The organism is Serratia sp. D1N4 (assembly GCF_054552755.1).
Genome location: NZ_CM137274.1, coordinates 1326186 through 1556871, shown reverse-complemented (window position 1 = coordinate 1556871; position 230686 = coordinate 1326186). Strand labels below are relative to the sequence as shown.

Annotated in this window: 210 protein-coding genes, 1 other RNA gene, 2 pseudogenes and 1 riboswitch (1 of these 214 running past the window's edge); of the genes and pseudogenes, 87 read left to right on the top strand and 126 right to left on the bottom strand. The window is 53.6% G+C overall.

Annotated features, from left to right (window positions below):
* The 8 genes from ACX1CU_RS06720 to ACX1CU_RS06685 form a co-directional block, all read right to left on the bottom strand.
* A protein-coding gene (locus tag ACX1CU_RS06720; RefSeq protein WP_459401815.1) for an IS110 family RNA-guided transposase crosses the window boundary here: on the bottom strand, positions 1–63 show its start. It extends 873 nt beyond the left edge of the window; only the first 63 of its 936 coding nucleotides appear in the window; it begins with the start codon at positions 61–63; its stop codon lies beyond the left edge, outside the window.
* A 269-nt stretch (positions 64–332) separates the two neighbouring features.
* On the bottom strand, positions 333–2612 hold the full coding sequence (gene maeB, locus ACX1CU_RS06715; RefSeq protein ID WP_459401814.1) for an NADP-dependent oxaloacetate-decarboxylating malate dehydrogenase: 2280 nt from the start codon (positions 2610–2612) through the stop codon (positions 333–335).
* Between the two features lie 266 nt (positions 2613–2878).
* A complete protein-coding gene (locus ACX1CU_RS06710; protein ID WP_459401813.1) occupies positions 2879–3841 on the bottom strand; it encodes a sugar-binding transcriptional regulator in 963 nt (320 codons plus the stop codon).
* Positions 3842–3946: 105 nt separating this feature from the next.
* Positions 3947–4603 (bottom strand): dihydroxyacetone kinase subunit DhaL, encoded by a 657-nt coding sequence (dhaL, locus tag ACX1CU_RS06705; RefSeq protein ID WP_459401812.1) that lies wholly within the window; start codon positions 4601–4603, stop codon positions 3947–3949.
* Between the two features lie 3 nt (positions 4604–4606).
* On the bottom strand, positions 4607–5608 hold the full coding sequence (locus ACX1CU_RS06700) for a dihydroxyacetone kinase subunit DhaK (RefSeq protein WP_459401811.1): 1002 nt from the start codon (positions 5606–5608) through the stop codon (positions 4607–4609).
* Positions 5609–5626: 18 nt separating this feature from the next.
* On the bottom strand, positions 5627–6385 hold the full coding sequence (locus tag ACX1CU_RS06695; protein ID WP_459401810.1) for an SDR family oxidoreductase: 759 nt from the start codon (positions 6383–6385) through the stop codon (positions 5627–5629).
* A 22-nt stretch (positions 6386–6407) separates the two neighbouring features.
* On the bottom strand, positions 6408–7676 hold the full coding sequence (locus ACX1CU_RS06690; RefSeq protein ID WP_459401809.1) for an MFS transporter: 1269 nt from the start codon (positions 7674–7676) through the stop codon (positions 6408–6410).
* 62 nt (positions 7677–7738) lie between these two features.
* Positions 7739–8851 carry an MDR/zinc-dependent alcohol dehydrogenase-like family protein gene (locus ACX1CU_RS06685; RefSeq protein ID WP_459401808.1) on the bottom strand — a complete coding sequence of 371 codons (1113 nt, stop codon included), beginning with the start codon at positions 8849–8851 and terminating at the stop codon, positions 7739–7741.
* A gap of 316 nt (positions 8852–9167) precedes the next feature.
* On the opposite strand from ACX1CU_RS06685, the gene rpiB reads away from it, so the two are divergent.
* On the top strand, positions 9168–9626 hold the full coding sequence (gene rpiB / locus ACX1CU_RS06680; RefSeq protein WP_459401807.1) for a ribose 5-phosphate isomerase B: 459 nt from the start codon (positions 9168–9170) through the stop codon (positions 9624–9626).
* A 130-nt stretch (positions 9627–9756) separates the two neighbouring features.
* Entirely contained in the window at positions 9757–10707 is a 951-nt protein-coding gene (tal, locus tag ACX1CU_RS06675; RefSeq protein WP_459401806.1) for a transaldolase, read from the top strand.
* 16 nt (positions 10708–10723) lie between these two features.
* Here the strand turns inward: tal and ACX1CU_RS06670 are convergent, their stop codons facing one another.
* The 9 genes from ACX1CU_RS06670 to napF form a co-directional block, all read right to left on the bottom strand.
* On the bottom strand, positions 10724–12427 hold the full coding sequence (locus ACX1CU_RS06670; RefSeq protein WP_459401805.1) for an SWIM zinc finger family protein: 1704 nt from the start codon (positions 12425–12427) through the stop codon (positions 10724–10726).
* A gap of 76 nt (positions 12428–12503) precedes the next feature.
* Positions 12504–13079 carry a GDP-mannose pyrophosphatase NudK gene (gene nudK, locus ACX1CU_RS06665; RefSeq protein WP_459401804.1) on the bottom strand — a complete coding sequence of 192 codons (576 nt, stop codon included), beginning with the start codon at positions 13077–13079 and terminating at the stop codon, positions 12504–12506.
* 124 nt (positions 13080–13203) lie between these two features.
* Positions 13204–13821: a cytochrome c-type protein NapC gene (napC, locus tag ACX1CU_RS06660; protein ID WP_459401803.1), complete on the bottom strand. Its 618-nt coding sequence runs from the start codon at positions 13819–13821 to the stop codon at positions 13204–13206.
* A gap of 11 nt (positions 13822–13832) precedes the next feature.
* A complete protein-coding gene (napB, locus tag ACX1CU_RS06655) occupies positions 13833–14282 on the bottom strand; it encodes a nitrate reductase cytochrome c-type subunit (protein ID WP_459401802.1) in 450 nt (149 codons plus the stop codon).
* The gene (napH, locus tag ACX1CU_RS06650) at positions 14279–15187 is read right to left on the bottom strand and encodes a quinol dehydrogenase ferredoxin subunit NapH (RefSeq protein ID WP_459402740.1); all 909 of its coding nucleotides are present in this window, start codon (positions 15185–15187) and stop codon (positions 14279–14281) included. The genes napB and napH overlap by 4 nt, the downstream gene beginning before the upstream one ends.
* Positions 15187–15939: a ferredoxin-type protein NapG gene (gene napG, locus ACX1CU_RS06645; RefSeq protein ID WP_459401801.1), complete on the bottom strand. Its 753-nt coding sequence runs from the start codon at positions 15937–15939 to the stop codon at positions 15187–15189. The genes napH and napG overlap by 1 nt, the downstream gene beginning before the upstream one ends.
* A gap of 10 nt (positions 15940–15949) precedes the next feature.
* Entirely contained in the window at positions 15950–18436 is a 2487-nt protein-coding gene (gene napA / locus ACX1CU_RS06640; RefSeq protein ID WP_459401800.1) for a nitrate reductase catalytic subunit NapA, read from the bottom strand.
* On the bottom strand, positions 18433–18699 hold the full coding sequence (gene napD, locus ACX1CU_RS06635; protein WP_459402739.1) for a chaperone NapD: 267 nt from the start codon (positions 18697–18699) through the stop codon (positions 18433–18435). Before napD ends, napA begins: the two co-directional genes overlap by 4 nt.
* Entirely contained in the window at positions 18689–19183 is a 495-nt protein-coding gene (napF, locus tag ACX1CU_RS06630) for a ferredoxin-type protein NapF (RefSeq protein ID WP_459401799.1), read from the bottom strand. The genes napD and napF overlap by 11 nt, the downstream gene beginning before the upstream one ends.
* Before the next feature lie 544 nt (positions 19184–19727).
* Between napF and narQ the strand changes: the two genes are divergently transcribed.
* A complete protein-coding gene (gene narQ, locus ACX1CU_RS06625) occupies positions 19728–21410 on the top strand; it encodes a nitrate/nitrite two-component system sensor histidine kinase NarQ (RefSeq protein WP_459401798.1) in 1683 nt (560 codons plus the stop codon).
* Between the two features lie 137 nt (positions 21411–21547).
* A complete protein-coding gene (gene narP, locus ACX1CU_RS06620; protein WP_459401797.1) occupies positions 21548–22180 on the top strand; it encodes a nitrate/nitrite response regulator protein NarP in 633 nt (210 codons plus the stop codon).
* Positions 22181–22206: 26 nt separating this feature from the next.
* On the opposite strand, the gene ACX1CU_RS06615 is transcribed toward narP, so the two are convergent.
* Complete coding sequence (locus ACX1CU_RS06615) at positions 22207–22485, bottom strand: winged helix-turn-helix domain-containing protein (protein WP_459401796.1); 279 nt, start codon at positions 22483–22485, stop codon at positions 22207–22209.
* Positions 22486–22687: 202 nt separating this feature from the next.
* Between ACX1CU_RS06615 and acrD the strand changes: the two genes are divergently transcribed.
* Positions 22688–25825: a multidrug efflux RND transporter permease AcrD gene (gene acrD / locus ACX1CU_RS06610; RefSeq protein WP_459401795.1), complete on the top strand. Its 3138-nt coding sequence runs from the start codon at positions 22688–22690 to the stop codon at positions 25823–25825.
* Positions 25826–25945: 120 nt separating this feature from the next.
* On the opposite strand, the gene ypfM is transcribed toward acrD, so the two are convergent.
* Positions 25946–26005 (bottom strand): protein YpfM, encoded by a 60-nt coding sequence (gene ypfM / locus ACX1CU_RS06605; RefSeq protein WP_100396732.1) that lies wholly within the window; start codon positions 26003–26005, stop codon positions 25946–25948.
* A 219-nt stretch (positions 26006–26224) separates the two neighbouring features.
* Here ypfM and ACX1CU_RS06600 point away from each other — a divergent pair, with 219 nt between their 5' ends.
* The 7 genes from ACX1CU_RS06600 (at position 26225) to ACX1CU_RS06570 (ending at position 29988) form a co-directional block, all read left to right on the top strand.
* Positions 26225–26704: a tetratricopeptide repeat protein gene (locus ACX1CU_RS06600; protein WP_459401794.1), complete on the top strand. Its 480-nt coding sequence runs from the start codon at positions 26225–26227 to the stop codon at positions 26702–26704.
* A 9-nt stretch (positions 26705–26713) separates the two neighbouring features.
* Positions 26714–27151, top strand: a complete 438-nt coding sequence (locus ACX1CU_RS06595; RefSeq protein WP_459401793.1) for a GNAT family N-acetyltransferase — start codon at positions 26714–26716, stop codon at positions 27149–27151.
* Between the two features lie 12 nt (positions 27152–27163).
* Complete coding sequence (locus ACX1CU_RS06590; protein WP_459401792.1) at positions 27164–27475, top strand: isochorismate lyase; 312 nt, start codon at positions 27164–27166, stop codon at positions 27473–27475.
* 167 nt (positions 27476–27642) lie between these two features.
* The gene (locus tag ACX1CU_RS06585) at positions 27643–28008 is read left to right on the top strand and encodes an ArsC family reductase (protein WP_459401791.1); all 366 of its coding nucleotides are present in this window, start codon (positions 27643–27645) and stop codon (positions 28006–28008) included.
* The gene (gene dapE, locus ACX1CU_RS06580) at positions 28005–29132 is read left to right on the top strand and encodes a succinyl-diaminopimelate desuccinylase (protein WP_459401790.1); all 1128 of its coding nucleotides are present in this window, start codon (positions 28005–28007) and stop codon (positions 29130–29132) included. Before ACX1CU_RS06585 ends, dapE begins: the two co-directional genes overlap by 4 nt.
* Positions 29129–29800: a M15 family metallopeptidase gene (locus ACX1CU_RS06575; protein WP_459401789.1), complete on the top strand. Its 672-nt coding sequence runs from the start codon at positions 29129–29131 to the stop codon at positions 29798–29800. The genes dapE and ACX1CU_RS06575 overlap by 4 nt, the downstream gene beginning before the upstream one ends.
* A 2-nt stretch (positions 29801–29802) precedes the next feature.
* A complete protein-coding gene (locus ACX1CU_RS06570) occupies positions 29803–29988 on the top strand; it encodes a YpfN family protein (RefSeq protein ID WP_459401788.1) in 186 nt (61 codons plus the stop codon).
* Between the two features lie 103 nt (positions 29989–30091).
* Here the strand turns inward: ACX1CU_RS06570 and tnpA are convergent, their stop codons facing one another.
* From tnpA to dapA, 7 genes are all read right to left on the bottom strand, one after another.
* Entirely contained in the window at positions 30092–30550 is a 459-nt protein-coding gene (gene tnpA, locus ACX1CU_RS06565; RefSeq protein ID WP_042659502.1) for an IS200/IS605-like element IS1541B family transposase, read from the bottom strand.
* Between the two features lie 179 nt (positions 30551–30729).
* Positions 30730–31419, bottom strand: coding sequence for an esterase (gene ypfH, locus ACX1CU_RS06560; RefSeq protein ID WP_459401787.1), 690 nt, complete (start codon positions 31417–31419; stop codon positions 30730–30732).
* Between the two features lie 98 nt (positions 31420–31517).
* Positions 31518–33530: a tRNA(Met) cytidine acetyltransferase TmcA gene (locus ACX1CU_RS06555; RefSeq protein ID WP_459401786.1), complete on the bottom strand. Its 2013-nt coding sequence runs from the start codon at positions 33528–33530 to the stop codon at positions 31518–31520.
* A gap of 27 nt (positions 33531–33557) precedes the next feature.
* Entirely contained in the window at positions 33558–34421 is an 864-nt protein-coding gene (ypfJ, locus tag ACX1CU_RS06550) for a KPN_02809 family neutral zinc metallopeptidase (RefSeq protein ID WP_459401785.1), read from the bottom strand.
* Positions 34422–34568: 147 nt separating this feature from the next.
* The gene (gene purC, locus ACX1CU_RS06545) at positions 34569–35282 is read right to left on the bottom strand and encodes a phosphoribosylaminoimidazolesuccinocarboxamide synthase (RefSeq protein WP_459401784.1); all 714 of its coding nucleotides are present in this window, start codon (positions 35280–35282) and stop codon (positions 34569–34571) included.
* Positions 35283–35474: 192 nt separating this feature from the next.
* Positions 35475–36527, bottom strand: coding sequence for an outer membrane protein assembly factor BamC (gene bamC, locus ACX1CU_RS06540; protein WP_459401783.1), 1053 nt, complete (start codon positions 36525–36527; stop codon positions 35475–35477).
* A 140-nt stretch (positions 36528–36667) separates the two neighbouring features.
* On the bottom strand, positions 36668–37549 hold the full coding sequence (gene dapA / locus ACX1CU_RS06535; protein WP_459401782.1) for a 4-hydroxy-tetrahydrodipicolinate synthase: 882 nt from the start codon (positions 37547–37549) through the stop codon (positions 36668–36670).
* A 127-nt stretch (positions 37550–37676) separates the two neighbouring features.
* Here dapA and ACX1CU_RS06530 point away from each other — a divergent pair, with 127 nt between their 5' ends.
* Together ACX1CU_RS06530 and bcp are read left to right on the top strand one after the other, a co-directional pair.
* The gene (locus ACX1CU_RS06530) at positions 37677–38264 is read left to right on the top strand and encodes a glycine cleavage system transcriptional repressor (RefSeq protein ID WP_459402738.1); all 588 of its coding nucleotides are present in this window, start codon (positions 37677–37679) and stop codon (positions 38262–38264) included.
* 2 nt (positions 38265–38266) lie between these two features.
* Positions 38267–38731 (top strand): thioredoxin-dependent thiol peroxidase, encoded by a 465-nt coding sequence (gene bcp, locus ACX1CU_RS06525; protein WP_459401781.1) that lies wholly within the window; start codon positions 38267–38269, stop codon positions 38729–38731.
* Between the two features lie 51 nt (positions 38732–38782).
* On the opposite strand, the gene ACX1CU_RS06520 is transcribed toward bcp, so the two are convergent.
* Positions 38783–39859, bottom strand: coding sequence for an AI-2E family transporter (locus tag ACX1CU_RS06520; RefSeq protein ID WP_459401780.1), 1077 nt, complete (start codon positions 39857–39859; stop codon positions 38783–38785).
* A 314-nt stretch (positions 39860–40173) separates the two neighbouring features.
* Here ACX1CU_RS06520 and bepA point away from each other — a divergent pair, with 314 nt between their 5' ends.
* The gene (gene bepA, locus ACX1CU_RS06515) at positions 40174–41643 is read left to right on the top strand and encodes a beta-barrel assembly-enhancing protease (RefSeq protein ID WP_459401779.1); all 1470 of its coding nucleotides are present in this window, start codon (positions 40174–40176) and stop codon (positions 41641–41643) included.
* 21 nt (positions 41644–41664) lie between these two features.
* Entirely contained in the window at positions 41665–42018 is a 354-nt protein-coding gene (gene arsC, locus ACX1CU_RS06510; protein WP_459401778.1) for an arsenate reductase (glutaredoxin), read from the top strand.
* Between the two features lie 13 nt (positions 42019–42031).
* Here arsC and hda read toward each other — a convergent pair whose 3' ends face one another.
* A complete protein-coding gene (gene hda, locus ACX1CU_RS06505) occupies positions 42032–42733 on the bottom strand; it encodes a DnaA inactivator Hda (protein WP_459402737.1) in 702 nt (233 codons plus the stop codon).
* Between the two features lie 195 nt (positions 42734–42928).
* Here hda and ACX1CU_RS06500 point away from each other — a divergent pair, with 195 nt between their 5' ends.
* The gene (locus ACX1CU_RS06500) at positions 42929–43144 is read left to right on the top strand and encodes a hypothetical protein (protein WP_459401777.1); all 216 of its coding nucleotides are present in this window, start codon (positions 42929–42931) and stop codon (positions 43142–43144) included.
* A 55-nt stretch (positions 43145–43199) separates the two neighbouring features.
* Here ACX1CU_RS06500 and uraA read toward each other — a convergent pair whose 3' ends face one another.
* Positions 43200–44489, bottom strand: a complete 1290-nt coding sequence (gene uraA, locus ACX1CU_RS06495; RefSeq protein WP_459401776.1) for a uracil permease — start codon at positions 44487–44489, stop codon at positions 43200–43202.
* 203 nt (positions 44490–44692) lie between these two features.
* Complete coding sequence (gene upp, locus ACX1CU_RS06490; protein WP_459402736.1) at positions 44693–45319, bottom strand: uracil phosphoribosyltransferase; 627 nt, start codon at positions 45317–45319, stop codon at positions 44693–44695.
* 342 nt (positions 45320–45661) lie between these two features.
* On the opposite strand from upp, the gene purM reads away from it, so the two are divergent.
* From purM to speG, 3 genes are all read left to right on the top strand, one after another.
* On the top strand, positions 45662–46699 hold the full coding sequence (gene purM / locus ACX1CU_RS06485) for a phosphoribosylformylglycinamidine cyclo-ligase (RefSeq protein ID WP_459401775.1): 1038 nt from the start codon (positions 45662–45664) through the stop codon (positions 46697–46699).
* Positions 46699–47337, top strand: a complete 639-nt coding sequence (purN, locus tag ACX1CU_RS06480) for a phosphoribosylglycinamide formyltransferase (RefSeq protein WP_459402735.1) — start codon at positions 46699–46701, stop codon at positions 47335–47337. The genes purM and purN overlap by 1 nt, the downstream gene beginning before the upstream one ends.
* Before the next feature lie 114 nt (positions 47338–47451).
* Complete coding sequence (speG, locus tag ACX1CU_RS06475) at positions 47452–47997, top strand: spermidine N1-acetyltransferase (protein ID WP_459401774.1); 546 nt, start codon at positions 47452–47454, stop codon at positions 47995–47997.
* A gap of 40 nt (positions 47998–48037) precedes the next feature.
* Here speG and ACX1CU_RS06470 read toward each other — a convergent pair whose 3' ends face one another.
* The gene (locus ACX1CU_RS06470) at positions 48038–48544 is read right to left on the bottom strand and encodes a DUF1993 domain-containing protein (protein ID WP_459401773.1); all 507 of its coding nucleotides are present in this window, start codon (positions 48542–48544) and stop codon (positions 48038–48040) included.
* A gap of 487 nt (positions 48545–49031) precedes the next feature.
* Between ACX1CU_RS06470 and ACX1CU_RS06465 the strand changes: the two genes are divergently transcribed.
* On the top strand, positions 49032–49592 hold the full coding sequence (locus ACX1CU_RS06465) for a bactofilin family protein (protein ID WP_459401772.1): 561 nt from the start codon (positions 49032–49034) through the stop codon (positions 49590–49592).
* Between the two features lie 8 nt (positions 49593–49600).
* Here ACX1CU_RS06465 and pstB read toward each other — a convergent pair whose 3' ends face one another.
* Genes pstB through ACX1CU_RS06450 form a run of 3 tightly spaced genes read right to left on the bottom strand, consistent with a single transcriptional unit; the run spans position 49601 to position 54283 of the window.
* Complete coding sequence (pstB, locus tag ACX1CU_RS06460) at positions 49601–50413, bottom strand: phosphate ABC transporter ATP-binding protein PstB (RefSeq protein ID WP_459401771.1); 813 nt, start codon at positions 50411–50413, stop codon at positions 49601–49603.
* Between the two features lie 46 nt (positions 50414–50459).
* The gene (gene pstA / locus ACX1CU_RS06455; protein ID WP_459401770.1) at positions 50460–52112 is read right to left on the bottom strand and encodes a phosphate ABC transporter permease PstA; all 1653 of its coding nucleotides are present in this window, start codon (positions 52110–52112) and stop codon (positions 50460–50462) included.
* Positions 52109–54283, bottom strand: coding sequence for an ABC transporter permease subunit (locus tag ACX1CU_RS06450; protein ID WP_459401769.1), 2175 nt, complete (start codon positions 54281–54283; stop codon positions 52109–52111). The genes pstA and ACX1CU_RS06450 overlap by 4 nt, the downstream gene beginning before the upstream one ends.
* A gap of 257 nt (positions 54284–54540) precedes the next feature.
* On the opposite strand from ACX1CU_RS06450, the gene ppk1 reads away from it, so the two are divergent.
* The 4 genes from ppk1 to ACX1CU_RS06430 all read left to right on the top strand — a co-directional run bounded on the left by ppk1 (position 54541) and on the right by ACX1CU_RS06430 (position 59420).
* The gene (gene ppk1 / locus ACX1CU_RS06445; RefSeq protein ID WP_459401768.1) at positions 54541–56604 is read left to right on the top strand and encodes a polyphosphate kinase 1; all 2064 of its coding nucleotides are present in this window, start codon (positions 54541–54543) and stop codon (positions 56602–56604) included.
* A 10-nt stretch (positions 56605–56614) separates the two neighbouring features.
* Positions 56615–58165 (top strand): exopolyphosphatase, encoded by a 1551-nt coding sequence (ppx, locus tag ACX1CU_RS06440; protein ID WP_459401767.1) that lies wholly within the window; start codon positions 56615–56617, stop codon positions 58163–58165.
* 79 nt (positions 58166–58244) lie between these two features.
* On the top strand, positions 58245–58577 hold the full coding sequence (locus ACX1CU_RS06435; protein WP_459401766.1) for a DUF6506 family protein: 333 nt from the start codon (positions 58245–58247) through the stop codon (positions 58575–58577).
* A 126-nt stretch (positions 58578–58703) separates the two neighbouring features.
* Entirely contained in the window at positions 58704–59420 is a 717-nt protein-coding gene (locus ACX1CU_RS06430) for an AraC family transcriptional regulator (RefSeq protein ID WP_459401765.1), read from the top strand.
* Between the two features lie 45 nt (positions 59421–59465).
* On the opposite strand, the gene ACX1CU_RS06425 is transcribed toward ACX1CU_RS06430, so the two are convergent.
* Entirely contained in the window at positions 59466–61700 is a 2235-nt protein-coding gene (locus ACX1CU_RS06425; protein WP_459401764.1) for a sensor domain-containing phosphodiesterase, read from the bottom strand.
* Between the two features lie 557 nt (positions 61701–62257).
* Here ACX1CU_RS06425 and ACX1CU_RS06420 point away from each other — a divergent pair.
* From ACX1CU_RS06420 to ACX1CU_RS06410, 3 genes are all read left to right on the top strand, one after another.
* On the top strand, positions 62258–62425 hold the full coding sequence (locus tag ACX1CU_RS06420) for a YfgG family protein (RefSeq protein ID WP_459401763.1): 168 nt from the start codon (positions 62258–62260) through the stop codon (positions 62423–62425).
* Between the two features lie 205 nt (positions 62426–62630).
* Positions 62631–64064, top strand: coding sequence for a magnesium transporter (mgtE, locus tag ACX1CU_RS06415; protein WP_459401762.1), 1434 nt, complete (start codon positions 62631–62633; stop codon positions 64062–64064).
* A 182-nt stretch (positions 64065–64246) separates the two neighbouring features.
* A complete protein-coding gene (locus tag ACX1CU_RS06410) occupies positions 64247–67576 on the top strand; it encodes a diguanylate cyclase (protein ID WP_459401761.1) in 3330 nt (1109 codons plus the stop codon).
* On the opposite strand, the gene alkA is transcribed toward ACX1CU_RS06410, so the two are convergent.
* Positions 67553–69052, bottom strand: a complete 1500-nt coding sequence (gene alkA, locus ACX1CU_RS06405; RefSeq protein WP_459401760.1) for a DNA-3-methyladenine glycosylase 2 — start codon at positions 69050–69052, stop codon at positions 67553–67555. The genes ACX1CU_RS06410 and alkA overlap by 24 nt on opposite strands.
* Before the next feature lie 177 nt (positions 69053–69229).
* On the opposite strand from alkA, the gene yegD reads away from it, so the two are divergent.
* Both yegD and ACX1CU_RS06395 read left to right on the top strand, forming a co-directional pair.
* On the top strand, positions 69230–70582 hold the full coding sequence (gene yegD / locus ACX1CU_RS06400; RefSeq protein ID WP_459401759.1) for a molecular chaperone: 1353 nt from the start codon (positions 69230–69232) through the stop codon (positions 70580–70582).
* Between the two features lie 21 nt (positions 70583–70603).
* Entirely contained in the window at positions 70604–71152 is a 549-nt protein-coding gene (locus ACX1CU_RS06395) for a GNAT family N-acetyltransferase (protein WP_459401758.1), read from the top strand.
* A 471-nt stretch (positions 71153–71623) separates the two neighbouring features.
* On the opposite strand, the gene ACX1CU_RS06390 is transcribed toward ACX1CU_RS06395, so the two are convergent.
* Positions 71624–72643, bottom strand: coding sequence for an IS110 family RNA-guided transposase (locus tag ACX1CU_RS06390; protein WP_459401757.1), 1020 nt, complete (start codon positions 72641–72643; stop codon positions 71624–71626).
* A gap of 539 nt (positions 72644–73182) precedes the next feature.
* A complete protein-coding gene (locus ACX1CU_RS06385; RefSeq protein ID WP_459402734.1) occupies positions 73183–74133 on the bottom strand; it encodes an aldo/keto reductase in 951 nt (316 codons plus the stop codon).
* A gap of 198 nt (positions 74134–74331) precedes the next feature.
* On the opposite strand from ACX1CU_RS06385, the gene ACX1CU_RS06380 reads away from it, so the two are divergent.
* From ACX1CU_RS06380 to gutQ, 16 genes are all read left to right on the top strand, one after another.
* On the top strand, positions 74332–75594 hold the full coding sequence (locus ACX1CU_RS06380) for an MdtA/MuxA family multidrug efflux RND transporter periplasmic adaptor subunit (RefSeq protein ID WP_459401756.1): 1263 nt from the start codon (positions 74332–74334) through the stop codon (positions 75592–75594).
* Positions 75594–78713: an MdtB/MuxB family multidrug efflux RND transporter permease subunit gene (locus tag ACX1CU_RS06375; RefSeq protein ID WP_459401755.1), complete on the top strand. Its 3120-nt coding sequence runs from the start codon at positions 75594–75596 to the stop codon at positions 78711–78713. The genes ACX1CU_RS06380 and ACX1CU_RS06375 overlap by 1 nt, the downstream gene beginning before the upstream one ends.
* Positions 78710–81790, top strand: coding sequence for a multidrug efflux RND transporter permease subunit MdtC (gene mdtC / locus ACX1CU_RS06370; protein ID WP_459401754.1), 3081 nt, complete (start codon positions 78710–78712; stop codon positions 81788–81790). The genes ACX1CU_RS06375 and mdtC overlap by 4 nt, the downstream gene beginning before the upstream one ends.
* A 233-nt stretch (positions 81791–82023) precedes the next feature.
* Positions 82024–83454, top strand: a complete 1431-nt coding sequence (gene mdtD / locus ACX1CU_RS06365) for a multidrug transporter subunit MdtD (RefSeq protein WP_459401753.1) — start codon at positions 82024–82026, stop codon at positions 83452–83454.
* A complete protein-coding gene (baeS, locus tag ACX1CU_RS06360; protein WP_459401752.1) occupies positions 83451–84833 on the top strand; it encodes an envelope stress sensor histidine kinase BaeS in 1383 nt (460 codons plus the stop codon). Before mdtD ends, baeS begins: the two co-directional genes overlap by 4 nt.
* Complete coding sequence (gene baeR, locus ACX1CU_RS06355) at positions 84833–85552, top strand: envelope stress response regulator BaeR (protein WP_459401751.1); 720 nt, start codon at positions 84833–84835, stop codon at positions 85550–85552. Before baeS ends, baeR begins: the two co-directional genes overlap by 1 nt.
* Before the next feature lie 118 nt (positions 85553–85670).
* Positions 85671–86009: a YegP family protein gene (locus tag ACX1CU_RS06350; RefSeq protein ID WP_459401750.1), complete on the top strand. Its 339-nt coding sequence runs from the start codon at positions 85671–85673 to the stop codon at positions 86007–86009.
* 225 nt (positions 86010–86234) lie between these two features.
* Entirely contained in the window at positions 86235–87587 is a 1353-nt protein-coding gene (gene trhP, locus ACX1CU_RS06345; RefSeq protein ID WP_459401749.1) for a prephenate-dependent tRNA uridine(34) hydroxylase TrhP, read from the top strand.
* A 562-nt stretch (positions 87588–88149) separates the two neighbouring features.
* Positions 88150–89049 carry a lipid kinase YegS gene (yegS, locus tag ACX1CU_RS06340; RefSeq protein WP_459401748.1) on the top strand — a complete coding sequence of 300 codons (900 nt, stop codon included), beginning with the start codon at positions 88150–88152 and terminating at the stop codon, positions 89047–89049.
* A gap of 294 nt (positions 89050–89343) precedes the next feature.
* A complete protein-coding gene (srlA, locus tag ACX1CU_RS06335; RefSeq protein ID WP_459401747.1) occupies positions 89344–89892 on the top strand; it encodes a PTS glucitol/sorbitol transporter subunit IIC in 549 nt (182 codons plus the stop codon).
* A gap of 15 nt (positions 89893–89907) precedes the next feature.
* A complete protein-coding gene (gene srlE, locus ACX1CU_RS06330) occupies positions 89908–90897 on the top strand; it encodes a PTS glucitol/sorbitol transporter subunit IIB (protein ID WP_459401746.1) in 990 nt (329 codons plus the stop codon).
* A gap of 18 nt (positions 90898–90915) precedes the next feature.
* On the top strand, positions 90916–91278 hold the full coding sequence (gene srlB, locus ACX1CU_RS06325) for a PTS glucitol/sorbitol transporter subunit IIA (protein ID WP_459401745.1): 363 nt from the start codon (positions 90916–90918) through the stop codon (positions 91276–91278).
* A gap of 10 nt (positions 91279–91288) precedes the next feature.
* Positions 91289–92068, top strand: a complete 780-nt coding sequence (gene srlD / locus ACX1CU_RS06320; protein WP_459401744.1) for a sorbitol-6-phosphate dehydrogenase — start codon at positions 91289–91291, stop codon at positions 92066–92068.
* 194 nt (positions 92069–92262) lie between these two features.
* Positions 92263–92619 (top strand): transcriptional regulator GutM, encoded by a 357-nt coding sequence (gene gutM / locus ACX1CU_RS06315; protein WP_459401743.1) that lies wholly within the window; start codon positions 92263–92265, stop codon positions 92617–92619.
* An 82-nt stretch (positions 92620–92701) separates the two neighbouring features.
* Positions 92702–93475: a glucitol operon DNA-binding transcriptional repressor SrlR gene (srlR, locus tag ACX1CU_RS06310; protein WP_459401742.1), complete on the top strand. Its 774-nt coding sequence runs from the start codon at positions 92702–92704 to the stop codon at positions 93473–93475.
* Complete coding sequence (gene gutQ, locus ACX1CU_RS06305) at positions 93468–94439, top strand: arabinose-5-phosphate isomerase GutQ (RefSeq protein ID WP_459401741.1); 972 nt, start codon at positions 93468–93470, stop codon at positions 94437–94439. The genes srlR and gutQ overlap by 8 nt, the downstream gene beginning before the upstream one ends.
* Before the next feature lie 35 nt (positions 94440–94474).
* Here gutQ and thiD read toward each other — a convergent pair whose 3' ends face one another.
* Both thiD and thiM read right to left on the bottom strand, forming a co-directional pair.
* A complete protein-coding gene (gene thiD / locus ACX1CU_RS06300) occupies positions 94475–95275 on the bottom strand; it encodes a bifunctional hydroxymethylpyrimidine kinase/phosphomethylpyrimidine kinase (RefSeq protein ID WP_459401740.1) in 801 nt (266 codons plus the stop codon).
* Positions 95272–96066, bottom strand: coding sequence for a hydroxyethylthiazole kinase (gene thiM, locus ACX1CU_RS06295; RefSeq protein WP_459401739.1), 795 nt, complete (start codon positions 96064–96066; stop codon positions 95272–95274). The genes thiD and thiM overlap by 4 nt, the downstream gene beginning before the upstream one ends.
* Before the next feature lie 35 nt (positions 96067–96101).
* Positions 96102–96196, bottom strand: a riboswitch (TPP riboswitch).
* 443 nt (positions 96197–96639) lie between these two features.
* On the opposite strand from thiM, the gene yiaA reads away from it, so the two are divergent.
* Positions 96640–97089: an inner membrane protein YiaA gene (gene yiaA, locus ACX1CU_RS06290; RefSeq protein ID WP_459401738.1), complete on the top strand. Its 450-nt coding sequence runs from the start codon at positions 96640–96642 to the stop codon at positions 97087–97089.
* A 71-nt stretch (positions 97090–97160) separates the two neighbouring features.
* On the opposite strand, the gene ACX1CU_RS06285 is transcribed toward yiaA, so the two are convergent.
* Complete coding sequence (locus ACX1CU_RS06285) at positions 97161–97538, bottom strand: HTH domain-containing protein (protein WP_459401737.1); 378 nt, start codon at positions 97536–97538, stop codon at positions 97161–97163.
* A 110-nt stretch (positions 97539–97648) separates the two neighbouring features.
* On the opposite strand from ACX1CU_RS06285, the gene ACX1CU_RS06280 reads away from it, so the two are divergent.
* Genes ACX1CU_RS06280 through ACX1CU_RS06270 form a run of 3 tightly spaced genes read left to right on the top strand, consistent with a single transcriptional unit; the run spans position 97649 to position 99327 of the window.
* Positions 97649–98362: a LolA family protein gene (locus ACX1CU_RS06280; RefSeq protein ID WP_459401736.1), complete on the top strand. Its 714-nt coding sequence runs from the start codon at positions 97649–97651 to the stop codon at positions 98360–98362.
* Positions 98363–98378: 16 nt separating this feature from the next.
* Positions 98379–98849 (top strand): SRPBCC family protein, encoded by a 471-nt coding sequence (locus tag ACX1CU_RS06275; protein WP_459401735.1) that lies wholly within the window; start codon positions 98379–98381, stop codon positions 98847–98849.
* Positions 98850–98901: 52 nt separating this feature from the next.
* Positions 98902–99327 carry a GNAT family N-acetyltransferase gene (locus ACX1CU_RS06270; protein WP_459401734.1) on the top strand — a complete coding sequence of 142 codons (426 nt, stop codon included), beginning with the start codon at positions 98902–98904 and terminating at the stop codon, positions 99325–99327.
* On the opposite strand, the gene ACX1CU_RS06265 is transcribed toward ACX1CU_RS06270, so the two are convergent.
* From ACX1CU_RS06265 to ACX1CU_RS06255, 3 genes are read right to left on the bottom strand one after another with little or no spacing between them, the layout of a single operon-like run.
* Positions 99316–99606 carry a heavy-metal-associated domain-containing protein gene (locus ACX1CU_RS06265; protein ID WP_459401733.1) on the bottom strand — a complete coding sequence of 97 codons (291 nt, stop codon included), beginning with the start codon at positions 99604–99606 and terminating at the stop codon, positions 99316–99318. The two genes, ACX1CU_RS06270 and ACX1CU_RS06265, sit on opposite strands and share 12 nt — an antisense overlap.
* Positions 99603–99965: a mercuric transporter MerT family protein gene (locus ACX1CU_RS06260; RefSeq protein ID WP_459401732.1), complete on the bottom strand. Its 363-nt coding sequence runs from the start codon at positions 99963–99965 to the stop codon at positions 99603–99605. Before ACX1CU_RS06260 ends, ACX1CU_RS06265 begins: the two co-directional genes overlap by 4 nt.
* A complete protein-coding gene (locus ACX1CU_RS06255) occupies positions 99937–101082 on the bottom strand; it encodes a transglutaminase-like domain-containing protein (RefSeq protein WP_459401731.1) in 1146 nt (381 codons plus the stop codon). Before ACX1CU_RS06255 ends, ACX1CU_RS06260 begins: the two co-directional genes overlap by 29 nt.
* 381 nt (positions 101083–101463) lie before the next feature.
* On the opposite strand from ACX1CU_RS06255, the gene ACX1CU_RS06250 reads away from it, so the two are divergent.
* Both ACX1CU_RS06250 and ACX1CU_RS06245 read left to right on the top strand, forming a co-directional pair.
* Positions 101464–101781 carry a helix-turn-helix domain-containing protein gene (locus ACX1CU_RS06250; protein WP_459401730.1) on the top strand — a complete coding sequence of 106 codons (318 nt, stop codon included), beginning with the start codon at positions 101464–101466 and terminating at the stop codon, positions 101779–101781.
* The gene (locus ACX1CU_RS06245) at positions 101774–103033 is read left to right on the top strand and encodes a type II toxin-antitoxin system HipA family toxin (RefSeq protein WP_459401729.1); all 1260 of its coding nucleotides are present in this window, start codon (positions 101774–101776) and stop codon (positions 103031–103033) included. Before ACX1CU_RS06250 ends, ACX1CU_RS06245 begins: the two co-directional genes overlap by 8 nt.
* A 238-nt stretch (positions 103034–103271) precedes the next feature.
* On the opposite strand, the gene ACX1CU_RS06240 is transcribed toward ACX1CU_RS06245, so the two are convergent.
* From ACX1CU_RS06240 to ACX1CU_RS06230, 3 genes are all read right to left on the bottom strand, one after another.
* The gene (locus tag ACX1CU_RS06240) at positions 103272–103562 is read right to left on the bottom strand and encodes an addiction module antidote protein (RefSeq protein ID WP_223498199.1); all 291 of its coding nucleotides are present in this window, start codon (positions 103560–103562) and stop codon (positions 103272–103274) included.
* 3 nt (positions 103563–103565) lie between these two features.
* Positions 103566–103862, bottom strand: coding sequence for a type II toxin-antitoxin system RelE/ParE family toxin (locus tag ACX1CU_RS06235; protein WP_459401728.1), 297 nt, complete (start codon positions 103860–103862; stop codon positions 103566–103568).
* 145 nt (positions 103863–104007) lie between these two features.
* Positions 104008–104871, bottom strand: a complete 864-nt coding sequence (locus ACX1CU_RS06230) for a phage integrase N-terminal domain-containing protein (RefSeq protein WP_459401727.1) — start codon at positions 104869–104871, stop codon at positions 104008–104010.
* A gap of 1032 nt (positions 104872–105903) precedes the next feature.
* Here ACX1CU_RS06230 and ACX1CU_RS06225 point away from each other — a divergent pair.
* Together ACX1CU_RS06225 and ACX1CU_RS06220 are read left to right on the top strand one after the other, a co-directional pair.
* Complete coding sequence (locus ACX1CU_RS06225; RefSeq protein WP_459401726.1) at positions 105904–106200, top strand: HigA family addiction module antitoxin; 297 nt, start codon at positions 105904–105906, stop codon at positions 106198–106200.
* Positions 106201–106218: 18 nt separating this feature from the next.
* Positions 106219–112518, top strand: coding sequence for a hypothetical protein (locus tag ACX1CU_RS06220; protein WP_459401725.1), 6300 nt, complete (start codon positions 106219–106221; stop codon positions 112516–112518).
* Positions 112519–112631: 113 nt separating this feature from the next.
* On the opposite strand, the gene ACX1CU_RS06215 is transcribed toward ACX1CU_RS06220, so the two are convergent.
* From ACX1CU_RS06215 to guaB, 3 genes are all read right to left on the bottom strand, one after another.
* Positions 112632–113840 (bottom strand): tyrosine-type recombinase/integrase, encoded by a 1209-nt coding sequence (locus tag ACX1CU_RS06215; protein ID WP_459401724.1) that lies wholly within the window; start codon positions 113838–113840, stop codon positions 112632–112634.
* 215 nt (positions 113841–114055) lie between these two features.
* The gene (guaA, locus tag ACX1CU_RS06210; RefSeq protein ID WP_459401723.1) at positions 114056–115633 is read right to left on the bottom strand and encodes a glutamine-hydrolyzing GMP synthase; all 1578 of its coding nucleotides are present in this window, start codon (positions 115631–115633) and stop codon (positions 114056–114058) included.
* A gap of 100 nt (positions 115634–115733) precedes the next feature.
* Positions 115734–117197 carry an IMP dehydrogenase gene (gene guaB / locus ACX1CU_RS06205; protein ID WP_459401722.1) on the bottom strand — a complete coding sequence of 488 codons (1464 nt, stop codon included), beginning with the start codon at positions 117195–117197 and terminating at the stop codon, positions 115734–115736.
* 169 nt (positions 117198–117366) lie between these two features.
* On the opposite strand from guaB, the gene xseA reads away from it, so the two are divergent.
* Entirely contained in the window at positions 117367–118743 is a 1377-nt protein-coding gene (gene xseA / locus ACX1CU_RS06200) for an exodeoxyribonuclease VII large subunit (RefSeq protein ID WP_459401721.1), read from the top strand.
* A 49-nt stretch (positions 118744–118792) separates the two neighbouring features.
* Here xseA and ACX1CU_RS06195 read toward each other — a convergent pair whose 3' ends face one another.
* Together ACX1CU_RS06195 and ACX1CU_RS06190 are read right to left on the bottom strand one after the other, a co-directional pair.
* Positions 118793–121159: a glycoside hydrolase family 31 protein gene (locus ACX1CU_RS06195; RefSeq protein WP_459401720.1), complete on the bottom strand. Its 2367-nt coding sequence runs from the start codon at positions 121157–121159 to the stop codon at positions 118793–118795.
* 11 nt (positions 121160–121170) lie between these two features.
* Positions 121171–122478 carry an MFS transporter gene (locus ACX1CU_RS06190; RefSeq protein WP_459401719.1) on the bottom strand — a complete coding sequence of 436 codons (1308 nt, stop codon included), beginning with the start codon at positions 122476–122478 and terminating at the stop codon, positions 121171–121173.
* 350 nt (positions 122479–122828) lie between these two features.
* Here ACX1CU_RS06190 and ACX1CU_RS06185 point away from each other — a divergent pair, with 350 nt between their 5' ends.
* Positions 122829–123911 (top strand): LacI family DNA-binding transcriptional regulator, encoded by a 1083-nt coding sequence (locus tag ACX1CU_RS06185; RefSeq protein ID WP_459401718.1) that lies wholly within the window; start codon positions 122829–122831, stop codon positions 123909–123911.
* A gap of 11 nt (positions 123912–123922) precedes the next feature.
* Here ACX1CU_RS06185 and ACX1CU_RS06180 read toward each other — a convergent pair whose 3' ends face one another.
* From ACX1CU_RS06180 to trmJ, 22 genes are all read right to left on the bottom strand, one after another.
* Positions 123923–124144: a zinc ribbon domain-containing protein gene (locus ACX1CU_RS06180; protein WP_459401717.1), complete on the bottom strand. Its 222-nt coding sequence runs from the start codon at positions 124142–124144 to the stop codon at positions 123923–123925.
* A gap of 12 nt (positions 124145–124156) precedes the next feature.
* Positions 124157–125113 carry an AEC family transporter gene (locus ACX1CU_RS06175; protein WP_459401716.1) on the bottom strand — a complete coding sequence of 319 codons (957 nt, stop codon included), beginning with the start codon at positions 125111–125113 and terminating at the stop codon, positions 124157–124159.
* A gap of 199 nt (positions 125114–125312) precedes the next feature.
* Positions 125313–126803 (bottom strand): ribosome biogenesis GTPase Der, encoded by a 1491-nt coding sequence (gene der / locus ACX1CU_RS06170; RefSeq protein ID WP_459401715.1) that lies wholly within the window; start codon positions 126801–126803, stop codon positions 125313–125315.
* A 200-nt stretch (positions 126804–127003) separates the two neighbouring features.
* Positions 127004–128185: an outer membrane protein assembly factor BamB gene (gene bamB, locus ACX1CU_RS06165; protein WP_459401714.1), complete on the bottom strand. Its 1182-nt coding sequence runs from the start codon at positions 128183–128185 to the stop codon at positions 127004–127006.
* Between the two features lie 11 nt (positions 128186–128196).
* On the bottom strand, positions 128197–128817 hold the full coding sequence (locus tag ACX1CU_RS06160; protein WP_459401713.1) for a YfgM family protein: 621 nt from the start codon (positions 128815–128817) through the stop codon (positions 128197–128199).
* A gap of 13 nt (positions 128818–128830) precedes the next feature.
* The gene (hisS, locus tag ACX1CU_RS06155) at positions 128831–130105 is read right to left on the bottom strand and encodes a histidine--tRNA ligase (RefSeq protein ID WP_459401712.1); all 1275 of its coding nucleotides are present in this window, start codon (positions 130103–130105) and stop codon (positions 128831–128833) included.
* A gap of 140 nt (positions 130106–130245) precedes the next feature.
* Positions 130246–131367 carry a flavodoxin-dependent (E)-4-hydroxy-3-methylbut-2-enyl-diphosphate synthase gene (ispG, locus tag ACX1CU_RS06150; RefSeq protein ID WP_459401711.1) on the bottom strand — a complete coding sequence of 374 codons (1122 nt, stop codon included), beginning with the start codon at positions 131365–131367 and terminating at the stop codon, positions 130246–130248.
* A gap of 47 nt (positions 131368–131414) precedes the next feature.
* The gene (gene rodZ, locus ACX1CU_RS06145; protein ID WP_459401710.1) at positions 131415–132404 is read right to left on the bottom strand and encodes a cytoskeleton protein RodZ; all 990 of its coding nucleotides are present in this window, start codon (positions 132402–132404) and stop codon (positions 131415–131417) included.
* On the bottom strand, positions 132394–133137 hold the full coding sequence (gene pilW, locus ACX1CU_RS06140) for a type IV pilus biogenesis/stability protein PilW (protein WP_459401709.1): 744 nt from the start codon (positions 133135–133137) through the stop codon (positions 132394–132396). The genes rodZ and pilW overlap by 11 nt, the downstream gene beginning before the upstream one ends.
* A 97-nt stretch (positions 133138–133234) precedes the next feature.
* Positions 133235–134416, bottom strand: coding sequence for a bifunctional tRNA (adenosine(37)-C2)-methyltransferase TrmG/ribosomal RNA large subunit methyltransferase RlmN (locus ACX1CU_RS06135; RefSeq protein ID WP_459401708.1), 1182 nt, complete (start codon positions 134414–134416; stop codon positions 133235–133237).
* Between the two features lie 229 nt (positions 134417–134645).
* Positions 134646–135071: a nucleoside-diphosphate kinase gene (ndk, locus tag ACX1CU_RS06130; RefSeq protein WP_004952077.1), complete on the bottom strand. Its 426-nt coding sequence runs from the start codon at positions 135069–135071 to the stop codon at positions 134646–134648.
* 192 nt (positions 135072–135263) lie between these two features.
* Positions 135264–136100: an enhanced serine sensitivity protein SseB gene (gene sseB / locus ACX1CU_RS06125; protein ID WP_459401707.1), complete on the bottom strand. Its 837-nt coding sequence runs from the start codon at positions 136098–136100 to the stop codon at positions 135264–135266.
* Between the two features lie 71 nt (positions 136101–136171).
* Positions 136172–137467: an aminopeptidase PepB gene (gene pepB / locus ACX1CU_RS06120; protein WP_459401706.1), complete on the bottom strand. Its 1296-nt coding sequence runs from the start codon at positions 137465–137467 to the stop codon at positions 136172–136174.
* An 85-nt stretch (positions 137468–137552) separates the two neighbouring features.
* The gene (iscX, locus tag ACX1CU_RS06115; RefSeq protein ID WP_459401705.1) at positions 137553–137753 is read right to left on the bottom strand and encodes a Fe-S cluster assembly protein IscX; all 201 of its coding nucleotides are present in this window, start codon (positions 137751–137753) and stop codon (positions 137553–137555) included.
* A 250-nt stretch (positions 137754–138003) separates the two neighbouring features.
* Positions 138004–138339 carry an ISC system 2Fe-2S type ferredoxin gene (gene fdx, locus ACX1CU_RS06110; RefSeq protein ID WP_459401704.1) on the bottom strand — a complete coding sequence of 112 codons (336 nt, stop codon included), beginning with the start codon at positions 138337–138339 and terminating at the stop codon, positions 138004–138006.
* 2 nt (positions 138340–138341) lie between these two features.
* On the bottom strand, positions 138342–140192 hold the full coding sequence (gene hscA, locus ACX1CU_RS06105; RefSeq protein ID WP_459401703.1) for a Fe-S protein assembly chaperone HscA: 1851 nt from the start codon (positions 140190–140192) through the stop codon (positions 138342–138344).
* 26 nt (positions 140193–140218) lie between these two features.
* The gene (gene hscB, locus ACX1CU_RS06100; RefSeq protein ID WP_459401702.1) at positions 140219–140740 is read right to left on the bottom strand and encodes a co-chaperone HscB; all 522 of its coding nucleotides are present in this window, start codon (positions 140738–140740) and stop codon (positions 140219–140221) included.
* A 68-nt stretch (positions 140741–140808) separates the two neighbouring features.
* Positions 140809–141132, bottom strand: a complete 324-nt coding sequence (iscA, locus tag ACX1CU_RS06095) for an iron-sulfur cluster assembly protein IscA (protein WP_024913153.1) — start codon at positions 141130–141132, stop codon at positions 140809–140811.
* An 88-nt stretch (positions 141133–141220) separates the two neighbouring features.
* Positions 141221–141607, bottom strand: coding sequence for a Fe-S cluster assembly scaffold IscU (iscU, locus tag ACX1CU_RS06090; protein WP_004952090.1), 387 nt, complete (start codon positions 141605–141607; stop codon positions 141221–141223).
* 24 nt (positions 141608–141631) lie between these two features.
* Positions 141632–142846: an IscS subfamily cysteine desulfurase gene (locus tag ACX1CU_RS06085; protein ID WP_459401701.1), complete on the bottom strand. Its 1215-nt coding sequence runs from the start codon at positions 142844–142846 to the stop codon at positions 141632–141634.
* A 55-nt stretch (positions 142847–142901) separates the two neighbouring features.
* Positions 142902–143396: a Fe-S cluster assembly transcriptional regulator IscR gene (iscR, locus tag ACX1CU_RS06080; protein WP_459401700.1), complete on the bottom strand. Its 495-nt coding sequence runs from the start codon at positions 143394–143396 to the stop codon at positions 142902–142904.
* 195 nt (positions 143397–143591) lie between these two features.
* On the bottom strand, positions 143592–144326 hold the full coding sequence (gene trmJ, locus ACX1CU_RS06075; protein WP_459401699.1) for a tRNA (cytosine(32)/uridine(32)-2'-O)-methyltransferase TrmJ: 735 nt from the start codon (positions 144324–144326) through the stop codon (positions 143592–143594).
* A 242-nt stretch (positions 144327–144568) separates the two neighbouring features.
* Between trmJ and suhB the strand changes: the two genes are divergently transcribed.
* Positions 144569–145372, top strand: a complete 804-nt coding sequence (gene suhB / locus ACX1CU_RS06070) for an inositol-1-monophosphatase (protein WP_459402733.1) — start codon at positions 144569–144571, stop codon at positions 145370–145372.
* 66 nt (positions 145373–145438) lie between these two features.
* On the opposite strand, the gene ACX1CU_RS06065 is transcribed toward suhB, so the two are convergent.
* Together ACX1CU_RS06065 and ACX1CU_RS06060 are read right to left on the bottom strand one after the other, a co-directional pair.
* Entirely contained in the window at positions 145439–146461 is a 1023-nt protein-coding gene (locus ACX1CU_RS06065; RefSeq protein WP_459401698.1) for a nickel/cobalt transporter, read from the bottom strand.
* On the bottom strand, positions 146452–147087 hold the full coding sequence (locus ACX1CU_RS06060; protein ID WP_459401697.1) for a DUF1007 family protein: 636 nt from the start codon (positions 147085–147087) through the stop codon (positions 146452–146454). Before ACX1CU_RS06060 ends, ACX1CU_RS06065 begins: the two co-directional genes overlap by 10 nt.
* 178 nt (positions 147088–147265) lie before the next feature.
* On the opposite strand from ACX1CU_RS06060, the gene csiE reads away from it, so the two are divergent.
* Positions 147266–148519, top strand: a complete 1254-nt coding sequence (gene csiE, locus ACX1CU_RS06055) for a stationary phase inducible protein CsiE (protein WP_459401696.1) — start codon at positions 147266–147268, stop codon at positions 148517–148519.
* Here csiE and ACX1CU_RS06050 read toward each other — a convergent pair.
* Both ACX1CU_RS06050 and glyA read right to left on the bottom strand, forming a co-directional pair.
* Positions 148516–149661, bottom strand: coding sequence for a 3-phenylpropionate MFS transporter (locus tag ACX1CU_RS06050; RefSeq protein ID WP_459401695.1), 1146 nt, complete (start codon positions 149659–149661; stop codon positions 148516–148518). The two genes, csiE and ACX1CU_RS06050, sit on opposite strands and share 4 nt — an antisense overlap.
* A gap of 160 nt (positions 149662–149821) precedes the next feature.
* Entirely contained in the window at positions 149822–151075 is a 1254-nt protein-coding gene (glyA, locus tag ACX1CU_RS06045) for a serine hydroxymethyltransferase (protein WP_459401694.1), read from the bottom strand.
* A 305-nt stretch (positions 151076–151380) separates the two neighbouring features.
* Between glyA and hmpA the strand changes: the two genes are divergently transcribed.
* Complete coding sequence (gene hmpA / locus ACX1CU_RS06040; protein ID WP_459401693.1) at positions 151381–152571, top strand: NO-inducible flavohemoprotein; 1191 nt, start codon at positions 151381–151383, stop codon at positions 152569–152571.
* 40 nt (positions 152572–152611) lie between these two features.
* Here hmpA and ACX1CU_RS06035 read toward each other — a convergent pair whose 3' ends face one another.
* From ACX1CU_RS06035 to purL, 15 genes are all read right to left on the bottom strand, one after another.
* Positions 152612–153796 carry a c-type cytochrome gene (locus tag ACX1CU_RS06035; RefSeq protein ID WP_459401692.1) on the bottom strand — a complete coding sequence of 395 codons (1185 nt, stop codon included), beginning with the start codon at positions 153794–153796 and terminating at the stop codon, positions 152612–152614.
* On the bottom strand, positions 153793–155700 hold the full coding sequence (locus ACX1CU_RS06030) for an NAD(P)-binding protein (protein ID WP_459401691.1): 1908 nt from the start codon (positions 155698–155700) through the stop codon (positions 153793–153795). The genes ACX1CU_RS06035 and ACX1CU_RS06030 overlap by 4 nt, the downstream gene beginning before the upstream one ends.
* A 65-nt stretch (positions 155701–155765) precedes the next feature.
* On the bottom strand, positions 155766–157190 hold the full coding sequence (gene patD, locus ACX1CU_RS06025; RefSeq protein WP_459401690.1) for an aminobutyraldehyde dehydrogenase: 1425 nt from the start codon (positions 157188–157190) through the stop codon (positions 155766–155768).
* Positions 157191–157228: 38 nt separating this feature from the next.
* Positions 157229–158035, bottom strand: coding sequence for an ABC transporter permease (locus tag ACX1CU_RS06020; protein WP_459401689.1), 807 nt, complete (start codon positions 158033–158035; stop codon positions 157229–157231).
* Positions 158025–158963 (bottom strand): ABC transporter permease, encoded by a 939-nt coding sequence (locus ACX1CU_RS06015; RefSeq protein ID WP_459402732.1) that lies wholly within the window; start codon positions 158961–158963, stop codon positions 158025–158027. The genes ACX1CU_RS06020 and ACX1CU_RS06015 overlap by 11 nt, the downstream gene beginning before the upstream one ends.
* A gap of 7 nt (positions 158964–158970) precedes the next feature.
* Entirely contained in the window at positions 158971–159999 is a 1029-nt protein-coding gene (locus ACX1CU_RS06010) for an ABC transporter ATP-binding protein (RefSeq protein ID WP_459401688.1), read from the bottom strand.
* 90 nt (positions 160000–160089) lie between these two features.
* Complete coding sequence (gene ydcS, locus ACX1CU_RS06005; RefSeq protein ID WP_459401687.1) at positions 160090–161235, bottom strand: putative ABC transporter substrate-binding protein YdcS; 1146 nt, start codon at positions 161233–161235, stop codon at positions 160090–160092.
* Between the two features lie 56 nt (positions 161236–161291).
* Complete coding sequence (locus ACX1CU_RS06000; RefSeq protein WP_459401686.1) at positions 161292–162755, bottom strand: gamma-aminobutyraldehyde dehydrogenase; 1464 nt, start codon at positions 162753–162755, stop codon at positions 161292–161294.
* 124 nt (positions 162756–162879) lie between these two features.
* The gene (locus tag ACX1CU_RS05995) at positions 162880–163794 is read right to left on the bottom strand and encodes a LysR substrate-binding domain-containing protein (RefSeq protein ID WP_459401685.1); all 915 of its coding nucleotides are present in this window, start codon (positions 163792–163794) and stop codon (positions 162880–162882) included.
* Between the two features lie 209 nt (positions 163795–164003).
* Positions 164004–164342: a nitrogen regulatory protein P-II gene (gene glnB / locus ACX1CU_RS05990; RefSeq protein ID WP_004847623.1), complete on the bottom strand. Its 339-nt coding sequence runs from the start codon at positions 164340–164342 to the stop codon at positions 164004–164006.
* Positions 164343–164355: 13 nt separating this feature from the next.
* Complete coding sequence (locus ACX1CU_RS05985) at positions 164356–165978, bottom strand: NAD+ synthase (protein ID WP_459401684.1); 1623 nt, start codon at positions 165976–165978, stop codon at positions 164356–164358.
* Between the two features lie 241 nt (positions 165979–166219).
* Positions 166220–167557 (bottom strand): two-component system response regulator GlrR, encoded by a 1338-nt coding sequence (gene glrR / locus ACX1CU_RS05980; protein WP_459401683.1) that lies wholly within the window; start codon positions 167555–167557, stop codon positions 166220–166222.
* 5 nt (positions 167558–167562) lie between these two features.
* Positions 167563–168456 carry a two-component system QseEF-associated lipoprotein QseG gene (gene qseG / locus ACX1CU_RS05975; RefSeq protein WP_459401682.1) on the bottom strand — a complete coding sequence of 298 codons (894 nt, stop codon included), beginning with the start codon at positions 168454–168456 and terminating at the stop codon, positions 167563–167565.
* A 3-nt stretch (positions 168457–168459) separates the two neighbouring features.
* Positions 168460–169896: a sensor histidine kinase gene (locus ACX1CU_RS05970; protein ID WP_459401681.1), complete on the bottom strand. Its 1437-nt coding sequence runs from the start codon at positions 169894–169896 to the stop codon at positions 168460–168462.
* Positions 169897–170793: 897 nt separating this feature from the next.
* Complete coding sequence (gene purL / locus ACX1CU_RS05965) at positions 170794–174687, bottom strand: phosphoribosylformylglycinamidine synthase (RefSeq protein WP_459402731.1); 3894 nt, start codon at positions 174685–174687, stop codon at positions 170794–170796.
* 276 nt (positions 174688–174963) lie between these two features.
* On the opposite strand from purL, the gene mltF reads away from it, so the two are divergent.
* A complete protein-coding gene (mltF, locus tag ACX1CU_RS05960; protein ID WP_459401680.1) occupies positions 174964–176424 on the top strand; it encodes a membrane-bound lytic murein transglycosylase MltF in 1461 nt (486 codons plus the stop codon).
* On the opposite strand, the gene tadA is transcribed toward mltF, so the two are convergent.
* The gene (gene tadA, locus ACX1CU_RS05955) at positions 176425–176931 is read right to left on the bottom strand and encodes a tRNA adenosine(34) deaminase TadA (RefSeq protein WP_459401679.1); all 507 of its coding nucleotides are present in this window, start codon (positions 176929–176931) and stop codon (positions 176425–176427) included. It lies immediately after the preceding gene.
* 240 nt (positions 176932–177171) lie between these two features.
* On the opposite strand from tadA, the gene ACX1CU_RS05950 reads away from it, so the two are divergent.
* Genes ACX1CU_RS05950 through ACX1CU_RS05935 form a run of 4 tightly spaced genes read left to right on the top strand, consistent with a single transcriptional unit; the run spans position 177172 to position 181892 of the window.
* Positions 177172–178503 (top strand): vWA domain-containing protein, encoded by a 1332-nt coding sequence (locus ACX1CU_RS05950; protein WP_459402730.1) that lies wholly within the window; start codon positions 177172–177174, stop codon positions 178501–178503.
* A gap of 55 nt (positions 178504–178558) precedes the next feature.
* Positions 178559–180103, top strand: coding sequence for a sensor histidine kinase (locus tag ACX1CU_RS05945; protein WP_459401678.1), 1545 nt, complete (start codon positions 178559–178561; stop codon positions 180101–180103).
* Entirely contained in the window at positions 180100–180789 is a 690-nt protein-coding gene (locus ACX1CU_RS05940) for a response regulator transcription factor (protein WP_459401677.1), read from the top strand. The genes ACX1CU_RS05945 and ACX1CU_RS05940 overlap by 4 nt, the downstream gene beginning before the upstream one ends.
* Before the next feature lie 50 nt (positions 180790–180839).
* Positions 180840–181892, top strand: a complete 1053-nt coding sequence (locus ACX1CU_RS05935) for a DUF2157 domain-containing protein (RefSeq protein ID WP_459401676.1) — start codon at positions 180840–180842, stop codon at positions 181890–181892.
* 46 nt (positions 181893–181938) lie between these two features.
* Here ACX1CU_RS05935 and yfhb read toward each other — a convergent pair whose 3' ends face one another.
* Together yfhb and murQ are read right to left on the bottom strand one after the other, a co-directional pair.
* A complete protein-coding gene (yfhb, locus tag ACX1CU_RS05930) occupies positions 181939–182595 on the bottom strand; it encodes a phosphatidylglycerophosphatase C (protein ID WP_459401675.1) in 657 nt (218 codons plus the stop codon).
* Between the two features lie 32 nt (positions 182596–182627).
* The gene (gene murQ / locus ACX1CU_RS05925) at positions 182628–183521 is read right to left on the bottom strand and encodes an N-acetylmuramic acid 6-phosphate etherase (RefSeq protein WP_459401674.1); all 894 of its coding nucleotides are present in this window, start codon (positions 183519–183521) and stop codon (positions 182628–182630) included.
* A 212-nt stretch (positions 183522–183733) separates the two neighbouring features.
* Between murQ and ACX1CU_RS05920 the strand changes: the two genes are divergently transcribed.
* Entirely contained in the window at positions 183734–184585 is an 852-nt protein-coding gene (locus ACX1CU_RS05920; RefSeq protein WP_459401673.1) for a MurR/RpiR family transcriptional regulator, read from the top strand.
* Positions 184586–184628: 43 nt separating this feature from the next.
* On the opposite strand, the gene ACX1CU_RS05915 is transcribed toward ACX1CU_RS05920, so the two are convergent.
* Positions 184629–186110, bottom strand: a complete 1482-nt coding sequence (locus ACX1CU_RS05915) for a GMC oxidoreductase (RefSeq protein WP_459401672.1) — start codon at positions 186108–186110, stop codon at positions 184629–184631.
* Positions 186111–186711: 601 nt separating this feature from the next.
* Here ACX1CU_RS05915 and ACX1CU_RS05910 point away from each other — a divergent pair.
* On the top strand, positions 186712–186972 hold the full coding sequence (locus ACX1CU_RS05910; RefSeq protein ID WP_459401671.1) for a YfhL family 4Fe-4S dicluster ferredoxin: 261 nt from the start codon (positions 186712–186714) through the stop codon (positions 186970–186972).
* 63 nt (positions 186973–187035) lie between these two features.
* On the opposite strand, the gene acpS is transcribed toward ACX1CU_RS05910, so the two are convergent.
* The 11 genes from acpS to rpoE form a co-directional block, all read right to left on the bottom strand.
* The gene (acpS, locus tag ACX1CU_RS05905) at positions 187036–187416 is read right to left on the bottom strand and encodes a holo-ACP synthase (protein WP_459401670.1); all 381 of its coding nucleotides are present in this window, start codon (positions 187414–187416) and stop codon (positions 187036–187038) included.
* The gene (gene pdxJ / locus ACX1CU_RS05900) at positions 187416–188147 is read right to left on the bottom strand and encodes a pyridoxine 5'-phosphate synthase (protein WP_459401669.1); all 732 of its coding nucleotides are present in this window, start codon (positions 188145–188147) and stop codon (positions 187416–187418) included. The genes acpS and pdxJ overlap by 1 nt, the downstream gene beginning before the upstream one ends.
* Before the next feature lie 74 nt (positions 188148–188221).
* Positions 188222–188953 (bottom strand): DNA repair protein RecO, encoded by a 732-nt coding sequence (gene recO / locus ACX1CU_RS05895; RefSeq protein ID WP_459401668.1) that lies wholly within the window; start codon positions 188951–188953, stop codon positions 188222–188224.
* A gap of 8 nt (positions 188954–188961) precedes the next feature.
* Positions 188962–189870: a GTPase Era gene (gene era / locus ACX1CU_RS05890; RefSeq protein ID WP_459401667.1), complete on the bottom strand. Its 909-nt coding sequence runs from the start codon at positions 189868–189870 to the stop codon at positions 188962–188964.
* Positions 189867–190547: a ribonuclease III gene (gene rnc, locus ACX1CU_RS05885; RefSeq protein ID WP_037395344.1), complete on the bottom strand. Its 681-nt coding sequence runs from the start codon at positions 190545–190547 to the stop codon at positions 189867–189869. Before rnc ends, era begins: the two co-directional genes overlap by 4 nt.
* Positions 190548–190787: 240 nt before the next feature.
* Positions 190788–191765 (bottom strand): signal peptidase I, encoded by a 978-nt coding sequence (lepB, locus tag ACX1CU_RS05880; RefSeq protein ID WP_459401666.1) that lies wholly within the window; start codon positions 191763–191765, stop codon positions 190788–190790.
* 31 nt (positions 191766–191796) lie between these two features.
* Complete coding sequence (lepA, locus tag ACX1CU_RS05875) at positions 191797–193596, bottom strand: translation elongation factor 4 (protein WP_459401665.1); 1800 nt, start codon at positions 193594–193596, stop codon at positions 191797–191799.
* Positions 193597–193981: 385 nt separating this feature from the next.
* Entirely contained in the window at positions 193982–194458 is a 477-nt protein-coding gene (rseC, locus tag ACX1CU_RS05870) for a SoxR-reducing system protein RseC (protein WP_459401664.1), read from the bottom strand.
* A complete protein-coding gene (gene rseB, locus ACX1CU_RS05865; protein ID WP_459401663.1) occupies positions 194455–195402 on the bottom strand; it encodes a sigma-E factor regulatory protein RseB in 948 nt (315 codons plus the stop codon). Before rseB ends, rseC begins: the two co-directional genes overlap by 4 nt.
* The gene (gene rseA / locus ACX1CU_RS05860) at positions 195402–196055 is read right to left on the bottom strand and encodes an anti-sigma-E factor RseA (protein WP_459401662.1); all 654 of its coding nucleotides are present in this window, start codon (positions 196053–196055) and stop codon (positions 195402–195404) included. The genes rseB and rseA overlap by 1 nt, the downstream gene beginning before the upstream one ends.
* Positions 196056–196085: 30 nt before the next feature.
* Positions 196086–196661 carry an RNA polymerase sigma factor RpoE gene (gene rpoE / locus ACX1CU_RS05855; RefSeq protein WP_424839962.1) on the bottom strand — a complete coding sequence of 192 codons (576 nt, stop codon included), beginning with the start codon at positions 196659–196661 and terminating at the stop codon, positions 196086–196088.
* 214 nt (positions 196662–196875) lie between these two features.
* Here rpoE and nadB point away from each other — a divergent pair, with 214 nt between their 5' ends.
* Positions 196876–198477 carry an L-aspartate oxidase gene (nadB, locus tag ACX1CU_RS05850; RefSeq protein ID WP_459401661.1) on the top strand — a complete coding sequence of 534 codons (1602 nt, stop codon included), beginning with the start codon at positions 196876–196878 and terminating at the stop codon, positions 198475–198477.
* Between the two features lie 33 nt (positions 198478–198510).
* On the opposite strand, the gene trmN is transcribed toward nadB, so the two are convergent.
* Positions 198511–199290, bottom strand: coding sequence for a tRNA(1)(Val) (adenine(37)-N(6))-methyltransferase TrmN (gene trmN / locus ACX1CU_RS05845; protein WP_459401660.1), 780 nt, complete (start codon positions 199288–199290; stop codon positions 198511–198513).
* 98 nt (positions 199291–199388) lie between these two features.
* Between trmN and srmB the strand changes: the two genes are divergently transcribed.
* Positions 199389–200699: an ATP-dependent RNA helicase SrmB gene (gene srmB, locus ACX1CU_RS05840; protein ID WP_459401659.1), complete on the top strand. Its 1311-nt coding sequence runs from the start codon at positions 199389–199391 to the stop codon at positions 200697–200699.
* Between the two features lie 122 nt (positions 200700–200821).
* On the opposite strand, the gene grcA is transcribed toward srmB, so the two are convergent.
* Entirely contained in the window at positions 200822–201205 is a 384-nt protein-coding gene (gene grcA / locus ACX1CU_RS05835) for an autonomous glycyl radical cofactor GrcA (RefSeq protein WP_459401658.1), read from the bottom strand.
* Between the two features lie 357 nt (positions 201206–201562).
* Between grcA and ung the strand changes: the two genes are divergently transcribed.
* Positions 201563–202246: a uracil-DNA glycosylase gene (ung, locus tag ACX1CU_RS05830; RefSeq protein ID WP_459401657.1), complete on the top strand. Its 684-nt coding sequence runs from the start codon at positions 201563–201565 to the stop codon at positions 202244–202246.
* Between the two features lie 54 nt (positions 202247–202300).
* On the opposite strand, the gene ACX1CU_RS05825 is transcribed toward ung, so the two are convergent.
* Positions 202301–202528, bottom strand: coding sequence for a DUF1127 domain-containing protein (locus ACX1CU_RS05825; protein ID WP_459401656.1), 228 nt, complete (start codon positions 202526–202528; stop codon positions 202301–202303).
* A 244-nt stretch (positions 202529–202772) separates the two neighbouring features.
* Positions 202773–203357: a nucleotide exchange factor GrpE gene (gene grpE, locus ACX1CU_RS05820; protein WP_459401655.1), complete on the bottom strand. Its 585-nt coding sequence runs from the start codon at positions 203355–203357 to the stop codon at positions 202773–202775.
* A gap of 123 nt (positions 203358–203480) precedes the next feature.
* Between grpE and nadK the strand changes: the two genes are divergently transcribed.
* The 3 genes from nadK (at position 203481) to bamE (ending at position 206552) form a co-directional block, all read left to right on the top strand.
* Positions 203481–204359 carry an NAD(+) kinase gene (nadK, locus tag ACX1CU_RS05815; RefSeq protein ID WP_459401654.1) on the top strand — a complete coding sequence of 293 codons (879 nt, stop codon included), beginning with the start codon at positions 203481–203483 and terminating at the stop codon, positions 204357–204359.
* Positions 204360–204445: 86 nt separating this feature from the next.
* Positions 204446–206107, top strand: a complete 1662-nt coding sequence (recN, locus tag ACX1CU_RS05810; RefSeq protein ID WP_459401653.1) for a DNA repair protein RecN — start codon at positions 204446–204448, stop codon at positions 206105–206107.
* Between the two features lie 103 nt (positions 206108–206210).
* Positions 206211–206552, top strand: a complete 342-nt coding sequence (gene bamE, locus ACX1CU_RS05805) for an outer membrane protein assembly factor BamE (RefSeq protein WP_459401652.1) — start codon at positions 206211–206213, stop codon at positions 206550–206552.
* A gap of 113 nt (positions 206553–206665) precedes the next feature.
* On the opposite strand, the gene ACX1CU_RS05800 is transcribed toward bamE, so the two are convergent.
* Both ACX1CU_RS05800 and ACX1CU_RS05795 read right to left on the bottom strand, forming a co-directional pair.
* Positions 206666–206950, bottom strand: coding sequence for an RnfH family protein (locus tag ACX1CU_RS05800; RefSeq protein ID WP_459401651.1), 285 nt, complete (start codon positions 206948–206950; stop codon positions 206666–206668).
* Positions 206943–207377, bottom strand: a complete 435-nt coding sequence (locus ACX1CU_RS05795; protein WP_459401650.1) for a type II toxin-antitoxin system RatA family toxin — start codon at positions 207375–207377, stop codon at positions 206943–206945. Before ACX1CU_RS05795 ends, ACX1CU_RS05800 begins: the two co-directional genes overlap by 8 nt.
* 160 nt (positions 207378–207537) lie before the next feature.
* On the opposite strand from ACX1CU_RS05795, the gene smpB reads away from it, so the two are divergent.
* The 5 genes and pseudogenes from smpB (at position 207538) to ACX1CU_RS05770 (ending at position 213084) form a co-directional block, all read left to right on the top strand.
* Entirely contained in the window at positions 207538–208020 is a 483-nt protein-coding gene (gene smpB, locus ACX1CU_RS05790) for an SsrA-binding protein SmpB (protein WP_459401649.1), read from the top strand.
* A 49-nt stretch (positions 208021–208069) separates the two neighbouring features.
* Positions 208070–208433, top strand: a transfer-messenger RNA (tmRNA) gene (ssrA, locus tag ACX1CU_RS05785).
* A gap of 234 nt (positions 208434–208667) precedes the next feature.
* A pseudogene (locus ACX1CU_RS05780) lies at positions 208668–209720 on the top strand (integrase domain-containing protein); the annotation flags it as partial.
* Between the two features lie 303 nt (positions 209721–210023).
* Positions 210024–210938: a HamA C-terminal domain-containing protein gene (locus ACX1CU_RS05775; RefSeq protein WP_459401648.1), complete on the top strand. Its 915-nt coding sequence runs from the start codon at positions 210024–210026 to the stop codon at positions 210936–210938.
* A 1-nt stretch (position 210939) separates the two neighbouring features.
* Positions 210940–213084: a DEAD/DEAH box helicase gene (locus tag ACX1CU_RS05770; protein WP_459401647.1), complete on the top strand. Its 2145-nt coding sequence runs from the start codon at positions 210940–210942 to the stop codon at positions 213082–213084.
* Positions 213085–213385: 301 nt separating this feature from the next.
* Here ACX1CU_RS05770 and ACX1CU_RS05765 read toward each other — a convergent pair.
* Positions 213386–213619 (bottom strand): annotated as a pseudogene (locus ACX1CU_RS05765) (ogr/Delta-like zinc finger family protein); the annotation flags it as partial.
* 348 nt (positions 213620–213967) lie between these two features.
* Here ACX1CU_RS05765 and ACX1CU_RS05760 point away from each other — a divergent pair.
* Positions 213968–214234, top strand: coding sequence for a type II toxin-antitoxin system TacA family antitoxin (locus ACX1CU_RS05760; protein ID WP_459401646.1), 267 nt, complete (start codon positions 213968–213970; stop codon positions 214232–214234).
* 3 nt (positions 214235–214237) lie between these two features.
* Entirely contained in the window at positions 214238–214753 is a 516-nt protein-coding gene (locus tag ACX1CU_RS05755) for a GNAT family N-acetyltransferase (RefSeq protein WP_459401645.1), read from the top strand.
* Positions 214754–214998: 245 nt separating this feature from the next.
* Here ACX1CU_RS05755 and ACX1CU_RS05750 read toward each other — a convergent pair whose 3' ends face one another.
* Positions 214999–215349 carry a DUF6404 family protein gene (locus ACX1CU_RS05750; RefSeq protein WP_459401644.1) on the bottom strand — a complete coding sequence of 117 codons (351 nt, stop codon included), beginning with the start codon at positions 215347–215349 and terminating at the stop codon, positions 214999–215001.
* A gap of 86 nt (positions 215350–215435) precedes the next feature.
* On the opposite strand from ACX1CU_RS05750, the gene ACX1CU_RS05745 reads away from it, so the two are divergent.
* Together ACX1CU_RS05745 and ACX1CU_RS05740 are read left to right on the top strand one after the other, a co-directional pair.
* On the top strand, positions 215436–215873 hold the full coding sequence (locus ACX1CU_RS05745; protein ID WP_459401643.1) for a DUF3617 domain-containing protein: 438 nt from the start codon (positions 215436–215438) through the stop codon (positions 215871–215873).
* Between the two features lie 246 nt (positions 215874–216119).
* Positions 216120–217046 carry a DMT family transporter gene (locus tag ACX1CU_RS05740; RefSeq protein WP_459401642.1) on the top strand — a complete coding sequence of 309 codons (927 nt, stop codon included), beginning with the start codon at positions 216120–216122 and terminating at the stop codon, positions 217044–217046.
* 184 nt (positions 217047–217230) lie between these two features.
* Here ACX1CU_RS05740 and ACX1CU_RS05735 read toward each other — a convergent pair whose 3' ends face one another.
* The 3 genes from ACX1CU_RS05735 to ACX1CU_RS05725 all read right to left on the bottom strand — a co-directional run bounded on the left by ACX1CU_RS05735 (position 217231) and on the right by ACX1CU_RS05725 (position 220165).
* A complete protein-coding gene (locus ACX1CU_RS05735; protein WP_459401641.1) occupies positions 217231–217710 on the bottom strand; it encodes a 2TM domain-containing protein in 480 nt (159 codons plus the stop codon).
* Positions 217711–218005: 295 nt separating this feature from the next.
* Positions 218006–219337, bottom strand: a complete 1332-nt coding sequence (gene uhpC / locus ACX1CU_RS05730) for an MFS transporter family glucose-6-phosphate receptor UhpC (RefSeq protein ID WP_459402729.1) — start codon at positions 219335–219337, stop codon at positions 218006–218008.
* 12 nt (positions 219338–219349) lie between these two features.
* A complete protein-coding gene (locus tag ACX1CU_RS05725) occupies positions 219350–220165 on the bottom strand; it encodes an inositol monophosphatase family protein (protein ID WP_459401640.1) in 816 nt (271 codons plus the stop codon).
* Between the two features lie 299 nt (positions 220166–220464).
* Between ACX1CU_RS05725 and ACX1CU_RS05720 the strand changes: the two genes are divergently transcribed.
* The 3 genes from ACX1CU_RS05720 to ACX1CU_RS05710 all read left to right on the top strand — a co-directional run bounded on the left by ACX1CU_RS05720 (position 220465) and on the right by ACX1CU_RS05710 (position 221860).
* A complete protein-coding gene (locus tag ACX1CU_RS05720; RefSeq protein ID WP_459401639.1) occupies positions 220465–220773 on the top strand; it encodes an ArsR/SmtB family transcription factor in 309 nt (102 codons plus the stop codon).
* A gap of 7 nt (positions 220774–220780) precedes the next feature.
* Complete coding sequence (locus tag ACX1CU_RS05715) at positions 220781–221311, top strand: rhodanese family protein (protein WP_459401638.1); 531 nt, start codon at positions 220781–220783, stop codon at positions 221309–221311.
* A gap of 135 nt (positions 221312–221446) precedes the next feature.
* On the top strand, positions 221447–221860 hold the full coding sequence (locus tag ACX1CU_RS05710; RefSeq protein WP_459401637.1) for a DoxX family protein: 414 nt from the start codon (positions 221447–221449) through the stop codon (positions 221858–221860).
* Positions 221861–221904: 44 nt separating this feature from the next.
* On the opposite strand, the gene ACX1CU_RS05705 is transcribed toward ACX1CU_RS05710, so the two are convergent.
* Genes ACX1CU_RS05705 through ACX1CU_RS05685 form a run of 5 tightly spaced genes read right to left on the bottom strand, consistent with a single transcriptional unit; the run spans position 221905 to position 226936 of the window.
* Positions 221905–223098 (bottom strand): 3-hydroxybenzoate 6-monooxygenase, encoded by a 1194-nt coding sequence (locus ACX1CU_RS05705; protein ID WP_459401636.1) that lies wholly within the window; start codon positions 223096–223098, stop codon positions 221905–221907.
* 39 nt (positions 223099–223137) lie between these two features.
* Positions 223138–223782 carry a maleylacetoacetate isomerase gene (gene maiA, locus ACX1CU_RS05700; protein ID WP_459401635.1) on the bottom strand — a complete coding sequence of 215 codons (645 nt, stop codon included), beginning with the start codon at positions 223780–223782 and terminating at the stop codon, positions 223138–223140.
* A gap of 13 nt (positions 223783–223795) precedes the next feature.
* On the bottom strand, positions 223796–224497 hold the full coding sequence (locus ACX1CU_RS05695) for a fumarylacetoacetate hydrolase family protein (protein WP_459401634.1): 702 nt from the start codon (positions 224495–224497) through the stop codon (positions 223796–223798).
* 35 nt (positions 224498–224532) lie between these two features.
* On the bottom strand, positions 224533–225570 hold the full coding sequence (gene gtdA, locus ACX1CU_RS05690; RefSeq protein WP_459401633.1) for a gentisate 1,2-dioxygenase: 1038 nt from the start codon (positions 225568–225570) through the stop codon (positions 224533–224535).
* A gap of 16 nt (positions 225571–225586) precedes the next feature.
* On the bottom strand, positions 225587–226936 hold the full coding sequence (locus tag ACX1CU_RS05685) for an MFS transporter (RefSeq protein WP_459401632.1): 1350 nt from the start codon (positions 226934–226936) through the stop codon (positions 225587–225589).
* Positions 226937–227073: 137 nt separating this feature from the next.
* Here ACX1CU_RS05685 and ACX1CU_RS05680 point away from each other — a divergent pair, with 137 nt between their 5' ends.
* A complete protein-coding gene (locus tag ACX1CU_RS05680; RefSeq protein ID WP_459401631.1) occupies positions 227074–227997 on the top strand; it encodes a LysR family transcriptional regulator in 924 nt (307 codons plus the stop codon).
* On the opposite strand, the gene smrA is transcribed toward ACX1CU_RS05680, so the two are convergent.
* Entirely contained in the window at positions 227994–228566 is a 573-nt protein-coding gene (gene smrA / locus ACX1CU_RS05675; protein ID WP_459401630.1) for a DNA endonuclease SmrA, read from the bottom strand. The genes ACX1CU_RS05680 and smrA overlap by 4 nt on opposite strands.
* A 189-nt stretch (positions 228567–228755) precedes the next feature.
* Between smrA and ACX1CU_RS05670 the strand changes: the two genes are divergently transcribed.
* Together ACX1CU_RS05670 and ACX1CU_RS05665 are read left to right on the top strand one after the other, a co-directional pair.
* Positions 228756–229097, top strand: coding sequence for an MbeD/MobD family mobilization/exclusion protein (locus ACX1CU_RS05670; RefSeq protein ID WP_459401629.1), 342 nt, complete (start codon positions 228756–228758; stop codon positions 229095–229097).
* A 65-nt stretch (positions 229098–229162) separates the two neighbouring features.
* Positions 229163–229609, top strand: a complete 447-nt coding sequence (locus tag ACX1CU_RS05665) for a DUF1198 family protein (RefSeq protein WP_459401628.1) — start codon at positions 229163–229165, stop codon at positions 229607–229609.
* Positions 229610–229622: 13 nt separating this feature from the next.
* On the opposite strand, the gene ACX1CU_RS05660 is transcribed toward ACX1CU_RS05665, so the two are convergent.
* A complete protein-coding gene (locus ACX1CU_RS05660) occupies positions 229623–230630 on the bottom strand; it encodes a helix-turn-helix domain-containing protein (protein ID WP_459401627.1) in 1008 nt (335 codons plus the stop codon).
* Positions 230631–230686 lie beyond the last annotated feature (56 nt).

The window sequence follows — 230686 nt, the reverse complement described above, 5'->3', positions numbered from 1 at the left end:
GTCGATGTATACGTCAAAAGTGTCTTTGGCAATGTCGATACCGACGGTTGCATGTTCAGTCATTTCAAGTCTCCCGGCCTTGTAAGATACGGGCTGGCTGATGCCGCCCTGGCAGCTGTTCGGGTTAACAGGAAAACTGACGCCACGCCATAAGCTCTCCCACGGGCTTGTTGTCCCAGAGGGGGATCGGGCTGTAGCGTCAGGTACAACTCGGTTAAAGTCTATCCGCCTTTGGGCGGCTAACTAACTTAAGTGCCTTTAAACATACAAGGGGGCGTACATTTAGCCTCTATTGCCCAGCATTACCCTGCTGTTACGGTAACATCTCATCCTTATAACGGTTCGGTCTGCGCTTCTACCACCGCCAGCGCCACCATGTTCACGATGCGGCGTACTGAAGCGATCGGTGTCAGGATATGCACGGGTTTGGACACCCCCATCAGCACCGGCCCTACGGTCACCCCTTCAGAAGAGGAAACGCGCAGCAGGTTATAGCTGATACGCGCCGCTTCCATATTCGGCATAATCAGCACGTTGGCTGCGCCTTTCAGCGGGCTATCCGGCATCAGATCGTGGCGAATGCTTTCCACCAACGCCGCGTCGCCGTGCATTTCACCGTCAATCTCCAGTTCCGGTGCCATCTGATTCACCAGCTCCAACGTTTTACGCATCTTTTGCGCCGTTGGGCTATTGGAAGAACCAAAGCTGGAATGGGACAGCAGCGCCACCTTGGGCTCGATACCGAAGCGGCGCACAGTTTGTGCGGCCATCACGGCGATTTCTGCCAGCTGTTCCGGCGTCGGATCGTCGTTAACGTAGGTATCGGCAATAAAGGTGTTACCGCTCGGCAGCAGCAAAGCGTTCATTGCCCCGGCGACGTGTACCCCTTCGCGGAAACCGAACACTTTCTCCACCACCTGATAATGCTCATGGTAGCTGCCGATGGTGCCACAAATCATGGCATCGGCTTCACCCCGGTGCAGCATAATGGCGGCAATCAACGTTGGATTACCGATCACCGCACGGCGTGCCTGCTCCTGCGAAACGCCACGGCGCTTCATGATCTGGTAGTACTCACCCCAGTATTCCTTGAAGCGCGGATCGGATTCGTTGTTCACCACTTCGAAATCTTTGCCCGGCGTCAGCTGCAAACCCAGTTTCTTCAGGCGTTTTTCAATCACGCTCGGGCGGCCAACCAGAATCGGATAGGCCAGCCCCTGTGATACCAGTTCCTGCGTGGCGTGCAGTACGCGCTCCTCTTCCCCTTCCGCCAGCACCACGCGTTTCATCTCTTTCTTCGCCTGGGAGAAGATCGGCTTCATAAACAGGTTGGTTTTGTAGACGAACTCACTCAATTTCTCGACGTAGGCATCAAAATCTTCAATCGGACGCGTCGCCACGCCGGAATCCATCGCCGCCTTGGCTACCGCCGGGGCGATTTTCACAATCAGGCGCGGATCGAAAGGTTTTGGAATGATGTATTCCGGGCCAAAAGAGAGCTCCTGGCCGCCATAGGCCGAAGCCACCACATCGCTCTGCTCAGCCAGCGCCAGATCGGCGATCGCATGCACACAGGCCAGCTTCATCTCTTCGTTAATGGTCGTCGCGCCCACGTCCAGCGCACCACGGAAGATGAACGGGAAGCACAGCACGTTGTTAACCTGGTTCGGGTAGTCGGAACGCCCGGTACAGATAATCGCATCTGGACGCACCGCTTTAGCCAACGGCGGCAGGATTTCCGGTTCCGGGTTAGCCAGCGCCATGATCAGCGGATCTCTGGCCATGGTTTTCACCATTTCCGGTGTCAATACGCCTGGGCCGGAGCAGCCGAGGAACATATCGGCATTGGGTATGGCATCCCCTAGCGTGCGCTGGCCGTTGTCTTCGATCGCGTAGGCCGCTTTGGTCTCCTCCATATGGGCATCGCGACCTTTGTAGATCACCCCTTTGGAGTCACAAACGGTAATGTTCTGCTTGCGCAGCCCCAGTGCTACCAGCAGGTTCAGACAGGCGATCGACGCCGCGCCCGCGCCGGAAACCACCAGCCGCACGTCAGAGATATTCTTTTTCACCACCCGCAGGCCGTTCAGCGCTGCGGCGGTGGTGATGATCGCGGTGCCGTGCTGATCGTCGTGGAATACCGGAATTTTCATGCGTTCGCGCAGTTTTTTCTCAATGTAGAAACATTCCGGCGCTTTGATATCTTCCAGGTTAATCCCGCCGAAGGTCGGCTCCAGCGAGGCAATAATGTCGATCAGTTTGTCAGGATCATGCTCATCAACTTCGATATCGAACACGTCAATACCGGAAAACTTCTTAAACAGCACGCCTTTGCCTTCCATCACCGGTTTACCGGCCAACGCACCGATATTCCCCAAGCCCAGCACCGCCGTGCCGTTAGAGATCACCGCCACCAGGTTCCCGCGCGCGGTATATTTGTAAGAGGCGAGCGGATCGGCCGCAATTTCCAAGCAAGGCGCAGCCACGCCTGGCGAATAAGCCAAGGCCAGATCACGCTGCGTTGCCAGCGGTTTGGTAGGTGATACCTGGATTTTCCCTGGAACAGGAAACTGATGGAAATCAAGAGCACTCTGTTTGAGCTGTTCGTCCATTATGGGTTCCTTTACTTGCTACTTTTTATGTTGAGGTAAGACGTTAAGGCTGAACCAGTATAGTGAGAGAATCGTCACAAACTTTGAACCGTGCCATAACCTTGATTGAAACTAACAAATAAAAGTTAAAAAGGCATTTCATTGGATGAAAAATCAGCAAAGCTAGCCTATTCCCTAAACCGGATTCGCTATCTCACTGAACGCTAGCCATAAAAAACCCCGCGCTATCAGCAACGGGGCTTAAGATTAGCAACCAGAAAGTGCGGTTACTGCGACATATTAAGAATGGTGCGGATATTCAGGGCGCTGGTGGCGATAATATCGATCGCCCCGGTACGCAGCGCGCCTAAGATCGCCAACGCCTTGGTGTTTTCCGACGCAATGGCAATCACGCAAGGGATACGGCGCAGTTCATCGATACTCAGGCCGATAACGCGATCGTTCATTACCGTATCCACATGCTGCCCCTGCGCATTAAAAAAGTCGTAACCGGCGATATCGCCGATCACCCCTTGATTCAGGCTGGCGTCAATAATCTCATGCGGCGTAAACCAGCCCAGCTTCACCATATAGCTGTTCTCGTTCATATCGCCAATGCCCACCAGCGCCACGTCCGCCTTGCGTGCCCGATCGAGGGTTTCCTTGATGGTGCCATTCTGCATAAAGGCTTCTTTTAGCGCACGGTTCTCGACATAGGCCGGAGCGTACAGCGTTTCGCTGCTGCCGCCGAATTTCTTCGCCAAGCGGCGGCTGATATGGTCGGCGTTAATCGCATCACCGGGGCGATGCGTGCCGCCAATGCCACAGATAAACTTGCAATTTTTCTGTGCCACGCTGCCGATGTGATCGGCAATCGCCGCCACATTGCGCCCCTGCCCGACCGTCAACACCATGTCGTCTTTCAGCGACATCGCTAAATAGCCAGAAACCAAAGCCGCCACCTGACGCCGCTGCTCCTCTTCATCCTGGTGATCGAGTGCAATCAGCGCACGGCTGATGGGGAAACGCTCCAGCATCTGCTGTTCCAGGCGGGTGCTGAACACGGGATGGTAGCGCACGGTGATCTCAACAATGCCCTCTTCTTTGGCACGCTTGAGCAAGCGCCCCACCTTGATGCGTGAGATACCGAATTTTTTTGCAATCTCTTCCTGAGTAATTTCGTCCTGATAATAGGCAACGGCAATTTCAGTCAGCAGTTCGTTATCCTGGGTCACTGTGTGTTTTTCCATCCGTTATACGTTTCCCCACGGCAAGTGTGAGCGGTTATCCCCTTGGTCGAACTGCAGTATATACCCAATGGATTTCCAGATGCAGCAAGCCAAGGGGACAGCCATTCACGCACTCACGGTATTTAAGCCTTGCGTGACCTGATCGGCCAATTGACACAACAGCAGGCAGCAGGAAACCGCACCGGCATCCAGTGCGCCGCGCGAACGCTCACCCAACCGGCTGGCGCGGCCAATCTTCGCCACCAGATCGCGCGTAGAATCACGCCCGGTAATCGCCGCCTGCTTCATCTGTGCCAGGGCATCGCTGAAGCTCCCCCCTTGCTGAACCGCCTGCTCGAAACGGGAGATCGCCGGAAGCAAGGTATCCATCAGGCACTTGTCGCCAACGCCTGCGCTGCTGATGTCTTGCAGTTCACGCAGGCCATTTTGCAGCATCGCCAGAAATACCCGCCTATCCAGCACCGGTTGATCACGCACGCCGTCGGCCATGCCCATAAACAGGCTGCCATACAGCGGCCCCATTGAACCGCCAATCCCTTCCATCAGCGCGTCAGAAACCGCATCAAACGCCTGTGCCAAACTCAGTTGCTGGCCCTTGATGGCCTCACCACACATGGCAAAGCCTTTCGCCATATTAATGCCGTGATCGCCGTCGCCAATCGCGCCATCAATTTCACTGAGATACTCGCGATTGCTGACGATCACCCGCACCAGGGCGGCCACAATATCGTTGCCGTGCTGCGTCGAAATATGTTCTTCCATGGTTTACTCCACCTGAGTTAAGCCTAATGAATGGGCGGGCATGTCGATTAAGGTTTTCAATTCATCGTCGAGCTTCATTAACGTCAGCGTTACCCCCATCATTTCCAGCGAAGTAAAGTAGTTGCCCACATAGCAGCGATGCACCTTCACACCTTGCGCGGTCAGGCGCTTTTCGATCTCGGCATAATAGATGTACAGTTCCATCACCGGCGTCGCCCCCAGCCCGGAGATCAGCACCACCGCCTCCTGCCCTTTGGCCAGCGGCATATCGTTAAGCACGAAGTCGAGCATCGTCCCGGCCATCGCCGCCGCAGGCTGGATCGGCGAAACTTCAATCCCCGGCTCGCCATGGTGACCGATGCCGATCTCCATCTTGCCATCTTCGATATGGAAATTCGGCTTACCCACCGCCGGGATGGTGCAGGAACTGAGGCCAACGCCGATCGAGCGGCAATTGCCGATGGCCTTTTGTGCGGCCCCGATGACACCGTCCAGATCGTAGCCTTGCGCCGCAGCGGCTGCGCCGACCTTCCACATCAGGATTTCACCGGCCACGCCACGGCGCTTTTCAATCTCGCTGGCGGGTGCCGAGGCCACATCGTCGTTCGCTACCACGGTTTTTACCGCGATACCGGCCGCAGTTGCCTTTTTCATCGCCATTTTGACGTTCATATTATCGCCAGCGTAGTTGCCATACAGGCAGGCAACGCCCGCACCGCTGTCTGCTGCCTTGAATGCGTCAAGAAATGCTCCGGCGGTTGGGGAAGAGAAGATTTCCCCAATCGCTACCGCATCCAGCATGTTTTTGCCGATATAGCCCAGAAACGCCGGTTCATGCCCTGAACCACCGCCGGTGACAATCCCGACTTTGCCTTTAATCGGTGCCGCCGGGTATTTCAGCACCCGCGCATTATCAGTGGCGGAAAAATAGTTCGGATGAGCCTGCAGATAGCCTTGGATGGCGTCTTCCACCACGCGATCGGGATCGTTAATAATTCTGTTCATCGTTGCCTCTCTTGCGGATTATTGAATGGTATAACCGCCGTCAACCAACAGGTTGGCACCGGTGATCATGCTGGCCGCGTCGCTGGCCAAAAACAGCGCGCTGGCGGCAATGTCCTGTGGTTCGGCAAAGCGCCGCAGCGGGATTTTCTGTTTCATCTGCTCGGCCACTTCGCCCGACCAGGCTTTACGCCCCAATTCGGTTAACACCACGGTAGGAGAGATGGCGTTGACCCGCACGTTGTGCGGCCCCCATTCCAGGGCCAATACCTGGGTTAAGCCGATCACACCGGCCTTGCTGGCGCAGTAAGCCAGGTGATTGGGTAACGCCACCACACCGGCTTGCGAAGCCAGGTTGATAATGCTGCCGCTCCCCTGACGGAGAAAATAGTGGCCCACCACCTGGCTGGCGAGAAACACGCCTTTGAGGTTGACCGCCATGGTGCGATCCCAGGCTTCTTCCGGCAGTTCTTCTGCCGGGTGCAGCGCGACGATCCCGGCGCTGTTGACCAACACGTCCAGGCGGCCAAAATGGGCTTTCGCCTGGGCAGCGGCCTGCGTTAGCGCAGCTTTGTCGGTCACGTCCGTTACGATACCCAGTGCTGATTCCGCATTCAGTTGCTGAGCAATCTCAACCACCTGCGGCGTGCGATCCAGCAATACCACCCTGGCACCGCTTTGCAGATAACGTTCGGCGATGGCAAAGCCGATGCCTGCCGCGCCCCCGGTGATCAACGCCACTTTTCCTTGCAGGGAAAACTCATTGCTTTCAGTCGACATTATTTTCTCCTTATCCCACGAGTCAGGATATGTTTGCCAAACGGGGGTTACCCTCTTCGGTGGTTGCAGCGCGCTCTTTCGGTAAGGTGACAAACTTCATCAGCACACCGGCGAACAGATACAGGCCGGTGAAAATCCAGATCACTCCGCTACTACCCAAGCTGCCGATAAACAAACCAACCACCGCCGGGCCAACGAAGGTACTCAGCCCTGCGCCAAGATTGAGGATCGACATAGCAGCGCCTTTATTCTCTGGCGCCAGCGTCGGCATAATCGCCGAAAGCGGTACGAATGCCGCCAAACAGGCACCGAACAGGCCAGCAGCACAGACGGTCAGCAGATAGCTTGGCCCCAGGAAATAGGGTACGTAATAGAACAGCAGCGTGGTGATCGCACAGCCGATGCAGCCAAACCACATGACGACGTTGCGCCAGCCCAGGCCGTCGCTGATTACGCCAAAGATCAGATTGAAGATGATATTGACCGTCCACAGCGCCGCGTACATCTGCAGCCAGTCGGTGCGGCTAAAGCCGATATCCATCATGTACATCGGCATAAACACCACAAAGCCATACGCCGCCGAGGTGTTGATGGTACGCACAATGCCGCCCAGGCCGATTTTCGGGTTCTCAAACGCGATGGTGATGCCTTTCAGCACATAGCTGAGGGAGGCTTTTTCTCGGTTGCCCACTTCGGCATGGCCGGGCGTACGGTTGAGCATCAATGCGATCATTGCACCCAATACCACAAAAATTAACGCACTCCACAGGGTGTGGATCTCGCCCAGGTAAGGCAGCATGATGCTGGAGTAGAGCACGCCCAATACGCTTAGACCACCGCTGTAGACAAACCAGAAGATCCCCACCGCCGATCCCAACCTTTCCGGCGGTGCCTCATAAGCCACCCACACCAGAAAACCATAGGCAAACAGCGGATAACCCAGCCCACGCAGGGCATAGGTCGGCACCATGATCGCCAGGTTATTGCTCGGTAACCCCCACACCAGAAAGCACACCGAACCCAGCAGGAACAGCAGCAGCCCGGCCATCATCACCCGACGGGCGGTGAAAATCTCTGCCAGCACGCCAGAAAACCAGGCGGCAATCGCCGCAGCAAAACCGTAGACGCTGAACACCAGCGCCGATTCCTGAATGGTTAGCCCTTTGCCGATCAGATAGGGCGAAAGCCAGCCTTGTTCCAACCCTTCCCCCATCATAAATACCAGCACACCGGCATAACCGAGCATTAATTTCGGCGAAAGACCAATGCGATGAATCAGTCCATTCCACATAGCACACCTCAGCACATTTAATATCAAGGTGCAGGTTCACCCGCACCAGAACGATGCAGGCATTACAGGTTCGGGTTAAGCACCACTTTGATCGAGCCGACGCCGCGTTTCATCATCTCGAAACCTTCGGCAAACTGCTCAAGCGGCAGCGTTTGCGTGACCACGCCTTCGGTAGGCAGATCGCCATTGCGGATGCCTTCGATCACCAGCGGGTAGCAATACGGGCCCAGGTGTGAACCCAGCACATCCAGCTCTTTGCGATCGCTGATAATGCTCCAGTCGACGGTCACCGGATCTTTAAATACCGAGAACTCAACAAAGGTGCCCAGTTTGCGGATCAACATCAGCCCTTGTTCAACGGACTTTTGCGCGCCGGTGGCTTCAATGTAGATATCGCAGCCGTAGCCTTCGGTCATGCCTTTGACGATGGCCATCACGTCGTCACGCAGCGGGTTCAGCACCACGTCGGCACCAAACTTTTTCGCCAATGCCAAGCGTTCGTCCGACAGATCGAGCACCACCAGCTTGGCCGGGCCGGATTTTTTGATCGCCCCGATCATACCCAGACCGAGCGTCCCGGCACCGGCCAGCACCACCACATCACCCAGTTTGATATTGGCGCGCTGCACCGCGTGGAACGAGCAGGCATAAGGTTCGATCAGGATGGCATCTTCGATCGGCATATCCGCAGGCACGTGATAGTTGATGGCTTCTTTGGTGAACTTCATGTATTCCGCCATGCCACCGTTGACGTTTTTCTGGAAGCCATACAGATCGTGTTTTTCACACATCCAATACTGACCTCGGTTACAGAAACGGCATTCCCAGCACGGGACGATCTGTTCGGAGATCACCCGGTCGCCCAGGTTAAATCCTTCAACCCCTTCGCCATAGCCCACCACATGGCCGATAAATTCGTGACCGGGGATCATCGGTGCTTTGATATAAGCCGGTTGTTTGTCATCGCCCCAGAAACTGGCGGCCCCTTCAAACGCTTTAACGTCACCGGCACAGATCCCACAGGCTTCGACCTTGATCAGGATCTCTTTCGGGCTAATTTTCGGTACTGCCACTTCCTCCAGGCGGTAATCATGCGGGGCATAAGCCACCACCGCTTTCATGGTTTCAGGAATTCCTTCGGCCATTTTTGCCGGTGTTACGCAGTTCTGACACATAGTTCTCTCCTCTGGTAGGGTTCGTCATTATGATCATTGATACACTAAAAGAACATATGAACACTACTCACTATGCACCAAATTGCCCACCACCAACTTTTCAAACTGTGATATCGCTCAAAAAGACCTCAAAAAATGACTAAAAGTCCAATTTATACCTATTTTTTGGTATTCAAGTCACTTTTCATGCCTATAAAGCCAGAGCACCACAAAAACAAAAGAACATTAGTTGAACATTTGATGATCTATAGTTATGGTAACCCCATGACGCGCTACCGAGGTCGTCAACCCTATTGCTATCAACCTGGAGATCTTTATGTTGCCTATTGCTATCGGCGCCGATGATGCCGCCATTGAACTGAAGAATGTGATCGTTGCCTGTCTGCAACAGCGCAATATCCCCGTTACCGACTACGCGCCAGAAAACAATGGGCGATCGACCAGCTACCCGGATATTGCCTTTGAGGTCGCACAGGCGATCAAGGATGGCAAACATCAACGAGGGATCCTGCTGTGCGGCACCGGCATTGGTATGAGCATCGTGGCCAACAAAGTACCGGGGATCCGTGCCGCACAGTGTCATGACACCTATTCCGCCCAGCGGGCCCGCAAGAGTAACGATGCGCAGATCATCACTCTGGGTGCACGCGTTATCGGCCCAGAATTGGCGAAGTCGATCGTCGAAGCCTGGCTGGCCTCGGAGTTTGAAGGGGGAGGATCGGCACCCAAAGTGGCAAAGATTGGCTATTACGAGCAGGTTATCGGCCAGCGCTGATCCCGGCTGATTGTTATGGTCCATCATAACAATCAGTAAAAGCGCATGTCATTCGTCGGCGTTATCAGGCACTGTGGTTGCTTATATGAAAATTATTCTCATTTACTCACATTGAGCAAGGAGCTTATCGATGAACCAGTTAGACGCACTCAAGCAGTTAACCGTCGTAGTCGCCGACAGTGGCGACATCGAATCAATCCGCCAGTTCGAGCCCCAGGATGCCACCACTAACCCTTCGCTGATCCTGAAAGCCGCTGCGCTGCCGCAATATAGGCCACTGATCGTCGAGGCGCTCAACTACGCCCGCCAGCAGGGTGGCAGTAAAGAAACCCAGTTGATCAATGCCAGTGATAAACTGGCAGTCAATATTGGCGTAGAAATCCTGAAAAGCGTGCCGGGCCGTATCTCTACCGAGGTGGATGCGCGCTTGTCGTTCGATCGCGGCATGTGCGTGGCCAAGGCACGCAAGCTGATTGGGATGTATCAGGCGCAAGGGATCGCTAAATCGCGCATTCTGATCAAGCTGGCCGCCACCTGGGAAGGGATCAAAGCGGCTGAAGAGCTGGAAAGAGAGGGGATCAACACCAACCTGACGCTGCTGTTTTCCTTTGCTCAGGCCCGTGCCTGTGCCGAGGCGGGCGTGTTCCTGATCTCCCCGTTTGTTGGCCGTATCTATGACTGGTATCAGGCCAAACAGCCAATGACGGACTACGATGCAGAGCAGGATCCTGGCGTGAAATCGGTCCGCGCGATTTATGAATACTACAAGCAGCATCGCTACCAGACGGTGATCATGGGGGCTAGCTTCCGTAAGGTTGAACAGATTCTGGCGCTGGCGGGCTGCGATCGTTTAACCATTGCCCCAAATCTGCTGGAACAGCTGAAGCAGAGCGATCGGCCGATTGAACGCCAGCTGACGCCATCGGTCGAAGCCTTCCACCAACCCGCTCCGCTGGCCGAAGCCGAGTTCCGCTGGTTGCATAATCAGGATGCGATGGCGGTAGAGAAACTGGCCGAAGGCATCCGGCTGTTCGCCGTTGACCAGCAGAAACTGGAAGATATGTTGGTGGCTGAACTGTAATTCCAGCCCGGCGGCACTACAGGCAATCGGCAAAGTGCGTATTCAGTAGGGCAAGCATATTGCGTTTACGCCGAAACTCCGTGGCTAATTGAGCCACGGAGTGGTTGAAATCGCTCAATGGATGCTGGTTCGCCTTGAGCTGCGCCTGTAGTTGCAATAATAGCTGTGCGGCCTGTTCATAGGACGGTGCATTACCCTGTTCGATAAGCTTTTTTACTACCCGCTGATAGATTGCCAGCGCCTCCGCTGGCTGCTTGGCAACGGATAAATCAGCCAGTTGCAGTACTTGTTCTCGCGAGCCGCCCCCGCTCCTGATACAGGCTCTCGCTTTTTCAAGCTCATGGTTTGCCAGATAAAAATCGACCAGATCCCTCTGCTGGCTTGGAGCATTGATCAGCACCTGTTCCACCTTGGTTAACAGTTGGGGTTCCAACTGCCCAAGCTGCTCGTGAACAGTGAGCAGATATTGATATTCATGATAGCTAGGATGTTGTTCAAAACCGCACCAGGCAACCTGCCATGCTTGCTGATGTTCACCAAGAGCCATCTTTACCCGCACCTCCTGATGGGCACAGGCCCTTTCTTCATGCGGACGTTCTGCTACTTTTTTCGCTCTCAGTAACCAATCTTCTGCATCAAGCTCTTCCTGATGCCCAAGGCAGACTTTGCTAAGCTCCAGGAAATCGTCACAACGGTAAGCCAGCATCGACAGCAAACGCACCTCTTCGCGCCAGTTTCCGCTTTGTTGGGCAGCCTCCAATAGGGGTCTCGCATAGCTTTTCATTTGCCATGCCAGCTCAAACGGTTGATCGGTTCTCAGGAGCTCGGTTGCCATCGTTTCAACGGCATCATTACATAATTTCAGCAGGCAATTTTTCACCTCACCGATGCAAGGAAAATGCTGAAGAACCTCTGGGAATACGTCATATTCCGTCTGATTCAGGTGTTCAAACAGCCATTGCGCCTTCTTTGCAGCAGACCAGTCGAGTTTTTCAAAAATTGCAGACATTTTTTCAAAAAGTTGGCCTTCAATAGTAAAGCGATAACCGCCAGAATCATCAATACGCCCTAACACGTTATTCAGGCGTTTCAACACATGCTCGGTCAGTAACCACTGTTCTGCGACGGGTAACTTTTCCATCGCCGTCCAGATACTCCCCAACTGCGCTTCTGCGGCGGAGAAATAGCCAGACACTTCATGCCAGTTCCAAAGCGCACGCGCGGGCATGGCCTTGGTCACCATTTTTTTCAGCTGTGCCAGTGAGGGCGGTTCAAATGCCAGCGTGGCCTCAAATAACCACGCCTTGGCCAAGCTTTCATTGCCCCTCAGCGCTTGCAGCAATAGCGAAATCAGTTCATCGGGCTGTTTTTGCTTAAAGTAACGGCGCAGCAGCTGTTCGTCGGGATCTTCTTCTGGCACCTTACCCGGCTGCGTCAGTTGTAATGCGACGGCAACGGCATGTTTGCAAATATCCATATAATCGGCCGCTGGGCAGGTACAATCGCATCGTAATTCGGGTTTGAAGGAGAACTGAACCTGATAAATGTAACTGCCTCTCACATCAGCGGTGATCTTATTTGCCCGAATCTGCAGGCTACTGACGCATTTTTTATCCATCAGTTGTGTACCTTTCTTCAAGGTCTCTTGGTTGACGGATGCCAGCAGTTCAGCCACATCATTCAAAGGTAAATCAGCGGTATTATGATCATTCAATTTCATCAGGTGTTCCTGCGCCCGTATTTATGTGGTTACATCCCGTCCCACTTAAGGATATTTGCCAAACTCGAATGAGAAATTACTCCATCAGCCGATGGATTTGCAGATACTGCAACAACATAATGGTTTTGCCATCCTTGATGCGGCCATCGGCGATCATCGCCACCGCTTCGCTGAACGGCAGCTCCACCACTTCGATATCTTCATCTTCGATGCCACCGCCAGCGTGATGGCGTGCGTTATCCTGATATTCGGCAATAAAGAAATGGACGATCTCGGTCACGCCCCCTGGCGACATATAGGCTTCAAAGATTTTCTGTACTTTATCCACCTGAAAACCGGTCTCTTCCACCGCTTCGCGGCGGGCGCACTGCTCGGGGGAATCGGCATCCAGCAACCCGGCGCAGGCTTCCAGCAGCATACCGCTGGCATTACCGTTGACGTAGGTCGGCATACGGAATTGATTGGTCAGCACCACGGTGCCTTTGGCGCGGTTATACAGCAGAATGGTGGCGCCGTTACCACGATCGTACACTTCACGCACTTGCTCAACGGAACCGCCATTTTTACGTTTTAAATCAAAGGTATACTTATTTAACACATACCAGTTATTCGACAACAGCTCTTTCCTGATATTTTCAATCTTCGATGACATAAACCTGGCTTCCGTTAGCTGATCAACTCAATCATGGGCCAATAGCAAAACGCAGCCACGGCGGATTTGCAACAAAAAACCCCGCAGGCTTTGCAGCACTGCGGGGTTTTTTAACGCCAATCGCTTAAAAACCGCTCGGCACTTCGCGCATATCTGGCAACTTATGCGCGATCCCTTTATGGCAATCAATACAGGTTTTGCCTTCGACGATCGCTTTGTCATGCATCTTCGCCGCCACGGTTTTCTGTGCGCTGAAGTCCATATACTCAAAGTTATGGCAGTTACGGCATTCCTGTGAGTTATTGGCCTTCATCCGCGCCCATTCGTTCGTGGCCATCGCCAACCGGTGTGTTTCAAACTTCTGCGGCGTGTCGATCACGCCAAACACCTTGCCATACAGCTCTTTGCTGGCCTTCAGCTTGCGCAGCATTTTCGGTGCCCACTCGTGCGGCACGTGGCAATCCGGACAGGTGGCGCGAACGCCGCTGCGGTTGTTGTAATGCACGCTATCCATATATTCTTCGTAGACGTTTTCACGCATTTCATGGCAACCGATGCAGAACTGCTCGGTGTTAGCCGCTTCCATACCCGTGTTGAAACCGCCCCAGAAAATAATCCCTGACACAAATCCCAGCAACAGCAGCGTGCCCAACGCCAAGCGGCTCGGCCTGCGCCACCAGCGCCATAAACGGCGAATCAGCCCGGCCTTTTTCTCAGATGTTTCATTATTACGTTCGGCCATAACTCCCCCGCTTATTGCCCAAAGCCCGGCATGGGCTTGAAATCGTTACCGATGATCGGTGCAGCATCGGTTTGTGGTACGTGACATTGCAGACAGAAATAGCGGCGTGGTGCCACTTCACCCAGCACTTTGCCGTCACTGTCCATAAAGTGCGTTGGGCTGACACGCGGTGCGCCGGTCGTGCGATAGCTCTCTACACCGTGGCACTGCAAACAGCGGTTGGTGTTCTTGGTCACCTGATAACCATCAATGCTGTGCGAGATCATCGGCGGCTGGTTAACATAGTTCAGCGCCATTCTTTCCTGCTGTTTCGGCATTTTGATCTGCCCTTCGACAGTGGCGGAAACCTCTGGCGATTGCTGAAGGTCCACATCGCTGGCGGCAAACGCGAAGCTGGCAACCACCAGCGACAGCAGCGCACCACACAGGGAAAGCGGCTTGTTCAGGACATTGCTTTTCATTTTTTGGCTCCCGAATAATGAAATTTGGTCTTAATTTCGAAGACATTTTCTGCACAGACGTCGATACAACGTCCGCAGGCAATACAGGCATCACTGGCCACCTGTGGCGCGCCTTTTTGCAGCAATAACGGTTCACGTAAAATTTGCGGTTCCGGGCAAACATGGATGCAATCCATACAGCGGGTGCAGTTTTCGCGCTTCTCAGCGCTGATCTGCACCACGCCCTGGCTGCCAATGACGCCGTATAAGGCGCCCACCGGGCAAAGATGACCACACCAACCATGCTCAACCACCAGCAGGTCGAACAGGAACAGCGCCACAATCAGCCAGATCCCGGCACCAAAAGCGGCAACCAAGCCTTTCAGCCAGCTCAGCGCCCCCTCTCCGATACCATGAATCAAACCACGGCCCATCAGGGCAACCGGGTTGAGCCATTCCCACAGCAGCGTGCCACTGACGGCGCTACCTACCAGCACGGCGATCAAAATGCCGTAGCGCAAGCTGCGCGGTAGGCTGGCCGACTGCCGCAGGCCCAACTTGCGCCGCAGCCAGGCAGCCAGATCGGTGACCGGATTCAACGGACAAACCCAGCCACAGAACACCCGATTGCCGATCAGGCCGTAGATCAGCACTACTGCGGTGCCCACCCACACCAGCCAGGCTGGCCAGTGCCCGGCCAGCAGGCTTTCCAGCATCATCAACGGATCGGTGAGCGGGATCGTCTCCAGCAGCAGGCTGGCGCTGTAGTTACCGCGCAGGATCCAGACGCCCCACAGCGGCCCAGATAAAAACATCAGCAAGATCAGCAACTGGCTGCTGCGCCGCAGGATCAGAAAGCGGTTGCTGCGCCACCAGCCGTGACGCAGGCGCGCATCACGCCCGGCTTGTGCGACAGGATTAGCCATCATTCACCTCCCTTTGCACCACGTGCCGGTAACGTCAGCCCTTCCGGCACCAGCGAATGCCCTGCTCGCTGTTTTTCCTGCCAGCCCCAGCGGTAATGCTCACCCAACTGGCCGCGAGCCAGTTCCATTGGCAATACCTTGATGGCCGCCTGTTCCAGCACGCAGGCCTGTTCGCACTTGCCGCAGCCGGTGCAAGCATCGCTGTGTACCCTAGGCAGGAACATCGCGTGCTTGCCGGTACGTGGGTTGTGCTGTAGATCCAGCGTAATCGCCTTGTCGATCTGCGGGCAGACGCGGTAACAGACGTCACAGCGCAGCCCCTGCCAGTTCAGGCAATTTTCATGATCCAGCAGCACCGCCAACCCCATCCGCGCCTGATCGATATCGGTCAGCAAAGGATCCAGCGCACCGCTTGGGCAGGCCACCACGCACGGAATGTCTTCACACATCTCGCAAGGGATATCCCGCGCCACAAAGTACGGTGTCCCCGCCGCCCTGGGTGAGAGCAGCGTAGCCAATTTCAGCGTCTGATACGGGCACGCCTGCACGCACTGGCCACAGCGGATGCAGGCGCTGTCAAACGCCTCATTCGCCAGCGCGCCCGGTGGCCGCAAGGCCAGGCCGTCACGCGCTTGCGACTGCTTCTGCTGCAACCCGAGCAGTACGGCGATCCCTGCCAACCCGGCGGCGCTGCGGGCGGCATCACGCAGGAAGCGCCGCCGCGCCGGGGTTTTATCTCGTTGCTGGCTCATGGCGTTGGCCTTATACCTTCTCCAGTTTTACCGCACACTTCTTGTAATCGGTCTCTTTTGACAGCGGATCGGTCGCATCCAGCGTCAGGTTATTGACCAACTGCGCCGCATCAAAGAACGGCATGTACACCAGACCTTTCGGCGGGCGGTTACGGCCACGGGTTTCCACGGTGCTCACCACTTCGCCACGGCGTGACAGCACTTTCACTCTGTCACCCCGGCGCAGGTTGCGTTCTTTGGCGTCCAGCGGATGGATAAACAACACCGCTTCCGGGAAGGCACGGTGCAGTTCTGGTACGCGGCGCGTCATGGAGCCGGTATGCCAGTGCTCCAGCACGCGGCCGGTAGACAGCCACAGGTCATATTCCTGATCCGGGCTTTCGGCCGCCGGTTCGAACGGCAGCGCGAAGATCACCGCTTTGCCGTCTGGCTTGCCGTAGAAACGCACGCTCTCACCTGCTTTCACATAAGGATCGGTGCCTTCGCGGTAACGCCACAGGGTTTCTTTGCCATCGACCACCGGCCAACGCAGGCCGCGCGCTTGGTGGTACATGTCGAACGCCGCCAGATCGTGACCATGGCCGCGCCCAAAACCGGCATACTCTTCAAACAGCCCTTTCTGGAGGTAATAGCCAAAGTCACGCGCTTCGTCGTTCAACTGTGCCGCCGGGATCTCTTCCAGCTTGTATTTGTTGACTTCGCCGTTGGCAAACAGCACGTCATACAGGGTTTTGCCACGGTATTCCGGCTTCTGATTCAGCAGTTCTGCGGGCCACACTTCTTCCACTTTGAAGCGCTTGGCGAATTCCACCAGCTGCCACAGATCGGATTTGGCTTCGCCCGGCGCTTTCACCTGCTGGCGCCAGAACTGGGTGCGGCGCTCGGCGTTACCGTAAGCCCCTTCTTTCTCGACCCACATGGCGGTTGGCAGAATTAAGTCCGCCGCCAGCGCACTCACCGTCGGGTAGGGATCGGAGACCACGATAAAGTTGCGCGGATCGCGCCAGCCCGGCATACGTTCTTCATTGATGTTTGGCCCGGCCTGCATGTTGTTGTTACACATCACCCAGTAGGCATTCAGCTTGCCGTCTTTCAGCGCCCGGTCTTGAGCGACCGCATGCAGCCCGACTTTTTCTGGAATAGTGCCAGCCGGTAGCTGCCAGATTTTTTCGGCGATCTGACGGTGTTTTTCGTTGGTGACCACCATGTCTGCCGGCAGGCGGTGGGAGAAGGTCCCCACTTCACGCGCGGTGCCGCAGGCGGAAGGCTGGCCGGTAAGTGAGAACGGCCCGCAGCCCGGTTTGGAGATCTTGCCGGTCAGCAGGTGCAGGTTGTAACACAGGTTATTGGCCCACACGCCGCGCGTATGCTGGTTAAAGCCCATGGTCCAGTAAGACACCACTTTCACATTGGGATCGGCATACAGCTTCGCCAGCGCTTCCAGTTGATCTTTCGGCACGCCGCTCATTTCGGCGGCTTTTTCCAGCGTATATTCCGCCACAAAGGCTTTGTAATCGTCGAAGCTCATCGGTTCCGAAGCGTCGCTACCCGGATTCTTGGCGGCTTTTTCCAGCGGATGCGTCGGACGCAGGCCGTAACCGATATCGGTCGCGCCCTTGCGAATATTGACGTGCTGCTTGAGGAATTCCTGATCGACCGCGTTGTTCTGAATAATGTAATTGGCGATGTAATTCATGATCGCCAGATCGGTCTGCGGGGTGAACACCATGGCGTTATCCGCCAGCTCAAAGCTGCGGTGCTCGAACGTAGACAGAACGGAGACATTGACCTTGTCATTGCCCAAGCGGCGGTTGGTGATGCGCGACCAGAGGATCGGGTGCATTTCCGCCATGTTGGAACCCCAAAGTACGAACGCGTCGGCCTGCTCGATATCGTCGTAGCAGCCCATCGGTTCATCCATGCCGAAGGTGCGCATAAAACCCACCACCGCTGAAGCCATGCAGTGGCGCGCGTTCGGATCGAGGTTATTCGAGCGCAAACCGGCCTTGAACAGCTTGGCAGCGGCGTAACCTTCCCAGATCGTCCACTGGCCGGAACCGAACATGCCCACCGCATCAGGGCCCTTCTCTTTCAGAGCCCCTTTGAACTTCTCGGCCATGATATCGAAAGCCTGTTCCCAACTGATGGGTGTGAATTCACCTTCTTTATCATACTGGCCGTTTTTCATCCGCAGCAGCGGCTGCGTCAGGCGGTCTTTGCCGTACATGATTTTCGGTAGGAAGTAGCCTTTGATACAGTTCAGGCCACGGTTGACCGGCGCATCCGGATCGCCCTGCGAGGCGACAATGCGGCCATTCTGTGTGCCCACCAGCACGCCGCAGCCGGTGCCGCAGAAGCGGCAAGGCGCTTTGTCCCATTTTATTTCATCGGCACCACCGACCACGGCCTGAGCGACCGTTGGGATCGTCAGCCCGGCAGCCGCCGCAGCGGCCGCTGCGGCGTTAGCTTTCATGAAGTCTCGACGACTGAGTTTCATGGCGTTACCTCATCTTGCTCATCCTGCTGGTGATAAACCAGCGACACCGCCAGCACGCCATCCAAATCACGCACCGACTCAATTTTTTCCAGCAACGCCTGAGAGCGCGCTGCCTGCATCACCACCACCAACTTGCCCTGCTGTTGATCTTGTACCGGAATTTCCGTCTCCGGGATCGCCAGCAGCGCTGGGATCAACCCTGGAAACTTTTCCGGCCGGGCCTGAACCATCAACCCGCTCACATGCCATTCGTTATTCATTATTTTCACTCCGGGTTATCGCGATCGCCGCCGCCGGGCAACCGGCAACACAAGCACCACAACCGCTACAGGCCGCCGCATCGAGCTGCGGTTTAGCGATCCCGCCCAACTGCGGTCGGAAACGGATTGCCTGGGTTTCACAGTTATCCTGGCAACTGCGGCACTCAATGCCCTGCAACGCCAGACAGCGAGCGGTAAAGGTGGCCACCTGCTGCCAAGGCGGGTATTGCGGCGGATAAAACAGCGGTGCTTCACAAGCTTTTGCACACTGGCGGCAAAAGGTGCACTCCGCACGTTGGAAATCAACTTCAGGAAAACCACCGCTGCCGACGATCAACACGCCGGTTTCACAGGCGTTGATGCACGCCTGGCACCGTGTGCAGCCAGCAAGAAAGAGAGGAGCTTCGCGCGACCATGGGGGACGGATCGCATCAGAATGATGACGCCATTGTCCGCTGAGCAGTTTGCGTCGCGACAATTCGGCCATGCGGTTTATCCTTAGTGTTAGAAATACGCACTGCGTATAAAAGTGAACCGGTATTTTTGTTGTTTTTTATCTCAACCCCCTGCCGAGGCAGTAATACCCGTCAGTTAAGCAAAAAACTGCATAATCATGCAGCAGACGCTAAAGGTGTAGCCCCCCTGTGGGAGAGGGCCGGGGTGAGGGGCTTGTAGTACAGTGTTCGTCCCCTAACCCTAACCCTCTCCCCAAAGGAGGGGACTGGTTAGCCTTAACTGACAATCATTACTGCTGGGGCAGGGACAAAATAGGCTGAACGCCTGGGGGAAATAATCACTCTTTATGGGTAAATCACTAGGTTGATTGCGCCAGATCAATCTCTGGCAACGCTTAGAGGGGTTTCTTGCGAGGATTTTTACGCGACCGTTATCTATTTAGTTATATAGCGTTCGCCCATCGATCCGCACCGACAGTTTGACGAAAATCGCAGTGATTTGGCGCCGTAAAGGTTATCATTCTGCTTACGAATGAAATTCGATGGCTTGGCCCGCTCATGGATAAGGACGCTTAATTGCTCGTAAAACGCTCAGTGATAGGAAGCATGGCCAAGGCGCTGATCGGTATCGTGATACTTTCAGTGCTGTCTACCGGGCTGGCGCTGACCACCGTGGCCGATAGCCTGCGCGATGCGGAAGCCGTAAATATTGCCGGTTCCCTACGCATGCAGAGCTACCGTTTGGCGTACGAACTGACCAACGGTTCCGGTGAGGTGAACGAGCACCTGTTGCAATATCAGCAATCGCTGCTGGCTCCTGCCCTGCTCAAGCTCGATCGTTTTTACGTGCCAAGAGACGTGCGGGAAAAATACCTGACGCTGCGTCAATCCTGGCTGACGCTGGAAAAGCAGATCCAGGCCGGACATGCAGAAAACTATCAGGCCAACGTGGCCAGCTACGTTAATCAGATCGACCATTTTGTGCTGGCACTACAGCGCTATTCCGAAACCAAACTGAGCATTGTGGCGACGATCAGCGTTATGGGATATATCACCATCGTGGCCCTGGTGCTGTTCTGCATCCGTTTTATGCGCCGCCAGGTGGTAACGCCGCTGAAACGTTTGGTGGATGCCAGCCAGCGTATGCAACAGCGCGATTTTAACCATCCGCCGCTCGACATATCGTTACCGAATGAACTGGGGGTGTTATCGCAGGCGTTCACCGCCATGTCCGGCGAACTGTCCAAGCTGTATAAGTCGCTGGAATATAAGGTGCAGGAAAAAACCGAGCGCCTACAGCAGGCCAACCGCACGCTGGAAGTGCTTTACAGCTGTTCACAAGCGCTGAGCGCCGGGCAGCTTGACCAGCGGGCATTCGAGAAAGTGTTGCGTATTGTGCGCCTGAGTGAACAACTGCAATGCATTCGGCTGAATGTGGAAGACAACCTCAGCCAATGGCAGATCGGCAGCGGTGAACCACTGGTGGAGCAGGAGTGGCAGGCGATCTCCATTATGCAGGACAACAAACCGCTGGGTAGCCTCAGTTGGCAGCAACAACAGCAACCGCCCCACCCGCACCTGATGCAGAGCGTGGCGAATATGCTCAGCCGCAGCGTCTACTTCAATCGCGCGCAGAAGCAGCATATGCAATTTCTGCTGATGGAGGAACGCGCCACCATTGCCCGCGAACTGCATGATTCGCTGGCCCAGGCCTTGACGTTTCTGCGTATCCAGCTCACCTTGCTGAAACGTACGCTGGTGGATAGCCCGCCTGCCGCTCACGAGATTATTGATGACTTTGACCGGGCACTGGCCGATGCTTACCGCCAGTTGCGTGAATTGCTGACGACCTTCCGCCTGAGCATTCAGGACGCCGATCTCAATGCGGCGCTGAAGCAGGTGCTGGAGCCATTAAAGCTTCTGACCAGCGCACGGATTCAGTTACACTGCCGACTAGCCTCACAGGCGCTGAATGCACAGCAACAGGTTCACGCTCTACAGATCGTGCGTGAAGCGGTACTGAATGCCATCAAGCACGCCGATGCGCAGGAAATTGTGATTCGCTGCGAACTCTCGCCAGAGGGCGATAATCAGATCACTATCTGCGATGATGGTTCCGGCATCGACAGCCTGGACGAACCGGAAGGCCATTACGGCTTGACCATTATGAGCGAACGGGCGACGCGCCTGGGGGGGAAGTTACACATCCGGCGCGGCAAAGAAAAAGGCACAGAGATCTGCCTGACTTTTCCGCCTTAAGGGATGGTTTATCCGTTGCTGCTGAGCAGTAGTAACCCTTTAAAAATATCTGCGGCACCCAACGCCGCTCTGTGATTAACAGCCAGGTGCCCTCTCCGGCACTTGTGTGGTTTTACTCGCTACAGGGAGCATGTTTCATGGTGATGAAAAATTACAAAGTCATGATCGTTGACGATCACCCACTGATGCGCCGGGGCATCAAACAGTTGCTTGGGCTGGATCCCACGTTTACCGTTGTGGCGGAAGCCAGCAATGGTAACGAAGCCATTACGTTAGCCGGGCAATTGACGCCAGACGTCATTCTGCTTGATCTCAACATGAAAGGCCTCTCCGGGCTGGATACGCTGAAAGCCTTGCGTGACGATGATGTGGATGCCCGCATCATCGTGCTGACGGTCTCCGATGCGCGCAGCGATGTGTATGCGTTAATCGATGCCGGTGCCGATGGTTATCTGCTGAAAGACAGCGAGCCCGAGCAGTTGCTGGAGCATATCCGTGAAGCCGCCGAAGGCAAGAATGTGATAAGCGAAGCGGTGGTCGACTATCTGGCATCGCGCAGCGAACAGCACGATCCGTTTGCCGATCTGACCGAGCGTGAATTGGATGTGTTACAGGAAGTGGCGCGCGGTATGTCAAACAAGCAGGTGGCGGCGCAATTGCACATTTCTGAAGAAACGGTGAAGGTGCATATTCGCAACATGCTACGTAAGCTCAACGTGCGTTCGCGCGTGGCGGCCACCGTCTTGTATCTGGAATACAAGAGTCAATAATGCGTCCCCGGCGTGCCGGGGAACATTTATTCGATCGCAGCCAGCAGCGCCAGGTGATGCTGGTTAACCCAGCTTTTATTCAACGGGCCCCAGTTTTCAAGCTGATAGAAACCGTCGTTATTGCGCACTCCCTGCTGAACAAACTGCAATTCCACGCCCAAACCGGGCAAGGCTTTTAACACATCCTGTAATGTACGGCGCGGCCAACCGGTCAACTCCATCAGGCGCGGAACATTAGGCCGTTCTGTGTGGTTGATTAGCCAACAAAGATAAAGACGACGGGCAAATACCGGGTTAATTTCCATGCCAAACTCCTGCTGCGATAATTTCATTCACTCTGCAATAAATGTAGATGACGAGCACTGTTATTTACATTGTCTCCATTTTTTCTCCACGCTTTCCCTGCCTATCACGAGTAAAGTGCAATGGCGTCTGGATCCTGCCAGGCGGTATAAGCATAACTGATGCTGTCAAAAATATAACAAGTCATAACGAGGTTCATGCTGCATGGCCAATTTTTTTATTGACCGCCCTATTTTTGCCTGGGTTCTGGCAATTATTCTTTGCCTGACAGGCACCTTGGCGATTTTTTCGCTGCCTGTTGAACAATACCCGAATCTCGCTCCGCCTAATGTGCGTATCAGTGCCACTTATCCTGGGGCTTCAGCGCAAACGCTGGAAAACACCGTTACCCAGATTATCGAACAGAACATGACCGGCCTCGACAACATGATGTATATGTCGTCGCAAAGCACCAACACCGGTCAGGCCAGCGTGACGCTGACGTTCAACGCCGGCACCGACCCCAATCAAGCGATGCAGCAGGTGCAGAACCAGCTCCAGGGGGCGCTAAAGCGCTTACCGCAAGCGGTGCAGCAGCAAGGGGTGTCGGTCTCCAAATCTGGCGATACCACGCTGATGATGGTGGCTTTCGTCTCTACCGATGGCAGCATGGATAAGCAGGATATTGCCGATTACATCGTCTCTAACCTGCAAGACCCACTCAGCCGGATCGACGGTGTGGGTAGTATGGACGTTTACGGCTCGCAGTACGCGATGCGCATCTGGCTGGATCCTAACAAACTCACCAGCTATCAGTTGACCACGCAGGATGTGGTGAGCGCGATCGGCTCACAGAACGCCCAGGTGGCGGTAGGCCAGTTGGGGGGAACTCCGTCGGTAGACAAACAGGCGCTTAACGCCACTATCAATGCGCAATCCCAGTTGCAGACGCCGGAACAATTCCGTGAGATCACCCTGCGCGTCAACCAGGATGGTTCACTGGTCACGCTCGGCGATGTGGCCACCGTTGAACTCGGTGGCGAAAACTACAACTTCCTCAGCCGCTACAACGGCCTGCAGGCCGCCGGGATGAATATCAAACTGGCTTCCGGCGCTAACGAACTGCAAACCGATCAACTGGTAAAAGATAAAATCGCTGAGCTGGCCAAATATTTCCCGCCGGGGCTGGAGGCGAAGGTGGCCTATGAAACCACCCCGTTCGTCAAAGCCTCGATTAGAGACGTAGTGAAAACGCTGCTGGAAGCCATCGCGCTGGTGTTCCTGGTGATGTATCTGTTCCTACAGAACTTCCGAGCTACGCTGATCCCGACCATCGCCGTGCCGGTGGTGCTGCTCGGCACCTTCACCATTCTTGCCGCTTTCGGTTACAGCATTAATACCCTGACGATGTTCGCGATGGTATTGGCGATCGGCCTGCTGGTGGACGATGCCATCGTGGTAGTGGAAAACGTTGAACGCGTAATGAGTGAAGAGGGTTTATCTCCGCGCGACGCAACGCGTAAATCCATGGGGCAGATCCAGGGCGCTCTGGTGGGGATCGCCATGGTGCTTTCAGCGGTGTTTATTCCCATGGCTTTCTTCGGCGGCACGACCGGCGCGATTTATCGCCAGTTCTCGATCACCATCGTTTCCGCCATGGTGCTTTCCGTGCTGGTGGCGATGATCCTGACTCCGGCGCTGTGCGCTACCCTGCTGAAACCGGTAACCAAAGGCCATCATCACGGCAAGCGTGGCTTCTTTGGCTGGTTCAACCGGATGTTCAACCGTAACGCCGAACGCTATGAGCGCGGCGTGGCGCGCGTGCTGCACCACAGCATTCGCTATCTGATGATTTACCTGCTGCTACTCGGCGGGATGGCATTGTTGTTCCTGAAGTTGCCCACCTCGTTCCTGCCACAGGAAGACCGTGGCGTCTTCACCGTACAGGTGCAATTACCGACCGGTTCAACCCTGCAACAAACCACCAAAGTGGTGGAAAAGATAGAGCACTATTTCCTGAGCAAAGAAAAAGATAACGTGCTGTCGGTGTTCGCTACCATTGGCTCGGGGCCCGGGGGAAATGGGCAGAATGTGGCGCGGATGTTTATCCGCCTGAAGGCGTGGGAATTACGGACCTCGGGGGACAATAGCTCATTCGCAATCATCGATCGCGCCACCCAAGCTTTCAGTAAGATTAACGAAGCCAGAGTCATCGCCAGCAGCCCGCCGGCGATTACCGGGCTGGGTAACGCTGCGGGCTTTGATATGCAGTTGGAAGATCATGCCGGGCAAGGCCACGATAAACTGATGGCAGCGCGCGATCGGTTGCTGCAACTGGCGGGGAAAAACCCGCAGTTGTCCCGCGTGCGCCATAACGGCCTGGACGATAGCCCGCAGTTGCAAATCGATATCGATCAACGCAAAGCACAGGCGCTGGGCGTTGCCATTAATGATATCAACAGCACGCTATCCACCGCCTGGGGGTCAACCTATGTCAACGACTTTGTCGATCGTGGCCGGGTGAAGAAAGTGTATGTACAAGCCGATGCGCCTTTCCGCATGCTGCCGGAAGACATCAATAAGTGGTTCGTGCGCAACAGCAGCGGTGGCATGGTGCCATTCTCCGCCTTTGCCACTTCGCATTGGAATTTCGGCTCACCGCGCCTGGAACGCTATAACGGCAGTTCAACGGTCGAAATCGTCGGTGAAGCCGCTGCCGGTGTCAGTACCGGCACCGCGATGATCGAGATGGAAAAACTCGTCAGCCAGTTGCCGGTCGGTTTTGGCCTCGAATGGACCGCCATGTCTTATCAGGAACGGCTGTCGGGCTCCCAGGCTCCGGCGCTGTATGCCATCTCGCTGCTGGTGGTGTTCCTGTGTCTGGCGGCCCTGTATGAAAGCTGGTCGATTCCGTTCTCGGTCATGCTGGTCGTGCCGCTTGGGGTGATCGGTGCCGTGGCGGCAACCTGGCTGCGCGGGCTGGAGAACGACGTTTACTTCCAGGTTGGGCTATTGACGATTATCGGGTTGTCCGCAAAGAACGCCATCCTGATCGTCGAATTCGCCAATGAACTCAATCACAAAGGGCAAGATCTGATGGCCGCCACGCTGGAAGCCTCGCGCATGCGTTTACGCCCGATTTTGATGACCTCGCTGGCCTTTATCTTCGGCGTGTTGCCCATGACCATCAGTTCCGGTGCCGGTTCAGGTAGCCAACACGCTGTCGGTACCGGCGTGATGGGCGGCATGATTTCCGCCACGGTATTGGCCATCTTCTTTGTTCCGTTGTTCTTTGTTTTAGTGCGCCGCCGTTTCCCAGGCAAACCTGCCGTGCAAAAACAGGCAGAGAAACGCAGCGAATAATGCGCGTAAAAAAAGCAGCATCAGAGAACCGATGCTGCTTTATTACAACTTATATTTTGTACCCAAGGTGTTTTAAGTAAAAAACCAATCAACTGCCTTGTTGTAAGCTTCAAGCCGGTGTTAGTTACCTAACATCTCGTCAATGAAGTCTTTCCAGTTTCCTAACTCGCGATCAACCATAATTACTTTACTGCCTCCATTAAAAATCACTTCAAATTCTACGCCCATTTTTTAACCACGTGAAGCCTTTTGGGAACGGTGCCATTCATCAAAACTGGGGACAGCGCACATTTTCAAATTAATCAGCATGCTGGGTAAATTTTATCTTCCCTTGTGCGATCAATTCTTCCGTAGTAGCGTGCCAAAGGGTTAAAAAAACCTCACATTAAAGGCAATGTCATGTCCCCGACGTTCACTATCGAACAACTGAAAGAGCAGGGCCGCTATCAGGAAGCCAGCGACCTGTTGCAGTTAATGCTGCAACAGGCCCCCCAGGATGCCATGCTGCATTACCAGTTAGCCTGCCTTTACGATGTGCAGGGTTTTGAACAACAGGCGATTCCCTGCTATCTCGCCGCGTTGCAATACGAGTTGCCAGCACAGCAGCGCCAAGAGGCCTGGCTCGGCTTGGGCAGCACCTACCGCGCACTGGGGGATTATCAGAAATCACTGGCCACTTTTGATGCTGGCTTAGGCGAATTTCCTCAGGCCAAGGAGATCACCCTGTTCCGCGCCATGACGCTCTATAATCTGGGTGAAACCAAACAGGCCGTCGCCGATTTGCTACTGCTGTTGGCAGAAACCTCCTCCCACAGCGCTATCAGCCACTACCAACGCGCGATCCGTCAATATGCGACGGATCTGGATCGCATCAGTTAGGAGCCAACCGTGGAGATCTTTGTCGACCCCGATCGTTGCAACATTGACTGGCAACGGTTGGCAGAATTGCTGGAAGCCGCCGGATTAGGCAAACGTGACCCGCAGGTGATGCAGAAGGTCTATCAAAACAGTCAGTTCTGTTATTTCGGCTTCGTTAATGGTGAACTGATGGCGACCGCTCATGCCATCAGCGATATGACGTCGGTCGCCTATCTGGCGGATGTGGCTATCCACCCCCACTGGCAAGGGCATGGCTATGGTCACCAGTTAATGGCGCGCGTAATGCAGGATCTGGCTCCGCTCGGCAAGGTGTTCATTTATTCGGTGCCGGACAAACTGGCATTTTATAACAAATACGGCTTCCACGATCTGACAACCGGTATGGTCTATGCAGAAGGAACGGCGCTTGAACGTTTGCAGAACGGCGGCTATGTACGCCTTGAATAATAAGGAAAATTGATGAACAAATTATTACCGCAGGATTGTACTGGCATGGAGGATATACGTGCAGAAATCGACATTATGGATCAGCAGATCATTAAACTGCTTGCCCAGCGTTTTGACTATGTCAAAGCCGCTGCAAAATTCAAAACCAGCCCCGACGCCGTGCGAGCCAAAGCACGCTTCGACGCCATGATCCAAACCAGAAGACAATGGGCCAGTGAAAACGGTCTTAGCCCAGACGTGATTGAAAATATCTATACGGAACTGGTGAATTATTTTATCAGCGAAGAAATGAAGCACTGGTCAGTGCAACAAGATAATGCTTAAACTATTTCGTTTATAGAAGGTGAAAACTTTCACCTTCGCCCATCTTTGTAACCCCTTAGCTGTGGAACTCCCCGGCATTTTTCGGCATGCTGAGCGCGGGTTTCTATTTTCCGCTACAAGCGGTTTACCACCGGCTATCTGGTGTGTTGTTGAGAAGGCTTTTTCCTATGACGTTAACTATGCTTGGCATAAAAAATTGTGACACCATTAAGAAAGCACGCCGCTGGCTGGAAGAACAGGGTGTAGCTTATCAATTCCACGACTATCGCGCAGACGGGCTGAGTGAACAGCAACTGCGTGGTTTTGTCGAACGCCTTGGCTGGCAACCGTTGCTGAACACTCGCGGCACCACCTGGCGCAAGTTGGACGAGGCACAACGCAATGCCTGCGATAATGCCGATGCGGCCATCGCCCTGATGCTGGAGCAGCCAGCCATTATCAAGCGCCCGCTGTTGGATGACGGCAACGGCCATGCTCTGCTGGGTTTCAGCATCGACAGCTATCAGCAATTTCTCACCGAGGTTAAATCATGATCTGCCCTGTTATTGAACTGGCGCAACAGTTAATCAAGCGCCCTTCCCTCAGCCCGCACGACGAAGGCTGCCAGGAGATCATGATTGCCCGCCTGAAGGCGGCTGGTTTCACCATTGAGCCAATGAACTTTGGCGACACGCAGAATTTCTGGGCCTGGCGCGGCCAAGGTACAACGCTGGCCTTTGCTGGCCACACCGATGTGGTGCCCACCGGTGATGAGAAAAATTGGGCGATCCCGCCCTTTGAACCGACGATCCGCGACGGCATGCTCTATGGGCGCGGTGCAGCGGATATGAAAGGCTCCTTAGCCGCAATGGTGGTGGCTGCTGAACGTTTTGTGGCAGCACACCCGGATCATCAAGGCCGCTTGGCATTCCTGATCACCTCCGACGAAGAAGCCAGCGCCACGCATGGCACCGTGAAAGTGGTGGAAGCTCTGAAGGCACGCAACGAGCGCCTCGATTATTGTCTGGTAGGTGAGCCTTCCAGTACCGAGCGCGTGGGCGACGTGGTGAAAAACGGCCGTCGTGGGTCGATCACCGCCAACCTGCATATCCACGGTATTCAGGGGCACGTCGCTTATCCGCACTTGGCAGACAACCCGGTTCACCGTGCCATGCCAGCGTTAAACGAGCTGGTGGCGATCGAATGGGATCAGGGCAACGAATTTTTCCCACCGACCAGTATGCAGATCGCCAACGTGCAGGCAGGCACCGGTAGCAACAATGTGATCCCCGGCGACATGTTCGTGCAGTTCAACTTCCGTTTCAGCACCGAACTGACCGACGCCATCATTAAGCAGCGCGTGCAAGAGTTGCTGGATCGCCATCAGTTGAATTACACCCTCGACTGGTGGCTGTCTGGCCAGCCATTCCTGACCGCACGCGGTGCGCTGGTGGATGCGGTGGTCAATGCCGTGCAGCACTACTCCGAAATGACACCGCAGTTGCTGACCACCGGTGGCACCTCTGATGGCCGCTTTATTGCCCAAATGGGCGCTCAGGTGGTTGAACTTGGCCCAGTGAATGCCACCATCCACAAAGTCAACGAATGCGTCCATGCCGCCGATTTGCAGTTACTGAGCCGCATGTATCAACGTATTATGGAGCAGTTGGTCGCATGATCACGCCAGAAATGCTGACTGGGCGCTCGACGGAACACTTGGCCGTGCTGAGCGGCAACCACCGCTTGCAACCCGCAGCGGTGGAGGCTTTCCTCGCTATGCAGCAGGCCGCCAAAGCGGCGGGGTTTGATCTGCAACCTGCCAGTACCTTCCGTGATTTCGATCGGCAATTGGCGATCTGGAACGGTAAGTTCTGCGGCGAGCGGCCAGTCTTGGATCAAGACAGCCAACCGATCGATATCACGCCGCTGTCTGCCGCCGAACGCTGCGAAGCTATCCTGCGCTGGTCCGCATTACCCGGTGCCAGCCGTCATCACTGGGGCAGCGATCTGGATATTTACGATCCATCACTGCTGCCAGCCGGGGCTAAATTACAGTTGGAACCCTGGGAATATCAGGAAGGGGGCTATTTTTATCCGCTGAATCAGTGGATAACTGAGCATATGGCCGATTTCGGCTTTTACCGCCCATTTACCGCAGACCAGGGTGGCGTTGCGGTAGAACCCTGGCATCTTAGCTACCGCCCTTTGGCACAGGAGGCCGAACAGTTATTGACCCCTGAGCTGCTGCTGGCATCTTGGCAGGATAAAGACGTTGCCGGTGCGCAATGGCTTGCCCGCCATTTGCCCGCCATATTCTCGCGTTTTATACAGGTTGAAAGGAAGTAAGCATGCATTGGTTAGCGGACTACTGGTGGGTAATTCTGGTGATACTGGTAGGCATGGTGCTTAACGGGATCAAAGAGTTACGCCGTCTGGACCATAAAAAATTCCTGGCCAACAAACCCGAGTTGCCACCGCATCGCGATAACAACGCCGAGTGGGACGATGAAGAGGATTGGCCGAAGAAGAAATAAATATCCTCCGGCATAGCCGGAGGTTTTTCATATGCGCCTATAAGGCTCTGTTACCTGCCGCGCCCTAACAGGCGCATCGCGATCTGACATTTGCATCTATGCATTACTTACGGCCCGTAAACGGGCTGCCCGGATACGGGATCGACAACTGCTCACCCATCTTATCCTCTTCCAGTTGGTGCTTTATGTATTCTTGTATCCTGGCTGTATTTTTACCAACCGTATCAACGTAATACCCTCGACACCAAAACTCCCTGTTACGGTATTTGAACTTCAAATCGCCAAACTGCTCATAGAGCATCAGGCTGCTCTTTCCCTTCAGATATCCCATAAAGCCCGACACACTCATCTTCGGTGGGATTTCCAGAAGCATATGGATGTGATCCACACAACATTCTGCCTCCAGAATATTCACGTTCTTCCATTCGCACAGCTTTCTTAAGATACTGCCAATCGCTCTGCGCTTTTCCCCGTAGAACACCTGTCTTCGGTACTTCGGCGCAAATACTATGTGATATTTACAGTTCCATCGCGTGTGCGCTAAGCTCTTTTCGTCCCTCATAGGGACCCCCTTTTGATTTCTTGTTGAATATTTGCAGTTGCCAGACCGCAAACTGTTTTAACAAATCAAAAGGGGTTTTTATAACTGGCTCAAAGCTGAAAGCTTTACGGAACCTCCAGCCTAGCTGGAGGTTTTCTGTGCACAATAACATCAGGGCGCACCGTTTGGCGCCCTGAACCTTACTTAAACGCGATCAAATCCCCGCGTTTGCCAAACATCGCCTCTTCCCAATAGCGCTGCGGCACATAGTAATGCAAGCGTTCCAGCGCCAGGTTCATCATGCCCTGATTGATGGCATGCCCGACCCCCTCCTCCACGTCCAGCGTAAAATCACAGCCAACGGCCTGCAACTGTGCCGCCGCCGCACACGCATGTTCTACCGCAATCACGGCATCTGTCTCGCCGTGGATCAAGTGCACCACGCTTTCGCCAAAGTTCGTTTCCGGCAATTGGGCAAAACGGCCGCTGAATGCCACTACGCGCCCGGCCAGCTTAGGTTCTGCTTTCAACGCTTCCAACGCCATGATCGAACCTTGCGAGAAACCGACCAACGCGGTTCCCGCATAGCCCACACCGCTTTGCTGCTGCCAATAACGCACGGTTTCGACAAACTTCGGCATCACTTCAGCAATACGTTCTGCGCGGTTTGCTTCTGTCACCGCCTGCACCGAAAACCATTGGCGGCCATTGCCTTGGCCGAATGCGAACGGCCCGCCGATGCTCACCACCAGCGCCTGCGGAAAATCTTTGGCAAAGTAACTGCCGATCTCCCCCATCGCGACCGGGTTATCGCCCACGCCATGAAACAGCAGGATCAATTGCTCAGCCGGTGTTGCAGGGCTTTGCACAACAAAGTGTTCGTGTTTCATGGGGGAACTCCTCAGGTTAAATAGTGATCCGAACTGCCAATGACTATACACCGCAGAGAAATCGGGAAAATCGGGTTTTATTGAATAACTCTTTCCATTTATTGCAATGACTGTGACCAACGCTGCCAATGTTCACAACGCTGGCTATCCCACTGTTCCAGTGCCTGCGCGACCTCTTGCCGCCAGTGGCGCAACAGCGCTTTCTGGCCGCTCAAACCATACTCAGCCACGCATTGCACCACGCTCTGCTGCTGTTGCAAATGGCTGCGCAGAGCGGCCATTGGGGATACGGTGTTCAATAACAGGCGTTGCAGCGCACCCAGGCTGGCTTCCAATGGCCGATGGGCAAAGGCAAAGCCCGCCAGTTCGCGCCAGTCCTCTTCGTTCAGCAACTGCTCGCACTCATCCCCGGTAATGGCTGGTTGCAGATCGATACGCTGCTGCAACCAGCGCCAGTCGCGAGCCAAATGTTTATGCGCCGCATGGCACAGTGCCCGCCCCTGCTCGCTTAGCGGCAGCAGCGCCATGGCGGTATAACAACCACTGCTGGCTTCCGGCTTGCTGCCAATGCGCACTAAGGTAAAACCGCAGGATTGCCAGAAACGCCACAGCGGTTCGGTATAACCAAAGCTGACGGAAAGGAAATCCAACTCCTGCGAACGCTGCTTTTGCTGTTCGATTAACTGCCTGGCAATCCCCTGCTGGCGCAGTTCCGGCAACACCGCGATGCGGGTAATACGGCGCGAACTCAGCGTTGGAGCCCACCACTGGCCACCGTGTGCCGCCAGAGATTGGGCCACCAGGTTGCCACGTGGCCTTCTGCGGCCCGCCCAGACTTCATGCGCCAGTTCAGCGCTCAAGCCCCCTTCATCCACCAGCCATAGCGCACCCACGATCTCGTCCGCCAGCGAGGCCGCACTGAAATGCATACCCGGTGCATCCATCAGGCGGCGCAGATCCAGTGGAGAAGTGCGGTAGTGAGCACTACTGAGCAACGCATAGAAACGCCTTAGCTTAAGGGGATCGGCACACAAAGCGGCTTGTTCAAGCGGGTTGATGCTCAACGGGTGATTGGCCGCTGACCACACCGGTTCCTCGTTAAACAGCAAGGCGTTATCGATAATGCGCTCCAAGGCATCACCCACCGCCCAGCGGATCGGTTGTTGCAAACTCAGAGGCTGCCACTGTGGCAATGCGGCGCAAAATTTAAGTAAAAAACCACGACCGGTACCTTCATAGCCCTGCACCGTAGTGGTCAGCAATACGCGCGGGAAGTAGCTAATCAACTGTTGCAGCAAAGGGGCGGGGATCGCCGCAGCTTCATCCACCAGTAACCAGCCGACATCACTGACGTTGTGTTCGGCACAGTATTGCAGCAGCGCGTCAGGTGCCCAGAACTGTGCCTTTCCGCCTGCCCATTCGCTGGCAACCTCGGTTGCCGCACGGCTTGGCCCGGTGATCCAGCAGCTTAGCGGGCTGGCGGCCACCAGCATCCCAGCCAAGGTTGACTTCCCTCGGCCACGCGCGGCAGTTAACACCCAGACGCCGCTTTCTGCCACCAGCAAGCGGGCCAAAATGGCCTGCTGCTCGGTGCTGGGCAAACCCAGCGGCGGTTGCCAGTCTGCACGCTGCGGCAACCGGGCCAAACACAATGGTTCACCTTGCCGCCAAAGGGTCACTTCAGGGTCTGCCGCGAGCTGTTGCTGCAAATGAGCGATGAAATTGGGTGTGGCGATCGGCTGCGAGCAATCGCTCCAGCGCAGGCTGTCGCCATCCGGCTGTTGCCGCCAGTTCGACCATGCGGGAACCAGTAGCAGCAACCAGCTACCGGCACGCAGCGTGCCACAGAGTTGAGCCAAAGCCTCTACGTCCAACCCTTGCGTGGCATCAAAAACGGCGTGCAGCCGCTCCTGGCCCAGCAGCGTTCTGACTGCGCCAGTGCTTAGAGACGGTATCCCGGAAGGAGCCTCGCTCCCCACCCACGGCCAGTCACCCGGCAGTTGCGCAACCAGCTGTTGGGCCTGAATACGGCACCATTGTGGTTCTCCGCTAAGTACCAGCAAACGGCGGATACCCTGCCGCTGCATGAGCTGTTGCATTGCCTGTAACATCAGCAACCCAACCTGAAGGGGAATAAATCAACGGGCAGCAAAGGCATTACACTTATTGGGGTCGCCGCTGTCGAATCCTTGCTTGAACCAGGTATAACGCTGCTGCGAAGTGCCGTGCGTAAAGCTATCGGGTACTACCCGCCCCTGGCTCTGTTGCTGTAAGCGATCGTCGCCAATCGCCTGTGCTGCGTTCAGCGCCTGCTGCAAATCACCGGCCTCCAGCATGTTCTGCCGTTGCGCATAGTGCCCCCACACCCCGGCAAAGCAGTCCGCCTGCAATTCCATTTTCACCGAAAGGCGGTTGACGTCCACCTGGCTGGCTCCCTGCTGCATCTGGCGAACTTTCCGCTCGATCCCCAGCAGGTTCTGCACGTGGTGCCCAATCTCATGCGCCACCACGTAGGCCTGCGCAAAATCACCACCGGCACCCAGTTTGGTCTTCATGTCCTGATAAAAGGATAAGTCGATATACACCGTACCGTCCGCCGGGCAATAGAACGGCCCCATCACCGATTGGCCGGTTCCGCAACCGGTGCGCGTAGCACCGCGATACATCACCAGTTTCGGATCCTGATAACGTTTGCCGGTTTGCTGGAAGATTTCCTGCCAGGTGTCTTCGGTAGAAGCCAGTACTACCGAGGTGAATTTAGCCAGTTCATCATCTTTCGGGCTGATTCTGACGCTTTGCTGTTGCGTCTGCGGTGCCATCTCACCGCCGTTCAGCAGCGGCGTCAGATCCACACCGTAGTAACCGGCAACCACTACCACCACCAGAATAATGATGCCGCCCTTACCGCCAATCGGCGGGCGAAAACCACCGCCACCCATGCCTGAAGATTGCCCACGGCGATCTTCGACGTTGTCACTTTCCCGACGCCCTTGCCAGCGCATATGTAAACTCCAAAATATAATGGTGTGGGTATGAAGATGATTATAAAGGGTTAGGGGCGCAGGGAATGCAGTAATTTTCTGGAAAGCAAAATAGAACGGGGCATTCCGCAGAAATGCCCCGTATTCAATAATATGGCAGGAATGAGGTTAGTCGAGCTTCACACCGATACGGCGGGCGACTTCCTCATAGGCTTCGATCAGGCCCCCCAGGCTCTGGCGGAAACGGTCTTTGTCCATTTTATCCAAGGTGTTTTTGTCCCACAGGCGGCTACCGTCTGGCGAGAACTCATCCCCCAACACCACTTCACCCTTAAATAGGCCGAACTCCAATTTGAAGTCCACCAGGATCAAACCGGCGTCGTCGAACAGTTTGCTCAGCACCTCATTGGCCTTGTAGCTCAGCTCACGCATGCGTGCCAAATGCTCTTTGCTCACCCAGCCGAAGGTTTCGCAGTAGGATTCGTTGACCATCGGATCGTGCATGGCGTCGTTTTTCAGGAACAGATCGAACAGCGGTGGATTAAGCGGCAGGCCTTCTTCAATCCCCAAACGCTTGACCAAAGACCCGGCTGCGCGGTTACGGATCACACATTCAACCGGCACCATATCCAGTTTTTGCACCAGCACTTCAGTGTCTGACAGCAGGCGTTCCATCTGCGTCGGAATACCGGCTTCTTCCAGTTTGCTCATAATGAAATGGTTGAACTTGTTGTTCACCATCCCTTTGCGATCGAACTGCTCAATGCGCTGACCATCCAGTGCTGACGTATCGTTACGGAATTCCAGCACCAGCAGATCAGGATTTTCGGTGGTGTAGACGGTTTTCGCCTTTCCGCGATACAACTCAGCTAGCTTTTGCATCTTACTTACTCCAGTGAGGTTATACCTTCCGGCTGCCAAACTGCGCGTTATCGCGCTGTGGTTTACAGCCTATCGGGTACAGAATTGACCTAATAAATTCTTTGGCATGCTGGCGACTATTGTGCCAAACACGCGACGCAAACGATACCGTTTCGGCAAAACAAAAAGGGGCCGTAGCCCCTTGATGATTGATTATTTAACGCTGGTTTTGCTGAAAGCCGCCTGGAATGCCGCCACCAGGGCATCATTCTGCCCCTGAGGCAACGGTTTCCCTTTGGAATCGATAAATTGCAGGCTGGTACGGTTATTCAAATCACCGACCTGCAGTTTGTAATCACCGTTGTTCAATTCTGGATCTTTCACACCCAAGGCATCCCAGTCGCTACTGCTCAAGGATTTATAGGTTACGGCAACGGTACCCTGCGGACGGCTGCGGTCACCCACTTTCATCCCCAGTTTTTCCAACGCCGCAGGCAGGCGATCCCACACGGCAACGTATGGCGCACGCACGATCAATACCGGCAAGCCAACGTCATCCGCGCCACTTTGCACATCCAACGCACCAATACCGCTTGCTGCGCGGCTACTGGTCAAACTGTCCTGCTTATCCAGACTTTCGACGATCGTGTTCATCATCATGCTGTTATAACGCTGGATCTCGGTAGGATCGGTCACCTCTTCGGTTTTACCCTGTTGGCGCAACCCTAGCGTTTTCACCACCAACGCCTGCTGGTAACCCTGCTTTTGCAGGCTGACCTGATAGCGGCCTTCGTACTGGGTGTCTTCATCCAGACGGTTCCATTTCACCCAATCCGTGGTCAGCGTCTGACTGGCCTCCTGTTGGGAAGCGATAACCATATTTTTCGCCTGCAATGAGCTGACCACACGTGGCCACAGATTCTGGTTCTGCGGGCTGTTTTCCAGCAGCAGCGTGCCGCTGTTACCCGTGTTTTGGCTGCGAGAACCACTCAGCAGGGCCAGTGGCTGCGACGGTGGCCGGATATCCAGTTGCTTGCCGACAGGGCCTTTTTGCGCACTGGCCGACACTTCAAGATCACCAGATCGCACTGGCAGGCTCATACCGGCCGGCGCGCTCAACGGTTTGAGCGGTGCGGCGTCGAGATAGGACTCATCGCCGCTGACTTGGCGTTTGTAACGCTGATCGGTGGAACATGCCGCCAGCGTCATAACAAGCGCTAACCCCACGACTGTTGCTACCGTCGACTTTTGCAATGAATAAGCCATCAAATCTCCCTAAGAATGATATCCCCATCGTACTTGCAGCGGCAGCCATATGGGTTACACACAACACCCCAACCGCTGGGCTTAGCCAGCGCCGGGGATGTATGTATGTGCCACATTGCTGCGACTTCAGTGACTTGGGGTTATAGCAAACCGGCGCTTTTCAACGCACGCTCCACCACAGGACGGGCAGCGTCGGTTAACGGCGTCATAGGCAGACGCATCGTATCGGTTGCCATCAATCCCAATGCCTTACAGGCCCATTTCACCGGGATTGGATTGGGTTCTACAAATAAATCCTGATGCAACGGCATCAAGCGCTGATTCAAGCGGCGAGCTTCGGCAAAGTTGCCTTGGGCCGCAAGACGGCAAAGTTCTACCATTTCACGCGCGGCCACGTTGGCCGTGACGGAAATCACCCCATGACCGCCCAGTTGCATGAAATCCAGACCGCTGGCGTCGTCGCCGCTCAGCAGAGTGAAGTTTTCATCTTCAACCAGCACTTGGATCTGACTTACACGACTTAAGTTCCCTGTTGCCTCTTTAACGGCAACAATATTCTTGATTTTGGCTAAACGCGCGATCGTCGGCGGCAGCATGTCACAACCGGTACGTGAAGGCACGTTATACAGGATCTGTGGCAGATCGGTGCTTTCAGCAATGGCTTTAAAGTGCTGATACAGCCCTTCCTGCGTTGGCCGGTTGTAGTAAGGCGTTACCGTCAGGCAACCCACTACGCCGGTATTGCCGAAATGCCGCGTGAGCGAAATCGCTTCGCTGGTCGAGTTGGCCCCGGTTCCGGCGATCACCGGAATGCGCCCTGCGGCCAGCTCCAGCGTCTGCAACACCACGTCGACATGCTCGTCATGGGCAAGCGTGGCGGACTCTCCGGTAGTCCCTACGGAAACAATAGCCGCAGTCCCACTGGCTACATGATAATCAATCAGTTTTTTTAGGCTCGCACGATCAACAGCGCCTTTGGCGTCCATCGGCGTAACCAGTGCAACAATACTTCCCGTAAACATTGGCCGTCCCCTCCACAAACAAGTGACTCATGGTACTTTTGACACCTATCCAAAAGCAAGCAAACAACGTGTTGTAAGCGCTTGGCAGGCGGTTTTTTTTATGTTTACCATGGTAATCCCATTGAGCATGACAGGAAGCTGCATTTTGCCTAAGCCAGATGAACACTATCTCGTGATTACCGCACTGGGCGCCGATCGCCCCGGAATCGTCAACACCATCACCCGCCACGTCAGCAGTTGCGGGTGCAACATCGAAGATAGCCGTCTGGCCATGCTGGGTGAAGAATTTACCTTCATCATGCTGCTTTCAGGCAGTTGGAACGCGATTACCCTGATCGAATCCACTTTGCCGCAAAAAGGCGCGGAGCTGGATTTACTGATTGTGATGAAACGCACAAACTCGCACGAAAGGCCGCCAATGCCCGCGGCGGTGTGGGTTCAGGTGGAGGTGAAAGACTCCCCGCACATCATCGAGCGTTTTACCGGGTTGTTTGATTCCAGCCAGATGAACATCGCCGAGCTGGTGTCACGCACTCAGCCAGCGGAAGGCGATCTGCCGCCACAGTTGTACATCCAGATCACGGCGCACAGCTCCGGCAATCAGGATGCATCAAATATCGAACAAGCCTTTCATCGCCTATGTACAGAATTGAATGCGCAAGGCAGTATTAGCGTTGTGAACTATCCACAGCATGATGAGAAAGATGGAGAGTAGTGATGAGCCCATTGAAAGCCGGTGATACAGCGCCAAAATTTAGTTTACTCGACCAAGATGGTGAGGAAATTCATTTGGCCGACTTCCAGGGACAGCGAGTTCTGGTCTATTTTTATCCTAAAGCCATGACGCCAGGCTGTACCGTTCAAGCCTGTGGCCTGCGGGATAACATGGACGAATTGAAACAGGCAGGTGTCGAAGTGCTTGGCATCAGCACCGATAAACCGGAGAAACTGTCACGTTTTGCCGAAAAAGAGTTGCTCAACTTCACGTTGCTATCGGATGAGGATCATCAGGTCGCACAGCAGTTTGGCGTCTGGGGTGAAAAAACCTTTATGGGGAAAACCTATGATGGCATTCACCGCATCAGCTTCCTGATCGATGCCAACGGCAAGGTTGAGAAAGTGTTTGATGATTTCAAGACCACCAATCATCACGACATCGTTATCAATTACCTGAAACAGTAATAATCGATTAATCTCAAAGCGCAGCACCCCGCTGCGCTTTGTTTTTCCGCCTTATTTCGCTTCTTCCCCCGCATCCAGCAAGATGTCATCCGGCCAGGCATGAATGACCGCTTTCACCAGCGTCGCCAGCGGAATGGCAAAGAATACGCCCCAGAAGCCCCACAGCCCGCCAAAGATCACCACTGAAAGGATGATCACCAGCGGATGCAGGTTGACCGCCTCAGAGAACAGAATCGGCACCAGCAGGTTGCCATCCAGCCCCTGAACCACCAGATAGGCGATTACCAGCGTCCAGAAATCGGCACCGATGCCCCACTGGAACATCGCTACCACCACCACCGGGATCGTCACCAGCACCGCGCCAATGTAGGGGATCAAAACGGAAAAACCGACCAGCACCGCCAGCAGCAGCGAGTAACGCATATCCAGAATGAAGAACACCAGATAAGTCGTCACGCCGACAATCACCATCTCCAGCACTTTGCCGCGGATATAATTGGTGATCTGCTGGTTCATCTCGATCCACACCTGCCCTGCCAGCCCGCGATCGCGGGGCAACACGCGGCGCACCGCGTTGAGCATCTGCTCCTTATCTTTGAGCAGGAAAAATACCATCAACGGCACCAGAATCAGGTAGATCGCCAGCGTCAGCAGCCCAACCAGCGACGCCAGTGAAAACTTGACCACCGATTCCCCCATGCCAGACAGCCTGCTACGCAGGTTTTCTGCCATCATGTCGATGATGCCCGCATCCACCAATGCCGGATAACGCTTGGGCAGGGTGGTCGCATAGTTATAGAACTGGTTGAGCATGCCCGGTAAATCGGTCATCAGGTTGATACCCTGTTTCCAGGCCGTTGGGGCAACGACAAATGCCAGTAGCAGAGTAATGCCACCAAACACAATCAGCACCATGCTTGCCGCCCAGGTGCGTGACCAGCCCAGGCGTTGCAGGCGTGCGGTCGGCCACTCCAGTAAATAAGCCAGCACAATTGCCACCAATAACGGGGCTAAAATACCGTGCAGAAAATAGAGAATGCAGAACCCGGCAACCAGAATCACCAGCAGCGCGATGGCTTGCGGATCGGTAAAACGGCGGCGGTACCACTGTAACAACATCTCCAACATCAGAGGTTACTCCTTAATTCCGTCAATGAGAGTGTGCCTCCGCCTTTCCCTGTGCGGCCCAGCAGGCATAACATTGTTATTTGTTTTAACACAATTTCAGCCCGATTATCGCCAGGCAAACGTTTCATTGCGAGCGGTGGCTGGCTATGATGAAAGGGCGTTAGCCCATTCAGACGCACGCTGCGCAAAAAGTGCATTTCTGTGAGCCAATGCACCTTCGCGCTGATTGTACTGGAGAGTCTGGCATGCAAGAAGAACTCTTACGTGATGCTGACGTCTTAGTGATGACTTTGATTTAAGGGAAACTCCTGACTATGACCACCCGGTTAACTAAAACAGCGTTAGCAGTACTGTTGTTCGGCACACTTTGCGCCTCTGCGCTGACGCCGGTAAATGCGGAAACACAGGACCAACTGCCAGACATGGGGACCACCGCGGGCGGAACCTTGAGTATCGGCCAGGAATTGGTGATGGGTGATTTTTACGTGCGTCAGTTGCGCGCCAGTGCCCCTTTGATTAATGACCCATTATTGACCCAGTATATCAACCAGTTGGGTAACCGATTGGTGGCGAATGCCTATTCGGTAAAAACGCCGTTCCACTTCTTTCTGGTGCGTAACGACGAAATAAACGCCTTTGCTTTCTTCGGTGGCAACGTGGTACTGCACTCGGCACTGTTCCGCGAAACCGACAACGAAAGCCAGTTGGCCTCGGTGTTGGCACACGAAATCTCTCACGTCACCCAGCGCCATCTGGCTCGTGCCATGGAAGATCAACAGCGTAATGCCCCGCTCACCTGGGTCGGGGCGCTGGGCTCGGTCCTGCTGGCCATGGCTAACCCGACCATGGGGATGGCGGCGCTGAGCGGCACGCTGGCCGGTGCTCAGCAAGGGGTGATCAGTTTCACCCAGGCTAATGAACAGGAAGCCGACCGCATAGGCATTCAGGTGTTGCAGCGTTCCGGGTTCGATCCGGAAGCCATGCCGGATTTTCTGCAAAAACTGTCGGATCAATCGCGTTACGCGTCTAAACCACCAGAAATGCTGCTGACGCACCCGCTGCCGGACAGCCGCCTTTCCGACGCCCGCAACCGTGCCAACCAGATGCCGCGCCTGATCGTTCAATCCAGCCAGGAGTATCTGCTGGCCAGAGTGCGTACCCTCGGTATGTACAGTTCGGAAGGCTATGGCCTAACCGAAGAGGTGCTGAATCACTACAGCAATGGCAACGTGCGGGAACAACTGGCGGCAAAATATGGCCGGGCGATCCTGTTCTACGAAGCGAAGAAATACGATGAAGCCCGCAATACCCTTCAGCCGCTGCTGACGCAGGATCCGAAAAACGTCTGGCTACTGGATCTGATGACCGATATCGATCTTGGCCAGCAGAAAGCACCACAGGCCATCGCCCGCCTACAGGCCGTTAATGCTGAGCAAAGTAAGAATCCTGTTTTGCTGCTCAACCTGGCAAACGCCTACGTTGAGGGGAATCAACCGGCGCAGGCTTCAAAAATTCTTAACCGCTTTACCTTTGCCCACCCGGATGACCCGAACGGATGGGATTTGCTGGCGCAGGCCAGCGCGGCACAAGGGCTGCGTGATGAAGAGCTTTCAGCCCGTGCAGAGAGCCTGGCGCTGGCAGGCCGCCTGGATCAGGCGATCGGTTTGCTCAGCAATGCCAGCTCTTTGCAAAAACTCGGTAGCCTGAAACAGGCTCGTTATGATGCGCGTATCGACCAGTTACGCCAGTTGCAGAAGAGCTTCAGCAAGTTCCAGCGCAGCTAATTTGACCAAGGAATGATTGCAATGAAAAACGTCACTATCTACCACAACCCACGCTGCTCAAAGAGCCGCGAAACGCTGGCACTGCTGGAACAGCAGGGCGTTACCCCCAAAGTAGTGCTGTATCTGGAAACCCCACCGTCGGTAGATGAACTGAAAAAGCTACTGAAAGAACTGGGTTTCAGTTCCGCACGTGAACTGATGCGGCAGAAAGAGGATCTGTATAAGGAATTGAAATTGGCGGATGAAAGCCTGAGCGAAGAGCAACTGTTACAAGCGATGATAGCCAACCCGAAACTGATCGAACGGCCAATCGTGGTAAAAGGCGGCCAAGCACGCATTGGCCGGCCACCGGAGCAAGTGCTGGAGATCCTCTGATTCTACCGGGCCCTTACAAACCGAGAATATCTTTCACAAACGGAATGGTCAGCTTGCGTTGCGCGGTGATCGACGCGCGATCGAGCTGATCTAGCGTCATAAACAGCGTGCGCATTTCACGATCCAGGCGCTTGAGCAGGAACCGGCCCACGTCTTCCGGCAGTTCAAAACCACGCAGTTTGGCGCGCAATTGCAGTGCCAGCAGTTTCTCTTCATCAGAAAGCGGTTGCAACTTGTAGATCTGCCCCCAATCCAGACGGGAGGCCAGATCCGGCAAATGCAGATTCAACTGGCGCGGTGGACGATCGCCGGTAATAAACAAACGCGTACGCCCGGTTTCCTGAATGCGGTTATAGAGATTGAAAATCGCCATCTCCCACTCTTCGTCACCGGCAATACATTCGATATTATCGATGCACACCAAAGCCAGTTGCTCCATGCCATCCAACACTTCCGGCACGAAATAAGCCCGTTTGTCCAATGGTACATAGCCGACGGCTTCGTCACGCTGCGAAAGTTCAGCGCAGGCCGCATGCAGCAAATGGCTGCGCCCACCGCCCTCGCGTGACCAGAAATAGATGTAACTACCATGTTCCTGACGGATTGCAGACTGGATCGCGGCTAATAGGGATGGGTTCTCACCCGGATAAAAACTGGCAAAAGTTTCATCATCGGGAAGATAAAGTGGCAGTGAAAGCTGTGCCGGCGTATTCAGGGAAGCACCTCAACCAAAACTGGCAGGAAAACAAAGCCAGTCTATCACAAAAAGCGCGAACTGTTGAACCGGCAGGTTTTTATGCCGCAATAGTGAGCAGAGATGGCGATCATGCTACATCACTGCTATACCCAAAGCACTTGGCTTCACTCACTCTAGACGGTGCCCTTCAGATTCTGGCAAGGATAATAAACAATGAAATCATGGAACAAAGTATTGCTGGCTTCGATTATTGGCTTGCTGTTGGTCGGTTGCGATGACGCCTCCAAGGCCAATTCTGCCTCAGATAAAGCCAATGCAGAGCAAATGAAAGATGGCGCATCAACTGAAGAAAGCAAAAACAGCATGGACGATCAACCGCAGGAAACCGACGGTGCCAACGAGCCGGTAGAGAAACCGGTCAGCCCCTGAACGCCAACAGGGCGGATAAATCCGCCCTGTCCAATCCACAACACAACGTTAAGCGTTATTTGTGATCGCGCCGTTCTTCCGGCACGTCAATCACGTCTTCTTCTCGGCGATACAGGCTGATCACCTTGAACAGCAGGCTCAGGCCGATACCGACGATGGTCGCCAGCGCCATGCCCTTCAGCTCTGCCGCGCCGATATGCAATTTGGCCCCGCTCACCCCGATAATCAGGATCACCGAGGTCAGGATCAGGTTCTGTGCCTTGTTGTAATCCACTTTGGATTCAATCAATACACGGATGCCCGAAGCACCGATTACGCCGTAAAGCAGCAGGGAAACACCGCCCATCACCGGTACCGGCACCGCCTGGATCGCCGCCGCCAGCTTGCCCACGCAGGAAAGCAGGATCGCCAGAATCGCCGCACCGCCAATCACCCAGGTGCTATACACCTTGGTAATCGCCATCACGCCGATATTCTCACCATAGGTGGTATTCGGCGTTGAGCCGAAGAAGCCGGAGATCACCGTCGAGATACCGTTGGCAAACATTGAGCGATGCAAACCCGGATCGCGCAGTAGATCTTTTTTGACGATATTAGCCGTCACCACCAGGTGACCAACGTGTTCGGCAATCACCACCAATGCCGCAGGCAAAATGGTGAAAATAGCGAACCATTCAAAACGCGGCGTATAGAAGGTTGGCAGCGCAAACCATGGCGCATTGATGATCGGAGACAGATCCACCACCCCCATAACGAACGACAGCGCATAGCCCACCAGCACCCCGATCAGGATCGGAATGATGGCCAGGAAACCACGGAACAGCACCGAACCGAGCACGGTCACGCCCAGCGTCACCAGGGAAATCGTAATCGTGGTGGTATCAGCAGAGGTGCCTTCGGCAGGCAGCAGCCCGGCCATATTGGCCGCCACACCCGCCAGTTCCAAACCGATCACCGCCACGATGGCCCCCATCGCCGCTGGCGGGAAGATCACATCCAGCCAGCCGGTTCCGGCTTTTTTCACAATCAAGGCCACCAGGCAAAACAGCAGGCCGCACATGATAAAACCACCGAGCGCCACTTCATAACCCAGCGGCAACAGCAGCAGCACCGGTGAAATAAACGCAAAGCTGGAGCCGAGATACGCCGGGATCTTGCCTTTACAGATAAACAGATACAGCAGCGTACCGATGCCGTTGAACAGCAGCACCGTTGCCGGGTTGATCTTGAACAGTATCGGCACCAAAACGGTCGCACCAAACATGGCGAACAGATGCTGGAAGCTGAGTGGGATGGTCTGGAACAGCGGCGGGCGTTCATTAACGCCGATGGCGCGACGGGTCATGTATTTTTTCCTCTGAACTATTATCAGTTGTGTTGGCTTGATTATGAATGCTCTATGGATTTCAAGTTACAGCTAGGCGGCAAGGGCGATAATCCCCAGGAGCTTATGTTTAATAAGTGACTGGGGTTAGCGCCCGCCGCCAACAACGCTGTAGCTTGAAAGACGACGAGCATAAAAAAGCCGACTCTCTGGTCGGCTCGACGTTATTTTGTACCAAATATCTTATCGCCGGCATCACCCAGGCCAGGCACGATGTAGCCCTTCTCATTGAGGCACTGATCGATGGAAGCGGTATACAGTTCAACATCCGGGTGCGCTTTCTCCAGCGCTTTGATCCCTTCTGGAGCGGCAACCAGCACCAGCACCTTGATGCTGGTACAGCCCGCCTTTTTCAGCAGATCGATAGTCGCAATCATCGAACCACCGGTCGCCAGCATCGGGTCAACCACCAGCGCCATACGCTCTGAAATGTTGGAGACCAGTTTCTGGAAATAAGGTACCGGCTCCAGGGTTTCTTCATCACGGTACACGCCCACTACGCTGATACGCGCACTGGGTACGTGCTCCAGCACCCCTTCCATCATGCCAAGCCCGGCACGCAGGATCGGCACCACGGTAATTTTTTTACCTTTAATCTGCTCTACTTCAACCGGCCCGCACCAGCCTTCGATGGTCACTTTTTCAGTCACCAGATCGGCGGTCGCTTCATAGGTCAACAAACTACCCACTTCAGAAGCCAGTTCACGAAAACGTTTGGTGCTGATGTCATGCTCGCGCATCAGACCAAGTTTGTGTTTAACCAGCGGGTGTTTCACCTCAACGATCTTCATCATTATTCTCCTATTAAGGCGGTTGACGGCCAAAAAAATCGCGGGATTATACCGCCTTTTCCCGCGTGCGCCACTACCAATAGCCGTATCGAGATCAACAAAAGATTGATAATTATTATATACCCAATAAACCTCGGGCAACGGTTTAGGGTAAGTGCATGAATCCGCAAACGCTGGTATGCCGCAGTGCCCAAGGCAGCGGAAAGATGAAACGAAAAATGGAAGCGGGCCGATATGGCTCTCGCAAACGTTTGCTTGCGCTGTTAGAATTGCCGCGCCTTGTTCCGGAACCAACACCGGACGCACAGTTTTCAAACCGCAAACCGTCGTGGGGATCGCGCAGTGACCGACAAAACCTCTCTCAGCTATAAAGACGCAGGTGTCGATATCGATGCTGGCAACGCATTGGTAGACCGCATCAAAGGTGTAGTTAAACAGACCCGCCGCCCGGAAGTGATGGGTGGTCTGGGCGGGTTTGGCGCCCTGTGTGCGTTGCCGCAGAAATACCGCGAACCGATACTGGTTTCGGGTACCGACGGCGTGGGCACCAAGCTGCGTCTGGCGATGGACCTGAAACGCCACGACACCATCGGTATCGATCTGGTTGCAATGTGTGTGAACGACCTGGTGGTTCAGGGTGCTGAACCGCTATTCTTCCTGGATTATTACGCAACCGGCAAACTGGACGTCGACACCGCGGCCAGCGTGATCACCGGCATCGCCGAAGGCTGTAAACAGTCTGGCTGTGCGCTGGTGGGTGGCGAAACCGCCGAAATGCCCGGCATGTACAACGGTGAAGATTACGACGTCGCCGGTTTCTGCGTCGGCGTGGTCGAAAAATCCGAGATTATCGACGGCAGCAAAGTGCAGTCTGGTGATGCGCTGATCGCATTGGGCGCTTCCGGCCCGCACTCCAACGGCTATTCGCTGGTGCGCAAGATCCTCGAAGTCAGCAATACCGATCCTACGCAAACCACACTGGAAGGCCAATCACTGGCGGATCATCTGCTGGCACCGACCAAGATTTATGTCAAATCGGTGCTGGATCTGATTGCCAAGGTTGAGGTTCACGCCATTGCTCACCTGACCGGCGGCGGCTTCTGGGAAAATATCCCACGCGTGCTGCCAGAAGGCATGCAGGCGGTGATTGATGAATCAAGCTGGCAGTGGCCGGCAATCTTCAGTTGGTTGCAGCAGGCAGGTAACGTCAGCCGCCATGAGATGTACCGCACCTTTAACTGTGGCGTAGGTATGGTGATTGCGCTGCCGGAAGACGCGGTTGAAGAAGCTATCGCTTTGTTGACCGCCGCCGGTGAAAAAGCCTGGAAGATCGGTAAACTGACCGCTTCTTCTGACGAACAACAAGTGATTATTCAGTGATGAAAAAGATAGTGGTATTGGTCTCCGGCCAGGGGGGGAATCTCCAGGCGTTGATTGATGCCTGCCAGCAGGGCCGGATTGCCGCCAATATCGTGGCGGTATTCAGCAACAAAGCCCAGGCCTATGGCCTGCAACGCGCCGCAGAAGCCGGGATCGCCGCTCACGCGCTCGATGCCAAAGCCTTTGCCGACCGTGAAGCTTTTGACGCTGCACTGGCCGCAGCCATTGACCAGTACCAGCCCGATCTGGTGGTGCTGGCCGGTTATATGCGCATTCTCAGCAACGCATTCGTCCAGCACTATGCCGGGCGCATGCTGAACATCCACCCTTCGCTGCTGCCGAAATATCCCGGCCTGCACACCCACCGGCAAGCGATTGACAATGGCGATAGCGAGCACGGTACTTCGGTGCATTTCGTCACCGAACAGCTCGACGGTGGCCCGGTGATCCTGCAAGCCAAAGTACCCATCTTCCCCGGCGACGAGGAAAATGAGGTGATCGAACGTGTGCAAACTCAGGAACACCACATTTATCCCCTGGTGGTGAGTTGGTTCGTTGCCGGGCGGCTGGCAATGCGTGATAACGCAGCCTGGCTGGATGGTGAACGCTTACCAGCGCAAGGATATGCGGCGGACTAGCGCCTGTAATCTGAATGCAGCCTAAACGGTGCCCTGGGTGGCACCGTTTTTTTTCGTCCTAATCCAACACCCGGCGTTATACTTTGCGCATATTTATCATGTTGAGGATAGAGTATGCCGAGCACCACCAGCGTCAAATTACGCCCACTGGAACGGGACGATTTGGCATTCGTTCACCAGATGGATAATAACGCCAGCGTGATGCGCTACTGGTTTGAAGAGCCGTACGAGGCCTTTGTCGAACTGGCCGATCTGTACGATAAGCACATTCACGATCAGAGCGAACGACGCTTCATCATCGAACACGAAGGGGCCAAAGTCGGCCTGGTCGAACTGGTGGAGATCGATCACATCCACCGCCGTGCCGAATTCCAGATCATCATCGATCCGGCCCATCAGGGCAAAGGCTACGCCAGCACCGCCGCCAAACTGGCGATGGATTATGGTTTTTCCGTGCTGAATCTCTACAAGCTGTATCTGATCGTCGACAAAGAGAACCCGAAAGCGATTCACATTTACAGCAAATTGGGGTTCGAAGTGGAAGGCGAGTTGATCGATGAATTCTTCGTTAACGGCGAGTACCGCACCGTGCTGCGCATGTGTATCTTCCAGCCACAGTATCTGGCGAAGTTCAAAACGCCGCCAGCACCGCTAAAATAAGCACATACCGGGGAGCTACACCTCCCCGGTGGTCACAAGATCAGACTGTACCCAGATAGTCCATTTTGCCCAGCTCAACCCCGTGGTGACGCAGGATGGCGTAAGCCGTGGTTAGATGGAAATAAAAATTGGGGATAGCAAAAGTCAGCAGATATCCTTCCGCGGTGAAGCTGAACTCCCGCGATTTGCTCTGCAATGTGATGGTGCGCCCGTCAGCGTCGGCAAAATCATCCGGCTGGAAACGTTGCAGATAGGCAATGGTTTTCTCGATACGCTGGTGCAACTCGGCAAAGCTCGCCTCGTTATCCGGCATTGCTGGCACTTCCTGCCCACTTAGTCTGGCAACGGCACCTTTCGCGGTATCGCTGGTGATTTGCACCTGCCGCAGCAGAGGGAACATATCCGCTGCCAGTCGCGCGTCTAACAGCGTGCTTTCAGCCAACTGTTTTTCTTGCAGAAACTGTTCGCCCTTCTTTAATAAAGACGACAGATTCTGCAAACCACGGACGAACTGTGCAGGGGAATGGGCATAAATCGACAATGACATAAAACCTCCTGAGTTTAGCGACGAATTTCCTGCACGAATCTTACGCTTTCCGCCGACTCAATGTTGCCGAATTGTTTAGCGATTTATGCCAACCAGATAAATAACTATAAAAATCAAATTTTTATTTAAATTAAAATTGAAAATGCACGTTCTTACAAATTCTGATTAATAAACCGAATGATGATTTAATGCCCATTGTTAGGTATCATTCCTACCACTACGGATAGCCCCCTATAGAAACAGTGGCAGCGGACAGGCAACACAACTCCCCGCCCTCCGCTGCTAATGGAATTCAACCGGCCTGAAAAACATGCGTAAATACAACTTATTATGGTGTGTATGGGTATTATGGGCATTGCTCATCATGCTTTGGCTGACTGAGATCGGCACCAGTGGCACTTACTTAAATCGAACGCTGCTCACGGCTCTGGTCGTTCTGCTGTTAGTAACTCTTGCGTTTATCTACAAAATCCCAAGGATGAATAAAATGTTGTCATTCAATAAACAGAAAAAATCTATCAGTGAGTCAACTGCACCAGAGGTGATTGACCAACCTGCGGCATCACAGGCGATGATGCAATCTGAATCCACGGCGCAAAATGATGTTGCTGATGCCATCAAACCGATCCGCGCTAAAAAAGACACCTTTGTCTCTAATGGTGCTCAGTTCACTGGCGTTATCGAAGGTGACGGCAATATCATTATCGAAGGCAAGGTGGAAGGGAACATCATCTGTATGCACATGGTGCGCATTGAGAACAGCGGCAATGTGAAAGGTGAAATCCGCGCGCAGCAGATCATGATTAACGGTTCGGTTGAAGGCCGTTGCTACGCCGACTCGCTGTCGATTCAGCCCAAAGGCAGCATGCGCGGCGATATTTTTGCCGACGAAATCTCGATCGAGAAAGGCGGCGTGTTTATCGGCCAGTCACAGCTGATGCAGAAGGCGCAGCCTCCGGTTCAGACCAAAGTCACACCGTTGAAAACCGTGCTTAGCTCCGCTGAACCCGAAAACCAGCCAGAACCATCAAACAAGCAAGCCAAATAAAACTGCCATCAACCATACCGGCCAGTGATGTAATCCTCAGTACGGCGCTGGCGCGGTGAGGTGAAAAGACTATCGGTATGGTTATATTCCACCAATCGCCCCTGGTGGATAAATGCCGTATAGTCCGAAACCCGCGCTGCCTGCTGCATATTGTGCGTCACCAGTACCACGCTGTAGCGCTGCTTCAGGGCAGAAATCAGCTCTTCGATGGTTAGCGTGGAAATCGGATCCAGCGCCGAGGTCGGTTCATCCAGCAGCAGCACTTCCGGCTCAATCGCAATCGCACGGGCAATCACCAGGCGCTGTTGCTGGCCGCTGGACAAACGGAACGCGTTCTCACGCAGGCGATCTTTCACCTCGTGCCACAATGCCGCCGCCCGCAGGGATCGCTCTACCGCTTCGTCCAGAATCCGCCGCTCGCGGATCCCTTGCAGCCGCAGGCCGTAAACCACGTTCTCGTAGATGGATTTCGGGAACGGATTTGGCCGTTGAAACACCATCCCAACGCGCCGCCGCAGCGCAGCCACCTCAACCTGTGGGCCCGAAATGATTTCGCCGTTGAGCCGCAATTCGCCCTCGATACGGCAATCGTCCACCAGATCGTTCATGCGGTTAAAACAGCGCAACAGCGTTGATTTCCCACAGCCGGAAGGCCCAATCAGCGCCGTGACCCGGTGTTTCGGAATACGCAGGGAAACATCGTGTAGCACCTGCTTGGTTGCGTAAAACAGATTCAGGCCGTCGACCGCCAGTGCGGTATCTTCATCCGCAAGATGTTGAACATCCAGCCGCGGTAAGCTGTCTGGCATCATCAAACCCATTGTGCATTCCCCAAAGCGTCGCCTTTCTTCACTCTGCGGCAACAGATTATTGTGACCATGTTTTATACCGCTCCCTCAGCGAGTGGCGAATACCCATCGCCGCCAGATTAAGCCCCACCACAATTAATACCAGCAGCAACGCCGTTGCGAACACCAGCGGCCTCGCCGCCTCTACGCTGGGGCTCTGAAATGCCATGTCGTAGATCTGGAAGCTAAGGTGCATGAACTTCCGCTCCAAATGCAGATACGGGAAAATATCATCCACCGGCAACACCGGCACCGACTTCACCACCCCCACCAGCATCAACGGCGCCGTTTCCCCTGCGGCACGCGCCACGGCCAGGATCAAACCGGTCATCATCGCCGGTGCCGCCATCGGCAACACGATGTGCCACAGCGTTTCCGCCCGGGTCGCGCCCAGTGCCAGCGATCCCTGACGCAGCGTGGCGGGAATACGTGACAGCCCTTCTTCGGTGGCCACGATCACCACCGGTAACGTCAGCAGCGCCAACGTCAGCGCCGCCCACAGCACGCCGGGCGTGCCAAACGTCGGATTCGGCAACGATGCCGGGTAAAACAGCTGGTCGAGGGTGCCGCCGATCATATACACGAAAAAGCCAAGGCCAAATACGCCGTAAACGATCGAGGGAACACCGGCCAGGTTGACCACAGAAATGCGGATCAGGCGCGTCAGAAGATTATTACCCGCATATTCATGCAGGTAGAGCGCGGCAATGACGCCAAACGGCATCACCACGATCGACATCAGGATCACCATCAACACGGTGCCAAAAATCGCCGGGAACACGCCCCCTTCGGTGTTGGCCTCGCGCGGGCTATCGGTGAGAAATTTTTGTACCTGATCGGCCCAGTGCGCCAGTTTCTGCCCACTGCTCATCGCATTCGGATACCAGGCATCACGCACCTGGCTCAGCGGAATGGTATGAATTTGCCCATGCATGTCGCGTAACAATAAGGCTGAACGCTCCAGATCGTGATTCAGCCCCTGCAACTTGTCGGCCAGTTGCCGGTACTGGCGCTGTAATTCCAGCCTTTCGGCACGGACCGATGCCTGCAAACGTTCATCCAACTGATGATCATGCAGCAGGTTTTTCTCGCGCAGACGCAGGCTTTCAAATTGCTGATTGATACGCGCCATGTCGCGGAACTGAATCTCGTGCGCCTGACGGGAAAGCGCGGCAATCTGCGGTAGGCGCTGTTGCAATGCCTGGCCGAGATCGCGCCCGGTCAACGGTTGGTCGTCCTCCAGCATCCCGGCCAGATAGCCGTAGGCAGTTCCATTAGTATTGCGCTCCAGCACCAGCACATCAGGCGGTGTGGTTTGCAGGCGCACATCGCTGGCCAGCAAGGTACGGAAATCCTGCCCTTCAATTTCACGGTTGCCCACCTTGATCAGATAACGGGTGAAGCTTGGCGCCTCGCCCGCAGGCAGTGCAACTCCGGAGTCCTGTAATTGGCGGCGCGAGAGCGTCTGTTGCTGATAAAGCTCACCGAGCACCGTCACCGATCCTGCGGCAGTTTGGTTCAGTTCAAACTGGTAAACCGGGCTGGGCCAGAAATAGCGCATCCCCTGCCCGGCCAACAGCAGCAAAATGCCGATCAGCGCCAACAGGCTGACCGCCACCGACGCGGCCGTCAGCCAAATCCAGGGGGAGCCGCTGCTAATCCACTTTCTCATGGCGTCTCCTGATTCAGCGTATAACGCTCACGCAGGCGTAAACGCACGGCTTCGGCCAAGGTGTTAAACATAAAGGTAAAGATGAACAGCACCAGGGCAGTAAGGAACAGTACGCGATAATGGCTGCTGCCAACCACCGCCTCTGGCATTTCAATGGCGATGTTGGCGGCCAGAGCACGCAAGCCCTGGAACAGGCTGCCATCAATGATCGGCGTATTGCCGGTGGCCATCAGGACGATCATGGTTTCCCCCACCGCACGGCCAAAACCAATCATCAAGGCTGAAAATATGCCGGCGCTGGCAGAGGGTAACACCACGCCAACCACGGTTTGCCACTGGGTGGCTCCCAATGCCAGCGAACCCCGGCTGAGCACAGTGGGTACGCTGAACAGGGCGTCTTCCGCCAGCGAGAAAATAATCGGCACCAACGCAAACCCCATCGCTACGCCGACTACCAACGCATTACGCTGATCGTAACCCTCGCCCAGCCGGTAATGCAGCGGTTCACCGAACAGTTGCAACTCCAGCCATGGTCCAGCGGCAAACGCCAACCAAACGGTCAACAGCACCAGCGGCAGCAACAGCAGCAAATCCATCCCCGGAGCCAGGCGGCCCGGGGCAAACTGATTTACCAGCCAACCACACAGCAGCACCACCACCGCCAGCAAAAACGGCAAAGCCAGTATCGCCAGCAGATAATTCTCCAGCAGCGGTGCCAACCAGATACCGGCCACCAGCCCAATCACCACCGTCGGCAACGCGCCCATCACTTCCACCGCTGGTTTCACCACGCGCCGTAACCCGGCCGACATAAAGCAGGCGGTATAAATCGCCCCGGCCAAGGCCAGCGGCACGGCAAACAGCATTGAATAGCCTGCCGCCTTGAAGGTGCCGAAGATTACCGGCATCAGGCTGAATTTGGCCTGATAGCTGTCTTCCCCCGAGGTGGACTGCCAAACGTAAGCAGGCTCAGGGTAATTTTCATACCACACCCGCTGCCACAGCGAGCGCCAGGTGACGTCGGGATAAGGGTTATCCACGGCGTAATGTTGCCAACCCTGGGCCGTTTCAAGCAGCAGGCCATCGCCACGCGGCGCGAATGCCATCTGCTGCACATCGCCGGGCAAGGTGGTATTCAACAACGGCTGCGGCTGAATGCTGGAAAACAGGGCAAAAGCACCACCCGGCTGCCATGCGGCAAACACCCGGCGATAGGGCTCAGTAGCCAGCAGCTCATTGGGCAACGCACGGTGTTCAAATTGCTGTATCGGCGTCAGTTGACGCTGCTGACCCTTTTCCACCTCGAACCACTCACGCAAGCTGCCGTCCCCTGCGCGGATCAACAGGGCGTGGCCACCGGGTAACAGCGTCAGATCATAAGGCAGGTGTTCGCCAAGAGTTAACGTCTCGCGCAACGATAGCTGCGTTCCTTCAACCTGATAACGGGCCAGCTGATTCCCGCTTAGTAAATAGAGTTGGCGGCCATCCGGCGTCAACAGCAGTTGCTGCGCGGCAGCATTCAGTTGCAGTTGCGTCAGTTGTACGGGCGCTGAAGCGTTGAAACGGCCAAACAATAAGCGATGATCGTCGGTGACTGCCGCCAGCAGGGTGGTTCCCCCGCGCGCTTCGGCCAGCGCCAGCAGCGCCAACGGTTGCCCTTGCGGATCGAATGCCACAGGTTGCTGCCCCAACGGGAAACGCCATTGCGGTTCGCCACCGCCTGTAGGAGCAAAATCAGCCTGGACCACCGTCAAACGGCCATCGGCCTGAGCCAAGGCAAACAGATCGCGCTCACCTACCGCCCGCGCCAATAATACCGGTTTACTCAGCAGGGTTTGTTGCGCTAACGCTTGCCCAGCGCGGGTACCACCTTGCGCCACTAATTGATAAAAACGGCCTTCGCCCTGTTGGTCAATGCGGTAACCGATGCGCTGCTGCACATCCATGCCAATCACCCAGGCAGGAGATGCGTTGACGATCGGCAACGGGCGTGCAGCCCCGATGGAAACCGGTTTGAACAGCGGCAATACCGAGAGCAGCAGATAGACAAAAATCAGCATCAGCGTCATCAGCACCAGCAATCCGGTAGCGGTGACAGCGCCCTGCACGCCACGATCGACGAGTGCCCGCAAACGATCGCGAGGATGTTGATGTACCCTTGTTTGTGCCATGTCTCTCGCTGTCGGCTCCGTTTGCTGGCTTGCACCCTAAGATAACCGGGCATCTTATGTCAGTTTTGTGACGTTTGCATGACAAAAATGCCGGGCGTTATCTCTTCGCATGGCCGAGCGGATTGTCTTCCGCTTCCGTATAAAATGGGGCCGATAAGCCCGTAGATATGTTGGACATTCCGGCTGTTCTCTCGCAATAATGAATAAGACACTGGGCGGTGTCTCGAGTCCTTTTCTAAAATTGAACTGGAGTGGCAATGGGTCAGGAAAAGCTCTACATCGACAAAGAATTAAGCTGGTTATCCTTTAATGAACGCGTATTGCAGGAAGCCGCAGATAAGAGCAATCCCCTGATTGAGCGCATGCGGTTTCTAGGCATTTACTCCAATAACCTTGATGAGTTCTACAAAGTCCGCTTTGCCGAACTGAAACGGCGCATCTTAATCAGCGAAGAACAGGGTTCGGGTGGTATGCCGCGCCATTTGCTGAAAAAAATTCAGGCCAAGGTGTTAAAAACCGATCAGGAATTCGACAGTCTGTACAACGATCTGCTGCTGGAAATGGCGCGCAATCAAATCTTCCTGATCAACGAACGCCAGGTATCTGAAAACCAGCAAATCTGGCTGCGGCAATATTTTAAACAGCACCTGCGGCCTCACATCACGCCGATTCTGATCAATCACGACACCAATCTGGTGCAGTTCCTGAAAGATGATTACACCTATCTGGCGGTGGAGATTATCCGCGGCACGCGCATCGATTATGCGCTGCTGGAGATCCCGTCCGACAAGGTGCCGCGCTTCGTCAACCTGCCGCCGGAAGCACCGCGCCGCCGCAAACCGATGATCCTGCTGGACAATATTCTGCGTTACTGCCTGGACGATATCTTCAAAGGTTTCTTCGATTACGACACCCTCAACGCCTATTCGATGAAAATGACGCGCGATGCGGAATACGATCTGGTCACCGAGATGGAATCCAGCCTGCTGGAACTGATGTCGTCGAGCCTGAAACAGCGCCTGACCGCCGAACCGGTGCGCTTCGTTTATCAGCGTGATATGCCGAATGAGATGGTGGAATTACTGCGCAACAAGCTGGGGATTTCCAACTACGATTCGGTGATCGCCGGGGGGCGTTACCACAATTTCAAAGATTTCATCAGTTTCCCTAACGTCGGCAAAGCCAATCTGGTCAACCGTCCGCTGCCGCGCCTGCGCCATATCTGGTTTGATAAATTCCGCAATGGCTTCGACGCCATCCGCGAACAAGACGTGTTGCTGTACTACCCGTACCACACCTTTGAGCATGTGCTGGAGCTGCTGCGCCAGGCGTCGTTCGACCCTAGCGTGCTGGCGATCAAAATCAACATTTATCGGGTGGCAAAAGATTCGCGCATCATTGAGTCGATGATCCATGCGGCGCACAACGGCAAAAAAGTCACCGTGGTGGTCGAATTGCAGGCACGCTTTGACGAAGAAGCCAACATCCATTGGGCCAAGCGGCTGACGGAAGCCGGAGTGCACGTCATCTTCTCTGCGCCGGGGCTGAAAATTCACGCCAAACTGTTCCTGATCTCACGCCGTGAAGGCGATGACATTGTGCGCTATGCTCATATAGGCACCGGTAACTTTAACGAGAAAACCGCCCGCATTTATACCGACTACTCGCTGCTGACCGCCGACTCGCGTATCACCAACGAAGTTCGTCGGGTCTTCAACTTCATTGAAAACCCATACCGGCCGGTCACCTTCGATAATCTGATGGTGTCACCACAGAACTCCCGCCGGATGCTGTATGAACTGATCGATCGCGAAATCGTCAACGCCCAAGCCGGAGAAAACGCCGGTATTATGTTGAAAGTGAATAATTTGGTGGATAAGGGGCTGGTGGATCGGTTATATACCGCTGCCGCAGCCGGAGTGAAGATCCGCCTGTTGGTACGCGGCATGTGTTCGTTGATCCCCAACCTGCCGGGGATCAGTGACAATATCCAGGTGATCAGCATCGTGGACCGCTATCTGGAACACGACCGGGTCTACGTTTTCGACAACAAAGGTGACAAACGGGTTTATCTCTCATCAGCCGATTGGATGACCCGAAATATAGATTACCGCATCGAAGTGGCGGTATCGCTGCTGGATCCGGTGCTGAAACAGCGCGTTCTGGATATTCTGGAGATCCTGTTCAGCGATACGGTCAAAGCCCGTTATATCGACAAAGAACTCAGCAACCAGTACGTACCCCGCGGCAACCGCCGCAAGGTGCGCGCGCAGGTGGCTATTTATGAGTATTTAAAAGCTCTGGAACAACCAGGAAAGTAGGCCAGCAACTATGCCGCTAAAAAGCACTACAGCCAACAAACCGCAGGAAATCGCTGCTATCGATCTTGGATCGAACAGCTTCCACATGGTGATCGCTCGCGTCGTGAACGGCGCCTTACAGGTATTAGGCCGTTTAAAGCAGCGGGTACACCTCGCCGATGGATTGGACAGTAACAATGTGCTCAGCGAAGAGGCCATCGAGCGCGGCCTGGCCTGTCTGGCGCTGTTTGCCGAACGGCTGCAAGGGTTCCCGGCCGATAACGTCACCATCGTTGGGACACATACTTTGCGTCAGGCGGTAAATGCGGAAGTGTTCTTGAAACGAGCAGCCAAGGTGATCCCTTATCCGATCGAGATTATTTCAGGCCAGGAAGAAGCGCGTTTGATCTTTATGGGCGTGGAACATACCCAGCCGGAAAAAGGCCGTAAACTGGTGATCGACATCGGCGGTGGTTCCACCGAACTGGTAATTGGCGAAGATTTTGAACCTCTGCTGGCAGAAAGCCGCCGTATGGGGTGTGTCAGCTTCGCGCAGCAGTTTTTCCCTGAAGGGGAAATCAGTAAAACCAACTTCAAGCGGGCACGACTGGCCGCAGCGCAAAAGCTGGAGACCTTAGCCTGGCAATACCGTATTCAAGGCTGGCAATACGCGCTGGGTGCCTCCGGTACCATCAAAGCGGCCCATGAAGTGCTGGTGGCGATGGGCGAAAAAGACGGCCTGATCACGCTGGATCGCCTGGAGATGCTGGCAGAGCAGGTTTTGCAGTTTAAAAACTTCAGCGCTTTGAGCCTGCCGGGGCTGGCGGAAGATCGCCAATCGGTATTCGTGCCGGGGCTGGCCATTCTGTGCGGCGTGTTCGATGCGCTGGCCATCCGCGATCTGCGTCTTTCCGACGGTGCGCTGCGTGAAGGCGTGCTGTATGAGATGGAAGGCCGCTTCCGCCATCAGGATATCCGCAGCCGCACGGCCACCAGCCTGGCGGATCATTACAACATCGATCGTGAGCAGGCTAAACGCGTGCTGGACACCACAGAGCTGCTGTACGCCCAATGGATGGCGCAAAACACCAAGCTGGTGCAGCCGCAGCTGGAAGCCCTGCTGAGATGGGCCGCCATGCTGCATGAGGTTGGGCTGAGCATCAACCACAGCGGTATGCATCGTCATTCCGCCTATATCCTGCAAAATACCAACCTGCCCGGCTTCAACCAGGAACAACAGTGGCTATTAGCCGCGTTGGTGCGCTTCCACCGCAAAGCGATCAAGCTTGAAGAGTTGCCACGTTTGAATCTGTTCAAGAAAAAATACTATCTGCCGCTGATCCAGCTACTGCGTTTGAGCACGCTGCTCAACAATCAGCGTCAATCCACCACCACGCCAGAAACGCTGCGCCTGGTGACCGACGACAACCACTGGACGCTGCGCTTCCCGGCCGGTTATCTGGCACAGAACAACCTGGTGCAACTGGATTTTGAACGTGAACAGGCTTACTGGAATGACGTGGTGGGCTGGAAGCTGATGATCGAAGAGGAAGGCGAGCAGAGCGAACAGCGTTCGGCGTGAGGGCATGTCGGCGCGGTACAATCCATTAAACAAGGCCAGCGGTATGATTCTCCGGTCATCACAAACCGGAGAAAAACTAATGACTGATATTGTAAAAGCGGCTTTTATCTTTGTTACCCCAGATGCCAGTGCAGAAACTGGTGCCGCATGGGTTAAAACTCAACGTGTGCATGTTAAAACCGTGGCCGTCAGTCATTATCAGCAAGGATGCGATATTGTTGATGGCTTGTATGAAGAGGGGATCAGAACTATTGAACTCTGCGCCGGGTTTGGTCATCTGGGTGTCTCCCGGATGGTTGAAGCCGTTGCTGGCCGAATGCAGGTGGGCGTAGTACGTTTTGATGCTCACCCGCTGTTAGGCTTTCAAAGCGGGGACAATCTGAATGATGGCCGCGCGCCAGCGTGCTCCTGAATGATACGGCAACATATCGCAGCTCCATCTCATGCGCTATCCCCTTGGGTAGCGCATTACTGGTATTGGCATCTGCCTGCCAGCATAGCGTTACCTGAGTTATTGCCGGGCACCGGCGGGGAACTGATGTTTAATCTGGGAGAGGCTCTGCTGGTAGAGCTGATTCCTTTGGACGGCAGCATTATCACCGGCACTCAGATGATTAATACCGGTGATGCATTTCTGTTCAGCCCGCGCAGGACAAGAATTCGGCTTTCACCATTAACCACAGAGTCCACGATAAAATTTGTCTCCGCCCGTTTGCGCTGTGGTACCAGTTTCCCGTTGTTTAATCTCTCGCTTGAAGAACTGGGTGATAGGCCAGTATCGCTACGCGATATGACTTTAAAATATCCCTTTCCTGCGCTGTCAGAAATACCATTCCAGCTACAAGTTAACCGATTAGAATCCTGGTTGATTGGTATGCTGGATCAACACCTTACCACTGTTCCTCACATGGCCCAGGCGGCTAACCTTCTTTACTACGGTGGGGCTTTATCCCTGGTACGCGAACAGCTTGCGCTGAGTCCGCGCACCATGGAACGGCGTATTCGTCACTTTATTGGCGTTGATGCCCGTTATTTTTGCCGCACTGCGCGTTTTCAGCACACCCTGCGCCGTATATTAAGCGGTCAGGACGTTCTGGACAGTGCGTTGACTTATGGCTATACCGACCAGCCCCATTTCATCAAAACCTGCCGATTCTACTCAGGATTAACGCCCGGTCAGCTATTCACAGAGCAATATAAAGGATTAAATTATTATATTTCCCCTGAAAACAGCGCCAATCTCGAACCACTATAATCAAGGGAAAACGCCCTCTGTTGCCAGAGCGAAGCTCCCCTATCTTCAATGCTTTTCTTCGCTTTCTTCCGGCTGCACCAACGACGTCAGCAACTGTGGCTTACCGATGAAATAGCCCTGCATATAATCCACACCCAGGCTTTTCAGCACATCACGCTGTTCCGCTGTTTCTACATATTCCGCCACAATCGATAACCGCTGCATCAGCGCGACTTTGCAGATTGACGAAATAATCTGGTAATCCACCTTATTGGTCAGCATACCGCGCACAAAGCTGCCGTCGATCTTCAGCGTATCCACATGCAGCTCTTTCAGGCGATCGTAGGTGGCGTAGCCAGTACCAAAATCATCCAATGCAATGCGGCATCCCAGTTGGCGCAGCTCTTGCAACGAGTTTTTGGCATATTTAACATCCTGTACCAGATGAGACTCCGTCACTTCCAGCACCAGTTGATAAGGCTCAATCTGGTATTGTTGCAGCGCATCGCGTACGTCCTGACACAGGCTCGGGCGGCACAGCGAAGAGGGGGAAAGATTCACGGCAAAACGCGCGCTGGGCATAGCTTCCCGGTTCTGCTCCATAAACTCCAGCGTATGGCGCAGCACCCACAAATCCAACTGATAGGCCAGACCAAACTCATGGATCACCGGCATAAACTCACTCGGAGGCACAATGCTGTCGTCGTCATCCAACATCCGCAGCAAAATCTCGTGATAAGTATCGCCACGCACGCCAACAATCGGCTGTGCCATCAGCACAAAGCTGTCGTTATCCAGTGAACGCTGCACCCAGTGCAGCAAGGCGACCTTGCGTTTGATCTCCTCCTGCGCGACATGGTGATCGTTCTGCACGTTCTCCGCCCGGCCGCTGGTCAGTGACATTTCCGCCAGCGAGCTCAACTCCCCCAGCAGCAAATGCAAATGCGCCACTTCCGAGTACACGCCGCAATAGCTGATACCCAGAGGTGGATGAATCGGCAGACCATTCCACACCAGGCGGAATTTCTCCAACGTACTCTGGATGGTGGCTACCTTGGCTTCAGCGTTAGAGCCGTTCAGCCGCAGCACCAGATCGTATCCCGGCAGATGATAGACGTCCTCGTCCTCTTCCAATACCGTGCGCAACGTGCCGGCCAACTTCTGCTTGAAGCGGATGCGCAATTGCATACCGTAGTTACGGCTGAGCAGGTCCAGCTCAGAGATACGCAAAAAGCAGAGGGTGGAGCGCGGTGTTTTCGCTAAATCGCGCTTCAGTGCCCGCAGGTTGGGCAAACCGATCACCGGATCCTTCAGCGAAGCACTCTGCGCTTTGGCGTGATCCATCCGCTGGCGGGTATGTATCGCCGACGTCAGCAGAATACTGAGCGTAAACGCCAACATCATTGAAGAGATCATCGTCAGGTTGTGTAACAGATTGGTCCACTGCACATAACCTGGATAGTTAAAGAACAGCACTATCAGGGTCGCGGCCCAGATAATGCCATTAAACTGGTAGCCAAAACGCATGGCGCTGTACAACATCACGGGCAACAGCAATGTCAGGCTGTAATCTGGCACCTGCAAGAAATTCGTGTCTGCCGTGTGATAAGCCAGAATAAATACCAGTATGCTCAACACCGCAAACCACAGTTGCAGTTCACCTTTTTTCACTCCCGGCGCGATCTGCCGGCAGATACGCCCCCACAGCACCTTGGCAAATCGGGGGTTTTTAATGATCCGCAAGACAAAATAGAACAATTGCATGGACGAGAGGCAACCGATCAGTACCGCCTGAAAATTGACCAGCGTATGCAGATTGATACCATTGCCCGGCATCATACCGAGCTCATCAGGCAATAGATCGAGACCGATGATTAACTTCAGACCGAAGATAAATAGCGCCGAGGGCATCATCACCAGCCAGATAAGCCGATGCTTGCCGAGCTTCAGTTCCGAGAACCCCGCACACCAGCGGCGCTGAGACAGGCAACGATAGCCCCACCAGCAAATGCTCAGGCACACCAGATAGAACAGGGTCATGATCACCGTGATATCAGCCCCAGCGCGATCGGAATAGCGAATAAGAATCGCCAGACCAATTCCTGGCAGGGCGCGCCAGTCATAGACCATCAGCAAAGAAAAGCAGGCCGCCAAAGGTAAATAGATCAGATAGACCTTACCTTCAGGCAGCATAAGACGCGGCGATAACCAGCCGGCAACCGGCAATACCAGCAGGCTCAGCACAATAGGCTGCCCCCACCAATGATCGCGTAACTTAATCCAGAATTTCAAAATACCCATCAAGACACTGTATCCGCCAATGCGTGACTCATTTCACCGCTTAAGCATAATTTAAATTGCAGAGAAGAGTTAGATCCGATCCAACTCCGGAACCATTCATAAGCAGAACTGAGACACCATGATTCAGCATCAAGAATGGTTGTGTATTCTATTCACTGCGGTAGCTCAAAATTTGACCACAATCAATTAATAGAGAAAAAGCTAATGAAAATTCGTAAAGCGCTTTATCCTGCTGATAATAACCTATTAATACTCAACAAAAAATCAAACAACATCTCAACAAGACCTAAATGCGCGATTCAATGAAATGGAAATAAATAGACATCTTTTGTCATCCCCGCATAGAATCACAACATTAACCAATTGAATATCAATGACTATACCCAAAATAATTCGAGTTGCAGGAAGGCGGCAAGCGAGCGAATCCCCAGGAGCCTACACAAGTAGGTGACTGGGGGTGAGAAAGCGTAGCAAACACACCTGCAACTTGAAGTATGAAGGGTATAAATACATTTAAAAACTAACCACACCAGGTACCGACACATTCGGATGATAATATGAGAAGAAAACCGACCGGGCTCATGACCAAGATCGTCTTGCTAATAAGCTTTATCATTTTAGTTGGCCGTCTGTTGTATGCTGCCATGGTCGCCATTCCCCATCATCAGGAAAAAAGCATGACGCCACTGCCGCAGAGCCCTCAAATCGGCGTGTATAATCAGTGAGTTCTCATTCAGCACCGCGACAATACCTACCCTTTTCATCAGCGTGGAAACGAATAATTAAGCCGTCTGCCATACATTCAGACCTCTTACTTATTCCTCACTTCCAGTCTGGTTTCACAAAAATGACGCCCACCGACGCTATGCTCTATCTTGTAGAGATAACCGTAAAGGAACCCTATGTGCCCAGTCAGCGTTAAGGAATACCATGTCCACCGCAACGCATAACGTAAAAAAGGTCGCTGAATACCGTCAGCGTATCCTGAATCTGCTGTTAAATAACAAAGAGTTGGTTGATAGCATTCTCGGTCGTTCAGGGGATGAAAAAGAGCTCAGCAAAAGCGAGCTGTTGAATCACACTGCCGAAATTACCCAGCTGTTGAAAGGCATGCACGCCGCCGATCTGGCTGATCTGCTGGAAGCGTTGCCACAAGACCAACGCTTGGCGCTGTGGCGGCTGGTTGATACCACCAAACGTGGCCAAACGCTGGTCGAAGTGGCAGAACCCGTTTGGGACAGCCTGATCGAAGAAATGAGCGATAAAGACCTGCTCAAAGCGCTCAAAACGCTGGACGTCGATGAACAGGCCTATCTGGCCCAGTACCTGCCGCGTAACCTGATGGGCCGCCTGCTCACTTCGCTTGAGCCGAATGAACGTACACAAGTGCGGGAAATGGTGCACTACGGCAAGGATACCGTTGGCTGGATGATGGATTTCGAACTGATTACGGTCCGCCCGGACGTTTCACTCGGCACCGTCCACCGCTTTCTGCGCCAGCGCAAAACCATTCCAGACGCCACCGACAAACTGTTCGTCACCGATCGCAAAAATACGCTGTTAGGCGAATTGCCGCTGACGGCAGTGTTGCTCAACGATCCGCAAACGCTGGTTTCTCAGCTGATGGACAGCGATCCCACCACCTTCCAGCCGGAAGATAAAGCCGAAGCGGCGGCCAGCGCTTTCGAACGCTATGACCTGATCAGCGCCCCGGTGGTGGATGCCAAGGGTAAACTGATGGGGCGCCTGACCATCGAAGAAGTCGTTGACGCAGTCAACGAGGAAAGTGATAACACTCTGCGCCGGATGGGGGGGTTAAGCCCGGATGAAGACGTGTTCGCCCCGGTCGGCAAAGCGGTGAAAACCCGCTGGGCCTGGTTGGCGATCAACCTGTGCACCGCCTTTATCGCTTCACGGGTCATTGGCCTGTTCGAGCACACCATTTCGCAACTGGTGGCGCTGGCCGCCCTGATGCCGATCGTCGCCGGCATCGGTGGCAATACCGGTAACCAGACGATCACCATGATCGTGCGGGCGCTGGCGCTGCACCAGATTGAAGTCGGCAATATCTCACGGCTGTTGCTCAGAGAGCTGGGCGTTGCGGTGATCAACGGCTTCGTCTGGGGCGGTATCATGGGGTTGGTCACCTACCTGCTGTATGACGATCTGGCGATGGGCGCCGTGATGACGCTGGCCATGATGCTGAACCTGCTGGTCGCAGCGCTGATGGGGGTGGTGATACCGATGACCATGCTCAAACTGGGGCGCGATCCGGCGGTGGGTTCCAGCGTGTTGATTACCGCCCTGACCGATACCGGGGGGTTCTTTATTTTCCTCGGTCTGGCTACTATTTTCCTGCTTTAATCGCCAGCAGCCAGCACGGGTGCTGGCTGTCGATAATCGCGCCAATGCGTTAAATTCTGTTCCCTTAATATCATTCATTCAATAGGCATTCGTCACACACTGTACTAACCTCTTGTTAGTAAAATTCCTATTTCCGACGGTAGTTATCTTTGCCCGTGGCCGATAGCACAGTAAGGTTACTCATGGATATCAGCGCAGCGAACCACCCTACACTCCCGAAAGGTTCTTTACTGACTCACTCGCTGTTAATGGCAATGGTCGTATTCCTGCTGGCTTACCTTTGCCTGACACTGTCGACCGAATCCAGCCATTTTACCCCGCTGTGGTTCCCAACCGCTGCCATTATCATCTTGCTGTACCGGTATCAGCCGCAGCAGTGGCCGTTGCCGCTGCTGCTCAGCGGTGCCAGTATCTGTGCGGCCAGTTTTATCCTGTTCGGTTTCAGTTGGTTCCCGGTCAAACTGACGCTGATTAATCTGTTGGAAGCCGCGATCTGTACCCTGTTATTGCACCGGGTACTGCAACCGACCGATCCGCTCAACGGGCTGGCCAGCTGGCTGAAGTTTGTCGTCTGTGCGGTTATTTTCACCCCGATGTTCAGCGCCCTGCTGGCCGTGTCCTGGGTTCCTCAGCCTGGGCAGTCATTCTTACAGTCGTTCAGCACCTGGTTTATCTCTGAAGCGATCGGGGTACTTGCACTGACCCCCATCGGGCTGGTGTATCGCCGCTCCATGCTGAAAACGCTGAATGAACTAGAACTGCTGGTGATGCTGATGGCCACCCTGTCTTTCAGCTATCTGGCGCTGCTTCACCTGCCCTACCCGTTTAATTTCGTCATTCTGCCGCTCCTGTGGGCCGCCATTCGCCTGCCCAGGCTTGAAACCTTCATCATCTGCTTTGCCACCACGCTGATGATTACCGTGGTTATCTCCCTTGGGCTGTTACACTTTCAGGATCATGGGCGGTTTCTCGGCGATGTGGAGATCTACCTGCCGCTGATCCTGATCCTGTTCCCGGCCCATGCCATGTCGATGGTAATGCACGCATTCCGGGTGGAAAAAGAGCATATCGAAGAGAGTGAAACGCGTTTTCGCAATGCACTGGAGTATTCCGCCATCGGCATGGCGCTGGTATCCCCTGAGGGGAAATGGCTACAGGTCAACCAGGCGCTGTGCAAACTGCTGCATTACCCACCAGAAGCGCTGTGCCGTTTAACCTTTCAGGAAATCACCCACCCGGACGATTTGCATGCCGATCTGACACAGTGGCAGGAGCTGCTTAATGGCCACATCAGCAGCTATATCATGGAAAAACGCTACGTCCGCAGCGATGGTGAAAGCATCTGGACCTTGGTGGCAGTATCGCTGGTGCGCGATCCCTCTGGCCAGCCGCTGTATTTTATTTCTCAAGTGGAAGACATCAACGAGCTAAAACGCACGGAAGCCGAAAACCGCCACCTGATGGAACGCATCCAGCTTGCCAATCAGGCAGGGGGGATCGGCATCTGGGAGTGGGTGGTGGGTTGTGAAAAACTGACCTGGGACAAGCGAATGTTCGAACTCTACGACCTTGATCCCAACCAACAGCCGACCCTGGAACTGTGGATCTCATTGATTTTTCCTGAAGATCGCGCACGCATTACCCAGCAAATGACCATCATCACCCGCCAGCAGCAACCCTACGTGATGGAGTTTCGCACCCAGACCCGCCAAGGGATCCGGCATATCCGGGGCCAAGGCAATACCGTGCTAGATGAACAGGGCAAGCCGTTGCGCATGATCGGCACCAATATCGACATGACGGAAATCATCGCGCTGACCGAAGCACTGCATCAAGAAAAAGAGCGCCTGCACATCACCCTTGATGCCATCGGTGAAGGGGTGATTTCTACCGACGGCGAAATGCGTATCACCTTTATGAACCCGATCGCCGAGCAGATGTCCGGTTGGCCACTGGCACTGGCGCTGGGTATGCCGATCACCGGCGTTGTGCGTATGACTAACGGCAAAGACGGCCCGGAAGTCGAAAACCCGGTGCAATACTGCCTGCTGGAAGGAAAAACCTTACCGCAGGAGTATGCGCTGGTGCTGCACAGCCGTGATGGCCGCCGCTTCGACGTACAGACCTCGGTTTCGCCGCTGAAAACCCTCGAAGGGGGCGTGATGGGCGCAGTGATGGTGCTACAGGACGTCAGCGCCTCACGGGAATTGATGAAAAAGCTGAGTTACAGCGCCTCGCACGATGCGTTGACCAACCTCCAAAACCGGCCCAGCTTCGAAAAACGGCTGAAAAACGCCACGGTCAGCGTGGCCGATAACGACCAACAACACGCGTTGGTCTTCCTCGATCTCGATCGGTTCAAAGTGGTCAACGACAGCGCCGGGCACGCAGCCGGTGACGCTTTGCTGAAGGAGATTGCTCAACTCATGCAACGTCAGTTGCGTAACAGCGACTGTCTGGCCCGTCTGGGCGGGGATGAGTTCGGCCTGATCCTGTTCGACTGCTCGCTGGAACAGGCAAAAACGCTGATGCAACAGATGGTTTCGCAAATCGATGAACATCCGTTTTACTGGGAAGGTAAAACCTACCATGTGGGTGCCAGCGCCGGCATTACCCAAATCAGTGCCGCCAGCGGCAAGAGCGCCGAATTGCTGGCACAGGCGGATATCGCCTGCTACACCGCCAAACACCGCGGCCGTGGGCAGGTTTACATTTATGAATCCCTGCAAAAGCAACTGATGGAGCGCCAACATGGACTGCTGACGCGTCAGCAGGTGATGGACATTATTCATAAACAGCAACTGCAACTGTACGTCAAAGCCGTGTCGCCGCCCAAAACGCCGCAGGCGATCTGTTTCCATCAGCTCACATTGCGGGTGACTTCCTACGATGATCACATGCTGACGTTTGAAGAGTTCTTCGCTGCCGCACAGCTGTACGGTTTGCTGCCAGAGGTCGATCGCTGGATGGTGGATCAAATCCTGGGGCAACACGCGCCAGCCATTCAGCGCCTGGGGCTCTCCGTCGCCCTGCCGCTGGCCACCGACAACATGTTGGACCGTGAATTCCAACATTATCTACAGGAGAAACTGGCAGCCTCTATTCTGCCGCACCAGACCCTTTTCCTGATGGTCGATGAAGCCATTATTCTGGATCACACGGAAAGCGGCGGTGAGTTTATCCGTCAATTACAGCAGCTAGGTTGCAAACTGATTGTTGACGGCTTTGGACGTAACCTGAATGCCTTCGATCGGTTGAACGGCCAAAAGCTCGATTACGTTCGCATCGATGAACGCTTTGTCACCAACGTGCACAGCAATCAGATGGATGAACTGATGGTGTCAATACTCAATAACGCCGCTCACCGGATACATGCCAAGACGCTGGCTGGCCCGGTGGAGCAATTGGCCACGTTGAATACGCTGACAGCCCTTGGCATCGATCTGGTCGACGGTGACCTGATCGCGCTGGAACAACCGCTGATTAAGTTACTTGATGATGGCGTCCGATGAGGGTGCCCAATCTCCGTTATGCCACAAATGCAGCGTGGCATAGGAGCGCCATGGCCGCCAACGTTCGGCGTACTGCTCAATCTGGCGCGGCGTCATGCCGGGAAAACGCTGTTTGATCAGGTAATCCCCCGCCAGAAAAACGTCTGGCCATGACCAGGCGCGCATAGCGATATAGTTGGCGGTCCAGCTACCGATCCCCGGCAGGGCGGTCAGCGCTTTAATGCCCTGTTCAATGTCCAGCACGTTATCCAACTGCAACCGCCCCTCAGTCACCGCTTTGGCTATTTCGATCAGCGCCGCAGCGCGTTTGAGCTGGATCCCCAACGGCCGCAGTTCCTCCGGTTGCAACTGCGCAACCCTCATCGCTGCGGGGAACACATGCGTGATACTGCCGTTAGGTTGTGCCAATGGGGTGCCCCAGTTTTGTGCCATACGCCCGGCAAACACCGCAGCCATTTTCACGCTGACCAGTTGCCCCAGCACCGCGCGTGTGGCCTGCTCGAAGCTGTTAACGCATCCCGGCAGCCGCAGGCCCGGCGCATCTGCCACCAAATCCCCTAACGCATCGGCGATGCGATCGGGTGCCGCATCCAAGTCGAACAGTTGGCGCACGCGCCGCAGCACCTCGGTGGTTACCCGGCTGAGCGCTGGAGCCACCTCCACCCGCACCCGATTACGGGCTTCATCCGGCTGCACGCTCACCCAACCGCAATAATCAATGCCACCCTGCTGGACGGCAATTGAACGCCAATATTGTGTTCCTTCGACATGTTCCACCCCCTTCACCGCACGCGCTTGCAGGAAAGCCAGCATACGTGGCCAATCGTAAGGCGGCCGATACCCCAGATGAAAAACCAACCCGCTGGTGGCTGCGCGCTCATGGCGGCCAGCACTACTGCGCAGCGCGGAAGGGATCAGGCGATAGCGTGCTTTAAACAGCTCGTTAAAACGCCGCAGGCTGCCAAACCCTGCTGCAAACGCCACCTCGCTCAACGGCAGATCGGTATCCGCCAGCAAGCGCTTGGCCTGCAACAAACGGTGCGACTGGGCATAATCGATGGGGGATGCGCCGAACTGTTCGGCAAAAATGCGCCGCAGATGGCGATCGGAAATCCCCAGACGCGCGGCCAGTTGTTCACAGCTGTGCTCCGACAGATAACCCTGCTCGATCAACTGGACGGCCACCTGTGCATAACGGTTACCCAAATCGATCAGCGCCAGCCCAGGGGCCAGTTCCGGCCGACACTTCAGGCAGGGGCGAAAGCCCGCCAGTTCAGCGGCGGCAGCGCTCGGGTAGAAGGTACAGTTTTCGATCTTTGGCGTGCGCGCGCTGCACACGGGTCGGCAATAAATGCCGGTAGAAGAAACGCCGACAAAAAAGCGCCCGTCGAATTTACGATCGCGCGCACTCAGCGCGCTATACAACGCTTGTTGTTGCTCCATCATAGTCACGCTCGGGGTCTGTTTTTTGTTCATTATGGGGCTCGGGCCAGTGGCTGACGTGCGGGAATCGGACATTAACCTGAAACGCCTCAGTTAAGCATGCCAACGCGAACAGCGCTAAATTTTTCCTCAGTGGCTCACGCAGGTTGCCCAGCCCGGCCGTCTCAGGTAAAGTCGCCCCCCTTCATTGGCATGGGGAAATTGAGATAAATGTTTATTGGCTTCGATTATGGAACAGCTAACTGTTCCGTCGCCGTTATGCGGGATAATGGCCCCGAACTACTGACCTTGGAAAACCACGAACCCTATCTGCCTTCGATGCTGTGTGCGCCGACGCGTGAAGCGGTCAGTGAGTGCCTGCACCGCCACTGGCAGGTGCCTACCGGTAGTGAAGAGAATCAGCAACTGCTGCGCCGCGCCATCACCTTCAACCGTGAAGAAGATATTCCGGTTAACAGCCACAGTGTGCTGTTCGGCCTACAGGCGTTGGCACACTATATTGAAGACCCGGAAGACGTTTACTTCGTGCGCTCGCCAAAATCCTTCCTCGGAGCCAACGGCCTCAAACCCCAGCAGATTGCGCTGTTTGAAGATCTGGTGTGCGCCATGATGTTCCACATCAAACGCCAGGCGGAAGGGGTGCTGCAAAGCAGCATCGATCAGGCGGTGATTGGCCGCCCGATCAACTTCCAGGGCACCGGCGGCGAAGAGGCCAACCGGCAGGCGCAGGGAATTTTACAACGCGCCGCCGTTCGCGCCGGTTTCAAAGAGATCGAATTCCAGTTTGAACCAGTAGCCGCCGGGCTGGATTTTGAGGCCACGCTGAGCGAAGAGAAAACCGTGCTGGTGGTGGATATCGGCGGTGGCACCACCGACTGTTCGCTGCTGCTGATGGGCCCGCAATGGCGCGATCGGGCCGATCGCCAGCAAAGCCTGCTGGGGCACAGCGGCTGCCGTGTGGGCGGTAACGATCTGGATATCATGCTGGCTTTCAAACAGCTGATGCCGCTGTTCGGCATGGGCGGTGAAACCGAGAAAGGCATCGCGCTGCCTGCGCTGCCCTACTGGAATGCGGTGGCCACCAACGACGTTCCGGCACAAAACGATTTCTACAGCGCCGCCAACGGCCGCATGTTGCGCGACCTGATCCGCGATGCGGCCGAACCGGAAAAAGTGCAACGTCTGCTGAAGATCTACCAGCAACGGCTGAGCTACCGGCTGGTACGTGCGGCTGAAGAGAGTAAAATCGCCCTGTCCAACCAGCCAAGCTTCCTTACCTCGCTGGCTTTTGTGCAGGCGGAACTGGCAGAAACCATCACCCAGGCTCAACTGGCCGAGGCGATTGCACAACCGCTGCTGCGTATTCAGGAGCAGGTCAGCGCCGCACTGGCTACCAGCCAGAGCATGCCGCAGGTGATTTATCTGACCGGTGGCAGCGCGCGTTCCCCCCTGCTGCGTAGCGCTTTGCAGCAGCAACTGCCAGGGATCCCGATCGTCGGCGGCAACGATTTCGGCTCGGTGACCGCCGGGCTGGCACGCTGGGCACAAACGCTGTTTCGTTGATTCATACACAGGCACTCAGCGATGACGATTATCTCATTCCAAACAGAACGACTGCGGCTGCGTGAGTGGCAGGACAGCGATCTGCCCGCTTTTGCCGCGCTAAATGCCGATCCTGCGGTAATGACCTATTTCCCAGCGGTCTTAACCCGTGCAGAAAGCGATGCGCTGGCAGATCGTATCCGCCAGTTGATGCAGCAGCAGGGTTGGGGTTTTTGGGCGGTGGAAATTAAAGGCGGCGCCCCCTTTATCGGCTTTGTTGGGCTGGCGATCCCCGGTGACGACCTGCCCTGTTCCCCCTGTGTGGAGATCGGCTGGCGGTTGGCGGCAGAACATTGGGGCCAAGGTTATGCCAGCGAAGCGGCCAAAGGCGTCTTAAGCTTTGCATTTAATACGCTTAACCTTGCCGAGGTGGTGTCCTTCACCGCCGAAATCAACCAGCCTTCACGCCGGGTGATGGAGCGTATTGGCATGACGTACAGCGGGGAAACGTTTGAGCATCCGCGTTTGGCAATTGGGCATCCGCTGCGCAAGCATGTGTTGTATCGCAGCACAGCGCTTGCGTCTGGGTAAGCTGGGTGTAATGGACCTGAGACAGGTATCACTTTCGGTCGCTAAACATTTTGCGCTCATTCAGTAACGCAGTGAATGCGCCCGAGCAGGGGGCTCAAGAGCCAGCCCCCTGCACCCCGGCCCTTGCCATATCAGGCGGTCGCTACGCGACTTCCCTCACTCCGCCACGGCGCATTACGGCCGGCTACGACAGGCGTATATGGACGCTCCCGATGATGCCAGTGTTTTTCTTGAATAAAGTGAACAGGTATTGCAGCCATATATCCGGTTTCTTTCTGGGCCTTTCTGTGGCCCGAACCATGATGAAATCCGCCAGGTGAGTTCCTTACATCCCTACGGGCCAAAATGCCCTCGTCTGTCTCGGATTGTCTCACCTGCGGTCTTACCTGTTTCGCCATCTTCTTGATTACACGTGCAACTACCGGACTGCGTTTTACCTTTGCTGACCTGGAACTGCCCTTTGAGCTTGTCTCAATGGGCGGCTCCAGGTCGATATTCTGTTCCCTTCACTAGCATTGACCACAGAATGCGCGCCGTTTTACTCGCCTGTGCCACCACCGCCACGTTGTAGTTTTTCTTTTGCAACAACGCGAACAACCACGGCATCCCTTCTTTGTGGCGTTCAATTACTGCCGCCACCGCGCGGGCACCGTGCACCAGCAAATACCGAAAGTAACCGTCACCCCGTTTGCTGATACTGCCCAATCGCTGTTTGCCACCGCTGGAGTGTTCACGCGGTGTCAGGCCCAGCCAAGCGGCAAATTGCTTCGCACTGTGAAATTGTTGCCCGTTACCTACTGACGCCACCAGATAGGTCGAGGTCATCACCCCGACACCCGGCACTTTCATCACCCGCTGACAGGCTGGCTGGGTCTGCGCCCACTGACTGAGCTCTTGCTCAATCAGGGTGACCTGGTCTTCGAGCGCCAGGATATGTTCAAACTGACGCGCCGCACTGCGGCGGACAAACGGGGACAACGCGATATCGCCATTCTCCAGTAGGTCAGGAACACCTTGGTGAAAAGCCCGTTGCCCGGTCGGCATCACCAGGCCAAACTCGGCCAGCATGGCTCGTAAGCTGTTCACACAGGCGATGCGTTCCCGGATGAGGATGTCACGCTCGGTGTGAAGAGTTAATACGGCCTGCTGCTCGGCGGTTTTCACTTGTACAAAGCGCATGTTGGGGCGGGTAACGGCTTCACAGATGGCTTCGGCATCGGCCGCATCGGTCTTGTTGGTTTTGACGTAAGGCTTGACGTACTGCGGCGGTATCAGTTTGACCTGATGACCGAACTGAGCCAGTACCCGTGCAAAATGATGACTGGAAGCACAGGCCTCCATGCCGATAAGACAGGGCTCTAACTGCATGATGAAAGGCACGAATTTATCGCGAGTCAGCTTTTTCTTCAGGACCGTATTGCCATTGTGATCAACACCATGAAGTTGGAAAACGTTTTTTGCCAAGTCAATACCGAGGGTAGATACTTTCATTTGGACGCTCCTGCTGTTGAGATTAGACACTCAAATTGTGGCACATTGCGATGCCGTGGTAGGAGCGTCCATCTCATTATCCCTGCCTGTCTCGCCTGAAACCGCCGTCCATGGCGGTTTCGCCTATGCGCCGTGTCTCCGTTCGGCGCCTTCAATGGCGTCAACACCGGTGCTCATCTAACCGATTGCACTGCATTAGGTTCTCTTATCAACACCCATGTTGATGTTGCCCGGTGCACACAGATTCAGGTGTTGACGTTGAGCGCATCATGGCCTGCTGAGCAAGACACCGTTGCCAAGGGCAACCGGCCATGGATGGCCGGTTGAGGCGATATGAACATGGACGTGAATTGAGCCGACCCGCCCGGCAACGGGGGCGTAGCGAAGGTACCCGCGCAGCGGGCAGGCCATGTTAAGCGTTGGCGCGGGTGCAGGGCCCCGCCTTGGGCCCTGCAATTGCCGCTCACTATCGTTTCATGGTATTACGCTCTGCTTACGGCAATTCCCATTACACCTGGCTTACATAAACCTGAATATTATTAATCACTCGCCTCATTGAGCACCTTAATATCCTCAACCTCCAGCTTTACCTCAATCGCCCCCACCAACTCATCCAACTGCGTTAACGAAGTGGCACTGACAATCGGCGCAGTAATGCTTGGCCGGGCGATCAACCAGGCCAATGCAACCTGTGTCGGCGTGCTCTGATGCTTGGCCGCTACCCGATCCAACGCCGCCAAAATGCGGAAGCCGCGCGGGTTAAGATAGCGGGCAACGATGGTGTCACCGCGCGGGCTCTTGCCCATATCCTGTTCGCTGCGGTATTTGCCGGTGAGAAAACCACTGGCCAACGAGAAGAAGTTAATCACCCCCAGGCCGTGCCGCTGTGCCACTCCTTCCAGCGCGGTTTCATAGCCTGCGCGGGCGTACAGATTGTATTCCGGCTGCAACGTTTCATAACGCGCCAAGCCGTTCTGCTCGCTGACTTTCAACGCTTCTTCCAGCCGATCCGCCTGATAGTTGGAAGCGCCAATCGCCCGCACTTTACCGGCTTTGATCAGCGCATCGAACGCCGCCAGGGTTTCAGCCAGCGGCGTATCGCGATCGTCATCATGGGACTGATACAGATCGATATAATCGGTTTGCAAACGGCGCAGAGAATCCTCCACCGCCTGTTGGATATAGCGTGGTGATAGCCCTTGTTTGCCCGCCCCCATCGGCTTACCTACCTTGGTGGCAATAATCACCTGCTCGCGTTTACCGCTTTTCTTCAGCCAGTTGCCGATCACCCTTTCCGATTCGCCGCCGTGATTACCCGGTGCCCAGTTGGAATACATATCAGCGGTATCAATGAAATTCAGTTGGTGATCCAGCAGCGCATCCAACAGGCTGAACGAAGTGGCTTCATCAGCGGTCCAGCCAAACACGTTGCCACCAAAAGTCAGCGCGGGCACCTGAATACCGGAACGGCCTAGTTCTCTTTTCACCATCATCAACTCCTGTAGAAAAATTATCGTGTTAAGTATCACTGCGGCTAATTATGTACTTTCTTCCGAAAAACCTGACGTTTCCTCCATATTTCCTTCATTTTTGTGCTGGCACGACTCGCTAAACTAGTATCCTGTTGGGAGTGTCACTTTTGGCAATGATTGCCCGCCTGTTTGTCTCTGGAGAGAGTCTTTATCACCATGAATGCAAAACCGAAACGCCGTTCATTGATACTACGCCTGCTGCTGGTGGTTATCGTGGTTATTGTTGCCATTCTGGCCTGGCGTCATTTCAACGCGCCACAAGCTACAGATGCAACACCGGGTGCTCGCCCGGCAGGTGCAGGGAATGCAGGCGCTGGTGGCAGAGCCGGTGGCAGGCGCAATGCCCCCATGCCACCGGTTCAGGCCGCCGCGGCTACCCAGCAAAGCGTGCCGCGTTTCCTGAGCGGGCTGGGTACTGCAACCGCAGCTAATACCGTGACCGTCACCAGCCGGGTAGACGGCCAACTGATGGCGATCCACTTCAGCGAAGGCCAACAGGTAAAAGCCGGTGATTTGCTGGTGGAAATCGACCCACGGCCGTATGAGGTGCAACTGACGCAGGCGCTGGGGCAACTGGCTAAAGATCAGGCCACGCTGGCCAATGCCAAACAGGATCTGGCGCGCTATCAACAACTGGTCAAAACCAACCTGATCTCGCGCCAGGAGCTGGACACCCAATCGTCACTGGTGCGCCAGAGCGAAGGGGCGGTCAAAGCCGATCAGGGTGCGGTCGACAGCGCTAAACTGCAAATCACCTACAGCAGGATCACCGCGCCGATTGATGGCCGCGTTGGCCTCAAACAGGTGGACGTGGGCAATTACATCTCCAGCGGCAGCACCACCGGGATTGTGGTAATCACCCAAACTCATCCGATTGACGTGGTTTTCACGCTGCCGGAAAGCAATATCGCCGATCTGGTGAAAGCACAGAAGGCCGGACCAGTCAGCGTCGAAGCCTGGGATCGCACCAACCAGCAGCCGTTGGCCAACGGCACACTGCTGAGCCTGGATAACCAGATTGATACGGCTACCGGCACCATCAAGCTGAAAGCCCGCTTTGATAATCAGGACGACACGCTGTTCCCGAATCAGTTCGTTAACGCACGGCTGAAGGTCGCCACCCTGCATAATGCGATCGTGATCCCAAGCGCCGCGCTGCAAATGGGCAATGAAGGCCACTTCGTCTGGATCTTGAGCGAAGATAATAAAGTCAGTAAGCACCGGGTTACCGCTGGCGTGCAGGACAGCCAACAGGTGGTGATCACCACCGGCGTGAACGTTGGCGATCGTGTGGTAACCGACGGTATCGATCGCCTAACCGAAGGCATGCAGGTGGAAGTACTGGCACCACTTGCTCCGCAAGAGGCATCGGCAACGGCCAAACCTAAGCACCCGCGTAAAGCGCAGGAGAAATCCTGATGCAGTCCATGCCCCCAAAGGCCGGCGGCGGGCCATCCCGGCTGTTTATCCTGCGCCCGGTGGCGACCACCCTGTTTATGCTGGCGATCCTGCTGGCCGGGATTATCGGTTACCGTGCCTTGCCGGTTTCTGCTTTACCAGAAGTGGATTACCCCACCATTCAGGTAGTGACCCTCTACCCCGGCGCGAGCCCGGACGTGGTCACTTCAGCGATCACCGCCCCGCTGGAGCGGCAGTTTGGCCAGATGTCCGGCCTGAAACAGATGGCTTCGCAGAGTTCCGGCGGAGCCTCGGTGATCACACTCCAGTTCCAGTTGGAACTACCGCTCGATGTCGCTGAGCAGGAAGTGCAGGCGGCGATCAACGCCGCCACCAACCTGCTGCCCAACGATCTGCCCTACCCACCGATTTACAGCAAGGTTAACCCTGCCGATCCGCCGATTCTGACGCTGGCGGTCACCTCTAACGCCATGCCGATGACGCAGGTGCAAGACATGGTAGAAACCCGCGTGGCGCAAAAGATTTCGCAGGTTTCCGGCGTCGGCCTGGTGACCCTTTCCGGCGGCCAGCGCCCGGCGGTGCGGGTTAAGCTCAATGCCGCTGCGGTCGCGGCCTACAAGCTGGACAGCGAAACCATCCGCACCGCCATCAGCAATGCCAACGTCAACTCTGCCAAGGGCAGCCTGGACGGCCCAACCCGCTCTGTCACGCTCTCTGCCAACGATCAGATGAAATCCGCAGAGGACTATCGTCAGCTGATTGTGGCGTATCAAAACGGCGCGGCCATTCGCCTGCAGGATATCGCCACCATCGAACAGGGGGCAGAAAACAACCGCCTGGCGGCCTGGGCCAACCATGAGCAGGCCATCGTGCTGAACATTCAGCGCCAGCCGGGGGCCAACGTGATCACCACTGCCGACAGCATCCGTGAAATGCTGCCGCAGTTGATCAAAAGCCTGCCCAAATCGGTGGAAGTAACAGTGTTGACCGATCGCACCAGCACTATTCGCGCCTCGGTCAGCGACGTGCAGTTCGAACTGTTGCTGGCGATCGTGCTGGTGGTGATGGTGATCTACGTGTTCCTGCGTAATGTGCCTGCCACTATTATCCCCAGCGTGGCGGTGCCGCTTTCGCTGGTCGGCACCTTTGCCGCCATGTACTTTCTTGGATTTTCGATCAACAACCTGACGCTGATGGCGTTGACCATCGCCACCGGTTTTGTGGTGGACGATGCCATCGTGGTGATCGAGAACATTTCGCGCTATATCGAGAAAGGCGAAAAGCCGCTGGATGCGGCGTTGAAAGGCGCAGGCGAGATCGGCTTCACCATTATCTCGCTGACCTTCTCGCTGGTGGCGGTGCTGATCCCGCTGCTGTTTATGGGGGATATCGTCGGCCGTCTGTTCCGCGAGTTTGCGGTGACGCTGGCGGTGGCGATCCTGATTTCCGCACTGGTGTCTTTAACACTCACACCGATGATGTGCGCGCGCATGCTCAGCCATGAGTCGTTGCGCAAGCAGAACCGCTTCTCCCGCGCTTCGGAACGCTTTTTTGAGCGGGTGATCGCCCAGTACGGCGTGTGGCTGAAAGTGGTGCTGAATCACCCTTGGCTGACGCTGGGCGTAGCGTTCAGCACGCTGATCCTCACCGTGCTGCTGTACTTGCTGATCCCGAAAGGCTTCTTCCCGGTGCAGGATAACGGCATCATTCAAGGCACGCTGGAAGCGCCGCAAAGCGTGTCGTTCAGCAATATGGCCGAACGCCAGCAGCAGGTTGCCGCTGAGATCCTGAAAGACCCGGCGGTAGAAAGCCTGACCTCGTTCGTCGGCGTCGATGGCAGCAATGCCACGCTCAATAGCGGGCGATTGCAGATCAACCTGAAGCCGCTGAGTGAACGCAGCGATCGCATTCCGGCGATCATTACCCGCCTGCAACAACAGACCGCGCAGTTCCCCGGCGTGAAGCTGTATCTGCAACCGGTGCAGGATCTGACCATTGATACTCAGGTGAGCCGCACCCAATACCAGTTCACGCTGCAAGCGATGTCCCTCGACCAGCTCAGCCAGTGGGTGCCGCAGTTGATGCAGGTGTTACAGCAGGCACCGCAGCTTACCGACGTCACCAGCAACTGGCAGGATCGGGGGTTGGTGGCATTTGTGAATGTCGATCGTGATTCTGCCTCGCGCCTGGGTATCACCATGAGTGCTATCGACAACGCGCTCTACAACGCCTTTGGCCAGCGGCTGATCTCCACCATCTACACCCAGGCCAACCAGTACCGGGTGGTGCTGGAGCATGATGTCAGCAGCACGCCGGGGCTGGCGGCGTTAAACGATATCCGTCTGACCAGCAGCAACGGCACCACCGTGCCGCTGAGCACCATCGCCAAGATTGAGGAACGTTTTGGCCCGCTGACGATCAATCATCTGGCTCAGTTCCCCTCCGCCACCGTGTCGTTCAACGTGGCCGCGGGCTTCTCGCTCGGTGAAGCGGTGGATGCCATTACTCAGGCAGAAAAAACCCTCAACATGCCAAACGACATTACCACCCAGTTCCAGGGCGCAACGCTGGCGTTCCAGGCGGCGCTCGGCAGCACGCTGTGGCTGATTTTGGCGGCGGTGGTGGCGATGTATATCGTGCTGGGCGTGCTGTATGAGAGCTTTATTCATCCGGTGACCATTCTCTCTACCCTGCCCACCGCCGGGGTCGGTGCCCTGCTGGCATTGATGATGTCCGGCCATGAGCTGGACGTGATTGCCATCATCGGCATCATCCTGTTGATTGGTATCGTGAAAAAGAACGCCATCATGATGATCGACTTCGCGCTGGCCGCCGAGCGCGAACAGGGGATGACGCCGTACGATGCCATTTATCAGGCCTGCCTGCTGCGTTTTCGCCCGATCCTGATGACCACGCTGGCCGCCCTGCTCGGCGCGCTGCCGCTGATGCTCAGCACCGGCGTGGGGGCTGAGCTGCGCCGCCCGCTGGGCGTCTGTATGGTGGGCGGGCTGGTGATGAGCCAGATCCTGACGCTGTTCACCACGCCGGTGATTTATCTGCTGTTTGACAAGCTGGCGCGCAATACCCATCGCCAGCCGGATGCGCAGGAGCTGCCGTGAAATTCTTCGCCCTGTTCATCTATCGGCCCGTTGCCACCACCCTGTTGACGCTGGCAATCGCCCTCGCCGGGGTGATGGGTTTCCGGCTGCTGCCGGTGTCACCGCTGCCGCAGATTGATTTCCCGGTGATTTCCATCAGCGCCTCACTGCCGGGGGCCGATCCGGAAACCATGGCGTCTTCGGTGGCCACTCCGCTGGAACGGGCGCTGGGCCGCATTGCCGGGGTCAGTGAAATGACCTCAACCAGTTCGCTGGGCAGTACGCGGATCATTTTGATGTTCGACCTCGATCGCGATATCAACGGTGCAGCGCGCGACGTGCAGGCGGCGATCAATGCGGCGCAAAGCCTGTTGCCGACCGGGATGCCGAGCCGCCCGACCTATCGCAAAATCAACCCGTCCGACGCACCGATCATGATCCTGACGCTAACCTCGGACACCTACAATCAGGGGCAGCTGTATGATTTTGCCTCCACGCAGTTGGCGCAGAAAATTGCCCAGACCGAAGGGGTGGGCGATGTGTCGGTGGGCGGCAGTTCCTTGCCTGCGGTGCGTGTGGAACTCAACCCCGGCGCGCTGTTCAATCAGGGCGTGTCGCTGGATGCGGTACGCCAGAGCATCGCCAATGCCAACGTTCGTCGGCCACAGGGCGCGGTAGACGACCCGCAGCAGCGCTGGCAGATCCAGGCCAATGATGAACTGAAAACCGCTGCCGCCTATCAGCCGCTGGTGATCCACTATAACAATGGCGCGGCGGTACGCCTGAGCGATGTGGCCAACGTCGTTGATTCGGTGCAGGACGTGCGTAACGCCGGGATGACCAACGCCAAACCGGCGATTATCCTGACCGTCAGCCGCTCACCGGGTGCCAATATCATCGAAACCGTCGATCGCATCCGCGCCGAACTGCCCGCCCTGCGGGAAAATATTCCGGCTTCCATCCAGCTGAATATCGCGCAGGATCGCTCCCCCACCATTCGCGCTTCATTGGCAGAAGTGGAACGATCGTTGATGATTGCCATCGGCCTGGTGATCCTGGTGGTGTTTATCTTCCTGCGCTCTGGCCGCGCGACGCTGATCCCGGCGGTAGCGGTGCCGGTTTCGCTGATCGGTTCCTTTGCCGCCATGTACCTGTGCGGTTTCAGTTTAAACAACCTGTCGCTGATGGCGCTGACCATCGCCACTGGCTTTGTGGTGGATGATGCCATTGTGGTGCTGGAGAATATCTCTCGCCACGTCGAAGCCGGGATGAAGCCGATAAAGGCCGCGCTGCAAGGGGTGCGAGAAGTGGGGTTCACCGTGCTTTCCATGAGCGTGTCGCTGGTAGCGGTGTTTATTCCGTTGCTGTTTATGGGCGGTCTGCCGGGCCGGTTATTCCACGAATTTGCCGTCACGCTGTCGGTATCCATCGGGCTGTCGCTGCTGATCTCGCTAACGCTGACGCCAATGATGTGCGCCTATCTGCTGCGCTATCAGCCTGCTCGCGCGCAGCGGCGCGTACGCGGTTTTGGCAAAGTTTTACTGGCGCTACAACGGGGTTATGGCCGCTCGCTGAACTGGGTGCTCGGCCATTCGCGCTGGGTGCTGGCGCTGTTTTTAGCCACTATTGCCCTTAACGTCTGGCTGTATATCAGCATTCCGAAAACCTTCTTCCCCGAGCTGGATACCGGCCGCCTGATGGGCTTTATCCAAGCGGATCAGAGCATTTCGTTCCAGGCGATGCGCGGCAAGCTGGAAGATTTTATGAAGATCGTACGGGAAGACAAAGACGTGGATAACGTCACTGGCTTTACCGGCGGTTCACGCACCAACAGCGGTTCGATGTTTATCTCGCTCAAGCCGCTGTCAGAACGCAGCGACGATGCGCAAAAGGTGATCGCCCGGCTACGCGCCAAACTGGCGAAAGAGCCCGGAGCCAGCCTGTTCCTGATGGCGGTACAGGATATCCGCGCCGGTGGGCGGCAATCCAACGCCAGCTATCAGTACACGCTGTTGGCGGACGATCTCCGCGAACTGCGCGAATGGGAACCGAAGATTCGCCTGGCGTTTGCCGATCTGCCGGAGCTGGTTGACGTTAACTCCGATCAGCAGGACCGAGGCTCGGAAATGGATCTGTCTTACGATCGCGAAACCATGGCGCGGCTGGGTATTTCTATTACCGATGCCAACAATCTGCTGAACAACGCCTTCGGTCAGCGCCAGATTTCCACCATCTATCAACCGCTGAACCAGTACAAAGTGGTGATGGAGGTGGCTCCGCCTTATACCCAGGACGTGAGTTCGCTGGAAAAGATGTTCGTGATTAACAAAGACGGCCAGGCGATTCCGCTGTCCTATTTTGCCCGCTGGCAACCGGCTAATGCTCCGCTTGCGGTCAACCATCAGGGGCTTTCAGCGGCCTCAACCATTTCGTTTAACCTGCCGGAAGGCGGCAGCCTGTCCGATGCCACCACCGCCATTGAGCGCGCCATGACGCAGATCGGCGTGCCCTCCACGGTGCGTGGCGCGTTTGCCGGTACCGCGCAGGTGTTCCAGGAAACGCTGCAATCGCAGCTGCTGCTGATCGCCGCCGCCATCGCCACGGTGTATATCGTGCTGGGGATGTTGTATGAGAGCTATATCCATCCGCTGACCATCCTCTCCACCCTGCCTTCAGCCGGGGTGGGTGCCTTGCTGGCGCTGCAACTGTTCGGCGCGCCGTTCAGCCTGATCGCCTTAATTGGGATCATGCTGCTGATCGGCATTGTGAAGAAGAACGCCATCATGATGGTCGATTTTGCCCTCGACGCGCAGCGTAATAGCGGCCTCAGCGCCCACGAGGCGATTTTCCAGGCCAGCCTGCTGCGTTTCCGGCCGATTATGATGACCACGCTGGCAGCGCTGTTCGGCGCGCTGCCGCTGGTGCTGACCAGCGGTGACGGGGCGGAGCTGCGCCAACCGCTCGGTATCACCATCGCTGGGGGATTGGTGATGAGCCAGTTACTGACGCTGTATACCACTCCGGTGATTTATCTGTATTTCGATCGGCTACAGATGAAGTTCCGCCGTGGTAAAAAATTGGCACCGCTGCCGCAATAAATGGCTACCACGATAATGCTCGTCAGTTAAGGCTAACCCTCTCCTTCGGGGTTAGGGTGAGGGTGAGGGTGAGGGTGAGGGGAAGATCAGCGAACTACAAGCCCCTCACCCCGGCCCTCTCCCACAGGGAGAGGGGGACTACAACTTTACCAATGGCTGCATGACTATGCGGTTTTTCGCTTAACTGACCGGCATTAGCTATCACGATAGCTTTTAATATGAAAGGTAGGTGAATGATTACCAGACAGACCGCCCCAGTGCAATGGCAGCTATGGATTGTGGCCTTTGGCTTCTTTATGCAGGCGCTGGATACCACCATCGTTAATACCGCGCTGCCGTCGATCGCCGCCAGCCTGGGGGAAAACCCGCTGCGCATGCAGTCGGTGATTGTTTCCTATGTACTGACGGTAGCAGTGATGCTGCCCGCCAGCGGCTGGCTGGCGGATAAGATTGGCACTCAGCGGGTGTTCCTCTGCGCCATTGTTTTATTCACGCTCGGTTCGGTGCTGTGCGCCCAGGCGGAAACCCTGCGTGAGCTGGTAGCGTTTCGTGTAGTGCAGGGCATTGGCGGTGCGATGATGGTGCCGGTCGGCAGGCTGACGGTGATGAAGATCGTCCCGCGTGAACAGTATATGGCGGCCATGACCTTTGTGATCCTCCCCAGCCAGATCGGCCCGCTGATGGGGCCGGTGCTGGGTGGTTTTCTGGTGCAATACGCCAACTGGCACTGGATCTTCCTGATCAACATCCCGGTAGGGATTGTCGGCGCTATCGCCACCCTGCTGTTGATGCCCAATTACCGTATGCAGACCCGCCGCTTTGATATCAGCGGCTTTATCATGCTGGCAATCGGCATGGCAACGCTGACGCTGGCGCTCGACGGGCATAAAGGCATGGGGCTCTCCCCCACGATCCTGCTCGGGCTGGTGATTCTGGGCTGTGCGGCGCTGGCCGGTTACTGGTGGCACGCCAAGGGCAACAGCCGAGCACTGTTCTCACTGCGGCTGTTTAAAACCGAAACCTACAGAATCGGCCTGACCGGTAGCCTGTTGGGGCGCATCGGCAGCGGTATGTTGCCGTTTATGACGCCGCTGTTCCTGCAGATCGGCATGGGGTTTTCACCTTTCCATGCCGGGCTGATGATGATCCCGATGATCATTGGCAGCATGAGCATGAAAGGTATTGTGGTGCAGACCGTCAACCGTTTTGGCTATCGCCATGTGCTGGTCGCCACCACGCTGTTGTTGGCAGTGATCAGTTTAACCCTGCCGCTGGTGGCGATGCTCGGCTGGGTCTATCTGCTGCCGGTGGTGCTGTTCTTCCAAGGGATGGTCAACTCGCTGCGTTTCTCGTCCATGAATACCCTGACGCTAAAAGACCTGCCCGATCGCCTGGCCAGCAGCGGCAACAGCCTGTTGTCGATGGTGATGCAGCTTTCCATGAGCCTGGGGGTCAGCGTGGCCGGGATCCTGATCGGCAGTTTCGCCCATCATCAGGTGGTGGCCGACAGCGCTGCCATCCACAGCGCATTTATCTACAGTTACGCCTGCATGGCACTGATCATCGCCCTGCCTGCGCTGGTTTTCGCCCGCGTACCGGCCAACATCGCGCCCAATCGCACGCTGACAAAAGGGCCGAGTAACGGCTCAACGAGGTTGCAATGAGAATAGGCATCACCGGCAAACTGTTCATGGCGATCTTCGCCACCTGCATGCTGGTGCTGATCACCATGCACTGGGGAGTACGCATCAGCTTTGAACGGGGATTTATCGACTATATCAAACAGAGTAACGAACAGCGTATCGCCCTACTCGCCGACGCTTTGGAAGAGCAATACCGTCAGCATGGTAACTGGGCGTTCCTGCGCAATAACGATCAGATGGTGTACCGTATCGTGCGCTCTCTCGAACAAAGCAGCGACCGTGACCATAATCTGCCGCCCAAAGGCTGGCGTTCGCAGTTCTGGATCGTCGATAACCAGTATCAACGGCTGGTAGGGCATTCAGGCCCGATACCGAAAGAGAGCACCCGCCATCCGATCCATTACAACAATCAGATCGTCGGCTGGGTGATGGCGGCCCCGCCGGAGAAGCTGACGCGTAATGCCGATATCAACTTCGATCGGCAGCAAAAACGCACCAGTTGGCTGATCGTCGCGCTGTCGACGCTGCTGGCAGCGGCGGTCACCTGGCTGCTGTCGCGCGGCCTGCTGGCACCGGTAAAACGGCTGGTGGCAGGCACGCACCGCTTGGCGGCGGGGGATTTCAGCGCCCGCGTCACCGCCAGCAGCCAGGATGAACTGGGCCGGTTGGCGCAGGATTTCAACCACCTTGCCATTTCGCTGGAAAAGAACGAACAGATGCGGCGAGCGTTTATGGCCGATATCTCGCACGAACTGCGCACCCCGCTGGCGGTGCTGCGCGGTGAGCTGGAGGCCTTGCAGGATGGCGTGCGCCAACAGACACCGGCATCGATCAGTTCGCTATTGGCAGAAGTGTCTACCCTCACCAAACTGGTGGACGATCTGCATCAGCTTTCGCTGTCCGATCTCGGTGCCCTGGCCTACCGTAAATCATCGGTAGATTGTGTCCATCTGGTGCAAATCGCCGTCGCCGCCTTCCGTGAGCGTTTTCATGCCAAAGGGCTGGAGATCGTCACCCAGTTACCGCAACAGGCGAAGCTGTTCGGCGATCCGGATCGCCTCAACCAGTTGTTCAACAATCTGCTGGAGAACAGCCTGCGCTATACCGATCCTGGCGGCAGGCTGGAGGTCGGCATCGAATCGCTGCCGGGCATGGTGCGGATTTACTGGCAGGACAGCGTCCCCGGCGTCAGTGACGAGCAGTTGGCCCGCATCTTCGAACGCTTTTACCGCACCGAGGGTTCACGCAACCGCGCCAGCGGCGGAGCCGGGTTAGGGCTGGCCATCAGCCAGAACATTGTAGAAGCGCATAATGGTACGATCCACGCTCAGCATTCGCCTTTCGGCGGCGTGCGCATTACAGTAGATTTCCCCACTCAAGTGAACAACAAGGCTCCATAATGGAAAATCCGAACCCGCCATTGCAGATTATGATTGTCGAAGATGAGCCCAAGCTGGGCCAATTGCTGGTGGATTATCTACAGGCGGCGGGCTACGCCACGCGCTGGCTAAGCAACGGCCGCGAGGTGGTTCCGGCGGTGCATGAACAGCAACCGGCGCTGATCCTGCTGGATCTGATGCTGCCGGGTTGCGATGGTTTAACCATCTGCCGCGATCTGCGCCGCTTTACCGACGTGCCGATCATGATGGTGACCGCCAAAATTGAGGAGATCGACCGCCTGTTGGGGTTAGAGATTGGTGCCGATGACTATATCTGCAAACCCTATAGCCCGCGTGAAGTGGTTGCCCGAGTAAAAGCCATTCTGCGCCGCTGCTACCGGCCGATGGAACAGGGTGACGAAGAAGCGCTGTTACATATTGATGAACCGCGCTTCCAGGCCAGCTATAGCGGCCATACCTTGGATCTGACGCCGGCAGAATTCCGCCTGTTGAAAACCCTGGCCTGCCAGCCGGGCAACGTATTCTCACGCGAGCAGTTGTTGAACAACCTGTATGACGATTACCGCGTGGTGACCGATCGCACCATCGACAGCCATATCAAAAACCTGCGCCGCAAGCTGGAACTGATTGACGGCGACAAAGCCTTTATCCGTTCGGTTTACGGCGTCGGCTATCGCTGGGAAGCCGAACCATGCCGGTTGGTAAACGGCTTGGCTTAAATCCCTGCCGCGCAAGTGTAGAGATCACATATCCCACGATTATTTCGCTGCTCAAACGTCAGTTTTCAAGCTATTGGCTACAATTAGCTCTGTCATTGGAACCAAGCGGAGAAGGACTATGGCAACCGGCCACTATGAGCTAAAAAAATTGAGTAATGGACAGTACCACTTCACCCTGAAAGCCAGTAATGGAGAGATCATTCTTTCCAGCGAGATGTACGCCAGCAAGGCCTCAGCGGAAAACGGCATTGCGTCTGTGCAAGCCAATGCGCCCGATGAGGCCCAGTTTGAACTGAAGACCGGCAGTAATGAAAAGCCCTACTTTGTGCTGAAAGCCAAAAACCAGCAGGTGATCGGCACCAGTCAGATGTACAGTTCAGAAAGCGCGGCAAAAAACGGCGTTCAGTCAGTGATCAAATATGGCCCAACCCCTCATGTACGTGATTTGAACGCTTGAATCATGTCGATGTTAGACACAACCCACCTGCAAACTACCGAAAACACCCCAATCGCTGAGCCAACTCAGCGCTTGGGGTGAATAAAGGCCTCCCTGAAGAACAGCGAACCCCCTAAATAATTCCGGTTAATTGCTGATTTCTTGCCGGGCTGCCGTTACAATCCCCCACTTTCGCTGCGCCATTAAGTGGCGCGGTGCTGACCTGAAATCAGACCGAGAATCACGATGTTTACACCAGAACTCCTTTCCCCGGCGGGAACGCTGAAAAACATGCGTTTCGCCTTTGCTTATGGTGCCGATGCGGTATACGCCGGCCAGCCTCGTTACAGCCTGCGGGTGCGTAACAACGAATTCAACCACGAGAATCTGGCGCTGGGGATTAATGAAGCCCATGCGCTAGGTAAAAAATTCTACGTGGTGGTTAACATCGCACCGCACAATGCCAAGCTGAAAACCTTCCTGCGCGATCTCAAACCGGTGATCGACATGGGCCCGGATGCGTTGATTATGTCCGACCCGGGCCTGATCATGATGGTGCGCGAAGCCTTCCCACAGATAGATATTCATCTTTCGGTGCAGGCCAACGCGGTCAACTGGGCCACGGTAAAATTCTGGCAGCAGATGGGGCTGACGCGCGTGATTCTGTCGCGTGAGCTGTCGTTGGATGAGATCGCAGAAATCCGCAGCCAGGTGCCAGAAATGGAGCTGGAGATTTTCGTCCACGGTGCGCTGTGCATGGCCTATTCCGGCCGCTGCCTGCTTTCCGGCTATATCAACAAGCGCGATCCGAACCAAGGTACTTGCACCAATGCCTGCCGCTGGCAGTACAAAGCGGAAGAAGGCAAAGAGGACGATACCGGCAGCATCGTGCATATGCATGAGCCGATCCCGGTGCAGAACGTTGAGCCAACGCTCGGCATCGGCGCACCAACGGATAAAGTGTTTATGCTTTCCGAAGCGCAAAAACCCGGCGAGTACATGAGTGCCTTCGAAGATGAACACGGCACCTACATCATGAACTCGAAAGACCTGCGTGCCATCCAGCACGTGGAGCGCCTGACGCAGCTTGGCGTGCATTCGCTGAAAATCGAAGGCCGCACCAAATCCTTCTACTACTGCGCGCGTACTGCGCAGGTGTATCGCCGCGCCATTGACGATGCCGTTGCCGGTAAGCCGTTTGATCCCACCCTGCTCACCACGCTGGAAGGGCTGGCGCACCGTGGTTATACCGAAGGTTTCCTGCGTCGTCACACCCACGATACCCACCAGAATTATGATTACGGCTCTTCGATCTCCGAACGTCAGCAATTTGTCGGTGAATTCACCGGCGTGCGTCGTAACGGTTGGGCTGAAGTGGATGTGAAAAATAAATTTCTGTGCGGCGACAGCGTGGAAATGATGACACCCGGCGGTAACGTCTTGTTTACCTTGGAAAGCATGCAGAATAAGAAAGGTGAGGCCATTGACGTTGCGCCAGGTAATGGCCATATCGTTTATTTGCCGATCCCAGAAGATGTTGACCTGAATTACGCCTTGTTGATTCGCAATCTGCCAGAAGAAAATAGCGAACCGCAATAAGCCGTTTATCGCCACCTCAGCCGGTGGCGATTTTTTAGCAAATATTAGAATCAGATCACATCAATTACCGTACAGCTTGGTTATTATCACGCTGCTTAAAACTAATAACGAAAATATTTGCATAGCAATACTAGGAACCACCTCCTTAGCCAACCCAATCTCCCTTGGGTTGGCTTTTTCTTTTCTTATTCCCCGCTGTTTTCATTGCATTAACTCATTATCGCCAAAGCCAGCGCGGGGCGCGTTCACGCCGTCAACCAGCCAAAAACTGAGATTATTGATAGGAATTCGCCGGTAAAATACGGGAAACAGTCATTTTTATAAGATATTTCTTAATTTTAATTTAACGAGAATAGCGAGCTCTTCCTTATATATAAATTTTAATATAACGATTAAGAATTTTTTTAATGTGAACATTTATACCGAGATAAAAATATCCCAATTTCAGAAGAAAATGCCGTTATAGTCAGCCGCGATATACTATTACCCGAATATTCCGGTGGCCCATCCCCCTGTTGTGGTTTATCGTCTAGATACATTCATTTTCACCCAGGGGATAAAAATGAGCCAACACGCGTCAGCGCTGCTTATCATTAACGGCAAAAGCGCCAGCAACGAGGAAATACGTTTCTCGGTGAAAACGCTGCGGGATGAAGGCCTGACTTTGCATGTTCGCGTGACCTGGGAACAAGGTGACGTTGCCCGTTTCGTCGCAGAAGCCTGTCAACTGGGAGCGGGAACGGTGATCGCCGGTGGGGGCGACGGCACCATTAACGAGGTGGTCACCGCGCTGGCCCAACTCCCGCCCACCACACGGCCGATATTGGGCATTGTGCCGCTGGGCACCGCCAATGACTTCGCCACCGCCTGTAATATCCCTCTGGCGGCGGACCAAGCGCTGCAATTGGCGATCAAGGGCCGAGTCGTGCCAATCGATTTGGCGAAAGTTAACGAAGATCGCTATTTCATCAATATGGCTACCGGCGGTTTTGGTACGCGTATCACCACCGAAACCCCGGAAAAACTGAAAGCGGCACTGGGTGGCGTTTCCTATTTCATCCATGGCCTCTTGCGCATGGATACGCTGCAAGCCGATCGCTGTGAGATCCGTGGGCCAGATTTCCATTGGTCCGGTGACGCGCTGGTGATTGGTATCGGCAACGGTAAACAGGCCGGTGGCGGGCAGAAACTGTGCCCTGGCGCGCTGATCAACGACGGCCTACTGCAACTACGCTTGCTGACCGCTGAAGAGTTGCTGCCGGCCTTGATCAACAGCCTGTTCAGCGGTGAAGAAAACAGCAGCGTGATCGATGCCTCATTGCCCTGGCTTGAAATTAGCGCGCCTCACGAAATCACCTTCAACCTCGATGGTGAGCCGCTAAAAGGTAAGCATTTCCGTATTGAATTACTGCCAAACGCGATTGAGTGCCGCTTGCCACCCAACTGTGAGCTGTTGGGTTAATCTGCCGCCATACTGTTTCGCCCTCAATAAAAAATTTAACCATCTGTTTTTAAAACAAAATCCACTCCAAGCCCGACAATGTCGGGCACTTTTTATTGCCATAAACTCCCCGCATCCTGGCTTACCTTGGCTTAAAACTTCCTTTTCTTTCATTTTAATCTTTCATAATAAAATATTTATCTTTCAAACTGTGATCCATTTAAAACAAATAACTTCATAAAATGATTACTGTAGACCCATGGCGACAGAGCCGCTGTTCGCTCCAGGCCATTTCATCCATCACAGGAGAAAATAATGATTGATCTAATAACCCACGGAGCCGAATGGTTTATCGGCCTGTTTCAAAAAGGTGGTGAGGTGTTTGTCAGCATGGTGACCGGCATCTTACCTTTGTTGATCTGCCTGTTAGTTATCATGAACGCGCTGATCAAATTTGTTGGCCAGGAACGAATCGAACGATTGGCACAGCGTTGTGCAGGTAACCCGGTTTCACGCTACCTGCTGCTGCCGCTGATCGGTACCTTTGTGTTTTGTAACCCCATGACCCTGAGCCTTGGGCGCTTTATGCCCGAGAAATACAAACCGAGCTACTACGCCGCGGCTTCTTACAGTTGCCACTCGATGAACGGCCTGTTCCCGCATATCAACCCCGGTGAACTGTTCGTTTACCTCGGCGTCGCCAGCGGGCTGACCACGCTGGGCTTGCCGCTGGCCCCGCTGGCCGTGAGCTATTTCCTGGTTGGGCTGTTCACCAACTTCTTCCGTGGTTGGATCACCGATCTCACCACCAGCCTGTTCGAACGCAAGATGGGCATCAAACTGGATCGTCAGGTTCAACTTTAATTTGTGGAGTACAGCATGAGCGCTTATATCCGTATTGAGAAAGGTGCCAGCGGCTGGGGTGGCCCACTGCAACTGGCTATCGAACCGGGCAAGAAGGTTGTCTATATCACCGCCGGTACCCGCCCGGCGATCGTCGACAAAATCAGTGAACTGACCGGCTGGCCAGCGGTTGACGGTTTTAAAGAGGGTGAACCGCCAACAGAAGAAATCGGCGTGATGATTATCGACTGCGGTGGCACCTTGCGCTGCGGTATTTACCCGAAACGCCGCATTCCGACCATCAACATTCATGCCACCGGTCAATCCGGCCCGTTGGCGCAGTTTATTCTGGAAGATATCTACGTTTCCGGCGTGCGGGAAAACAATATCAGCCTGGTTGAGGTGGCTGATGGCGCGGCAACGGCCCCGGTCACGGAAAAACCCGTAGCACCAAAAGTGCGCGACTACGACACCAGCAAGAAGATCACCGAGCAAAGTGATGGCTTGCTGGCCAAAGTCGGCATGGGCATGGGTTCGGTGGTGGCGGTGTTCTTCCAGGCTGGCCGTGACACCATCGACACCATCCTGAAAACCATCCTGCCGTTTATGGCCTTCGTCTCGGCGCTGATCGGCATCATCCTGGCCTCTGGGCTCGGGGACTTTATCGCTCACGGCCTGACGCCGCTGGCCAACAGCCCGATCGGCCTGGTGACGCTGGCGCTAATCTGCTCCTTCCCGCTGCTTTCGCCGTTCCTTGGCCCAGGCGCGGTGATTGCTCAGGTGATCGGCGTGTTGGTCGGCGTGCAGATTGGCCTTGGCCATATCCCGCCGCAGTTGGCCTTACCGGCGCTGTTTGCCATTAACGCACAGGCCGCCTGTGACTTTATCCCGGTGGGCCTGTCTTTGGCTGAAGCCAAGCAGGATACGGTGCGCGTCGGCGTACCTTCGGTACTGGTCGGGCGCTTCCTCACCGGCGCACCCACAGTGCTGATCGCCTGGGCGGCATCGGCCTTTATTTATCAATAAGTTGATCAGGGGAAAACGATGAACACCATTTTCCAGACCACCATTACCCATATCGGCGGCTGTGCCCGTGATGCGCTGCTGGATGACATGCTGATCACCTTCCGTGAAGGCGCTCCGGCAGATATCGAAGAGTACTGTTTCATTCATCAACACGGCAACACCGACGGTGATTTACAGGTCGGCGGGGTGATGGAGCTCGGTGAAAACCGTTACCCGATCACCGCCGTCGGTGAAGTTGCCACGCAGAACCTGCGCGAACTGGGCCACGTCACCGTGCGTTTCGACGGCGAGGCACAGGCGGAATTCCCCGGTTCGATCCACGTTACCGGCCCAACGCCTAGCGATATCCCATTAGGCAGCACGCTGAAATTTTCCGCATAAGGAGTACAACATGTCTGAAGTAGCTGTAGTGATTGGCGGTGGCCAAACGTTAGGAGCCTTCCTGTGCCACGGTCTGGCTGAAGCCGGTTACCGCGTGGCGGTGGCGGATCTGAGCGCTGACAACGCCCATCTGGTGGCACAGCAAATCAATCAGGAATACGGTGCCGATCGCGCAATCGGCTTCCAGGCCGATGCCACCGATGAGGCCAGCGTTATTGCGCTGGCAAGTGCGGTTGATCAGGCTTTCGGCCAGACGAATCTGTTAGTGTACAGCGCCGGGATCGCCAAAGCGGCGCCGATCACCGATTTCCAACTGGGTGATTTCGATCGCTCATTGCAAGTGAATCTGGTGGGGTATTTTCTCTGTGCCCGCGAGTTTTCGCGCCTGATGATCCGCGACGGCGTTGCCGGGCGCATCATTCAGATCAACTCTAAATCCGGCAAGGTCGGCAGCAAGCACAACTCTGGCTACAGCGCCGCCAAGTTTGGCGGCGTAGGGTTGACCCAATCGCTGGCGCTCGATCTGGCGGAATATGGCATTACCGTGCACTCATTGATGCTCGGTAACCTGCTCAAATCCCCGATGTTCCAGTCGTTATTGCCGCAATACGCGCAGAAACTGGGGATCAAACCCGAAGAAGTTGAAAAGTATTACACCGACAAAGTGCCGCTCAAACGCGGTTGCGATTATCAGGACGTGCTGAACACCCTGCTGTTCTACGCCAGCGACAAGGCGTCGTACTGCACCGGTCAGTCGATCAACATTACCGGCGGGCAAGTGATGTTCTGATATATATCGGCTGAGGGCGAGATTGTGTCCCCTCACCCCAACCCTCTCCCCAAGGGAGAGGGAGCCGATAAATGCCACGGTTAACGCCGGAGTAAAACAGTGGCACATCCAGTCCCCTCTCTCTGTGGGAGAGGGCTAGGGTGAGGGGAAGATCACCTGACTTTCCCTTCATTTTTACACAGGAGAACAATCTCATGACCAGCGCACTCATTACCTTTGCCATTATCGCCTGGTTGATGCAAATCGCCCTCGGCTGGTGGCAGATCCAACGTTTCAACCGCGCCTTTGATCGCCTGTGCCAGTTGGGCAACGTGGGCGTTGGCCGCTCCGGCGGGCGCTTCAAACCCCGCGTGATACTGGCACTGGCGTTCGATGAACAGCAGCGGGTGTGCGGCAGCATGCTGATGCGCGGCCTGACTATTTTCGCACAGCCTAAACAACTCACCGAGTTGCATGGCATGCGCCAACAGGATTTATGCCCGGATGTGATCTTCCCCGAGGATCAATCATGCAAAACTGCACTATTGTTAGCGATTACACCGAAATCATGATATTTTCACACTAAAAGACATTACCTTTCATAGTGAATTATTCACCGAGAGGAATGGTCAACTTTTGTGAACAGGAATCGCTATGAAACCAAAGCAGCGGCAAGCCGCTATTCTTGAATACTTGCAGCGACATGGCAAAACGGCAGTGGATGCGCTGGCAGAACATTTCTCCACCACCGGTACCACCATCCGTAAAGACCTCACCCTGCTGGAAGAAGAGGGTGATGTGATCCGCACCTACGGCGGTGTGGTGCTCAGCCGTGACGATGGCGATCAACCCATCGATCGCAAAACCCATATCAATACCGAAAAGAAACGCCAGATCGCCTACGCCGCCATCAAACTGATCGACGACGGCGATTCGCTGATCTTCGATGCGGGTAGCACCGTATTACAGATGGTGCCGCATCTGGCGCAGTTCAATAACATCACCGTAATGACCAACAGCCTACATATCGTCAATGCGCTGGTGGAGTTAGACAATGACCAAACCATCCTGATGCCCGGTGGCACCTACCGCAAAAAATCAGCCTCGTTTCACGGCAGCCTGGCCGAATCGGCGTTCCATCAGTTCAGCTTTGATAAACTGTTTATCGGTGCCGACGGGGTCGATCTCAACGCGGGAGTGACCACCTTCAATGAGGTACACAATGTCAGTAAAGCGATGTGTGAAGCTGCCAGCCGCATTGTGCTACTGGTCGACTCCTCCAAATTCGGCCGTAAAAGCCCGAACGTAGTGTGCGAACTGGGCGTAGTGGATACGCTGATCACCGATAAAGGCATCAACCCAAGTTACCTCGCCGCGTTGCAGGCGAAAGGCATCAATATCATTCTGGTAGGAGACGCTGATGAGTAACGCCACTGCCCTGCTTAACTTTGCCCGCGAAACGCTGGAGATTGAACTGGCGGAAGCACAGCGCCTGCTGACCCGGCTGGACGATAATTTTGTCCGTGCCTGCGAACTGCTATTGAACTGCCAAGGTAAAGCGGTGATTTCCGGCATCGGTAAATCCGGCCATATCGGTAAAAAGATTGCCGCATCGCTGGCCAGCACCGGCACGCCGTCGTTCTTCGTCCATCCGGCCGAGGCGCTGCATGGCGATTTAGGCATGATCGGTGCCGACGATGTGGTGATCTTTATCTCTTATTCCGGCCGTGCCAAAGAGCTGGATCTGATCCTGCCGTTGCTGGCGGAAAGCCAGATCCCGGTGATCGCCATCACCGGCGGTAAAGAATCCCCGCTGGCGCTGGGCGCAGCCTGCACGTTGGATATCAGCGTAGAGCGTGAGGCCTGCCCGATGGGATTGGCCCCCACCTCCAGCGCTGTTAACACGCTGATGATGGGCGATGCGTTGGCTATGGCGCTGATGCGCCAACGCGGTTTCAACGCGGAAGATTTTGCCCGCTCTCATCCTGGTGGCAGTTTGGGCGCACGCCTGTTAAACCGCGTCCACCACCTGATGCGCACCGGCGATCGCCTGCCGGTGGTTAAAGAAAGCGTCAACGTGATGGAGGCGATGCTGGAACTGAGCCGCACCGGCCTTGGTCTGGTCGCGGTGTGCGATGCTCAACAGAAAGTTGTGGGCGTATTTACCGACGGTGACCTGCGCCGCTGGCTGGTGAAGGGCAATAGCCTTAACGATGCCTTAAGCCCGGCGATCACCCGCCCCGGCTATCGCCTGCCGGAACAGTGGCGAGCCGGTGAAGCACTGGAAGCCCTACACGAACAACACATCAGCGCGGCCCCGGTCGTTAACCTTGACGGTGTGTTAGTTGGCGCGATCAACCTGCACGACCTGCATCAGGCTGGAGTCGGCTAAGCTTTATGCCGGGCGTTTTCTGCGCCCGGCCAATTTCACCACCAGGCATGAAAATGGTGCACTGGCCCAATACCCTGCCCCACTTCCAGGCTGTCCGCCTGCTGCAACGCTTGTTGCAGATAGGCTTTGGCCTCCATCACCGTTTCAGCCCAATTCTTATGACGCGGTCGCAATGCCGCCAGCGCGGCTGAAAGTGTGCAGCCGGTGCCATGGGTATGCCGAGTCGCCACGCGCGGCGCAGTGAAACGCTGCTCCAGATCGGCAGTGAACAGCCAATCTGGACTCTCGCCTTCGTTCAAGTGCCCCCCTTTTATCAGCACCGCCTGGCAACCCATCGCCAGCAATGCCTGCCCCTGCTCGCGCATTTGCCGTTCGTTCTCGGCCGGTGCGCAAGCCAGCAACGCCGCGGCTTCCGGCAGATTTGGTGTGATAAGGGAAACCAACGGCAATAATTCACGGCGGATAGACTCCACAGCCTCTGGTGCCAGCAGCGGATCGCCGCTTTTGGCCAGCATCACCGTATCGAGCACCACATAAGGCAGTTGATAGTGCCGCAGACGTTCCGCCACCGCCGTGACGATCTCCGCATTGGCTAGCATGCCGATCTTGGCGCTGTCGATACGCACATCGCTGAGTACGGAATCAAGCTGGGCAGCCACAAAGGCCGGATCGATATGATATACCGACTGCACCCCACGGGTGTTTTGCGCCACCAGGGCGGTGATCACGCTGGTACCATAGGCCCCCAGCGCCGAGAACGTTTTCAGATCGGCCTGGATCCCCGCGCCACCGCTCGGATCGGTGCCCGCAATGGTTAAAGCATTAATACGTTTCATTGCAGATCCTCTGGGGTCAGTTGATAAAGCGCATCGAGAAACGCCGGGGTAAAGCTGCCGGGGCCGCTACAGCGTGCCACCGCACGTTCACCGCATAGCGACATCACCCGGCAAGCGGTGGCTACGTTATCCAACCGATCGCCCGGCAGGCTGCAAAAGGCAGCGACTACCGCAGATAGCGCGCAGCCGGTGCCTACCACCCGCGTCATCAGCATATCGCCACCGGTTACGGCCCAATCACGCTCGCCGTCGGTGATGTAATCCACCAGCCCGCTCACCGCCACAATTGCACCGCTGCGCTGGGCCAGTTCACGCGCTGCCGGTAACGCTGCCAGTGAATCGTCATTGCTGTCGACGCCACGGCCGCTGGCCTGCAGACCGCTCAGCGCCATAATCTCCGACGCGTTACCACGGATCGCCGCTGGCCGCAGCCTGAGCAAACACTGGGCAAACTCGGTGCGATAAGCCAGGCCGCCCACCGCCACCGGATCCAACGTCCACGGCTTATCTGCCTGATTGGCGGCCTCAATAGCGGCCAACATCGACTCGGCCCGCGCGCTGTGCAGCGTACCGATATTGATCAGCAGCGCATCCGCCACACGGCTGAACTGTGCGGCTTCGGCAGGCTCGACCACCATCGCCGGAGAAGCCCCCAAGGCCAGCAGGACATTGGCGGTCAATTCCTGTACCACTTCGTTAGTCAGGCAATGAATCAGCGGGAGATGGCGTTTAAATTGGTGAAAACAGGCCGCGGCACGGTTGCCGGGTAACACATCAGGTCGAGTGAACATATTGCTCCCAACCGGCGTTCAAGAAGGCGGGTACCGGTTGGATACCGAGACTTCCCTACGCTGGTATTATCCAGATCAGGTAATACGGGTAAATTCTCAGCCGATTGCATCGGCACCCCGAGTCATTGAAAAATCATCAAATTTTTGTTGGCTGCCTTGCCAACGTCGATCAGGATAATCGCCAAACCTGGGGCTGTAAACCCATTTTAGGGAAGACTACAGGTTGTAGCCTATTTAGCTTAATGACAGGGAATATATTTGCAGGATAAATTTCAAAAAATAATGCATGCATTTTCCATATTAAACATGACGTTATTCTTTATGTTTTGTGCTGATTATGCATCACAACTCAAATTGAAACTTGACAAGGCTGCCGAAAAACCAGCGCAATTAATACTTAAAAATTAATGCCAATATGATTCCCCAATAGGAAGGATCAGACATACTCATTATCTGAAGCTTATTCTATTGCATTGATAAACAGAGATCGGGTAGATTGCTCCCGACCTCATAAGCCGCTGTTGTACTGGCTTAGGAGCAGGGAGTTCGTCTTGTTATTTAGGGATACATATAATGAGTTCTGTACCACAACAAAACACCACCTCGTTTGCTTTCGTTCTCGCCTCTTGGGCAGCACTCCTCGGCGGTTTTGGCGTGTTTCTGCTGGGCCTGTGGAATGCGGAAATGCAATTGAATGAAAAAGGCTATTATTTCGCCGTATTGATATTGGGCCTGTTTACAGCCATAACCATTCAAAAGACGGTCCGCGATCAGCAGGATGGCATTCCAGTGACTCATATTTATAGTATTACTTGCTGGGTGGCTTTTGCGATTGCCGTAGGCCTGTTATGCATCGGTTTGTGGAATGCCAAATTATTATTAAGCGAGAAAGGTTTCTACGGCGTTTCCTTTTTTCTTAGCCTGTTTGGCGCCATTGCGGTGCAGAAAAATACCCGCGATGCGGCCAAAAACTACGGCAGCGAAGCTGAATACAGTGTAGATAAAGATGTAACGATAGAATAATGTATTGCACAGGGGGTTTTAGCCCCCTGATTATTACCCCAGATAAATATCATTTTTACTGTATAATAAGTTTAAACAACCTGCCAGTAACCGCTCTTAGTCGACCCAACTCTTGCTAATCGTTTTTCTTCCTGCAATACCTTGATAGTGCGCTCGATGGTACGGCTACTTACCTTCAACTCACCAGCAAGTTGCACAATAGTCATGGAAGGATTAGCGGTGACAGCGGCTAAGATGCGTTCTGCTGTTCGGCCTAAAGGCTGCGGATTTTCTACCGACATTTCTACCGACATTTCTACCGACATCGCGACAGGAAGCCCTTTCTGCGCATCTATACCTTCAGCTAATGCGCCAACCAGTTTCTCCAGCATAAATGTAATAAATGGCGTACAGTCGCTGGCCCGGTCGCACTCGCCCAATATGTGGTAATACCCTTGGTGTTTTTTCATAAAATAAATCAAATAATTAAAAGCAACCAACCCTCTTGCTTATTACCTGTAACCGGTCCTACATTTAATTATAAATATGAGGAAATTATCCTTTCTGGTCAGTTCACACAATGAAGGTGAAAACTATCAGCAAATTAATCAACTCAATATTGTTACTCGTGACCGTATTGATACCAAGCACCGCAGCCTATGCTGCTAGTGCTACGGATGTTGCCCCCTCTTCGCTGTTCAGCGCAAACAGCACAGACCCTATTGTTCTTGCCCAGCAACATTTTGAGCAGCTTGAATCCTATCAGGTTAAGATCGTTTCCCAATCGGCACTTGGTGAGAATAATGTGATTCGATACAGCTATCGCAAACCCGGCTATGTGCGGATGGATTTTACTGAGCCTCACCCGGGTGCGGTTCTGGTTTATAACCCAAGTAGCGGCACGGTTCGCCTATGGCCATTCGGCCTACATCAATTCCCGGTGCTAAATCTTTCACCGACAGACGCGTTGATACGCGATCAGAACGGCCACCAGGTGGATCAATCGGATGTTGGCACGTTACTGCGCAATATCCGCAGCCTGCAGCAAGGGGGTAAAACTACCATTGTCGGTAAAGAAATCTTGTTGGGGCAACCCGTATTGCACGTATCAATCAATGGCCCAAGCGGTTTTACAGTCAGCGGAGTTCACCGCTCTGAACTCTGGTTAGAGAATAGCCATAGTTTCCCTGTCAAAGTCGTTAGTTATGGCATTAATGGCCACATCATAGAAACCGTATTTATGGATGCAGTAGTGTTCAACCTTCGATTTCCCGATAATTTCTTTACCCCTTGATGCGGAGTTTAACTGCATGGCTGAGTATCGGCTTTACACCACTTGGCGAATCAAAGCACCGCTGCAAGACGTATGGGATACTCTTTACCATCCCGATGTCTGGCCAAGTTGGTGGAAAAACTTAGTGCAGATTGTTGAGATAGAAAAAGGCGATGTGCTTGGTATCGGCGCATTGCATCGCCATACCTGGAAGGGAGTTCTCCCTTATCGGATAACTTTTGATATTCGCATATTAAATATCGTGCCTTTACAGCGTCTTGAAGGGCAAGCCAGTGGTGAAGTTGAAGGGATTGGGCGGTGGATCCTCTCTTATGACGGTACTTACACCCTCGCTCGTTACCATTGGTATATCCGAACCAATGCATTATGGATGAACTGCCTGGCACCGCTTATAGCACCATTATTCCGCTGGAATCATTATGCAGTGATGCGCGAAGGGGCTAGGGGGCTGGCACGTAAATTAGGAACCCGCGTTGAAATGGATTGATGCTGATAGCGATCGACCCTACGACATCTCCAAGTAATGCAAAGGAAACGCCATGCAGATAAGACCCTACCAAGAGGCAGATCGCCCACTTCTGCACCTTGCTGCACGCCGAGCGGCCTTTACTTGGCGCGACACTCGCCATTACCAATTGGAGGATTTTGATCGCTCAACGCGGGGTGAAGGTATATGGGTAGCAGAAAAGGCAGGAAAACTATTGGGATTTGTATCGATTCACCGCGCTGACAACTTCATTCATCACCTGTATGTTGACCCCGATCTACCACCGCAAGGCATCGGCAGCGCATTGCTGCATGCGGCCGAACGCACCTTTACTTCGACCGGTTCGCTAAAATGCCTGGTGAAAAACCAAAAAGCCCTGGCGTTTTACCACAAGCATGGCTGGCAGAATATTGCGGCCGGTTGTGACGGCGGTGAAGAGTATTATCTGCTGCACTGCCCAAAAACACTACGGAGCTGAAGCCACACCTTGGATTTCACCGGTATATCCGGTGCGGGAAATCGCCGTCAGCAATGTCTGATTATCAAAGCCTTCTGGCACAATCACCTCTGCCTGATGCGTTTTCAGGGAGGCTTTAGCTTTAATCACGCCGTCAGTAGCACGCAGTGCCTTATTGATGGAGATAACGCAGAGCGAGCATGTCATATCTTTGATATCGATAGTGACCTTTTGGTTTTCAGCCCATGCCTGCGGTGCCATTAACACCAGAGCCAGCATCAGAAAAAAGCGCTTCTTCATTCCATCAACTCCCACAACCAGGGTAATACATACGGATAGGTCATCAAGGCCAAAAGCAGCGGCACCGATAACCAATAAAGCCAAAGCAATGTCCGGCGACTGACAACATTCACGCAGACAGGACGTGGCGACAGATAAAGGCGCCAGAATCCTCTCAGCATCAAACCGACAGAGAGAACCACCATCGGTAACTGCAACCAGGATAGCGCCGGGATCCCCGTCAATCCGGCAGCGGAAATACCGAACACCAGATAGAGCAGCGGGCCAAGGCAGCAAAGTGTCGATGCGGCGGCTGCAAGCAGAGCCGCCAGCAACGTCACCACGCTGCCCTTAAGGCTGTTCGACAGAGACATAGTCATAACTAAATTCAGCCGGATCGTAGAAATTCAACGGGTCGCCATCCACTTCAGCATAAGGATAACCAAAGTTATTGAGGTCACCCTGTTCTGCCACCGGCGAAAGCGCAAAGTCACGGGCATAGTTAAAGCCCACCCAGTTCATTTCCCAGTTACCGAACAGATAATCACTGACGGCCTCAACGGCTGGATCACCGTTTTCTTTTTTCTCAGTTAAACGCATTTTTGTGACATCGGCCGGATCGGCCGGTAGCCAGCCGAAACCCGCCAGCCAGAACATGGCCCGACAGTGCTGCCCACCGCTGATTTTCGCCACGCCCTGTTCGTCTGCGCTACCAAACGCCTTTTTCGAATAGTTGACGAGCTTGCGGGTTGCCCCCAGACGAATACCAAACATCTCGCGCGCCGGGATGCCGCAGGAACGGCATAACGCGACAAAAACGGAGTTGATGTCGGTACATTTCCCGCCCAGATTGCCGGTTTTGAGAATTTGGCCCACGTCGCCGCTGCCACAGCCGATCACCGAATCGTCGCGATGCATATGGGTTCTTACCCAATCATGAATTAATCGCGCCTGCTTCAGAGGTGATTTCTCGCTACCGATAATCTTCAGCGCCGTTTCTTTCACCAATCCATCCACCGGGATATGGGGCGTAGCGTTGAGATAGGGTTGCACCTCTGCGGGGAAAACCAGATCGGTGTCAGGAAGATGCCATGCGGACAGTTGATTATTCTTCAACGGTTCCCAGTCCAAGGTTTCAATCAGCATTTCCACTTTCATTTCCATCGGGCCTTTTGAATCCGGCCAGGTGGCGAACAACGTTTTGGCCGCGTAACGGTTATTGGCCGTTAGATAAGCCTGCTGATAGTTGCCAGAAAAGGAAATGTGCTTTAGTTGCTGAAAAGCGGTGTCTTCCGGCACCGGGATCCACAGATTAGCCTTACCTTCGGAGCCTGCTGGCGCTTTCAGTCGATAAGTCTGCGTCATCACGAAACGTCTTCTTCTATCTACGCAGGTTGCCGCCGGGATGTCAGCTTTACGCGACTCAGACCAGGCAGGACTAATCAGACCAAAAGAAGATAACGCAGCAGCACCCTTGAGAAAATTACGCCTTTCCATCACATTTCCTTTTTTATTATCAGATAACGCCAAAGCCTTACCCGCTGCCTATGGCGAGGGAAGATAGTACTCACCCGAAGAGCACAAAACAACAGGCTTACCGCCTGATAAAGCATCTGGATTTGAAAGGGAAAATATACGGTAAACATCATGCGAGAAAATGGAGGCTAATCAAAAATAGCTAACAACCTGTTTTAAGAGAAGGTGCCAATATTCAGGTGCAACCCCAGTACTGAATAAAGTTAAATCCTATAAATTGTGGTTTAAATTATTTTTTTGAGCTTAAAACATGAATTAAGAGAATTATGTCGCTTGATCGGATTTCTAGTTAACTCTATAGTTTTGGGTATTAACTAGCCTAATTTGATAAGGTTCCACAATATGTTGGATTTAAGCTTCAGCAAACCGGGTGAGATCGTCAAGCGACTATGCGAACGCCTGCGCACAGAACGGTTGGCGCAGCAGATGACTCAAGCGGATGTGGCTGGTCGTGCTGGCATCGGCACCAATACCGTGTCTAACCTGGAGGCAGGACGCAATGTTGGGTTCGAGAACGTGGTCCGCGTGGCGATGGTTCTAGGCCGAACCAAGGAACTCGAAGGTCTGTTCCTACCTAAGTTGGAGAGCCTCGAAGATATTCGCCGCTACGAAAACAGCGCCCATCGTCACCGTATTAAAAAGAGGCCCAGCAATGCTTGAGCAAGTGAATGTGTACTACGAAGGTTGGGGGGAATGGTGGCTCTGGGGCACATTGATGTCTACGACCGCCCTCACCGGCAGACCACAGATTATGTTTGAGTACAGCAATGAGGCCAGACAGAGAGGTTTGGAGCTATCGTCCTATACCCTTCCACTGGAAGGGATGCAGTTGCGCCGGGGCTTCCCACCCCACCAGTTGGGCCTGCCTGGGCCTGTTTATGACTCGTTACCTGACGGTTGGGGCATGCTGTTAATGGACCGATTGTTCAGACGCCGTGGGCTCACCACTGCACGCATTGGCCCTTTGGAACGACTGACTTACATTGGCAGCAATGCTATGGGTGCCCTGTCGTTCGAACCTGTAGTGCCTGAAGGGCTGGAGTCGCAAGAGCATATGTCACTCAACCTGCTTGCCACTGAAGTGCAGGAAGTGCTCAATGGTAACGATGGGGCATTCCTACAGAGTTTGCTACAGGTGGGGGGTTCGCCTCAGGGTGCCAGACCGAAGGCGCTAATCTATCGCGATCCTCAAACCGGAAAATTTACAACCGCCGTCACACAGGGCTTCGAAGCGTGGCTGGTCAAGTTCCCCGCCAAGGGAGAGCATGCAGAGGTGTGCGCTATCGAAATGGTCTATGCCGAGTGTTTGCGTATGTGCGGTATCCAAACCCCGGACACACAGCATTTCAGTCTGCCCAAAGGAATGGCAGCGTTCGCCAGCAAACGCTTTGACCGCCAAAACGGTCTGCGCGTACCCATGCAAAGTCTCGCCGCTTTTACCGGTGCCGACTACCAGGTTTCGGGTGTTTTGCACTACGTTAACTTCTTACGTGCAACCCAGATGTGTACCAACGATGTGCGAGAGAAAGCATTCGCCTTCGAACGTGCCGTGTTCAATGTCGCGTTCAACAACCGGGACGATCACCCCAAGAACTTCGCCTACCTGATGTCGCCAACTGGCGATTGGAAACTGGCACCGGCTTACGACGTGACCTTCTGCGAGGGGCCTGGTGGGTATCACCAGATGGACGTGATGGGTGAGGCACTGGCGATCGATCGCGCAGCGATGCTCCAACTTGCTGAAGAGGCCGAGGTCTCAGCGGAGGCCGCAAACCGCATCATTGACAGCATTTGCAATGTTGCAGGCCAGTTTGCCAGGATCGCCGATAGCCTGCTTCCACAGGTCATCACCCGAGACACTCTGTACATGATCCAGGGCCGCATTGACCAAAACCTTGCTCTGCTGCGCTAGGGTTACACCGGTTGCAGAAACAAAAAAGCCCGCAATTACGCGGACTTAAACGGTTTTTTTTACGTAGTTGTGCCAGACGTTAACTCATTCCACTCGATAGTTGAAAGAGTATTTAATGCGTTGATTTATAATAGATTTATACCATTAGAAAATATTAACACCGTCAAATCTACCGTGACGGAAAAAGCCTACTTCGCGATAACGATTCTTTCCCGATTTTACCTCTACTCAATGAAGTTCAGCGAGTTGCCTGGGCAACCAGCTTAACCCCAAGAGCAGCACAGACACGGTTAATGGTGTCAAATCGCGGATGAGCATCAGGGCGCAATGCTTTGTAGAGCGCTTCACGGGAAATCCCGGATGCGCTGGCAATGTCGCTCATGCCACGGGCACGGGCAATCGTACCGAGGGCCTGGGCCAGTGCAGCAGGGTCATTTTCTTCCATTACCACGGTCAGGTATTCGGCAAGTGCCTCGGGGCTGTCCAGGTATTCCGTAACATCGAATTCGGGCAGGTTGGAAATTTTCATGGTTCAGTCCTTAAGGGTTGCAGCAAGGGCAATGGCTTCAGCGATGTCTTTCGACTGCGTGGATTTATCCCCACCGCCCAGCATCACAATCAATACGGTTCCGCGCTGGATGTAGTACATACGCCATCCAGCACCAAAGTGTTCACGCATTTCCCATACTCCTTCACCGACAGGCTTACAGTCACCAAGGTTCCCGAACTGGGCCTTTTCGATGCGTCGCGCAAGGCGACGCTTGGTCATACCGTCCTTGATGCTGGACAACCATTCGGTGAATTTGTGAGTGGTTTTGATCGTATACATGTCATTTATTGTAATCGAACGATTACAAAATATCAAAAAAATTGTATTTGGGGAGTTTAAAGTGATGCCTCAACGCTGGGTCGAGGAGCGTTCATTTGCCTGGATTGAAACTAAATCCCCCAAGATCCACGATGCCAGGGATAAGTTATCGTCCCAGATAAACAGCCGTAATCGCTAAACGCTCATGGCCTAATTCACGACTGATGACCTGACGTGCAGCCCGATCCTGAACGCGCTGTTCAGGGGTTAATACCTTGGCGCTCGGTCCTCCGGCAGCAGGTGACTGCCAGCCGGTCAAGGCTTCATACCGCTGTTGTGCATAGCGGTGCCGTAACCCGTGCATATGGCTCAATCCTGCCGCCTTGCACTGCCCGTCATAGGTATGGCGCTGCTGGATGTAAGTTTTATGCGCAGGGATCAACGAACCTGCCCCGGCCAACTGGTGCGCTTCATCGAGTACAGCCCGTTGTTGAGGTGTTGTGAGGGGTACGACCCGTTCACGGCCCCCCTTCGTCCAGGAGCCTTTCAGCAAAATGAAATCACCCTGGTCTGCATAGCCAGGACGAAACTTGATTGCTTCTTCACGACGCAGCCCGAAAGCCTGTTGCAGAGCCAAACACATGCGCACATAGGGATCATTCACCCTGTCCAGGGCATCCCCCAACACCTGCGCTTTGCTCTCCTGGGTGACAAAGCGCCGTTCAGGAATACCGAGCCGGGTATTGTCCGCCGGAATAATCCCGGACTTACCCACTTTCTCAGCCCACCAGCGCAAATGCGCCAGACGGTTTTTGAGCGTACCCGCCGATAAGCCTTCGGCCTGCCAGCGTTGCAGCAAGACATCAATATGTTTGCCCTTGAGCGAAGTTGCCCGCATTTGGCGGAAACCAGCGTCGCGTAACTGGCGGCTGATCAACGTCAGCGATCGCAGCCGGTCAGCTTGGGTCGCATGACTGCCGTCCCGGTTGCGCTGGCAAAGCTGGCGCAGTGTGTAAGTTAAATCATCCATCAAGGCCTCCTGCGGCTCTCGTGTGTGTGCGTGTAGGGTCGAAACTAAGTTTTAATCGGTAAGTGTTATTGCCAACTCGCCAAAGCGAGATCCCCGAAGGGCTGGGGCCAGGTGCTTAGTCACCTGCTGCCTGCATTGAGGCGTCCGCCGTACTCCCTGCGGGGAGATCGAGCGGGGTTGCTGCATGAAAAATTGAGCGCACGGCGCTGTGGAGAACCTCCTGTGTGTGAGAAAAGGGATAGAAAAGGAAGACGAATGGAGTCAGGCATTGCGCACTGAACCATTGCCGGTGAGGGATAAAGCACTTGGGGTGCGGAGAGAAAAACAGGCTAGAATAATCAGGCTCCCCCTATGGGTAAGGGGTTACGCGCATGATGAGCCGGGCGCATAGGAAGGCAGTATCGACAATTTTTTGCCGACCTGACGCTAACTGCCCTGCGTCAGTGCCGGTGAATGAAGCCCACCGGAAAGGCTATTGCACGGCCAGTCTGCCAGGGCATCATCACGCAAACAATAAACAATAGGATACGGCTCTAACCCATATTCTTGCGCGGGTGGTGGGGGCTGTCACTGCGGGGCAGTGACAGCCCCTTTGCGGCAAATGGCTCTGTGTTAACCCCCCAAAACTCCGCTCGCCGCGAGGCAATCGCCGGAGGATGGTTAAACACCCCATCCCCCGGCATTGCCGCCAGCGTCAGGCGTTCCAGTCGCGTCAAGGGTCCGCTTCGCCAGGGTGCTCACCCGGTCTCTTCGAGCTGCGGCTTCACCCCTGCCCTTGACCCGACTTCCACACCCCCGTACTTTAAGCGCCACATCAAAGCGCCATTGATGCTACATCGTGCCGCGACATCATCAGACCTCCCCAGGAAGACAACGGTTGCCGTTGTCTTCCTGGGGAGGCACCAAGCGCAGCGCGGTAGTGATCTATCTGCCAGACTTAAGGGTTGCTCGCGGATTGAACAGCATATCGCGAGGTGATACCTTACGGTTTTATGTCTTTTTCATCTGTTTTGTTCATCGCTGGAGGTCTGTATGCCTATGCTCAATCCCCCTCATCCAGGCGAGGCACTACGCCTGGATGTGTTGCCTGAGATTGGATTGAGCATTACCGCACTGGCGGAGCATCTGGGCTACTCCCGCAGTAATTTGTCCGCAGTGCTAAATGGTCGGGCGACTATCAGTGCAGATCTGGCCTATCGCCTGGAACTGGCTGGCCTGGGTCGAGCACGTCAGTATCTGGCGGAACAGGTTGCGTATGATCTGTGGCAGGCAAAACAGCGTGTCCATCCACTCATCAAGCGACTATCATTTACCAGATTGATTAGTTGAAGGAAGTAATAAGAAAGCATGGAAATTCACAAAAACTCTGACTTGATTCACTTCTCTAGAGCGGGTGATATTTTCCACTATAGGTGGGCTGTAAAACGCTGTCTAAAACTTTTAGATTTCAATACCGACTTAACCCAAATAACTATTGAAGGCTCGAAGGAATCCAAGCTAGCTGGTGAATGTGTTGTAGATTTGGCGGAATACCGCGAGTCTGAAGGCGGAGAAAGGTCTGTAGAGTATTTTCAGTTAAAGCACTCTACTGTGAGAGTAAGCGAACCTTTCACGTTGTCCAAATTAAAGGAAACCATAGAAGGCTTTGCAAAGCGTTTTATGGCTTTAGAGAAGTCTGAAGGTAAATTTACCAGTATCAAAATAACGGTTCTAACGAATCGCTTAATTTCAAATTATTTTAAAAAAAACGTTAAAAAATTAGCAGACGGCGAAGCTGCCCCCAAAGGCTTCATAAGTACCATAGAAAATTATACAAAACTCAAAGGTGTTAAACTTAAACAGTTCTGCCAATGCCTAAACCTAGACGACTCAGAAGGCAATTACGACGAGCAAAAGTTTGATATCCATAAAGAACTGTACAAGTTAACTGTTTCAAGAAATATTCACGATAGGGAAAAACTGCTAGTAGCTAAGGTTTGGGAAAAAATTGAGCCTGGCAAGTCTAAGGTGATCAAACGAGAGGACATGTTGGAAGCATTCGATGCTATAAATATGGATGACTTTTTCCCAGCTCCACCATTATTTGAGCCGATCAAAAACTATATTCCAAGAGAACAACAAACCAGCATTGCCAAATCAATAAGAGCGGCAACAACTCATACCGTAATCACTGCAAGCGGTGGTGTCGGAAAATCGATACTAAGTAACAATATTACCACGGAGTTTACCGAAACATCCGTAGTTGTTGCATACGACTGTTTTGGTAACGGTAGTTACCGAAGAATCAGTGCTAAACGTCATGAGGCTAAACACGCCTACACTCAAATTATAAACACTTTAGCTAAAGAGGGGATGTGTGACCAGGTTATACCTTCAAGAAATGAACCGGATGAATACTGGACAAAAATATTTTTAAGCAGAATTAGCGAAGCTTGTAATACACTTAAATCACAAGATGAGACTGCTCTTTTAGTCATAATATTTGATGCGGCAGATAATGCTGAAATGGCAGCCGAAGAGCAAGGAGCGACTTGTTTCGTAAACTGCCTCCTGAAAGAGATGGTGCCTGATAATTGTAGATTAGTATTTACTTGTAGACCTGAGAGATTAGCTCTTCTTGATCCACCTAGCACAATTAATCGATTACAGCTGTCTACATTTTCAAATGAAGAAACGCTGGCGAACTTAAAAACTAAGTTTCTAACTGCAACCCAAGATCAGGCAATAGAGTTCAATCGTTTAACAGGTGGAAATCCTCGAGTGCAGTCTAGTTCACTGTCACTAAAAACATCGTCGTTAAGCAAACTACTGCTATCTTTCGGTACTAAAACAGTTACCATTGAGGACTTGATTGAAAAGCAATTAGAGCAGTCAATCGAAAGAGTAAAGGATAAATTCCCCAAGAACTATAGAAATAGCATCGACAATATTTGTACTGGACTTGCAGTATTGCCACCATTTGTTCCGATAAGTGTTTTGGCAAATGCAGCTGATGTATCAAAGGACTCGGTAAAAAGTTTTATCGCCGACTTGGGGCACCCTTTATGGCAAATAGATGACACTGTTCAATTCAGGGATGAACCAACGGAGAAGTGGTTCCAAGACAACTACTCTGCGACACCTGAAAAAATATACACCTTCATTCAAGCTATTAAGCCATTGGCGACTGAATTTCCTTATGTATCGGAGGCGCTTCCTCTTCTGTTACTTAAAGCAAATCAGCTAGATGAACTTGTGGAGTTGGCATTATCTAATGAATATCTTCCTTCAATCAGTAAATACGATGATAACCAGGTTAAAGTGCAAAGATTGCAATACGCTTTTAAAGCAGCACTCAAAGCTAGTAAAACCTACGAAGCAGTAAAGCTGGCACTTCTGGCGGGTGAAGAAATCGCTGGCAATGATCGACAACTCAGTATCTTGACTAACAATATAGATTTGGCAGCAATTTTTTTAACGCCAGGCCGCGTACAAGAGTTAGCCCATAGAAAAGAGCTTAGTGGCAACTGGGATGGTTCAGAAATTGTGTACGCAGCGTCGTTGCTATCTACCATTCCCTCATTGAAAGGCGAAGCATACAATTATTTTCGGTCTGCTAATCATTGGCTTCGTCGTTATTTCCAAAAACGAGATGAAGCAAAGAATGAAGAAGAAAGGTTCGATGGGAAGCTTGAAGATATAGAAATCTTAGAGTTAGCTTTTACTCAGTACAGGATTAATGGCTATAAAAAGTGTGTTGATTTCCTGCTCTCATGGACACCACCTAGCTGTATCTACAGAGTTACATCTGACTTGCTTGAAAGACTGATAGATGTTGGCGACTTCGAAAATATTGAATTAATGGCTAGTTACGGAAAAGACGATCCAAGTTTTATAATAGCTGTTACTTCAGAGCTAATGAAAGTAGGAAGAACACCTTCAAGGAGCTGCCTAACTCGTTGCCTTAACCGAATTATTCAACCTAAAACTAGGATAGATCAACCTAGTAATGACATTCATAATACTAGATTTTCAAATGGCGCTTATTTGTCATTTTTTGAGGCTTGTGCCATTCATCGTTTGCCCGCTTCTAACATCAGAAGAGGAGTAAACTATTACTATAATGCTCCTATGCTTTATCGAGTAGCTGACGATCATCAGTATGATGATGCAAGAGAGAACTTTTTACGTTATTTGTCACTTCAAGCAATTTTAAAAAACGACTTTGCTCTCATTTTCGATGACTTTATTCCAAAAAACTGGCAAAGCAAAAATGATACATACGAAGACAAGCGTAAACTGGAAAGAGCGAAGGAACTAATTGGCAAGCTTTTACCTTGGTATATGGTGAGAGCTAAAGCTCTATCTGGATTAGATATAGATTTAAAAGAAGAGCATGAAACTGCGAATTTATTGTCATCCAAAATGGGATATAACTCTTATCGAGAGTATGAACCAGTACCTTTTGAAAGCACCAAAGCAAAATTTCAAAATATTTTATTTTGCAATTCAGGTTATTCGACTGAGCAAGAGTTGTTCTTTGAAAGCTATATCGGCAAAAAACTGAAAATATCATTTCTTGATGATTTTTACCTTCTCAGAGTTAGCTGTAGAAGCGATAAATTTATCGCACTAAGCGAGTCTATTGAAGATTGTTGTCGCATACGTTTAAATAGTTATGACTACGATGAACCACCCGAAACACGTTCAGAACACTTTATTAAGTTATCTAGGGCGGTTCTTACTGTTGGTAGAGATGATGCCGCCGCCTATTTTGACGAAGCACTAAGCAAAGCCACTGAGTTTGGTGAAGAAGGTGTTATACGTTGGGAAGCCTTAACTTCTATTGCCAAGCGTAGTGCACAGATAGAGAAAGATAATCCTGAACTTTCACACCGATATATGAGATGTGCAGAAATGATTGGAGACTCTGTTGCAAGGGAAAAATACTGGGATCGAAACGATGCTGTTTCAACTTGTTTCCAATTGTCAGCAAAGTCAGCATTTCCTATTTTACATCGATGGAAAGACAGAAACGTTGGTTTGCATGATAGACAAATATATCCTCTTGCACACAGTGCAATAGATTCAGAATTGGCACCCCCAGCCGCACTATGGTCATTATCTGCATTTTCGTGGGAATATGGCCTAGAAAAATTTTTAGAAAAATGTCTTGCGAATGAGCCTGTAAAGGCTAATCAACAGAAAATGTTGAATCACTATATTCGGGATTTAAGAATACGCGGATACACTGGTGATAAATGGGCAAAAATCAAAAAATTGGCTAACAAATTTGTATTAGAGTGCTTACCTGAAAAAGAACTTAAACAGTTGGCTATTTCTGATAGGCAAGACAAATCAAGTTATTCACCAAGTAGCTCAAAAAAAGACAAGGATGAAGAGTATCCGTGGAATATGCTTTATGGGCAATTTGATTTATTAACCGATGATGGCTTCACAAATGCGTATCAATATTTTGAAAATCAAGGTTATCCAAGAAAAACTGATAATTTTTGGCAAGGTTGCTTCCAGAAAGTAACATCTAGAAAGTTAGGTTCGTTCTTAAACATCATAGTCCACTCAGAAAAATTGGATTTTTTTGATTTGAGGTGGGCATTTGAACAAATATCTGAGGACTGGAAAAACAAAGCTTCCGTCCAAAAACAATGGAATATCGCCATAAAACATATAGCCTCTCGATTTCCAAGTAAGTTTACGGAGATATATGAAAGACATTATGTGTTAGGTGGGTTCCTAATGAATGAAGCTACCAATGACGCAATTGAAGATGGCGTTAACATAGGTCTTTCAAATTCAGTCGATATTGAGTCATCTAGAGTTTTATTTAGTTTTGCACATTACAGCGCCAACAAGTTAACTGTGGAACAAGCACGAGAAATAATTGATTTTGGGCTTGCAAGGCTTGAAAATTTTCTTGATGAAGATTATGCTGATGGTAGTTGGAATAAACACAAGCAATTACCAAGCGGCCTTCCTCATGCAGTCGCCTGCTATATATATGCAAATCTAGGTTCGCCTCACGCTGAGGAACGGTGGAGAGCTGTACACGCAGTAACGAGACTGTATGATCTTAATTGCCAAAATGAGATTAATTTACTGCTAGATTGTTATATCAAAGGGCTACCTCCATCATATATTCCAACAAAATATGAGTTTTATGACTTGCACGCCAAGCTATATTTGCTTGTCGCTTTGACACGATGCGTTCATAAATCTCCGGAGTTGTTGGTTAGCAGTAAGGACTCGTTTGCCACCATAGCTATCAATAACGAACAAGGAATATTTTTCCAATACTATGCTAAGCAAATATGTTTAGCGTTACAAAATTACAGCTCCGATATTTTTGAAGATACCTTAGCTGATAAGATTCAGCGGGCTTGTACAACTCAGCACCCCACTATAAACGAAAATAAATATCGATACCGTGTCGATACTCCTTGGCATAAAACAGGAAAGTTAGGCGTGCTACCTGATGTTTGGTTTGCTCATGATTTTGATAGGTATTGGTTCGAACCACTAGGTCGTGTTTTTGGTGTATCAGGGCCACAAGTGGAGGACCTTGCAAAATATGTATTACTAAATCAATGGAAAATGAGCTTTGGGTCGTCACATTTGGTAGACTCAAGAGCTGAACTTTGGGAAAGTAGAAGAAACTATCGAGATACATATCACTCGCATTCAAGCTATCCGCAAATTGATAGCTATCCTTTCTACATCTCTTACCACCTTATGCTTGAAGTAGCATCAATGTTGTTAGGTTCAATGCCTGTAATTAAAGATGAAGATTATGATGTTGATTTTTGGGAGGATTGGCTTAGTGGACACCTCATTCTTAATAAAAATAATGCTCTACTAGCTGAGTTTAGAGACCCTATGCCGCTTGAAACGCCAAAATGGCTAAACAATAAATGCGATAAAGATTGGCAATGGCAGATTATTGAAACAGACTTTCTCGATCACTTAGTTGTCAGTGATGATTTTCCCACTTGGCTGAACGTTAATGGAAGTTGGGACAATTATAAGAATGAAAGAAATGAACATGTATCATTCTCATGTGTTTTAGTACCCAAGCATCTCAGTCAGTCACTGCTGTCTACTATAGCAAACTTCGACAATCATATGCATGAGTGTCATTTGGTTAACTTTTGCAAAACTGAAGATGCTTATGGAAAAATAAACAAGTTTCAATGTAAAGAATGGTTGATTACAGAAGGTGAAAACAACGATATTGAATCAAATGATCCTTTTGTTGGTATAATATCCGCACAGCCATATAAGTTAAAAAAATTTGTAACCGAACAAATTAAAGTCAAACATTGTGACGATTACAAAACCTATAGCTTGTCATCTAACGATAGCCTATGCCTCAAAAATACATACTGGAGCGAAGATAAGCCTAATGACTCAAACTCATATATCAGCTCTGGTCGCCTAGCACTAGTGTCGCTAAAGTTTTTAAAATTAATTTGCAATACACTGAATGTAGATATTGCTATCCAAGTGAATATTCAGCGGACTTTTAAAAACTCTTATAGAAATAAAAAAAATGAAGACGAGCTCGGATACATACCAAGTTACAGTAAAACCTTCATCTTATCTGGGGACGGAAAACTAAGAGACATCAGAAAAAGTTATCAGCTTAGGTAAAAAGTTTGACCTTAGTTCGTCTTGCTTAGATGATCCTGTGCCTGCTTCGCGTATATTGCTTTCAGGTTAACTCTAAAAAATTCTGAAAGCATAGTGTTATAAGCATAGCAACTCTACACTTTATACTCTTCAACCCACCGATCCACCATATCGGCCCAATCCTGCAAAAGCTGTTTTCTTTGCTCCGCGTATTCAGCCTTGTTATACACCGCCCTTACCCCTCGCTGTTCGTGAGCCAAGGCTTTCTCAATCCAGTCCGAGTTGTATCCCGCTTCATGCAAGTGCGTGGATGCTGTGCGCCGCATATCATGGATAGTGAAATCAGCCAGCGGCAAACCCTGCTTTTGAGCTAAAGCAATCGCATGATTCGCCGCACGGTTTAGAGAACTCAGCGCTATTGTTCCGTGCTGAGATTGCCCGAAACTTGGCATAACAAACGGGGAGCCGTCCGCCAAAATATGCAGTTGCATAAGCAGATCCAGGGCTTGGTGGGACAGATAGACAACATGCGGACGCCCTGCTCCATGGCGGCTGGCTTTCATTCTTTCGGCTGGAATTACCCATTCTGCCGTAACAAAATCTATTTCATCCCAGGTAGCGTTGACGATAGAGTTCTTTCTAATCATGGTCAGCATGACTATCTTGAGCGCCACCTTCAGCGCATGGGACGTTTGAGCATTTTTCAGCGTATTAAAGAACAGGCCAATTTCTCTTTTGGATAAGGCCCTGTCTCTGGGTTTGAATGTTGCAATGGTCGAAGGGGCCACATGGTCCGCAGGATTTTCGCATTTAACGCCCCTGGCTTTTGCGTAGGTAAATACGTTGCCCACAATATCGCGTGTCTTGACGGCAGACGCTGAAGCCCCCCTATCCTTAATCTTTTCGCAGTGATTGCGCAGCATATCCGGGGTGATTTCACTCAACAGCTTTTTGCTGAATTTTGGTCTGACATCACGCTTGATGATGCCCTCTACGATATTGCGCGTACTGTCCTTGTAGTCAGCATCCTGAAACCAGCGTTCAAGCCAGTCACCGAAATAGGTCGATTTTGTCTGCTCTTTCTGCCGTTGCTTTTCAGCCGCAGGAGATAGCCCTTGAGCGATGAGCTTCTTTGCCTCGCGTAATCTTTCCCTCGCATCTGATAGCGTTATCTGATCATACCTACCGAGTGCGAGCGTTTCACGTCTGCCATTTATGCTGTAGTCGTAACGAAACGACACGGTTCCAGAAGGTAACACGGCAACATACAGCCCATCACGATCGACAACTTTGTAAAGCCGATCTTTTGCTTTCAGCACTTTTAATTTGCTATCCGTCAGCATCTTCGCCTCCTCACACTTGTGAAAAATACCGTCAATCGAAACGGTATTTTTTCCAATTTATCACAAATAATGAAAAGTGATACCGTTAAAAATCACGGTATCAAAGAGCGGATTTCAATGGATTTAGGTGGTTTTCAGAAAACAAAAAAACCAGTCAATCAATTGATTTAACTGGCTTTTTAAGACGTTAATGGCCTTCAGAAGATGCTAAAAACTTATTCCCACTCAATCGTCGCCGGTGGCTTACCGCTGATATCATAAACCACACGGGAAATGCCGTTCACTTCGTTGATGATACGGTTGGACACGCGGCCGAGGAACTCATACGGCAGGTGCGCCCAGTGCGCAGTCATAAAGTCGATGGTTTCTACCGCACGCAGTGAAACCACCCAATCATATTTACGGCCATCGCCCATCACGCCGACTGAACGCACTGGCAGGAACACGGTGAACGCTTGGCTGACCTTGTTGTACAGGTCCGCTTTGTGCAGCTCTTCGATGAAGATCGCATCGGCGCGGCGCAGCAGGTCGCAGTACTCTTTCTTCACTTCGCCCAGCACGCGCACGCCCAAACCTGGCCCTGGGAACGGGTGGCGATACAGCATGTCGTACGGCAGGCCCAGTTCCAGACCGATCTTGCGCACTTCGTCTTTGAACAGCTCTTTCAGCGGCTCAACCAAGCCCAGCTTCATCTCTTTCGGCAGGCCACCGACGTTGTGATGCGATTTAATCACGTGCGCTTTACCGGTAGCAGAAGCGGCGGATTCGATCACGTCCGGGTAGATAGTACCCTGCGCCAGCCATTTCACTTCGCTCTGCTTGCAGGCCTCTTCATCGAACACTTCGACAAATACGCGACCGATGATTTTACGTTTGGCTTCTGGCTCATCCACACCCGCCAGCGCGCTCAGGAAGCGGTTCTCTGCCGCAACGTGCACAATGTTCAGGCCGAAGTGATCGCCGAACATTTCCAGCACCTGATCGGCTTCGTTCAGGCGCAGCAGGCCGTTGTCGACAAACACGCAGGTCAGGCGTTTGCCGATCGCGCGGTGCAACAGCATCGCGGTAACGGAAGAATCCACGCCGCCGGACAGGCCGAGGATCACGTGATCTTCACCTATCTGCTCACGCAGCCGCTCAATGGCATCTTCGATGATGGTGGCTGGCGTCCACAGGGCTTCACAGCCACAAATGTCCAACACGAAGCGCTCCAGCATGCGCTGGCCCTGGCGAGTATGCGTCACTTCCGGGTGGAACTGTACGCCATAGAAGCGTTTTTCTTCGTTGGCCATAATGGCGAACGGGCAGGTATCGGTGCTGGCTACGGTGACGAAATCAGCCGGGATGGCGGTCACTTTGTCACCGTGGCTCATCCACACATCCAGCAGCGGTTTGCCCGCCGGGCTGACGGCGTCTTCAATGTCGCGCACCAGCGCGCTTTTGGTGGTGATTTCTACCTGCGCATAGCCGAACTCACGCTCGTTGGAGCCTTGAACATGGCCACCCAACTGCATCGCCATGGTCTGCATGCCATAGCACACGCCCAACACCGGTACACCGGCGGTGAAGACGTATTCTGGCGCACGCGGGCTGTTGTGCTCGGTGGTGCTTTCCGGGCCACCGGAAAGAATAATGCCGCTTGGGTTGAATTCGCGGATCTGCTCTTCGCTCACGTCCCAGGCCCACAGTTCGCAGTAAACGCCGATCTCACGCACGCGGCGGGCAACCAGCTGGGTATATTGCGAACCGAAGTCCAGAATGAGGATGCGATGCTTATGAATATTTTTTGACATGTGAGGCAAATTCCAGCAACAAAGAAAAAATGCAAAAAAATGTATTTAGGGTGAGGGATTTCCCCTCACCCGCTCCTCTCTCTAAAGAGAGAACAAAACATTAGCCCATACGGTAGTTTGGTGACTCTTTGGTAATGGTCACGTCATGCACGTGGCTTTCTTGAATACCGGCACTGCTGATACGCACAAATTCAGCCTTGGTACGCAGTTCATCGATCGTGCCACAGCCGGTCAAGCCCATGCAGGAGCGCAGGCCGCCCATCTGCTGGTGCACGATGGCTTTCAGCATGCCTTTGTACGCCACGCGGCCTTCAATACCTTCAGGCACCAGTTTATCAGCGGCGTTATCGGTCTGGAAGTAACGGTCTGAAGAGCCTTTAGACATCGCGCCCAAGGAGCCCATGCCACGATAAGATTTGAACGAACGGCCCTGATACAGCTCGATTTCGCCCGGAGACTCTTCCGTTCCTGCCAGCATCGAACCCACCATTACGCAGGATGCACCAGCAGCAATCGCTTTGGCGATATCACCCGAGAAGCGGATGCCACCGTCGGCAATCACCGGGATCCCGGTGCCTTCCAGCGCTTCTACCGCATCGGCAATCGCGGTGATTTGCGGTACGCCAACGCCGGTTACGATACGGGTGGTGCAGATAGAACCTGGGCCGATACCTACTTTCACTGCACTGACACCGGCTTCCATCAAGGCTTTGGCGCCAGATGCGGTCGCCACGTTGCCGCCAAGGATTTGCAGATCCGGGTATTTGGCACGGGTTTCACGGATGCGCTGTAATACACCTTCGGAATGGCCGTGCGAGGAGTCGATCAGCAACACGTCAACACCGGCCGCCACCAGCGCATCAACGCGCTCTTCGTTACCGGCACCGGCACCTACCGCTGCACCAACGCGCAGGCGACCGTGTTCGTCTTTACAGGCGTTAGGTTTACGTTCAGCTTTCTGGAAATCTTTTACCGTGATCATGCCGATCAGGTGGAAACTATCATCCACCACCAGCGCTTTCTCAACGCGCTTTTCGTGCATTTTTTGCAACACAACTTCACGCGCTTCGCCTTCCTTGACGGTAACCAAACGCTCTTTCGGCGTCATCACCGCAGTGACTGGCTGGTTCAGATCGGTGACAAACCGCACGTCACGACCGGTTATGATCCCCACCAGTTCGTTGTCTTCGGCAACCACCGGGTAACCGGCAAAGCCGTTACGGGCGGTCAGTTCTTTCACTTCTGCCAGCGTGGTGCAAGGCGTGACGGTTTGTGGGTCCGTGACCACGCCGCTTTCATGTTTTTTCACGCGGCGGACTTCTTCCGCCTGGCGCTCGATAGACATATTTTTGTGAATGAAGCCCAAGCCGCCTTCCTGCGCCAGCGCAATGGCCAGGCCGGATTCGGTTACGGTATCCATGGCTGCGGACAGCATAGGGATATTCAGGCGGATAGATTTGGTCAGTTGGGTGCCAAGATCTGCGGTATTAGGCAGAACTGTGGAGTGGGCTGGAACCAGGAGAACGTCGTCAAACGTTAGAGCTTCTTTAGCGATACGTAGCATGGGCAATATCTCACCAAGGTGGATGCGGAAAGGATAAAATATTGCCGTGGCATTCTACAGGGCGTAATCGATTGCCTCCAGCACTTTCTCACAAAAACTCTTGATTACTTGTTCCGGCGCTGTAGTATCGACCAATTAAGTGCTTGTTTTGAAATTTGATCTGGGTCACATGTCGCTACCTACTTCACCGTCCATTTTTACCGTAAGCCGCCTGAATCAGACGGTTCGACAGCTGTTGGAAATGGAAATGGGGCAGATTTGGCTCTCTGCCGAGATCTCCAACTTCTCCCAACCCTCTTCCGGCCACTGGTATTTCACGCTGAAAGATGACCGTGCGCAGGTGCGTTGTGCGATGTTCCGCAACAGCAACCGCCGTACCACCTTCCGCCCGCAAAATGGCCAGCAGGTGTTGGTACGCGCCAGCATCACGCTGTATGAACCGCGTGGCGACTATCAGTTGATAGCCGAAAGCATGCAACCCGCCGGTGACGGCCTGTTGCAGCAGCAGTTCGAACAGTTGAAACAGCGCCTGGCAGATGAAGGGCTGTTCGATCAGCAGTTCAAGCAACCGCTCCCTAGCCCTGCCAAATGCGTCGGTGTGATCACTTCCGCCAGCGGCGCGGCGCTGCATGATATTCTGCAAGTACTACAACGGCGCGATCCTTCCCTGCCGATCGTGATTTATCCTACTTCTGTGCAAGGCGCAGAAGCGCCGTTGCAGATCGTCCGCGCCATCGAAACCGCTAACCGCCGTGATGAGTGTGATGTGCTGATCGTCGGCCGTGGCGGGGGTTCGCTGGAAGACTTGTGGAGCTTTAACGATGAACGCGTGGCGCGAGCAATCTTCGCCAGCCATATTCCGATCGTCAGCGCCGTCGGCCATGAAACCGACGTTACCATCGCCGACTTTGTCGCTGACCTGCGCGCGCCGACGCCTTCAGCCGCCGCCGAGCTGATCAGCCGCAACCAGCTTGAGCTGTTGCGTCAGTTGCAGTCGCAGCAGCAACGGCTGGAAATGGCGATGGACTATTATCTGGCACAGCGGCAACAGCAGTTCACCCGCATCAATCACCGCCTGCAACAACAGCACCCACATCTTCGTCTGGCACGGCAGCAAACGCTGTTATTCAAGCTACAGCGCCGCCTGGAAGAGGGTATGCAGCAGCAATTGCGCCTCTCCTCACGCCGCAGTGAACGCGTTCAGCAGCGTTTGGGCCAAGTTCAGCCAATGGGCCGAATCCACCGTTTGCAGCAGCGCCTGCAACAGCAAGAATACCGCTTGCAACAAGGGCTGGAACGTCAGCTCAATGGCTATCGTCAGCGTTTTGGCGTGGCTTGCAGCCAGTTGGAAGCCGTTAGCCCATTAGCTACCTTGGCGCGCGGCTATAGCGTGACACAAACGCCGCATGGCGAACTGTTGAAAACCACCAAGCAGGCGCACGTCGGGGAAATGCTGAAAACTCGCCTGCAAGATGGCTGGGTGGACAGCGAAGTGAAAACCATCACCGTAGCAAAGAAGCCGCGCAAGAAACGTGCGGCGGAATAGTACTCTCTCTACCGCAGGAGAGAGAGTCACCTACTCAAAACATTGCCATTTAACTCAACGCATAGCTATTGCAACGCACCCCATTTACCCACAGCTCACGGGTTTCACCAGCGGGCAGCGTGATATCCAACGTTTGCCAGGCTGGTTTAAAGTGCCCCTCGGTGGTGATGGTCAGCTCAATACGTGCATTGTCACTCACCGCCTGCCAGAGCAACCACAGCGCATTATCCTGCTGCCAGCCGTAGCTTTCACCATCGTCTTCAAACAACATCCCAGCAGAGCGCCCGCAGCCCTTGGTGGGGAATAGCTGCAATTCGCGGCGATCGTCTGCGGCAATGTCCACATGGCCCAAACGCTGCGACAATGGCAACGCAGCACCGGCGCGCACCAGCAGCGGCAGGCGCTCCAAGGGTGCATCCAGTACGATAGTTTGGCCACCGCTGTACCACTGGCCGCTGTAGAAGCAGTACCAGCCATCGCCGTTGTCTGGCAGATAAACCTCACGCTGACGCTGCCCCTGCTCTACCACGCTAGCTACCAGCAGATCGCGGCCAATCAGGAAATCATCGGTTTCCCGCCAGGTACGTTCATCATGCTCGTGATCGAGGAACGTTGGCCGCAGCATCGGCTCATCATCGGTACTCGCCAGCCATAGCAAGGTGTAGAAGTAAGGCATCAGGCGATAACGCAGATTGATTGCCTCACGGATCATCGACGTGGCGGCTGGATACATCCAGGGTTCATTGACGGTTGCGTCGTCGTTCCATGAATGGATGGTAAAGCGTGGATGCATCACACCGTTTTGCACCCAGCGCACAAACAGCTCGGCATCCGGTTTATCACCGGAAAAACCGCCGACGTCATGCCCGACGTTGAACAGCCCCGACAGGCTCATGCCCAATCCCATCCGCGTGTTGTAACGCAGAGTCTGCCAATTGGTGCGGTTATCACCGCTCCAGGTTTGCACATAGCGCTGCATGCCAGCACAGCCGGAGCGGGAGATCAGGTAAGGGCGCAAATGTGGCGCAAAACGCTGCTGTGCCTCCAGCGAGGCGCGCATCATCAGCAACGGCATCACCGGGCGGATATGCTTGATGGCAATCTGCTGACCAAAGCCGTGGCAGCGCGCTTCGCCGTCCCAGACTTCATATTCGTTGTTGTCATTCCAGGTAGCATCGATGCCCTTGACCAGCAGTTGCTCGGTAACGCCCTGCTGCCACCAGCGCACCGTGGCCGGGTTGGTGAAATCGAGGTGAGAACCTTCATCGTCCCAGAAACTCGAGCGTTCCGGGCTGTTGCTTTCCGAATCACGGATAAACAGCCCCTGCTCTGCCACCTGCTGATACTGCGGGTGATCCTGCAACAGGCAAGGCTTGATATTCGCCGCCAGCTTCAGCCCGGCATCGTGGAAAGCTTTACTGAGCTGTTCTGGCTGCGGCACCTTGTCATAGTTCCAGTTGAACACGTAACGTTTGTTGCCAATCGAGGTGTAACCGGAAGAGAGCTGGAACGAATCACAGGGAATATCGTGTTGCTTGCACAGTTGGATAAACTGCTGCAACTGCTGCTGCGCATCCGGTGCATCGGTGTAATGCATGGTGGAACCGCTGTAGCCCAGGCTCCACTTCGGCCCGAAATGCGTTTTACCGGTCAGGCGCACAAACGCCTTGGTCACATCCAGCACTTTCGGGCCGAGGAACAGGTAGTAATCCAGATCCCCCGCCTCGGCCTGATAGCGGCGGTAAGCCAAATGGTAGTTGTCGATCTCATTGCCGAGATCCAACCAGCAACTGCTCAAGTTGTCGTAAAACACCCCGAAGCTGACGTCTGCACGGCGCGTGATGGTAAATGGAATATGTTTGTAGAGCGGATCGGTGCTGGCAGCGTTATAACCCATCGCATCCAGATTACGCATCTCAAAACGGCGGCCGCTACGCTCCAGATCGCCAGCCTTTTCCCCTAAGCCATAGTAACACTCGCTGGCAAAGCGGCGCTGATAATGAGCCACCCCGTCGCCGTGCACGTTGAGCAGATAAGCACTGGTGGGGCGATCCGCCGCCAACGGCTGCCATTCACCCTCTGCATTACAATATTCCCACTCCAGCCACAGCGGTTGATGCACCGTCACGCGCAGTTGCGGGGTGGCTAACGTCAAACTTTCACCATGGCGCTGCAATTGGTAACCGGGCAGACAGAAACCCGCCACGCTGAGGCGATCCCGCCCTTCCCACGGAACATCCCCTTCCGGGGCAATACTCCAGGTGCGGTTCAACGCCAGCTCGCCATTACGTTTGATCAGCACGCGGAACAGCGAGTTTTCCAGGACGTAAAGGCAGAACAGGTGCCGCTCATCCACCAGCAACTCAATGTGATCGGCGTATTGCCCCGCCAATGTCCAATTCTTTAACGTTTTCATAGATATCCAGCTTAAACAGTAGGTGAAGGTTTCTTACCGCGTTCAGCGATCAGGCCAATCAGGAACATAGCGCCGATCAAATCGAAGAAGCCCATGGCGACGAACAGCGGGTTGAAGCCAACGGTGTCGGAAACCGCACCGATCAGCAGCGTAAACAGGAAGCTGGCGATCCAGGCGCTGGAGCCGCGCATGCCGTTAACCGTCGCCATCTGGTTTTTATCGAACGATTCCACCACCAGCGCGCTCAACATGCAGGAGATCACCTGATGACCAAAGCCGCCAACGGAGATCAAAGCAATGGCGATATAGGGATCTTTAGTGATCGCCACAAACGCCAGCGATACCATCATAAAAGCCCCGGTGACCGAACTTGCCACCACCGAGTTCACCCGTGAACAACCAAACCATTTGCGATACAGCGTGGTGAGATAGCCACTGGCAACGCTACCGATATCCGCCGCCAGGAACGGCAGCCAGGCAAACATGGCGATCTGCTTGAGGTCCATACCGCGCTCGGTAGCCAAATAAAGTGGAACCCAAAAACTGAATACCGCCCAGGCAGGCTCAGCCAGAAACGCCGGGATGGCGATACCGTAGAATTTTTTGTTTCTGCACAGGATCGCCAACGATTTGAAGAACGGCAGCTTTGGCAGCACCGGTTCGTTATCCTCGTGGATCAGATCAAATTCTTTCTGGCTCAGATTCGGGTGCTCTTTAGGCGAATGGTAAAACACCCACCACAGGACCACCCACACCAGCGCCAATGCGCCAGAGAACAAGAATGCCCCCTGCCAGCCAAAGGAAACGTGCGCAATGACGATGATCGGCGGGGCCAGCATCGCACCGATGGAAAACCCGACGCCCGCCCAACCTGCGGCAATCGGCCGTTCCTTTTTCGGGAACCAGTCGGAAATCGCTTTGGCGTTAGCCGGTGTGGCGGCAGCTTCCGCTCCCCCCATAAAGAAACGCAGGATCGCCAGTTGCAGCCAAGTGCCAGCCCCGGCGTGCATCATACAAACCACCGCCCAGATACTGGCGCAGATCAGAAAGCCCATCTTCAGGCCGATAACGTCAATCAACCAGCCGCAGATCGGCTGGAATACGGTATAAGCCAACTGGAACGAGGCCACCACCCAGGAATATTGTTCGGTGGTCATATTGAGGCTGGTTTTCAGTTCCGGTGCCAGAATCCCCAGTGAGTTACGGGTAATGTAGTTAACCGTCACCCCCAGCAGGAATAGCGCCAGCATCCACCAGCGTAACGATTTAAATTTACGGGCGCTGCTACGCGCGACAGTTTGTTCGATTTCTACGCTCATCTCGAATCTCCGTGGTGACGATGCACCTTTTTGGTAGAGCACATTTTGCTATCGAAGGTGTTAACAGCGAACTCTTGTGATAACGTTCACAAATACCACGTCACTGTTTTGACAACCCTATGATTTAATTTGTTTTACTTGTAATCCAGCCCAATAAATTGGCCTGATAAATCGATAAAATTGGTGTGCCAAAGCAGACTAACCAGTGAAGCGAGGGATCGAAATGACGTTTTTTGCAAAAATTTTCATCAGCAAGTTAAAATATCGCCATAATGGCAGCCGGAAGCCGCTGATAAGCCAGAAAATACTGTGAAAATATTCTCACGGGCGAATTTGAAGGAGATCACAGAATGAACGGAAAGCTGAGAATACAGGAAATTGCCCGCCAAACCGGCCTTTCCATCAGTACCGTTTCCCGCGTGTTGGCAGGGAAAGCCAATACCAGCCAAGCCGCACGACAACGGGTGTTGGAGTGTGCACAGCAGAACGGCATTCTGCAGGGCCTTTCCAGCGGTAGGCTGATGCTGAACAATGTGATGGTGTTTGCGCCACAGCGCGCCTTCGACGTGCGTACCGATATTTTCTATTACAAGGTGATTCAGGGGATCACCGCCGCACTGGCACAGCATGAAGTACGGATCCGTTACTGCGGGCTGGAAGAAATCCACAGTGACAGCGCACTGTTTATGGAAAAGATGAGCGATCCGCAAACCGAAGCGGCGCTGATTATCGGCATTGATGATGAGCATATCCATACGCTGGCGGCCGATCTGAATAAACCCTGCGTGCTGATAAACTGCACGGATCGCCAGATGCGGCTGGACAGCGTTTCACCCGATCATCAATTAATTGGTGAACACTCTGCCAACTATCTGTTCCAGCAAGGCCATAGCCGCATCCTCAACCTGCAATGCCTGCGCCGTAACACTATGGAGCTGCGTCTGGCCGGCATCCGACAAGCCTATGTGCGGCATAATATTCCCTTCGATGATGGTCAGCACCTGATCACCACCTCCGGTTTTGGCAGCCAAGAGGCCGAGCAGGCACTCACCACCTTTATCAACAGCATTGACGATCGTGCGCGCTTGCCAAGCGCCATCCTGATCGGCGGCGACTATATGGCCGTCGGAGCAGTAAACGCCCTGAAGAAATTGCAACTTAGCGTGCCAGGGGACATTTCGGTGATGAGCACCGACGGTTTTAATCTGGCGGAAATTCACGATGTGCCACTCACCTCGGTGCACGTACCGCGCGATGAATTGGGGATGGAAGCCATTGGGTTATTACAGCGCCGTATGCTGCGGCCGGATGCGCCACCGTGCAATATGCTGCTGTGCGGGCGGTTGGTGGTGCGGGCTTCGGTTAAGCGCCTCAGCCCCAATAAGGTGACACCGGCGGTAAGCACTCACGATCACCGTCTGTATGATGTATAAGCCTGGTGCTGTTAAAGCGGCTGATAGCTGAACTTGACGCGTTTTTTAGAAATCAGCCCGTGGCCGTGTTGGCACAGATAATCTACCGCGCCGCAGGCTTTCAACTCCTGCAATGGCTGCCCACAGTCGGGGCACGCGGCAAGCTGCCGGTAATCACTGTTACAGGTATCACAGTGATAGTGACCATTCACCCAGCTCATCGGCTGAGTACAGTTAGGGCAGGATGCGTCCATCTTTCCTCCAGGTTAAATCACGCCCCACGAGCGCAGGAGATAAATCCCCAACGCGGTGGTAAAAAATGAGCCTACGGTGGTGATGGCAATAATATTGGCAGCCAGCGTGGCATTGCCGCCCATCGCGCGGGTCATTACGTAACTGCCCGACGCCGTCGGCGTCGCCGAGAACAGGAAGATAATCCCCAGCGCCGCACCGTGGAAACCAAATAACCATCCCCCCAACGTCATCAGCATCGGCACCAAAAACAGCTTAGCGGATGACGCTAGCGCGGCGACGTTGGAAGAACGGAACATAGCCCGTAAATCGAGGCTGGCACCGGTACACAGCAGTGCCAACGGCAGCGAAAGCCCGGAGATATAACTGCCGGTCTGTTTGAACACCTGCGGTATCCCCAGCCCGGTTTGCGCATAGGCCAAGCCACTCAGCAAACCAATAATCAGTGGATTGGTGACGATGCTGCGCAGCAAGGACAGGTGCTTGATCTTCTTGCCCTCTCCGCCCTGCAAGCTGCGCGTCAGGGTAATCACCGACAGCACATTAAACAGGATCACCGTGACGGTCAGATACAGCGAGGCGATAGCCACGCCTTCATCACCATAGGCGGTCATCGCATAGGCCAGGCCAACGATCGCCGTGTTGGCACGGAAGCCGCCTTGCACAAACACGCCGCGTTCGCGGGGTTCTTTCACCAACCACTTAGCCGCGACCTCCAGCAATAAGAAGGTAACCAGAGTGCCCAACGCGCCATAAATCACCAGCGGAAAGTTATCCCGCAGTTGTGGATGATTGGTGGCAATGCTGAAAAACAACAGGCAGGGCAGAGCCAGGTTGAACACCAGCTTGCTGGCACCGTCGATAAAACGATCGTCCATCAGCCGTGTGTGACGCAGCAGAATACCCAGCAGCATCATCAGCAGATTCGGGACGGTGACGTTGAATGCAAAACTCCAGGTTTCCCAGGACATGATGTTCCTTCGCAGAGGCCAGTCGGGGCTAACATCGTTTACTTACGCATACCATGCCTAATCCCCTCACCCTAGCCCTCTCCCCGAGGGAAGGGATTGGTTACCACTAGACGTGCAGGATGGCAATAATACCGGGATAATAAAACGTTTTCAGGCAGATAAAAATAGGGCGCGGTATCAATACCACGCCCTGTTGCTGTTATTTCGATTTCTTCAGATGGCTCATCAAGCGCTTACGCTTACGCATCTGATTCGGGGTCAAGGTATTGCGTTTGCCAGCAAACGGGTTGTCCCCTTCTTTGAACTGAATGCGGATCGGCGTACCCATCACGTTCAGTGAACGACGGAAATAGTTCATCAGATAACGCTTGTACGAATCCGACAGATCGGCCACTTGGTTACCGTGGATCACCACGATTGGCGGGTTATAACCACCAGCATGAGCATATTTCAGCTTCACACGGCGGCCACGCACCAACGGCGGCTGATGGTCATCGGCGGCCATCTGCATGATCTTGGTGAGCATCGAGGTATTCACGCGGCGCGTTGAACAGTCGTAAGCTTCCAGTACCGATTCGAACAGGTTGCCAACGCCGCTGCCGTGCAGCGCAGAGATAAAGTGCACGCGGGCGAAATCGACGAAGCCCAGGCGCAGATCGAGCATCTCTTTCACGTGCTCACGATCTTCCTCGCTCATGCCATCCCACTTGTTGACCGCAATCACCAGTGAGCGCCCACTATTGAGGATAAAGCCTAGCAACGAGAGATCCTGATCGGAAATGCCTTCACGGGCGTCGATCACCAGCAGCACCACGTTAGCATCTTCAATTGCCTGCAACGTCTTGATTACCGAGAATTTCTCTACCGTCTCGGTGACTTTGCCACGCTTACGCACCCCGGCGGTATCAATCAGCACATATTCGCGCTCATCACGTACCATCGGAATATAAATGCTGTCACGGGTGGTGCCCGGCATGTCATACACCACCACGCGTTCCTCGCCGAGGATGCGGTTAGTCAGTGTTGACTTACCCACGTTAGGGCGGCCAACGATCGCCAGTTTGATCGGCAAGTCCTGCGGGTTGAAGTCATCTTCCGGCTCTTCGCCTTCGCCGTCTTGCGCCATTTCATCGTCTTGCGCCGCCCAATAAGCGGCGTTAGCCTCTTCTTCGGTCAGATCTGCTTCTTCTGGTTTTTCCGGCAGGAACGGCACCAGCACGTGTTCGATCAGCTGTGCGACACCGCGCCCGTGGGAAGCGGCGATCGCATACACTTCGCCCAGCCCCAGCGAATAGAAATCGGCGGTGGCGGTATCAGGATCCATACCGTCGGTTTTGTTGGCTACCAGGAAAGTGGCCTTCTGACGGCTGCGCAGATGCTGGGCAATGCCCTGATCGGCAGGCATCAACCCGGCACGGGCATCCACCATAAACAGAACAATGTCCGCTTCTTCAATCGCCAGCAGCGATTGGCCCGCCATACGGGTTTCTACACCGTCTTCCGTGCCGTCAATACCCCCGGTATCGACGATAATAAATTCGTTGCCCTCAACTTCAGCACGACCATACTTACGGTCTCGCGTTAGCCCGGGGAAATCCGCCACCAGCGCATCGCGCGTCTGTGTTAAACGGTTAAACAAGGTGGATTTACCCACATTCGGGCGCCCGACCAGCGCGACGACAGGTATCATGGTTGAAGCCTCATTACTTAATAATCAATGCGTAACCACGCAGCGCAATACACAGCGACAGCGTCGTTTTAAAAACACGAAACGGCCCCTGAACATCAGGAGCCGTTATCCCCTTACTCTTTCAAGCTGCGGTGCTGTTGGTAATACTCGCTTACCAGCTAGCCGCAACTTGAAATTTGTCGGGTAGACAAACCGGTACGTTAGCGGGTGAAAGCGTAAACTTTACCGCCACGCGCCTGGATCAGCAGCTTATCGCCAGCCACAATCGGTGCAGACAGGAAGCCGGAACTATCCACTTTCTGCTGAGCCACAAAACGGCCATCGGTCGTGTTGATCCAGTGCAGGTAACCTTCGGCATCCCCAACCACCAGATAGCCATTATACAATGCAGGTGCAGTCAAACCGCGGTGCAGTAGATCGCTTTGGCGCCACAGGCTGGCACCACCATCGGTATTCATTGCCACAACACGATCGTCCTGATCAACCAGGTAGATACGGCCAGCGTCAACGATGAAATCGTTCACTGAGCCCATCTCACGCTTCCACACGATCTGGCCAGAACGCAGATCCAGCGCCGTCAGGTTACCATTGTAACCCAATGCGTACACCACGTTATCAACAATCACCGGGGTGGTATCCACATCGTTCAGGCGATCGATTTCGGTCGCACCGCTCGGTTGGGTAACACGCTGTTGCCAGATCAACTGACCCTGCTGCATCAGCACGGCGCTGACGCGGCCGTTATCACCACCGACGATCGCTGCACCAAACGCGACAGCAGGCGCAGATTCACCACGCAGTGACAACGAAGGAATATCCAGGTTTACCGTCCACTTGATCGCACCATCAGACTCATTCAATGCCTGCAACTGGCCGTTAGTGGTATGGATCAGCACCATGCCGTCGGCAACAACCGGACGGGAAATGGCCTCACCCGCCACTTTGGTCTGCCAGGTCACTTTACCGTCTGAGGTATTCAGCGCATAAACGATCGCCTTCTCGCTGCCAACGTACACGTTAGAGCCAGAAACCGTCAGGCCGCCAGACAGCAGCGCAGGTTGGTTACTGGAGAAGAAACGGGTTTTTTCTGAAAGATCAACCGCCCACTTCTCTTTACCTTCCAGCAGATCCATCGCTTTCACGGTGCCACGGCGATCGGCCGCATATACGGTGCCGTCCTGGAACGCCGGGCGCAGGTGGGAATAGTATTCACCGACTCCATCACCGACCGACGTGCTCCACACTTTATTTGGCGTGAATTGATTTTCAACTGTTGGCAGCGGCGACATGGTAACCACGTCTTCTTCGCTGCTAAACAGCGAGCAACCACTCAGCAAGGCAACGGAAACCAGCCCGACCAAGAGTGTTTTACGCAATTGCATGGGAATTCCCCTTAGCTGGACAAGTTATTCAATTTCATGCGCATCAACCCTGCAAGCGCCTGAGAAGCATTAGATTCGATGCCTTTACTGTAAGCATCACGGGCACCTTTGGTATCGCCTTTGGCCAACAGTACGTCACCGCGTACGTCTTGCACCATGGCCAACCAACCGTCGCCCTTCACGCCATCCAGCGTTTTCAGCGCTTCATCCAGCTTTTTCTCCTGCAACTGAACACGCGCCAGACGCAGGTTAATCATCGCCAGCAGGCTTTCATCTTTGGCCTGGCTCTGCGCCATCACCAGTTGCTGTTCTGCTTTCGCGAAATCGTTTTGTTCAACAAAGTGCTTAGCCAACTGCAACGCTGCCAGTACGCCGTAGTTATTGCTGTTGGCTTGGATAAATTTTTCAGCCACAGCCACATCATCCGCTTTTCCGGCTGCAAGCTGTTCGCTGGCCTGTTGATAAGCATCCGAAGCCGCCATCATGTTGGCGTTTTGGTGGCTCTGCCAATAGCGCCAACCCAACAGGGCACCAATACCGAGCACAACGCCCACGGCTAATGCTTTACCGTTTTCGATAAAGAAATTACGCACGGCATCAAGTTGTTCGTTTTCAGTGGTATAGACTTCCACGGTGTCCTTCTCCTTAACCTAACATCAAGGCCAGACGCGTTGCGACTTCGCTTTGCGCCAGCGTTTCTTGTTCACCACTGCGCAGGTCTTTAACCACCACCTGCTGTGCCGCAACTTCATTTTCGCCTAGGATCAGGGCAATACGAGCGCCCCATTTGTCTGCCCGGGTGATCTGCCTCTTAAAGTTACCGCCACCATAGTTGGTCATTAATTTAATCTGCGGTGCTGCATCACGCACACTTTCTGCCAGTTGCATCGCGGCACTCTGCGCGCCTGCACCGGAAGAGATAACATAAACATCAATGGTAGCCGGAGCTTTGAAGTCTGGATTGACGGCCTGAACCAGCAACACCAGACGCTCCAACCCCATGGCAAAACCCACGGCAGGAGTAGCACGCCCGCCCAGTTGCTCAACCAGGCCGTCGTAACGGCCACCGGCACACACGGTGCCCTGCGCGCCGAGACTGGTGGTCACCCACTCAAAGACCGTGCGGTTATAATAATCCAGACCACGAACCAGACGTTCGTTGACGGTATATGGGATACCTGCCAGCGTCAAAAGTTCACATAAGCCATTGAAGTGCTCTCTGGATTCTTCATCCAGATGCTCAGAAAGGCGCGGCGCATCGTTCAGCAGGGCCTGCACTTCGGGATTTTTGGAGTCCAATACGCGCAGCGGGTTGCTGTACATGCGGCGTTTGCAGTCTTCGTCCAGCTTTTCCTGATGCTGTTCCAGGAAGGCGACCAGCGCATCACGGTAATTGGCACGCGCTTCTAACGAACCAATTGAGTTCAGTTCCAGTTGGACGTGCTCGGCAATACCCAAGGCTCTCCACCAGCGGGCGCTAAGCAGGATGAGCTCGGCATCAATATCCGGCCCTTGCAGGCCAAAGACTTCGGCACCTAACTGATGAAACTGGCGATAACGGCCTTTTTGTGGACGCTCATAGCGGAACATCGGGCCGATGTACCACAGACGCTGCTCTTGATTGTACAGCAGACCATGTTCGATACCGGCGCGCACGCAGCCAGCCGTCCCTTCCGGGCGCAGCGTCAGGCTTTCACCGTTGCGATCGTCAAAGGTATACATCTCTTTTTCTACGACATCGGTCACTTCACCAATGGCGCGTTTAAATAACGGGGTCTGCTCTACAATCGGCAACCGGATTTCGCTATAACCGTAGCCGCTCAGCACCTGTTTAAGAGTGCCTTCAATTCGCTGCCATAATGCCGTGTCTTCCGGCAGGTAATCGTTCATGCCGCGAATGGCTTGAATGTTTTTTGCCACGTGAGTTCTCTGTCCGTTTTATATAAAAATGAACCCGATTATAGGGACTTTGCCACCCACGGTTCAACGTGGATACGCTTTTAAGCCCACAGGGCTCATCAAAAAGCGGGCCTAAATGCCCGCCACACCGACTTCATTGCTTACTTTTCCAGCAAGTTGACTGCAATGCGCTTGGATTGATCCAGCATCGCCGCTTTGGCGCGAATCTTCGCTTCCAGTTGGTCAATCATCTGCTCGTTGTCAAAACGCTCTTTCTGACGCACGCCGTCTTCATAAAAACCGCTCTTATTATGCCCACCGGTCACGCCTAAGGTAGACACCAGCGCTTCCCCCGGCCCGTTCACCACGCAACCAATAATGGAAACATCCATCGGCGTGATGATATCTTCCAGGCGCTGTTCCAGCGCGTTGACGGTGCCAATCACGTCAAACTCCTGACGTGAACAGGTTGGGCAAGCGATAAAATTGATACCGCGCGCGCGGATGCGCAGCGACTTCAGGATATCAAAACCGACTTTCACTTCTTCTATCGGATCGGCGGCCAGCGAGATACGCAAGGTATCGCCAATGCCTTCCGACAGCAGCATGCCCAAGCCAATCGCCGACTTCACGGAACCGCTGCGTGCGCCACCGGCTTCGGTAATGCCCAGATGCAACGGTTGGTCAATACGGGAGGCTAACAAACGATAAGATTGCACCGCCAGGAAGACGTCAGACGCCTTTACGCTCACCTTAAACTGATCAAAGTTCAGACGATCGAGGATATCGACGTGGCGCATGGCCGATTCCAGCAGTGCTTCCGGCGTAGGTTCGCCGTACTTTTCCTGAATGTCTTTTTCCAGCGAACCGCCGTTAACACCAATGCGGATGGGGATATTTTTGTCGCGCGCGCAGTCAACCACCGAGCGGATACGGGATTCGTTACCAATGTTGCCAGGGTTGATGCGCAGGCAGTCAACGCCGTATTCGGCAACCTGCAACGCGATGCGGTAATCGAAATGAATATCGGCCACCAGCGGCACGTTAACCTGCTGCTTGATCAGCCGGAATGCTTCAGCGGCGTCCATGGTAGGAACGGAAACGCGGACGATGTCGACACCGACACGCTCCAACGCTTTGATTTGATTCACCGTTGCTGCAACATCGGTGGTGCGCGTGTTGGTCATCGACTGCACGGCAATCGGTGCGCCATCGCCAATAGGCACCTTGCCGACGTAAATACGTGTTGATTTGCGGCGGTTAATGGGTGCTTGGTTATGCATCACTTACTCTCCATTGTTGCTCTGACGTAACGACAATGGCCGCGCAATTACTGCGCGGCAACGGTCAGACGAGCAACACGGTTTGACTTAACAAACCGGCTTAAATCGACCGGCTTACCTTGATATTGAATCTGTACTGCGGCCGGTGCGCCAATGGTCAGTTTATACGGCGCGGTCCCAGCCAGGTTCAATCGGGTTCCCCCTTTCTGGATACCGCTGAACAAGCTTTTGCCCGTGGCATCCGTCACCTGCAACCAGCAGTCGGCGGAGAAATCCATCACCAATCCGTTAGTCTCTTCAACAGGTGCACCAACGGCAGCTTCACCGGTCGGTAACTGAGCCTGCGTAACAGGAGCCACCGGAGTGGCTGTAGGGATAGTCGCCTGACTTGGCGCTACAACAAGCTGCGGAGCCGTTTGTGCCACTGTAGCGGCCGGGGTCTGCTCAGGAGCTGGAGCAACTGCCGCATTATTGGTTACCGGAACTGTGCTATTTTCTGGCACAGTTCCGTTATCAACCGTAGAAGCAGCACCATCGTTAAAGGGAACCGGTTCACCATCATTATTATGCTGGGAAAGCTGGGCAGACGATTGGTCAGCCATGGTCGCAATCTCTTCCTGCTGCGCCTTGTGGTTTTGCCACCACCAGGCACCGGTCAGGCCAACGACCACAAACACGATCAACCAGGTAAAGCTCATCAACCAGCCATCACGCTTTTTACGGCGTTTGCCCAGTGAAAAGCTCTGCATCTGAGCCACTTTGGCCACTCTGGCAGGTGCCTGTTTTGCCAACATCGGCAACAGTTCATCTTCTGGTACATGTACTAGCTTGGCGTAGGAACGGATATAACCGCGCACGAAGGTCGAAGCCAGATCGGCAGAAAGCGTGTCACTTTCGATCTCGCGCACGGTAGACATTTTGAGACACAGGCGCTCTGCAACGGCCTGTTGACTCAGCCCGAGCTGTTCACGGGCCTGACGCAAACGTTGGCCTGTCGTCATAGATACGGTTTTATCTTGGGAGTCTTCAGTATTCATTAGCTAAGAACTGCTGGTACTGTTTGGATTGTGGAAAACTTCGCGCTAACTGCTTGCCATAACGTTGAACGCTATCCTGACGGCCTGCTAACGCGGCGAAACGAATCTGTAACCATAAGCTGTCGGCACTGGCCGGCAGAACATGTTGATAACTATCCAATAAAAGTTGCGACTGCGCGCGTTTCCCTTCTCCAAATTGCTTTTCTGCCTCCACTAACAGTGGAGCGCCCTTGTCCGGATCAATCTTCAGCGCACGCGACAATAACTTGCGTGCCTCGTCGTTTTGCCCGGCTTTGAGGAAACAGTAACCTGCATTTTCCAGACTGTCGGCAACCTGGCCGTAATCTTGCGCCAGTGCCGCAGCGCTAAACTGCTGTTGGGCCGGTACATACTGCCCTAAACTACAGAGAAACGCACCGTAATTATTCAGAACGGTGCCATTGGCAGGCGCAAGTTTGAGCGCTTGCTGATAACGCTGTTCAGCAGCGGCGTTATCACCGATCCGTTGAAGGTAGAGTGCCATACCCAGTTGGGTACGATAATCCTGTGGGGCGGCGTCTGCTGCTTTTTCCAGATTCTGTTTCGCGGCCTGCATATCACCTTGATTAAGATATTCCAGACCCAGTTGCAAACGCGTTTGACCCGCCGCCGGTTCACTTTTATCCGGCACCGAACTTGAGCAGCCCGCCAGCAAACCGGCTGCCAATAACACACCCCACAGTTTCAGCTTCATGCTTGCACTCATTCCTTATCTGATGTTACCCGATCGCCTGAAGGATTGCTGCTCACATAACAGGCTGTTAGATAACAAAAAAATCATGCTATAAGGGTCAGACCGCCCGTACGTTGATAGGTTCCCCGGCCATTCTCTTTTTCAGGGTACGCTTAGTACGATCGATCACTTCACCCGCCAACTGCCCACAGGCAGCATCTATGTCGTCGCCGCGGGTTTTACGAACAATAGTCGTAAAGCCGTATTCCATCAACACCTTGGAGAAACGGTCTACGCGGCTGTTGGAACTGCGGCCATAAGGCGCGCCTGGGAACGGGTTCCACGGGATCAGGTTGATCTTGCAAGGCGTATCTTTCAGCAGTTCCGCCAACTGATGCGCATCGTCGGTGCTGTCGTTGATGTGATCCAACATCACGTACTCAACGGTGACGCGCCCCTGATTGGCGTTGGATTTATCCAGGTAACGACGCACCGCAGCCAGGAAGGTTTCGATATTGTATTTACGGTTGATCGGTACGATCTCATCGCGGATCTTGTCGTTCGGTGCATGCAGCGAGATCGCCAGCGCTACGTCGATCATGTCACCGAGTTTATCCAATGCAGGAACTACACCAGAAGTAGATAGAGTCACACGGCGTTTTGACAGGCCAAAACCAAAGTCATCCAACATGATTTCCATCGCAGGAACCACGTTGTTCAGGTTGAGCAACGGCTCTCCCATCCCCATCATCACCACGTTGGTGATTGGGCGCTGGCCGGTGACTTTCATCGCGCCGAGGATTTTGGCCGCACGCCATACCTGGCCAATGATTTCCGACACGCGCAGGTTGCGGTTGAAGCCCTGCTGCGCGGTCGAACAGAATTTGCACTCCAGCGCGCAACCCACCTGTGAAGAAACGCACAACGTGGCGCGATCGCCGTCCGGGATATACACGGTCTCAACCTGCTGATCGCCGACTCTGATGGCCCACTTGATAGTGCCATCAGTCGAACGCTGCTCTTCCGCTACTTCCGGCGCACGAATTTCAGCGACGCTGTGCAACTTGTTGCGCAGAACCTTGTTGATGTCGGTCATCTGCTCGAAATCGTCACAGCAGTAGTGGTACATCCACTTCATTACCTGATCGGCACGGAACGGTTTCTCCCCCATATTGGCGAAAAACTCGCGCATTTGCTGACGGTTCAAATCCAGCAGGTTAATTTTGGCCGCAGCCGGTTGTTCCGTTTGAACGGCAGAATCAGTTAATGAATTATTTTCAGACGCGATGGGTTCTAACATAATGATCTCTTGGCCTCGTTGTTACACGTTATGGCTCGAAAGAATGGAAAGTAAGTGTGTCATTCAGGCCGCAAAGAGAGGCGCTAAAAACACGCCCCAGATAAGTGGCTTACCTGGGGCGCGGCATTGTACAAATTTTGGTAGCAGGTTTCCACGCTTGAACGGCTTTCGCGGCATTTTTATTGTATCTACCGGTAAATAGCCTGCTTCAGCAGGAAAACAGCCGCCATTAACGTGGGCAGATTTCGCTTTCGTTGAAGAAGTAGGCGATTTCACGCTGGGCAGATTCTACTGCGTCAGAACCGTGCACCGCGTTAGCGGTGAAGCTGTCGGCATAATCGGCACGCAGGGTACCCGCCAGCGCGTTGTCTGGGTTGGTTGCGCCCATGATGTCACGGTTACGCTGTACGGCATTTTCTGCTTCCAGCACCTGAACCACGATCGGGCCAGAAGTCATGAACTCAACCAGACCGTCGAAGAAAGGACGGCCTTTGTGCTCAGCGTAGAAGCCTTCGGCTTGTTCGCGAGTCAGGCGCAGCATTTTGGAAGCGATGATTTTGAAACCCGCGCGCTCGAAACGAGCATAGATTGCGCCGATGTCATTGTTAGCTACTGCGTTTGGTTTAATGATGGAAAAGGTACGTTCTACGGTCATGGTGGCCTCTGTATGATCCAAAACAGGCCGGACAAAATTGGAGTGCCGGCCTTCTCAAGTGGCGCAGATTATATGTGTGCCGTTAACGCTTGCCTACGGGAAAATCAACATTTCATTAAAAAAAACCTCTCAATTCCCTATGTTCTGTGACGGAGCTTCTTACCTCGGCCAACGATCTCCCCAAGGGGATGCTTATTGCGTTGTATCCGTCGAAGGAATGAGATTACGCAACCAACTGCCCCAGCGGCGCTGATAGAATGGCTGCGTATGGGTAATCAGATAGTGGCTGACGCCACGCTCCTTTTCAGACACCAGGCAAAAATCGACCGGATCGTCATTCGGGGCGGTGGCGCTGGCAACGCTGCCCGCTTCATTGATCAGGTCATCAATCTCAGCCGGTTCGCCATCCACCTCCAGGCCGATCAACAGATTGGGTTTCTCATCCACCGCCCGATCGTGCATCAGCGCCAGAAACGCTCGGCGTACCGGTTTACGTTGGCTAAACAATGTAGTTAACGCATCCACCATCGCCGAAGGATAGGTTTCAGGCTGGCCCAGCAGGATTTGGCTGTCTTTATCGACGTAGTGTTCCGCCGGTTTCACGACCCCGCCGGTGGCTAACAGCATGGCGATCTCATCCGGGAAAAACTCTTTACCGTATTCCGCTTTCGGGTTGAGGAACAGCTCAGCGCCCTGAGTGATTTCAAACAGCACGCGTGCTGGCATAGCGATAAAGGGTTGTTCATCTTCCACCGCTTTTTGCAGCGTTGCCAGCGAGGAGAAGAACGGTACAACGCTGCTGCCATCCTGCTTTTCCCAATGCAGAATATTCACCGGGGTCTCGGCATTCAGCGTGATGTCACCTTGCTGTTGCACCTGCTCGCTGTCGCCCAGAATGTAAACCGTCGAATCCAGCAACACGCGGAAAAATGCCGGGCGATGTGCCGGTTCCGATACCGCCAGTTTCAGAAGGCGCTCAAGTTCATTTTCGCCCGGAACGGCATCGTCATCATGGTGGTGGGAACTCATTGCTTACTCCAATGTATTAAGGGTTCAGCATGCTGAACCCTTAGGGAAAACGTCATTTTAAAACCAGGCAATTATTTGGCTTTACTCAGCAACAGATTAGCCAGCGTGCGCACGCCCAGGCCGGTGGCACCGGCAGACCACTGCTCGACAGCACCTTTGCGGTAGGTGGCGGAGCAATCGATATGCAACCAACCTTTCTGGTAGTTCTTCACGAAGTGTGACAGGAAGGCAGCTGCGGTACTGGCCCCCGCGCTATGCGCCGCACCGGCTACGTTATTCAGTTCAGCAAAGTTCGATGGCAACTGGCTGCGGTGGAATTCTGCCAGCGGCAGGCGCCAGAAGGGTTCATGTTCATCGTCAGCGCTGGCTAACAGTTCTTGCGCCAAAGCGTCATCAAAACTGAACAGGGCGTGATAATCATTACCCAGCGCCGTTTTTGCCGCACCGGTCAAGGTAGCGCAATCGATAATCAGTTCTGGGTTCTGCGCACTGGCATCGATCAGACCATCGGCCAGCACCAGCCGCCCTTCGGCATCGGTATTCATCACTTCAACGGTTTTGCCATTGCGGTAGCGGATGATATCACCCAGCTTGAACGCGTTGCCGCTAACCATATTATCTGCGCAACACAGGAACAGTTTCACACGCTGTTTCAGGCCACGAGCCGCCGCCAGCGCCAGCGCACCGGTGATCGTCGCCGCACCACCCATATCGGATTTCATCGAATCCATAAATGCGCTTTGCTTCAGGCTGTAACCACCGGAGTCAAAAGTAATGCCTTTGCCTACCAGGCAGGCAAACACAGGAGCATCTGGATTGCCGGTTGGGTTGAAATCCAGCGCCAGCAGCACCGGCGAACGATCGGAACCGCGGCCAACGGTGTGGATACCGGCATAGTTTTGTTCGCGCAGATCTTCGCCCTTGGTGATGCGGTAGTTGACCGCAGCACCGCCAACGTCACACATCAGATCGACCGCGCGAGTCGCCAGTTGCTCTGGCCCGAGTTCTTCTGCTGGCAGATTGATGGTGTCACGCACCCAGTCGACGATCTTCAGGCGTTGATCCAGTTCGTTACGCTCTGCTGCTGGCAATTCAGCCCATTCAACGCTGCGTTGGCCTTTTGGCCCACGGAATCCTTGCCAGAAGGCCCAGCTTTGTTCCAGGCCCCAGCCCTCACCGGCCAGTTTCACTTTTTTGATGCCCTGGCCGTCAATCTTGCGCGCGGCACGCTGGATCGCGCCCAGTTTGCCATGACCGGTCAGATGGATAGTCATGCCGTCGTTGTTGGTACTCAGCAGTGCTTTTTCACCCCAGCGCGCATCGGCGGCGTCGTGGGACAGCGTGATCTGCATGATTTCAGTTGTCATAGACTTACTCCAGTGCGGATTATTCTTTTATTAATCGTATTGGATACAATATAAACGGGCCGCCAATGGCAGCCCGTTACACTATTTATTCCGCTTCATCTAACCAGACCAGCAGGATCGCTTCCAGTATTTTTTCGTTGGAAGCCTGTGGGTCATCATCGAATTCTTCCAGATCGCAGATCCATTGGTGCATATCGGTAAAACGCACGGTTTTCGGATCGGTATCCGGGAATTGATCGTACAGGGCTTCGCCGATTTCGCGGCTGTCGGTCCACTTTAGTCCCATGATTATCTCCAGCAGTAATTAATACTCAATATACCCTTCATACTTCAAGTTGCTTGGGTGTTGGCTGCACTCTTTCACCCTGGTCACATAGTTCACTATGCTCCCAGGGATTATGAGCCTCATAAATGAGTCTCACCCTGCGGGTCAGCGCAAGCGCTGTTCAAGTCGGCCTCTGACCGACTTGTCATTCGTTTGCCGCCTATAAGCAACTCGAATTATTTTGGGTATAGACTGTAAACCAAAGGATAAATTAATGTTCGCGCGCGTGGTTAACGGTATAGCGCGGCATCTCGACCACCAGATCTTCATCGGTGACCCGCGCCTGGCAACTCAGGCGACTTTCAGGTTCCAGCCCCCAGGCTTTGTCCAGCATGTCATCTTCCAGCTCGCTGCTTTCGTCCAGCGAATCAAACCCTTCACGCACGATGCAGTGGCAGGTGGTACAGGCACAGGATTTCTCGCAGGCGTGTTCGATTTCAATTCCGTTACGCAGCGCGACGTCGAGGATGGTTTCCCCTTTTTTCGCTTCCAGCACTGCTCCCTCTGGGCATAAATCTTGATGGGGCAGAAAAACAATTTTTGGCATGGTTAAACCTCATCCACAGAATGGCCAGCCAGCGCGCGGCGAATGGAGGCATCCATGCGGCGCGCGGCAAAATCTTGGGTTGTTGCATCAACTGCTTTTATGGCGGCTTCGATCGCCGCAGGATCGGTGCCCTGCATCGTCTGCTGTAGGTTTTCTACCGCAGTATTGATTGCCTGACTTTCTTCATCGCTCAGCAGTGCGGCATCGCTCGCCAAAGCCCCTTGCAGGCTTTCCAGCACGCGTGAAGCATCAACCCGCTGTTCAGCCAGCATGCGCGCGCCGATATCGCCTTGTGCGTTAGCCATGGAGTCTTTGATCATGTTGGCAATTTCGGCATCAGAAAGCCCATAAGAGGGCTTCACCTGAATAGAGGCCTCAACGCCGGTGGATTTTTCCATCGCCGTCACGCTCAGCAGGCCATCGGCATCTACCTGGAAGGTGACACGAATATGCGCCCCGCCCGCAGGCAACGGCGGCAAACCACGCAGCGTGAAACGTGCTAAAGAGCGGCAATCTGGCACCAGTTCGCGTTCCCCTTGCAGCACGTGGATCATCATCGCATTCTGGCCGTCTTTGAAGGTGGTGAACTCTTGCGCACGCGCCACAGGAATGGTGGTGTTACGCGGGATCACTTTTTCCACCAGGCCGCCCATGGTTTCCAGGCCGAGCGACAGTGGGATCACATCCAGCAGCAGCATTTCGCTGTCCGGCTTGTTACCTACCAGAATGTCCGCTTGGATCGCAGCGCCGATGGCCACCACTTTATCGGGATCGATGGAGGTCAGCGGCGTGCGGCCAAAAAACTCGCCCACCTGCTCACGCACCAGCGGCACGCGGGTAGAACCGCCAACCATCACCACTTCCAGCACCTCGTCGGCACTGACGGCAGCATCTTTCAGCGTACGGCGGCAGGCCAGCAGGGTGCGTTTTACCAAGGCAGCGATCAGTGATTCGAATTGTTCACGGGTCACTTCGCCTTGCCAGCCAGCAACCTCAACCTGGGTGCTTGACGCATCACTCAGGGCGATTTTGGTAGCGATCGCCGCATCCAGCAGTTGGCGCTGCACGCCGTGATCGTGGCGTGAGGCGACACCAGCTTGCTCACGCAGCCAATCGGCCAGCAGATGATCGAAATCATCGCCACCCAGCGCGGAATCACCGCCGGTCGCCAGCACTTCAAACACGCCACGGCTGAGGCGCAGAATGGAAATATCAAAGGTGCCGCCACCCAGATCGTAAACGGCAATCACCCCTTCCTGGCCCGAGTCTAACCCATAGGCGATCGCCGCGGCGGTGGGCTCATTCAGCAGGCGCAACACGTGCAGACCAGCCAGACGCGCGGCGTCTTTGGTGCCCTGGCGCTGTGCATCGTCGAAATAAGCCGGAACGGTGATCACCACACCATCGAGTTCGCCTTCTAATGCGGCGGTGGCCCGTGCAGAAAGTGCCTTGAGGATATCGGCAGACACCCCGACCGGGTTAACCAGGCCAGCGGCCGTCATCATCATCGGCAGGCCATTATCGCTGGCCTGAAACTGATACGGCAAGTTTGGATAGCGTTGCTGCACATCGGCCAGAGAACGGCCCATCATGCGTTTGATCGAACTGATGGTATTAGCCGGGTCCTGTGCTGCCTGTGCGCGTGCGGCCCAGCCTACATGATGTTCTTCGGCCTGATAATGCACGACCGAAGGCAGCAGCTCGCGCCCCTGCTCGTCGGCCAGCGTTTCCGCCTGCCCGCTGCGCACGGTAGCAACCAGCGAATTGGTGGTGCCTAAATCGATCCCGGCAGCCAGACGGCGCTGGTGTGGCGCGGCGCTGAGACCAGGTTCACTAATTTGTAATAAGGCCATGTTAGGGCTTCCACAATCAAAATGTATTACTCAAAACCCAGCAATTTTTCTTCGAGTTGTTCAACTTGCTGCTGAAGTTTGTCCAAAAAACGTAATTTACGCACGGTGTCCGCGGCTTGCGGCCACTGCTGGCTATCCAGTTCCTGCACCATCTGTGCACTACGCTGCTTAAATGTATTGTTCAGGCGCGCAGCAAAAGCGGCAAGCGCGCTTTCTGCATCGGGCTTGCGCTCAATGGCATCCAGCTCTTCACGCAGTTCCAACTGTTCCATCAGGAACGCGGTGTCACGCATAGTGTGTTGCTCGTTACGCAAATCAAAACCGTGCAAAGATAACATATACTCCGCGCGTTTTAACGGGTGCTTCAGCGACTGATAGGCTTCATTGATAGTGGCTGCCTGCTGCAACGCCATCAGGCGTTCACGTTCAGGCTGGAGAGCATGGCGATCGGGGTGAAATTGGCGCTGCAAATCCTGATAGCGCGAGGTAAGCAAGCTGCCGTCCACGTTATAGCGAACCGGTAGCCCGAATAAAGTAAAGTAATCCATAGCGTGCTCTGGGCGTTATCGTGATGGTTAAGGTTCCCCCGCGTATTGCGGGGGAGCACGATGGACTGTCAGACGTTAAAACTTTCGCCGCAGCCACACTCGCTTGAGACGTTCGGGTTGTTGAACTTGAAGCCTTCGTTCAGGCCTTCTTTAACGAAATCAAGTTCCGTGCCATCAAGGTAGACCAGGCTCTTGCCATCAATGATCACCTTGACGCCTTTGTCTTCAAAAACGATGTCGTCATCGTTCGTTTCATCAACAAATTCGAGCACATACGCCATCCCGGAACAGCCAGAAGTTCGCACTCCCAGACGCAAACCAAGACCTTTGCCGCGGTGATTCAAAAACGCCTGAACACGCTGTGCAGCGCTGTCGCTCATAGTAATCGACATAACAACCTCACACTCAATATACCCTTTATCTTTCACTCTACGGCGCGGTTGGCAGTGGCTGAAAATCTATCGGGTATCACTGAAAAAATTACTTGGCGCTGTGTTTGCTTTTATAGTCGGCAATTGCTGCTTTAATGGCGTCTTCGGCCAGAATCGAGCAGTGAATTTTAACCGGCGGCAATTCCAGCTCTTCGGCGATCTGGGTATTTTTGATCGCTTCAGCCTGATCAAGCGACTTACCTTTCATCCACTCGGTGACCAACGAGCTGGACGCGATAGCAGAACCGCAACCGTAGGTCTTGAAGCGGGCATCTTCGATAATCCCTTCATTGTTGACCTTGATTTGCAGCTTCATCACGTCGCCACAGGCCGGTGCCCCTACCATGCCGCTGCCAACGGTAGGATCTTCGTTATCAAAGGATCCGACGTTGCGTGGGTTTTCGTAGTGATCGATTACTTTTTCGCTATAAGCCATGATGTTGCTCCTGAATCCTGAGAATTAATGATGTGCCCATTCGATGCTGCTGATATCCACACCCTGCTTGAACATTTCCCACAGCGGAGAAAGGTCGCGCAGACGGCCGATGGATTTACGCACCAGCGAAATGGTGTAATCGATCTCTTCTTCCGTGGTGAAACGCCCCAGGGAGAAACGGATCGAGCTGTGCGCTAACTCATCACTCATCCCCAATGCACGCAGTACATAGGAAGGTTCAAGGCTGGCAGAGGTACAGGCAGAACCTGAAGAAACCGCCAGATCTTTCAACGCCATGATCAGCGACTCACCTTCAACATAGTTGAAGCTGACGTTGAGAATGTTCTGAGCACCGTGCTCCAGATCGCCGTTCAGATACACTTCTTCCATATCTTTCACGCCGTTCCACAGACGATCGCGCAAAATACGCAAGCGCGCCATTTCGCTCGCCATTTCTTCTTTGGCAATGCGATAGGCTTCGCCCATACCGACGATCTGGTGAACCGGCAGAGTACCGGAACGCATGCCGCGCTCATGGCCGCCACCGTGGATCTGGGCCTCGATGCGGATACGCGGCTTACGACGCACGTACATCGCACCAATACCTTTCGGGCCATAAATCTTGTGGGCAGAGAAAGACATCAGATCGACTTTCAATTTGCCCAGATCGATAGGTAATTTGCCCACGCTCTGAGTGGCATCCACATGGTAGATGATACCGCGTGCACGGCACATTTCGCCGATCGCTTCGATATCCTGCACCACGCCGATTTCATTATTCACATGCATGATAGAAACCAGAATAGTGTCTTCGCGCATGGCGGCTTCGAGTTCTTTGAGGTCGATAATCCCGTTGCTCTGCGGCGCCAGGTAGGTGACTTCAAAGCCTTCGCGCTCGAGCTGGCGACAGGTGTCCAGCACGGCTTTATGTTCGGTTTTGCTGGTGATGACGTGCTTGCCTTTCTTCTGATAGAAATTGGCTGCGCCTTTAATCGCCAGGTTGTCTGATTCAGTGGCCCCAGAAGTGAACACGATTTCACGCGGGTCAGCGCCAACCAGTTCGGCGATCTGGTTGCGGGCGATATCGACCGCTTCTTCCGCCTGCCACCCGAAACGGTGGGAACGGGAAGCCGGGTTGCCGAAAGTACCGTCCAGGGTCAAAAACTGCATCATCCTCTCGGCGACACGTGGATCGACCGGAGTCGTTGCCGAGTAGTCCAGATAAATCGGTAATTTCATTGCTCTTGTGCTCCGTACATCACTTCCAAAAACGAATAAATTTATCGCCAGCTGCTTATGCGCGCAGATTAACGTTGATCGTTTCTTGCGCTCGGCCATTGGCCGTGCGGCGCGTATCGTTATTTTGACGATCCGCCACGTCCAGCACTTCCTGGTTGTTGACCAGTTCAGCCAGCGTAATGTTATTCAGGAACCCGCTGATGCGCTCGCTCAGATCGCGCCACAGGGTATGGGTCAGACAACGATCGCCGCCCTGGCAGCCTTCTTTGCCTTGGCAACGGGTGGCATCTACCGACTCATCGACGGCCGAGATCACCGCACCTACCGCGATCTCACCCGCGTTTTTGCCCAGCAGATAACCACCACCCGGCCCACGCACGCTGGCCACCAGGCCATTCTTGCGCAGACGGGAGAATAATTGTTCCAGATAAGAGAGCGAGATACCCTGGCGTTCGGAAATATCCGCCAATGGTACCGGCCCTTCCTGGGAATGCAATGCTACGTCGAGCATAGCAGTTACGGCATAACGGCCTTTGGATGTCAGTCTCATAGCTAAATGGTTACCTGTTGGTCAAACATGGCCGAAAGTTTGACATTCCCGAGTAATGCAGTCAACTATTTAACCTACTAATTTACTCAACTATTAGCACATTTCGTGCTTTACTCCATCCAATGCATATAAAATACATCTTATAACTACCGGATAAATAATGCTATTGCCCGTAGCTACCAGACAACATCACGATTAATTACCCTGATGTTTATCCTGTTTTTCGATCGACGTCAGCATCCCACGCAAAATATTCAGCTCTTGCGCTTCCGGGCGCGCCCGGGTAAATAAACGCCGTAAACGGCTCATAACCTGCCCCGGATGTGCCGCACGGATAAAGCCGGTATGCAGCAGCGTTTGCTCCAGATGCTGATAAAAACGCTCAAGATCGTCCACCAGCGGATAAGGTGTCTCTTCCTGTGGCTGAACACCTTGCTGCTGGCGATCGAGATAGGCAACGCGCACTTCATACGCCAGGATCTGCACCGCCATCGCCAGATTCAACGAGCTGTAATCCGGGTTGGCAGGAATGGCGACATGATAATGACATTTTTGCAATTCATCATTAGTTAAACCAACGCGCTCGCGGCCAAACACTAAGGCAACCGGCCCCTGTTCCCCTTCCTGTATTGCGCGCACCCCACATTCACGAGGTTCCAGCATCGGCCAGGGCAAAGTACGCGAACGCGCACTGGTGCCCACCACCAGGCTACAACCGGCAATCGCTTCATCAAAGGTATCAACAATAGTGGCATTACCGATAACATCGCTGGCACCAGCCGCCAGAGCGATCGCCTGTGAATCAGGCCTTACCAACGGATTAACCAGGTAAAGATTGGTTAATCCCATGGTTTTCATGGCTCGGGCAGTAGAGCCCATGTTACCGGTATGGGAGGTTTCGACCAGGACAATGCGGATATTGTGCAACATACAAACTCTGAGCGTAGCGGAAAATCGTAGCATTCTAACACAGCTATATCCCCAAAATCATTCGAGTTGCATCGAGGCGGCAACGCAGTGAAGCCCCAGGAGCTTACACAAGTAAGTGACTGGGGTGAACAAGGATGCCAACAAAGATGCAGCTTGAAGGATGAAGGGGATTAGGCATTTTGCCGAATACCTGCTACACTTCGCGCCGTTTCCTGTTCTTTAACATCCTGTGGAAGATACCCATGCATCCGATGCTGACTATCGCCGTGCGCGCTGCGCGCAAGGCCGGTAACCTGATTGTCAAAAATTACGAAACCCCAGACGCTGTAGAAGCGACACAAAAAGGGTCAAACGACTTTGTCACTAACGTCGATCGCGATGCAGAGCATCTGATCATCGACATCATCCGTAAATCTTACCCACAACACACCATCATTGGTGAAGAATGTGGTGAGTTGGCCGGCGTTGATCAGGACGTACAATGGGTGATCGATCCACTGGATGGCACCTCCAACTTCATCAAACGTTTTCCACACTTCTCGGTTTCTATCGCCGTGCGCATCAAAGGCCGCACCGAAGTAGCGGTAGTTTACGATCCAATGCGTAACGAACTGTTCACCGCGACCCGTGGTCAAGGCGCACAGCTCAACGGTTACCGCCTACGTGGCACCAATGCCAAAGATCTGGATGGCACCATCCTGGCTACCGGCTTCCCGTTCAAAGTCAAACAGCATGCTCCAGCCTACATCAACGTGCTGGGTAAACTGTTCACCCAGTGTGCCGACTTCCGCCGCACCGGTTCTGCTGCGCTGGATCTGGCTTACGTGGCTGCTGGCCGCGTTGATGGTTTCTTTGAAATCGGCCTGAAGCCTTGGGATTTTGCCGCAGGTGAGCTGCTGGTACGCGAATCAGGCGGCCTGGTGACCGACTTTGTTGGCGGCCACAACCACTTCAGTTCTGGCAACATTGTCGCTGGTAACCCACGCGTAGTGAAATCTCTGCTTTCAGCCATGCGTGAAGAACTGAGTGAAGCGCTGAAGCGCTAAGATGGCAGGTTCAACTTACTGAACTACCAAGAAAAACGCTGCACATGCAGCGTTTTTTTATGCCTGCTAACGGGCGAAAGGACGAATGCCACCGCCAAATTCCGGTTGCGCACTCGCGTAGAGCAATACCCCAGCAAACAACAGGATCAGCCCCCCGGCCAATGCCAGCGATCCCCAAGCTAGCGCGCTCCAGGCGGCTGGCGCGCGTTGACCGCTAATACGTACCGCCAGTTTACGGCTGTAATGTACCAACAGCGCCAGTGCAGAAATAGTTAACGAAGTACCCAGCGCCATCGCCAGCGCCGAAATCACGCCCCAGGTAAACACGCCAATCACTTTGGAAAACAGCAACACCAGAATCGCACCGGAACATGGGCGCATACCCATTGCCAACACGATCGCCGTTCGGGTACGCCAATCACTGCCTGCTTGCAGTTCGGCATCGCTGGGCAAATGCCGGTGCCCACAACCGCAGTGGGCACTGTGAACATGATCCGCTGGCAGCGGTTGCAAACTGCTAATACGCATCGTCGGCGCTCGCCGCATGGCTTTCACTGCCTGATATAAACGTTTCAGCGCCCGCCAGCTCAGCAATGCACCAAGCAACATCACCAGAACAAAACTGCCCTTCTCCAGCCAAAAACTGCTTTGATGCAGCTGACGGGAAGAGAGCTGCAACACCACTAATACCAGCGTGACCAAAGCAATCGCCACCAGCCCTTGCAGCAGCGAAGCGGCAAACGTCAGTTGCAAACTGCTTTTCAGCCGCGCCGGATGGGTAGCCAGATAAGTGGCGATCACCACTTTGCCGTGGCCCGGCCCAAGCGCATGCAGCACACCGTAGCTCAGGCTGAACAGCATCAAGGCCAGCCCGGCTTGTTGCGGTGCAGCCTTGACCTGTTGCAACAGCGCAGCCATTTGCTGATGTAACTCTTTTTGCCACAGCACGCTTTGCATTAATAACTGCGGCCAATAATGCCACACCAGTTGTGCTCCCACCGCCAAGGCGATAAACAGCAGCAACAATGGCCACAGGCTGAATAGCCAATGGCATTTACCCGTAGCAGGCTGGCTGAGATTTACTGACATTGCAACGTCACCCGCTGTGCAAACTGCTGCCCCAGCGCCATGTCCTCGCCGGGTGAATCATTCTTATCGAGAGACAATGCATAAGCCTGCAATGATGAATCCGGTTTCGGCGTAACCAGGCTGAACTTGCATTGCTGCGCTATTTCTGGCGGCAGATGCAGCGCTTTTTTATCCTGGTAGGCCATATCGACAAAATAGGTGGGATCGTAAGTAGAAATCTCAAACGGCTTACCGGCAAGCGCCTGCGGTTCGGCCAGTGGCATCACAAATTCCAGCACCGCTTTGTGGCCCTGGCGAGAAAGATGATATTCAGTTGGCAGATTCAGATACTTCACCGGTTTGCCGTCGCGATAAATATCGGTGAAATAGTGCAGCCCCAGCACATTGGCCATCACTTCTGCCGCCAGTTTCTTCCAGATTTCCGAGTCGCTTTTGGCGTTTTCTGCGTCATACAGCAGATCTGCCGAGGTAATTTCATCCATAACCCAAACCATTTTCAAACCGATCAGTTTCTGATCTTTCGCCACAAAGGTGGTGTTCATATCGATAAAACTGTGTGGATGAGCAGCCGCCCCCACGCAGAAAAAACTCAACAAGCCGGCCAACAAGCCACGTAGATTCATCATCAAATCATACTCATTATTGTTATAAAGTAACATAAACCACGCTTCAACCAACCGTGAAGCACAGAAGAACTGTGACGAAAGTTATAAGCCGAACGAAAACCGGAGGCAACAGCCGTGCCGCCACGATGCCTTTTGCTATGCTTAAGCAGAATTTAAACATAACCTTCCAGAAGGTGATATGAGCCTAGACACTTCTTCTGTGCCTGAGCTCTCCGGTCAACAACGGCGCTGCAATCTGCTACTGATGCTGTATACGCCGGTGCCTGCGGTACAACTGGAGACTATCAGCCGAATCAATGGCGTCGACCTCCCCACTGCCCGGCAAGATATAGCCGAGGTTGCCAGTGAAATCCAGCGTTTCCACCATCTGGCTATCGGCGGTAATCCCGATGATGGCTACCAGATTCTGGGCAGTACGCTCAACCAGCGCCTTTGCCTGCTGCACTGGCTGCGGCGAGCCTTGCGTTGCAGCCAGGAATTTGTCGAACAGCATTTTGGCCCGCAACTTCAGCAGGCCATCTCACTCAATCACCAGCAAGTACCGGCGCTGGAGTTGTGCATCAACCAGTGTGAGCAATGGCTTAACCGCTGTTTCGACCAACGCGATCGGCAACTCTTGCAGCATTATCTCTGCTATTGCGCCTGGGATCGCCAACACCAGCATCACCCCGATTTCGATCGAGCCCAACATGAGTGGCTACAGTGCAAGCCGGAGCAACCCGCCGCTCATGAACTGCATCAAGCGCTGAGCCGGTTGTTCAACCAGCCTGCGGAGACTTGCGAGAGCGATTTTCTGGTGCTGATGCTGGTTATGATGAAAAACCACAGCTACAAAAGCAGCGATTCGGCGGAGGATCGGCGCTTGATGGCCGCCATTGAGCGCATGGTGGAACGGTTTCAACAACTCTCCGGTATGAACTTCAGCAGCAGGGAAGAGCTCATCAGCCAGCTGTTCGCCCATCTGGCTCCGGCCGTGGAACGCTGCCGCTTTGCTATCGGCATCGACAATCTGCTGTTGGAAGAGGTGGTGCGTAAATATCAACGCTTGATGCGTACCACGCAGGGAGCATTAACACCGTTTGAACAGGAATACGGTATTCGGTTTTCACGCGAAGAAGCCGGGCTGGTCGCCATCAGCTTTGGTGCTTGGCTGATGCAGGATAATGCATTGCAGGAAAAACAGCTGCTGTTGCTGACGCTGGATAATCCGCAGTTGGAAGAAGAAGTGGAATATCAGCTCCGTGAACTGACGCTGTTGCCGCTCAATATCAAATACCTGCCGCTGGCGGATTATCAGCACTCTGGCGCGCCGCCAGGGGTCACTCTGGTGATCAGCCCTTATGCAACGGAAGATCCATCGCTGATTTATATCGAACTGCCGTTGGCACGCCAGCAGCGCAAAGTGCTCCGTGCGCTGCTGGAAAAAACTTAACGACTGCTAGCTACCGCCGGCGGACGGATAAATAACGCAGGCAGTACCGCTGCGGCCATTACCCAGAATACCCCGCCCTGCAAGTGCTCAAACAGGAAACCGGCCAGCACGGTCATAATGGCGATACCGCCCCCCATCGCCAATCCAGAATAAACCGCCTGTAAACGGATCACTTCCGCCCCCCGACGTGCAGCGATAAAGCGCATCGCCGCCAGATGGCAAACGGTGAAAGTGCCGCAGTGCAGCACCTGCATCAACAGCAAACCCGTAATTTCCGTGGTAGACGCCATCAAGCCCCAGCGCAGCAGGCCGCACACAGCCGAAAGCAGCAGCAGGTTACGCGCGTTCCAGCGCCGGAACAGGAAATTGCTGCTGGCAAAGATAATCACCTCGGCCACCACACCCAGCGACCACAGGTAGCCAATGGTGGCGGCAGAGTATCCCGCCTCTTGCCAATAGATGGAAGCAAAGCCGTAGTAAGCGGCATGTGCCCCTTGCAGTAAAGTGACGCACAGCAGAAAACGCCAAACCGGCCCTTCACTGAGCAGTTCACGCCAGGATCGGGTGATTTCACTCTGGGCACGCGCTTCTCCCTGCGGCATTACGCTGGGTTTCAGCAGCATCCCCAGCAGCATCGCCAGTAGGCTGAGCAGCAAGCTGTACAAAATCGCATTATGGCCCCAGACGGAAACCAGCTTGCCGGTTAACGCCGAACCGATCACAAAGGCCAGCGATCCCCATAAGCGTACCCGGCCATAATCCATCGTAATCTGCCGCTGCCAGGTAGCAGCCAGCGCATCGGTCAAGGGTACTAGCGGTGAGAAGAACAGGTTGAAACCGGCAATCACCAGCATCAGCCAAGCCCAGCCGTTACCAAAACAGAAGCCGATGGCAAATGCCAGCGTCAGCAGGGCTAACAGGCGCAATGCGGTAACGAGATGGGAAGGATCCTTGACGCGCGGTGCAATCAGCAAGCTACCCAGGAAACGAGCCACCAGCCCGGCCCCCAGCAAAATGCCGATAGTTTCCGGTGGGATACCCTCACCTTTTAGCCAGACACTCCAGAACGGAAGAAAAATGCCATAAGAGAAGAAATAGGTGAAATAGCTGAGAGCGAGCCAACGCGTTGATTGCAGAACCATGTTCCCTCCGGGGTGAGGGCGATACTTTGACAGAGCTCACACTCTGTAGCAATCTTCATTCACGCTCAAAGGGTTATAGTGCAAAGCAGTTCACAGTTTGCTGGCAATAAGCGTAAAAAAACCCGCCACAGCGGGTTTTTTGGTATGCAGCTCAGCGTAATTACGCGTAAACCGGCAGACGCGCACAGATATCGAGCACTTTTTTCTTGGTGCGCTCGATGGTGGCTTCGTCGTTGATATTGTCCAGCACGTCACAAATCCAGCCAGCCAGCTCACGCACATCAGCTTCCTGGAAGCCGCGGCGGGTTACCGCTGGCGTACCGATACGGATACCGGAAGTCACAAACGGGCTCTTAGGATCGTTTGGTACACTGTTCTTGTTAACGGTGATATTGGCACGGCCCAGCGCGGCATCGGCTTCTTTACCGGTCAGGTTTTTGTCCACCAGATCCAGCAGGAACAGGTGGTTATGGGTACCACCGGAAACCACTTTGTAGCCACGGGCCAGGAATACTTCTACCATCGCTTTAGCGTTGCTCGCCACTTTCTGCTGGTACACCTTGAACTCAGGCTCCATCGCTTCTTTCAGCGCTACCGCTTTACCGGCGATCACGTGCATCAGCGGGCCGCCTTGGCCACCAGGGAACACGGCAGAGTTCAGCTTCTTGTAAAACTCCTCATCACCGCCCTTCGCCAGGATCAGGCCGCCACGCGGGCCCGCCAGGGTTTTATGGGTCGTGGTGGTCACGACATGCGCGTGAGGAACCGGGTTAGGATAGACATCGGCCGCGATCAGGCCAGCCACGTGCGCCATATCCACAAACAGGTAAGCACCGATGCTGTCGGCGATTTCACGCATTTTTGCCCAGTCAACAATGCCGGAGAATGCGGAGAAGCCCCCGATGATCATTTTTGGCTTGTGAGTCTGCGCCTGCTTTGCCAGATCGTCATAGTCGATCTGACCTTTTTCGTCGATACCGTAAGGCACCACGTTATACAGTTTGCCGGACAGGTTAACCGGTGAACCGTGAGTCAGGTGGCCACCGTGCGCCAGGTTCATCCCCAGAATGGTGTCGCCCGGTTGCAGCAGCGCGGTGTAAACCGCAAAGTTCGCCTGCGAGCCGGAGTGCGGCTGAACGTTGGCATAATCTGCGCCGAACAGCGCTTTGGCACGATCGATAGCCAATTGCTCAACGATATCCACGTATTCGCAACCGCCGTAATAGCGCTTGCCCGGATAGCCTTCTGCGTATTTGTTGGTCAGTTGAGAACCCTGAGCCTGCATAACGCGCGGGCTGGTGTAGTTCTCAGACGCAATCAGTTCAATATGCTCTTCCTGACGCACCACTTCTTGCTCCATGGCTGCCCACAGTTCGGCATCATAATCAGCAATGTTCATTTCACGCTTTAACATCCGGCATCTCCTGACTTAAATCACCAAATAACTACCCGTTTGGGTTCTGGGCAACAGTGTAAACTGTTTCCCCCCACCGAGGATAGGTCTTGACAGAGGTTTTTACGCAAACGATTGGCTTTAGACAGAGCAAGGCTTTGAGCCACTAAATAGCCCTTTATTGGCAACGGACTTTTACTCATAATGATTGTGCGGTTTTTTCATGTTTGGTGAATCGCCGACATACACGGGTATTTACAAGTTTAATTGAAGTCAATAAGATGCATTTTAAATGCATCATTAAAATCACCCCAAGGAACGCTTCCATGCTGGATAGCCAAACCATCGCCACCGTAAAATCCACTATCCCTCTACTTGTAGCAACCGGCCCGAAACTGACCGCCCATTTCTACGATCGTATGTTCGCCCATCATCCTGAATTGAAAGATATTTTCAATATGAGCAATCAGCGGAATGGCGATCAACGCCAGGCTTTGTTTGATGCTATCTGCGCTTACGCCAGCAACCTGGAAAATCTGGCGGCGTTGCTGCCTGCGGTGGAGCGCATTGCGCAGAAACATGCCAGCTTCAATATTCAGCCGGATCAGTATCAGATTGTCGGCAACCATCTGCTGGCGACGCTGGATGAAATGCTCAGCCCAGGCCAGGAAGTGCTGGACGCCTGGGGCAAAGCCTATGGCGTGTTGGCGAACGTTTTTATCCAGCGCGAAGGCCAGATCTATCAAGAGAGTGAAAAAAGCGACGGCGGCTGGCGCGATCTGCGTGCATTCCGCATCGTTAAAAAACAGCCCGAAAGCGAAGTGATTTGCAGCTTCATGTTGGCACCGGTAGACGGTGGCAAGGTGGCAGATTTCAAACCGGGCCAGTATCTGGCGGTATATATCAACGACAGCAACCTAGAAAATCAGGAAATACGCCAGTATTCACTAACCGCTGCGCCGAACGGCGAATATTACCGCATCGCGGTAAAACGTGAAGCTCTGGGCACGGTTTCCAACTTCCTGCACCAGCAGGCCAAAGAAGGCGACATCATTCATATCGCACCGCCATACGGTGATTTCTTCCTGGAAGTTGAGCCTACCACGCCGGTAGCGCTGATTTCCGCAGGCGTTGGCCAGACGCCGATGTTGGGCATGCTCAATAGCCTGCACAAAAATCAGCATCAGGGTGAGATTCATTGGCTGCATGCGGCAGAGAACGGCGCGGTTCATGCCTTCGCCAGTGAAGTAGCGGAGATCGCCGAGCGTATGCCAAACCTGAGCCGCCATGTCTGGTACCGGGAACCTGGTGCAGATGATGTGGCAGAGCGTGATTACCACCGCCGTGGCCTGATGGATCTCAGTCCGTTGCGCCCCACCTTGGAAAATCCGCAGATGCATTACTACTTCTGCGGCCCGGTGCCGTTTATGCAGTTTATTGCCCAGCAGTTGCTGGCGATGGGCGTGGCAGCCGAGCGTATCCACTACGAATGCTTTGGCCCACATAAGGTGCTGTAAGCAGGATGTCAGGGTGCGATATAAACCGCACCCTGTTGTTTTACTGCGCTTTCAATAAACGGGCCGCCTTCACCTGCTCAACCGTGACTGGCGCAGCCTGATTTCCCCAACTGCCACGGATGTAACTCATCAACTCCGCTGCATCCGAATCGGTCAGCGCCCAACCATAGCCCGGCATGATCACGGTGGTACCCTGCTGGGTGATTGGGGTATGCGCACCTTCCAGTACCACTCGCAGCGCAGTCAGCGGATTCTCTGCCGTCACCGTCAAGTTACCTGCCAAGGCGGGAATCACGTAATCGCTGCCTCGCCCCGCGTCACCATGGCAGGTTGAGCAATAGTTCGCGTAAGTCTGCCTGCCAGCTTCCAGGGTGCTAAGCGCGGCAAACGGCACCTTAGCCGTTTTCGGCTTCGCCTCCGTCAAACTATGCAGATATTGCGCAATGCTGTTCAGATCGGCATCGCTGAGATACTGGGTACTGTGAACCACCACATCGCTCATCGGCCCGGCCACCGCCGCATGCTGGCTGCGCCCGGTTTTCAGTAGATCGACCACCTCATCCTGCTTTAGCCCACGGATGCTCGGTGCATACCAGCCGTCCAGTTCTGCTCCGCTTAAGAACTCCGGCGCTTTGCTGTCTAACCCTTTTTCCTGCATCGCCCAACCGCGTGGCGTGTGGCAACTGCCGCAATGGCCAAGCCCTTGCACCAGATAAGCGCCGCGATTCCACTCGGCGCTTTGCTTGCTATCCGGTTGATAGGTTTGATCCTCATGGAATAGGCTGTTCCATACCGCCAACGGCCAACGCATGGAGAGCGGCCAACTGATGTTGCTTTCCTGATTAGCAACGGGCTGTGCCGCAACATCATGCATCAGATAGTCATACAGGGCACGCATATCCTCAGCGCTCATTTTGGCGTAAGAGGTATAAGGCATCGCCGGATACAAACGATGGACATCTTTGGCAATGCCTTGGCGCATCGCGCGGTCGAACTCTGCAAAGCTATAAGCGCCGATGCCATGCACCGCATCCGGCGTGATGTTGGTGGCATAGATATCCCCCAACGGGGTTGGGAACTTCATCCCTCCCGCCAAGGTTTCGCCACCAGGCATGGTGTGGCAGGCACTACAGTCACCCGCTTTGGCAACATATTCACCCGCCGACATGGCCTGCGCCGAACCTGCGGCCAACAGCAGCATCAGATACAGTGGACGCAGGCTCATGCGCCCTCCTTAGCGGCAATGTTGCCGTAGGCCAGTTCATTCACTGCGCGCCAAGCCTGATCGATGGCCGAGTTGGCATAAGGGCTCCAGTCGGAGTCTGAGTTGGCGATCGCAATCTTGCCGATTGGTTGCCGTGCCGTGGCAATAATTTTCTTTGATTCATCTTCATCATCGAACATCCCATTAAGGAAATACGAATAGCCGTGTGACCAGCGGTTAACGGTGATCGCCTGAATATCGCGCTGATGATCAAATCCGGCTGCGCCCAGCATGCCCTGCAATTGTTCACGGATCATCTGTTCATGCACCTCAAAGGAAGTTCCCAACAGCAAGGCTCGCCCTTTGCGTGATTGTTCACGCGGGCTGAGGCCGCTGCCAGCCAAGGTAGGAACATACACCATATGCAGGCCAATCGGCTGATTCGGATCGCGTGGATGCTGATAGCCGCCCATATTCACCGGATAGTCGAGCTTAACGCGGCTGTATGGCGCGGTGGGCGAATACACTTCATGCACGCCCAGCTTGATAAACGGCTGCCAGTTACGGATCACCACCTTGCTGTAGACCAACGGCGATTTCACGTTCTGCTTCAGCGCTTCCTGCTGCGCCTGGGGCATTTCCGGCACCAGATAAGGGATCATCATATTATAACCGGCCATCACCACCTGCCCGGCGCGCACCTTGGAAATATTCACCCCTTTAATGTAAGACACCTCCACCTTATCGCCCACGTTAGCCACATGCAGCCCGGTGCTGCTCAGCCGCAGTTTCACCGGCGATTCAGGACGATCGAGCTGGCTGTAATCAAACTGCGCCATCACGATATCGTTCATGTCGTTGCCCGGTGCAACCGCCGGGATCAGGTGGCGCACCATCAGGCGCGCCAGCGAGGCATTGCCATCGGGGAAATGGAACACGTAAGGATCGTCGAGATCCGCCTGCGACTCTTCATCCAGCGGCGGCAGGTTCATGCCGTTCAGGCCCGGTAAGTCACAAATCCGCGCATCGCTACAGGAGGTGGCGTCAATACCAACCGCCTGGAAATCATTGGTGGTCTGTTGGAAGTAGCGGATTGCCATCTCGCTCAGCCCCACTTTCTCACGCAGGAATTGGCTGTAACTGTGTTTATCCAGCCAGGCGACCTTTTCTTCCTGGCTCATGCCCGGCAAGTAGTCCTTGTCGATGGTATGTAAGGCAATCAACGCCTGTCGATCGCTTTCCGGCAGCGGGAAATCACCGATAAAAGCTTGGTAGGAACGGCCGTTGAGGCGATCGCGCGGGATATCATCCGCCACCACCCGGCCCGGATCGCCACTCACCACCTTATCGACGCCAAAGTTTTTACGATCGAAGTAAACACCACGGCTCAGATTCAGATCTGGATAGAAGGTTTTATCGAATGACTTTTCCAGATTATCGATGCTGACACCCAGTTTTTGCAGCAGCCCCAGCGCCACCGGGCTAAAGTTGGAGCGCGGCGACTGTAACGACTCACTGCCGCCGTAGCCAAGGATCATGCCGTTTTCGCTGCTGAATTCGTTACGCTTGGCGTGCCCGCCAAAGTCATCATGGTTATCAATCAGCAAAATGCGCTGTTGCCCGCCTTTCATCTGCTGCCAGAAACAGGCGGCGGCCAGGCCGCTGATACCGGCACCGACTACGACCAGGTCGTACTCCTCCTCAACCGGCACCGAACCAAAGTCAAACGCTTTACCGTCGCGCCCCAGTTGGTGAGCGCGCTCGAATGAGCCGGGATGATTGCCCCGCAAGCCGGTTAAGGCTGGCGGGTAATAGAGGGTTTTGTTGGCGGTTTGCGGCGATGCACGCAGAATTTGCATCGGCGTTAAACCGGCAGCGATGGTAATCGCCACTCCATTAAGAAAATCACGACGAGTGATAGCCATTAATGACATCCTTCAGTTTTTATCAGCCTGAAAACCGCGTTATTTTGCAGAGAAAACATTATGAATCAATGCTTAAACATCACGTGGCGAATGGCGGTATAATCCTCCAACCCATACATCGACATATCCTTGCCATACCCAGACAGCTTCTGACCACCGTGCGGCATTTCGCTGACCAGCATAAAGTGCGTGTTCACCCAGGTGCAGCCGTACTGTAGGCGTGCACTCAGGCGGTGTGCGCGGCCAACGTCACGCGTCCACAGCGAAGAAGCCAGACCATAGTTTGACGCATTCGCCCAGGCCAACACCTGCGCTTCGTCATCAAACTGCGTCACCGTCACCACCGGGCCAAACACTTCGCGCTGCACGATTTCATCTTCCTGACGTGCCCCGGCCAGTAGTGTTGGCTGGAAATAGAACCCTGGGCCATTCACCTTCTCACCGCCGGTCACCACCTGCACATGCGGCAAGGCTTTAGCCCGCTCAACAAAGCCAACCACCCGTTCCAGATGCTGTGCCGTAATCAACGGCCCCAGTTCGGTGCTGCTATCTTCCGGTGGCCCGATCTTCAGGCTTGCTACCGCCGCCCCCAAGGCTTGCACCAGGCGTGGATAAATCCCTTTTTGCGCATAGATACGGCAGGCGGCGGTGCAATCCTGCCCGGCATTGTAAAAACCAAAGGTGCGAATACCCTCCACCACCTGATCCAGATCGGCATCATCAAACACCAACACCGGGGCTTTGCCGCCCAGTTCCATATGCGTGCGTTTAATGCCCGGCGCGGTGTGGGCAATAATATGTTCCCCGGTCGCGATAGAGCCGGTAAGCGATACCATGCGTACCTTATCGTGGCCCGTAAGTACATCACCGACGCTAGCCCCACGGCCAAACAGCACGTTCAACACGCCCGGTGGAAAAATACCTGCCGCCAGCTCCGCCAGTTTGAAGGTAGTCAAAGGGGTTTGTTCAGAAGGCTTAATCACCACACAATTTCCCGCAGCCAGTGCCGGAGCAAGCTTCCAGGCCGCCATCATCAGCGGATAGTTCCAAGGGGCGATCGAAGCCACCACGCCCAACGGATCGCGGCGGATCATCGAGGTGTGCCCGGCCAGATATTCACCGGCGGCCAATCCGCTCAGGCAACGGCTGGCACCGGCAAAAAAGCGGAACACATCGGCCACCGCAGGCAGTTCGTCATTCAACACGCAGTGATAAGGTTTGCCACAGTTGAGGGACTCTAATTTGGCAAAAGTTTCTGCATGCTCGTCAATCACATCAGCCAGTTTTAGCAAATGTTCAGCCCGCTCTTTCGGCGTGGTTTGCCCCCATTCAGTAAACGCAGCATCTGCCGCCAATACCGCCTGATCCACCTGTTGTGTGCTGGCTTCTGCTACCAGCACGATGACCTCTCCCGTCGCCGGGTTAATTACCGGCAGCTTCTCACCTTGGCCTGCAACCAGTTGGCCGTTAATCAGCAGTTGGCTTTGCATAAGGTTTTCCTTTAAAAAAATGGACATAAGGGTTCAAACTACTTGCCGCTACCTGCGACGCTTTCCCCACCTTTAGTCAGGTAGTAGGCTCCCAGAATCGGGATCATGGTCAGCACCATCACCGACAGCGCCACCACATTAGTGATCGGCACATCACGCGGCCGACCAAGCTGGTTCAGCAGCCACAGCGGCAGCGTGCGCTCATGCCCGGCGGTAAAAGTCGTGACGATGATTTCGTCGAATGACAGAGCAAACGCCAGCATGCCGCCCGCTAACAGTGCAGAGCCCAGGTTAGGCAAAATCACGTAACGGAAGGTCTGCCAACCGTCGGCCCCCAGATCCATCGAGGCTTCGATCAGACTGTGCGAGGTTCGGCGGAAGCGGGCAATCACGTTGTTGAACACGATCACCACGCAGAAGGTGGCGTGACCGATCACAATGGTCATGATCCCCGGTTCGATATTCAGCGCCTTGAAAGCCGCCAGCAGCGCGATACCGGTGACGATCCCCGGCAAAGCGATCGGTAACAGCAGCAGCAGAGAAATACTTTCTTTACCGAAGAAGTCTCGGCGGTACAGCGCCGCAGCGGCCAAGGTGCCCAGCACCAGCGCAATGGCCGTTGCCAGGCAGGCGATCTGCACCGAAAGCAGCACCGCATCGATAATATCCTGCCGCCCGGCGGCCACGCTGAACCAGCGCAGCGTCAGGCCCTGCGGCGGGAAGCTGAATGCCGCTTCCTCGGTGTTGAAAGCGTAGATGGCGATAATCGCCAGCGGGAAGTGCAGGAAGATCAGGCCGCCCCAGGCGGCCAGTTTCAGCCCTAACGGCGCGCGTTCAGAGTGCATCGAAAGCCCCCAAGCGTTTAACAATTGAAAGATAAATGGCAATCAGCACGATCGGCACCAGGGTAAAAGCTGCCGCCATCGGCATATTGCCGATCGCCCCTTGCTGGGCGTACACCATGCTGCCGATAAAATAACCCGGCGGGCCCACCAGCTGCGGCACGATAAAATCCCCCAGCGTCAGCGAGAAGGTGAAGATCGAACCGGCGGCAATCCCCGGCACCGCCAGCGGCAGGATCACATAGCGGAACGTCTGCGCCGGGCGTGCGCCGAGATCTGCAGAAGCATGCAACAACGAAGGAGGCAAACGCTCCAAGGCAGCCTGGATCGGCAGGATCATGAACGGCAGCCAGATATAGACAAACACCAGGAACCGCCCCAGACCGGAAGTGGACAGCGTATTGCCCCCCACGCCGGGAATGCTCAGGATCCCCGCCAACAGCGGCTCCAACCCCATATGTTGCAGGAACCACTGCGCCACGCCGTCTTTAGCCAGCAACAGCGTCCAGGCATAGGCTTTGACGATATAGCTGGCCCACATCGGCATCATTACGGCGATATAAAAGAACGCCTTTACTTTGCCGCTGGTATAGCGCGCCATGTAATAAGCAATCGGGAACGCCAGTACCGCACTGGCCAGCGACACCAGCACCGCCATGGTGAGCGTGCGCACGATGATGTCGTAGTTGGCCGGGTTGAACAGCGCACGCAGGTTGGCGAAGGTTAGATCCGGCGTCACCGTCATGGTGAAATCATCAAAGGTGTAAAACCCTTGCCATAGCAGCGTCAGCAGCGATCCCAGATACACCGCGCCAAACCACAGCAACGGCGGCACCAGCAGCAACAACAGATACAGCGTCGGCTTGCGGTACAGATAGGTGGAGAGCGCGCGGATTTTGCCGCCCTGTGAAGCCGGATTCTCGATGCTCATCTCCATCTCACCTCTCCTCCAGCAGCGGCACCATCGCTTCGCGCGCCCAGCACGCTGTCACCGGCTGGCCGATCAGGCGCTGCTGTTCGGCAGCCTGCCATTGCGGATTGGCTTGGCTGACCAGCAGCTTTTCACCGCTGCTCAGGGCGATTTCGTAACGGGTCGCTGCCCCCTGATAATGGATATCCTGCAAAGTGCCCTGCACCTGAATTTCACCCTGCGCAGCAGCACTGTGATCCAGCAAGCGAATATGCTCCGGGCGAATCGAGAATGTCGCGTTCTGCCCCAATAACCGCTGCGCCAGATCGCTACGCACCACGTTGGAGGTGCCAACAAACTCGGCGACAAACGGCGTTCTTGGCCGCATATACAGTTCACGCGGTGAGTCCACCTGTTCGATGCGGCCGTTGTTGAATACCGCAACGCGATCCGACATCGACAGCGCTTCACTTTGATCGTGGGTGACGAAAATAAAGGTGATCCCCAGTTGGCGTTGCAGCTTTTTCAGCTCCCCCTGCATCTGCTCACGCAATTTCAGATCCAACGCACCCAAAGGTTCGTCCAGCAGCAACACGCGCGGGCGATTGACCAGCGCTCGCGCCAATGCCACCCGCTGACGTTGGCCACCAGAAAGATGCGCTGGCTTGCGTTCGGCAGCAAAACCCAGCGCTACGCTTTCCAGCGCCTGCTGCGCCCGTGCCAGCCGCTCACGCTTGGCTACGCCTTTCACCATCAGCCCATAGGCGACGTTCTCCAGCACCGACATATGTGGAAACAGCGCATAATCCTGGAATACGGTATTTACATCGCGCTGGTACGGCGGCAGGTTGGCGGCCTCTTGCCCGTGAATGCGGATCGAACCGGAGCTGAGTTGCTCAAAACCGGCGATCAGCCGCAGGCAGGTGGTTTTACCCGAACCGGAAGGCCCAAGCATGGAGAAAAACTCTCCATCCTGAATGTCGACAGAAACCCGGTCAACGGCACGAACATCGCCGAAAATGCGCGAAACGTCGATAAACTGTACGGCAATGGTCATGATGCACGCTCCACGTTGCTTTCCCCTCACCCCAGCCCTCTCCCGCAGGGAGAGGGAGCCGTTAGGCGATCGGGATAAGTAAGCTGATATTTATCTGCCGCCCATAATGGCGATATAGTCCTGCGTCCAACGGCTATAGGGCACAAACTTGCCGCCCTCTGATTGCGGTGTTTTCCAGAAGGCAATCTTGTCGAACTGGCCAAAGCCGTTGGTTTCACAGCCTTTATCACCGAGCAGGGCACTGGCTTTACAGCCTGCTGGCACCGCTGGCAGTGAACCGAACCAGGCGGCAACATCCCCCTGCACTTTTGGCTCCAGCGACCAGTTCATCCACTGGTAGGCACAGCTTGGATGCTTGGCCTCTGCGTGCAGCATGGTGGTATCCGCCCAACCGGTGACGCCCTCTTTCGGGAAAACGGTAGCAATCGGCTGGCCCTCACCTTTCAGAGCATTGGCCTGATACGGCCAAGCGCCAGAGGCCACGACCCCTTCGTTTTTGAAATCGCTCATCTGCACCGAGGTGTCGTGCCAATAACGGTGGATCAGCGCGTGTTGGCTACGCAGCAGCGTGAGCGCCGCCTGATATTGATCTTCATTCAGTTGGTAGGGATCGGTAATACCCAGTTGCGGCTGAGTCGCTTTCAGGTACAACGCCGCATCGGCGATGTAGATCGGGCCATCATAGGCCTGCACCCGCCCCTGGTTGGTTTTGCCATCCGGCAGATTTTGCTGTTGGAATACCACCGCCCAGCTGTCTGGCGGCGTCGGGAAGGTTTTGCTGTTGTACATCAGCAGGTTTGGCCCCCACTGGTACGGCGTGCCATAGGTTTTACCCGCCACCGTATACCAAGGCCCGTTCAGCAGGCGTGGGTCGATATTCTTCCAGTTAGGGATCAAGGCTGGATCGATCGGTTGCACGCGCTTGCCGTAGATCAGGCGCAGTGAGGCATCGCCGGAGGCGGTCACCAGATCATAGCCGCCCTTGGCCATCAGGCTGACCATCTCGTCGGAGGTGGCGGCAGTTTTCACGTTCACCGCACAACCGGTTTGTTTCTCGAACTGGGTTACCCAATCGTAATTTTTGTCCGACTGGCCGCGTTCGATATAACCGGGCCAGGCAATGATATCCAGCCGCCCTTCGCCTTTGCCAAGCGGCCGATCGGCGGCCTGCGCCAGGCTGCAAACAACGGTGATACAGAGCGCGGAAAGTGTGGTGACTGCGGTTGTTTTTCCCATAGTAATTACCCCTGTGTTGCGTATCTGAATGTGGCTGATTTTTATAATGTGACTGGCTAGAAAGTGGACTTGAATTTCGCCATCACATGCCTGACAACGCTGTAATCCTGTAATGAATCGCTGGAGAGATCCTTACCGTAGCCGGAGCGCTTCAGGCCGCCATGGGGCATCTCGCTCGCCAGGGTAAAGTGGGTGTTGATCCAGGTGCTGCCGTACTGCAAATGCGCGGCGATGTGCAGCGCGCGATCGATGTTCTGCGTCCAGACCGAAGAGGCCAGACCGTATTCGGAGTCGTTCGCCCAACTCACCGCCTGTTCCAGCGTGTCGAAGCGCGTTACGCTGACCACCGGGCCAAACACTTCTCGCTGGACGATTTCGTCAGTTTGCAGGCAACCCGCCAGCAAGGTGGGTTGATAGTAGAAACCGGGGCCAGAATGGGCTGCTGCACCGGTAATCAGTTCGATATGGGGCTGGCTGAGAGCGCGTTCGACAAAGCTGGCTACGCGATCGCGCTGGCGGCTGCTGATCAGCGGGCCTATTTCATTGTCTTCATCGCGTTTGCGGGCAAAACGCAGGCTGGCAACCGCTTCACCCAAGGCATCTACCAGTTTCTGGTAAATACCCGCCTGCGCATAGATCCGGCAGGCTGCGGTGCAATCCTGCCCGGCGTTGTAATAGCCAAAGGTACGGATGCTGCTGACCACCTCATCCAGATCGGCATCATCACAGACGATCACCGGGGCTTTACCGCCCAATTCCAGATGAGTGCGTTTTACGCTTTTCACTGCGGCTTGCAGGATTTTCTGCCCGGTGACGATATCGCCGGTAACGGAAACCAGCCGTACCTGCGGGTGATTCACCAGATGGCTGCCCACTCCTTCGCCACCGCCATAAACAATGTTCAGCACGCCCGGCGGCAGGATCTCCTGCAACGCAGGGACCAGCGCCAACATCGTCAGCGGCGTATGTTCAGAAGGTTTAAACACCAGGGTATTGCCTGCGGCCAGCGCCGGGGCTATCTTCCAGGCGGCCATCATCAGCGGGTAATTCCAGGGTGCGATAGAAGCCACCACGCCGACCGGATCACGGCGGACCATTGAGGTGTGGCCTGCAATATATTCGCCGGCCAGTTGCCCTTGCTGAGTACGTATTGCCCCGGCGAAGAAACGGAATACATCGACAGCCGCGGGCAGATCGTCCTTCAACGCCTGATGGAAGGGTTTACCGCAGTTGAGCGCTTCGAGCCGCGCCAAATGCTCAGCTTGCTGCTCAATGGCATCGGCGATACGCAGTAAAATAGCCGCGCGAAAAGCGGGCGTGGTGCGTGACCAGTGGGAAAAAGCCTGCTGTGCTGCAGCAACAGCGTTATTAACCTGGGTAACCGAAGCCTCGGCGATAGAAACCAGCGTTTCGCCGTTGGCAGGGTTAATAATCTGCTCAGAATGGCCTTCGCCTTCCACCGACTGGCCGTTAATAAACTGCTGACAGGACAAACCTGAAACGAGGTGCACATCTGCCATTGCGTATCGCCTTGTGACAAAAACGTTAACCAAATGTGATTATTTGGTTTTTATCAGACTAGGCGAGCGCACTGCGGACAACAAATACTAAATACCGAAGGCAGCGTTCGATTAAATCGAATGCTCACTTCAGGCCAACTGCATTCATCTTGCCGTTCTCACGTGCAATGGTGAGGAATGGCGTGACCAGTTCTGGCCGCGCGCTGCCACGCCGCCATGCCAGGCCGATATCCAACGGCTCCAGTAGATCCAGCAGCTTGCGTGCTTCGATCATATTACCCTCCAGCGACCAGGCGCGATAAGCCATATCCGGCAGAATGGCAATCCCCATCCCAGCTGCCACCAGGCTACGCACCGCTTCGGTGGAAGCGGTCTTCATGGCTATATCTGGTTTTAATCCGGCGCGTGCCCAGATGCGCTGCGCATGCACATCCATTTCATCTACGTTGAGCTGGATCAGCGGTTGTTTTGCCACATCGGCTAAACCGATGCTTTCGTGCTCCAGTAAAGGATGCAGCGGCGGCAACCATAGGCGATACGGCGAATGCATCAGCACTTCGGTTTGCAATGCATCGCGGTCTTCGATGTTCGACAGGATAAGCACGCCGATATCTATTTCACCGCTCACCAGCAAGTGTTCGATATAGGGCCGCTCGTCCTCAACCACTTGAATCGTCACGTTGGGATAGGCTGATTTAAAACGCTTGAGCAATTCCACCAGAAAATAGCCCGCCACTAGGCTGGTAACGCCGATGGTCAGCTTGCCGTTCAGGCTTTCGGTGCCCAGTTGCAGGCTGCGCTTGGCGTTATCAACCGTGGCGAGGATCAGATAGGACTGGCGCAAAAACTGATGGCCTTGATGCGTGAGGTTCATCCCTTTGGCGTGGCGCTCGAACAGCCTGACGCCAATCTCGGTTTCCAACTGTTGGATCGCCAAGGTTAACGAAGATTGCGAAACAAACACCGCCTGCGCGGCAGCAGAGATTGAACCCGTTTCTGCCACGGCAATAAAATGGCGGATTTGGCGTAACGTCATCATGGCAAAAAAACCTCAGTCAAAACGGTTGTTTTGAGTGTAGGTGTTTGCCAAGGAGCTATCGGGGAAAGTGTGCAAAACGCGATGGCGTTCGCTTTTTTAGAATGAGATTGAATGCGGCCAGCGCGCAGTGCCCCGGAGTGTACACGCAGTACACGAGGAGGCCGAGCACTGCCCAAGTTCAAGCTGGAAGTGCTCGGTAGCTAGACATCTTAAATAGCTTCTTCGTCTTGCTCGCCGGTACGGATACGTACCACTCGCGCTACGTCGAAGACAAAGATCTTACCGTCACCGATCTTGCCGGTCTGTGCGGTTTGCATGATGGTTTCTACACAGGTATCAACGATATCGTCAGCCACTACGATTTCGATTTTAACCTTCGGCAGGAAGTCGACCATATACTCTGCACCACGGTACAGCTCGGTATGGCCTTTCTGACGGCCAAAGCCTTTAACTTCGGTGACGGTCATCCCGGTGATCCCGACTTCAGCCAGCGCTTCACGCACGTCATCCAGTTTGAACGGTTTGATAATAGCGTCGATCTTTTTCATCTTTATTCCTTAATTACCAATTTTTACGGCCAAAACCGGAGGTGATCGGGTAGCGGCGGTCTTTACCAAAACTACGGGCGGTAATGCGTGGCCCAACGGCAGCCTGACGGCGCTTGTATTCGTTGATATCCACCAAACGGATCACCTTGCGCACGATGGCTTCTTCGAAACCTTCGGCCACCAGATCGGCGACGGACTTATCGCGCTCGACATAACCTTCCAGAATGGCATCCAGAATGTCGTACGGCGGCAGGCTGTCCTGATCGAGCTGATCCGGGGCCAGTTCGGCAGACGGTGGACGATCGATCACCCGCTGCGGGATCACATAAGAGACGGTATTACGGTACTCAGAGAGTTTAAACACCAGCGTTTTTGGTACGTCTTTTAACACGTCAAAGCCACCCGCCATATCACCATACAGCGTGGCATAACCCACAGCCATCTCGCTTTTGTTACCCGTGGTTAACACGATGCTGCGGCGTTTGTTAGACAACGCCATCAGCACTACACCACGGCAGCGCGCCTGTAGGTTTTCTTCGGTGGTGTCGCGCTCGGTGCCAACAAACATCGGTGACAACTGGCCCATAAAGGCATCAAACATCGGCTCAATAGAAACGATATCAAACTCGATGCCGAGGATTTCGGCTTCTTCTTTAGCATCGGCAATGCTGATATCCGCCGTGTAGCGGAACGGCATCATTAACGCCTGAACTTTGTCTTTACCCAACGCATCAACGGCAATCGCCAGCGTCAGCGCCGAGTCGATACCGCCGGACAGGCCCAGCACCGCGCCTTTGAAACCGTTTTTGGTCACATAGTCGCGTACCGCCAGCACCAGCGCTTCGTACACCTGCGCCAACTGCGGCAGTTCCGCCGCCGGAGCGGTCATCGGCACCACTTGCAGCCCGTTGAATTCTAACTGCGTGATCTGTTCGGCAAACGCCGCCAGGCGGTGAGTCATATTGCCTGCGGCATCAAACACTTTTGAGCAGCCATCAAAAATCAGCTCATCCTGCCCGCCGATCTGATTGAGATATACCAATGGCAGGCCCGTACGCTGGCAGTGGCCCGCCATCAGGGTTTTACGGATATAAGGTTTTTCACGGTTATACGGTGAGGCATTGATCGACAGCAGAATTTCCGCCCCAGCCGCTTTTGCCGCATCCACCGGTTCCGGGAACCACAAATCTTCACAAATCAGCAGGCCCAGACGATAGCCTTTCAGATCCACCACGCAGCTTTTATCTCCTGCATGGAAGTAGCGTTTTTCGTCGAACACACCGTAGTTCGGCAGTTGCTGTTTGAAGTAACGCGCCAGCAACTGCCCTGCGGAAAACAGCGACAGGGCGTTATACAGCTTGCTGTCTTCACGCCAAGGGTGCCCCACCAGGATCGCCACCTTGGCCGATGCCTGTTGCAAGCGGCTCAACTGGGTATCACAGCGCTGATAGAAATCGTCACGGTACAGCAGGTCTTCCGGCGGATACCCTGACAGCGCCAGTTCGGTGAACATGACCAGATCGGCTCCCGCCTTCTGCTGCTCTTGCACGGTTTGCAATATGCGTTCCGTGTTGCCTTCAATATCGCCCACCAGCAAATTCAGCTGGGCCAACGCAATGGAAAGTGATCTGCTCATATCTCTCTAGTCTGCCATGCCACAACAAAGGAAAAGGAGTTTCAGACTGCTGACAAAGCCCGTTATTAGGGAGAGCGTGCCGATGGGGTCGCAGCAGCGTAAGCCGCCGGAGCACTCCTCGGTGCACTAGGCCCGGGTATCTCGGGCTCAAAAACTCTTTGTCATTAACCTCAAACGGAGTTTATACCCTTCCGGCTCGTTTGTTGAGAACCTGCACTAGGCAGGTTGATGAAAGAAAACATCATTCTTTGAAATCGTTGGCGTCCAGTTCGTGGCGCGACAACAATTTATAGAACTCAGTACGGTTACGGCCCGCCATGCGCGCGGCCTGGGTGACGTTACCCTTGGTGATCTGCAACAGCTTACGTAAATAGTGTAATTCAAACTGGTTACGTGCCTCGACAAAGGTCGGCAACGCGGTGTTTTCCCCTTCTAGGGCCTGCTCTACCAGCGCTTCGCTGATCACCGGAGCCGTAGTCAGCGCCACGCACTGCTCGATCACGTTCACCAACTGGCGCACGTTGCCCGGCCAACTGGCGGTCATCAGGCGTTTCATCGCATCGGAGGAGAAGCTGCGTACAAAAGGCTTATGGCGCAGAGCCGACTCGCGCAGCAGATGATTGGCCAGCAGCGGGATATCTTCCGCCCGCTCATTCAGCGCCGGGATCTTCAGGTTGACAACGTTCAGGCGGTAGTAGAGATCTTCGCGGAACTCGTTTTTCGCCATCGCCTTAGGTAAATCACGGTGAGTCGCTGAAATGATACGCACGTCGATGTCCAGATCGCGGTTGCTGCCCAGCGGGCGCACCTTGCGCTCTTGCAGAACGCGCAACAGCTTCACCTGTAGCGAAAGCGGCATATCACCGATCTCGTCCAGGAACAGGGTCCCGCCGGCTGCGGCCTGGAACAACCCCTCACGACTGCTCACCGCACCGGTAAATGCGCCCTTGGCGTGCCCAAACAGTTCGGACTCCAGCAGTTGCTCGGGCAACGCACCGCAGTTGATGGCAATAAAGGCCTTTTTCGCCCGTGGGCTGGCTCCGTGAATCGCCTGCGCCAGTACTTCCTTACCGGTACCGCTCTGGCCGTTGATCAACACGCTGACGTCCGACTGCGCCACCATCTTAGCCTGCTCCAGCAAGCGCAACATGATCGGGCTACGGGTCACAAAGTCTTCACGCCAGCTTTCATCACCGGCCGGTATCGACAACGACAGCGCATCATCGATGGCTTTGTACAGTGCATCGCGATCGACCGGCTTAGTCAGGAAACTGAATACCCCTTGCTGGGTGGCAGCAACCGCATCCGGGATCGAACCGTGAGCGGTAAGAATGATCACCGGCATACCCGGCTGATACTTCTGGATTTCAGCGAACAGCGCCATGCCGTCCATTTCATCCATCCGTAAATCGCTGATGACCAAGTCGATCTTTTCACGTGCCAGCAGGCGTAGGGCCTCTTGACCGCTTGCGGCGGTGGTAACGTGAAAACCTTCGCTTGTCAGGCGCATCCCCAGCAACTTGAGCAGGCTGGGATCGTCGTCAACCAACAGAAGATTGGCCGGTTTGCGAGCTGTCATTGCGCTTAAGGTTCCTTATGAACAGGTGGCGGTGCGTCGGTTTCTTCCGGTTCTACTGGCACAGCAGTCCCTTTTTCTACCTCAGGGGCAGGTTCCGGTTCAGCCTCTTTGGCTTTAGCTTTGGCCGGCACTGGCGTTGTCGCCGCCCCCTTGCTGGCAGCATCCGCTTTTGGCTGTGCTGCGCTGTTTTCCGGGATTTCACCCTGCATTTGCTTACGCGAAGAGAGTTGGCGTTCGATATCGGTCAGATTCTCCAACTTGCGTGACGTTTCCTGCAATTGGTTCTGCAAATGAGCCTGGTTTTGGCGCAGCAAGTCTATCTGGTTGTCTGAGCTTTCCTGCAGATGCTGATAGCGAGCCCGCTCGTCAAACAGTGAGACCTGTAAGGCCTGCTGCTGGCGCCATAGCTGCAACAGTGGGCGTAATGAGTTTGGAAAATCAAGACGATAGCTATTGAGACGATCGATGATCTGGCGGCGTTCAGCCGAGGTCGGTTCAGCGCTACCCAGCAGAATGCTTTGTTTGAAAACGCCTTGCCAGTTGCTGCCCGGCAGGGTTTTTACCAATGCACGGGCCTGAGTGGAACCGATGCGATCGGCACAATCCATCACTCGCAGCCAGTAGAGAGGGTTTTCCAACACCTCTTTTTCATCAAGCGGCAGCAGGGTTTCACAAGGTGCAATGCGGTAATCCACGACTTTAATGTCTGGAATAGACTCTTGCTGCTGCTGGGCCAAATCAGTACTGGCGGCACGTTCAACACAACCGGTCAGCAGAAACGGGGCCAAAAGCATCGGGCCCAGAAAAGAGAGTGGGCGCTTGCCGAGCGGTGCACGTTGAGAAACACGTGGTGAACCTTCGGTCTGCGGTAAAGAGGCGCGTTTAGACCATGTGTACATTATTTATTCATTCTCGGCGGTTAATGGCAATTCAATTCGGAAACAGACATCAGCGTCAGCGACGTTGACCAGTTTCAGTTCTCCGCGCATACGGCGGATACAGTCCTGAGCAATGCTCAGCCCCAGCCCGCTTCCTTTTACTGCCCCTTTTCGCTGGTGACTACCTTGGAAAAAAGGCTCAAATATCATGGTATGTTCCGTTTCGGGGATCGGCGTACCGCTATTAGCGACGTCAATCTGCACCCGTTGACCAACCTGGCGACTGCGGATCCAAATGTTACCGGATTCCTCGCCGTAGTGCACCGCATTGGAGTAGAGATTATCCAGTACGCGCATTAATAGCGTAGGTTGTGCCCAACAGATTTCCGCATCAAGCTTCACCTCGGTGCGAATCATTTTAGCCCGGGCAGGCAAACTGTGGGCAGCGACGACCATATCGACCAATTCTTCCAGCTCGACATTCTCATGTTCTGACGGGCCATCGGCCAGTTTGCGGTTGTAATCCAGCAATTGCTCAATCAGTTGTTGCAGGTGGCGGCTGCTTTGATCGAGGATCGCCACCACCTCTTTTTGATCGGGGGTCAGCGGGCCCGCTACTTCATCCGCCAGCAGTTCGGTCCCTTCCCGCATGCTGGCCAGCGGCGTTTTCAATTCATGAGAAATATGGCGCAAAAACTCATGCCGCTGCGACTCCAGCCATGCCAGGCGCTCACTCAGCCAGATAATGCGTTGCGCTAGCGATCGCAGTTCACGCGGGCCTTTGAACGAGGCAGTCATACCGATTGGCCGCCCTTCCCCCAAACGGTTAATCATACGCTCAACCGCCTTGACCGGCCCGATAATCATGCGGGTAAACAGCACCACCAATATCACGCTGACCAAAAACAGCAACAGCGCCTGCCAGCCGAAAAACTGACCGCGCTCGGCGATCGCCTGTTGCAACTGCTGACCACGGGAAAAGATCACGCTACGAGTGGCCTGGACCATTTCTGCGTTAGAACGCGAGAACGACTCCAGCAACAGCGAAGAATCCTTATCGGGGCCGCTGCTCTGGCATTTAATGGTGGCAAGCTGAGTGAGCAGATCGCGCAGTGTCTGGTAGTAGCGCTCATCCGGCAGGATCGGCGCATGGGAATCCAGCATCTGTGAATACTGTTTGCGCTGATTCTGGTAGAGCCGCTCCAGCGTAGGATCGACCAGCACGCAGTACTGGCGATAGCTGCGTTCCATTTCCAGCGCCATGCTGGTCATCGCTTCACTGCGCCTGGCATCCACCAGCGTGGTGCGGTTGATATCTGCCGCCTGCGCACTGAGATGATCCAGGCTTTGGTAGGCCTGATAAGCCAGTACCAGCAACGGTAACAGCACTAATAGAAACGCCATCAGCACCAATTGACGCAGCGAACGTGGGAATAAACGCCATCTTTTCAAAGAAATCATCTCATTATCTCTAGTCTGCCTTGATGCTAACTGACTCGACGGGGAGAAAAAAGCCCGATGAAGGAGAATCCGCGATCTAGCACGCAAAGAGGGCCGTTTAGCGCAAGAGAAAACCTGTTCACCAGAATAATCAAAAAACGAGAGAAAGAGATTGGGAAGTTTTACTGAGAAGGCGCATGTGTAGTTTCTGTCACGATGGTGTAAACACAGTATGATGACAGTGTGAATACGCTTTTGATATTGACGCTGGGGCAAAAATGCCCCATCGCAATAAGATGTGTGGATGCCCTTAAACCTCGTCCCCAGGGTGATGTAGCACAAGGCTGGCATCGAATAGGACGAATAGCATCCTTAAGTATCCGGAATTGATGAACACATCATCACAGTTGGATACAAGGCGGTGCCTCACTCAACGTGTCGTCCGATGCTTGATAAAGCCGCTTACGCGTCTGTTATCGGTTTGGTTGGACGATAGGCACCATTTCTTTGGCATCATTCGGTGGCTTATGAGGCAGAATTCCGTCTAAATACGGGGCCGTCATAACAAGTTGAATGAGCAACTGAATGATATAATGCACTACTCGTGCCAACCTTGAAGTTTATTTATTAATTTATTGATTTTATTGATTAATTTATTTAAAACCCATTTAGACCTATCAATCTGGGTTACACCTTATGAGTTATAATCCATCGTACCGTCGCCAAATACCGACAACTTATCCCCATATATTTACTCATCAATAAAATCAATAACTTATACGTCTCCTTTTAGAGACACCCGAGATGGCGTTTGTCGCAGAAAACCGACACTACACGTAACCCATTAAAATATAAGACAATAAAAAGGGCGCAATACTTTGCGCCCCAATCAATTACGCCTCAAACGAACAGAGTCAATCAGCCCAGTTGTTTACGCGCGTTGCGGAACATGCGCATCCATGGGCTATCTTCCCCCCACTCTTCCGGATGCCAGGAGTTGCTGACCGTGCGGAATACTCGTTCTGGGTGCGGCATCATAACGGTGGCGCGGCCATCGCTGCTGGTCACTGCGGTGATGCCGTTTGGCGAACCGTTCGGGTTCACCGGGTAAACCTCGGTCACCTGACCGGCATTATCCACAAAGCGCAGAGCCACCAGGCCATGATGTTCCAGCGCCGCCAGATGTGCCACGTCGCGCACTTCCACATGACCTTCGCCATGAGAAACGGCGATCGGCATACGTGAACCGGCCATTCCCTGCATAAACAGTGATGGACTGGCGGCCACTTCTACCAGGCTGAAACGGGCTTCAAAGCGATCCGACAGGTTACGCACAAAGCGTGGCCAGTGCTCAGCCCCTGGGATCAGTTCACGCAGGTTGGACATCATCTGGCAACCGTTGCAGACACCCAATGCCAAGGTTTGTGGCCGATGGAAGAACTCGGCAAACTCATCGCGTACGCGATCGTTGAACAGAATCGATTTCGCCCAGCCTTCACCGGCACCCAACACATCACCGTAAGAGAAACCACCGCAGGCCACCAGCGTGTGGAACTCCTGCAGATCGCGACGCCCTGCCAGCAGATCGCTCATATGCACATCAACCGCGTCAAAACCGGCACGGTGGAACGCAGCCGCCATCTCAACGTGAGAGTTGACGCCCTGTTCACGCAACACCGCCACTTTCGGACGCGCGCCCTTGGCAATGTAAGGAGCAGCAATGTCTTCATCCGGTGCGAAGGTCAGCTTAACGTTCAGACCCGGATCGCGATCGTCCTGCTTGGCCTGATGTTCCTGATCGGCACACTCTGGGTTATCACGCAGGCGCTGCATCTGCCAGGTGGTTTCGGCCCACCAGGTGCGCAGCGTATTGCGGCTTTCGCTATACACCGGTTTACCTGCGCAGGCGATCTCAAAGCGATCGCCACTCTGCGCGTTGCCGATGTGGTGCACGTTGTCGGTCAAACCATGCTCGGCAAACACCTGCTGCACGGCGGCCAACTGCGCGGTTGAAACCTGAATAACTGCGCCGAGTTCTTCGTTGAACAAGGCCGCCAGCACGTCATCACCCAACGCCTGAATATCAACATTCACACCGCAGTGGCCAGCAAAGGCCATTTCTGCCAACGTAACCAGCAGGCCACCGTCGGAACGATCGTGATAAGCCAGCAGTGCGCGATCCGCCACCAGTTGCTGCATCGCATTAAAGAAACCGGCCAGTTGCTCAACGTTGCGTACATCGGCAGGTTTGTCACCCAGTTGGCGATAAACCTGTGCTAATGCCGTAGCCCCCAGCGCGTTGTGACCATTGCCCAAGTCGATCAGCAACAGCGCGGTATCACCTTTGTCGGTACGCAGCTGCGGTGTCACGGTGTGGCGCACATCTTCAACACGGGCAAACGCGGTGATCACCAGCGAAAGCGGTGAGGTCATCTCGCGTTGTTCATTACCTTCCTGCCAGCGGGTTTTCATCGACATCGAATCTTTACCCACCGGAATGGTGATGCCTAACGCCGGGCAAAGCTCTTCACCCACGGCTTTTACCGCTGCATACAGACCAGCATCTTCACCAGGGTGACCCGCTGCCGCCATCCAGTTGGCAGAAAGCTTCACGCGCTTCAACGAACCTATTTCGGTCGCCGCCAGGTTGGTCAGCGCTTCCCCCACCGCCAGGCGGGCAGAGGCGGCGAAGTCCAGCAGGGCCACTGGCGCACGTTCGCCAATCGACATAGCTTCACCGTAGTAACTATCCAGGCTGGCGGTGGTGACCGCGCAGTCGGCCACCGGGATCTGCCACGGGCCAACCATCTGATCGCGCGCCACCATACCGGTTACGGTGCGGTCGCCAATGGTGATCAGGAAGGTTTTCTCCGCCACCGCGGGCAGATGCAGAACGCGCTTCACCGCCTCGGCTATCGTAATCTCTGCGCGTTGCAGCGCTTCACCTTGCGCCTGTTGGCGCTGAACGTCGCGCGTCATTTTTGGCGTTTTGCCCAGCAACACGTCCAGCGGCATATCAATCGGTTGATTGTCGAAGTGACGATCGTTGAGCGTCAGGTGCAACTCTTCTGTGGCTTCACCAATCACCGCATAGGGCGCTCGCTCGCGGCGGCAAATGGCATCGAACTGCGCCATCTGTTCAGGAGCCACCGCCAGCACGTAACGCTCCTGCGATTCGTTACACCACACTTCAAGCGGGCTCATACCCGGCTCATCATTCAAGATGTCACGCAGTTCAAAACGGCCACCGCGACCACCGTCGCTCACCAGTTCTGGCATGGCATTCGACAGACCACCGGCACCCACATCGTGGATAAACAGAATCGGGTTGTGATCGCCCAACTGCCAGCAGCGATCGATCACTTCCTGGCAACGGCGTTCCATTTCTGGGTTGTCACGCTGTACCGAAGCAAAGTCCAGATCGGCATCAGACTGGCCAGATGCCATAGAGGAGGCTGCACCGCCGCCTAAACCGATATTCATCGCCGGGCCACCCAACACCACCAGTTTGGCCCCCACGGTGATTTCGCCCTTCTGCACGTGATCGGCACGGATATTACCCAGACCACCCGCCAGCATAATCGGTTTGTGATAGCCACGCAGTTCAACGCCGTTATGGCTGTTGACGCGCTCTTCATAAGTACGGAAGTAACCCACCAGCGCCGGGCGACCAAATTCGTTATTGAACGCAGCGCCCCCTAACGGGCCGTCGGTCATGATATCCAGCGCGGTGACGATGCGATCCGGCTTACCAAAATCCTGCTCCCATGGCTGTTCAAAACCAGGGATACGCAGGTTGGAAACCGAGAAACCCACCAGACCAGCTTTCGGCTTCGCGCCGCGGCCGGTGGCTCCTTCGTCACGGATCTCGCCACCGGAACCGGTAGCGGCACCCGGCCACGGAGAGATCGCCGTCGGGTGGTTATGAGTTTCTACTTTCATCAGGATATGCGCATCTTCCTGATGATAGTCATAGAGGCCGTTTTCCGGCGCAGCAAAGAAGCGGCCCACTTGCGAACCTTCCATCACGGCGGCGTTGTCTTTATAGGCTGAAAGCACGTAGTCCGGCGTCTGTTCGAAGGTGTTTTTGATCATTTTGAACAGCGACTTCGGCTGCTGCTCGCCGTCGATGATCCAATCGGCGTTGAAAATCTTGTGGCGGCAATGTTCGGAGTTGGCCTGCGCGAACATATACAGCTCGATATCCGTTGGGTTGCGCCCCAAACCGGTAAACGCATTCAGCAGGTAGTCAATCTCGTCCTGTGCCAGCGCCAGGCCAAGCTTCGCGTTGGCCTGCTCCAGGGCGCTACGGCCTTGGCCCAGCATGTCGACCACTTGATACGGTGCCGGTTGATGATGAGAAAACAGTTTTTCTGCCTGCTGCAACTCGCTAAAGACGGTTTCCATCATGCGATCGTGCAGCAACGCGGCGAGTGTTTGCCACTGGGTTTCATCAAGCGCAGGCGCGGTGACATAAAATGCCAGGCCACGCTCAAGGCGAATCACCTGGGCCAGGCCACAGTTGTGCGCAATGTCGGTGGCTTTGGAAGACCAGGGGGAAATGGTGCCTGGACGCGGCGTGACCAGCAGCAGGCGGCCTTCCGGGGCATGTTCAGCGAGAGAGGGGCCATACTTGAGCAACCGCTGAAGCTTGGCATGTTCTTCAGCACTTAGCGGTGCGCTAACATCGGCAAAGTGGACGTATTCGGCGTAGATATCACTGACCGGGAGTTGAGCGTCCTGGCAGCGGGACAGCAGTTTGGTAATACGAAAAGCCGACAAAGCGGGCGAACCACGCAATATTTCCATAATCAAAGTTCTCTCGTCTTCGAAGCAACTGAACTTCAGTACTTCATTGGGCGCAACAGGGGAAAACGCGCGCCATTATAGAGAATCCGCGCCGCCGACGAAACCGTTTGCGTAGCTATTATTGATAAAAGCGCTTTCCGCTATCGATTTACCATAACGTGTCAATAAAGTTGCACGCTGGCGTTTAGTTACGCAAAATGCCCCCAACACTGGTGATTTAACCATGATAAGTCCCGTACTCCAGCTAACTGAAAGCGTGCATTTATTTGAGATAACTATTTGAAACGAATAAAAATAAATTACATTCTAATCGGTGTTGTCACCTTGCTTCTGGCACTCGCCCTGTGGCCCAATATTGCTTGGCGCGGTGGCTTGGGTGGCCAACTCGAAGCGATCAAATCACGGGGAGAGCTGCGGATCAGTACGCTGAATTCGCCATTAACCTATTTCACCACCAAGCAGGGGCCGAGTGGCCTTGACTATGAGCTGGCAAAAAGCTTCGCCAACTATCTGGGTGTGAAACTGGTGGTGATCCCGCACCAGAATATCAACGATCTGTTTGACGATCTGGATGATGATAACGCCGACCTGCTGGCCGCAGGTCTGATCTACAACCCGGATCGTCTCAGCCGCGCCAGCACCGGCCCGGCCTACTACTCGGTTTCCCAGCAAGTGGTTTACCGGCTCGGCACCCCGCGGCCAAAAACCTTTGCCGATATGAAAGGCAAGCTGGCGGTAGCTTCAGGCTCGGCGCACGTCAGCACGTTGAAACAGCTCAAGCAGAATAAATACCCCACCCTGAGTTGGGAAGCCTCGAGCGATCTCACCTCCAAGGAACTGCTGGAGCAGGTCGCCGACGGCAAACTTGATTACACCATTGGTGATTCCGTCACCATTGCTCTGCTACAGCGTATTCACCCACAACTGGCGGTGGCGTTTGACGTGACCGATGAAGAACCGGTGACCTGGTACCTGAAGCGCAGCAGCGATAACAGCCTGTATGCCGCACTGCTGGATTTTTACAGTCAGAAAGTGGAAGACGGTACGCTGGCGCGGCTCGAAGAAAAATACCTTGGTCATGTGGGTAGCTTCGATTACGTCGATACCAGAACCTTCCTGTCGGCGATCGACTCAGTGCTGCCTAACTTCCGTTCACTGTTTGAAAAGCATGCCAATGAGATCGACTGGAAGTTGCTGGCCGCCATTGCCTATCAGGAATCCCACTGGAACCCGCAAGCCACCTCTCCTACCGGCGTGCGCGGGCTGATGATGCTGACACGCGCTACCGCAGAAGGCTTAGGTGTCAATGACCGGCTTGACCCAGAAGAGAGTATTCAGGGTGGCGCTCTTTATCTGCAACGCCTGATGGCAAAAGTGCCAGACAGCGTACCGGAAGACGAACGTATCTGGTTCGCTCTGGCGGCCTATAACATGGGTTGGGGTCATATGCTGGATGCCCGTAAACTGACCAAAAGCCAGCAGGGCAACCCCGATCGCTGGGTGGATGTCAAACAGCGTCTGCCGATGCTCAGCCAGAAACGCTATTCCCCCTTACTCACCTATGGCTATGCCCGTGGTCACGAAGCCTATAACTACGTGGAAAATATCCGCCGCTATCAGGTCAGCCTGGTGGGTTATCTACAGGAAAAAGAGAAGAAGGCGGCACAGGAAGCCATGAAACAGACTGAACTGGCGCCAGGTTATCCGGCGGTAGAAGCAAAACTGGCGCTGAACTACTGATTATTCTGGATCTTTCTCGCTACGCAGCGCCTGCTTCAGCGCTTTTTTCTGTTCACGGCGCCAACGGAAGAAGTTGCTGAGCGTCGCGGCGCACTCTTCTGCCAACACGCCCGCCACGATCTCGACCTGATGATTCATACCCGGATGGCGCAGGATGTCCACCAGCGAACCGGCGGCACCGGTTTTCTCATCCGCAGCGCCGTACACCAGGCGGCGGATGCGGCTATGGATCATCGCCCCAGCGCACATCACGCAGGGTTCCAGCGTGACGTAGAGTGTGGCGTTCAGCAGGCGATAATTTTGCAAGACCGTGCCCCCTTGGCGCAGCGCCATGATCTCCGCATGGGCAGTGGGATCGTGGCGGCCAATCGGCCGGTTCCAACCTTCGCCAATCACCTGATTATCCAGCACCAGTAGCGCCCCCACCGGCACTTCACCCTCTTCCTGCGCACGCAGGGCCAGGCTCAACGCCTGCCGCATCCAGTATTCGTCATTATATTCATTCATTACATCGATCCTCGTGCGCTTTTTTGCGGCGGGCATTATACACAGTAGCCCTCTTTTATCGCAGCAGCACCGCAACAAATCGGTCTGTAGCCCGTTTGGGTTGTGTCCACAGAAGCTCGCCCCTGCAATAAGTCGCTGTTTTACAAAATTTTGACAACTTTATACAGCGAACAGACAACTCAGCCCATGATAAGGTGAATAATCGCTGCACTACTCCCAGAGTCCTGCATAAGAGGCACTATCGTGAAAATAAAACAGGCAGCAATCCTATTAACACTCTCTCTGTTCCCGCTGTTCGGGCTGGCAAAAACGGCATCCCCCGTGGTCAGCATCAAGTCAGAGCTCGCCGCCCCGGTCATGTTGGTGAACAGCGAAGATAAAAACTATCTGAAGATATCCCTGACCGGTTTCAATCTTGACAGCCAACGCCGCAGCCCCATCAACCTGGCGCTGGTGATTGACCGCTCCACCTCGATGAGCGGTGACCGGATCGAAAAAGCCAGAGAGGCGGCGATTTTAGCGGTGAATATGCTTAATCCAACGGATACGCTGTCGGTGGTGGCTTACGATAACAGCGCCGAAGTGATCATCCCCGCCACCAAGGTCAGCAACAAACCCGCGCTGATCGCCCGCATTCAGCAGCATATTCACCCACAAGGCATGACCGCGCTGTTTGCCGGTGTCAGCAAAGGCATTGGCCAGGTGGATAAACACCTGAGTCACGAGCAGGTAAACCGTATCATTCTGCTCTCTGACGGCCAGGCGAACACCGGCCCAACCTCCATCAGCGAACTGGCCGAACTGGCCCGCATCGCCGCCAAAAAAGGGATTGCCATCACCACCATCGGGCTGGGCGACGACTATAACGAAGATTTAATGACCGCCATCGCCGGTTACAGCGACGGCAACCACGCCTTTGTCGCAAACTCGGCCGATCTGGAAACCGCTTTTACTAGAGAGTTTCAGGACGTCATGTCGGTAGTGGCACAGGACGTTATCGTCCAGATCAAGACCCACGATCGCGTAAAACCGGTACGCTTGCTTGGGCGTGATGGGGAAATTTCCGGCAATGTGGTTAACGTCAAACTGAATCAGCTCTATTCCAATCAGGAAAAATACGTCCTGCTGGAGGTGATTCCAGAAAAGGGCACCGACAATCAGCAAAAAGATCTGGCCGATGTCAGCGTCAGCTACCTGAATCTCAGCAGTAAGCAGCAGGATCGTGTCAACGAACGGGTCACCGTCAGCTATAGCCGTTCTGCGGCGAAGGTCAGCGATGCCGTGCAGCAGGAGGTGCTGGCCGAATCAGAGATTCAGAAAACGGCGCTGGCCAACGACGAAGCTATCCGGCTAATCGATGCGGGCCGCAAAGATGAAGCAAAGAAAGTGCTGGAATCTAACGCGACCAAACTTGGTGGCCTGTCGTTCTCCAGCCCGGTTGCGGAGAAAAAGGTGAGAGAGAGCACGGAGAAGCAACGCAAGCTGGCAGAGGACATTGACAGTAAAGAAGCCGCCACCTACCGTAAGGCACTTAAAGAGCAGAACTACAACGTCAAACAACAGCAGAAGTAAAGGCCAACTCCGCGCTGAGTCAGTAAACGGGCTCAGCGCCGCCATGGGATGGGTTATGAAGTCGTCAAGAAGTCTGTTTCTCTTTACCTTTACCACCTTGCTGATCTGCGCGGCGATCGCCTACTTTGGTTATCGTACCCTGACCCACGAAGCCCTGTTGCGTCACTACCAGAATCAGCGTCTGGCACAGAGCCATACCACCCAAGTCAGTACCTTCATTATGGACCTGCTGAATCAGAACGCGGTACGCCTCAGTTCTATCGCCACCTATATTCCGTTGGACAGTAAAGCACTCAATGAATTAGTCGCCCAAGAGAGCAGCATTGATGCGCTATTTGTGCTGGAGAAAAACCGGCTGCTGTTCCCCAATGCTCAGGCGGCGCTGACCGAGAAAGAAAAAGCCTGGGTACGGGCTATCACCCCCATCACGCAGGATCCGAGTCTGCTTTACAGCCACTACTTTACCAATGAACGAACCCAGCCGACCTCAGGTTGGTACCTCAGCCGTGAGTTCGGTGCGCCGCTGCTGATTTACTGGCAGCAGCGCGGCAATCAACTGATCGGTTTTAAGTTTTCCTACGTTAAGCTGCTGTCTGACGTGATTAACTCGCTGGCATTCGACTATACGCCGAACACAGTGCGGGTACTGGATGATGGCCGCCTGCTCTATCAGAGCGGCGATGCGCAGTTGCCCGAAGGGCAAGCGGCGCTAGACTCCCAGCGCCTGCCTTATCCATTGAGCGCCTGGCAGATAGATTATTACGCCAAAACGCTCAATGGCTATACCGCCTATCTCTGGGGGGGTCTGCTGATCCTGCTGCTGATCGCGCTCGTTGGGCTGGCCATGCTGTACCTGTACCGCGAATATACCCGCCAGTTGCGGCTTGCCCAACAGCAGGTCAACTTTGTTGGCCAAGTCTCCCACGAGTTGAAGACGCCGTTGACCAATATCTCCCTGTATGCGGAGATGTTGCAGGAGTTGCAACAGGAAGAGAGCTCACCGAGTTCCCCAAGTCAGCGCTATCTTGAGGTGATTCTCAATGAGAGCCAACGCCTCTCACGCTTGATCCAGAATATCCTCAGCTTTACCAAAGCCCCCAAAGTACACTTACAGCCGGTAGCACTAAGCCCATTATTGAACAAGATTTACCACGCTTTTATCCCCGCCTTCAGCGCCAGGCAGATGGAACTGGTGCTGCTCGTCCACGCCGAAATTCATCTTACGACTGACGTGGACCGCCTGACGCAGATTATCAGCAACTTTCTTAGCAACGCTGAAAAGTATGCAGCACAAGGTAAACGGGTAGAACTGATTGCCGAACAGAGCGATAACCATGCGCTGATCCGGGTGCGCGACTACGGTAGCGGCATCGCGGCAAAAGAGCTGAAGGCCATTTTCCAACCGTTTTATCGGGTGAAAAGCAGCATTACCGAAGGTGTTTCCGGCACCGGTATTGGCTTGACCATCTCCAGGCAACTGGCGACCAGTTTGCAAGGGGAAATCTCCGTCACCAGCGGCCCAACCGGCAGTTGCTTTACCCTGACACTCCCGCTAGCCACTGGGCCAGAGGCCATCACCGATAAGGAGCAGTGCCAATGAAAATATTGATCGCCGAAGACGATGCCCACATCCGCAACGGCCTGATGGAAGTGCTGGCACATGAAGGTTACCGCCCTATCGCGGCAGAAAATGGGGCGCAGGCGCTGGCGCTGTATCGTCAGCAGCAACCCGACTTTATTATTCTCGACATCATGATGCCGGAGCTTGATGGATATAAAGTGTGCAGGGAGATCCGCAAACACAACCAACAGATCCCCATCGTTTTCCTGTCGGCCAAAGATGAGGAGATTGATCGGGTGATCGGGCTGGAACTCGGCGCAGACGACTACATCAGTAAGCCCTTCGGTATTCATGAAATGCGTGCCAGGATCAAGACCATCGCCCGGCGCTGCCTGCGTCAAACGCCAGATGCAGAGGAAGATGCCAGCTTCCCGTTTGGCGACCTGACGGTCTTTCCCAATGAGCTGTGCGCCATCCGTATGGAGCAGCGTCTCGAACTGTCGCTACGCGAGGTCAATATCCTGCGTTATCTGTATCAACATAAAAACCGGGTGGTAACTCGGGATATGCTGTTTGACGCCGTTTGGGGATACGATCATCTGCCGCAAAGCCGCACGCTCGATCAGCATATTTCCAAGCTACGCAAAACCATTGAACGAGATCCGCTCAATCCGGTGCTGGTTCGCACAGTGCACGGTATGGGCTATCGCTACCAATCAAGCTAGTTAAGCAGGTATATACTGGCAAAAACCGGTGTTATTCAAGGACGCAAAACATGAAACTCAGCAAGAAAAATGCCGTGGTGGTGCGCAAAGCGCTCAGCGCCTGGGTGGACGAAGGTACGCTCAGCGCCGAACAACAACAGCAACTGCTGCAACATATGCAGGTGCAACCTTTTGACTGGCGCCGGCTGGCACGTTACGCATTCCTGGCGGCGCTGGCTTCGCTGGTGATCGCTATCACCAGCCTGTTCGCTGACAGTTGGTTACTGGAACAACTCAGCGAACTGTTCAGCTTCGATGCGCCAGTGCGCATGGCGATCGCCGCCGTGCTGGCCGCTTTGGTCTATCTTTGGGCATTTCGCCGCCGCATCGGTTACCCCGACAAACGTTACAGCAATGAAGCCATTCTGTTCATTGCCATTCTGCTCACCGCCTGCGCGTTGTGGCAACTGGGCGTCTGGCAAGATAACGGCAGTGGGCGAGTATCGGTGCTGCTGATGTTGGGCGCAGTGTTATATGGCGTTATCGGCTGGTTCAGCCGTTCCGGGTTGGTATGGTGGTTTGCCTTGCTGTCACTTGGCAACGCTTTTGGGGCGGAAACTGGCTACCTGTCCGGCTGGGGAGCCTACTGGCTGGGCATGAGTTTTCCGATTCGTTTTATTGCGTTCGGCATGGTGTTGATTGCTGCGGCGCTGCTGCTGAAACCCACGCTGGCCCAACGCGGGCTGGATCGAGTTTCGCTGGCCATGGGGCTGCTGTATCTGTTTATTGCGCTGTGGATCCTGTCGATCTTCGGTAACTATGGCGATCTGGACAGTTGGTACAGCGTGCATCAGATCGAGCTGTTGCACTGGAGCCTGCTGTTTGGCATCGCTGCGGCCGCCGCTATCTGGCTCGGGCTGAAGCATGACGACGGCATGCTGCGCGGATTTGGTTTGACCTTCCTCGGGATTAATCTGTACACCCGATTCTTTGAATTCTTCTGGGACAGCATGCCAAAGGCTTTTTTCTTTGTTGTGCTGGGGCTAAGCCTGTGGGCTCTGGGTAACTATGCAGAAAAAATCTGGCAGTTGGGACGCCAACCGCAGGATGTGACCGATGACTGATTGATATCGCCTTTATTAAGGCTGTGTCACGAAAAGCACAGCCTTATTACTCCAACTGCTGCAACTCACCTTGCTTACTGACCCGCCAACGATGCTCGCAGAAGAACAGCAGTGGGTTATCCTGTTTGCTGTCGCTGTAACCACTGTACAGTTTCAGTGGCGAACCGAGACGTTGTTCCAGTTGCAACACTTTCTGCCTGCCCAAGCAACGCACCGTCAGCACCCAACCACCGTAACGACGTGTCGTGCGGCTGCCGATCAAATGCATCCGCGGCAGAAAAGTGGAATCCTGATAGACCTGCTGCACCAGTTGCTCCGGTGAACCGGTTATCAGCCATACTTGGGCATCCTGTTGGTCAAGATAGTGACGCAGGCGCATCTGTACCACCGGAAACGCGGTCACTTTCTGACGAAAATCAGTGACAAACCGCTGTTCCAGCGCTTTCAGCCGGGCCTCAGAGCGGCCAAACGTCATCGCCCATAACAGCAAGCTCACCGGCCAACGCGCGGCGCGCCCGCCAATCAGCATGCCCAACCCCACTACGGGCGACAACGGCAGTACCAGCGCTAAATTCAGCGGCAAGTGCCGCAGCAAAAAACGCAGGAAACTGCCAAACATATCTTCCTGATGCAGCGTACCATCCAGGTCAAAAAACACCACGCGGCGAGTTGGTATCGCCGTCTGACTTGGTTTATCGGTCAAATGCTGCTCCTCAAGAATTCGATTAGGCCGATTTAACGCGTCAATGCTGCACGCAAATAACCCTGATGCTGCTGCAACCGCTGCTGCGCCTCGGCAGCCGTAACGTCCGCCAGAATCATCAGGATAGCGGGTTTTACCTCAAATCCGGTTTGGGCCAATGCCTCTTCCGCCTGGCTGCGAACGGCACCGGTGGCCTCCATCACGATGCGGCAGGCACGATCCACCAACTTGTCATTCGTGGCTTTCACATCCACCATCAGGTTCTGATAAACCTTACCCAACTTGACCATCGCACCGGTAGAGATCATGTTCAGAACCAGTTTCTGCGCGGTACCCGATTTCATGCGGGTAGAGCCGGTCAAGGCTTCCGGGCCAACCACCGGCGAGATAGCCACCTGAGCCTCTTTAGCAATCGGAGAGTCTGGGTTACAGGAGATCGCCACCGTCGGGCAGCCCACCTGGCGGGCAAACTGCAATGCGCCAATGACATAAGGCGTGCGCCCCGAGGCGGCCAGACCAACCACCATATCACGCGCCTCCAGATTCAACGCCTTCAGGTCGGCTTCACCTAACGAAACATCATCTTCAGCGCCCTCCACCGCTTTAAACATTGCCCCCGCTCCACCCGCAATCAAACCGATCACCAGATCGTGTGGTACACCGAAGGTCGGTGGGCATTCGGAGGCATCCAGCACGCCTAATCGGCCACTGGTACCCGCCCCCAGGTAAATCAAACGCCCGCCAGCCTGCAAAGCGGCTGCGGCTAAATCCACCGCTTGAGCGATCTCCGGCAACACCTTGGCAATGGCTTCTGGGACTTTACGATCTTCGCTATTAAAGCAGATCATCATCTCGAGCGAGGACATCTCATCCAGCATCATGGTTGCAGGATTGCGGGTTTCTGATACTAATGCACCTAAGTTCATTTCATCACCTTGAATTTTTAATTCATAAAATTAAATCAATATCTGAATATTTTATCAACATAATGAGGACTATTTGCTATTTTAAGGATGAAATTACAAAACTTTTCGTTAATCCTTTCCTACCGCATGGCAGAATACCTGCTGGCTCAAAGGAAAAAATCATTAATTGTGGTTTTTCCGCCGACTAACAGCCCATTACGGAATACAACCTGATGAGTACCCTTCTTCGCATTCGCCAGATGTACCCGACACTGGCGCAAAATGACCGCAAACTGGCAGATTTTCTGCTGCATAACGCCGAGCAGGCACGGCATCTCAGCTCACAGAAACTGGCCCAGTTAGCAGGCGTCAGCCAATCCAGCGTGGTCAAATTTGCTCAGAAAATGGGTTATAAAGGTTTCCCTGCTTTAAAGCTGGCCCTGAGTGAGGCACTGGCCCAACCGCAGGCTGAGCCTATCATCACCGTCCATAATCAGATCCTCAGCAGCGATTCGCTGAAAACCGTGGGTGAGAAATTACTGGCTGAAAAGCAGGCAGCGTTACGCGCAACGCTGGATATCAACAGTGAGCAACGGCTGAATACTGCCTTGGATATGCTGCGTGCGGCCCGTAGGGTGGTGCTGGTAGGGCTTGGCGCCTCTGGGCTGGTTGCGAAAGATCTTTCATTTAAGCTGCTGAAAATTGGCGTGATGGCCGTGGCGGAAGCGGATATGCACGTTCAGTTGGCCACCGTGCAAGCATTGAGTAAAGAAGATCTGCTGTTGGCAATCTCATTTAGCGGCGAACGGCGTGAAATCAATCTGGCCGCAGAAGAAGCCCGGATAGCCGGTGCGCAGGTGCTGGCTTTGACCAGTTTCTCCCCCAATAGCCTGCAGCAACGCGCCGATCACTGCCTGTATACCATTGCCGAAGAACCCAATACCCGCAGTGCTGCCATCTCTTCCAGTACCGCACAATTTGCCCTGACCGATTTGCTGTTTATGGCGCTGATCCAACACGATCTTGAACATGCCTGCGATCGGATCCGCCACAGTGAACAATTGGTGAAAAGACTTGGGAAATAGGCTGCGTTATGCAACGCAGCCCGTGGATTGAGCCTAGGCTGTATTAACCCCCAGCAGCAATAATCCGTTCAATGTTGCGTTCTGCAAGCGCAGTGATAGTCAGAGATGGGTTAACAGAACCGGTAGTGCCAGGAATGGCTGCGCCATCCATCACGTACAAGCCGTTATAGCCGATGACCCGCCCTTCATTATCCAGTGCTTTATCCAGCACGGCTCCGCCCAGAGGGTGCGCCGTCCAGTTCATACCGGCAACATCCTCTTTAAAGATCGGTACGCCAGGGACAACGCCGTTAGCATCACAAATCCGGTTATTCACATAGCGGGCAGCTTCCACGATGTCGGCATTACCATTAGCCGCCCAACGCAGATTGACCTTGCCTTTCGCCTTGTCGTAAACGAAGTTCCCACGATTGGTTTCATCAAACGCCATACCCAGCGAGCCAATAATGCCCAAGTTGACCGGAACACCCGGCACGTACCAGTTTTCTAAGGTCACCGGCAGGCCAGCATTTTTGTCATGTATGCGTGAAGCACTTGGCGAAGCCTGCTGTAGCCCTTTGATCGGAGAGAAACTGCGTGTCACAATCGTATCGCCGTTGGTCCCCCAACCTTGGCCGATCTCTTCGTTGAGGTTTGGCAACGTGCCCTTGGCCTGTGCCTTGACCAACAACTCTGTCGTGCCGATCGAACCCGCAGCCAACACGAGGCGATCGCAAGACAGTTCATAACGGTTCAGTTGCTTACCTTCAGGTGAACTTTGAGTCACGCTGATCAGATAACGGCGGCCATCCCAAGAAATATCAGAAACCTCATGCCCAGGGTAAATCGTCGTTAACCCGGTCGCCTCTGCCTGCTTCAGGTAGTTCTGGTTTAAGTCGTACTTGGCGCCGTTGCTGTTACCGTGGTTACTGGCACCAGTGATCGCGGAAGGTAAGCTACGCCCTGTCAGTTCGGCTCTAATCACATCCCAGTTAAAGATCGAGTCGATCGGTGACGTGGTATAACCCGCTTTTTTTGACTGTTGATCCCAAATGCGTGAATGACCGAATGGTGAACTGTTATAAATATCCAGTGGCATTGAATTAAGATTCAACATTTTACGCACCAGCGGAAAATATTTTTTATCCATTTCGTCGTAATTGACACCACCACCAAAGATTGCATCGAAATACTGACGTTCCGGTTGAATCATCACGCCGGTAAAAATAACCGAGCCACCGCCGACTGCAGCACCCCGCCATACCGTCATATTGGCGTAATCAGTGGCATCCATTACACCGGCAAATTTATCAAAATAAGCGGTGTTGCCAGCGATCATCTTGGCGCTATTACGGTGCCAAAATGCCCTACCATCGGGTAAGGTATCGTTGGTAAAGGCGGTACGGAATGGCCCGGTTGGCCATTTGAAGCCCCTTTCCAGCACCGTCACTTTCTCGCCAGCCTGCGAGAAACGTAAAGCCGAAACGGCTCCGCCAAAACCCGAGCCGATAACAATAACAGGTGTATAAGCCGGGGGGCGTTTCACGGTTTGGAAAATTTCAGGAGCGTGAATTTTATACTTCAGCGTATTGATTGCCGATATCGTGGCATGTGCCGACGTTGAATTTAAACCAGTGAGACTTCCTGCACCTATAGCACCACAGCCCATAAGAAATCGTCTACGAGATACCATATTAAAACTCCTTTTATTTTAGTAATTACCTTGCGTCACTATTGATGCTGTCCCAGTTACAACAACATAAGCATTAGAAAAGCTTGATATTACCACAGGTTTAAAGTCCAAAAAAATAAACAATAAAACGCCACAATCACGTAGCCTGATTTTTACTTAGTAGTTTTCTTATTAATAAATAAGAAAACAGGAAGAATGCCTGTTTTAATTGAAACCCAGCATAATTATCACCGCGCTAATGAATTAAGAAAGTTTAAATAATATCCGAAATTAACTAAAAAATAAGTAGAGAAATGCAACTGATGGGGGGTTGGACGCATGTCCAAAGAGGTTCGGGCATATCAATTCGGCCCAAAGGGAGAGTTTTACCACCGCAACACCGATGCTTATGTACCAGGTTCTGTGGTAAAGTGCGCGGCGTTGAAATGACAAGATAGAAAGGTAAATGACTGCAATGGCCCTATTGATTACCAAACGCTGTATCAATTGCGATATGTGCGAACCGGAATGCCCAAATCAGGCCATTTCGATGGGGGATGACATTTACCAGATCGACGCCAATCGCTGCACCGAATGCGTTGGCCACTATGATACGCCAACCTGCCAGCAGGTTTGCCCAATCGATAACACCATCATTACCGATCCGCAGCACGTCGAAACGCAGGAACAACTGTGGGAAAAATTTGTGGTGCTGCATCACGCCGACCGGCTGTGAGCAGAAGTGCAGTAGCGGAATATCGGGCCCAAAATGCTGAGCCCTTACGTTAGCTGAAGTCCATCACCCTTCGATAATCACGGTGGCACAGGCATAGCGGCGTTCGTCAGCCAGAGAAACGTGGATCGAAACCACCCCCATTTTCTGCGCCAGTTCAGCGGCAGCTTGGTGCAGGCGGATATTGGGCTTGCCCAGACCATCGTTAAACACTTCAAACTGATTGAAAGCCAAGCCGTTGCGGATCCCGGTGCCAAAGGCTTTAGCGGCGGCTTCTTTCACCGCAAAGCGTTTGGCCAGAAAACGTATCGGCTGTTGATGCTGCTGATAGGCTTCCCACTCGGCCTGGCTCAACACCCGCCGCGCCAAACGATCGCCGCTGCGTTCCACCACCGCTTCGATGCGCGCTATCTCGACGATGTCGGTACCTAAGCCAAGGATCGCCATCAGCGGCGTGCTTCACGCATCAGCAGTTTCATATCCGCAACCGCCGCCGGTAAACCGCTCATCACCGCCTGGCCGATAATCGCATGACCGATATTCAGTTCGTGCATTTCCGGCATCGCTGCAATCGGTTGGACGTTGTGGTAAGTCAGGCCATGACCGGCATTCACCTTCAGCCCTTTACCTGCGGCGTAGGTTGCCGCCGAGGCAATGCGTTTCAGCTCAGCCTGAACGGCCAATTCACCTTCGGCCTCAGCATAGGCACCGGTGTGGATCTCGATATAAGGCGCACCAACCGCGACGGCGGCGTCGATCTGGCGGCGATCGGCATCAATAAACAGTGAAACCAGGATCCCGGCCTGAGCCAAGCGCTCAACCGCCACGGTCATTTTGTCCAGTTGCCCGGCCACGTCCAACCCACCTTCGGTGGTCACTTCCTGGCGTTTTTCCGGCACCAGGCAGCAAAAATGCGGCTTCAGTTCAATAGCGATGTCCAACATTTCGTCGGTGACCGCCATTTCCAGGTTCATGCGCGTCTGAATCGTCTGGCGCAGAATACGCACGTCACGATCGGTGATATGGCGGCGATCTTCCCGCAGGTGAACGGTAATGCCATCGGCACCGGCCTGCTCAGCAATAAACGCCGCCTGAACCGGATCCGGATAGTGAGTTCCGCGCGCGTTACGTAACGTGGCGATATGATCGATATTAACGCCCAGCAGCAAATCAGCCATGACAATCCTCTAAATAACGATTTTCAGTAGCAGCAGTTTACACGCCTGCGGAAAACGGCAAAAGCAGAAAGAAATCAGGCTTCGTCGACGGGAGTATCGGGTTGTTTGCGCACAAACTGGCGGAACAGTTCGCGGCTCTTCAGCGGTTTGCCGCCAAGGTAGGGTTTCAGCGCCATACGGGTAAAGCGCTTGGCCGCTCGCAGGGTAAGTGCATCAGGGAATTGCCGTTCAGCCAAGGCGCGCAGTTCACGGCCGGTAAAACTGTAGTGATCTACCACCAGGCTGGCGATAAAGCCTTTTTCCTCGCGGTAGCGGTAGGTCATGCCATCGTCCACCGGCTCGCCGCTGCCAGCACAGTGTAGAAAATCCAGACCGTAGCCGAGGTGGCCTAACAAGGCTAATTCGAATTGGCGCAGGGCATGTTCCGGCGAACTATCTTCCGCCGCGAGTGCCTGCAAACATTGCAGATAATCGAAAAACAACACCGAATAATTGCCTTCCTGCTCCAGCACGCGCGACAGTAATTCGTTCACGTACAGGCCGCTGTAAAGCATCATGCCACTGAGGGGTAAACCGAGAGAAACCGCTTCGGCGCTACGCAGCGTTTTAACTTCGCCACGCCCGCCCCAGCGTACCAGCAGAGGGGTGAAAGGTTGCAAGCACCCTTTCAGGTTGGAACGGCGGCTGCGCGCGCCTTTTGCCAGCAAGCGCACCCGCCCATGACTTTCCGTGAACATATCCAGCATCAGGCTGGTTTCACTGTACGGCCGCCCATGCAGGACGAAGGCGCGCTCCCAGCCATCCATCAGATGTGTTACTTCAAGTCGTCAACATAGCCCAGGCTACGCAACGCACGTTCGTCGTCTGCCCAGCCAGATTTCACTTTCACCCACAGTTCCAGATGCACTTTGGCTTCAAACATCTGTTCCATATCCTGGCGGGCTTCAATGCCAATGGTTTTGATCTTCGAACCTTTATTGCCGATCACCATTTTCTTCTGGCCTTCACGTTCCACCAGAATCAGGCCGTGAATGTTGTAACCACCGCGTTCGTTCGGCACAAACTGTTCGATTTCCACCGTCACCGAATAAGGCAGTTCCTCACCAAGGAAACGCATCAGTTTTTCACGGATGATTTCCGACGCCATAAAGCGCTGAGAACGATCGGTAATATAGTCTTCTGGGAAATGGTGTTCCGCTTCCGGCAACAGTTTACGCGCGATACTGGCAATAGTATCCACGTTCATGCCCTTTTCAGCGGAGATAGGCACCACATCAAGGAAATTCATCTGCTGGCTGAGGAACGAGATGTGCGGCAACAGCTTGGATTTGTCGGTCACGTTGTCGACCTTGTTGATCGCCAGCAATACCGGGCATTTCAGGCTGCGCAGTTTATTCACCACCATTTCGTCATCGGCGGTCCAATGGGTGCCTTCAACCACGAAGATCACCAACTCTACGTCGCCGATCGAACTGCTGGCCGCACGGTTCATCAAACGGTTAATGGCACGTTTTTCTTCGATGTGCAGCCCTGGAGTATCCACGTAGATAGCCTGATAAGGCCCTTCGGTGTGGATCCCCATAATACGGTGACGGGTGGTCTGTGGTTTACGCGAGGTGATGGAGACTTTTTGCCCCAACAGTTGGTTCAGTAACGTGGATTTGCCCACGTTAGGACGGCCAACGATCGCGATAAAACCGCAGTATTGTTTTTCTTCACTCATTCAAGCTCCAGCTTTTTCATCGCTTGTTCCGCTGCCGCCTGCTCAGCTTTACGTCGGCTTGAGCCGGTGCCCATCACAGGCTCGCTCAAACCGCTCACTTGGCAGTGGATGGTAAACTCCTGATCGTGCGCTTCACCGCGAACCTGCACCACCAGATAAGAAGGCAACGGCAGATGGCGACCTTGTAAAAACTCCTGCAAACGGGTTTTCGGGTCTTTCTGCTTATCACCGGGGCTGATTTCGTCCAACCGGCTACGATACCAGTCCAAAATCAGGCGTTCGACGGTTTGAATATCGCTATCCAGGAACACGCCGCCAATTAATGCCTCTACCGTATCCGCCAGGATCGATTCGCGGCGGAATCCACCACTTTTCAACTCTCCCGGCCCAAGGCGCAGGCACTCACCCAGATCGAATTCGCGTGCCATCTCCGCCAGCGTATTACCCCGCACCAGCGTGGCACGCATGCGGCTCATGTCGCCTTCGTCTACGCGAGGAAAACGGTGATAGAGCGCATTGGCAATGACAAAACTCAGAATAGAGTCACCCAGAAACTCAAGACGCTCATTATGTTTACTGCTGGCGCTACGGTGAGTTAACGCTTGCAGTAAAAGCTCCTGCTGTTGAAAAGTATAGCCCAGCTTCCGCTGTAGCCTGTTTATTACGATGGGATTCATGAGTTACCAATAGATCAAGAATGCGTCAAAAACTTGCAGCATACGGAACAGGCCTGCTTCGCCAAAAACCAATCCAAAGCTGTTTCGTTTGCAGTGGCTCCGAAAGGGGCCAACTTTTTATCGCTCGAGAAGGTATTCTACAACGAGTGGAAATATAATGCTGCGTTTATATATACCCTTGGTCTTTTTAACCGCAGCCGGTTTGGCGACGGTTAAAAAGACCAAGGGTAAAAACGCTTATTAATGAATTCCACCAATACGGCTCAATCTTACGCCGGTTGGCCATTCACCTTCTTGTTTTTCAAAACTCATCCAGATAGTCGTCGCTTTACCCACCAGATTTCGCTCAGGCACAAAACCCCAATAACGGCTGTCTGCGCTATTATCACGGTTATCACCCATCATGAAATAATGGCCGGCAGGAACCACCCACTCAGCTAATTGCTGGTCTGGTTGCTGATAATAACCACCGATCTGATCCTGCGCACCGGGCACGGTCAGAATACGATGAGTCACATCACCCAAGCTTTCTCTGCGCTCACTCAGGCGAATACCGCCCGGTGGCACATTGTCGGTCAATGGGATCTGGAAGAAACCACTGCTGGCTTCACCCATGCCACTGCGGCTGAACATCTGCACAAAATCGCTTGGCTGTACATCGCTGTAGGTCACCGCCAATGCGCTATCGCAGGACTGGCCGTTATTACAGGACGGTTGCACCGTGACGCGCTTATCCACTGGATCATAGCTCACGCGATCGCCCGGCAAACCAATAACGCGCTTGATATAGTCCAGTTTCGGGTCACGCGGATATTTAAATACCGCAATATCACCACGTTTTGGCTTGCCAGTAGGAATTAACGTCGTCAGAGTAATCGGGTCTTTAATACCGTAGGCAAACTTTTCCACCAGAATAAAATCGCCAATCAGCAGTGTCGGCATCATTGAACCGGAAGGGATCTGGAAAGGTTCATAAATAAACGAACGCACCACAAACACCAGTAACAATACCGGGAAGACTGAGGCCCCCGTTTCAACCCAACTCGGCTGCTTCGCCACTTTCGCCAGCACGTTTTCGTCAACGTCACCCGTGGCTTGTGCATTGATCGCTGCAACTTTCGCCCGACGTGCAGGGGCCCATTTAAAGCGCTCAAAGCACCAGATGATCCCAGTAACCAGCGTTGCAATTGCCAAGATCAGGGCAAACATATTCGCCATGCAAACTTCCTCGTTAAACGAGCTTTCGCTCTTACTTGCTGTCTTTGCCTACGTGCAGAATGGCCAGGAAGGCTTCCTGTGGCAACTCAACGTTACCCACCTGCTTCATGCGTTTCTTACCGTCTTTCTGTTTCTGCAACAGTTTCTTCTTACGGCTCACGTCACCGCCGTAGCATTTCGCCAGGACGTTTTTACGCAGCTGCTTCACTGTGGCACGCGCAATAATGTGAGTGCCAATCGCCGCCTGGATCGCAATGTCGAATTGCTGGCGAGGGATCAGCTCTTTCATTTTCTCTACCAGTTCACGACCGCGATACTGAGAGTTATCACGGTGAGTAATCAACGCCAGCGCATCCACACGTTCGTTGTTGATCAGCACATCGACACGCACCATGTCAGAGGTCTGGAAACGCTTGAAGTTGTAATCAAGCGACGCGTAACCGCGTGAAGTGGACTTCAGGCGATCGAAGAAGTCGAGCACCACTTCTGCCATCGGAATTTCGTAGGTCAGCGCCACTTGGTTACCGTGGTAAACCATGTTGGTCTGCATACCGCGTTTCTCGATGCACAGCGTAATCACGTTGCCGAGATATTCCTGCGGCATCAGCATATGACATTCCGCGATCGGCTCACGCAGCTCGGCAATATTGTTCAGCGGCGGCAGCTTGGAAGGGCTGTCAACGTAAATGGTTTCTTTACTGGTGGTTTCCACTTCATACACCACCGTCGGTGCGGTAGTGATCAGCTCCAGATCGTATTCACGCTCCAGACGCTCCTGAATGATCTCCATGTGCAGTAAGCCCAGGAAACCACAGCGGAAACCAAAGCCCAATGCCGTCGAGCTTTCTGGCTCATAAAACAGCGAAGCATCATTCAGGCTCAATTTACCCAGCGCATCACGGAAGGCTTCATAATCGTCGGAACTGATCGGGAACAGGCCAGCGTAAACCTGTGGCTTCACTTTCTTGAAGCCTGGCAGCATTTTTTCTGCCGGTTGACGCGCCAAGGTCAGGGTATCCCCTACCGGTGCGCCAAGAATGTCTTTGATGGCGCAAACCAGCCAACCAACTTCGCCACAGTTCAGCACATCGCGATCGACACGTTTCGGGGTGAAAATCCCCAGACGATCTGCGTTATAGGTTTGGCCGGTACTCATTACCTTAACCTTATCGCCCTTGCGCAACGTACCGTTCTTGACGCGAATCAGGGAAACCACACCCAGGTAGTTATCAAACCAGGAGTCGATGATCAGCGCCTGTAGCGGTGCTTCAGGATCGCCTTCTGGCGGTGGGATATCGCGCACCAAGCGCTCTAGAACTTCAGGTACACCTACGCCGGTCTTCGCCGAACAGCGCACGGCGTCGGTGGCATCAATGCCCACGATATCTTCGATTTCCTGCGCTGCGCGATCCGGATCGGCGGCTGGCAGATCGATCTTGTTCAATACCGGCACCACTTCCAGATTCATATCCAGTGCGGTATAGCAGTTGGCCAGCGTCTGGGCTTCTACGCCCTGCCCGGCATCCACCACCAGCAGTGCGCCTTCGCAGGCGGCCAGCGAACGGGAGACTTCATAAGAGAAGTCAACGTGCCCTGGGGTATCGATAAAGTTAAGCTGATAAATTTGGCCATCAGGGGCTTTATAATCGAGCGTCACGCTCTGTGCCTTGATGGTAATACCACGCTCACGCTCCAGATCCATTGAATCCAGAACCTGCGCGGCCATTTCACGCTCGGCCAAGCCACCGCAGATTTGAATAATACGGTCTGACAGCGTCGACTTACCGTGGTCAATATGGGCAATAATGGAGAAATTTCGTATATGCTTCATTATAAAAGTTTTTCTGCCTTGGTATTTCTAAATTACTCGCCTATGGAAACCCGCATGGACATAAAGCGACAGTGAATGGGTTCGGCCGTCTTTCGCCTGAATCGCAGCATTCTACATGCCACACCACTGAAAACCTAGCGATCGGTGCAGTGATGGCATTCTATTATGCTTACTTTAGTGTTGCAGAGCGCCGCAAGTTTTGAAAGCCACGGCTAGCAAATAACAGCCATGACAGACTCGCTGATTCAAATGCGATAAATGGGGAAAGCCGCTAGAGAAGGTTTTGCTCAGCAGCAGACTGAACGGAGCCATATCGTACTGATAGAAGGTCTGAGCTATAACCGCATCCTGCCTGCATAATTCTGACGATAACGCGGTTATAATTTTAGCGCGGGGCTTCGTTTTCTGTTTGCAAACGCAGGGCTCCCGGGGGTAAACCGATTTGCAGTACCACCGGTTGGTAATCGGCCTGTTCACCGAGGCGCGTTGCCAACAACCGAGCCACGAAGAAAGCAGCTGTGCCGCCAACAACCGCACCGAGCAGCGCTGCTGCATCACTGCCAGACCACCCTTGCAGCAAACCACCGCCGAGCATCATGCCAAACAGCGGAGTCATATAGACCAGCATCGCCGAGCGCAGCAGGCTGCCTTCAGCAATGCCAACCTCAACGCGCTGCCCTGGCTCAAGTGGTTGCTCAATCTGCACCTGCAAATGGTGTTCGCTTTCCGGCACCAGTTCATTCAGCGCACGTGCACCACAGCCAGAACGCGCCTTACAGCTGCCGCAACCCGCTTTAGGTTCACAGCGCAGCAATGCCACGCCTTGCTGCCATGAGACAACCGTGGCCCACTCTTTCATCATTGTGGCGATACCTTGAAGGAAATGCTGTCAGCAATCCGTTTGGCCGTTGAGGGTGGCAATTCACCGACCACGGTAATTTCATTACCATTACGAATTTCGGTCTGGATAGTGCGGCGGCCCTGACGATAAAACTGCTGGCTGGTATTGCTGCCAGAGGGAGTCACGTTTACCGAAAAGCTGAAGAGGCCGTCGCTGTAGAGACGCGACTCAACGGGCTGCTCTACATTGGGCAACTTGCGGCGATTGCGAGCCACTTCATTGACCCCGGCAGGCAACCAGCCAGTGCTCCAGCTCAGTTGAATATTTTCTGCGGCAGGCAACGACAGCAATGGCGGCAGGTTAGCCTTGAGCAATCCCTGCATGACGTTTTTCACCTGATCTCCCACCACGAACGAGATCACACGATACTGTTCTAGCGTTTCACCATCACGATCGAGCAGATCCACACGCAGCGGTAGCTTACTCTCCGAGTCCATCCAGACAACATAGCTATAGCGGGAGCCGTCACGGGCAACAATGCGGAACACCTCGCTCGGACGATCGGTGATGCGGGTTTGCCCGACGGCAATGAAATCGTAGTATTTCGCCAAATAATTGAAGTCGGCATAAACGATGGAAGGCAACACATCGACGATATGATCGCCAGATAGGGTGAAAGGCTCCAAGCCCGGTTCGAAATAGCTGATCCCACCACCGCGCTGCAACACTTCACGGCGTGCGCCGTCCATATGCAGCAACTGCCCCAAAGGCTGTTTATCAATCACCGCATGGCGATAGCGTAACGACTCTATCCCCTGCTTGCTGATGCTGATATAGGCGAGTTCATAATTGAGTGAACGGCTAGCGCTGCTCATTTGTTGCAATATCGCCCCAGATGCAGGGGCGATATTTGAATAGAGCAGGCTGCCCGTCAGTAGACAAACGGAGAACCAGATTTGCTTCATTACTGCTGTTGCGTTCCTAAAGACTGGGTTCCGGGAACCTGAACAGCGGCTTGTTGCGGAGTACCCTGTTCAAATTGCAGTTGATCAGAATGCAAACGGCGTTGCAGTTCATAATCCTGCAGCATAGCGTTGATACGCTTGCGCTGTTCCTGCACCTGTTGTTGCTGACCACTGCCGGTAGAGAAACTATCGGCTGGAACGCCCAGGCTGACTGGAGAAGGCTGCCCCATGATCGGTAACGTATTGAACACTGGCGTTTCAGAGGCACCAGATTCTACATTTGGCTGGTTGTAATGCTGCACACCCACGATCACCGCCAAGGAGACACAAGCGGCCACCCCAACTTGCATGAGTTGGCTGGCCCAAGGACGAACCTTGTTCCAGAAAGGCATTTTTTCCCAAGTACGAGGCTCTGGTTGAGACTCGGGAATGGCTGAAGGAACCAGACGAGCGGGTTCTTTCTCCAGCGCAGCAGCAACACGATCTGCGATATCGAAATGCATGACTTGCCCTATATCACCCCGCAATGTGTCACGGATCAGGTGATAGCTCTGCCAGCTTTGTTGAAGCGCTTTGTCTTTACACAACGAACTTAACAGCTCATTGTCGAGCGTTTCTCCATCCATCAGAGCGGAAAGCTTTTCTTTCTGCATACCTAAGTACCCTTCCTGTGTCCGCCATCGCTAGCGTTGGATCAGCGGTTGAACTTTATTATCGATAGCCTCCCTGGCACGGAAAATACGCGAGCGTACTGTTCCTACCGGACAGTCCATGATAGTTGCTATCTCTTCGTAGCTTAGACCGTCTAACTCCCTCAAGGTAATCGCCATGCGAAGATCCTCGGGAAGCGACTCAATAGTACGGAAAACTATCTGTCTCAACTCTTCTGACAACATTAAGTTCTCAGGGTTCGAAATTTCTTTCAGTGCACCCGCACTTTCGTAATTTTCAGCATCGTTAGCGTCCACATCACTTGAGGGTGGACGCCGCCCCTGAGCAACCAGGTAGTTTTTTGCCGTATTCACAGCAATGCGATACAACCAGGTATAAAAGGCGCTATCTCCGCGGAATGATTCCAGTGCGCGATAGGCTTTAATAAACGATTCCTGCACCACATCGGGCACATCACCCTGCGGCACATAGCGGGAAACCAGGCTCGCAACCTTATGCTGGTAACGCACTACCAGTAGGTTAAAAGACTTCTGATCGCCCTTTTGGACTCGCTCAACCAGCACCTGATCCGTTAACTGCTCGCTCATCCGAGGTAAATTCTCCCCAAATCTGTCTCCACGCGTAAAATTGTACTGCCAGCCATACATTATCTTCCTGAGCAAGCACTCGCTTGGAGTTCATATGGAACCATGAAGTTCCATATCGCCATTGTTTTTCTGTCGATGTCATCCTATCCGTGGCTTTTGCCCGGACAAGTAGGCTAACATGAATTTCACTCTTCTTCTGCACACATCATACGTTATGCAACCATCATCTGAACATGTTAGCGATGTACTGATCGTCGGCAGCGGTGCTGCGGGCTTGTCACTGGCGTTGCGCCTGGCGCAACATTGCAAGGTTACGGTACTCAGCAAAGGCCCACTCAACGAAGGCGCCACCTTTTATGCCCAAGGCGGGATCGCCGCGGTATTTGACGAAACGGACAGCATTGCCTCACACGTTGATGACACGCTGATTGCCGGGGCAGGTTTGTGCGATAAAGACGCCGTCGAATTTATTGCCGGAAATGCACGCCACTGCGTACAGTGGCTGATCGATCAGGGCGTTCTGTTCGACACCGAAACCAATTCCCAAGGCGAGGAACGTTATCATCTGACGCGCGAAGGCGGACACAGCCACCGTCGTATCCTGCATGCCGCAGATGCTACCGGTAAAGAAGTAGAGACCACCCTGGTAGGGAAAGCAAGCGCGCACCCGAATATTTGTGTCATGGAGCGCCGCAATGCGGTTGATCTGATCACCTCCAATAAAGTCGGCCTGCCGGGCACTAAGCGCGTAGTGGGCGCTTACGTCTGGAACCGTGAGCAGGAGCAGGTAGAGACTTACCGTGCCAAAACGGTGGTGCTGGCCACCGGCGGCGCGGCCAAGGTCTATCAGTACACCACTAACCCGGATATCTCCTCCGGTGACGGCATCGCCATGGCCTGGCGCGCCGGATGCCGGGTGGCCAATCTGGAGTTCAATCAATTCCACCCAACCTGCCTGTTCCACCCGCAGGCACGTAACTTTCTGCTGACTGAAGCACTACGCGGTGAAGGCGCCTATCTGAAACGCCCGGACGGCAGCCGCTTTATGCCAGACTTCGATCCGCGTGGTGAACTGGCTCCGCGCGATATTGTGGCGCGCGCCATTGACCATGAAATGAAGCGTTTAGGTGCGGACTGCATGTATCTGGACATCAGTCATAAGCCAGCCGAATTCATCACCCAGCATTTCCCGATGATCCACGAAAAGCTGCTGACGCTGGGCTTTGATCTGACCAAGCAGCCGATCCCGATTGTGCCAGCCGCCCACTACACCTGCGGTGGTGTGATGGTCGATCAGCATGGCCGCACCGATTTGGATGGCTTGTATGCCATCGGCGAGGTCAGCTATACCGGCCTGCACGGTGCCAATCGTATGGCGTCCAATTCACTGCTGGAATGCCTGGTTTATGGTTGGTCCGCCGCCGAGGATATTCTGACGCGCCTGCCCGCCATCAAGTTGGCCAAGCAGTTGCCACACTGGGATGAAAGCCGGGTAGACGATTCCGACGAACGTGTAGTGATCCAGCATAACTGGCACGAATTGCGGCTGTTCATGTGGGATTACGTAGGCATTGTGCGCACCACCAAGCGATTGGAGCGCGCCCTGCGGCGCATCAATACGTTGCAGCAGGAGATCGACGAGTACTATGCCAACTTCCGCATCTCCAACAATCTGTTGGAGTTACGCAATCTGGTGCTGGTAGCAGAACTGATTGTGCGCAGCGCGATGGAGCGCAAAGAGAGCCGTGGGCTGCATTTCACATTGGATTACCCTGATATGCTGCCGGAACCCAAACCCACCATCCTGCAACCTTGAACCTTATTCCCCTCTTGTTATGGGAGGGGAATCTCAATAGTTCAGATAAAAATCCGTAATCAACTGGCGGAAATCCGCGGTATAGCTGCCATCCGCCAATTTTATCGCCAACTCAGTTTCTTCCTTCTCTGCCGGACTGCGAGCCAGCGCCAGCAACATGCGGTGCTTCTGCGTATCGGCCCGATCGCTGATATTTAGCCGCCGAGCGGTATGCCAGCCACGTTGGTGTGCATTCACTTCAAAGGCTTCACCAATCCCATAGGGCAACACCACGCAGAAATGGCCGTTCTCACCGATCAAACGTTCGGCACAATCCAGCAATACATCGTGAGTCAGGGTTTCGGTATAACGAGCATTGGTTCGGGCCAGATCGCGGCAGGCGACGGAAGGCTCAAAATAGGGGGGATTGCTGACGATCAGGTCATAGCCATGGGCGTGCTGCTGGGCAAAATGGTGGATATCCTGGCTATGCACGTTAATTTTCTGCGGCCAAGGCGACTCCAGCACGTTTTCGCGCGCTTGAGCGGCGGCGTCATTATCCAGTTCAACCGCGTCGATGGTTACTTCTGCGGCCGTTCGCTGCGCCAGCATCAACGCGATTAACCCGCTACCACAGCCGATATCCAGGATCCGCCGTGCCTGCCCTAGTGCCACCCAGGCACCAAGCATGACGCCATCGGTGCCCACTTTCATTGCACAGCGATCGTGGGCCACAAAGAATTGTTTGAAGGTAAAACCGCCACGGCGCGGGGTCTGTTTGGTTGTCGTTTGATTACTCACAATAGTCACCTGGAGACAAAACTGGCGTAGCATAAGGCAATCTGATTTAGGGTAAAAGAGATGCTTTCCTTAAAAAGGGTGAACCCTGAAGCTAACCCGTCTATAATCGGCGCCCCAAGTAGAGGTAGACCATGACAGCAACCCAATTTTCCGAACTCGAACTCGATGAACGCCTGATCACCGCCCTGCGCGATAAAGGCTACGATCGCCCCACCGCAATTCAAGCCGAAGCGATCCCGCCGGCAATGGATGGGCGCGACGTCTTGGGTTCGGCTCCGACCGGCACCGGCAAGACCGCGGCATTTTTGCTGCCCGTTTTGCAGCACCTGCTCGATTTCCCGCGTAAAAAATCCGGCCCACCGCGCGTACTGATCCTCACTCCAACGCGTGAACTGGCAATGCAGGTGGCCGATCAGGCGCGTGAATTGGCTGCTCATACCTCGTTGGATATCGCCACTATCACCGGCGGCGTGGCTTATATGAACCACGCGGAAGTGTTCAGTGAGAATCAGGACATCGTAGTAGCGACCACTGGCCGCCTGCTGCAGTACATCAAAGAAGAAAACTTTGACTGCCGCGCGGTTGAAACCCTGATCCTTGACGAAGCCGATCGCATGCTCGACATGGGTTTCGCCCAGGATATCGAAACCATTTCCGCCGAAACCCGCTGGCGCAACCAAACTCTGCTGTTCTCCGCAACGCTGGAAGGCGAGGCCATTCGTGAATTTGCTGAGCGCATTCTGAAAGAACCGGTGGAAGTAGAAGCCGACCCTTCACGCCGCGAACGTAAAAAAATCCTGCAATGGTATTACCGCGTCGATGACGTGAAGCATAAAACCGCCCTGCTGGTGCACCTGCTGAAACAGCCGGACGTGCAGAAATCCGTTATCTTTGTGCGCAAGCGTGAGCGGGTGCATGAGCTGGCTGGCTGGCTGCGTGAGGCAGGTATCAATACCTGTTACCTCGAAGGTGAAATGGTGCAGGCCAAGCGTAACGAAGCGGTCAAACGCATGATGGATGGCCGGGTGAACGTGCTGGTTGCCACCGACGTTGCCGCGCGCGGTCTGGATATCCTGGATATCACCCACGTGTTCAACTTCGACATGCCACGCACCGCAGACACCTATCTGCACCGTATCGGCCGTACTGGCCGCGCCGGGCGCAAAGGCACCGCGATCTCTCTGGTGGAAGCACACGATCATCTGTTGCTGGGCAAAGTTGGGCGTTATCTGAATGAACCACTGAAAGCCCGCGTGATTGATGAACTGCGCCCGACCACCAAAGCGCCGAGCGAGAAGAGCAACGGCAAACCTTCGAAGAAGGTTATGGCCAAGCGTGCCGATGACAAGCTGAAGAATAAAGAAAAGGCCAAGGTCAAAGTTCGCCATCGCGACGCGAAAAACGTCGGTAAACGCCGCCAACCAAAAGCCAAACCCGAATAATAGCGTTGCCTATTATCAGAAAACCGCCTTTTTCACGGGCGGTTTTTTTATGAGCTCAGCGTTTTCTACACAACCGGCATTAAAAAAGGGAGCCGAAGCTCCCTTTTGCACTCAGCCCGAAATTACAGGCTTTCAGTAAAGGTGCGAGCAATAACATCACGTTGCTGTTCTGGCGTCAGTGAGTTGAAACGCACGGCATAGCCAGAAACACGGATGGTCAGTTGCGGGTATTTTTCCGGGTTCTTGACCGCATCTTCCAGCGTTTCACGGCGCAGCACGTTCACGTTCAGGTGCTGACCACCTTCAACACGCACGGTAGGCTGCACTTCCATCGGCACTTCGCGATACTCGATCTGGCCCAGTTCGCTGACAGGAACGATCTGATCTTCAGAGTAATCAGCTTTAGCGCACACGCAGCGAGCTTCTGATTTCTCTTCATCCAACAGCCAGAAAGAGTTCACCAGTGCCTGATTGTTCGCTTTAGTGATTTGAATACCAGTAATCATTTTGTTGCCTCCGTAATAAGGGAGAAAAATTTCTACGTTGTCGAAACTCACTTTGAGCTCCGGCTATTTGGTAAAACCAATGTTGTCTTGTTGTTCTGTATACCAGTCTGACCCAGTGAATTCTTTGATTAAAGTCAATTTTTACGGGGTGCCGTTACGGCCACCAAAGGCAAATTTATGTTTTATATCAATTTTACCCTTTTTGGCCCTTCAAATTATTTTTGTAAATTTTAAAAAATATTTGTACTTTTTGTCGTTCAAGACGTTAAGGCTATTAATAAAAGCAGGTTCCACTGTACCGAGGTAAACGGTAAGCTATGCACAGTGAATTGCTAACGAAAACAAAGGAGAGCGTTTATGTCCACCTCCCTCACCTGGCATGACGTCATCGGCAAAGAAAAAGAGCAGCCCTATTTTCTTGAAACGCTCGCCTTTGTTGCCGCCGAGCGCCAGTCTGGTAAGACCATTTATCCACCACAGAAAGACGTGTTTAATGCTTTCAGATTTACTGAACTGGCGGATGTCAAAGTGGTGATCCTCGGCCAGGATCCTTACCACGGCCCGAATCAGGCTCATGGTTTGTCGTTCTCCGTGCGCCCCGGCATTCCGGCACCGCCGTCGCTGGTGAATATGTATAAAGAGCTGATGACCGATATCCCCGGTTTTGAACGCCCTGACCACGGTTATCTGCAAAGCTGGGCCGAGCAAGGCGTGCTGCTGCTCAATACCGTATTAACCGTTGAGGCTGGCCGGGCACACTCTCATGCCAATCTGGGCTGGGAAACCTTTACCGATAAGGTGATTGCCGCGCTGAATGAACATCGTGAAGGGGTAGTGTTCCTGTTGTGGGGCTCACATGCGCAAAAGAAAGGGAATTTCATCGATCGCCAACGCCATCACGTGCTGAAAGCCCCGCATCCATCCCCCCTTTCTGCACACCGGGGTTTTCTCGGTTGCCACCATTTCTCGCAGGCCAACCAATTGCTTGAACAGCAAGGCTCAGCGCCAATCGACTGGACGCCACGTTTACCACAAGCTTAGAGCTATGATCCCTATGCCCCTGATTTGGGGCATAGGAATACCAACAAACCATCGTTACCACGGCCGATGCTCATAGTTCCTATGGCTGCCTTCCCGTTCCACATCACTGCGCCTGAGCCCAATATCTCGCAATTGTGCATCACTCATTGCTGCCAGAACTTTTCTTGTTGTATATCTGTTCCACCAAGCTCGCCAACGCAATAGCAACCAGGCACCGCACTTTCTAATCCTGGCGGCCTTGTTTTGCTGACTCTCCCTGGGTTCCTCCAGTAGGTTATCCATCACACTCTCCCTTTTCGCCTGACTCACCGCTAATTAGTGTGCCGTCGGGCAAAAAAGTAATACAGATTTAGAACTCTAATTTTTAAAGCATACAGATAAGGAAATTTTGAGGATGTATCACAAATAAATGTGACATCTGTAACGGAATCATTAAGAGGAGAGTAAGATTTGTAACGAGAGAGAAAGGGTGCACAGATAAAAACAATAAGGGCACCCGAAGGTGCCCTCTCTTATCGCTAAAGACTTACGCTTTAGCTTTAGCAACCGCGACCATCGCCGGGCGCAGCAGGCGGCCATTCAACGTATAGCCTTTCTGCATTACCATCATCACATGGTTTGGTTGATGCTCGTCGGACTCCATCATGCTCATCGCCTGATGCACATCCGGGTTGAACGGAACGTTGATATCACCAACGATTTCAATACCGTACTTGCGTACCGCGTCCAGCAGCGACTTCAGGGTAAGCTCGATACCTTCGATCATCGCGACCAGATCTGGGTTGTTCTTATCCGCCAGTTCAAGCGCACGTTCGAGGTTATCGATCACCGGCAACAGATCGCCTGAGAATTTCTCCAACGCGAATTTGTGTGCCTTTTCAATGTCCAACTCGGTACGACGACGGACGTTGTCCATCTCAGCCTTGGCACGCAACAGGCTATCGCGCTCACGTTGCTGAGCCTCAACCAGTTGGGCTTCCAGCTCGGTAATGCGTTCATCGCGCAGATCGACACCTTCCATCATCTCCGGCAGGGTTTCCTCGTGCTGGGCCTGTTGTTCCATCTCTTCCGAGACGTGCTCGTTTGGCGTCTTCTGTTCTTTATTACTCATGAATATCTCCGCGTTTAGCATTAATCTCGCAACTTGGCTTATTATGGGGATCAAAACCGGGGTTTCAAGTCAACCGGTCACAATGTGGGGCATAAACCAGCCCAGGTGAGGAAATTCACAACAATGAATAAAAAGTTTACATGTATTGGCATTGTTGGCCATCCGCGTCACCCCTCTGCACTGGCAACGCATGAGATGCTATTCCACTGGCTGGTCGCCCGTGGTTATTCGGTGATGCTTGAGCGCCAGATCGCCCACGATCTCGGGCTGAAAGACGTGGTTACCGGCAGCCTGGCAGACATTGGCCAGCAGGCCGATCTGGCCGTGGTCGTCGGGGGCGACGGCAACATGCTCGGCGCCGCACGCGTGCTGGCACGTTACGATATCAAAGTGATCGGTGTTAACCGCGGTAATCTGGGCTTTCTGACCGATCTCGATCCCGATAATGCCTTGCAGCAACTGGCCGACGTGCTGGAAGGCGAATACATTGACGAACAGCGTTTCCTGCTGGAAACCATCGTGCATAAAGAGCACCAGCAATGCAGAGTCAGTACCGCCATTAATGAAGTGGTGCTACACCCCGGCAAAGTGGCGCACATGATCGAATTTGAAGTGTATATCGACGATCGATTTGCCTTCTCTCAGCGTTCCGACGGCCTGATTATCGCCACACCCACCGGCTCCACCGCGTACTCACTTTCCGCAGGAGGGCCAATACTGACCCCTTCACTGGAAGCCATCGCGCTTGTCCCGATGTTCCCACACACGCTTTCTGCACGGCCGTTAGTCATCAATGGCAGCAGCACCATCCGGTTGAAGTTTTCCCAGACCGGTCGCGACCTGGAAATCAGTTGCGACAGCCAGATCGCGCTGCCCATACAGGAAGGTGAAGAGGTCTTGATTCGCCGTAGTGACTTCCATCTGAATCTTATTCATCCGAAGGATTACAGCTATTTCAATACATTGAGCACCAAACTGGGGTGGTCAAAAAAATTGTTCTAAAAATTGCGCCAGCTACTTTACTGTATATAAAACCAGTTTATACTGTATGAAACAACAGTTGTGTTTTTATACACAGGAAGGTCCCTATGCTGGCACAATTAACCATCAGCAACTTTGCTATCGTTCGTGAGTTGGAGATCGACTTTCAACCGGGTATGACAGCGATTACCGGTGAAACCGGTGCCGGTAAGTCGATCGCCATTGATGCGCTGGGCCTGTGCCTCGGCAATCGTGCCGATGGCAAAGTGGTGCGCTTGGGGGCCGCCCGTGCCGATATCTGTGCTCGCTTCTCTCTGGCAGATACCCCCTCCGCCCGCGAATGGCTGGAACAGAATCAGCTTGATGACAGTAACGAATGCCTGCTGCGCCGTGTAATAGGCGCCGATGGCCGCTCACGTGGTTTTATCAACGGTACCGCCGTTCCGCTTTCGCAACTGCGTGAACTGGGCCAACGGCTGATCCAGATCCACGGCCAGCATGCACACCAGTTGTTGCTAAAACCCGAACACCAGAAGCAACTGCTGGACGCCTATGCCAGTGAACCCGCCCTGCAAGCGACAATGCGCCAGGCTTATCAACGGTGGCACCAGAGCTGCCGCGAACTGGCACAGCATCAGCAGCAATCCATCGAGCGTGATGCCCGCAAGCAACTGCTGCAATATCAACTGAAAGAACTGAATGAGTTTGCACCTCAAGCGGGTGAATTCGAGCAGATTGACACCGAATATAAACGCCTGGCCAACAGCGGCCAGCTGTTAACGCTCAGCCAACAGGCCTTGCAACTGCTGGCCGATAATGAAGAGCACAACATGCTCAGCCAGCTCTATAGCACCAAACATCTGCTGGTTGAGCTGGCAAGCATGGACGAAAAACTCAGCGGCTTGCTGGATATGCTTGAAGAAGCCTCGATCCAGATCAGCGAAGCCAGTGATGAGCTGCGCCATTACACCGATCGTATGGATCTCGATCCCAACCGGCTGTATGAGCTAGAGCAACGTCTTTCCCGGCAAATTGGCCTGGCGCGCAAACACCATGTTTCACCGGAAGAGCTACCCAATCTGCACCAGCAATTGCTCGATGAACAACAGCTACTTTCCCAGCAGGAAAGCGATCATCAACATCTCAGCGCAGCGGTCGCGCAGCATCATCAACAAGCGCTGGTTCTGGCTGAGCAGTTGCATCAAAAACGCCAGCATTATGCCGCAGAGCTAACGGCGCTGATTACCGACAGCATGAATACGCTCTCAATGCCGCATGGTAAATTCCATATTGATGTACGCTTTGAACCAGAGTATCTCAGCAGTGAAGGAGCAAGCCGCATCGAATTTTGTGTTTCCACCAACCCAGGGCAACCGTTGCAGCCTTTGGCTAAAGTGGCATCTGGCGGTGAGCTTTCGCGTATCGCGTTGGCTATTCAGGTGATTACCGCGCGTAAAATGGAAACTCCGGCATTGATTTTCGATGAGGTTGATGTGGGGATCAGCGGCCCAACCGCTGCCATCGTCGGCCGCCTGCTGCGCCAGCTTGGCGAATCAACCCAGGTCATGTGCGTTACTCACTTGCCACAGGTCGCCGGTTGTGGTCACCAGCATTTCTTTGTCAGCAAACAAACCGACGGAACAGAAACCGAAACTCAGATGTCACCCTTAGACAAACGGGCTCGTTTGCAAGAGCTGGCGCGCCTTCTTGGTGGCAGCGAAGTCACCAAAAATACGCTGGCAAACGCAAAAGAATTGCTGGCTGCATAACTTTTTTACCTTCCTGAGGTCATATTGGAGCCCTGTAAAGGTTTCCAACTGCTGCAAGGTCTATTATCATCGGCATCCTATGCCCTAAAGGAATGTGATTACTATGCGCTGTAAAACGCTGACAGCTGCCGCTGTGGTTCTTGTGATGCTGACTGCAGGCTGTTCTACTTTCGAGAAGGTGGTTTACCGGCCTGATATCAACCAGGGTAACTACCTGACATCCACTGATGTGGCGAAAGTCCACAAAGGAATGACGCAACAACAGGTTGCTTATACCTTGGGCACGCCAATGATGCAGGATCCGTTTGGTACTAAGACGTGGTTCTATGTATTCCGCCAGCAACCTGGTCATGAAAAAGTCACGCAACAAACGCTGACGCTGACTTTCGACAGTGCGGGCGTGCTAACAGATATTCAGAATAAAACCGCGCTGACGCCACAGTAAGCTGAGCCGAGATTGTCATCCGGCCCGTGGGGAGGTTTGGCATTCTTCACGACAGTCACAGGCTGCAACTCGGAAGATAAAATTCTGATAAAAAATAAGGCGCTAGATGCGCCTTATTTTTTTGCCTTTTCCGCACGTTGGCGGCGCAGCTCTTTAGGATCGGCAATCAACGGCCGATAAATCTCCACCCGGTCACCATCATTGAGCACATCGCCCAGTTTGGCGGGCCGGCTGTAGATCCCGACTTTATTGCTGTTTAAATCGATATCACCACGCAGTTCCAACAACCCAGAGGCCAGGATCGCCTGCTCAACGTTGCTGCCCGCTGCCAATTTTACCTGGCGCACATACTGGCGCTCTGGTAGCGCGTAGACCACCTCAACCTGTATTTCAGACACCGTAAATCTCTTTTGCACGCTGGGTGAAAGCCTGCACCATATTGCCTGCCAGTTCTTTGAATACTTTACCGAAAGCCAATTCGATCAGCTTGTTGGTGAACTCAAAATCCAGATGCAATTCAACCTTACAAGCCTCTGGGCTCAACGCGGTAAACTGCCAGCCCCCCATAAGCTTACGAAACGGGCCATCAACCAGTTGCATATTGATGCGTTGGTTATCCTGCAGCGTATTACGCGTAGTAAAAGTCTTACTGATGCCAGCTTTCGCAACGTCAACCGCTGCGGTCATTTCATTATGGGAAGCGGCAATCACCCGGCTACCGGTACAACCCGGCAGAAAATCGGGATAAGAATGAACATCATTAACCAACTGATACATCTGCTCAGCGCTGAACGGCACCAATGCAGACCGACTGATCTGGGGCATATCATTTCCTGTGAGACATAAAACGTACAGATAATACCATTTATCTATCGTCAGACAAAAAACCGCTGCACATTTAATGGTTCAAAAATGGATTAAATTGCGCAGGTGCTGATCGGGAAAGGATTTCTTTCGCTGTAGCATCCAGTATAATGCTCACACTATGGCAAAGAAAAAAACACACAAACCCGGTTCCGCTACCATTGCGCAAAATAAGCGAGCACGTTTCGAATACTTCATCGAAGAAGAGATCGAAGCGGGCTTGGCCTTGCAAGGTTGGGAAGTAAAATCACTGCGTGCAGGCAAAGCTAACATCAGCGACAGCTACGTAACGTTCCGTGACGGTGAGGCCTATCTGTTTGGTGCTACCATCTCGCCGCTGAACGTCGCTTCGACTCATGTAGTCTGCGATCCCACACGTACCCGCAAACTGCTACTGAAAAGACGTGAGCTCGACTCACTGATTGGCCTGGTGAACCGCGATGGCTACACTCTCGTTGCCTTATCCATGTATTGGAAAAATGCCTGGAGCAAGGTGAAGATTGGCGTTGCCAAAGGTAAGAAAGAACACGATAAGCGCGATGACATCAAAGATCGTGAATGGCAGACGGCGAAAGCCCGTATCATGAAGCATGCCAATCGCTAAGCTTCTGGCTTAACAGGGTAAACTTCTGTTATACTGCTCACAGTTACTTGGGGCTGATTCTGGATTCGACGGGATTTGCGAAGCCCTAGGAGCATGCCGAGGGGCGGTTTGCCTCGTAAAAAGCCGCAAAAAAATAGTCGCAAACGACGAAAACTACGCACTAGCAGCTTAATACCCTGCTCAGAGCCCTCTCTCCCTAGCTTCCGCTCTTAAGACGGGGATCAAGAGAGGTCAAATCCAAAAGAGATCGCGTGAATGTCCTGCCTGGGGCTGAAGCGTTAAATCCAATCAGGCTAGTTTGTTAGTGGCGTGTCCATCCGCAGCTGACCGGCGAATGTAAAGATTGGACTAAGCATGTAGTGCCGACGGTGTAGTAATTTCGGACGGGGGTTCAAATCCCCCCAGCTCCACCAAATAGGTTACCGGTGATACCAGATAGACCCGGTGACAATAACGAAAAAGCCCGCAATTCACGTTGCGGGCTTTTTTGTGCCTGCAATCTGGAGGGTTGGTATACGTTTAGGTATGTGTAGCAATTGTGGAAGAAAACTCGTCATATCGAGCCTTATCCCCCTACACTTCAATAAAATCATCAAAGCTTGGCATCATACACGCTGCACTAAAGCGGCCTTTCCTGCCGTTCAAGAAGTGGCAAAAAACTGTGGCGGTTACACTACCAACGCCCGGGCACTGACAAACGAACTAACGTTAGCCTGGGTGCCTACCCTACCTTCCTCTTAGCCAATGCACGGCAGATCCGCGATGAAAAGCTTTCGCTACTTGTTCGCGGCATCGCCCCCCAAGCCAGAGATGCCGAAGAAACCGAACAGACGCAGATTGCACAGGAAAGCATTTTCCTTAACGTCGCCAAGGGTGGTTCACCTTAAAGCAAGCCCATGCAAGCAAAGATCACGCAAAAGATATCTGGCGTGCCATCGAAAAAGATTTTTCACCCTCCCTGGAGAATGTTCCCGTTCAGGAAATTAAGGCCCGTTTGCTGATCCAGGTGCTGGAACCTATTAAGGCCCAAGGCGCTTTGGAGACTTTTCGCCGACTGGTGCAACGCATCAACGAAATTATGATTAACACCGTCAACACCGGCTTGATTGATGCCAACCCGGCTTCTGGTATTGGTAATGCGTTTGAACGCCCAAAAAAGCAGCATATGCCTACGATACGCCCCGAGGAGTTGCCTAAGCTAATGTGCACTATCTCGATGAGCAACCTATCGATACCAACGCGCTGTTTGCTGGAGTGGCAGTTGCTTACGCTGATACGCCCTGCAGAAGCCTCGGCAACCGCATGGACCGAGATCGATATAGAGAAAAAGGAATGGTGCATACCGGCAGAACGGATGAAAGCAAAGCGCGATCACATTGTTCCGCTCTCAGACTAGGCAGTAGAGATACTCGAAATAATGCACCCTATCAGCGGTAGGCGTGAGCATGTTTTCCCTAGCCGTAATGACCCCCACGCAAACCTATGAATAGCCAGACGGCAAACACGGCCTTAAAGCGTATTGGCTATGGCGGCAAGCTTGTGGCTCATGGGTTACGGTCTATCGCTAACACTGCGATGAATAAAGCGGAATTTAACGCTGATGTGATCGAGGCAGCTTTAGGTCATTGTGATAAAATGAGGTACGCAGAGCCTATAATCGCTCTACATATCTTGAAAAATGGCGTGATCTGGTGATTTAGTGGGGTTTAGAGGTTTTTACAAAAAAATAGTAGCCTAGCGGTATCTATAGTTTATTTTTCTTCATATTAAATTCTGTGTTACTTACTGTTTAGATAAACACTGATAAAAAACACACCTGGCAATATTACCAGGTGTGTTTTTTATGCAGGTAAGATATTTTTATTGAATCTCTACCATTGGTAATGTTTAATCTAATTTCATATGTGATGTGAGTAACATTCCGTTATAGTGATCTTGTTATATTGGCATCATTTGCTGTTAGTAAACGTTTTGCTAGTAGTGCTAGCATAAGGGTCACAGGAATGACATTTGACATTATAATTGAGGAACTTTTTACAGATTTTTACCTCGAACCGGACTCAAAGAACTTTTCAAATAAGAGCGTCCTCGGCTTAATCAATGATTTTGAAGATGGCTGCTGGAGATACAAAAAATTCCAAAATTTCATATGGGACAATATTGCCGAAACGTCCCTATCTCACCGTGAGCGAGAGAGTCTTTCAGGTGATCCATATACATTACTTGCTTCTGCTGCTCAAAACCTGCGGTTAACTGATGCGACTAAAGATATCAGTAAAGGCAGCGAACTAGCAGAAATAGTACTCTATGGCGTTATGAAGAATCATTATAATGCATTACCCGTTGTACCTAAAATATTCTATAAGCAGAATACTCAAGATAATGCAAAAGGCGCTGATAGCGTTCATATTATTATAGCTGATGGCGATTTCTCCCTCTGGTTTGGAGAGGCTAAATTTTATAACAGCATTGATGATGAAAGATTGAGCAGCATAATAAAATCCGTAGGGAACTCTTTAAATAGTGAAAAACTTAGAAAAGAAAATAGTATTATTTCAAACGTAAGTGACATTGACACCCTCATATTAGACCATGCCTTGCGAGAAAGAATAAAAAAAGCGCTATCAAATCAAAACTCGATTGACCACCTTAAGCCTAAGATACACATCCCTATTTTATTACTTCATGAGTGCAATATTACAAGACAGACAAAATATTTAAGTGACGAATATAAGAAAAGTATAATCGCATACCATAAGGAAAGAGCAACATCTTACTTCAAAAAACAAAAAGAAAAAATAGGTTCTATTTTCGGATATTCTGATGTTAATTTTTATCTAATTTTACTTCCTGTACCAGAGAAAGAAACAATAATAGAGTCATTCATAAAGAGAGCAAGGACATTTAAAGGAGATTGAAATGGAAGAGTTATCTGAAAATGAAGTCAACGATAAAATCATCTTCAACTGCTGTCATGAAGTTAATAAGCTGATCATTGATGGGGATGAGGTTGAAGCAAGAAACACTCTAGTAAAACTTCTTGACTTTCTTGACAAAAACAACGCCCTCTATAATCAATTAATCAACAACCTAATTAGACAGTTAGGATTATACCCTTATTTAAGAGCGGACTCATCTTCTTGGCAAGAAAGATTCATTTATGATGCCTTTAAGGTGGATGTTGGCCTTGAACTTCCCGTAACATTACATCGAGAACAATCCCTTCTCCTTAAAAAACTCATTAATGGAGAAAGCTTAGCTATTAGTGCACCAACAAGTTTTGGAAAAAGCTTTATTATTGATGCTTTCATTTCCATCAAAAAGCCAAAAAACGTTATAATAATTGTCCCAACGATTGCCTTAACTGATGAAACTAGAAGACGGCTACAGAAAAAATTCTCAGATAATTACAAAATAATTACAACATCAGATGTCGAACTAGCGGAGAATAACATTTTTGTATTTCCACAAGAGAGAGCTTTTGGTTATATTGACAAAATTGACAGTTTAGATATTCTAATTGTTGATGAGTTTTACAAGGCTAGTGATAAATTTGATAAAGAGAGAGCACCTTCATTACTTAAAGCGATTATGAAACTAAGCAAAAAAGCTGAACAACGTTATTTTTTATCTCCTAACATTTCAAACTTGAAAGACAATCCATTTACTAAAGGAATGGAATTTATTCGCATTGATTTCAATACTGTTTTTTTAGAAAAACATGAGCTTTACAAAGATATTTCCGAAGATAAAAAAAAGAAAGAAATAGCTTTAATGAATGTATTATCAAAGAACAAGGGTAAAACATTAATTTACGCAGGTACTTACAAAGATATTGATATAGTTGCTGACATAATAATCTCAGAGCATGAGAAGAAAAATAGCCCTCTGCTTGATGACTTTTCTAACTGGCTTAGTGTTAATTACGATAAAAAATGGAAATTAACAGAGCTTATAAAGTTAGGGACAGGCATCCATAACGGAAGATTGCACAGATCATTGAGTCAAATTCAGGTGAAACTGTTTGAAGAACCAGATGGCATTAACAATATAATATCAACATCATCAATAATTGAGGGGGTTAATACATCTGCGGAGAACATTATAATATGGAGAGCTAAGAATGGCAGATCTAACCTCAACGATTTTATGTATAAGAATATTATTGGGCGAGGAGGTCGTATGTTTAAACACTTTATCGGAAAAATATTTTTACTATCTGCCCCTCCTGATAACAAAGAGAATGAATTAGTATTAGACATGCCTAATTCCCTAATTGGTGACATTGATGAAAACGAATATAGAAATGAACTAACACAAGAGCAAATAGCCTTAATAATTGCTTATAGAGAGGATATGTCCAACATCCTCGGACATGACACATTTAAAAGATTGCAAGATGAAGGTGCATTTAAATCCAATGATGCTCTTCTCATAAGGGATATTGCAATTGATATAGCACGGAATCCTACTGAATGGAGCAGGATAATATTCTTAAATTCTGCATCTCCTGATAACTGGGACTATTATTTATACAAAGTAATGAAATTAAAACCTAGTGGCTGGGATATTGAATATAGTAAATTCGTAGGATTCGTGAAGGTAGCATCAAGAAATTGGGAACTCACACTCCCTCAACTTTTAAAAGCACTATCTCCTTTTGGTATTGATATTGAAAAATATTTTCAATTAGAAAAAAACCTAACATTTAAGCTCTCAGCATTGCTTAACGATACAAACATACTTTTAAAAGAATTAATTAAAGACAAAAACACTGATATCTCGCCATTTATATTTAAAATCACACACGCATTTCTGCCTCCTATTGTTTACCAATTAGAGGAATACGGGCTACCCAGGATGCTTTCTAAAAAACTGCAAGCTGCGGGATATTTAATTTTTGATAATGAGAACATCAATTTACATCAAGCTATAGATTATTTAAAATCAATAGATTCTTTAATAGGTTTAGATTTTATGATAAATGCTGATGCTTTCGAAAAGTACATAATAAAGCATTTTATTGATGGGGTTGTGCTTGAAAAACAACCAGCTCTCCAATAACAGAGACTTCACGTAGAAAAACGCTAAGTCAACTGGAGGCGTCATAATGAAATTCCGTTGAACCCGCCGCGCGCAATGCTATCCCCGCCTCGCCTGCCCGCTTCATGTGTCGCTTTTCATGCAGTTGCATGATTGGCCTTAAGCCTCGCCAGCGCTGGGGCGAGAGAGGATAAACAAGCGCACTAAACCTCCCTATGCATGCACGTGCAATTTGAGGCAGGCTAGCCAGAAAAAGGCTGTTTTCGGGAGAGCGTTGGAAAGCAAAACCCGCATCTAGGGGAATAGAGGCGGGTGTGATTAATCAATGCAGGCGATTATTGTTGCCGTAACGATTTAACGTTCGGTGTTCTGGTGGTGGCAGTGCCAGAATAGTTTCCGGTGGCAACGGTTGCCGAATAACATGTTCAATACTTTCCCGCGTTTTAAACGTGCTGGAGCAGTCGATATTTTGGCACTGATAATAGGCTTCTTTTGTTTTCTCGGTTAAATAACGACTGGTGCGCGTATAAGATGAATGACGACAAACAAGGCAACGCGCATCATAATGATTTACTCTTCATTACTTCATAGCGTTCACGTCTTGCTTTCAATTCAACAGAATATTTCATTCTTCTTGCTGGGCTGTTGTAAAGTGCCAGTTCGTCAATGTGCCGCTATTCTGCTGACAGCCATACAGCATCACCATCGATACCCGTTGGATCATCACTAACCTGCACAAGCGAAAAGCTGACTGTTGCTTACAACGCCCTAGCACAGACAAACGAACGTACATTAGCCTAGGTGCTTATGTACGTATCTCGCTCAATTTTTACTCTACTCAATCAAAAACAAATTAGCTATACTATCTGTACGGCAATCTGCCGGATAACTATCAGGAGGAATTATGGCCACAACTGCAAGGCTGGAAGCCCGTATTTCTACCGAACTCCACGCTTTGATCAAGCATGCGGCAGAGCTTCAGGGGCGAACTGTGACTGATTTTGTCATTACCGCCACACAAGAAGCGGCTAAACGCGCTGTCGAAGAAACTGCTCTGTTGAGGCTGGCGATTGAAGATCAGCAACAGTTTGCAGCCTCTTTATTGGAAGAGTCGGCTACGCCGCCAACTCTGCTTAAAGCAATAGCAAGGCGCAAGGAGCTGGGGAAATAGTGGATGGATACCTTTACTTATGAGCTTTTAAGCAAGAAACACCATAAAACAGACTTTAACTGTGGCGTTCCCGCGCTAAACACCTACCTGCACCGGTATGCAGGGCAAGATAGCCGGGAACGCTTTACCAAATGTTACGTCGCAGCCACCAGTGACCATACCGTTGCTGGCTTCTACACTTTGTCATACAGTGCCATCGACATCAGCTTGTTACCCGACACAATCACCAAGAAGTTACCCCGCTACCCTTCTGTACCAGCTGCGCTGTTAGGTCGTTTAGCCGTCGACGAACAATATACCGGTAAAGGTCTGGGTGGCTCGCTACTGGTTGACGCCATCCTTAATACAGCGCGTTCCACCACCGGTATCTGGGCCATTCACGTGGACGCAAAAGATCAACAGGCTAAAGCTTTCTACTTAAAATATGGTTTCATTAGCTTTAAATACAAAACAGACTCGTTATACCTGCCACTGACTAATACGCTATTAAAAGATCTCGAATCTTTTAGCATCCTATAATTTATCAATTGTCCTACTTAGCTCCAATCAGCTGTGATTTTTTATTTTAATAATCAAAATGATACCGTGCTAAAATTGTACGTTCAGCTATATAGAGTTTTAATACATATTGATTAGTATCAACATAATACCTTCAGGGAAAAGCAAAAAAACGTAATTCACGTTGCGGTTTTTTTGTGCCTGTAATAATCCAAACATGTTGGTCGGTTCTCTATAAATAACTTTCTGCCATTTATCCAGCCAAGTTACCCCAAACTATTCCAATCAGGTAATTTTTTCACTTTCCTTAACCAGTAGTAATGCAACGCCATGCATACCCCAAAAAACAGCATGGCTGTACAACTCGTCCGCAACACCATCAATAGGCTATAACCTTCGCTTTTCCAGGTGGAAAACCACATAAATGTGCCCCACAGAGAACCAAACCATCCGCCGAAGCAAAGTACATTCAGCCAGAACGGCGCAAAGGGTGGCGGTGGAACGTTGATCCCACATTTCCACAACAAGCGCGTGAGCAGTGGTGCGCAGCTACTCCGCCGCATCTTTCTCTCTTCCATCAGTGCTAATGCTCGTTCTTTCTTTTCATCAAACATCATAATCGCGACTCCCATCGCTTCTCTTACGCCAAAGTTGCCCGTAAAATACCCTTTTAATTTATGGGTGTTTATACAAGGAGCAAGAAATGAAAAAAATGATAATGGCTGCCGTTGCACTTTCTTTAGGCCTTACCCACTTTATCGCTACTGCCGAGACTCTGTCCATTGAACCGGGCTTGTGGCGCGCCGGCAATATAATTCTGATCAACGGGCAATCCCTAACCAATTCACCCGAGGATGATGAAGGTGAAGAGTGTGTATCAGCCGAGCAGGCTAAAGATTTCCTTGCTGCAATTGCGCCAGAAGACTGCAAAGTAACCTCATGGGACAGGGCTCCGGGAGATAAGCTGGTGTTTGAGCTTGCGTGCGCTAATGAAGAGGGGAAATCTAAAGGCAAATTCAGCGGCGTGTACACCAGCACTCATTACGATCTCAAAGGGCGCCTAGACGGCACTCATATCCATGCAGGCCAATATTTTCTCGATATGCATACGTATGGGAAACGAATTGGCGAATGCCATTAATCCGCATTCGCGCTAAAAGACGTTAACCCCCTTTTAAGATACAGAGTTGTTGGCTGCGCCAGTCAATCTGGCGCTCTGTGTTAACAACCCACAGATTTCCCCCCACCACACAGGAAAAAGCCTGTCTCATGCAAATTTAGGGTTTATGGCACCCAAAGTCGCAAACAGTGAAGTTAAGCAGGACTTTTCGGGTAGATCTCGCTATAACGAAACGGTATTTCATTTTTCTTTTAAAAGGGATGTTTTGTGGAACGCAGTCCGCTTCTCTTCACCAACAAAAAATTTGTCTTCTTCGGTGCCACCTTCTGTTGCCTCCTCTGGGGGAGCGCCTACCCGGCGATCAAAAACGGTTATGAACTGTTTAACATCTCGCCAGATGATATCCCCAGCAAAATGGTGTTTGCCGGTTACCGCTTTTTGCTGGCAGGGCTCGTGTTGCTGATGTTTGCCATTGCCAGTGGCAAATCAATCACCAACATGAAACCACTTCATTATAAGCAGATGACTATTTTGGGCTTAACCCAAACGTCGTTGCAGTATGTGTTCTTCTATATCGGCTTGGCCTATACCACCGGCGTTGCGGGTTCTATCATGAATGCGACCAGCACCTTCTTTAGCGTGCTGCTGGCGCATTACCTCTATCAAAACGATCGCTTAAGCTTCAATAAAATCGTTGGCTGCGTGCTGGGGTTTGCTGGCGTGATGGTGGTCAATTTCAGCCCCGATCTGACCAATTTCACCTTCACGCTGATGGGCGAAGGGTCAGTGGTGCTGGCTGCCTTTATCCTCTCGGCCGCGACGATCTATGGTAAACGCATCTCCCAGCATATCGACAGCACGGTAATGACGGGCTATCAGCTTGCCATCGGCGGCCTGGTGCTTACGCTGGGCGGCTATCTGTTTGGCGGTGGGTTGACGCAGTTTGGCTGGCAGGCGTTGTTGCTATTAGGTTATCTGGTTTTGCTGTCATCGGTGGCGTTTGCCTTGTGGAGCTTATTGTTAAAATACAACCGTGTGGGAATGGTCGCTCCCTTTAACTTCCTGATCCCGGTGTCTGGTGCCGTACTTTCTGCCATCTTCCTCAATGAAAGCATTATGGAATGGCGTAACGTCCTGGCATTACTGCTGGTGTGCGGCGGCATTTGGCTGGTTAACAAGATTAAACCAGCGTAACCACGCTTTTCAACGGTACGCCTGCGCCAATATCCGCAGGTTTACCCTTTACTGCCCTTCCCGTTGCAAACAACGCAAAAAACCCGCGGCAAAATCCATGTTGCAGCGGGGGGATGGGTTAGTAATTAACTATCTGATTTAATTTTTAATATCGTAAAGATTTAACACTTCTGGCTGTAACGCCCTACTTACGCAATATTTTCTGCAAGCGCTCCTGCTGCCAGCGGGTCAGCCAGTCTTGCAAGAAAAAGACTTTTGCACCCTGGATCACAATAAATGTGCCCCAGATGGCCAGCGGCCAAATAAACCAGACGCTGCTCGGGGTGATAAAGCGGTTAATCGCGTACAGAAACAAATTCACCACCACATAAATCAGCAGGCTGCGGTAGAAACCACTTTCTGCGGCAACCCTCGCCTTGGCTCTTTCAATCTGCTGGTCAAGAGCGCTATCACGCAATTCGGTACCCGATTGATCGCCGCCGCCGGAAATCTCTGTCACGCTGATATTAAACACGGCAGCAATAGCGCTGAGTGTCTCGAGGCTGGCCTGCTCACCGTTCTCGATGCGCTGTATGGTGCGCACGCTGAGGGACGAAAGTTCCGCAAGTTGTTCCTGTGACCAGGCTCTGGAAAGCCGCAGTTGTTTAATGCAATTCTGACTCATGGACATCATCCTTTATAAGCGAGTGGAAACTTCGCACACTATGCCGTGAAGCGGCACACAGCAACAGGCCAGCAACCCGACAGTAACCTGACACCTTGCCGACAGCATGAGTAAAGCACAATTTGGCAGCTTGGATAATAGGCGAGGGAATGATCGCTTGTGATGAAGGAGGAGAAGGATAAAACCATGCTATGACACGAGATATTGCTGAAGTTTCTGCTTCCGGTTATCACCACTGTGGGCAGCATCCTGCGGTATCGCTCCCCACCGCGAGGAGCGATTTTTCCACATACGTTTAACTGGCAGTTACCGGTTCTGCTCGCCGTGGTTTCACCACCAGCGGCAACAGCAAAAGTGCTGAAGCCAAGGTCGTTACCGACAACACCACGAAGAAACCATCCCAGCTCCAGGTTTCGAGCACTTTAGCCAACGGCCAGCCAGATAACCCAGCCCCCAAATAACCAAAGATGCCGACAAACCCGGTCGCAGCACCAGCGGAATCTTTATGCGCAGACTCTGCCGCTGCAATGCCGATCAGCATCTGTGGGCCAAAGATAAAGAAGCCGATAAAGAAGAAACAGGTGGCATTAAACAGATAGCTATCGATACGTAACAGCCAGATCAACAGCACGCTGACAAAAATGCCTATCATAAAAATGATATTCATCGGCACCCGGTTACCGGCAAACAGCTTATCCGAGCCCCAACCAGCCACGATGGTGCCGATAAAGCCACCGATCTCCAGCATGGTCAGCGAAGAGTTGGCTTTCACCAGCGAATAACCATGGTTCTGTATCAGGTACAGGTTCCCCCAGTCGTTAATCCCAATACGCACCACGTAAACAAACACATAGGAGATCGCCAGCAGCCAGATGTATTTATTGGTGAAGATATAGCGTTTTAGGATCTCCATCAGCGGCAGTTTGGCGCTGGTCTGTTCCTGTTCCAGCTCCTGTGGATCCACCCGCCATTGCCCCACGGTCGGCAGGCCCATAGCCACCGGGCGATCGCGCAGGCGAAAGCAAAGGAAGCAACCGCTAACAATCGCAATAAGTCCTGGCACGATCATCCCGTAGCGCCAGCCGTAATTCACCGCCAGTACCCCCGCCAACAGCGGAATAACCGCACCGCCGACGTTGTGCGAGGTGTTGCAGATTGCCCACCAGAACCCACGCTCATTGCGCGAATACCAGGTAGTGAGCAATTTGGAACAAGGAGCCCAGCCCCAGCCTTGGAAGAACGCATTGGCGATCCAGAACGCCGTCAGGGCAAACAGCGACGAACTGAAACCGAACAGAATATTGATCACCCCCGTCAGGATCAGCCCGATGCCCATAAAATAGCGCGGGTTGGCGGCATCGCTCAGCACTCCGGAAATAAAACGCGAGGCACCGTACATAAAGTAGAACAGAGTTCCCATCAGGCCGACATCCGCCACGGTTAACCCCAAGTCTTTCAGCATCTCCGGCATGACATAGTTAAAGCTTTTGCGAGTGAAGTAATACACCGCATAGCCGACGTACATACCGAGCATGATATGGATACGCCAGTAACGATAGGTATGGTTAATTTGCTCAGCATCTGCGGTAACGGGTTGCACCGGTGCTGATTTCATCCATTTGATCATCATATTCACCTGTCATGCGAGGGGGTTAGGCTGTGAACTGCTGTGGTGGGAGAGCGTCGCCAGCACCTGCGCATGCAGTTGCGGGTCGCCCGCGGCAACAACGGTGGATTTGGAATACATGGTGAGCGGTTCACCGTACCAGTCGGTGATTTTGCCGCCTGCGCCTTCGATGATCGGCACCATGGCGCAGTAGTCGACTTCGCGCATGCCGCCGCTGTCGACGCTGAGATCGATACGGCCCGCGGCCAGGCAACCATAGGCATAGCAAGCCGCGCCATAGATCCGCCATTTGCTGGCTTTGAGCAGATGGTTGTAGCCCGCCCGATGTTCAGGCAGCACAAACTCGGTATTGCTGGTGGACATCAGGGCATTAGCCAGATGCTGGCAGGGCCGCGTGCTGATCGGCTGGCCATTCAACGTGCTGGGCTGCCCGGCAACGCCTACCCAGCGTTCGTCCAGCGCCGGAATATCAATGATCCCAACCACCGGCCGGCCATGGTGGCACAGCGCCAGCAGCGTCCCGTAAACCGGAACGCCCGCGATAAACTGTTTAGTGCCATCGATGGGATCGATCACCCATACCCACTCTTCGTTTTGAGCTTCGGCACCGAACTCTTCCCCCAAAATGCCATGGGTGGGAAATGCCTGGTTTAACTGCTCGCGGATCAGTTGCTCCACTTGCTGGTCAATGAGGGTGACAGGGCTGAGATCGTCTTTGGTATCAAATTCCCGGCCGCCGTAGAGGTAACGCTGGCGTTCTTGTTTAAGTAACTGACGGGTCTGATCGGCGATGGATTCAGCGACCCTGGTAAAATGTTTCAGTTCCATATTGATGCTCCCAGTTGCAGGTTCTTGTGAACAACGTTGCGGCTGACAGACTCTGTTTAACGGAAGAGAAAAGCCGCTGATTAGCGAACTACATAACGCTTATCTGTATGTTTTATGTTTATTTTTTGTTAAACATAATCATCACTATGGTATTGAAGGGAGTTAGATGCTTGAGGGATTTCTTTAATAGAGATGGCGAAATTGGCATAGCGCGGGCCAAAAGCACGCACAAAATTTCGCGTGCATTTAGCGCACACATAGTTTAGGGTTTACTAAATTTAGAGATATCTAAAATAACCATGACCACAGAACCAGACTTGCAATCACTACTCGCCAGCGCCGATGCAGCCTCAAAGCTGCTCAAGGCCATGAGCAACCCTCACCGCTTACTGATCCTTTGTATGCTGGTGGACTCCCCCGGCACAGGTGCGGGGGAATTGGCCGCCATCACCGGGCTGAGCCCGTCGGCAACTTCACAGCATCTGGCCAGAATGCGTGATGAAGGGTTGATTGAAAACGCCAGAGATGGGCAACGCATTAACTACTTCATTAAAAACACCGCCGTGCAGGAAGTCATCAGCACGCTGAAAGCTATCTATTGCCCCTGAGGATGATATGAACGTAGAAACGATAACATCACAAGACGCTCAACAACGGCTAAAACAGGGAGCGCGGTTGTTCGATATCCGCGATGCCGATGAATATGCCCATGAGCATATTGCGCAAGCCCGTTTGCTCTCGCTGTCGGTGATTGAAAAAGGTGAAAAGCCGCAGCCGCTTTGCGAGCAGGACGTGGTTATTTTCCACTGCCAGTCCGGCAAGCGTACCGCGCAGAACGCGGCAGTGCTGGCAACCGCTGCATCACCGGCACAGGTTTATTTACTGGAAGGTGGCATCAACGGCTGGAAACAGCAGGGATTGGAGGTGGTGAAAGATAAAAAGCAACCGTTGCCGATGATGCGCCAGGTACAGATTGCAGCGGGTTCACTGATTCTGCTGGGTGCCGCCTTAGGCTACACGCTCACCCCATTGTTCTTCCTGCTGCCCAGCTTTGTTGGCGCAGGGCTGCTGTTTGCCGGGCTCAGCGGTTTTTGCGGCATGGCCACTCTGTTAGCCAAGATGCCCTGGAATCAGCAACGCACATAAAACAGCGCTCAACAGCTAACCCTCCGTAGCATGCTGACTTGCTGTATCTCTCTGCCCACGCTAGAAAAAGTGTGAACTTGTTCTAATCTTTACTAGGTACAACCACATCATTCCGTAGTGGCTAAGGGGTTCACAATGAGCGAAAGTGTGAAAGATGGCACGATTCTGCTGTCCAGAATATTGCTGATGATTCTGTTTATTATTCTCGGTTGGATGAAGCTGACCAACTTTGCTGCCACAGTAACGGCGATGGAGGGTTACGGCACACCACTGCCCTATGTAGCTGCGATCATTTCCGTGATGGTTGAGTTTGTTTTTGGCGTTGCCATTGTGCTGGGTGCATTTACCCGGCCGCTGGCCATTATTTATGCGATATACGTGCTGGGTACGGCCCTGATCGGCCATCCATTCTGGCGAATGAGCGGTGCGGAAATGCTCAGTAATGAGATTGGTTTCTTTAAAAACATCAGTATTATCGCCGGGTTGCTGCTGCTGTCGGTCACCGGCGCAGGCCGTTTCTCACTCGATCACAAATGGTTTAAGCAGTGATTTTTATAGCCAACGGCGTTTAACCACGCCGTTGGCTGCTATATCTAACGCGCTTTCAGGCAGTTCTGCTCTTTCCAGCCATATAGCCATTCCAACGACCGATAAAACTCCTGCTGCGATTTACCTTGCCACAACAGGTTGCGCACCGAACGCTCGACGCCTTTGGCATGATACAACCGCCCCATTTCACGGGTAGACCAGACGATGCGGGCCGTTCGCGGAATACGCACCGATTCATACAGCGCAAAGGCTGCGGCAAAATCCCCCTTGCAATGGGCGATCGCCTCCCCCAGCGTCACCGCATCTTCCAGCGCCATACAGGCCCCTTGCGCCATATATTGCGCAACCGGATGCGCCGCATCGCCCACCAGCGTCACCCGCTCGTTACCCCATTGGCTCGAGGGTTCACGATCGGCGGTCGCCCAGCGGCGCCAAGAGGTGGGCTTATCCAGCATCTGCCGTGGGCGTGGGTGGATCCCTTCAAAATAAGAGAGCACTTCTTCTTTACTGCCGTCGGTAACGCCCCACTCTTCCACCTGCCGGCTATGGAAGGTGACCACCAGATTATATTGAGCCCCGCCGCGCAGCGGATAGTGCACCAAGTGGCAATGCGGCCCGGCCCACAGCACCGGCGCGTTGATGCGCAGATCCTCCGGCATATCCGCACACTCAATCACCGCGCGGTAAACCACATGGCCGGTCACACGCGGGCTGTCGTTCAGCAGTGATGCACGCACTACCGATTTTCCACCGTCGCAACCCAGTAAAACATCGGCCTCATAGCGGTTCCCTTGGCTGTCGAACACTTCCACGCCCTGCGGATTAATGCGGATATCCACGATCTGCGTCGAGGTTTTATAGCTCACCAGCGGGTTCTTCAGCGCCGCCTGCCAGACGGTGTCATGAATATCAACGCGATGGATCACCGCATAAGGGCCGCCAAAGTGCTCACGGAATGCCTGGCCGGTTTCGATACGCACCACTTCATTGCCATCTACCGCATCCATCATCGAGATATGGTCGGTAAATACCGCGCGTTCACGCGCCACCTGACCAACGCCCAAGCTATCCAATGCTGAAAAAGCGTTTGGGCCAAGCTGGATGCCCGCGCCAATCTCACCAATTTCATGGGCACGCTCCAGTAGCAGCACCTTGATGCCACGTTTAGCCAGAGACAGCGCGGTTGCCGCACCGCCGATACCGCCCCCCACCACAATTGCCGTTGCCTGTTTGCTCATCGTTATTCCCCCAATGTGTTGCTCTGTGTTTTTCTTTTTTTAAACCGGGATCACATCCGCCTGTTGTTCAGGTGCCGCAGCGATAAACGCTGGCAGCACACTGCAGGCCAGATAAACCCTGGCGCAACGGGGATAAGCCGCAAGATCGCAGCCCATCCGTAGCGCATTGGCCCATTGCGGGATCAGGCAACAATCTGCCAGCGTTGGCGTATGGCCCACGCAATAATCCCCGGAATCCGCCCGCGCCAGCATGTTCTCTACCGCCGCCAGCCCCTCTGCGATCCAGTGGGCATACCACGCTTTTCTCTGCGTTTCTGTCATGCCCAAGGTATCGGTCAGATAACGCAGCACGCGCATGTTGTTGACCGGGTGAATGTCGCAGGCAATGGCAAAGGCGATCTCCAGCACCGCTGCGCGCTGCCGTTCATCCTGCGGTAATAGCGGCACCTGCGGATAGCGGCGATCCAGATAGTCGATAATCGCCAATGACTGGCCAATCGCCTGCCCGCGATCGTCGACCAATGCAGGCACCAAGCCGATCGGGTTCAACTGCCGGTAGGCGGCACGCAACTGCTCGCCCGCGCGGATATTGACCCCTTCACTTTGATAATCAACACCTTTCAATGCCAACGCGATCCGCACCCGATAAGAGGCTGAGCTGTTAAAAAAACTGTAGAGCTTCATGATTGACCTCTTCTCAGGCGATGTTGACCTGCAACGGCGTCAACCCTTCAACGGCACCATCGATACGATCGCCACACACTACCGGGCCCACACCTTCCGGCGTACCGGTATAGATCAGATCCCCTGGTTGCAACTCAAAGAAACCGGAGAGATAGCTGATGGTTTCCGCCACCGACCAGATCAAGTTACTGATGCTGCTGCGCTGATGATCTTCGTTATTCACCGTCAGCCAGATCGCGGCCTGCTCGATATTTTTCACGCTGTCTGCCGGGTGGATCGGGGCGATCGGTGCCGAGCGATCGAACGCTTTGCCAATCTCCCACGGCCGCCCCATTTTGCGCATTTCCATCTGGCGATCGCGGCGCGTCATATCCAGGCCGGTGGCATAGCCATAGACATAGTCCAACGCCTGCGCGAGCGGGATATCGCTGCCGCGCTTGCCAATCGCCACTACCAGTTCGATCTCGTAGTGATAGTCATCGGTTTGCGCCGGGTAGGCCAGTGTCAGGCTTTCACCGGCAGCCACCGGCACCACCGCATCCGCCGGTTTGCAGAAGAAGAACGGCGGTTCGCGATCGGGATCGAAGCCCATTTCCCGCGCATGGGCGGCATAGTTACGGCCAACGCAATACACGCGATGCACCGGGAACAAACTGCTGCTGCCAGCAACGGGAACGGCGGTCACCGCCGGTGGGGTAAACAGGTACTGACTCATAATGACTCTCCTTTAATGATGTGATGTGGTGTCAATCAGCCGCGCGCTTCACGCAGCAGGCCCAGCGCTTGCTGCACTGGCCGATCGGAAAAGCTGAACAGCACGCTTTCGCTATGCGTAACGAAGCTGAGCGGTTGCCAGGAAGGCACGACGAAAATATCTTTGGCGCTATAACTGAATGACTGATTGCCAATGGTGACGGTGCCTGCCCCCTCCACCACGTGATAAATGGTGCTGTCGGTGGTGCGGATCTTCTGGCTGCTAAAGCCTTGCGGCAGCAGTTGCAGGAAGGCGGCAATGGTCGGCATTGGCGCACCGCCGTTAGCCGGGTTGACGTAACGCAGCTTGATGCCTTCGCACTCATCCAGCGGGCCATTGCGCAGCAGTTGTTCCAGCGCTTCGCGGCTGCGGTCATAGCGGTAGTTAAAGATCGGTGACGAGTTGCCTGCCTGATAGCGCACCGGCAACAGATTGGCTGCGTAGCGCGGCTGGAAGTCGTTTTCCGGGCGCGTCACCGGTTGTTGTTCCTGCGGGTAGTTCTCGGCAAAAGCACAGCCAAGATAATTGACCAGCGGCAGATCCAGGCCATCCAGCCACACCACCGGCTGCTCACCAGGGTTACCGTGATCGTGCCATTGCCACTGCGGCGTGAGGATAAAATCCCCCGGATGCATGGTGGTACGTTCACCATCAACCGCGGTAAATGCCCCTTCCCCTTCGACGATAAAGCGCAGCGCCGATTGCGTGTGGCGGTGGCTAGGGGCCACTTCACCCGGCATGATCAACTGCAGGCCAGCGTACAGCGACTGAGTGATGGAAGACTTACCGCGCAGCGCCGGGTTTTCCAGCACCAGCACCCGGCGTATCGCCTCTTTGGCACCAATCAGCTCACCACTGCGCATCAGGAATGGCCGGACTTGTGCGTATTTCCACAGCGCAGCCACGCATCCGGCGTTAGGTTCGGTGGTCACCAAGTTGTGCAGCGACTCCCACAGCGGCGTGAGGTTCATTGCATTGATTTCCTGATAAAAACCCGCTCTTTGCTGTTTTATTGCTGGTGTTAATTCAGACATCACATGATCCTTTTAGTTATCCGCGAGCGATTTGTGCTTTGGCAATTTGGCGCACGCCGCGCACCTGGTTGAACAACACGCCCAGGGCGATAGCGGCCAACAGCGCCGGGATGGCGATAAACATGAAAATGGTGGAAAACGACAGATTAAACGACAGCATCACCCCACCGCTGAGCGAGCCGAAAATCGCGCCGCAGCGGCCAACGGCATTGGCCCAGCTCACGCCGGTGGCACGGCACAGCGTGGGATACAGCGAAGCCGAAAGCGCATTCAGCCCCACCTGTGAACCGCTGATACCGATGCCGGTGCCCAGTACCGCAAAGGCCATGCCCCACAGCGAACCTTCCGAAATGCTGATCAACACGATGAACAGCGCGCCAATGCCATAGCTGGCCGCCAAAACCAGATACGGGTTGCGGCGATCCATCAGTTGGCCGATGACGATCGCCCCCAGCGTGCCGCCCACCTGGAACATGGCGGTGACCCATGAGGCATGCTGTAAATCGATACCGCTGTTATTGAGCAACGTTGGCAGCCAACTGGAGAGCAGGTAAACGATCATCAGGCTCATAAAAAATACGCACCACAGCAGCAAGGTCACCGAGAGTACGCCGCGCTGGAACAGCGCCGCCACCGAGCTTTTCGCCGTCGGTTGTTCCGGCAGATAAAACTCCACATCGCGGTAGTCCTGCCCGGTAATGCGGTGCAACACTGCCGCCACCTTCTCTGGCTGGCTATTGCGCAGCACGCGGTAGCGAGGCGACTCTGGCAGCACAAAAATCAGCGCCAACAGCAGCACCAGTGGCAGCACACCGCCAATGATCAGAATGCCTTCCCAGCCGATCAGTGGTACCAGTTGCGCACTCACCAACCCACCCAATGCGGAACCGAGGGTGAAACCGCAGAACATCAGCGTCACCAACCCCGCACGCCGCCGCTTGGGCAAAAACTCCGAAGTCAGCGTGATGGCATTCGGCATTGCCCCGCCCAACCCCAAACCGGTCAGGAAACGCAACAGCGTCAGGGTGTTCATATCCGGCGAGAAAGCGGAAAGCAGGCTCATCAGGCCGAAGAACGCGACACAGAACTGCATAATCTGCTTGCGGCCAAAGCGATCCGCCAGCGGCCCAAACAGCAGTGCCCCCAGCGTCAGGCCAAACAGCCCGGCACCGAACAGCGGGGCCAGATGGACAGCATCAAGCTGCCATTGCAGGCGTATCGCCGGGGCAATAAAACCGATGGCCGCGGTATCAAAACCATCGATAGTGACCACCAGAAAACAGCATGCCAAAACACGCCACTGGAACGCCGAAACCGGTGCTGCATCAATAACATCCTGGATATTAAGCCGACGAGAGTGCTTCATGGCCGATTGCCTCTTTAGGTGTAGGGTCTTTTGTTGTTTTTGTGATGAGTGTTGCTAAGTTGTTAATACTATGTACAAGCGCAATGTGAAAAGATAATGGCATTTCCGCCCTTGCGATAACCTGGAGGTTATGCCAAATGGCAGACTGGACTCAGCGGCTCAAAATCCATCATCTGCGTTTATTGATGTGCCTTGGCGAACAGGGCAACCTGACGCAGGTGGCAAAAATGATGAATATCACCCAGCCTGCGCTGTCAAAATGGCTGTCAGCGCTGGAAGAAGAGGTGGGGATCGTACTGTTTGAACGCCACAGTAAAGGGCTGCGGCCGTCGGAAGGCGGGAAACTGCTGCTGGAACATGCGCGCCGCATCCTTAACGATCTCGATCGCTCGCGTGAGGATATTGCCCGCTTCAAGCAGGGTGGCCAAGGCAGCCTGCTGATTGGCTGCTCGCCGGTAGCGACCGACTGCGTCACGCAGGCGATCCTGGCGGTGGTTGATGAGTACCCTAACGTGCATCTGCAAATTGTCGAAAACGTGATGACGCCGCTGTTGCAACATCTACTATCAGGCAAGATTGACGTGGTGGTTGGCCGCATTGGCGGCCACGCGTTGCAGCTGCCGCTCAACTATCGCGTGCTGTATACCGAACCGGTGTGTTTCGTCGCCCGTACCCAGCACCCTTTGGCGGCGCGCAGCAGCATTGCCTGGGATGAACTGGTGGCCTACCGCTGGATCGTCTGGCCAAGCGGCACGCCGATCCGCGTCAGTATCGATAATGCGCTGGTGGATCAGGGCGTGATGCTGCCCAGCGATCACATTGAGTCGGCATCGATGAGCGTTACCTTGGGGATGATTCAGGGCAGCGAGATGATCTCCATCCTGTCGTGGCGGCTGGCGGAACGCTATGCCGCTCAGGGGCAGCTCACCATTCTGCCGCTGCCGCGTATCGAGCAGAAAGGCAGCGTCGGCGTGTTCTGGCGCAAAAACGACATTCCCTCCGGTGTGCTGCAACGCTTTCTCAATCAGTTGATCAGCGATTCTGCCGGGGACGGTGCTTAACGGCTGCGTTTGGCATGTCGCTCGAAGTTTTCTGCCTTCGCTGCGGCAGACTTACGCAGCGTGACATAGCAGGCCCCCTCACCGCCGTCGCGCGGCAGTGCGCGGCAAAACGCCTGCACCTGCTCAAACTGCGCCAGCCATTTGGCCACGTAGCTGCGCACAATATTGGGGTGACTCTGATCTTCCCGCCCACGGCCATGCACGATCAGCAACGAGCGCAGGCTGTTTTGCTCTGCCTGCATAATAAAACGGAACAATTCCTGACGGCAGGTTTCTACCGGGCGCCTCAGCAGGTTCAGGCTGGCCTGCGGCGCATAGTGCCCACTGCGCAGCTTATCCAGCACGCCCTGCTGAATGCCTTCGCCCTTGTATTCCAACGGGACATCGCACGCAATGATGTCGAGAAAGCCGGTGCTGAGGAAGTTTTCCAACTGTAGCGCCTGCGCTTCGCGGCGCACGCGTTTGTCGATGGGATCTTGCGGTTTAAAGTATAGCGTCTGCTGCCCCTCGGCTAACGGGGTTACATCGGCCATCGCCTGCTCAAAAAAGCCTTTATCTTCGTTGCTCATTTCGTGTCACTCTCGGGGGATTATGCTAACCAATAAACGACCGGGGGATCCTTGTGATATGGGGGGATAAAGATGATTGTAAGACGCCCTGCACAGGTTGCAAGCCAGGAATTACCGGCAACGGGTGAGCTTCTGAGCCATTTTCGCTATACTGCAAGCCATCATTGAGTGCCGCAAAAGGAAAAAACCATGACAATGCGCGAACTGGACAGCCAGTTTCAGAATGCAATGAATGAGTTGCAGGCCAGCTTTGAAAAACAACACCGCGAATGGCAGCAAAGCTATCAGGCTTTGCAACAGCAATTGGAAGAAGCCCAACAGCGTGAAATTGCACTGCGGATGCAGAATGAGCAACTGATGCACAGGCTGAACACCGCCAGTTCGGTGCCAGAGCAACATGCGCTGATCAAGCAGATCAAAATGCTGGGAGCACATCTGGATGCCTTGGCAAAAGACGCCGCCACCTTCAATCGCTATGCCCATAATCAGCAACACGCCACAGGCAATTTCAGCGGCGAGCAACACGGATAATTTCAGGCGCTGTTTGCAGCGCCTCCTGCCAATTCCTGGCGCTCCAAAACGGTAAAACATCATCAATGACGTGGATCATCATCGCCGCCCTGATTGCGGTATTTATTATCGGTTACCGCATTCTGACTTCCGATACCCGCAAGGCGATAGATTCGCTGGTACAGCAACTCAAAGTAAAACCGATGCTGATTGAATCGATGCTGCAAGAAATGGGCAACCGCAACAGCCAGACGTTTATCCGCGTGCTGAACAACGGTTATACCGAAGAGATGCATCAAGCCGCTTATCTGCTGTTTATCTATCTGACGTTTATCAAACAGGCGGACGACGAACAGATTGGCCTGTGGCGCGAAATGCTGCTACGCGCCGGGCTATCGCCGGAATTGCATGCCGAGCACACCGAGGCGGCGCTGTTTTATTTCGCTGAGTTGGATTTGGATGCGTTCGAACTGGCACAGTTCCGCCGCGCCTATAATGAACGCTATAACCGCGAAGTGCTGACTCACTGGTAAAACAACCGGGAAGCTAAGAAGCCGTTTTACGCTTACGCCATTCGCTCGGGCTGATGCCATAAACCCGCAGAAACTCGCGGTTAAAGTTGGATTTAGTACTGAATCCGGCTTGCAGCATGATGTCGGTGACCGGACGATCGCTGCCGATTAACCATTCAGCCGCTTGCTGGATACGCAGTTGGTTGACGTATTGCGAAACATTCATCCCCGCCTGCTGATTGATGGCCTGCGACACCTTGCGTGCCGGTAGCCCTACTTTGCGTGCCAAACGCGCCAGATTCAGATTCGGCTCCAGATACAAGTCGTTCTGCAATAATCGCCGGTTTATCTGCTGGAACCAGAGTTCGCACTCTTCGGCGTCGGGGGCCGCGCTGGTTAACGCCGTCTGCACAGGAGGTTCTTCCGAGTCCGGTTGCCCCCGGCCACCACCAAGCACCAGCGCCACACCTACTACCACCAGCACATTGCCAAAAGCTACCAGCGCGCCAGCATGATGGCCCGCAAATAGCGCGTAATCCAGAGCGATAGCCAGTTCGGCAAAACCACCGATCGTCAACAAGCCACCTAACCCGCACCAGAGCCGGTAACTGAGCCAACTGTCAGCCAGCGAAACCTGCTGTAAGCCATTCTCGCCGCGCTTCAGATAACCCAAGATAGCAGCGCCGTAACCCAAATAACCGACAACGATCAGCCCATCCAACGCGAACAGTGCTTTCCACTGGGCCAACAGCGTTAACAGTGGAAGCAACAGATGCCCAGTGTCTCGCCATCCCGCCGGCCCGCGCGCATGGAGCATCAATACCAGATAGCACAATGGCGGGATCAACGCTGCGCCCAAGGGTTGTAACCCGGCAGCCCAAGTCTGTTGATAGCCAAAACGGATCCCCACCAACAGGCTTTGCCAAGCGCATATCAGTAACAGCAGTTGTAACAGCCAACGGCGCGGCTGTGGTCGGCCAAGGCGCACAGTCAAAACCACACACAGCAGGCTGAACAGAAATGACAGCGGGATAAGCGGCATGGAACTCCTCTTTACAGGCTTGCGGAAAACCAATGAGTGTAGAAGCCAGCGTCAGC

What these genes read in the sequence shown, in the direction of transcription:
- maeB (WP_459401814.1), bottom strand. Translation starts at nt 2,612, where the DNA reads ATGGACGAACAGCTCAAACAGAGTGCTCTTGATTTCCATCAGTTTCCT.
- ACX1CU_RS06710 (WP_459401813.1), bottom strand. Translation starts at nt 3,841, where the DNA reads ATGGAAAAACACACAGTGACCCAGGATAACGAACTGCTGACTGAAATT.
- dhaL (WP_459401812.1), bottom strand. Translation starts at nt 4,603, where the DNA reads ATGGAAGAACATATTTCGACGCAGCACGGCAACGATATTGTGGCCGCC.
- ACX1CU_RS06700 (WP_459401811.1), bottom strand. Translation starts at nt 5,608, where the DNA reads ATGAACAGAATTATTAACGATCCCGATCGCGTGGTGGAAGACGCCATC.
- ACX1CU_RS06695 (WP_459401810.1), bottom strand. Translation starts at nt 6,385, where the DNA reads ATGTCGACTGAAAGCAATGAGTTTTCCCTGCAAGGAAAAGTGGCGTTG.
- ACX1CU_RS06690 (WP_459401809.1), bottom strand. Translation starts at nt 7,676, where the DNA reads ATGTGGAATGGACTGATTCATCGCATTGGTCTTTCGCCGAAATTAATG.
- ACX1CU_RS06685 (WP_459401808.1), bottom strand. Translation starts at nt 8,851, where the DNA reads ATGTGTCAGAACTGCGTAACACCGGCAAAAATGGCCGAAGGAATTCCT.
- rpiB (WP_459401807.1), top strand. Translation starts at nt 9,168, where the DNA reads ATGTTGCCTATTGCTATCGGCGCCGATGATGCCGCCATTGAACTGAAG.
- tal (WP_459401806.1), top strand. Translation starts at nt 9,757, where the DNA reads ATGAACCAGTTAGACGCACTCAAGCAGTTAACCGTCGTAGTCGCCGAC.
- ACX1CU_RS06670 (WP_459401805.1), bottom strand. Translation starts at nt 12,427, where the DNA reads ATGAAATTGAATGATCATAATACCGCTGATTTACCTTTGAATGATGTG.
- nudK (WP_459401804.1), bottom strand. Translation starts at nt 13,079, where the DNA reads ATGTCATCGAAGATTGAAAATATCAGGAAAGAGCTGTTGTCGAATAAC.
- napC (WP_459401803.1), bottom strand. Translation starts at nt 13,821, where the DNA reads ATGGCCGAACGTAATAATGAAACATCTGAGAAAAAGGCCGGGCTGATT.
- napB (WP_459401802.1), bottom strand. Translation starts at nt 14,282, where the DNA reads ATGAAAAGCAATGTCCTGAACAAGCCGCTTTCCCTGTGTGGTGCGCTG.
- napH (WP_459402740.1), bottom strand. Translation starts at nt 15,187, where the DNA reads ATGGCTAATCCTGTCGCACAAGCCGGGCGTGATGCGCGCCTGCGTCAC.
- napG (WP_459401801.1), bottom strand. Translation starts at nt 15,939, where the DNA reads ATGAGCCAGCAACGAGATAAAACCCCGGCGCGGCGGCGCTTCCTGCGT.
- napA (WP_459401800.1), bottom strand. Translation starts at nt 18,436, where the DNA reads ATGAAACTCAGTCGTCGAGACTTCATGAAAGCTAACGCCGCAGCGGCC.
- napF (WP_459401799.1), bottom strand. Translation starts at nt 19,183, where the DNA reads ATGGCCGAATTGTCGCGACGCAAACTGCTCAGCGGACAATGGCGTCAT.
- narP (WP_459401797.1), top strand. Translation starts at nt 21,548, where the DNA reads ATGGTGATGAAAAATTACAAAGTCATGATCGTTGACGATCACCCACTG.
- ACX1CU_RS06615 (WP_459401796.1), bottom strand. Translation starts at nt 22,485, where the DNA reads ATGGAAATTAACCCGGTATTTGCCCGTCGTCTTTATCTTTGTTGGCTA.
- acrD (WP_459401795.1), top strand. Translation starts at nt 22,688, where the DNA reads ATGGCCAATTTTTTTATTGACCGCCCTATTTTTGCCTGGGTTCTGGCA.
- ACX1CU_RS06600 (WP_459401794.1), top strand. Translation starts at nt 26,225, where the DNA reads ATGTCCCCGACGTTCACTATCGAACAACTGAAAGAGCAGGGCCGCTAT.
- ACX1CU_RS06590 (WP_459401792.1), top strand. Translation starts at nt 27,164, where the DNA reads ATGAACAAATTATTACCGCAGGATTGTACTGGCATGGAGGATATACGT.
- ACX1CU_RS06585 (WP_459401791.1), top strand. Translation starts at nt 27,643, where the DNA reads ATGACGTTAACTATGCTTGGCATAAAAAATTGTGACACCATTAAGAAA.
- dapE (WP_459401790.1), top strand. Translation starts at nt 28,005, where the DNA reads ATGATCTGCCCTGTTATTGAACTGGCGCAACAGTTAATCAAGCGCCCT.
- ACX1CU_RS06575 (WP_459401789.1), top strand. Translation starts at nt 29,129, where the DNA reads ATGATCACGCCAGAAATGCTGACTGGGCGCTCGACGGAACACTTGGCC.
- ACX1CU_RS06570 (WP_459401788.1), top strand. Translation starts at nt 29,803, where the DNA reads ATGCATTGGTTAGCGGACTACTGGTGGGTAATTCTGGTGATACTGGTA.
- tnpA (WP_042659502.1), bottom strand. Translation starts at nt 30,550, where the DNA reads ATGAGGGACGAAAAGAGCTTAGCGCACACGCGATGGAACTGTAAATAT.
- ypfH (WP_459401787.1), bottom strand. Translation starts at nt 31,419, where the DNA reads ATGAAACACGAACACTTTGTTGTGCAAAGCCCTGCAACACCGGCTGAG.
- ACX1CU_RS06555 (WP_459401786.1), bottom strand. Translation starts at nt 33,530, where the DNA reads ATGTTACAGGCAATGCAACAGCTCATGCAGCGGCAGGGTATCCGCCGT.
- ypfJ (WP_459401785.1), bottom strand. Translation starts at nt 34,421, where the DNA reads ATGCGCTGGCAAGGGCGTCGGGAAAGTGACAACGTCGAAGATCGCCGT.
- purC (WP_459401784.1), bottom strand. Translation starts at nt 35,282, where the DNA reads ATGCAAAAGCTAGCTGAGTTGTATCGCGGAAAGGCGAAAACCGTCTAC.
- bamC (WP_459401783.1), bottom strand. Translation starts at nt 36,527, where the DNA reads ATGGCTTATTCATTGCAAAAGTCGACGGTAGCAACAGTCGTGGGGTTA.
- dapA (WP_459401782.1), bottom strand. Translation starts at nt 37,549, where the DNA reads ATGTTTACGGGAAGTATTGTTGCACTGGTTACGCCGATGGACGCCAAA.
- ACX1CU_RS06530 (WP_459402738.1), top strand. Translation starts at nt 37,677, where the DNA reads ATGACAGGAAGCTGCATTTTGCCTAAGCCAGATGAACACTATCTCGTG.
- bcp (WP_459401781.1), top strand. Translation starts at nt 38,267, where the DNA reads ATGAGCCCATTGAAAGCCGGTGATACAGCGCCAAAATTTAGTTTACTC.
- ACX1CU_RS06520 (WP_459401780.1), bottom strand. Translation starts at nt 39,859, where the DNA reads ATGTTGGAGATGTTGTTACAGTGGTACCGCCGCCGTTTTACCGATCCG.
- bepA (WP_459401779.1), top strand. Translation starts at nt 40,174, where the DNA reads ATGACCACCCGGTTAACTAAAACAGCGTTAGCAGTACTGTTGTTCGGC.
- arsC (WP_459401778.1), top strand. Translation starts at nt 41,665, where the DNA reads ATGAAAAACGTCACTATCTACCACAACCCACGCTGCTCAAAGAGCCGC.
- ACX1CU_RS06500 (WP_459401777.1), top strand. Translation starts at nt 42,929, where the DNA reads ATGAAATCATGGAACAAAGTATTGCTGGCTTCGATTATTGGCTTGCTG.
- uraA (WP_459401776.1), bottom strand. Translation starts at nt 44,489, where the DNA reads ATGACCCGTCGCGCCATCGGCGTTAATGAACGCCCGCCGCTGTTCCAG.
- upp (WP_459402736.1), bottom strand. Translation starts at nt 45,319, where the DNA reads ATGAAGATCGTTGAGGTGAAACACCCGCTGGTTAAACACAAACTTGGT.
- purN (WP_459402735.1), top strand. Translation starts at nt 46,699, where the DNA reads ATGAAAAAGATAGTGGTATTGGTCTCCGGCCAGGGGGGGAATCTCCAG.
- speG (WP_459401774.1), top strand. Translation starts at nt 47,452, where the DNA reads ATGCCGAGCACCACCAGCGTCAAATTACGCCCACTGGAACGGGACGAT.
- ACX1CU_RS06470 (WP_459401773.1), bottom strand. Translation starts at nt 48,544, where the DNA reads ATGTCATTGTCGATTTATGCCCATTCCCCTGCACAGTTCGTCCGTGGT.
- ACX1CU_RS06465 (WP_459401772.1), top strand. Translation starts at nt 49,032, where the DNA reads ATGTTGTCATTCAATAAACAGAAAAAATCTATCAGTGAGTCAACTGCA.
- pstB (WP_459401771.1), bottom strand. Translation starts at nt 50,413, where the DNA reads ATGGGTTTGATGATGCCAGACAGCTTACCGCGGCTGGATGTTCAACAT.
- pstA (WP_459401770.1), bottom strand. Translation starts at nt 52,112, where the DNA reads ATGAGAAAGTGGATTAGCAGCGGCTCCCCCTGGATTTGGCTGACGGCC.
- ACX1CU_RS06450 (WP_459401769.1), bottom strand. Translation starts at nt 54,283, where the DNA reads ATGGCACAAACAAGGGTACATCAACATCCTCGCGATCGTTTGCGGGCA.
- ppk1 (WP_459401768.1), top strand. Translation starts at nt 54,541, where the DNA reads ATGGGTCAGGAAAAGCTCTACATCGACAAAGAATTAAGCTGGTTATCC.
- ppx (WP_459401767.1), top strand. Translation starts at nt 56,615, where the DNA reads ATGCCGCTAAAAAGCACTACAGCCAACAAACCGCAGGAAATCGCTGCT.
- ACX1CU_RS06435 (WP_459401766.1), top strand. Translation starts at nt 58,245, where the DNA reads ATGACTGATATTGTAAAAGCGGCTTTTATCTTTGTTACCCCAGATGCC.
- ACX1CU_RS06430 (WP_459401765.1), top strand. Translation starts at nt 58,704, where the DNA reads ATGTTTAATCTGGGAGAGGCTCTGCTGGTAGAGCTGATTCCTTTGGAC.
- ACX1CU_RS06425 (WP_459401764.1), bottom strand. Translation starts at nt 61,700, where the DNA reads ATGGGTATTTTGAAATTCTGGATTAAGTTACGCGATCATTGGTGGGGG.
- ACX1CU_RS06420 (WP_459401763.1), top strand. Translation starts at nt 62,258, where the DNA reads ATGAGAAGAAAACCGACCGGGCTCATGACCAAGATCGTCTTGCTAATA.
- mgtE (WP_459401762.1), top strand. Translation starts at nt 62,631, where the DNA reads ATGTCCACCGCAACGCATAACGTAAAAAAGGTCGCTGAATACCGTCAG.
- ACX1CU_RS06410 (WP_459401761.1), top strand. Translation starts at nt 64,247, where the DNA reads ATGGATATCAGCGCAGCGAACCACCCTACACTCCCGAAAGGTTCTTTA.
- alkA (WP_459401760.1), bottom strand. Translation starts at nt 69,052, where the DNA reads ATGAACAAAAAACAGACCCCGAGCGTGACTATGATGGAGCAACAACAA.
- yegD (WP_459401759.1), top strand. Translation starts at nt 69,230, where the DNA reads ATGTTTATTGGCTTCGATTATGGAACAGCTAACTGTTCCGTCGCCGTT.
- ACX1CU_RS06395 (WP_459401758.1), top strand. Translation starts at nt 70,604, where the DNA reads ATGACGATTATCTCATTCCAAACAGAACGACTGCGGCTGCGTGAGTGG.
- ACX1CU_RS06390 (WP_459401757.1), bottom strand. Translation starts at nt 72,643, where the DNA reads ATGAAAGTATCTACCCTCGGTATTGACTTGGCAAAAAACGTTTTCCAA.
- ACX1CU_RS06385 (WP_459402734.1), bottom strand. Translation starts at nt 74,133, where the DNA reads ATGGTGAAAAGAGAACTAGGCCGTTCCGGTATTCAGGTGCCCGCGCTG.
- ACX1CU_RS06380 (WP_459401756.1), top strand. Translation starts at nt 74,332, where the DNA reads ATGAATGCAAAACCGAAACGCCGTTCATTGATACTACGCCTGCTGCTG.
- ACX1CU_RS06375 (WP_459401755.1), top strand. Translation starts at nt 75,594, where the DNA reads ATGCAGTCCATGCCCCCAAAGGCCGGCGGCGGGCCATCCCGGCTGTTT.
- mdtD (WP_459401753.1), top strand. Translation starts at nt 82,024, where the DNA reads ATGATTACCAGACAGACCGCCCCAGTGCAATGGCAGCTATGGATTGTG.
- baeS (WP_459401752.1), top strand. Translation starts at nt 83,451, where the DNA reads ATGAGAATAGGCATCACCGGCAAACTGTTCATGGCGATCTTCGCCACC.
- baeR (WP_459401751.1), top strand. Translation starts at nt 84,833, where the DNA reads ATGGAAAATCCGAACCCGCCATTGCAGATTATGATTGTCGAAGATGAG.
- ACX1CU_RS06350 (WP_459401750.1), top strand. Translation starts at nt 85,671, where the DNA reads ATGGCAACCGGCCACTATGAGCTAAAAAAATTGAGTAATGGACAGTAC.
- trhP (WP_459401749.1), top strand. Translation starts at nt 86,235, where the DNA reads ATGTTTACACCAGAACTCCTTTCCCCGGCGGGAACGCTGAAAAACATG.
- yegS (WP_459401748.1), top strand. Translation starts at nt 88,150, where the DNA reads ATGAGCCAACACGCGTCAGCGCTGCTTATCATTAACGGCAAAAGCGCC.
- srlA (WP_459401747.1), top strand. Translation starts at nt 89,344, where the DNA reads ATGATTGATCTAATAACCCACGGAGCCGAATGGTTTATCGGCCTGTTT.
- srlE (WP_459401746.1), top strand. Translation starts at nt 89,908, where the DNA reads ATGAGCGCTTATATCCGTATTGAGAAAGGTGCCAGCGGCTGGGGTGGC.
- srlB (WP_459401745.1), top strand. Translation starts at nt 90,916, where the DNA reads ATGAACACCATTTTCCAGACCACCATTACCCATATCGGCGGCTGTGCC.
- srlD (WP_459401744.1), top strand. Translation starts at nt 91,289, where the DNA reads ATGTCTGAAGTAGCTGTAGTGATTGGCGGTGGCCAAACGTTAGGAGCC.
- gutM (WP_459401743.1), top strand. Translation starts at nt 92,263, where the DNA reads ATGACCAGCGCACTCATTACCTTTGCCATTATCGCCTGGTTGATGCAA.
- srlR (WP_459401742.1), top strand. Translation starts at nt 92,702, where the DNA reads ATGAAACCAAAGCAGCGGCAAGCCGCTATTCTTGAATACTTGCAGCGA.
- gutQ (WP_459401741.1), top strand. Translation starts at nt 93,468, where the DNA reads ATGAGTAACGCCACTGCCCTGCTTAACTTTGCCCGCGAAACGCTGGAG.
- thiD (WP_459401740.1), bottom strand. Translation starts at nt 95,275, where the DNA reads ATGAAACGTATTAATGCTTTAACCATTGCGGGCACCGATCCGAGCGGT.
- thiM (WP_459401739.1), bottom strand. Translation starts at nt 96,066, where the DNA reads ATGTTCACTCGACCTGATGTGTTACCCGGCAACCGTGCCGCGGCCTGT.
- yiaA (WP_459401738.1), top strand. Translation starts at nt 96,640, where the DNA reads ATGAGTTCTGTACCACAACAAAACACCACCTCGTTTGCTTTCGTTCTC.
- ACX1CU_RS06285 (WP_459401737.1), bottom strand. Translation starts at nt 97,538, where the DNA reads ATGAAAAAACACCAAGGGTATTACCACATATTGGGCGAGTGCGACCGG.
- ACX1CU_RS06280 (WP_459401736.1), top strand. Translation starts at nt 97,649, where the DNA reads ATGAAGGTGAAAACTATCAGCAAATTAATCAACTCAATATTGTTACTC.
- ACX1CU_RS06275 (WP_459401735.1), top strand. Translation starts at nt 98,379, where the DNA reads ATGGCTGAGTATCGGCTTTACACCACTTGGCGAATCAAAGCACCGCTG.
- ACX1CU_RS06270 (WP_459401734.1), top strand. Translation starts at nt 98,902, where the DNA reads ATGCAGATAAGACCCTACCAAGAGGCAGATCGCCCACTTCTGCACCTT.
- ACX1CU_RS06265 (WP_459401733.1), bottom strand. Translation starts at nt 99,606, where the DNA reads ATGAAGAAGCGCTTTTTTCTGATGCTGGCTCTGGTGTTAATGGCACCG.
- ACX1CU_RS06260 (WP_459401732.1), bottom strand. Translation starts at nt 99,965, where the DNA reads ATGACTATGTCTCTGTCGAACAGCCTTAAGGGCAGCGTGGTGACGTTG.
- ACX1CU_RS06255 (WP_459401731.1), bottom strand. Translation starts at nt 101,082, where the DNA reads ATGGAAAGGCGTAATTTTCTCAAGGGTGCTGCTGCGTTATCTTCTTTT.
- ACX1CU_RS06250 (WP_459401730.1), top strand. Translation starts at nt 101,464, where the DNA reads ATGTTGGATTTAAGCTTCAGCAAACCGGGTGAGATCGTCAAGCGACTA.
- ACX1CU_RS06245 (WP_459401729.1), top strand. Translation starts at nt 101,774, where the DNA reads ATGCTTGAGCAAGTGAATGTGTACTACGAAGGTTGGGGGGAATGGTGG.
- ACX1CU_RS06240 (WP_223498199.1), bottom strand. Translation starts at nt 103,562, where the DNA reads ATGAAAATTTCCAACCTGCCCGAATTCGATGTTACGGAATACCTGGAC.
- ACX1CU_RS06235 (WP_459401728.1), bottom strand. Translation starts at nt 103,862, where the DNA reads ATGTATACGATCAAAACCACTCACAAATTCACCGAATGGTTGTCCAGC.
- ACX1CU_RS06230 (WP_459401727.1), bottom strand. Translation starts at nt 104,871, where the DNA reads ATGGATGATTTAACTTACACACTGCGCCAGCTTTGCCAGCGCAACCGG.
- ACX1CU_RS06225 (WP_459401726.1), top strand. Translation starts at nt 105,904, where the DNA reads ATGCCTATGCTCAATCCCCCTCATCCAGGCGAGGCACTACGCCTGGAT.
- ACX1CU_RS06220 (WP_459401725.1), top strand. Translation starts at nt 106,219, where the DNA reads ATGGAAATTCACAAAAACTCTGACTTGATTCACTTCTCTAGAGCGGGT.
- ACX1CU_RS06215 (WP_459401724.1), bottom strand. Translation starts at nt 113,840, where the DNA reads ATGCTGACGGATAGCAAATTAAAAGTGCTGAAAGCAAAAGATCGGCTT.
- guaA (WP_459401723.1), bottom strand. Translation starts at nt 115,633, where the DNA reads ATGTCAAAAAATATTCATAAGCATCGCATCCTCATTCTGGACTTCGGT.
- guaB (WP_459401722.1), bottom strand. Translation starts at nt 117,197, where the DNA reads ATGCTACGTATCGCTAAAGAAGCTCTAACGTTTGACGACGTTCTCCTG.
- xseA (WP_459401721.1), top strand. Translation starts at nt 117,367, where the DNA reads ATGTCGCTACCTACTTCACCGTCCATTTTTACCGTAAGCCGCCTGAAT.
- ACX1CU_RS06195 (WP_459401720.1), bottom strand. Translation starts at nt 121,159, where the DNA reads ATGAAAACGTTAAAGAATTGGACATTGGCGGGGCAATACGCCGATCAC.
- ACX1CU_RS06190 (WP_459401719.1), bottom strand. Translation starts at nt 122,478, where the DNA reads ATGAGCGTAGAAATCGAACAAACTGTCGCGCGTAGCAGCGCCCGTAAA.
- ACX1CU_RS06185 (WP_459401718.1), top strand. Translation starts at nt 122,829, where the DNA reads ATGAACGGAAAGCTGAGAATACAGGAAATTGCCCGCCAAACCGGCCTT.
- ACX1CU_RS06180 (WP_459401717.1), bottom strand. Translation starts at nt 124,144, where the DNA reads ATGGACGCATCCTGCCCTAACTGTACTCAGCCGATGAGCTGGGTGAAT.
- ACX1CU_RS06175 (WP_459401716.1), bottom strand. Translation starts at nt 125,113, where the DNA reads ATGTCCTGGGAAACCTGGAGTTTTGCATTCAACGTCACCGTCCCGAAT.
- der (WP_459401715.1), bottom strand. Translation starts at nt 126,803, where the DNA reads ATGATACCTGTCGTCGCGCTGGTCGGGCGCCCGAATGTGGGTAAATCC.
- bamB (WP_459401714.1), bottom strand. Translation starts at nt 128,185, where the DNA reads ATGCAATTGCGTAAAACACTCTTGGTCGGGCTGGTTTCCGTTGCCTTG.
- ispG (WP_459401711.1), bottom strand. Translation starts at nt 131,367, where the DNA reads ATGCATAACCAAGCACCCATTAACCGCCGCAAATCAACACGTATTTAC.
- rodZ (WP_459401710.1), bottom strand. Translation starts at nt 132,404, where the DNA reads ATGAATACTGAAGACTCCCAAGATAAAACCGTATCTATGACGACAGGC.
- pilW (WP_459401709.1), bottom strand. Translation starts at nt 133,137, where the DNA reads ATGAAGCTGAAACTGTGGGGTGTGTTATTGGCAGCCGGTTTGCTGGCG.
- ACX1CU_RS06135 (WP_459401708.1), bottom strand. Translation starts at nt 134,416, where the DNA reads ATGTTAGAACCCATCGCGTCTGAAAATAATTCATTAACTGATTCTGCC.
- ndk (WP_004952077.1), bottom strand. Translation starts at nt 135,071, where the DNA reads ATGACCGTAGAACGTACCTTTTCCATCATTAAACCAAACGCAGTAGCT.
- sseB (WP_459401707.1), bottom strand. Translation starts at nt 136,100, where the DNA reads ATGAGTTCCCACCACCATGATGACGATGCCGTTCCGGGCGAAAATGAA.
- pepB (WP_459401706.1), bottom strand. Translation starts at nt 137,467, where the DNA reads ATGACAACTGAAATCATGCAGATCACGCTGTCCCACGACGCCGCCGAT.
- iscX (WP_459401705.1), bottom strand. Translation starts at nt 137,753, where the DNA reads ATGGGACTAAAGTGGACCGACAGCCGCGAAATCGGCGAAGCCCTGTAC.
- fdx (WP_459401704.1), bottom strand. Translation starts at nt 138,339, where the DNA reads ATGCCAAAAATTGTTTTTCTGCCCCATCAAGATTTATGCCCAGAGGGA.
- hscA (WP_459401703.1), bottom strand. Translation starts at nt 140,192, where the DNA reads ATGGCCTTATTACAAATTAGTGAACCTGGTCTCAGCGCCGCGCCACAC.
- hscB (WP_459401702.1), bottom strand. Translation starts at nt 140,740, where the DNA reads ATGGATTACTTTACTTTATTCGGGCTACCGGTTCGCTATAACGTGGAC.
- iscA (WP_024913153.1), bottom strand. Translation starts at nt 141,132, where the DNA reads ATGTCGATTACTATGAGCGACAGCGCTGCACAGCGTGTTCAGGCGTTT.
- iscU (WP_004952090.1), bottom strand. Translation starts at nt 141,607, where the DNA reads ATGGCTTATAGCGAAAAAGTAATCGATCACTACGAAAACCCACGCAAC.
- ACX1CU_RS06085 (WP_459401701.1), bottom strand. Translation starts at nt 142,846, where the DNA reads ATGAAATTACCGATTTATCTGGACTACTCGGCAACGACTCCGGTCGAT.
- iscR (WP_459401700.1), bottom strand. Translation starts at nt 143,396, where the DNA reads ATGAGACTGACATCCAAAGGCCGTTATGCCGTAACTGCTATGCTCGAC.
- trmJ (WP_459401699.1), bottom strand. Translation starts at nt 144,326, where the DNA reads ATGTTGCACAATATCCGCATTGTCCTGGTCGAAACCTCCCATACCGGT.
- suhB (WP_459402733.1), top strand. Translation starts at nt 144,569, where the DNA reads ATGCATCCGATGCTGACTATCGCCGTGCGCGCTGCGCGCAAGGCCGGT.
- ACX1CU_RS06065 (WP_459401698.1), bottom strand. Translation starts at nt 146,461, where the DNA reads ATGTCAGTAAATCTCAGCCAGCCTGCTACGGGTAAATGCCATTGGCTA.
- ACX1CU_RS06060 (WP_459401697.1), bottom strand. Translation starts at nt 147,087, where the DNA reads ATGATGAATCTACGTGGCTTGTTGGCCGGCTTGTTGAGTTTTTTCTGC.
- csiE (WP_459401696.1), top strand. Translation starts at nt 147,266, where the DNA reads ATGAGCCTAGACACTTCTTCTGTGCCTGAGCTCTCCGGTCAACAACGG.
- ACX1CU_RS06050 (WP_459401695.1), bottom strand. Translation starts at nt 149,661, where the DNA reads ATGGTTCTGCAATCAACGCGTTGGCTCGCTCTCAGCTATTTCACCTAT.
- glyA (WP_459401694.1), bottom strand. Translation starts at nt 151,075, where the DNA reads ATGTTAAAGCGTGAAATGAACATTGCTGATTATGATGCCGAACTGTGG.
- hmpA (WP_459401693.1), top strand. Translation starts at nt 151,381, where the DNA reads ATGCTGGATAGCCAAACCATCGCCACCGTAAAATCCACTATCCCTCTA.
- ACX1CU_RS06035 (WP_459401692.1), bottom strand. Translation starts at nt 153,796, where the DNA reads ATGAGCCTGCGTCCACTGTATCTGATGCTGCTGTTGGCCGCAGGTTCG.
- ACX1CU_RS06030 (WP_459401691.1), bottom strand. Translation starts at nt 155,700, where the DNA reads ATGGCTATCACTCGTCGTGATTTTCTTAATGGAGTGGCGATTACCATC.
- patD (WP_459401690.1), bottom strand. Translation starts at nt 157,190, where the DNA reads ATGCAAAGCCAACTGCTGATTAACGGCCAACTGGTTGCAGGCCAAGGT.
- ACX1CU_RS06020 (WP_459401689.1), bottom strand. Translation starts at nt 158,035, where the DNA reads ATGCACTCTGAACGCGCGCCGTTAGGGCTGAAACTGGCCGCCTGGGGC.
- ACX1CU_RS06015 (WP_459402732.1), bottom strand. Translation starts at nt 158,963, where the DNA reads ATGAGCATCGAGAATCCGGCTTCACAGGGCGGCAAAATCCGCGCGCTC.
- ACX1CU_RS06010 (WP_459401688.1), bottom strand. Translation starts at nt 159,999, where the DNA reads ATGACCATTGCCGTACAGTTTATCGACGTTTCGCGCATTTTCGGCGAT.
- ydcS (WP_459401687.1), bottom strand. Translation starts at nt 161,235, where the DNA reads ATGGGAAAAACAACCGCAGTCACCACACTTTCCGCGCTCTGTATCACC.
- ACX1CU_RS06000 (WP_459401686.1), bottom strand. Translation starts at nt 162,755, where the DNA reads ATGGCAGATGTGCACCTCGTTTCAGGTTTGTCCTGTCAGCAGTTTATT.
- ACX1CU_RS05995 (WP_459401685.1), bottom strand. Translation starts at nt 163,794, where the DNA reads ATGATGACGTTACGCCAAATCCGCCATTTTATTGCCGTGGCAGAAACG.
- glnB (WP_004847623.1), bottom strand. Translation starts at nt 164,342, where the DNA reads ATGAAAAAGATCGACGCTATTATCAAACCGTTCAAACTGGATGACGTG.
- ACX1CU_RS05985 (WP_459401684.1), bottom strand. Translation starts at nt 165,978, where the DNA reads ATGAGCAGATCACTTTCCATTGCGTTGGCCCAGCTGAATTTGCTGGTG.
- glrR (WP_459401683.1), bottom strand. Translation starts at nt 167,557, where the DNA reads ATGACAGCTCGCAAACCGGCCAATCTTCTGTTGGTTGACGACGATCCC.
- qseG (WP_459401682.1), bottom strand. Translation starts at nt 168,456, where the DNA reads ATGTACACATGGTCTAAACGCGCCTCTTTACCGCAGACCGAAGGTTCA.
- ACX1CU_RS05970 (WP_459401681.1), bottom strand. Translation starts at nt 169,896, where the DNA reads ATGATTTCTTTGAAAAGATGGCGTTTATTCCCACGTTCGCTGCGTCAA.
- tadA (WP_459401679.1), bottom strand. Translation starts at nt 176,931, where the DNA reads ATGAATGAATATAATGACGAATACTGGATGCGGCAGGCGTTGAGCCTG.
- ACX1CU_RS05945 (WP_459401678.1), top strand. Translation starts at nt 178,559, where the DNA reads ATGAAGTCGTCAAGAAGTCTGTTTCTCTTTACCTTTACCACCTTGCTG.
- ACX1CU_RS05940 (WP_459401677.1), top strand. Translation starts at nt 180,100, where the DNA reads ATGAAAATATTGATCGCCGAAGACGATGCCCACATCCGCAACGGCCTG.
- ACX1CU_RS05935 (WP_459401676.1), top strand. Translation starts at nt 180,840, where the DNA reads ATGAAACTCAGCAAGAAAAATGCCGTGGTGGTGCGCAAAGCGCTCAGC.
- murQ (WP_459401674.1), bottom strand. Translation starts at nt 183,521, where the DNA reads ATGAACTTAGGTGCATTAGTATCAGAAACCCGCAATCCTGCAACCATG.
- ACX1CU_RS05920 (WP_459401673.1), top strand. Translation starts at nt 183,734, where the DNA reads ATGAGTACCCTTCTTCGCATTCGCCAGATGTACCCGACACTGGCGCAA.
- ACX1CU_RS05910 (WP_459401671.1), top strand. Translation starts at nt 186,712, where the DNA reads ATGGCCCTATTGATTACCAAACGCTGTATCAATTGCGATATGTGCGAA.
- acpS (WP_459401670.1), bottom strand. Translation starts at nt 187,416, where the DNA reads ATGGCGATCCTTGGCTTAGGTACCGACATCGTCGAGATAGCGCGCATC.
- pdxJ (WP_459401669.1), bottom strand. Translation starts at nt 188,147, where the DNA reads ATGGCTGATTTGCTGCTGGGCGTTAATATCGATCATATCGCCACGTTA.
- recO (WP_459401668.1), bottom strand. Translation starts at nt 188,953, where the DNA reads ATGGATGGCTGGGAGCGCGCCTTCGTCCTGCATGGGCGGCCGTACAGT.
- era (WP_459401667.1), bottom strand. Translation starts at nt 189,870, where the DNA reads ATGAGTGAAGAAAAACAATACTGCGGTTTTATCGCGATCGTTGGCCGT.
- rnc (WP_037395344.1), bottom strand. Translation starts at nt 190,547, where the DNA reads ATGAATCCCATCGTAATAAACAGGCTACAGCGGAAGCTGGGCTATACT.
- lepB (WP_459401666.1), bottom strand. Translation starts at nt 191,765, where the DNA reads ATGGCGAATATGTTTGCCCTGATCTTGGCAATTGCAACGCTGGTTACT.
- lepA (WP_459401665.1), bottom strand. Translation starts at nt 193,596, where the DNA reads ATGAAGCATATACGAAATTTCTCCATTATTGCCCATATTGACCACGGT.
- rseC (WP_459401664.1), bottom strand. Translation starts at nt 194,458, where the DNA reads ATGATGAAAGAGTGGGCCACGGTTGTCTCATGGCAGCAAGGCGTGGCA.
- rseB (WP_459401663.1), bottom strand. Translation starts at nt 195,402, where the DNA reads ATGAAGCAAATCTGGTTCTCCGTTTGTCTACTGACGGGCAGCCTGCTC.
- rseA (WP_459401662.1), bottom strand. Translation starts at nt 196,055, where the DNA reads ATGCAGAAAGAAAAGCTTTCCGCTCTGATGGATGGAGAAACGCTCGAC.
- rpoE (WP_424839962.1), bottom strand. Translation starts at nt 196,661, where the DNA reads ATGAGCGAGCAGTTAACGGATCAGGTGCTGGTTGAGCGAGTCCAAAAG.
- nadB (WP_459401661.1), top strand. Translation starts at nt 196,876, where the DNA reads ATGCAACCATCATCTGAACATGTTAGCGATGTACTGATCGTCGGCAGC.
- trmN (WP_459401660.1), bottom strand. Translation starts at nt 199,290, where the DNA reads ATGCTACGCCAGTTTTGTCTCCAGGTGACTATTGTGAGTAATCAAACG.
- srmB (WP_459401659.1), top strand. Translation starts at nt 199,389, where the DNA reads ATGACAGCAACCCAATTTTCCGAACTCGAACTCGATGAACGCCTGATC.
- grcA (WP_459401658.1), bottom strand. Translation starts at nt 201,205, where the DNA reads ATGATTACTGGTATTCAAATCACTAAAGCGAACAATCAGGCACTGGTG.
- ung (WP_459401657.1), top strand. Translation starts at nt 201,563, where the DNA reads ATGTCCACCTCCCTCACCTGGCATGACGTCATCGGCAAAGAAAAAGAG.
- ACX1CU_RS05825 (WP_459401656.1), bottom strand. Translation starts at nt 202,528, where the DNA reads ATGGATAACCTACTGGAGGAACCCAGGGAGAGTCAGCAAAACAAGGCC.
- grpE (WP_459401655.1), bottom strand. Translation starts at nt 203,357, where the DNA reads ATGAGTAATAAAGAACAGAAGACGCCAAACGAGCACGTCTCGGAAGAG.
- nadK (WP_459401654.1), top strand. Translation starts at nt 203,481, where the DNA reads ATGAATAAAAAGTTTACATGTATTGGCATTGTTGGCCATCCGCGTCAC.
- recN (WP_459401653.1), top strand. Translation starts at nt 204,446, where the DNA reads ATGCTGGCACAATTAACCATCAGCAACTTTGCTATCGTTCGTGAGTTG.
- bamE (WP_459401652.1), top strand. Translation starts at nt 206,211, where the DNA reads ATGCGCTGTAAAACGCTGACAGCTGCCGCTGTGGTTCTTGTGATGCTG.
- ACX1CU_RS05795 (WP_459401650.1), bottom strand. Translation starts at nt 207,377, where the DNA reads ATGCCCCAGATCAGTCGGTCTGCATTGGTGCCGTTCAGCGCTGAGCAG.
- smpB (WP_459401649.1), top strand. Translation starts at nt 207,538, where the DNA reads ATGGCAAAGAAAAAAACACACAAACCCGGTTCCGCTACCATTGCGCAA.
- ACX1CU_RS05775 (WP_459401648.1), top strand. Translation starts at nt 210,024, where the DNA reads ATGACATTTGACATTATAATTGAGGAACTTTTTACAGATTTTTACCTC.
- ACX1CU_RS05770 (WP_459401647.1), top strand. Translation starts at nt 210,940, where the DNA reads ATGGAAGAGTTATCTGAAAATGAAGTCAACGATAAAATCATCTTCAAC.
- ACX1CU_RS05760 (WP_459401646.1), top strand. Translation starts at nt 213,968, where the DNA reads ATGGCCACAACTGCAAGGCTGGAAGCCCGTATTTCTACCGAACTCCAC.
- ACX1CU_RS05755 (WP_459401645.1), top strand. Translation starts at nt 214,238, where the DNA reads ATGGATACCTTTACTTATGAGCTTTTAAGCAAGAAACACCATAAAACA.
- ACX1CU_RS05750 (WP_459401644.1), bottom strand. Translation starts at nt 215,349, where the DNA reads ATGATGTTTGATGAAAAGAAAGAACGAGCATTAGCACTGATGGAAGAG.
- ACX1CU_RS05745 (WP_459401643.1), top strand. Translation starts at nt 215,436, where the DNA reads ATGAAAAAAATGATAATGGCTGCCGTTGCACTTTCTTTAGGCCTTACC.
- ACX1CU_RS05735 (WP_459401641.1), bottom strand. Translation starts at nt 217,710, where the DNA reads ATGAGTCAGAATTGCATTAAACAACTGCGGCTTTCCAGAGCCTGGTCA.
- uhpC (WP_459402729.1), bottom strand. Translation starts at nt 219,337, where the DNA reads ATGATCAAATGGATGAAATCAGCACCGGTGCAACCCGTTACCGCAGAT.
- ACX1CU_RS05725 (WP_459401640.1), bottom strand. Translation starts at nt 220,165, where the DNA reads ATGGAACTGAAACATTTTACCAGGGTCGCTGAATCCATCGCCGATCAG.
- ACX1CU_RS05720 (WP_459401639.1), top strand. Translation starts at nt 220,465, where the DNA reads ATGACCACAGAACCAGACTTGCAATCACTACTCGCCAGCGCCGATGCA.
- ACX1CU_RS05715 (WP_459401638.1), top strand. Translation starts at nt 220,781, where the DNA reads ATGAACGTAGAAACGATAACATCACAAGACGCTCAACAACGGCTAAAA.
- ACX1CU_RS05710 (WP_459401637.1), top strand. Translation starts at nt 221,447, where the DNA reads ATGAGCGAAAGTGTGAAAGATGGCACGATTCTGCTGTCCAGAATATTG.
- ACX1CU_RS05705 (WP_459401636.1), bottom strand. Translation starts at nt 223,098, where the DNA reads ATGAGCAAACAGGCAACGGCAATTGTGGTGGGGGGCGGTATCGGCGGT.
- maiA (WP_459401635.1), bottom strand. Translation starts at nt 223,782, where the DNA reads ATGAAGCTCTACAGTTTTTTTAACAGCTCAGCCTCTTATCGGGTGCGG.
- ACX1CU_RS05695 (WP_459401634.1), bottom strand. Translation starts at nt 224,497, where the DNA reads ATGAGTCAGTACCTGTTTACCCCACCGGCGGTGACCGCCGTTCCCGTT.
- gtdA (WP_459401633.1), bottom strand. Translation starts at nt 225,570, where the DNA reads ATGTCTGAATTAACACCAGCAATAAAACAGCAAAGAGCGGGTTTTTAT.
- ACX1CU_RS05685 (WP_459401632.1), bottom strand. Translation starts at nt 226,936, where the DNA reads ATGAAGCACTCTCGTCGGCTTAATATCCAGGATGTTATTGATGCAGCA.
- ACX1CU_RS05680 (WP_459401631.1), top strand. Translation starts at nt 227,074, where the DNA reads ATGGCAGACTGGACTCAGCGGCTCAAAATCCATCATCTGCGTTTATTG.
- smrA (WP_459401630.1), bottom strand. Translation starts at nt 228,566, where the DNA reads ATGAGCAACGAAGATAAAGGCTTTTTTGAGCAGGCGATGGCCGATGTA.
- ACX1CU_RS05670 (WP_459401629.1), top strand. Translation starts at nt 228,756, where the DNA reads ATGACAATGCGCGAACTGGACAGCCAGTTTCAGAATGCAATGAATGAG.
- ACX1CU_RS05665 (WP_459401628.1), top strand. Translation starts at nt 229,163, where the DNA reads ATGACGTGGATCATCATCGCCGCCCTGATTGCGGTATTTATTATCGGT.
- ACX1CU_RS05660 (WP_459401627.1), bottom strand. Translation starts at nt 230,630, where the DNA reads ATGCCGCTTATCCCGCTGTCATTTCTGTTCAGCCTGCTGTGTGTGGTT.